208 protein-coding genes, 8 tRNA genes and 1 other RNA gene (1 of these 217 running past the window's edge) are annotated in these 228737 nt (G+C 67.9%); 70 read left to right on the top strand and 147 right to left on the bottom strand.

Features of this window, described 5'->3' with window-relative positions; all coding sequences use genetic code 11:
• Positions 1 to 299 precede the first annotated feature (299 nt).
• Positions 300 to 1757, bottom strand: a complete 1458-nt coding sequence (locus QF206_RS07490) for a purine-cytosine permease family protein (protein ID WP_281488604.1) — start codon at positions 1755 to 1757, stop codon at positions 300 to 302.
• Between the two features lie 93 nt (positions 1758 to 1850).
• Between QF206_RS07490 and QF206_RS07495 the strand changes: the two genes are divergently transcribed.
• On the top strand, positions 1851 to 3260 hold the full coding sequence (locus tag QF206_RS07495) for an amidase (RefSeq protein ID WP_281488605.1): 1410 nt from the start codon (positions 1851 to 1853) through the stop codon (positions 3258 to 3260).
• Positions 3261 to 3264: 4 nt separating this feature from the next.
• On the opposite strand, the gene QF206_RS07500 is transcribed toward QF206_RS07495, so the two are convergent.
• From QF206_RS07500 to QF206_RS07550, 11 genes are all read right to left on the bottom strand, one after another.
• Complete coding sequence (locus QF206_RS07500; protein WP_281488606.1) at positions 3265 to 4047, bottom strand: DNA-formamidopyrimidine glycosylase family protein; 783 nt, start codon at positions 4045 to 4047, stop codon at positions 3265 to 3267.
• A 56-nt stretch (positions 4048 to 4103) separates the two neighbouring features.
• Complete coding sequence (locus QF206_RS07505) at positions 4104 to 5102, bottom strand: LLM class flavin-dependent oxidoreductase (RefSeq protein ID WP_281488607.1); 999 nt, start codon at positions 5100 to 5102, stop codon at positions 4104 to 4106.
• The gene (locus QF206_RS07510) at positions 5099 to 5707 is read right to left on the bottom strand and encodes a thymidine kinase (RefSeq protein ID WP_281488608.1); all 609 of its coding nucleotides are present in this window, start codon (positions 5705 to 5707) and stop codon (positions 5099 to 5101) included. The genes QF206_RS07505 and QF206_RS07510 overlap by 4 nt, the downstream gene beginning before the upstream one ends.
• The gene (locus tag QF206_RS07515) at positions 5707 to 6399 is read right to left on the bottom strand and encodes a response regulator transcription factor (protein WP_281488609.1); all 693 of its coding nucleotides are present in this window, start codon (positions 6397 to 6399) and stop codon (positions 5707 to 5709) included. The genes QF206_RS07510 and QF206_RS07515 overlap by 1 nt, the downstream gene beginning before the upstream one ends.
• Positions 6389 to 7519 carry a hypothetical protein gene (locus QF206_RS07520; RefSeq protein ID WP_281488610.1) on the bottom strand — a complete coding sequence of 377 codons (1131 nt, stop codon included), beginning with the start codon at positions 7517 to 7519 and terminating at the stop codon, positions 6389 to 6391. The genes QF206_RS07515 and QF206_RS07520 overlap by 11 nt, the downstream gene beginning before the upstream one ends.
• Entirely contained in the window at positions 7516 to 8805 is a 1290-nt protein-coding gene (locus QF206_RS07525) for a sensor histidine kinase (protein ID WP_281488611.1), read from the bottom strand. Before QF206_RS07525 ends, QF206_RS07520 begins: the two co-directional genes overlap by 4 nt.
• A 251-nt stretch (positions 8806 to 9056) precedes the next feature.
• Positions 9057 to 10484, bottom strand: coding sequence for a malate:quinone oxidoreductase (locus tag QF206_RS07530; RefSeq protein WP_422785373.1), 1428 nt, complete (start codon positions 10482 to 10484; stop codon positions 9057 to 9059).
• Positions 10485 to 10566: 82 nt separating this feature from the next.
• Positions 10567 to 11625 carry an aspartate-semialdehyde dehydrogenase gene (locus QF206_RS07535; RefSeq protein ID WP_281488613.1) on the bottom strand — a complete coding sequence of 353 codons (1059 nt, stop codon included), beginning with the start codon at positions 11623 to 11625 and terminating at the stop codon, positions 10567 to 10569.
• Positions 11626 to 11999: 374 nt separating this feature from the next.
• On the bottom strand, positions 12000 to 13265 hold the full coding sequence (locus QF206_RS07540; RefSeq protein ID WP_281488614.1) for an aspartate kinase: 1266 nt from the start codon (positions 13263 to 13265) through the stop codon (positions 12000 to 12002).
• Between the two features lie 181 nt (positions 13266 to 13446).
• The gene (gene recR, locus QF206_RS07545; RefSeq protein ID WP_281488615.1) at positions 13447 to 14043 is read right to left on the bottom strand and encodes a recombination mediator RecR; all 597 of its coding nucleotides are present in this window, start codon (positions 14041 to 14043) and stop codon (positions 13447 to 13449) included.
• Positions 14044 to 14046: 3 nt separating this feature from the next.
• Positions 14047 to 16734 (bottom strand): DNA polymerase III subunit gamma and tau, encoded by a 2688-nt coding sequence (locus tag QF206_RS07550; protein ID WP_281488616.1) that lies wholly within the window; start codon positions 16732 to 16734, stop codon positions 14047 to 14049.
• Between the two features lie 123 nt (positions 16735 to 16857).
• Between QF206_RS07550 and QF206_RS07555 the strand changes: the two genes are divergently transcribed.
• The gene (locus QF206_RS07555; RefSeq protein WP_281488617.1) at positions 16858 to 17412 is read left to right on the top strand and encodes a TetR/AcrR family transcriptional regulator; all 555 of its coding nucleotides are present in this window, start codon (positions 16858 to 16860) and stop codon (positions 17410 to 17412) included.
• A gap of 80 nt (positions 17413 to 17492) precedes the next feature.
• Positions 17493 to 18386 carry an alpha/beta fold hydrolase gene (locus tag QF206_RS07560; RefSeq protein ID WP_281488618.1) on the top strand — a complete coding sequence of 298 codons (894 nt, stop codon included), beginning with the start codon at positions 17493 to 17495 and terminating at the stop codon, positions 18384 to 18386.
• Between the two features lie 216 nt (positions 18387 to 18602).
• On the opposite strand, the gene ffs is transcribed toward QF206_RS07560, so the two are convergent.
• From ffs to QF206_RS07585, 5 genes are all read right to left on the bottom strand, one after another.
• Positions 18603 to 18699: signal recognition particle sRNA small type (gene ffs / locus QF206_RS07565), an RNA gene on the bottom strand.
• Positions 18700 to 18761: 62 nt separating this feature from the next.
• Positions 18762 to 19886 carry an acetate/propionate family kinase gene (locus QF206_RS07570; protein ID WP_281488619.1) on the bottom strand — a complete coding sequence of 375 codons (1125 nt, stop codon included), beginning with the start codon at positions 19884 to 19886 and terminating at the stop codon, positions 18762 to 18764.
• Complete coding sequence (gene pta / locus QF206_RS07575) at positions 19883 to 22087, bottom strand: phosphate acetyltransferase (RefSeq protein WP_281488620.1); 2205 nt, start codon at positions 22085 to 22087, stop codon at positions 19883 to 19885. Before pta ends, QF206_RS07570 begins: the two co-directional genes overlap by 4 nt.
• A 67-nt stretch (positions 22088 to 22154) precedes the next feature.
• Complete coding sequence (locus QF206_RS07580) at positions 22155 to 24962, bottom strand: multicopper oxidase domain-containing protein (RefSeq protein WP_281488621.1); 2808 nt, start codon at positions 24960 to 24962, stop codon at positions 22155 to 22157.
• The gene (locus QF206_RS07585; protein WP_281488622.1) at positions 24959 to 26218 is read right to left on the bottom strand and encodes a hypothetical protein; all 1260 of its coding nucleotides are present in this window, start codon (positions 26216 to 26218) and stop codon (positions 24959 to 24961) included. Before QF206_RS07585 ends, QF206_RS07580 begins: the two co-directional genes overlap by 4 nt.
• Positions 26219 to 26346: 128 nt before the next feature.
• On the opposite strand from QF206_RS07585, the gene QF206_RS07590 reads away from it, so the two are divergent.
• A tRNA-Ser gene (locus tag QF206_RS07590) sits at positions 26347 to 26431 on the top strand.
• 181 nt (positions 26432 to 26612) lie between these two features.
• On the opposite strand, the gene QF206_RS07595 is transcribed toward QF206_RS07590, so the two are convergent.
• The 4 genes from QF206_RS07595 to QF206_RS07610 form a co-directional block, all read right to left on the bottom strand.
• On the bottom strand, positions 26613 to 28100 hold the full coding sequence (locus QF206_RS07595; protein ID WP_281488623.1) for a serine/threonine-protein kinase: 1488 nt from the start codon (positions 28098 to 28100) through the stop codon (positions 26613 to 26615).
• Between the two features lie 215 nt (positions 28101 to 28315).
• Positions 28316 to 28684 carry a TraR/DksA family transcriptional regulator gene (locus tag QF206_RS07600; protein WP_281488624.1) on the bottom strand — a complete coding sequence of 123 codons (369 nt, stop codon included), beginning with the start codon at positions 28682 to 28684 and terminating at the stop codon, positions 28316 to 28318.
• A gap of 110 nt (positions 28685 to 28794) precedes the next feature.
• The gene (locus tag QF206_RS07605) at positions 28795 to 29439 is read right to left on the bottom strand and encodes a response regulator transcription factor (RefSeq protein ID WP_281488625.1); all 645 of its coding nucleotides are present in this window, start codon (positions 29437 to 29439) and stop codon (positions 28795 to 28797) included.
• Complete coding sequence (locus tag QF206_RS07610; protein WP_281488626.1) at positions 29432 to 31459, bottom strand: sensor histidine kinase; 2028 nt, start codon at positions 31457 to 31459, stop codon at positions 29432 to 29434. The genes QF206_RS07605 and QF206_RS07610 overlap by 8 nt, the downstream gene beginning before the upstream one ends.
• On the opposite strand from QF206_RS07610, the gene QF206_RS07615 reads away from it, so the two are divergent.
• On the top strand, positions 31449 to 32327 hold the full coding sequence (locus tag QF206_RS07615; protein WP_281488627.1) for a hypothetical protein: 879 nt from the start codon (positions 31449 to 31451) through the stop codon (positions 32325 to 32327). The genes QF206_RS07610 and QF206_RS07615 overlap by 11 nt on opposite strands.
• Before the next feature lie 150 nt (positions 32328 to 32477).
• Here the strand turns inward: QF206_RS07615 and QF206_RS07620 are convergent, their stop codons facing one another.
• The 12 genes from QF206_RS07620 to QF206_RS07675 form a co-directional block, all read right to left on the bottom strand.
• The gene (locus QF206_RS07620) at positions 32478 to 33758 is read right to left on the bottom strand and encodes a saccharopine dehydrogenase family protein (RefSeq protein WP_281488628.1); all 1281 of its coding nucleotides are present in this window, start codon (positions 33756 to 33758) and stop codon (positions 32478 to 32480) included.
• 241 nt (positions 33759 to 33999) lie between these two features.
• Positions 34000 to 35169 carry a cystathionine gamma-synthase gene (locus QF206_RS07625; protein WP_281488629.1) on the bottom strand — a complete coding sequence of 390 codons (1170 nt, stop codon included), beginning with the start codon at positions 35167 to 35169 and terminating at the stop codon, positions 34000 to 34002.
• A gap of 102 nt (positions 35170 to 35271) precedes the next feature.
• Entirely contained in the window at positions 35272 to 36732 is a 1461-nt protein-coding gene (locus QF206_RS07630; protein WP_281488630.1) for a cystathionine beta-synthase, read from the bottom strand.
• A gap of 368 nt (positions 36733 to 37100) precedes the next feature.
• Complete coding sequence (locus QF206_RS07635) at positions 37101 to 38957, bottom strand: ABC transporter ATP-binding protein (protein ID WP_422785374.1); 1857 nt, start codon at positions 38955 to 38957, stop codon at positions 37101 to 37103.
• Between the two features lie 573 nt (positions 38958 to 39530).
• Positions 39531 to 40487 (bottom strand): type IV toxin-antitoxin system AbiEi family antitoxin domain-containing protein, encoded by a 957-nt coding sequence (locus QF206_RS07640; RefSeq protein ID WP_281488632.1) that lies wholly within the window; start codon positions 40485 to 40487, stop codon positions 39531 to 39533.
• A 363-nt stretch (positions 40488 to 40850) separates the two neighbouring features.
• Positions 40851 to 41729, bottom strand: a complete 879-nt coding sequence (locus QF206_RS07645) for a carbohydrate ABC transporter permease (RefSeq protein ID WP_281488633.1) — start codon at positions 41727 to 41729, stop codon at positions 40851 to 40853.
• Positions 41730 to 41763: 34 nt separating this feature from the next.
• Positions 41764 to 43137, bottom strand: coding sequence for an ABC transporter permease (locus QF206_RS07650; RefSeq protein ID WP_281488634.1), 1374 nt, complete (start codon positions 43135 to 43137; stop codon positions 41764 to 41766).
• Between the two features lie 28 nt (positions 43138 to 43165).
• Positions 43166 to 44491: an ABC transporter substrate-binding protein gene (locus QF206_RS07655; protein ID WP_281488635.1), complete on the bottom strand. Its 1326-nt coding sequence runs from the start codon at positions 44489 to 44491 to the stop codon at positions 43166 to 43168.
• Positions 44492 to 44804: 313 nt separating this feature from the next.
• Positions 44805 to 45197, bottom strand: a complete 393-nt coding sequence (gene rplL, locus QF206_RS07660; RefSeq protein ID WP_281488636.1) for a 50S ribosomal protein L7/L12 — start codon at positions 45195 to 45197, stop codon at positions 44805 to 44807.
• 50 nt (positions 45198 to 45247) lie between these two features.
• Complete coding sequence (gene rplJ / locus QF206_RS07665) at positions 45248 to 45757, bottom strand: 50S ribosomal protein L10 (protein WP_281488637.1); 510 nt, start codon at positions 45755 to 45757, stop codon at positions 45248 to 45250.
• Positions 45758 to 46053: 296 nt separating this feature from the next.
• Positions 46054 to 47697 carry a sensor histidine kinase gene (locus QF206_RS07670; RefSeq protein ID WP_281488638.1) on the bottom strand — a complete coding sequence of 548 codons (1644 nt, stop codon included), beginning with the start codon at positions 47695 to 47697 and terminating at the stop codon, positions 46054 to 46056.
• Complete coding sequence (locus QF206_RS07675) at positions 47694 to 48458, bottom strand: response regulator transcription factor (protein WP_281488639.1); 765 nt, start codon at positions 48456 to 48458, stop codon at positions 47694 to 47696. Before QF206_RS07675 ends, QF206_RS07670 begins: the two co-directional genes overlap by 4 nt.
• 144 nt (positions 48459 to 48602) lie before the next feature.
• Here QF206_RS07675 and QF206_RS07680 point away from each other — a divergent pair, with 144 nt between their 5' ends.
• Both QF206_RS07680 and QF206_RS07685 read left to right on the top strand, forming a co-directional pair.
• A complete protein-coding gene (locus QF206_RS07680) occupies positions 48603 to 49406 on the top strand; it encodes a YqaJ viral recombinase family protein (protein WP_340309593.1) in 804 nt (267 codons plus the stop codon).
• 162 nt (positions 49407 to 49568) lie between these two features.
• Positions 49569 to 50537, top strand: coding sequence for an NADP-dependent oxidoreductase (locus tag QF206_RS07685; RefSeq protein ID WP_281488640.1), 969 nt, complete (start codon positions 49569 to 49571; stop codon positions 50535 to 50537).
• 136 nt (positions 50538 to 50673) lie between these two features.
• Here the strand turns inward: QF206_RS07685 and QF206_RS07690 are convergent, their stop codons facing one another.
• The 7 genes from QF206_RS07690 to QF206_RS07720 form a co-directional block, all read right to left on the bottom strand.
• Positions 50674 to 51264 (bottom strand): NADPH-dependent FMN reductase, encoded by a 591-nt coding sequence (locus QF206_RS07690; RefSeq protein ID WP_281488641.1) that lies wholly within the window; start codon positions 51262 to 51264, stop codon positions 50674 to 50676.
• A gap of 88 nt (positions 51265 to 51352) precedes the next feature.
• Positions 51353 to 51859 carry a methyltransferase family protein gene (locus QF206_RS07695; protein ID WP_281488642.1) on the bottom strand — a complete coding sequence of 169 codons (507 nt, stop codon included), beginning with the start codon at positions 51857 to 51859 and terminating at the stop codon, positions 51353 to 51355.
• A gap of 145 nt (positions 51860 to 52004) precedes the next feature.
• Positions 52005 to 52694, bottom strand: coding sequence for a 50S ribosomal protein L1 (gene rplA / locus QF206_RS07700; protein ID WP_281488643.1), 690 nt, complete (start codon positions 52692 to 52694; stop codon positions 52005 to 52007).
• A gap of 125 nt (positions 52695 to 52819) precedes the next feature.
• Entirely contained in the window at positions 52820 to 53251 is a 432-nt protein-coding gene (gene rplK / locus QF206_RS07705; protein WP_281488644.1) for a 50S ribosomal protein L11, read from the bottom strand.
• A gap of 110 nt (positions 53252 to 53361) precedes the next feature.
• Entirely contained in the window at positions 53362 to 54285 is a 924-nt protein-coding gene (nusG, locus tag QF206_RS07710; RefSeq protein WP_281488645.1) for a transcription termination/antitermination protein NusG, read from the bottom strand.
• A gap of 71 nt (positions 54286 to 54356) precedes the next feature.
• On the bottom strand, positions 54357 to 54635 hold the full coding sequence (gene secE / locus QF206_RS07715) for a preprotein translocase subunit SecE (protein ID WP_281488646.1): 279 nt from the start codon (positions 54633 to 54635) through the stop codon (positions 54357 to 54359).
• 52 nt (positions 54636 to 54687) lie between these two features.
• A tRNA-Trp gene (locus QF206_RS07720) sits at positions 54688 to 54760 on the bottom strand.
• A gap of 312 nt (positions 54761 to 55072) precedes the next feature.
• Here QF206_RS07720 and QF206_RS07725 point away from each other — a divergent pair.
• Entirely contained in the window at positions 55073 to 56275 is a 1203-nt protein-coding gene (locus tag QF206_RS07725) for a pyridoxal phosphate-dependent aminotransferase (RefSeq protein WP_281488647.1), read from the top strand.
• A gap of 80 nt (positions 56276 to 56355) precedes the next feature.
• Here the strand turns inward: QF206_RS07725 and QF206_RS07730 are convergent, their stop codons facing one another.
• Together QF206_RS07730 and QF206_RS07735 are read right to left on the bottom strand one after the other, a co-directional pair.
• Positions 56356 to 57063, bottom strand: a complete 708-nt coding sequence (locus tag QF206_RS07730) for a LuxR C-terminal-related transcriptional regulator (RefSeq protein ID WP_281488648.1) — start codon at positions 57061 to 57063, stop codon at positions 56356 to 56358.
• Complete coding sequence (locus QF206_RS07735) at positions 57060 to 58364, bottom strand: ATP-binding protein (RefSeq protein ID WP_281488649.1); 1305 nt, start codon at positions 58362 to 58364, stop codon at positions 57060 to 57062. Before QF206_RS07735 ends, QF206_RS07730 begins: the two co-directional genes overlap by 4 nt.
• 104 nt (positions 58365 to 58468) lie before the next feature.
• On the opposite strand from QF206_RS07735, the gene QF206_RS07740 reads away from it, so the two are divergent.
• Positions 58469 to 60130 carry a PspC domain-containing protein gene (locus tag QF206_RS07740; protein ID WP_281488650.1) on the top strand — a complete coding sequence of 554 codons (1662 nt, stop codon included), beginning with the start codon at positions 58469 to 58471 and terminating at the stop codon, positions 60128 to 60130.
• The gene (locus QF206_RS07745; RefSeq protein WP_281488651.1) at positions 60127 to 60822 is read left to right on the top strand and encodes a hypothetical protein; all 696 of its coding nucleotides are present in this window, start codon (positions 60127 to 60129) and stop codon (positions 60820 to 60822) included. Before QF206_RS07740 ends, QF206_RS07745 begins: the two co-directional genes overlap by 4 nt.
• Positions 60823 to 60918: 96 nt before the next feature.
• On the opposite strand, the gene QF206_RS07750 is transcribed toward QF206_RS07745, so the two are convergent.
• The 14 genes from QF206_RS07750 to gabT form a co-directional block, all read right to left on the bottom strand.
• On the bottom strand, positions 60919 to 62412 hold the full coding sequence (locus QF206_RS07750; RefSeq protein ID WP_281489033.1) for an SDR family oxidoreductase: 1494 nt from the start codon (positions 62410 to 62412) through the stop codon (positions 60919 to 60921).
• A 126-nt stretch (positions 62413 to 62538) separates the two neighbouring features.
• Positions 62539 to 63426, bottom strand: a complete 888-nt coding sequence (locus QF206_RS07755) for a prenyltransferase (RefSeq protein ID WP_281488652.1) — start codon at positions 63424 to 63426, stop codon at positions 62539 to 62541.
• The gene (locus QF206_RS07760; RefSeq protein WP_281488653.1) at positions 63423 to 63767 is read right to left on the bottom strand and encodes a lycopene cyclase domain-containing protein; all 345 of its coding nucleotides are present in this window, start codon (positions 63765 to 63767) and stop codon (positions 63423 to 63425) included. The genes QF206_RS07755 and QF206_RS07760 overlap by 4 nt, the downstream gene beginning before the upstream one ends.
• A complete protein-coding gene (locus QF206_RS07765; RefSeq protein WP_281488654.1) occupies positions 63764 to 64102 on the bottom strand; it encodes a lycopene cyclase domain-containing protein in 339 nt (112 codons plus the stop codon). Before QF206_RS07765 ends, QF206_RS07760 begins: the two co-directional genes overlap by 4 nt.
• Positions 64102 to 65742, bottom strand: coding sequence for a phytoene desaturase family protein (gene crtI, locus QF206_RS07770; RefSeq protein WP_281488655.1), 1641 nt, complete (start codon positions 65740 to 65742; stop codon positions 64102 to 64104). Before crtI ends, QF206_RS07765 begins: the two co-directional genes overlap by 1 nt.
• A complete protein-coding gene (locus QF206_RS07775; protein WP_281488656.1) occupies positions 65739 to 66608 on the bottom strand; it encodes a phytoene/squalene synthase family protein in 870 nt (289 codons plus the stop codon). Before QF206_RS07775 ends, crtI begins: the two co-directional genes overlap by 4 nt.
• Positions 66605 to 67720 (bottom strand): polyprenyl synthetase family protein, encoded by a 1116-nt coding sequence (locus QF206_RS07780; RefSeq protein ID WP_281488657.1) that lies wholly within the window; start codon positions 67718 to 67720, stop codon positions 66605 to 66607. Before QF206_RS07780 ends, QF206_RS07775 begins: the two co-directional genes overlap by 4 nt.
• Positions 67717 to 68292 (bottom strand): isopentenyl-diphosphate Delta-isomerase, encoded by a 576-nt coding sequence (idi, locus tag QF206_RS07785; RefSeq protein ID WP_281488658.1) that lies wholly within the window; start codon positions 68290 to 68292, stop codon positions 67717 to 67719. Before idi ends, QF206_RS07780 begins: the two co-directional genes overlap by 4 nt.
• The gene (locus QF206_RS07790) at positions 68292 to 68837 is read right to left on the bottom strand and encodes a MarR family winged helix-turn-helix transcriptional regulator (protein ID WP_281488659.1); all 546 of its coding nucleotides are present in this window, start codon (positions 68835 to 68837) and stop codon (positions 68292 to 68294) included. The genes idi and QF206_RS07790 overlap by 1 nt, the downstream gene beginning before the upstream one ends.
• A 623-nt stretch (positions 68838 to 69460) precedes the next feature.
• Positions 69461 to 70705 (bottom strand): UDP-N-acetylmuramate dehydrogenase, encoded by a 1245-nt coding sequence (locus QF206_RS07795; protein WP_281488660.1) that lies wholly within the window; start codon positions 70703 to 70705, stop codon positions 69461 to 69463.
• On the bottom strand, positions 70702 to 71112 hold the full coding sequence (locus QF206_RS07800; RefSeq protein WP_281488661.1) for a MaoC/PaaZ C-terminal domain-containing protein: 411 nt from the start codon (positions 71110 to 71112) through the stop codon (positions 70702 to 70704). Before QF206_RS07800 ends, QF206_RS07795 begins: the two co-directional genes overlap by 4 nt.
• Positions 71109 to 71555 (bottom strand): FAS1-like dehydratase domain-containing protein, encoded by a 447-nt coding sequence (locus QF206_RS07805; RefSeq protein WP_281488662.1) that lies wholly within the window; start codon positions 71553 to 71555, stop codon positions 71109 to 71111. Before QF206_RS07805 ends, QF206_RS07800 begins: the two co-directional genes overlap by 4 nt.
• A 240-nt stretch (positions 71556 to 71795) precedes the next feature.
• Complete coding sequence (locus QF206_RS07810; RefSeq protein WP_281488663.1) at positions 71796 to 73277, bottom strand: NAD-dependent succinate-semialdehyde dehydrogenase; 1482 nt, start codon at positions 73275 to 73277, stop codon at positions 71796 to 71798.
• 85 nt (positions 73278 to 73362) lie between these two features.
• Entirely contained in the window at positions 73363 to 74721 is a 1359-nt protein-coding gene (gene gabT, locus QF206_RS07815; protein ID WP_281488664.1) for a 4-aminobutyrate--2-oxoglutarate transaminase, read from the bottom strand.
• Positions 74722 to 75056: 335 nt separating this feature from the next.
• Here gabT and QF206_RS07820 point away from each other — a divergent pair, with 335 nt between their 5' ends.
• Positions 75057 to 76601 (top strand): PucR family transcriptional regulator, encoded by a 1545-nt coding sequence (locus QF206_RS07820; RefSeq protein WP_281488665.1) that lies wholly within the window; start codon positions 75057 to 75059, stop codon positions 76599 to 76601.
• Between the two features lie 549 nt (positions 76602 to 77150).
• Here the strand turns inward: QF206_RS07820 and QF206_RS07825 are convergent.
• Positions 77151 to 78095, bottom strand: a complete 945-nt coding sequence (locus QF206_RS07825; RefSeq protein WP_281488666.1) for an acyl-CoA thioesterase — start codon at positions 78093 to 78095, stop codon at positions 77151 to 77153.
• 169 nt (positions 78096 to 78264) lie between these two features.
• On the opposite strand from QF206_RS07825, the gene QF206_RS07830 reads away from it, so the two are divergent.
• Entirely contained in the window at positions 78265 to 78813 is a 549-nt protein-coding gene (locus tag QF206_RS07830) for a type 1 glutamine amidotransferase domain-containing protein (protein ID WP_281488667.1), read from the top strand.
• Between the two features lie 151 nt (positions 78814 to 78964).
• On the opposite strand, the gene QF206_RS07835 is transcribed toward QF206_RS07830, so the two are convergent.
• Positions 78965 to 79780: a serine hydrolase domain-containing protein gene (locus tag QF206_RS07835; protein ID WP_281488668.1), complete on the bottom strand. Its 816-nt coding sequence runs from the start codon at positions 79778 to 79780 to the stop codon at positions 78965 to 78967.
• Positions 79781 to 80251: 471 nt separating this feature from the next.
• Positions 80252 to 81622 (bottom strand): NAD(P)-binding domain-containing protein, encoded by a 1371-nt coding sequence (locus tag QF206_RS07845; RefSeq protein ID WP_281488669.1) that lies wholly within the window; start codon positions 81620 to 81622, stop codon positions 80252 to 80254.
• Between the two features lie 346 nt (positions 81623 to 81968).
• Between QF206_RS07845 and QF206_RS07850 the strand changes: the two genes are divergently transcribed.
• On the top strand, positions 81969 to 83366 hold the full coding sequence (locus tag QF206_RS07850) for a hypothetical protein (RefSeq protein ID WP_281488670.1): 1398 nt from the start codon (positions 81969 to 81971) through the stop codon (positions 83364 to 83366).
• 331 nt (positions 83367 to 83697) lie between these two features.
• On the opposite strand, the gene QF206_RS07855 is transcribed toward QF206_RS07850, so the two are convergent.
• Positions 83698 to 83771: transfer RNA gene (locus tag QF206_RS07855), tRNA-Met, on the bottom strand.
• A 37-nt stretch (positions 83772 to 83808) separates the two neighbouring features.
• Positions 83809 to 83880 (bottom strand) — tRNA-Thr (locus QF206_RS07860).
• A gap of 344 nt (positions 83881 to 84224) precedes the next feature.
• On the opposite strand from QF206_RS07860, the gene QF206_RS07865 reads away from it, so the two are divergent.
• A complete protein-coding gene (locus QF206_RS07865; RefSeq protein ID WP_281488671.1) occupies positions 84225 to 85979 on the top strand; it encodes a glycoside hydrolase family 13 protein in 1755 nt (584 codons plus the stop codon).
• A 41-nt stretch (positions 85980 to 86020) separates the two neighbouring features.
• On the opposite strand, the gene QF206_RS07870 is transcribed toward QF206_RS07865, so the two are convergent.
• From QF206_RS07870 to QF206_RS07915, 10 genes are all read right to left on the bottom strand, one after another.
• On the bottom strand, positions 86021 to 87406 hold the full coding sequence (locus tag QF206_RS07870) for a M23 family metallopeptidase (RefSeq protein WP_281488672.1): 1386 nt from the start codon (positions 87404 to 87406) through the stop codon (positions 86021 to 86023).
• Between the two features lie 204 nt (positions 87407 to 87610).
• Entirely contained in the window at positions 87611 to 88426 is an 816-nt protein-coding gene (locus tag QF206_RS07875) for an inositol monophosphatase family protein (protein WP_281488673.1), read from the bottom strand.
• 50 nt (positions 88427 to 88476) lie between these two features.
• The gene (locus QF206_RS07880; protein WP_281488674.1) at positions 88477 to 89445 is read right to left on the bottom strand and encodes an NAD-dependent epimerase/dehydratase family protein; all 969 of its coding nucleotides are present in this window, start codon (positions 89443 to 89445) and stop codon (positions 88477 to 88479) included.
• The gene (locus QF206_RS07885) at positions 89438 to 90436 is read right to left on the bottom strand and encodes a zinc-dependent alcohol dehydrogenase (RefSeq protein WP_281488675.1); all 999 of its coding nucleotides are present in this window, start codon (positions 90434 to 90436) and stop codon (positions 89438 to 89440) included. Before QF206_RS07885 ends, QF206_RS07880 begins: the two co-directional genes overlap by 8 nt.
• A 10-nt stretch (positions 90437 to 90446) precedes the next feature.
• A complete protein-coding gene (locus QF206_RS07890; RefSeq protein WP_281488676.1) occupies positions 90447 to 91193 on the bottom strand; it encodes a hypothetical protein in 747 nt (248 codons plus the stop codon).
• A gap of 65 nt (positions 91194 to 91258) precedes the next feature.
• Positions 91259 to 92524 carry a TRAP transporter large permease gene (locus QF206_RS07895; protein ID WP_281488677.1) on the bottom strand — a complete coding sequence of 422 codons (1266 nt, stop codon included), beginning with the start codon at positions 92522 to 92524 and terminating at the stop codon, positions 91259 to 91261.
• A gap of 103 nt (positions 92525 to 92627) precedes the next feature.
• On the bottom strand, positions 92628 to 93149 hold the full coding sequence (locus QF206_RS07900) for a TRAP transporter small permease subunit (RefSeq protein ID WP_281488678.1): 522 nt from the start codon (positions 93147 to 93149) through the stop codon (positions 92628 to 92630).
• A 34-nt stretch (positions 93150 to 93183) separates the two neighbouring features.
• Positions 93184 to 94242, bottom strand: coding sequence for a DctP family TRAP transporter solute-binding subunit (locus QF206_RS07905; RefSeq protein ID WP_281488679.1), 1059 nt, complete (start codon positions 94240 to 94242; stop codon positions 93184 to 93186).
• A 110-nt stretch (positions 94243 to 94352) separates the two neighbouring features.
• Entirely contained in the window at positions 94353 to 95387 is a 1035-nt protein-coding gene (locus QF206_RS07910) for a zinc-dependent alcohol dehydrogenase (RefSeq protein ID WP_281488680.1), read from the bottom strand.
• Between the two features lie 161 nt (positions 95388 to 95548).
• Positions 95549 to 96589 carry a DctP family TRAP transporter solute-binding subunit gene (locus QF206_RS07915; RefSeq protein ID WP_281488681.1) on the bottom strand — a complete coding sequence of 347 codons (1041 nt, stop codon included), beginning with the start codon at positions 96587 to 96589 and terminating at the stop codon, positions 95549 to 95551.
• A gap of 278 nt (positions 96590 to 96867) precedes the next feature.
• Between QF206_RS07915 and QF206_RS07920 the strand changes: the two genes are divergently transcribed.
• On the top strand, positions 96868 to 98799 hold the full coding sequence (locus QF206_RS07920; RefSeq protein WP_281488682.1) for an APC family permease: 1932 nt from the start codon (positions 96868 to 96870) through the stop codon (positions 98797 to 98799).
• A gap of 196 nt (positions 98800 to 98995) precedes the next feature.
• Here QF206_RS07920 and QF206_RS07925 read toward each other — a convergent pair.
• A tRNA-Tyr gene (locus tag QF206_RS07925) sits at positions 98996 to 99080 on the bottom strand.
• Positions 99081 to 99181: 101 nt separating this feature from the next.
• Between QF206_RS07925 and QF206_RS07930 the strand changes: the two genes are divergently transcribed.
• Both QF206_RS07930 and cls read left to right on the top strand, forming a co-directional pair.
• On the top strand, positions 99182 to 99670 hold the full coding sequence (locus QF206_RS07930; protein WP_281488683.1) for a YajQ family cyclic di-GMP-binding protein: 489 nt from the start codon (positions 99182 to 99184) through the stop codon (positions 99668 to 99670).
• Positions 99671 to 99751: 81 nt separating this feature from the next.
• On the top strand, positions 99752 to 101215 hold the full coding sequence (cls, locus tag QF206_RS07935) for a cardiolipin synthase (protein WP_281488684.1): 1464 nt from the start codon (positions 99752 to 99754) through the stop codon (positions 101213 to 101215).
• On the opposite strand, the gene QF206_RS07940 is transcribed toward cls, so the two are convergent.
• The 3 genes from QF206_RS07940 to QF206_RS07950 form a co-directional block, all read right to left on the bottom strand.
• Positions 101196 to 102572 (bottom strand): FAD-dependent oxidoreductase, encoded by a 1377-nt coding sequence (locus QF206_RS07940; protein ID WP_281488685.1) that lies wholly within the window; start codon positions 102570 to 102572, stop codon positions 101196 to 101198. The genes cls and QF206_RS07940 overlap by 20 nt on opposite strands.
• 83 nt (positions 102573 to 102655) lie before the next feature.
• Positions 102656 to 103714, bottom strand: coding sequence for a polyprenyl synthetase family protein (locus tag QF206_RS07945; protein WP_281489034.1), 1059 nt, complete (start codon positions 103712 to 103714; stop codon positions 102656 to 102658).
• A gap of 11 nt (positions 103715 to 103725) precedes the next feature.
• On the bottom strand, positions 103726 to 104835 hold the full coding sequence (locus tag QF206_RS07950; RefSeq protein WP_281488686.1) for a class I SAM-dependent methyltransferase: 1110 nt from the start codon (positions 104833 to 104835) through the stop codon (positions 103726 to 103728).
• Positions 104836 to 104956: 121 nt separating this feature from the next.
• Here QF206_RS07950 and QF206_RS07955 point away from each other — a divergent pair, with 121 nt between their 5' ends.
• Positions 104957 to 106261 (top strand): isochorismate synthase, encoded by a 1305-nt coding sequence (locus tag QF206_RS07955; protein ID WP_281488687.1) that lies wholly within the window; start codon positions 104957 to 104959, stop codon positions 106259 to 106261.
• 4 nt (positions 106262 to 106265) lie between these two features.
• On the opposite strand, the gene QF206_RS07960 is transcribed toward QF206_RS07955, so the two are convergent.
• Genes QF206_RS07960 through QF206_RS07970 form a run of 3 tightly spaced genes read right to left on the bottom strand, consistent with a single transcriptional unit; the run spans position 106266 to position 109506 of the window.
• On the bottom strand, positions 106266 to 107192 hold the full coding sequence (locus tag QF206_RS07960; protein WP_281488688.1) for a PPK2 family polyphosphate kinase: 927 nt from the start codon (positions 107190 to 107192) through the stop codon (positions 106266 to 106268).
• Positions 107193 to 107252: 60 nt separating this feature from the next.
• On the bottom strand, positions 107253 to 109169 hold the full coding sequence (gene menD / locus QF206_RS07965; protein WP_281488689.1) for a 2-succinyl-5-enolpyruvyl-6-hydroxy-3-cyclohexene-1-carboxylic-acid synthase: 1917 nt from the start codon (positions 109167 to 109169) through the stop codon (positions 107253 to 107255).
• A gap of 4 nt (positions 109170 to 109173) precedes the next feature.
• Positions 109174 to 109506, bottom strand: coding sequence for a PLD nuclease N-terminal domain-containing protein (locus QF206_RS07970; protein ID WP_281488690.1), 333 nt, complete (start codon positions 109504 to 109506; stop codon positions 109174 to 109176).
• Positions 109507 to 109695: 189 nt separating this feature from the next.
• On the opposite strand from QF206_RS07970, the gene QF206_RS07975 reads away from it, so the two are divergent.
• On the top strand, positions 109696 to 110136 hold the full coding sequence (locus QF206_RS07975) for a hypothetical protein (RefSeq protein ID WP_281488691.1): 441 nt from the start codon (positions 109696 to 109698) through the stop codon (positions 110134 to 110136).
• Here QF206_RS07975 and QF206_RS07980 read toward each other — a convergent pair.
• The 4 genes from QF206_RS07980 to QF206_RS07995 form a co-directional block, all read right to left on the bottom strand.
• Positions 110107 to 111111, bottom strand: a complete 1005-nt coding sequence (locus tag QF206_RS07980) for a 1,4-dihydroxy-2-naphthoate polyprenyltransferase (RefSeq protein ID WP_422785375.1) — start codon at positions 111109 to 111111, stop codon at positions 110107 to 110109. The two genes, QF206_RS07975 and QF206_RS07980, sit on opposite strands and share 30 nt — an antisense overlap.
• A 113-nt stretch (positions 111112 to 111224) precedes the next feature.
• Positions 111225 to 112376, bottom strand: coding sequence for an AMP-binding protein (locus QF206_RS07985; RefSeq protein WP_281488693.1), 1152 nt, complete (start codon positions 112374 to 112376; stop codon positions 111225 to 111227).
• 14 nt (positions 112377 to 112390) lie between these two features.
• Positions 112391 to 113308 (bottom strand): 1,4-dihydroxy-2-naphthoyl-CoA synthase, encoded by a 918-nt coding sequence (locus tag QF206_RS07990; RefSeq protein WP_281488694.1) that lies wholly within the window; start codon positions 113306 to 113308, stop codon positions 112391 to 112393.
• A 39-nt stretch (positions 113309 to 113347) separates the two neighbouring features.
• Positions 113348 to 113824 carry a hypothetical protein gene (locus QF206_RS07995; protein ID WP_281488695.1) on the bottom strand — a complete coding sequence of 159 codons (477 nt, stop codon included), beginning with the start codon at positions 113822 to 113824 and terminating at the stop codon, positions 113348 to 113350.
• Between the two features lie 44 nt (positions 113825 to 113868).
• Here QF206_RS07995 and QF206_RS08000 point away from each other — a divergent pair, with 44 nt between their 5' ends.
• Entirely contained in the window at positions 113869 to 114900 is a 1032-nt protein-coding gene (locus tag QF206_RS08000; protein ID WP_281488696.1) for an o-succinylbenzoate synthase, read from the top strand.
• 119 nt (positions 114901 to 115019) lie between these two features.
• On the top strand, positions 115020 to 115403 hold the full coding sequence (locus tag QF206_RS12445) for a four-helix bundle copper-binding protein (RefSeq protein ID WP_479692171.1): 384 nt from the start codon (positions 115020 to 115022) through the stop codon (positions 115401 to 115403).
• 87 nt (positions 115404 to 115490) lie between these two features.
• Here the strand turns inward: QF206_RS12445 and ccsB are convergent, their stop codons facing one another.
• The 5 genes from ccsB to QF206_RS08030 are packed head-to-tail and all read right to left on the bottom strand — an operon-like array spanning position 115491 to position 120175.
• Positions 115491 to 116543, bottom strand: coding sequence for a c-type cytochrome biogenesis protein CcsB (gene ccsB / locus QF206_RS08010; RefSeq protein ID WP_281488697.1), 1053 nt, complete (start codon positions 116541 to 116543; stop codon positions 115491 to 115493).
• Positions 116540 to 118228, bottom strand: coding sequence for a cytochrome c biogenesis protein ResB (resB, locus tag QF206_RS08015; RefSeq protein ID WP_281488698.1), 1689 nt, complete (start codon positions 118226 to 118228; stop codon positions 116540 to 116542). Before resB ends, ccsB begins: the two co-directional genes overlap by 4 nt.
• On the bottom strand, positions 118206 to 118937 hold the full coding sequence (locus QF206_RS08020) for a cytochrome c biogenesis CcdA family protein (RefSeq protein ID WP_281488699.1): 732 nt from the start codon (positions 118935 to 118937) through the stop codon (positions 118206 to 118208). Before QF206_RS08020 ends, resB begins: the two co-directional genes overlap by 23 nt.
• Positions 118938 to 118946: 9 nt before the next feature.
• Positions 118947 to 119540, bottom strand: a complete 594-nt coding sequence (locus tag QF206_RS08025) for a TlpA family protein disulfide reductase (protein WP_281488700.1) — start codon at positions 119538 to 119540, stop codon at positions 118947 to 118949.
• The gene (locus QF206_RS08030) at positions 119537 to 120175 is read right to left on the bottom strand and encodes a histidine phosphatase family protein (protein ID WP_281488701.1); all 639 of its coding nucleotides are present in this window, start codon (positions 120173 to 120175) and stop codon (positions 119537 to 119539) included. The genes QF206_RS08025 and QF206_RS08030 overlap by 4 nt, the downstream gene beginning before the upstream one ends.
• 223 nt (positions 120176 to 120398) lie before the next feature.
• On the opposite strand from QF206_RS08030, the gene aspS reads away from it, so the two are divergent.
• Positions 120399 to 121739, top strand: coding sequence for an aspartate--tRNA(Asn) ligase (gene aspS / locus QF206_RS08035; protein ID WP_281489036.1), 1341 nt, complete (start codon positions 120399 to 120401; stop codon positions 121737 to 121739).
• Positions 121740 to 121802: 63 nt separating this feature from the next.
• Here the strand turns inward: aspS and QF206_RS08040 are convergent, their stop codons facing one another.
• From QF206_RS08040 to QF206_RS08055, 4 genes are read right to left on the bottom strand one after another with little or no spacing between them, the layout of a single operon-like run.
• Positions 121803 to 123233 carry a purine-cytosine permease family protein gene (locus tag QF206_RS08040; RefSeq protein ID WP_281488702.1) on the bottom strand — a complete coding sequence of 477 codons (1431 nt, stop codon included), beginning with the start codon at positions 123231 to 123233 and terminating at the stop codon, positions 121803 to 121805.
• Positions 123230 to 123391 carry a hypothetical protein gene (locus QF206_RS08045; RefSeq protein WP_281488703.1) on the bottom strand — a complete coding sequence of 54 codons (162 nt, stop codon included), beginning with the start codon at positions 123389 to 123391 and terminating at the stop codon, positions 123230 to 123232. Before QF206_RS08045 ends, QF206_RS08040 begins: the two co-directional genes overlap by 4 nt.
• 41 nt (positions 123392 to 123432) lie before the next feature.
• Entirely contained in the window at positions 123433 to 125016 is a 1584-nt protein-coding gene (locus QF206_RS08050; protein WP_281488704.1) for an amidohydrolase, read from the bottom strand.
• A 52-nt stretch (positions 125017 to 125068) separates the two neighbouring features.
• Positions 125069 to 126148, bottom strand: a complete 1080-nt coding sequence (locus tag QF206_RS08055; RefSeq protein WP_281488705.1) for an LLM class flavin-dependent oxidoreductase — start codon at positions 126146 to 126148, stop codon at positions 125069 to 125071.
• Between the two features lie 86 nt (positions 126149 to 126234).
• On the opposite strand from QF206_RS08055, the gene QF206_RS08060 reads away from it, so the two are divergent.
• Positions 126235 to 127239, top strand: coding sequence for an Lrp/AsnC family transcriptional regulator (locus tag QF206_RS08060; protein WP_281488706.1), 1005 nt, complete (start codon positions 126235 to 126237; stop codon positions 127237 to 127239).
• Positions 127240 to 127251: 12 nt separating this feature from the next.
• Here QF206_RS08060 and QF206_RS08065 read toward each other — a convergent pair whose 3' ends face one another.
• Positions 127252 to 128748, bottom strand: coding sequence for an aldehyde dehydrogenase family protein (locus QF206_RS08065; RefSeq protein ID WP_281488707.1), 1497 nt, complete (start codon positions 128746 to 128748; stop codon positions 127252 to 127254).
• Positions 128749 to 128919: 171 nt separating this feature from the next.
• On the opposite strand from QF206_RS08065, the gene QF206_RS08070 reads away from it, so the two are divergent.
• Together QF206_RS08070 and QF206_RS08075 are read left to right on the top strand one after the other, a co-directional pair.
• Positions 128920 to 129252, top strand: coding sequence for an EthD family reductase (locus tag QF206_RS08070; RefSeq protein WP_281488708.1), 333 nt, complete (start codon positions 128920 to 128922; stop codon positions 129250 to 129252).
• A 47-nt stretch (positions 129253 to 129299) separates the two neighbouring features.
• Entirely contained in the window at positions 129300 to 129833 is a 534-nt protein-coding gene (locus QF206_RS08075) for a flavin reductase family protein (protein ID WP_281488709.1), read from the top strand.
• A 164-nt stretch (positions 129834 to 129997) separates the two neighbouring features.
• Here the strand turns inward: QF206_RS08075 and QF206_RS08080 are convergent, their stop codons facing one another.
• Entirely contained in the window at positions 129998 to 130432 is a 435-nt protein-coding gene (locus QF206_RS08080; protein ID WP_281488710.1) for a cupin domain-containing protein, read from the bottom strand.
• Positions 130429 to 130758: a hypothetical protein gene (locus tag QF206_RS08085; protein WP_281488711.1), complete on the bottom strand. Its 330-nt coding sequence runs from the start codon at positions 130756 to 130758 to the stop codon at positions 130429 to 130431. The genes QF206_RS08080 and QF206_RS08085 overlap by 4 nt, the downstream gene beginning before the upstream one ends.
• Positions 130759 to 130843: 85 nt before the next feature.
• On the opposite strand from QF206_RS08085, the gene QF206_RS08090 reads away from it, so the two are divergent.
• Entirely contained in the window at positions 130844 to 131578 is a 735-nt protein-coding gene (locus QF206_RS08090; protein WP_281488712.1) for an aspartate/glutamate racemase family protein, read from the top strand.
• A 79-nt stretch (positions 131579 to 131657) separates the two neighbouring features.
• Here QF206_RS08090 and QF206_RS08095 read toward each other — a convergent pair whose 3' ends face one another.
• From QF206_RS08095 to QF206_RS08115, 5 genes are all read right to left on the bottom strand, one after another.
• Positions 131658 to 132932, bottom strand: a complete 1275-nt coding sequence (locus tag QF206_RS08095; RefSeq protein WP_281488713.1) for a TRAP transporter large permease — start codon at positions 132930 to 132932, stop codon at positions 131658 to 131660.
• Between the two features lies 1 nt (position 132933).
• Positions 132934 to 133515 (bottom strand): TRAP transporter small permease, encoded by a 582-nt coding sequence (locus QF206_RS08100; RefSeq protein ID WP_281488714.1) that lies wholly within the window; start codon positions 133513 to 133515, stop codon positions 132934 to 132936.
• A 99-nt stretch (positions 133516 to 133614) separates the two neighbouring features.
• Positions 133615 to 134370, bottom strand: coding sequence for an SDR family NAD(P)-dependent oxidoreductase (locus QF206_RS08105; protein WP_281488715.1), 756 nt, complete (start codon positions 134368 to 134370; stop codon positions 133615 to 133617).
• Positions 134360 to 135397: a zinc-dependent alcohol dehydrogenase gene (locus QF206_RS08110; RefSeq protein WP_281488716.1), complete on the bottom strand. Its 1038-nt coding sequence runs from the start codon at positions 135395 to 135397 to the stop codon at positions 134360 to 134362. The genes QF206_RS08105 and QF206_RS08110 overlap by 11 nt, the downstream gene beginning before the upstream one ends.
• Positions 135398 to 135564: 167 nt before the next feature.
• Positions 135565 to 136611, bottom strand: a complete 1047-nt coding sequence (locus tag QF206_RS08115) for a TRAP transporter substrate-binding protein (protein ID WP_281488717.1) — start codon at positions 136609 to 136611, stop codon at positions 135565 to 135567.
• A gap of 239 nt (positions 136612 to 136850) precedes the next feature.
• Here QF206_RS08115 and QF206_RS08120 point away from each other — a divergent pair, with 239 nt between their 5' ends.
• Positions 136851 to 137564 (top strand): FadR/GntR family transcriptional regulator, encoded by a 714-nt coding sequence (locus tag QF206_RS08120; protein ID WP_281488718.1) that lies wholly within the window; start codon positions 136851 to 136853, stop codon positions 137562 to 137564.
• Positions 137565 to 137644: 80 nt separating this feature from the next.
• On the opposite strand, the gene QF206_RS08125 is transcribed toward QF206_RS08120, so the two are convergent.
• The 4 genes from QF206_RS08125 to QF206_RS08140 all read right to left on the bottom strand — a co-directional run bounded on the left by QF206_RS08125 (position 137645) and on the right by QF206_RS08140 (position 139267).
• Positions 137645 to 137905 (bottom strand): glutaredoxin family protein, encoded by a 261-nt coding sequence (locus tag QF206_RS08125; protein WP_281488719.1) that lies wholly within the window; start codon positions 137903 to 137905, stop codon positions 137645 to 137647.
• 139 nt (positions 137906 to 138044) lie between these two features.
• Positions 138045 to 138143, bottom strand: a complete 99-nt coding sequence (locus QF206_RS08130; RefSeq protein ID WP_003792170.1) for a 30S ribosomal protein bS22 — start codon at positions 138141 to 138143, stop codon at positions 138045 to 138047.
• 124 nt (positions 138144 to 138267) lie between these two features.
• Complete coding sequence (locus tag QF206_RS08135) at positions 138268 to 138462, bottom strand: helix-turn-helix domain-containing protein (RefSeq protein WP_281488720.1); 195 nt, start codon at positions 138460 to 138462, stop codon at positions 138268 to 138270.
• A gap of 358 nt (positions 138463 to 138820) precedes the next feature.
• Positions 138821 to 139267 (bottom strand): ArsR/SmtB family transcription factor, encoded by a 447-nt coding sequence (locus tag QF206_RS08140; RefSeq protein WP_281488721.1) that lies wholly within the window; start codon positions 139265 to 139267, stop codon positions 138821 to 138823.
• A 67-nt stretch (positions 139268 to 139334) separates the two neighbouring features.
• On the opposite strand from QF206_RS08140, the gene QF206_RS08145 reads away from it, so the two are divergent.
• Together QF206_RS08145 and QF206_RS08150 are read left to right on the top strand one after the other, a co-directional pair.
• Positions 139335 to 140780 (top strand): TrkH family potassium uptake protein, encoded by a 1446-nt coding sequence (locus QF206_RS08145; protein ID WP_281488722.1) that lies wholly within the window; start codon positions 139335 to 139337, stop codon positions 140778 to 140780.
• Positions 140773 to 141444, top strand: coding sequence for a potassium channel family protein (locus QF206_RS08150; protein ID WP_281488723.1), 672 nt, complete (start codon positions 140773 to 140775; stop codon positions 141442 to 141444). Before QF206_RS08145 ends, QF206_RS08150 begins: the two co-directional genes overlap by 8 nt.
• A gap of 128 nt (positions 141445 to 141572) precedes the next feature.
• Here the strand turns inward: QF206_RS08150 and proC are convergent, their stop codons facing one another.
• Positions 141573 to 142400 carry a pyrroline-5-carboxylate reductase gene (proC, locus tag QF206_RS08155; protein ID WP_281488724.1) on the bottom strand — a complete coding sequence of 276 codons (828 nt, stop codon included), beginning with the start codon at positions 142398 to 142400 and terminating at the stop codon, positions 141573 to 141575.
• Positions 142401 to 142423: 23 nt separating this feature from the next.
• On the opposite strand from proC, the gene QF206_RS08160 reads away from it, so the two are divergent.
• On the top strand, positions 142424 to 143383 hold the full coding sequence (locus QF206_RS08160) for a cation diffusion facilitator family transporter (protein ID WP_281488725.1): 960 nt from the start codon (positions 142424 to 142426) through the stop codon (positions 143381 to 143383).
• A 68-nt stretch (positions 143384 to 143451) separates the two neighbouring features.
• On the opposite strand, the gene rocD is transcribed toward QF206_RS08160, so the two are convergent.
• Together rocD and tadA are read right to left on the bottom strand one after the other, a co-directional pair.
• On the bottom strand, positions 143452 to 144639 hold the full coding sequence (gene rocD, locus QF206_RS08165; RefSeq protein ID WP_281488726.1) for an ornithine--oxo-acid transaminase: 1188 nt from the start codon (positions 144637 to 144639) through the stop codon (positions 143452 to 143454).
• Positions 144640 to 144642: 3 nt separating this feature from the next.
• Positions 144643 to 145095 (bottom strand): tRNA adenosine(34) deaminase TadA, encoded by a 453-nt coding sequence (tadA, locus tag QF206_RS08170; protein ID WP_281488727.1) that lies wholly within the window; start codon positions 145093 to 145095, stop codon positions 144643 to 144645.
• 49 nt (positions 145096 to 145144) lie between these two features.
• On the opposite strand from tadA, the gene upp reads away from it, so the two are divergent.
• Both upp and QF206_RS08180 read left to right on the top strand, forming a co-directional pair.
• A complete protein-coding gene (gene upp / locus QF206_RS08175; protein ID WP_281488728.1) occupies positions 145145 to 145780 on the top strand; it encodes a uracil phosphoribosyltransferase in 636 nt (211 codons plus the stop codon).
• 490 nt (positions 145781 to 146270) lie between these two features.
• Positions 146271 to 147089 carry a winged helix-turn-helix domain-containing protein gene (locus QF206_RS08180; RefSeq protein WP_281488729.1) on the top strand — a complete coding sequence of 273 codons (819 nt, stop codon included), beginning with the start codon at positions 146271 to 146273 and terminating at the stop codon, positions 147087 to 147089.
• Positions 147090 to 147153: 64 nt separating this feature from the next.
• Here the strand turns inward: QF206_RS08180 and QF206_RS08185 are convergent, their stop codons facing one another.
• A complete protein-coding gene (locus tag QF206_RS08185; RefSeq protein WP_281488730.1) occupies positions 147154 to 147552 on the bottom strand; it encodes a VOC family protein in 399 nt (132 codons plus the stop codon).
• Between the two features lie 309 nt (positions 147553 to 147861).
• On the opposite strand from QF206_RS08185, the gene QF206_RS08190 reads away from it, so the two are divergent.
• The 3 genes from QF206_RS08190 (at position 147862) to QF206_RS08200 (ending at position 149197) form a co-directional block, all read left to right on the top strand.
• On the top strand, positions 147862 to 148305 hold the full coding sequence (locus QF206_RS08190) for a MarR family winged helix-turn-helix transcriptional regulator (protein WP_281488731.1): 444 nt from the start codon (positions 147862 to 147864) through the stop codon (positions 148303 to 148305).
• A gap of 125 nt (positions 148306 to 148430) precedes the next feature.
• A complete protein-coding gene (locus QF206_RS08195) occupies positions 148431 to 148697 on the top strand; it encodes a DUF7218 family protein (protein ID WP_281489037.1) in 267 nt (88 codons plus the stop codon).
• A 119-nt stretch (positions 148698 to 148816) separates the two neighbouring features.
• Positions 148817 to 149197, top strand: a complete 381-nt coding sequence (locus tag QF206_RS08200; RefSeq protein WP_281488732.1) for a nuclear transport factor 2 family protein — start codon at positions 148817 to 148819, stop codon at positions 149195 to 149197.
• Positions 149198 to 149361: 164 nt separating this feature from the next.
• Here QF206_RS08200 and QF206_RS08205 read toward each other — a convergent pair whose 3' ends face one another.
• A complete protein-coding gene (locus QF206_RS08205) occupies positions 149362 to 149691 on the bottom strand; it encodes a hypothetical protein (protein ID WP_281488733.1) in 330 nt (109 codons plus the stop codon).
• Positions 149692 to 150032: 341 nt separating this feature from the next.
• On the opposite strand from QF206_RS08205, the gene QF206_RS08210 reads away from it, so the two are divergent.
• From QF206_RS08210 to QF206_RS08225, 4 genes are all read left to right on the top strand, one after another.
• Positions 150033 to 150752, top strand: coding sequence for a hypothetical protein (locus QF206_RS08210; protein WP_281488734.1), 720 nt, complete (start codon positions 150033 to 150035; stop codon positions 150750 to 150752).
• A complete protein-coding gene (locus QF206_RS08215) occupies positions 150749 to 151165 on the top strand; it encodes a phage holin family protein (protein ID WP_281488735.1) in 417 nt (138 codons plus the stop codon). Before QF206_RS08210 ends, QF206_RS08215 begins: the two co-directional genes overlap by 4 nt.
• The gene (locus tag QF206_RS08220; protein ID WP_281488736.1) at positions 151162 to 151740 is read left to right on the top strand and encodes a DUF3618 domain-containing protein; all 579 of its coding nucleotides are present in this window, start codon (positions 151162 to 151164) and stop codon (positions 151738 to 151740) included. The genes QF206_RS08215 and QF206_RS08220 overlap by 4 nt, the downstream gene beginning before the upstream one ends.
• 87 nt (positions 151741 to 151827) lie before the next feature.
• Positions 151828 to 153054, top strand: a complete 1227-nt coding sequence (locus QF206_RS08225; RefSeq protein ID WP_281488737.1) for a YihY/virulence factor BrkB family protein — start codon at positions 151828 to 151830, stop codon at positions 153052 to 153054.
• Here the strand turns inward: QF206_RS08225 and QF206_RS08230 are convergent.
• Together QF206_RS08230 and QF206_RS08235 are read right to left on the bottom strand one after the other, a co-directional pair.
• Complete coding sequence (locus QF206_RS08230) at positions 153011 to 153475, bottom strand: nitroreductase family deazaflavin-dependent oxidoreductase (RefSeq protein ID WP_281488738.1); 465 nt, start codon at positions 153473 to 153475, stop codon at positions 153011 to 153013. The two genes, QF206_RS08225 and QF206_RS08230, sit on opposite strands and share 44 nt — an antisense overlap.
• Positions 153476 to 153609: 134 nt before the next feature.
• Positions 153610 to 153682, bottom strand: a tRNA-Arg gene (locus QF206_RS08235).
• A 185-nt stretch (positions 153683 to 153867) separates the two neighbouring features.
• Between QF206_RS08235 and QF206_RS08240 the strand changes: the two genes are divergently transcribed.
• Positions 153868 to 154434 (top strand): SRPBCC family protein, encoded by a 567-nt coding sequence (locus tag QF206_RS08240; RefSeq protein ID WP_281488739.1) that lies wholly within the window; start codon positions 153868 to 153870, stop codon positions 154432 to 154434.
• 189 nt (positions 154435 to 154623) lie between these two features.
• The gene (locus QF206_RS08245) at positions 154624 to 156552 is read left to right on the top strand and encodes a BCCT family transporter (RefSeq protein WP_281488740.1); all 1929 of its coding nucleotides are present in this window, start codon (positions 154624 to 154626) and stop codon (positions 156550 to 156552) included.
• 14 nt (positions 156553 to 156566) lie between these two features.
• On the opposite strand, the gene QF206_RS08250 is transcribed toward QF206_RS08245, so the two are convergent.
• From QF206_RS08250 to speB, 7 genes are all read right to left on the bottom strand, one after another.
• Entirely contained in the window at positions 156567 to 157214 is a 648-nt protein-coding gene (locus QF206_RS08250) for a UdgX family uracil-DNA binding protein (RefSeq protein ID WP_281488741.1), read from the bottom strand.
• Positions 157215 to 157948: 734 nt separating this feature from the next.
• Positions 157949 to 158037 (bottom strand) — tRNA-Ser (locus QF206_RS08255).
• A 189-nt stretch (positions 158038 to 158226) separates the two neighbouring features.
• Entirely contained in the window at positions 158227 to 159489 is a 1263-nt protein-coding gene (locus tag QF206_RS08260) for an LCP family protein (protein ID WP_281488742.1), read from the bottom strand.
• Between the two features lie 157 nt (positions 159490 to 159646).
• On the bottom strand, positions 159647 to 160297 hold the full coding sequence (locus tag QF206_RS08265) for a cyclase family protein (protein WP_281488743.1): 651 nt from the start codon (positions 160295 to 160297) through the stop codon (positions 159647 to 159649).
• A 57-nt stretch (positions 160298 to 160354) separates the two neighbouring features.
• Positions 160355 to 161758, bottom strand: a complete 1404-nt coding sequence (locus QF206_RS08270; RefSeq protein ID WP_281488744.1) for a purine-cytosine permease family protein — start codon at positions 161756 to 161758, stop codon at positions 160355 to 160357.
• Between the two features lie 62 nt (positions 161759 to 161820).
• A complete protein-coding gene (locus QF206_RS08275; protein ID WP_281488745.1) occupies positions 161821 to 162246 on the bottom strand; it encodes a YybH family protein in 426 nt (141 codons plus the stop codon).
• Between the two features lie 72 nt (positions 162247 to 162318).
• On the bottom strand, positions 162319 to 163266 hold the full coding sequence (gene speB / locus QF206_RS08280; RefSeq protein WP_281488746.1) for an agmatinase: 948 nt from the start codon (positions 163264 to 163266) through the stop codon (positions 162319 to 162321).
• A 173-nt stretch (positions 163267 to 163439) separates the two neighbouring features.
• Here speB and QF206_RS08285 point away from each other — a divergent pair, with 173 nt between their 5' ends.
• On the top strand, positions 163440 to 164024 hold the full coding sequence (locus QF206_RS08285) for a helix-turn-helix domain-containing protein (protein WP_281488747.1): 585 nt from the start codon (positions 163440 to 163442) through the stop codon (positions 164022 to 164024).
• Between the two features lie 33 nt (positions 164025 to 164057).
• Here QF206_RS08285 and QF206_RS08290 read toward each other — a convergent pair.
• From QF206_RS08290 to serS, 4 genes are all read right to left on the bottom strand, one after another.
• Positions 164058 to 164145, bottom strand: a tRNA-Ser gene (locus QF206_RS08290).
• Positions 164146 to 164376: 231 nt separating this feature from the next.
• On the bottom strand, positions 164377 to 165687 hold the full coding sequence (locus QF206_RS08295; protein WP_281488748.1) for an LCP family protein: 1311 nt from the start codon (positions 165685 to 165687) through the stop codon (positions 164377 to 164379).
• A 94-nt stretch (positions 165688 to 165781) separates the two neighbouring features.
• Entirely contained in the window at positions 165782 to 166606 is an 825-nt protein-coding gene (locus QF206_RS08300; RefSeq protein ID WP_281488749.1) for an HAD family hydrolase, read from the bottom strand.
• Positions 166603 to 167868: a serine--tRNA ligase gene (gene serS, locus QF206_RS08305; protein ID WP_281488750.1), complete on the bottom strand. Its 1266-nt coding sequence runs from the start codon at positions 167866 to 167868 to the stop codon at positions 166603 to 166605. Before serS ends, QF206_RS08300 begins: the two co-directional genes overlap by 4 nt.
• A gap of 38 nt (positions 167869 to 167906) precedes the next feature.
• Here serS and QF206_RS08310 point away from each other — a divergent pair, with 38 nt between their 5' ends.
• Entirely contained in the window at positions 167907 to 168917 is a 1011-nt protein-coding gene (locus QF206_RS08310) for a diacylglycerol/lipid kinase family protein (RefSeq protein WP_281488751.1), read from the top strand.
• Positions 168918 to 168979: 62 nt separating this feature from the next.
• Here the strand turns inward: QF206_RS08310 and pheA are convergent, their stop codons facing one another.
• Positions 168980 to 169924 carry a prephenate dehydratase gene (pheA, locus tag QF206_RS08315; RefSeq protein ID WP_281488752.1) on the bottom strand — a complete coding sequence of 315 codons (945 nt, stop codon included), beginning with the start codon at positions 169922 to 169924 and terminating at the stop codon, positions 168980 to 168982.
• Positions 169925 to 169959: 35 nt separating this feature from the next.
• On the opposite strand from pheA, the gene pgm reads away from it, so the two are divergent.
• Positions 169960 to 171612, top strand: a complete 1653-nt coding sequence (gene pgm, locus QF206_RS08320) for a phosphoglucomutase (alpha-D-glucose-1,6-bisphosphate-dependent) (RefSeq protein WP_281488753.1) — start codon at positions 169960 to 169962, stop codon at positions 171610 to 171612.
• Positions 171613 to 171630: 18 nt separating this feature from the next.
• Here pgm and QF206_RS08325 read toward each other — a convergent pair whose 3' ends face one another.
• Positions 171631 to 172515, bottom strand: a complete 885-nt coding sequence (locus tag QF206_RS08325; protein WP_281488754.1) for a D-alanyl-D-alanine carboxypeptidase family protein — start codon at positions 172513 to 172515, stop codon at positions 171631 to 171633.
• Between the two features lie 225 nt (positions 172516 to 172740).
• Here QF206_RS08325 and QF206_RS08330 point away from each other — a divergent pair, with 225 nt between their 5' ends.
• Entirely contained in the window at positions 172741 to 174393 is a 1653-nt protein-coding gene (locus QF206_RS08330) for an MDR family MFS transporter (protein WP_281489038.1), read from the top strand.
• A gap of 75 nt (positions 174394 to 174468) precedes the next feature.
• Here QF206_RS08330 and QF206_RS08335 read toward each other — a convergent pair whose 3' ends face one another.
• Genes QF206_RS08335 through QF206_RS08350 form a run of 4 tightly spaced genes read right to left on the bottom strand, consistent with a single transcriptional unit; the run spans position 174469 to position 178254 of the window.
• Positions 174469 to 175245: a heme ABC transporter ATP-binding protein gene (locus QF206_RS08335; protein WP_281488755.1), complete on the bottom strand. Its 777-nt coding sequence runs from the start codon at positions 175243 to 175245 to the stop codon at positions 174469 to 174471.
• Positions 175242 to 176309 carry a FecCD family ABC transporter permease gene (locus QF206_RS08340; RefSeq protein ID WP_422785372.1) on the bottom strand — a complete coding sequence of 356 codons (1068 nt, stop codon included), beginning with the start codon at positions 176307 to 176309 and terminating at the stop codon, positions 175242 to 175244. Before QF206_RS08340 ends, QF206_RS08335 begins: the two co-directional genes overlap by 4 nt.
• The gene (locus QF206_RS08345) at positions 176306 to 177355 is read right to left on the bottom strand and encodes a lipoate-protein ligase LplAB (RefSeq protein WP_281488757.1); all 1050 of its coding nucleotides are present in this window, start codon (positions 177353 to 177355) and stop codon (positions 176306 to 176308) included. The genes QF206_RS08340 and QF206_RS08345 overlap by 4 nt, the downstream gene beginning before the upstream one ends.
• A gap of 11 nt (positions 177356 to 177366) precedes the next feature.
• On the bottom strand, positions 177367 to 178254 hold the full coding sequence (locus QF206_RS08350; RefSeq protein WP_281488758.1) for an alpha/beta fold hydrolase: 888 nt from the start codon (positions 178252 to 178254) through the stop codon (positions 177367 to 177369).
• Positions 178255 to 178348: 94 nt separating this feature from the next.
• Between QF206_RS08350 and QF206_RS08355 the strand changes: the two genes are divergently transcribed.
• From QF206_RS08355 to QF206_RS08370, 4 genes are all read left to right on the top strand, one after another.
• Positions 178349 to 178768 carry a MarR family winged helix-turn-helix transcriptional regulator gene (locus QF206_RS08355; RefSeq protein WP_281488759.1) on the top strand — a complete coding sequence of 140 codons (420 nt, stop codon included), beginning with the start codon at positions 178349 to 178351 and terminating at the stop codon, positions 178766 to 178768.
• Positions 178765 to 180087 (top strand): MFS transporter, encoded by a 1323-nt coding sequence (locus tag QF206_RS08360; protein ID WP_281488760.1) that lies wholly within the window; start codon positions 178765 to 178767, stop codon positions 180085 to 180087. The genes QF206_RS08355 and QF206_RS08360 overlap by 4 nt, the downstream gene beginning before the upstream one ends.
• Before the next feature lie 460 nt (positions 180088 to 180547).
• Positions 180548 to 182062: a sugar transferase gene (locus QF206_RS08365; RefSeq protein ID WP_281488761.1), complete on the top strand. Its 1515-nt coding sequence runs from the start codon at positions 180548 to 180550 to the stop codon at positions 182060 to 182062.
• Positions 182063 to 182295: 233 nt separating this feature from the next.
• Positions 182296 to 183549, top strand: coding sequence for a glycosyltransferase family protein (locus QF206_RS08370; RefSeq protein ID WP_281488762.1), 1254 nt, complete (start codon positions 182296 to 182298; stop codon positions 183547 to 183549).
• Between the two features lie 27 nt (positions 183550 to 183576).
• On the opposite strand, the gene QF206_RS08375 is transcribed toward QF206_RS08370, so the two are convergent.
• The 3 genes from QF206_RS08375 to ddaH all read right to left on the bottom strand — a co-directional run bounded on the left by QF206_RS08375 (position 183577) and on the right by ddaH (position 186913).
• Entirely contained in the window at positions 183577 to 184698 is a 1122-nt protein-coding gene (locus tag QF206_RS08375) for an acyl-CoA dehydrogenase family protein (protein WP_281488763.1), read from the bottom strand.
• A 140-nt stretch (positions 184699 to 184838) separates the two neighbouring features.
• A complete protein-coding gene (locus tag QF206_RS08380) occupies positions 184839 to 185945 on the bottom strand; it encodes a 3-hydroxyisobutyryl-CoA hydrolase (protein WP_281488764.1) in 1107 nt (368 codons plus the stop codon).
• 119 nt (positions 185946 to 186064) lie between these two features.
• On the bottom strand, positions 186065 to 186913 hold the full coding sequence (ddaH, locus tag QF206_RS08385) for a dimethylargininase (protein ID WP_281488765.1): 849 nt from the start codon (positions 186911 to 186913) through the stop codon (positions 186065 to 186067).
• Between the two features lie 103 nt (positions 186914 to 187016).
• Between ddaH and QF206_RS08390 the strand changes: the two genes are divergently transcribed.
• From QF206_RS08390 to QF206_RS08400, 3 genes are all read left to right on the top strand, one after another.
• Positions 187017 to 187454: an Lrp/AsnC family transcriptional regulator gene (locus tag QF206_RS08390; RefSeq protein ID WP_281488766.1), complete on the top strand. Its 438-nt coding sequence runs from the start codon at positions 187017 to 187019 to the stop codon at positions 187452 to 187454.
• 340 nt (positions 187455 to 187794) lie between these two features.
• Entirely contained in the window at positions 187795 to 188832 is a 1038-nt protein-coding gene (locus QF206_RS08395; RefSeq protein ID WP_281488767.1) for an isopenicillin N synthase family dioxygenase, read from the top strand.
• Positions 188833 to 189005: 173 nt separating this feature from the next.
• The gene (locus QF206_RS08400; RefSeq protein ID WP_281488768.1) at positions 189006 to 189362 is read left to right on the top strand and encodes a GntR family transcriptional regulator; all 357 of its coding nucleotides are present in this window, start codon (positions 189006 to 189008) and stop codon (positions 189360 to 189362) included.
• 68 nt (positions 189363 to 189430) lie between these two features.
• Here the strand turns inward: QF206_RS08400 and QF206_RS08405 are convergent, their stop codons facing one another.
• Positions 189431 to 192949: a proline dehydrogenase family protein gene (locus QF206_RS08405; RefSeq protein ID WP_281488769.1), complete on the bottom strand. Its 3519-nt coding sequence runs from the start codon at positions 192947 to 192949 to the stop codon at positions 189431 to 189433.
• A gap of 907 nt (positions 192950 to 193856) precedes the next feature.
• Entirely contained in the window at positions 193857 to 194447 is a 591-nt protein-coding gene (locus tag QF206_RS08410; RefSeq protein WP_281488770.1) for an NADPH-dependent FMN reductase, read from the bottom strand.
• Between the two features lie 133 nt (positions 194448 to 194580).
• Between QF206_RS08410 and QF206_RS08415 the strand changes: the two genes are divergently transcribed.
• The 4 genes from QF206_RS08415 to QF206_RS08430 all read left to right on the top strand — a co-directional run bounded on the left by QF206_RS08415 (position 194581) and on the right by QF206_RS08430 (position 197922).
• Positions 194581 to 195144, top strand: a complete 564-nt coding sequence (locus QF206_RS08415) for a MarR family winged helix-turn-helix transcriptional regulator (RefSeq protein ID WP_281488771.1) — start codon at positions 194581 to 194583, stop codon at positions 195142 to 195144.
• Between the two features lie 62 nt (positions 195145 to 195206).
• The gene (locus QF206_RS08420) at positions 195207 to 196757 is read left to right on the top strand and encodes a phytoene desaturase family protein (protein WP_281488772.1); all 1551 of its coding nucleotides are present in this window, start codon (positions 195207 to 195209) and stop codon (positions 196755 to 196757) included.
• 210 nt (positions 196758 to 196967) lie between these two features.
• The gene (locus tag QF206_RS08425; protein WP_281488773.1) at positions 196968 to 197498 is read left to right on the top strand and encodes an SRPBCC family protein; all 531 of its coding nucleotides are present in this window, start codon (positions 196968 to 196970) and stop codon (positions 197496 to 197498) included.
• Positions 197491 to 197922, top strand: a complete 432-nt coding sequence (locus QF206_RS08430) for a DUF1801 domain-containing protein (protein ID WP_281488774.1) — start codon at positions 197491 to 197493, stop codon at positions 197920 to 197922. Before QF206_RS08425 ends, QF206_RS08430 begins: the two co-directional genes overlap by 8 nt.
• Before the next feature lie 19 nt (positions 197923 to 197941).
• Here the strand turns inward: QF206_RS08430 and QF206_RS08435 are convergent, their stop codons facing one another.
• Positions 197942 to 198865 carry a DNA-3-methyladenine glycosylase family protein gene (locus tag QF206_RS08435; protein WP_281488775.1) on the bottom strand — a complete coding sequence of 308 codons (924 nt, stop codon included), beginning with the start codon at positions 198863 to 198865 and terminating at the stop codon, positions 197942 to 197944.
• A 155-nt stretch (positions 198866 to 199020) separates the two neighbouring features.
• Between QF206_RS08435 and trhO the strand changes: the two genes are divergently transcribed.
• A complete protein-coding gene (gene trhO / locus QF206_RS08440; protein WP_281488776.1) occupies positions 199021 to 199917 on the top strand; it encodes an oxygen-dependent tRNA uridine(34) hydroxylase TrhO in 897 nt (298 codons plus the stop codon).
• Between the two features lie 72 nt (positions 199918 to 199989).
• Positions 199990 to 201015, top strand: coding sequence for a 6-phosphofructokinase (locus QF206_RS08445; protein WP_281488777.1), 1026 nt, complete (start codon positions 199990 to 199992; stop codon positions 201013 to 201015).
• Between the two features lie 65 nt (positions 201016 to 201080).
• On the opposite strand, the gene QF206_RS08450 is transcribed toward QF206_RS08445, so the two are convergent.
• The gene (locus QF206_RS08450; protein WP_281488778.1) at positions 201081 to 205448 is read right to left on the bottom strand and encodes a beta strand repeat-containing protein; all 4368 of its coding nucleotides are present in this window, start codon (positions 205446 to 205448) and stop codon (positions 201081 to 201083) included.
• 162 nt (positions 205449 to 205610) lie between these two features.
• Here QF206_RS08450 and QF206_RS08455 point away from each other — a divergent pair, with 162 nt between their 5' ends.
• The 5 genes from QF206_RS08455 to panD all read left to right on the top strand — a co-directional run bounded on the left by QF206_RS08455 (position 205611) and on the right by panD (position 208253).
• Positions 205611 to 206045 carry a DUF6916 family protein gene (locus tag QF206_RS08455; protein ID WP_281488779.1) on the top strand — a complete coding sequence of 145 codons (435 nt, stop codon included), beginning with the start codon at positions 205611 to 205613 and terminating at the stop codon, positions 206043 to 206045.
• 90 nt (positions 206046 to 206135) lie between these two features.
• Complete coding sequence (locus QF206_RS08460) at positions 206136 to 206642, top strand: phage tail protein (RefSeq protein ID WP_281488780.1); 507 nt, start codon at positions 206136 to 206138, stop codon at positions 206640 to 206642.
• Positions 206643 to 206695: 53 nt separating this feature from the next.
• Positions 206696 to 207193 carry a phage tail protein gene (locus QF206_RS08465; RefSeq protein ID WP_281488781.1) on the top strand — a complete coding sequence of 166 codons (498 nt, stop codon included), beginning with the start codon at positions 206696 to 206698 and terminating at the stop codon, positions 207191 to 207193.
• A gap of 45 nt (positions 207194 to 207238) precedes the next feature.
• Positions 207239 to 207766: a phage tail protein gene (locus tag QF206_RS08470; protein ID WP_281488782.1), complete on the top strand. Its 528-nt coding sequence runs from the start codon at positions 207239 to 207241 to the stop codon at positions 207764 to 207766.
• Between the two features lie 88 nt (positions 207767 to 207854).
• The gene (gene panD, locus QF206_RS08475; RefSeq protein ID WP_422785376.1) at positions 207855 to 208253 is read left to right on the top strand and encodes an aspartate 1-decarboxylase; all 399 of its coding nucleotides are present in this window, start codon (positions 207855 to 207857) and stop codon (positions 208251 to 208253) included.
• Between the two features lie 236 nt (positions 208254 to 208489).
• Here panD and mgrA read toward each other — a convergent pair whose 3' ends face one another.
• The 10 genes from mgrA to QF206_RS08525 form a co-directional block, all read right to left on the bottom strand.
• The gene (gene mgrA / locus QF206_RS08480) at positions 208490 to 209542 is read right to left on the bottom strand and encodes an L-glyceraldehyde 3-phosphate reductase (protein WP_281488783.1); all 1053 of its coding nucleotides are present in this window, start codon (positions 209540 to 209542) and stop codon (positions 208490 to 208492) included.
• Between the two features lie 72 nt (positions 209543 to 209614).
• Positions 209615 to 210298, bottom strand: a complete 684-nt coding sequence (locus QF206_RS08485; RefSeq protein ID WP_281488784.1) for a bifunctional 4-hydroxy-2-oxoglutarate aldolase/2-dehydro-3-deoxy-phosphogluconate aldolase — start codon at positions 210296 to 210298, stop codon at positions 209615 to 209617.
• Positions 210295 to 211077, bottom strand: coding sequence for an IclR family transcriptional regulator (locus QF206_RS08490; RefSeq protein WP_281488785.1), 783 nt, complete (start codon positions 211075 to 211077; stop codon positions 210295 to 210297). The genes QF206_RS08485 and QF206_RS08490 overlap by 4 nt, the downstream gene beginning before the upstream one ends.
• Positions 211077 to 212042 (bottom strand): sugar kinase, encoded by a 966-nt coding sequence (locus QF206_RS08495; RefSeq protein ID WP_281488786.1) that lies wholly within the window; start codon positions 212040 to 212042, stop codon positions 211077 to 211079. Before QF206_RS08495 ends, QF206_RS08490 begins: the two co-directional genes overlap by 1 nt.
• A 113-nt stretch (positions 212043 to 212155) precedes the next feature.
• A complete protein-coding gene (locus QF206_RS08500; RefSeq protein WP_281488787.1) occupies positions 212156 to 212983 on the bottom strand; it encodes a sugar phosphate isomerase/epimerase family protein in 828 nt (275 codons plus the stop codon).
• 19 nt (positions 212984 to 213002) lie between these two features.
• A complete protein-coding gene (locus QF206_RS08505; protein WP_281488788.1) occupies positions 213003 to 213983 on the bottom strand; it encodes a VOC family protein in 981 nt (326 codons plus the stop codon).
• On the bottom strand, positions 213980 to 214420 hold the full coding sequence (locus QF206_RS08510; RefSeq protein WP_281488789.1) for a carboxymuconolactone decarboxylase family protein: 441 nt from the start codon (positions 214418 to 214420) through the stop codon (positions 213980 to 213982). Before QF206_RS08510 ends, QF206_RS08505 begins: the two co-directional genes overlap by 4 nt.
• Positions 214417 to 215223: a 2-keto-4-pentenoate hydratase gene (locus QF206_RS08515; RefSeq protein ID WP_281488790.1), complete on the bottom strand. Its 807-nt coding sequence runs from the start codon at positions 215221 to 215223 to the stop codon at positions 214417 to 214419. The genes QF206_RS08510 and QF206_RS08515 overlap by 4 nt, the downstream gene beginning before the upstream one ends.
• Positions 215224 to 215237: 14 nt before the next feature.
• Entirely contained in the window at positions 215238 to 216383 is a 1146-nt protein-coding gene (locus tag QF206_RS08520; RefSeq protein ID WP_281488791.1) for a Gfo/Idh/MocA family protein, read from the bottom strand.
• Between the two features lie 88 nt (positions 216384 to 216471).
• Positions 216472 to 217263: an IclR family transcriptional regulator gene (locus QF206_RS08525; protein WP_281488792.1), complete on the bottom strand. Its 792-nt coding sequence runs from the start codon at positions 217261 to 217263 to the stop codon at positions 216472 to 216474.
• Between the two features lie 195 nt (positions 217264 to 217458).
• Between QF206_RS08525 and dctP the strand changes: the two genes are divergently transcribed.
• Both dctP and QF206_RS08535 read left to right on the top strand, forming a co-directional pair.
• A complete protein-coding gene (dctP, locus tag QF206_RS08530; protein ID WP_281488793.1) occupies positions 217459 to 218502 on the top strand; it encodes a TRAP transporter substrate-binding protein DctP in 1044 nt (347 codons plus the stop codon).
• A gap of 120 nt (positions 218503 to 218622) precedes the next feature.
• Positions 218623 to 219681, top strand: a complete 1059-nt coding sequence (locus QF206_RS08535) for a Gfo/Idh/MocA family protein (RefSeq protein ID WP_281488794.1) — start codon at positions 218623 to 218625, stop codon at positions 219679 to 219681.
• On the opposite strand, the gene QF206_RS08540 is transcribed toward QF206_RS08535, so the two are convergent.
• A complete protein-coding gene (locus QF206_RS08540) occupies positions 219671 to 221818 on the bottom strand; it encodes an ATP-dependent Clp protease ATP-binding subunit (protein WP_281488795.1) in 2148 nt (715 codons plus the stop codon). The two genes, QF206_RS08535 and QF206_RS08540, sit on opposite strands and share 11 nt — an antisense overlap.
• 196 nt (positions 221819 to 222014) lie before the next feature.
• Between QF206_RS08540 and QF206_RS08545 the strand changes: the two genes are divergently transcribed.
• From QF206_RS08545 to QF206_RS08560, 4 genes are all read left to right on the top strand, one after another.
• Positions 222015 to 223010 carry an LLM class F420-dependent oxidoreductase gene (locus QF206_RS08545; protein ID WP_281488796.1) on the top strand — a complete coding sequence of 332 codons (996 nt, stop codon included), beginning with the start codon at positions 222015 to 222017 and terminating at the stop codon, positions 223008 to 223010.
• Positions 223011 to 223188: 178 nt separating this feature from the next.
• Positions 223189 to 224454, top strand: coding sequence for a sensor histidine kinase (locus QF206_RS08550; RefSeq protein ID WP_281488797.1), 1266 nt, complete (start codon positions 223189 to 223191; stop codon positions 224452 to 224454).
• On the top strand, positions 224442 to 225173 hold the full coding sequence (locus QF206_RS08555) for a response regulator (RefSeq protein ID WP_281488798.1): 732 nt from the start codon (positions 224442 to 224444) through the stop codon (positions 225171 to 225173). Before QF206_RS08550 ends, QF206_RS08555 begins: the two co-directional genes overlap by 13 nt.
• The gene (locus QF206_RS08560) at positions 225170 to 226036 is read left to right on the top strand and encodes a hypothetical protein (protein WP_281488799.1); all 867 of its coding nucleotides are present in this window, start codon (positions 225170 to 225172) and stop codon (positions 226034 to 226036) included. The genes QF206_RS08555 and QF206_RS08560 overlap by 4 nt, the downstream gene beginning before the upstream one ends.
• Positions 226037 to 226146: 110 nt before the next feature.
• Here the strand turns inward: QF206_RS08560 and QF206_RS08565 are convergent, their stop codons facing one another.
• On the bottom strand, positions 226147 to 226650 hold the full coding sequence (locus QF206_RS08565; protein WP_281488800.1) for an aminoacyl-tRNA deacylase: 504 nt from the start codon (positions 226648 to 226650) through the stop codon (positions 226147 to 226149).
• Positions 226651 to 226716: 66 nt separating this feature from the next.
• Positions 226717 to 227973 carry a class I SAM-dependent methyltransferase gene (locus QF206_RS08570; protein ID WP_281488801.1) on the bottom strand — a complete coding sequence of 419 codons (1257 nt, stop codon included), beginning with the start codon at positions 227971 to 227973 and terminating at the stop codon, positions 226717 to 226719.
• 162 nt (positions 227974 to 228135) lie between these two features.
• Between QF206_RS08570 and QF206_RS08575 the strand changes: the two genes are divergently transcribed.
• Positions 228136 to 228737 carry the beginning of an MFS transporter gene (locus QF206_RS08575; protein ID WP_281488802.1) on the top strand. 673 nt of this gene lie beyond the right edge of the window, so 602 of the gene's 1275 nt are visible here — the first part of the coding sequence; the start codon lies at positions 228136 to 228138; its stop codon lies off the right edge, out of view.

Genomic DNA, 228737 nt, shown 5'->3' on the forward strand with positions numbered 1-228737 from the left:
CAGACGGGCTCGCGACACCGCTGATTCTGGCGTGCCGGAGCGTTCACTATGTCTTGAGACATGCGTTCACGATGTCCCGAGCCAGCACACTGTTACCCCGACAAATTGTTGAGGGCCGTCCGCCAGGGCGGCCCTCAACAATTTCTCCGGGTTAAGGGGCTTCACCTGCGGAGCAGGTGGGCCCACGCCGCCGCGGGCCCCGAGCGTTGCAAAGCAACGGGCCTACTCGACGACGGGAAGCCCGGCATCGGCTCGAGCGACGGAGAAGTTCCGCCCGACGCGATTCGCAGCTGACCCGGTCAGTGCATGGCTCGGGGGTCGGCATCCGGCTCGAGCGTCGCGAAGCTGTCGCGCCGAGCCTGTTCCTCGGCGTCGAGGTCGATGGAACGCGACAGCAGCCAGTATGAGATCGCGGCGACGGGCAGCCCTACGACGACGGAGATGTCGGCACCCCCTAGCGCCTGCGCGATCGGTCCGGTGTAGACGATGGTGGAGAAGAACGGGATCATCGAAGCGAACCCGAGGAGATACGCCACCATCCCTCGCCACGACCAGCTGCCGTAGATGCCGCGGGGATCGAAGATGTCGAGCACCGAGTATCGTCCGCGGCGCACGAAGTAGTAGTCGACGAGGTTCACCGCGGTCCACGGCACCAGGAAGTACAGCAGCAGCGTGAGGAAGACGCTGAAGCTGCCCAGGAAGTCCTCGGGCAGTGCCAGCGCGAGGCCCAGCACGATGGCGCTCACGACGAGCACGGCGATGACCCGGGTCGTGCGGGTCGGCGGCACGGTCTTGAACGCGTCGATCGCGCTGATACCGACGAGCGTCGCACCGTACGTGTTCACGGCCATCACCGTGACCAGCGCGACGCCGCCGACCAGCAGGGTGATCCAGCCCAGACCAGGGAAGACGTCGTCGCCGACCTCGAGGATGCTGTTGATGCTCGCACCATCCGTGAGGGCGCTGGCGAGGAGTGCGCCGAGACCGATCATCCAGATCGACGAGCCCGCGGCGCCGAGATACGTCCAGAACACCAGCGGACCGGTGCGCGTGTCGGGCGGCAAGTAGCGCGTGTAGTCGGAAACGTAGATCGCGTAGCCGAGCAGGAAGCCGGAGACGGCCCCGAACACGGTGAGGAACGGCACCCACGCGAAGTCGCCCATGGTGAGGATCTCGCCGCCGCCGAGAATGATGATCGCGCCGACCGTGAGCACGGCGAACAGTGGGATGAGGATCCAGGTCAGCCAGCGCTGCACGACGTGGATGATGTCGTAGCCGAAGATCGCGATCACCACCTGCACGAGCACGATGCCGACGTACCACAGGGTGCGGTCGCCGCCTGCTCCAAGTGCAAGGAACGCGTCGGTCGCCGCGATCGTGTCGAAGACGTTGAGGCCGATGTAGACGAACAGGCCTGCGGCGATCGGGATGACGGCCCCGCGCAGTCCGAACTGCGCCCGCGATTGGATCATCTGCGGCAGCCCGAGCGTCGGACCCTGGTTGGCGTGGAACGCCATGAAGAACGTTCCGAACAGGGAGCCGAGCACGATCGCCACGAAGCTCCAGCCGAAGCCCAGGCCCATGGCCGGGCCGATGAAGCCCGCCGCCAAGGTCAGGAGGCCGAAGTTGCTCGTGAACCAGAACGGGCCCTGGTGCCACACCTTGCCGTGGCGCTCTCGCAAGGGCACGTAGTCGATGGAGCGGACTTCGATACCGCGACGCTGGATGGCGCCGGCATTTGGAAGGGGCTCGTTCATACTTGAAGTCATCACTGTTCGCCTTTGAACGTGTTCATTACCGCGGTTGCAGCGAGCATAGCGAATCGCGGCTTCTGCAGAAGGGATTCGCGGGTGGTTACTTCTGCCGACGGTTTCACCACCGCATCCGATACCGCAGAGCGCGTTCGAAGCGGCGCGACCAGCGCTGAATCGGTGATGCGAGCCGCCTTCGAGCGCATCCATCGCCTCAACCCCGTCTACAACGCCTTCGTCGAACTTCGAGAGACCGAGGCGATGGCCGCGGCCCGCAGGCTCGACGAGCGCGTTGCCGCCGGTGAATCCGTCGGACGGCTGGCCGGTGTGCCGGTCGGCGTGAAGGAGTCGATGTGGGAGGCGGGACGCCGCGCGACCAATGGGTCGCGAGCCCTTGCAGACTTCGTGCCCGACACCACGCTCGTGACGATCGAACGTCTGCTGGGGGCGGATGCGATCGTCGTGGGTCGCACGAACGTGCCCGAGTTCTGCTACCGCGGGCACTGCTGCAATGACCTGTTCGGTTGCACCCGGAACCCGTGGGATGCCGGACGCACACCGGGCGGATCGACCGGCGGAGGTGCCGCCGCGGTGGCAGCCGGCATGGTTCCCGTGGCGCTGGGGAGCGACGGCGGAGGGTCGCTACGGATTCCGGCCAGCTTCTGCGGCGTCATCGGGTACAAGCCGACCTTCGGAGTCGTGCCCCGAGCCCCGGGCTGGCACGGCTGGTACAGCCTGAACCACGTCGGGCCCATCACGGCAGCGGTCGAGGATGCTGTCCTGGTCATGTCGGCGATCGCAGGCCCGGCCGACGAAGACCCCGCCTCGATTCCGCTTCACTCGTTTCCCGACGTCTGGATGTCGAGGCCGAGGGCTCTCGCAGGAACCAGGGTGGCCTTCAGTGAAGACCTGGGGCGAATCCGGATCGACCCGGAGGTGCGTGGGCGCTTCCGCGCCGCGGTGGCGCTGCTGCAGCGCGAGGGGGTCATGCTCGAAGCTGCCGACCCCGGCATCCCGAAGTCCGTGGATCTCTGGTTCGAACTGGCCTCTGCCGACAACCTGGCGTCGGAGGGGCCATTGCTCGCAAGCGGGCTGGTTGGAAGCGATGTCGCGGACCTCATCACCGCAGGCGAAGGGATCAGTGGCGCGGATTACGCGCGGGCACGAAACGCTCAGCACGACTACTCCGCCGCGTGGCAGCGGTTCCTGCGCGAGTACGACTTCTTCATCACCCCCACGATGGAGACCGTGGCGTTTCCGGTCGAGGCTCGCCAGCCGGAAGTGATCGACGGGCTGCCGTTGCAGGGCAAGGAAGAGGACTGGTGCCAGTTCGTCTACCCATTCAATCTGAGCGGTCATCCGGCAATCTCGATTCCGCTGCCGGTGGGAAGCGGCGCCCTGCCGATCGGCCTGCAGATCGTCGCACCGCGATTCCACGATGCTCAGCTGCTCGCGTTCGCCCGGGCGGTCGTCGAGGCATTCGGGGGCGTCGCGCGGCCGTCGATCTGATGCCTCAGCGCTGACAGTGCGGGCACCAGGTGACCGACCGCTCCTCGCCCGCTCGGGCGCCCAGCGACGCGCCCTGCAGCAGCGTGCCGCAGCGTCGGCACGCCTGACCGGCGCGTCCGTACACCCAGGTGCGCTTGCCGCGACGCAGGTCGCCAGTGGTGCTGCGGGCGTCGCGGTCGCGGTTCGCCACCAGCATCCGGTGCACCAGGTCGAGCGCGCGCCGTCCGTCGACCTCGCCGGCCGGCCGCGTGGGCGCGACGCCGAGCAGAAAGCACAGTTCGTTGGCGTACACGTTCCCAGCGCCCGCGACGACCGTCTGATCGAGCATCGCGGTGAAGATCGGCGTGTCGGAGTACGCCTCGAGGCGCTGCAGGGCCAATTCGACGTCGGCGTCCGTCCACGCGCCGAGCAGGTCGGGGCCGAGCCGATCGCGCAGGGCGTCGGCCTCGGCATCCGTCATCAGAGACACTTCCGCGAGATCGAAACCGACGCCGGCGACGGATGCCGCGCGCAGCACCACCCGGGCACGATACGCCTGTCGCGGCCACCGCTCCCCCGGCCACACCTCCACCCAGGCGCCCTCCATCCTGAGGTGGCTGTGCAGATTCCAATCGCCGATCCGATGGAAGAGGTGCTTGCCGTACGAGGTCACCTCGTGGAGTCGCTGACCGCTGAGGTCGACGGTCGCCAGTGTCGGAACGCGGAAGTCGGTCGCGTCGAGCACCTTGCCGGCCAGCGCCGCGTGCTGCCGTTTCGCCGTGCGGAAGACGTTGTCACCCTCGGGCATCCACGATCACCTCACCGCTGTTGCACCCAGCGCTCCGGAGTCAATGCGCTCCGGAGTCAATGCTCCGCCGCATCCATGAGCTCACGCACGATTTCCAGCGTTCGCTCACGATAGCGAAGTTCGGCTGCCGCCGGCACCACGATGAGCTCGTCAGCAGCAGTCGAGTCGAGCAGCTCGGCGATCGCAGCTCGCACCTGCTCGGCCGTGCCGACAGCCTGACGCTGGAGCCGTTCCTCGATGAAGAGCTCTTCGAACTGCGTGAGCTCATGGGCGAGCGCTTCTTCGATGCTCAACGGCTCAGGGTTCTGGCCTTGCCGTTGCTTGATGAAGCGCAAGAGTCCGGGAAGGGTTTGCGAACGCACCACCTCGACGTCTTCGTCAGAGACGACTTGCACGGCGATCGCGGCGTACGGGCTGTCGAGGTACTCACTCGGGCGGAAGTTGCTTCGATACATCCCGAGGGCGGCCTCGGTGTTCTCGCTCGAGAAGTGATGCGCGAAGGCAAAGGGCAGCCCGAGTTGGCCGGCCGCCTGCGCGCTGTACCCGCTCGAGCCCAGCAGCCAGACCTGCGGGCGATCGCCAGCGCCAGGCACAGCGGGAACCGGAGCCGTGTCATCGAAGTACGAGATGAGCTCCATGAGTTCGCTCGGGAACGCGTCTGCCCCGAATCGGTCTCGGCGCAGCGCGCGGCTCGTCTGCTGGTCGCTTCCCGGCGCTCGCCCGATCCCGAGGTCGATGCGGTCGCCGTAGAGCGCCCTCAAGGTACCGAACTGCTCGGCGACCACGAGCGGGGCATGGTTCGGGAGCATGACTCCCCCGCTGCCGACGCGGATGCGCTCTGTGCGAGCCGCGATCGCGGCGATGAGCACCGGCGGCGAACTGGAGGCGATGGCGCGCATGCCGTGGTGCTCGGCGACCCAGAACCGCTCGTAGCCGAGCCGTTCAGCGGCGGCGGCGAGCGCGACTGTGCCATGCACGGCATCGGCATGGGTGCCGCCGGCCGGCTTCAGGGCGAGGTCGAGCACCGAGATGGGTACCCTGCGGAGGGCGGTCATGGTTCGAGCACCCCATTGCTCTCCTGCAGATAGCACGAGGCGCACAGCGACTCATAGGTCACATCGTCGCCGTCGATCGCGACCTGGTCGCCGGAGAACACGAACTCGCCGTTGATCTTGCGACCGTTGAAGATCGCCTTCCGCCCGCACCGGCAGATGGTCTTGAGCTCTTCGAGCGAGTGGGCCACTTCGAGCAGTCGGCCGCTTCCCTCGAACGCACGCGTCTGGAAGTCGGTCCGGATGCCGTAGGCCAGCACGGGAACGTCGTCGAGCACGGCGATCCGCAACAAGTCGTCGACCTGCTCGACGGTGAGAAACTGCGCCTCATCCACGAGCAAGCAGGCGGCATCCTGCCCGGTGCGCAACTGCAGCTGATCGCGCTCATCGGCGAACCGGCTGCGCAAGTGCTCGTCGGCGCCGATGACGAAATCGGCTTCGCGCACCATCCCGAGCCTCGACACGATCGACGCGTCGCCGCGCGTGTCGATGACCGGCTTCGCGAGCAGCACCCGCTGACCGCGCTCCTCGTAGTTGTACGCCGCTTGCAGGAGAGCGGTGCTCTTGCCGCTGTTCATGGCGCCGTACCTGAAATACAGCTTCGCCACTAGCGCAGGTACCCGTCTTCGGCTGCTCTCCGCATGAGTTCCGACTTCCGTCCGGCGGGTCGGTCGACACGCGCGTACTTCTCGCGCACCCGGCGCAGGTAGGTCTTCGCAGTCTCGTACTTCACGTCCATGCGCTCGGCGACCTGCGACGTGCTGAGGCCGCTCGCGTAGAGCCGCAGTGCGGTCTCCTCGCCCTGGCTGAGACTCGGCCGCACGGGCGCCACCGCCCCAGAAGGGAGCGGGCGCCAGTCGTGCTGCAGCACCGTGTCGAGCGCCACGCCCATAGCGGTGCGGGCCGCATCCATCACCTGAGGCATCGATTCGGCCTTCGATACGAACCCGGCCGCTCCCGCGTTCAGCGCTCGCTGGCGAGCGTCATCGGTGTCGAGGCTGGTGAGCACGACCACTGCGGCGCCGGCCGCACGACAGGTGCGAACGCGTGCCTCGATCGACACCGGCTCTTGCAACTGGAAGTCGAGGAAGACGATATCGGTCGGGAACTGCGGGCTGCGCACCAATTCGATCCACGTTCGGGCGCACAAGACGACCTCGAAGTCGGGCGCGTTGGCGTCTATCCAGGTGCGGAGGCTATCGAGCAGCACCTCATGGTCGTCGAGGAGCGCGAGACGCCATCGACGATCGCGGCCGACCATGGACGAGGCGGCGTCTGGGGAAGCCGGCTCATCGTGCATAGCTGAATTTTAGCCACCGCACAGGACCGTCTGTGCCGTAGTCGAAGCGGTCGAACAGCGCGCGCAGCATGCCGTAGTACGGCGTGAGCCGGGAAGCCGCCAATGGCACGGTCTGATCGAGTGAGAATTCGATGCTGCAGTCGACGACATCCGAGTCGCCGTTCGCACCTGAGGAGAGCGCGATGCGCAGCGATCCGTCGACCAGTTGCGGATGCCGGCAGATCTGGCCGATCAGTGCACGCACCGCCGCCCGCTTCTCCGGCTCAAGGCCGATGGCCAGGCGGTCGGGATCGCTCACTGCGCCGCACTGCCCGACGGCTGCTTGCAACCAGGTGCGATTGGATTCTGCGACCATCACGTCTCTGAGCAGACGCGAGCGCTCTGCAGCTGCGGCTCGCAACTGCTCGTTCACCTCGCCGAGCTGCAGCGCTCGCTGAAACAGCGGGGTCACTTCGCGATTGAGCAGCGTGACGTGATCTTGCTGCACTGCTCGCGCGACTCCCCGCGCCAACTCGTCACTGTCGACGCCTGCCCTTTGTGGGGCGGTCGATTCCCACTCCCGGCGCGCGGCTATGGCCACTGTGGCGAACGCGGCCGCCGCGGTGCCGAACACCAGCACGGGTGCGCTGAACATCAACGGAGCCACCAAGGGCGGCGTCGCAGACAGCGTTCCGAAGGCAGCGAAGGTCACCCACACGGCAGCGGTCACCGTCGCGGTCGCGACGAGGAGTTGCCGGGGGGTGCAGTACCCGCTCTGAGCCAGGAGCAGCGTGGCGAGCACCACCGTCGACGCATGCTTCACCGCAGTGGGGTCGCCCTGCACCATCGCAGCCGATTCGAGAATATGCGCCGCGACTCCGAGGGTCATGGTCACGACGAACGCGCCGCGGGGGTAATGCAAGCGCAACGGACTCGACGCCCAGATCAGCACCACTCCCGAGATGGCGAAGGTTCCCACCGCCCAGATCGCGAACTGCGGATAGCGGTAGAGCGTGGCCTGCCCCGCCATCACGACTGCGGGGTAGGCGATCAGGGCCAGTGCGAGCACACGCACGACGGGAGCCGCTCCGAACATGCTCGCGCGATCGAGGCCCTGCAGAGTGTCGCCGGATGCCCTCATGCAGGGTCCTCGCAGACTGTGGCCGCGGTGGCGGTCACAGTCGCACGGTTGCTCGCGTTCGCGCTCCGGTTCGCGCTCGCCCTCGCGGTCGCGCTCGGGCTTGCGGCGAATGGCTCATCGTCGAGCGGCAGCGACAGCAGCACCGAGGTGCCGTGACCGGGCGTCGACCAGATTCGCGCGGCACCGCCTGCCCGTTCCATGCGCCCCAGGATCGACTCGCGCACGCCCAGGCGGTCATCCGCGATCGAGTCGGGGTCGAAGCCCGTACCGGCGTCGACGATCACGACGGTGAGCTCGCCTTCACCTTCGAGCACCGCCACCTCAGCCCGGTTCGTTCCAGAGTGACGTCGAACATTCGACAGGCACTGCTCCACCGCACGCGCCAGCGCTGACCCACGCGTCTCGTCGAGGCGAGCGATCGCATGGACGTCGCCGGTCAGCGCGACGTCGAGTCCATCGAGCCTCGACCTGGTCACGGCATCCTGAAACGGCGTATCGATTGCGATCGAGAGCTCCGCGGTCGTCGCTTCCAGCAACCACTCACCGCCGACCAGCCGCCGCAGGTCGCGCTCGATCGCGGTGCGCAAGCGAGCGTCGAGGGGGCCGTCGGGCATGCGGGCCAGGGCAGCCAGATGGCCGAGCACGGTGTCATGGAGCAGGGCCGCTGCCTCGCGCTCGGCCTCCAAGCGGATGCTGTCGACTCTGTCGTGCTTGAGTGCGCCATACAGATGGCGCCGAAGGGACTCTGCACGGCCCCCGCCGAACGCGGCACGAGCCAGCGCCGGCAGCAGGAAGAGGAACAGCATCACGGATACCGGGTGCACGCCCTCGTCGACGCCGGTGAAGGCGGTGCCGAGGAATACGCTGGCGACGCCGATGACGAAGCCGGCCGTGCTCCACATCACGCCGACGCCGAATGTCTTCGCAGGGCCCGCGTTGCAGGTGAGGGCGGCGATGAAGAGCACATAGATCGCAGCGTTTCCGCCGAGCTGCGGCAGCTGAGAGCTGAGCGTCACGGCGTACCAGAACGACGCCGCGCCGCCGACGATCAAGAACAACAGTGTGGCCGCGGTCGAACGACTGCGCACGAGCAGGCCGAGCAGGGCGATCGCGGGAACGGTTGCGGCTGCGGCCGGCCAGATGATGAGGTCGGGCGAACTCAGCTGCATCAACATGGGCGCCAACGCCGCGATCGTGAGGGACACGGCGGCTGCGACGTGACTCGCGAATGCGATCGCTTCACTCAGGCTGCGCATCGCGAGGTGCTGCGGCAGACCCAGGCTCATGCGTCTCCAACCGGCGTACCCACGAGCCGTGATCGGCTCAGGCCGACGCGGTACGCCAGCCAGTTCGCATTATGCCAGCGCGCACCGTCATCAGGACGCCCGATTTCGCGGGCGTGAAGCCGCAATCGGCTCGATTCAGGCGGCTCGCCATGACGGCGGACCGACAGGTGATCCGACGGCTCGCCGAGCGGGCCGTTTCTGGCACAAATCGCCACGCCGACCCCGTATGGCGGGCGGCGCATCGCGGGCGGCTACGCCAGCTGCAATGCCTTCGCTGTGCGGTTCAGCGTGCGAGTCGTGTTGGCCTTGTTGTCACTGAGTCGCTTGCCGTAGCTCGGGACCATCGCCTTGATCTTCGGCTGCCACGCGTCAGCGCGATCGGGGAAACACCGCTCGAGCAACTGCAGCATGATCGGCACAGCAGTCGAGGCGCCCGGTGAGGCGCCGAGCAGGCCGGCGATGGAGCCGTCTTGTGCGGCGATCACCTCGGTGCCGAACTGCAGCACACCCTTGCCCTCGGCATCCTTCTTGATGACCTGCACCCGCTGTCCGGCGGTGATGAGGTACCAGTCGTCGCCGTCGGCGTCGGGGTAGTACTCGCGCAGTGCGGCGAGACGCTTGTTGCGCCCGGCGAGGAGTTCGCCGACGAGGTACTTGACCAGATCGAAGTTCGAGAGCCCGACCTGGATCATCGGCAGGAGGTTGTGCGGGCGGATCGTCGAGAAGAGGTCGCCCCAGGAACCGCGCTTGAGGAACTTCGGGCTGAACCCGGCGTACGGCCCGAACATCAGGCTCTTCTCGCCGTCGACGACTCGCGTGTCGAGGTGGGGGACCGACATCGGCGGGGCGCCGACAGCGGCTTTTCCGTACACCTTGGCGTCGTGACGAGCGACGATGTCGGGGTTGTCGGTGCGCAGGAACTGACCGCTGATGGGGAAGCCCGCGAAACCCTTGATCTCGGGGATGCCGCTCTTCTGCAGCAGCGGCAAGGCGTGACCGCCGGCGCCCACGAAGACGAAGCGCGCGGTGTAGTACTCAGGGGCGCGGCCGACCTCGTGCCGGGTGCGGATCTTCCACAGGCCTTCGCGGGTGCGCTTGAGCGAGGTGACGCGCTCCTCGGTGTTGATGGCGGCGCCGCCGGCCACGAGATAGTCGAGCAGGTAGCGCGTCAGGGCGCCGAAGTCGACGTCGGTGCCCTGCACGACGCGGGTGGCCGCGATCGGCTGGCTCTTGGCGCGTCCAGGCATCAGCAGAGGAGCCCACTCGTGGATGACCCGCGGGTCGTCGCTGAACTCCATCGTGTTGAAGAGCGGGTGGCCCTTCAGGGCCTCGTAGCGCTTGCGAAGGTACTCGACGTTGTCTTCGCCCCAGACGAAGCTCATGTGCGGCACCGGGTTGATGAACGCCGACGGATCGGGCAACAACCCTTCACTCACCAGGAACGACCAGAACTGACGCGACACTTGGAACTGCTCGTTGATCGTGATCGCCTTCGCGGTCTCGATCGTGCCGTCCTCGAGCTGCGGCGTGTAGTTGAGCTCGCAGAGCGCGGAGTGGCCCGTGCCCGCGTTGTTCCATGCGTTGGAGCTCTCGCGAGCCGGCTCGCTCAGGGTCTCGAAGATCTGGATGGTCCAGCTGGGTTCCAGCTGCTTGATGATCGCTCCCAGCGTGGCACTCATGATGCCACCACCGATGAGCGCGACGTCGATGGGTTTTGTCACCCGACCATCCTATCGGCGCTCAGAAGTGCCCCAGCGCGGTCTACGCGGTGGGGGCCAGGCGCTTGGCCGCGATCAACTCGGCGATCTGCACGGCGTTCAGGGCCGCCCCCTTGCGCAGGTTGTCGTTCGAGATGAAGAGCGCGAGTCCGCGACCCCCGGGCACGCCCGGGTCCTGGCGGATGCGGCCGACATACGACGGGTCGCTGCCGGCGGCCTCGAGCGGCGTCGGCACATCGGTCAACTGCACGCCCGGGGCATCCTTCAACAGTTCCTGCGCGCGCTCGACCGAGAGCGGCTCGGCGAACTCGGCGTTCACCGAGAGCGAGTGGCCCGTGAACACCGGGACGCGCACGCACGTGCCGCTCACCAGCAGTTCGGGCAGGTCGAGGATCTTGCGGCTCTCGTTGCGGAGCTTCTTCTCCTCGTCGGTCTCGTGAAGTCCGTCATCGACGATCGAACCCGCCAGGGGCACGACATCGAACGCGATGGGGCGCACGTACGTCTTGGGCTCGGGGAACTCGACCGCGCGTCCGTCTTGCACGAGGCCTTCAACGTTCTGGTCGATGACCGCGCGCACCTGGCTGACGAGTTCTTCGGCACCGGCCAGCCCACTGCCCGACACGGCCTGGAAGGTGGTGACGATGAGGCGCTCGAGCCCTGCCTCGTCGCTCAGCGCCTTGAGCACGGGCATCGCGGCCATGGTGGTGCAGTTGGGGTTCGCGATGATGCCCTTGGGCGCCTCGTCGATCGCCTGCGGGTTCACCTCGCTGACGACGAGCGGCACCTCCGGGTCCATCCGCCACGCGCTCGAGTTGTCGATGACGGTGACGCCGGCGGCTGCGAACCGGGGCGCCTGGGCCCGGCTCGCGGCGCCTCCAGCGCTGAACAGTGCGATGTCGAGCCCGCTGGGGTCAGCCGTCTCGATGTCTTCGACCACGATGTCTTCGCCGCGGAACGACAGCGTCTTGCCGGCGCTGCGGGCAGTGGCGAAGAAGCGGATGCCGGCAATCGGGAACTCGCGCTGTTCGAGCAGGCCGCGCATCACCGTGCCGACCTGGCCGGTTGCGCCTACGACGCCGACGTTGAGTCCCTCTGCCACTGTTTCTCCTTGCTGGTGGTCTAGCGCGCCCAGTCCGCGCGCATGTCGATGACTAGTCTCCCGGATGCCGCTGGGATCGCGGTGAATGTTGCGCCCGTCGGCGCGTGCCCGCCACGGCCACGCCCGGCGGCCGTTGCTGCGCGGGCTCGCTGCGCGGGTTTGGTGCAGTCGCGACGGTTCAAACCCGCGCACGTGCACGAAACCCTCGCGACGGTGTCGGCGACGGGCCTGGGCCTGGCCTGTCCTAGGCCTGGGCGGCCTGGGCCTTGCGCCCGTCAGCTTGCTGCGAGGGTTCGGTGCAGTCGCGAGGGTTCAAACCCGCGCACATGCACGAAACCCTCGCGACAGCGCCGCCGGGTGGTGTCGCGCGGCGGTCAGCGTCCTGTGCCGGCGTAGACGACAGCATCCTGGTCGCCGTCGAGGCCGAAGGCCGTGTGCACCACACGCACAGCATCGTTGATCGTGTCAGCGCGCGTGACGACCGAGATGCGGATCTCGCTGGTGGAGATCATCTCGATGTTGATGCCGGCATCCGACAGCGCCTGGAACAGCTGCGCCGAGACACCCGCGTTCGACCGCATGCCCGCACCGACCACGGCGAGCTTGCCGATCTGGTCGTCGTACTGCAGCGTGTCGAAGCCGACCGCATCCTTCTCGGCACGAAGCGCCTGCAGCGCCGACGGGCCCTGCGCCTTGGGCAGCGTGAACGAGATGTCGGTGAGGCCCGTCTCGGCCGCCGACACGTTCTGCACGATCATGTCGATATTGGCGCCCGCCTTGCCCAGGATCGTGAAGATCTGGGCGGCCTTGCCCGGAATATCCGGCACGCCGACCACGGTGATCTTCGCCTCGCTCAGGTCGGCTGCGACGCCGGCGATGATTGCCTCTTCCACGTTCTCTCCCTCTTGCGGGTTGACGACGAGGGTGCCCTCGCTGTTGTTGAACGACGACCGCACGTGGAGCGTGACTCCGTGTCGCCGGGCGAACTCGACGGCCCGCAGGTGCAGCACCTTCGAGCCGGCCGCTGCGAGCTCGAGCATCTCCTCCGCGGTGATCCGGTCGATCTTGGTGGCCTTCTTCACCACTCGCGGGTCGGCGGTGAAGACGCCGTCGACGTCGGTGTAGATCTCGCACATGTCGGCGTCGAGGGCGGCCGCGAGCGCGACGGCGCTCGTGTCGCTTCCGCCACGGCCGAGCGTGGTGATGTCACGCGAGTCGCGGTTGAAGCCCTGGAAGCCGGCGACGATGACGATGGAGCCCTCGTCGAGCGCCTCTCGCAACCGCACCGGCGTCACGTCGACGATGCGAGCCGCACCGTGCTGCGAGTCGGTGATCATGCCCGCTTGGCTGCCCGTGAAGCTCCGGGCGTCCATGCCCATGCCCTTGATGGTCATGGCGAGCAGTGCCATGCTGATGCGCTCGCCCGCCGTGAGCAGCATGTCGAGCTCACGGGGTTCGGGGAACGGGGTGACCTCGCCCGCCAGATCGAGCAGCTCGTCAGTGGTGTCGCCCATGGCGCTGACCACCACCACGACGTCATTGCCCGCGCGGCGCGTCTCGACGATGCGCTTCGCGACCCGCTTGATGCTCTCGGCATCCGCAACCGACGATCCGCCGTACTTCTGCACGATCAAGCTCACGGGCGTTACTCCTGGGGGCTGTGGCACGTCTGAGTGCGTGGTGATTGCGACGGATGCTGAAACCGCCGGTTGCACGATCCTTCGGGCGCGCAGACCGGACGACCTCGAAGCGGTGGCCCCATTCTACGCAGCGCTCGGATGGCGCTCTGCCGCTCCGACCCGCGGGATGGTGCGGGTCGACCTACTCGACGACGCGCCGTCCCTCGAAGGCGCGACCGAGGGTCACCTCGTCGGCGTACTCGAGGTCGCCGCCCACGGGCAGTCCCGATGCGAGGCGGGTGACGCGCAGGCCGGGCTGTTGCAGCATCCGCGTGAGATACGTGGCGGTCGCCTCGCCCTCGAGGTTCGGATCGGTCGCGATGATGACCTCGGTGACGGTGCCGTCGGCGAGGCGCTGCAGCAGTTGCTTGATGCGCAGGTCGTCTGGACCGATGCCGTCGATCGGGCTGATGGCGCCTCCGAGCACGTGGTAGAGCCCTCGGAACTCGCGTGTGCGCTCGATCGCAACGACGTCTTTCGCCTCTTCGACCACGCAGATGGTCTGCGCGTTGCGCCGCGGGTCGCGGCAGATCGTGCAGGTGTCTTCTTCAGAGACGTTGCCGCAGATCTCGCAGAAGCGCACGCGCTCCTTGATCTGGGTGAGCAGTTCGGCGAGCCGGCTCACGTCGACGCTCTCGGTCTGCAGGATGTGGAACGCGATGCGCTGCGCCGACTTGGGGCCGATGCCCGGAAGTCGGCCGAGCTCGTCGATCAGCTCCTGAACGATTCCCTCGTACACGGATCAGTACCCGCCGTTCGGCGAGAAGGTGGAAGCGCTCGGCGACGCTGAGGGCAAGGGCTGCTCCTCGATGAAGCGGGCGCCCAGCACCTCGCGCACGACCGCCTCGCCGTAGCGTTCGCGGCCGTTGGCCGCTCGGGCCGGCGAATCGACCGTCGCCGGTGAGCGCAGCCCGCGCGACGACGCAGAGGCAGCCTGCACTGCGGATGAGGACGCCATGGATGAGGTCGCTGTGGACGAGGACGCTGAGGGCGACGCGGCAGCGGGCGAGGCAGCGGCGGATGCCGCGTTGGAGCGCGGCTCCTCGCTCACCGCTCCCCCGCCGCCCGAAGCGGCCTGCGCGGCGGGAGCGCCCGCGGACTCCGAGGGCGGACTCACGGGCGAAGGAACGGAACCTGGAATCGGTGCGACATCCCATGAGAGCGACGCCGGCTCCTCAGGAGTGGGTGGCTCGATGTCGGGGTAGTCGTCGGGCGGGGGCACGTCGTCTTCTGAGAACGGGATGCTCTCTGGCTGTGCAGGAGGGGTCACTGAGCGCCCTCGGGCCGCAGGTCTCGCCGCAGCTGGAGCTCCGGTAGCCGCCGATGAAGCGCCACCGCGCGAGCGGGCGTCAGCAGACGAAGCAGCCGGACCTCGCTCGTTGCGTGGCTTCGACCCTGGGTCCTGGTAAGCAGGGCCCACCCCCGGCCGCTCTGCCGCCTGCGAAGGCGGCGCGGCAACGCTCCGGGAACCCTCGGGACTCCCGGCGGCACGCGGCTTGGTGGCCGCATCTGCTGCCGTAGCAGCACCGGCTTCGGCGGAAGCCGGAGCCGCACCGGTGCCAGCCGAAGCCGTCGAAGCTGATGGGCGTCGCGCCTGACTCGAAGGAGGAGCACCTGCCCCGCGCGGCGCGTCACGCGCCCCGGACACGACGCGAGCGAGGAACTTCACCCGCACACCGAGCGCATCGAAGATGGCTCGCCGCAGGATCTCGCTGACACCCTCTCCAGCAGTCTCGGGCTTGCGGAAGCTGTCGACATCCGCCTGGTTCGGGAACGACAAGGTGAGCACGTCATCGACGAGGTCGCGAGGCTGAGCATTGAACACGACCGCCCACGCGCTGCGCTTCACCTTCTGCACGCGCTCGAGCACCTGGGGCCAGGTGTCGCGCACCTGCTGCACGGTCACCGGGCCTACCGGGATCGACGGAGGTGCATCGTCACTGCGACCCGAGACACCGGGAACTCCCCAAGCGGCCTCAGCAGCCCGGGCGGGCGAGACGTGGGGTTGCGGCTCGATCGCGGCGGAAGCAGGAGCAGTGGACGGCGCCGCGACACCGGCATCCGCCGTCGAAACGGGGTTCTTCGCTGCCGGGGCAGGTGCGTCGGCAGCCGAAACACCGTGCGCAGCTGAAGCCGGAGCGGCCACGATCGACTCGGGAACGCCGACAGGCGGCGTGTCGCGCTTCGAGGGCGCATCGCCACGAGCGGCAGCCCATGCAGGGGCCTGCGACGAGGATGCCGGCGAGACCGAAGCGTCGGGACCGGCGTCGACCCCGATGCGGCGCTCGAGCCGTTCAACCCTTGCCAGGGCGCCGCGCTCGGCGTCGCCGACAGCCGGCACGAGGAGCCGGGCGACCATCAGTTCGAGGTGCAGCCGTGGCGACGTCGCGCCCACCATGTCGGTGAGCGCTGCGTTCACCACGTCGGCCGCGCGTGAGAGCTCGGCGTTGCCGAACGCGGGGGCCTGCCGCGCCAGAGTGTCGAGTTCGTCTTGCGGGGTGCCGCGGAGCACTGAGGCCGCGCGTTCGCCGGTGGCAGCGACGACGATGAGATCGCGAAGGCGCTCAAGGAGGTCTTCGACGAACCGGCGCGGATCTTGACCGGTCTGGATCACACGGTCGATGGCGGCGAACACTGCCGAGGCGTCTCGAGCGGCGAGCGCGTCGATCACCTCGTCGAGCAGCGCACCATGTGTGTAGCCCAGCAGCGCGACAGCCCGCTCATAGTCGATCGACGTATCGTCTGAGCCGGCGATGAGCTGGTCGAGCAGCGAGAGCGTGTCGCGCACCGATCCCCCTCCGGCGCGCACCACGAGGGGCAGCACGCCGGCGGCCGCAGTGACCCCTTCGCTGGCGATGAGCCCTTCGATGTACTCGAGCATCTGAGCGGGCGGCACGAGCCGGAACGGGTAGTGGTGCGTGCGCGAGCGGATCGTGCCGATGACCTTCTCGGGCTCGGTGGTCGCGAAGATGAACTTCACGTGCTCGGGTGGTTCTTCGACGATCTTGAGCAGCGCGTTGAAGCCGCCGGAGGTCACCATGTGGGCTTCGTCGATGATGAAGATCTTGTACCGGTCGCGCGCGGGCGCGAAGATCGCGCGTTCACGAAGATCGCGCGCATCATCGACACCGCCGTGGCTGGCGGCGTCGATCTCGACGACATCGAGTGAGCCACCACCGTCGCGAGAGAGCTCGACGCAGCTCGGGCAGACGCCGCACGGCTCGTCGGTCGGGCCTTCGACGCAGTTCAGGCAGCGAGCCAGGATGCGAGCGGAGGTGGTCTTTCCGCACCCGCGAGGACCGCTGAAGAGGTAGGCGTGATTGACCCGGTCGGTGCGCAGCGCAGTGCGGAGCGGGTCGGTCACCTGCGCCTGCCCGATGAGCTCGGCGAACGTCTCAGGACGGTAGCGACGGTAGAGGGCGGTGACCACGGCACAAGAGTAGCCGTCACCACTGACAACGGATGCCGCCGGTGAATGCCGCTGAAGAACGCAGCGACGGATGCCGCCGCTCCCCGACGCGCACCAGGGAACACGCGCCATAGGGTGGCTCTCATGACCACTCTCTCGAACCGCACACGTGCGCTCGAGGCCGCGGTGCAGGTGCTCGGATCGCAAGGCGTGCGAGCGCTCACGCATGCGCGCGTGGACGAGGCCGCCGGGCTTCCCAAGGGGTCGACCTCGAACTCGTTCCGCACGCGGGCCTCGCTGCTCGCGGGCGTGGTCGAATGGCTCGATGCGGCTGACCGGAGCGCCCTCGACGATCACGGCGAGCGAATGCCGCAGACTGCCGAGCAGTTCGTCGATGCCCTCACCTCGTTCGCCCTGATCGCCACGGGGCCCGAACGTGCGCGCACCACCGCCCGGTTCGCGCTCTTCGTCGAGGCCGCCCACAACGACACCCTCCGCGAAACGCTCGCGCGAGGACGCGCGCATGTGCTGGCAGGTGCCGAGGCGACGCTCCGCGCGCTCGGCGCTCAGGACCCGGTGACGAGCGCCCGCACGATCGGTGCGGTCTCCGACGGCGTCATGCTGCACCGACTCACCGTCGATCCGGGCCTCGATCCGAGGCCGCATCTCCAGGCCGCCGTCGACGCCGCGCTGCACTGACAGAGGCAGCGCTTCACAGGAACGCTGCCGTGCACTACAGGCATAGTACACATCTACTATGAACGTAGTATCCTGAGCGCATGACCGATCTCGGCGCAGCGGTGGCGCTCACGGTCCCGGGCGTGAAGCACCGCACCCTCGAACTTCCCGGCCTCTCCATGCACGTCGCCGAAGCCGGCGACGGCGAGCCTGTCGTGCTGCTGCACGGCTTCTTCCAGCACTGGTGGGAATGGCGCCATCTCATCCCACCGCTCGCCGAGCGCTACCGCGTCATCGCGCCCGATCTGCGCGGCGCCGGCATGACCGATGCTCCCGGCGAGGGCTACACGCGTGAACAGCTCACAGCCGATGTGGTCGCACTGCTCGACGCCCTCCGCCTCGAACGGGTGCGGCTCGTGGCCCACGACTGGTCGGGGCTCATCGGGTTCCTGGTGTGCCTGCAGCATCCGCAGCGCGTGCGCCAGTACGTGCCGATGAGCACTGGGCACCCCTACATCCGCATGAGCGGCAAAGCGTTGACGGGGCTCTGGCGCACCTGGTTCCAGCTCGCGATCGCGACGCCGTGGCTCGGCCCGCGTCTCATCGGGCACGGGCGCCAGCAGTTCTTGCGCGACCTCTACCGCCGTTCGGTCGTCGACTCCGACGCGTGGACCGATGCCGACATGGAGGTGTTCCTCGCCCAGCTGCGCGACCTGCGGCGAGCACGCGACGGGTCGAAGCTGTACCGCGACTTCTTGCTTCCCGAGTTCAGCCGCATCCTTCGCGGCGCCTACCGGCAGCAGCGGCTCACGACCCCGACGCGCATGCTCAACGGAGAGAAGGATGCCGGCATCCAGCCGTCGTTCCTGCGCGGATACGAGTCGCACGCCGATGAGATGACGATTGAGCAGGTGCCCGGCGTCGGCCACTTCATCGCCGACGAGGCGCCGGAGCGGGTCGCGGCGCGGGTGCTCGCTTTCTTCGCCGAGTGCTGAGCCCGGAGCCGCGAACTCGCCGCCCGCTTCGCGCGGGCCTTGGGGAGGCATACCTGCGTCGTCGAGGGTTGCTTCACCTCGCGGAGCGGGAAACCCTGCCCGAGGCTGAGGGCACGGCTGCGACAGGGCGCGGCCAGGCGTAGAGAGAGGCGGGCGGTGCGCAGAAGGACGCGGGCTGTGCGCAGAAGGACGCGCAAGAGGGGGTAGTGCGGAAAAGAAAGGGACCCCTCGCGCACCCGACAGAGCCCGGTTACCCTTGCTACGTTTCCGTCCTGGGGGAGTTGGCCTGGATATCGTCACGCGAGGAGCCGTGAACGAGTCTAACCGACACGACCGAGTGAGGCACGAACAGCTGAACGCCGACGAGGGTGACGTTCAACCCACGAGGGAGATCGCCTGCCGCGCGATCTCGAGTTCCTCATTGGTCGGGATGACCATCACGCTGACGGGTGCGCCCTCCGGTGAGATGAGGCGGGCTTCGCCCGATTGCAGCTCGTTCCGATCGTCATCGACGCGGATGCCGAGGTGCTCGAGCCCGCGAAGTGCACGCCTGCGCAGCAGGGCGTTGTTCTCGCCGATGCCGGCCGTGAACACGAGCGCGTCGAGCCCGCCGAGCTCTGCGTAGTACGCGCCGATGTAGTGCCGGATGCGGTGACGCCATACCTGCAGCGCGAGCTCGGCGGCGGCATCCGATCGCAGCGCAGCGTCTTGCACGTCTCGCATATCGCGCGACCCGGTCATGCCGAGCAGCCCGCTCTCGCGATTGAGCAGCCGGTCGAGGTCGTCGACGCCCATGCCGGTCTGCCGGGCGATGTGGAAGATCGCGCCCGGGTCGATATCGCCCGATCGCGTGCCCATCACCAAGCCTTCGAGGGGTGTCAGGCCCATCGATGTGTCGATCGACCGTCCGCCTGAGACCGCTGTGATGGAGGCGCCGTTGCCGAGGTGCAGCACGATGGTGCGAAGCTCGCTGAGCGGGCGGCCGAGCAGCACCGCCGCCTGCTCCGACACGTACTTGTGCGAGGTGCCGTGGAAGCCGTACCGTCGCACGTCATACCGCGCGGCGAGTTCCGTATCGATCGCGTAGGTGTACGCCGCGGGCGGGAGCGTCTGATGGAACGCGGTGTCGAAGACCGCGACGTGCGGCACCCCGGGGAGCGCGGCTCGTGCCGCTCGGATGCCGAGCAGGTTCGCCGGGTTGTGGAGGGGTGCGAGCGAGGCGAGCCGGTCGATCTCGGCCTCCACCCCGTCGTCGATGAGCGTCGGCCCGTCGAATGCGCTGCCGCCATGGACCACACGGTGCCCGACCGCCGCGATCTCACGCCCGCTTCCGAGCTCCTCGAGCACGAGTTGCATGCCCTCGGTGTGATCCGCGATGAACGAGCCCGGCTCGCCGATGCGCTCGATGAGTCCGCTCGCCTGGCGCTCGCCGGTCTCGTGATCGAGCAGCTGGTACTTGATGGATGAGGAGCCGGAGTTCACGACGAAGACAGTGCTCATGCGCTGAGCTCCGAAGACTCGAGCGCTTCGGATGCCGCAGGCGCCGAGTCGGCCTGCGACGGCTGAGGCCCGGCATCCGCATCGAGTCCCGGTTGAGCCTGGATGGCGGTGATCGCGACCGTGTTCACGATGTCGCGCACGAGCGCCCCTCGCGAGAGGTCGTTGATCGGCTTCTTGAGTCCCTGCAGCACCGGTCCGATCGCCACCGCTCCGGCCGAGCGCTGCACCGCCTTGTAGGTGTTGTTGCCAGTGTTGAGATCGGGGAACACGAAGACCGTGGCACGGCCGGCGACCGCCGAGCCGGGCATCTTCTTGGCCGCGACTTCGGGGTCCGCGGCAGCGTCGTACTGGATCGGCCCCTCGACGAGCAGATCGGGCCTCCGCTCGCGCACGAGCGCGGTCGCCGCCCGCACCTTGTCGACGTCGGCACCAGAGCCGCTGTCTCCAGTCGAGTAGCTCAACATCGCCACGCGCGGCTCGATGCCGAACTGCGCCGCGGTACCGGCGGACGAGATCGCGATGTCAGCGAGCTGTTCCGCGGTCGGGTCGGGGATGACCGCGCAGTCACCGTAGACGAGCACACGATCGGCGAGCAGCATCAGGAAGACGCTGGAGACGACCGAGACCCCCGGCTTGGTCTTGATGATCTCGAACGCCGGACGGATCGTGTGCGCGGTGGTGTGCTGGGCGCCAGACACCATGCCGTCGGCGAGGCCGAGCTGCACCATGAGCGTGCCGAAGTACGAGACGTCGGTGACGGTGTCGGTAGCGAGCTCCGAGCTGATCCCCTTGTGGGCGCGAAGCCTCGCGTACTCATCCGCGAACCGTTCCCGCAGCTCGGGATCGAACGGGCTGACGATCGCAGTGTCGCCGAGTTCGACCCCGAGCTCTGCGGCGCGCGCCCTGATCGCCGCCTCGTCGCCGAGGATCGTCAGGCGCACGACGCCTCGTCTCACCAACTGCTCGGCGGCCTGCAGAATACGGTCGTCGGAGCCCTCCGGCAGCACGATGTGCTTCAGGTCGGCCCGCGCGCGTTCGATCAGTCCGCGTTCGAACATGAGCGGGGTCACCACATCGGATGCCGTCACATCGAGCGCCGCGAGCAGTGCTGCCGCGTCGACGTGCTCGTCGAACAGCGACACCGCTCGCTCGTGCTTCCGCGGCGACTCGGCCGCGAGGCGCCCCTTCGTGGTCGCCAGGCGCCTGGCGGTCTCGTAGGTGCCGAGCTCCGTGCGCGCGATCGGCACGCGTGCCCCGGATGCCGCGACGAGTCGCTCGATCTGCGGCGCAATCGGGAACCCGCCGTTCAGCAGGATGCCCGCGAGCTGAGGAAACGCGCCCGACGTCTGCGACATGATGGCTCCGACGAGCACATCGGCCCGGTCACCGGCCGTCACCAGCACCGACCGCTCAATGAGGCGGCTCAAGACGTTCTCCATGGTCATGCCCGCGACCACGAACCCCATCGCCTCAGCATCGAGCAGCGCGGGATCACCGAAGAGCAGCTCGCTCTCCGTCGCCTCGAACAACGAGCGCACGGTGGGTGCGACGAGCACAGGGTCCTCCGGGATCACCCACACGTGAGCGCCCGTTGCGAGTTCACCTCCACCGGAACGTCGGCCGCCGAGGGTCTGTCGCACCCGTTCGCCGATGGCGTCGAGTTGCTCGGCATCCGCACGGTTGACGATCACGGCGAGCAACGCGGCGTGCTGGCTTGCGAGCTCGTGCTCCGTGACTTCGGCGAGTTGACGCAGCTGCTCAGCGCTGCGCGCGGTCGTGCCGTCGGAGGCGCGCCCGCCCAGTACGAGCAGCACGGGAGCGCCGAGGTTCGCCGCCACGCGCGCGTTGAACGATAACTCAGTCGGAACCGCCACATCGGTGTAGTCGGAGCCGAGGATCACTATCGCATCGCAGCGGTGCTCGATGGCAGCGAAGCGAGCAAGGATGCCGGCGAGCGCCGCATCCGGGTCGTTGTGCACGTCTTCGTAGCTCGCGCCGACGCAGTCCTCGTAGCCGAGGCCGGCGGTCTGGTGCTCGAGGAGCGCCTCGAGCACGTAGTCGCGCCCGTGAGTCGCGCGCGCGACGGGCCGGAAGACGCCCACTCGCCGCACTTTCCGTGCGAGCGCCTCGATCACGCCGATCGCGATCGTCGACTTGCCTGCTTGTCCTTCTGCTGAGGTGATGAAGATGCGCGTCGCCACGCCGTCACCCTACGCCTGACAGCGGCGAGCGCCCGCGCGCACCGTCCTCAGCGCGGGTGGGGCGCGGTCAGCGCGTGACGCGGAACAGGCCCGCGGCGCCCTTCTCGGCATCCGACACGATGTGGGTGACGAAGGGATACTCGCCCGCTTCGGCGAAGGTCATCTCGACGAAGCCGCCTTGAGCCGACATGAGCGCGAGCGCCTGTGCGCCGCCGACGCCCGTGCTGCCGCCATTTCGGAGCAGGTAGTCGCCCTCGACGAACACCGTGTCGAACTGCGCGCCGATCACGTGGAACGAACTAGGACGGTTCGGCCCGGCGTCGAGCACCCAGACACGCACGCGTTCAGCGGTCTTCGCTGCGAGCGGTGCGTGACGGTATTGAGCGGCGTACCCGTTGAATGCCACGAGATCCGGATGCTGTGAGGCGATACGTGTCGGGTCGGCGATGTCGTTCTGCGGGCCGAGGTAGAACTCGGACTGCACAAGCAGGTATTCGCGGTCGACAGGTACGAGCCCTGGCGGATCGATGATGACCGCGCCGAACATGCCATTCGCGATGTGCAGCGACATGGGGTCGGTCGCGCAATGGTAGAGCCAGATGCCGGCGCGCTCGGCGGTGAACGTGAACGTGAGCTCTTCACCGGGGTCGATGGTCTGAAACGCACGGTTCGGTGCGAGCTGGCCCGCGTGGAAGTCGACCGAGTGGCCGATGGTGCCGTCGTTGATGAGCGTGATCTCGAAGGCGTCGCCCACCTTTCCGCGCAGCACCGGGCCGGGGGCTGTGCCGTTGAACGTCCACAGACGCTGGGTGACGCCCGGTGCCACTTCACGAAGCGCGTCGGTCGCGCGAAGCGTGACGCGGTGCGTCGTCGCGGCCGGAGTCGGCACCAGGCGCGCGTCGTAGGGATCGAAGTCGTCACCGGGTTCGGCGCGGAGGTCGACGTCGGCTGCAGCGCTCTCCTCGTTGCCGTTGCGGGCGCCTGGTTCGCCGGAAGAACCGTGGCCAGCTTGGTGGTCGGGGCTGTCGGAGTCACCGCTGCTCGAACCGTCGCCGCTTGAGCCGTCGCCGACCGAGACGCCGCGGGCATCCGCGCCCACGGCGATCACGGTCATGACCATCCCCATCTGCCGGTGGCCCGCTACCGAGCACCATGCGTCGAGGTCCTGCCCGATGATGCCGACGTCGACCGTGACGGTGTCACCGACCTGCACGCGCCCGGAGTCGACGCCGTTCTCGAGTACGAGATCGTGAATCGTGTCGTCGTCATTCGTCAGCACGATGACGAGGCGGTCGCCGGCAGGCACCTCGATCTCGCCGGGGTTGAACCGCATGTTCTTCATCGACACCTCGACGGTGGTCGTCTTGCCGGTCGGTGTGACCTCCGCGGTGTCGATCACGCCGAGCCCTGCTGATGCCGGGTCGAGGGCGATACCAGCGATGACAGCGAGCGCGAGCGTGCCGATCGCCGCGACGACCGCGCCGCTGCGGGTGCGGGCGACCGGCGTGCCCGCACCAGGGCTGCCCACGCCCGAGGATCCCGTGATGGAGTTGCGAGCGACAGCATCCGCCTCTCGACCCGTTCGTTGGAATGCCACTATCTGCGGGGCTTCGCCCGTTTTCGCTGCAGATCGCGGCATCCCGGTAGAAGCGGGAGGGGCAGAGGCGGCGGCAGGGGCAGTGCGCAGCCGCCGGGCGGCAGCGAGCGCCCGCACCGCGAGCACGAGGAAGCTCACGAGCACGCCGAACACGACGAGCGACACGACGACCTTCACCAAGCTCGGCACCGGCAGCAGGTAGACGACGATGCCCGCGTTGGTCGTGAGCACGCGGTACAGCGCGCCGCGATCGAGTTCGTTCGCAGCAATGCGACCCGAGGCCGGGCCACCGCCGAGCACGACAGGCAGCAGATGGCTCATGGCGCCCAGCAGCACCTGCGCCGCGAACCCGATCGTGAACGGCGCGATCAACCATTGGACCGAGCGCAGCGCGTCTGACGGTTCGGGCGTGAGCGCCACGATGGTGCCGAGCGCCGCCGCGCACGCCAGGAGCCATCCGACGGCGGCGCCGATGCTGAGCGACGCGTACGAGCTGGGTGGCGCGCTCCGCGCCTGCCGCGCCCACTCGACGACCAGCATCCCGGCACCGGCGAGGTAGCCGAGCACGCCGACGGCGGCGAGCGGCAGGATGCCGGTGAGTGCCCCCGAGCCGGCGACAAGCGTCGTGAGCACAAGGATCGGCAAGGCGCGCCGCGCCGCGGCATCCGTTCCAGGAGTGACGCGCGTATGCACCACGGTGGGCCAGAGCAGCACGACCGTGCCGAGCACTGTCAGACCGATCCAGCCGAGCAGGTTCACGGCGAGGTGGGCGAGCACGAAGCTCGCCCACTGCCGGTCGTCGAGGTCGAGTTGCGTAAGCAGCACGCCGAGCGCGGCCCCGAGCACGAAGACCCACGCCGCGGCGACGTAGTAGCGCACGAGGGGCGCGAAGCGAGCCGGCAATGCGCCGCGCGTCTGGAGCGCGAGCGTGGCGCCGTGTGCGAGCGCGTTGAGTGCGACGAGCGCGCCGCCGATGAGCACGAGCAGCGATTGCCCTGCGGTCATTCCGGCGACCACGAGCGCTGCGCCCAGCGTGTGAGCGGCGAGCCGTGCCGCGTGCCAGGGTCGTCCACCGGGTGGCGGGCGGCGGGTGAGGGTGTCGGCGAAGTGCTGGCTCCACACGAGGATCGCGGTGCTGATCGCACCGAGCAGCAGGAGGTGGATCATCAGCCACGCGCCCGCGGGCACGAACCGGTGAACGACGACGATCACGCCTGCGGCGATGAGCCAGGCGACGACGAGCGCGTTCATCACGGTGTACCAGGTGCGGCGGGTCACGGGGCTGGCTCCTCGGTCGGGGTCGTGTGGGCCGGGGTCGAGTCGTCGGTAGTCGCCGGGGTCGGGGCCGAGCCAGCGGTCGGGTCGGTGTATTCGGGGCGGCGGAGCGCGGGAGCGGCGGCGCTGATGATGCGCCCACCGCGCACCGCCGAGATGACCGCGAGCACGACGAACAGCAGCACCGCCGTGACATTGAGCGCGCCGCCGACCTGAACCATCGCGTGGACGCCGCGGGCGTCGCCCACCGCGATCCGCAGCAACAGCGACGCGTGCAGCAGCAGCACGGGAACGTAGAACATCGGCCGATACGGCAGCTTCCGGCGCAGCACAGCAGGCAGGATGATCGGCGCGTGCGCCATGATCATCGACAACACGAACCCGAGGAACACCGCGTGCAGCACCGCGTCATAGGCGACACCGTCGGTGGGGTCGCCCGAGAGCAGCCAGATGCCGGCGGCGACCGCGAGCCAGCCGTAGCCAGCGAGCAGGCACCAGGCTGCGTACCGAGGCAGGCCAGTGGCGCGGACGAGCCTCGTCGCGACGTCGTACGCGAAGAGCCACACCACGAGCGCGGCCAGGGCCGCACCGAGCAGTGGATATCCGGCAGCCGGCCACAGGGGCGCGGTCGTCGCGCTGGCGGCGACGACGCCGGCGGCGGCCAGGCCGAGCCGTTCGGCACGCGAGTTCATGCGGGGTGAGATCCGTGCGAGCTCGATGCGTTCACCCACGATCGTGAGCACGAGGAAGGCGGCCATACTCGGGGCGAGGTGTGGAATGCCGACGTCCCCGAGCCAGAGCAGAGCGGCGCCGAGTCCGTTGACAGCGCCGAGCGCCTGCACCGCGATCGCACGGCTCGCCTGGCGGCGCCACACCGCACCATAGACGAACAGCAAGGCGATCATGGCGAGCACGAAGCCCGTCTGGCCGACCGCGAGGGGCGCTTCGGTGAGCAGCAGGATGCCGGATGCCCCCGAGAGGAGCGGCGCACTGAACGCCCACCAATGCTTCACCGCCACGGCTCGCTCAAGGATCACGAGCGTGCCGATGAACCCGAACACCATGAGCGGCGCGTGAAGCAGCTGCATCCGATCGGTTGTGATCGGCGCAGGCAGACCGAGCAGCAGCAGCGCCGCATCGAGCCCGGCGAGGAGTGCGATACCGGCCGGCAGCACTAGTGCGATACGCCCGCGCATGGTGGCCTGGCGCATCGCCGGAGTGGCGGGCCCGCCCCCGGTCGGCCGCAGGGCCGCAGTCATGCGTCCAGGCTACTCGGCGGAAGACGGGGGGCACCGCGGTGGCGGACGAGGGCGGGGCGGATGCCGGGGGCGGGCGCGGCGTCGGTTCGCGTATGCTGTGTGAGGCCGCGTGACTCGTCGCGCGCCCTGGAGGATTCGCCTAGTGGCCTATGGCGCACGCTTGGAAAGCGTGTTGGGTGCAAGCCCTCGGGGGTTCGAATCCCCCATCCTCCGCTCGAAAAACGAGACTCCTTCAGGGGTCTCGTTTTTCGATTGGACGCTGCGGTTCGAACCTTCATCAGGTGGGCCCACACTGCCCGGTTCCGGCGCGTCGCGAAGCGACGTGACGGCCGTGGCGGTGGGGACGAATCCCCCATCCTCCGCTCGTCGGGAGACCCGTCAGGGATCCCGCACCTCAGCCGTTGCTGCCCGGGCCTCCGCCCTGCCCATTCCCCCGGTTCTGTCCGGGAACCTTATCGGCGTTCTCCGAGCGGTTCTGCTTGGCTTCCTTGGCGGGGCCTTCTTGCTCGGCTTGCTTCCGAGCCTCCTCCGCCTGCTTCTCCGCTTCGCGCTGTCGTTTCTCTGCGGCGTTCTGCTCCGCCTTGTCGGCAGCCTGGCCTTCTGCGTCAGAGTTCGTCGACTCGGTGCCGATGGGAGTGACTACCGGTGCGGGTTCCGCCCCTCCGGCATCCGTCCCTGCTTCAGGGGCAGGCTCGGACGGCTCGGTGATGGCCGTCTGGTCGAGCTTCTGCGACCCATCGCTCACGGCTCCGGCGGTCAGCATGCCCGTGATGGCGAGGAGGCTCGCGGATGCAGCCGCGACCGCCCCGGCGATGACGCGCTGGCGCCTGTTGGCGCTCCCCCGAGACGCGACCAGGGGCACGACGTTCCCATCGGCGACGAACGGCCGGGTCGGAGGATCGGTCGACACCGTCGCGGGGCCGGGGTCAGCGGTCGTCATGGCCACAGCAGCAGTCGGAACGGCGGCGAGAGGAAGCGCCGCCGGCACGCGAGACCGAGGTTCTTCGGCTGCGCCGGGGGCGCCCTTGAGCTTCGCTGCCGAAAGCGCCACGTCCAGTGCGGTGGGTCGCAGTGACGGATCCGTGCTGGTCATGCGACGCAGCAGGTCGCCCCACTCGGGTCCGACCGATTCGGGGACTGCGGGAGGGTTCACCAAGCGAGCAAGCGCGACTTCGAGGCCTTCACCAGGAGCATGTGCCGGTTCCCCGGTGAGAGCCTCGATGAGTACGAGCCCGAGCGAGTAGATGTCGACGGCCGGAGTCGCGTCGTCGCCACGCAATTGCTCGGGGGCGAGATAGGCGGCCGTTCCGATCACGACTCCAGGAGAGGTCTGCTGCACCGAATCGATGAGGCGCGCGATGCCGAAGTCGGCGAGCTTCGCGCGGTAGTGACTTCCAGGGAGGTGCGGAGGCGCCATCAGCACGTTCGAGGGCTTGACGTCGCGGTGCACGATGCCCGCGGTGTGCACCACGTGCAGTGCCTCAGCGAGTTCGATCGCCAACTGAGCGACGTCGTCGCTCGCCATGGCGCCCCCGGCCAGGTGAGCGCGCAGCGTGGGACCGTCCACGAACTCCATCACCAGGTACTCAGGAGCGCCGGGTTCGAGGCATGCGTCGAAGAGCGTGACGAGCGAGGAGTGGTTGAGCGAGGCGAGCACGGTCATCTCGCCCCGGGCTCGTCCGGGCGTGGCCGACGAATCCGCGGAGGAGTCGACACCTTCGCGCACGAGCTTGATGGCGACGGTGCGGCCGAGCATCACGTCCTCCGCCCGGTACACGCTCGCCATTCCGCCTTGCCCGACGCACTCGCCGAGCCTGTAGCGACCACCGAGCAGGGACTCTGCGGACGGCGACTCGGTGGAGGTTGTCTCCAGGGCCTGCATACTGTCCTCCTCGGCCGCGCTAGAGAATCGCGACCGGCTTCGACGGTAACCCCGAGTGGCCCCCCTGCCCACCCTCTCTGACCCGAAATTCAGAACGCTCGTTCTACCTGAGCGTTCGCCGACGGAAACTGTCGCGCTGCCTGGGCATTCAGGCTGTTCGCAGCGCCTCTGAGACGGGTGTACTGCCTGAGTTGAACCGGATCGGCGCGTGAGGGTCACCGGCTGGTGGCTGCGAGTTGGGCGCAGTCGATGCAGAGTTCGGCGGTGGGTCGCGCTTCGAGCCTGCCCGGTGCGATCGGGCCTCCACAGCGCCGGCAGACGCCATAGGTGCCCTCCTCGACTCGCCGAACCGCCTCGTCAAGACCGTGCAGATCAGCGCGGGCAGTCTCGACCAGCGCCGTGACTCGCGACCACTCGTGCGACATGGTCGGCCCTTCGGGGTCATGCTCATCGTCGGCCGAGCCATCAGCGCGCGACGAACGGATCGTCTCGAGCTCGCGCTCGAGCTGCTGGAGGAACACCACGGCGTCCTGGCGCATCGCCACGAGCCGCTCGCTCAACTGGTCGAGCTCTACAGCATCCATTCGTCCACGCTATGCCGCGCCCCCAGCTTCCGCGAGCCGGTACGAGCGCGGGTGCACGGCCGGGACCTGTCGACAGCAGACGCGCGACCCGAGCGCATCGCGGCCCGACGCTACTCGAGCCCCGCCTCACGGGCGAGCGCTGCCGCCTCCCCGCGATCCCGCACCTGCAGCTTGGCGAAGATGTTCGAGACGGTATTGCGCACCGTCTTCGGCGCGAGGTAGAGCAGTTCCGCGATCTGCGAATTCGTACGCCCGGCCGCCAGGTGCTGCAGCACCTCGCGTTCGCGCTCGGTGAGCTGCGGGAACGACTCTGCGAACGGGGTGGCCGACCGGCGAGCGAAGTACTCACCGACCCGAGAGGCGAGCCGCCCGCCGAGCACCGCATCGCCCGCGGCCACCGCACGGATGGCCCTGGCCACGTCGGCCTGGCCCGCGCCCTTGAGCACGTACCCCCTGGCGCCCGCGCGCATGGCTTCAGCGACGGTGCCGTCGTCCTCCGACATCGTGAGCATGAGGATGCCGGCATCCGGCTGCCGCTCGATGATGCGTCTCGTCGCCTCGATGCCGTCCATGACCGGCATCTGCACGTCCATCACCACGACGTCGGGCCGTTCGGCGAGCGCCGCTTGCACCGCTTCGGCGCCATCCGCCGCGGTCGCGACGACCCGAAGGTCGCCGATCGAGGTCAGCAGCGCCGCGAGCCCTTCCCGGTACACCGGGTGGTCGTCGGCGATGACGACGGTGATCTCAGCCATTCCGGTGCTCTCCGGGGTCGCTCACGGCCGCGCCGCCGATCGGCCAGCTCGCGCGCACGATCGTACCGCCGCCGTCGCGTTCGAGCAGTTGCACCGAACCGCCGAGTTCCTCAGTGCGCTCATGCATCGAACGGATGCCGACCCCGGCGACCGTATCGAGCGGAACGCCGATGCCGTCGTCGCTCACCTCGAGCGCGAACTGCCGGTCGTCTCCGCGCAATTCGACGCGCAAGTGCTGCGCTCGGGCGTGACGCCCGGCGTTCGTGAGCGCCTCGGCAGCCACTCGATAGGCGGCGACCTCGACCGCGGGGGGAAGCGCCGCCGGCATCCGCTCGATTGAGAGCTCGGCCCTCAGCCGTTCGCAGAGCTGCTGCAGTGCTCGCTCGAACCCGAGGTCGTCGAGGGCGGGGGGACGCAGATCATGACTCACCCGGCGGATCTCGCCGATGCTCTCGGAGAGCTCGGAACTCGCCGCCTCGAGCAGCACGGCCGCACCCTCGGGGTCACGCCCCAGCAGATTGCGCGCCGCGTCGAGCCGGAGTCCCACCGCGGCGAGCGCTGGCCCGAGGCCGTCGTGCAGGTCGCGCCGAATGCGACGGCGCTCCTCCTCGCGCGCAAGCACCAGCTTCTCGCGGATGCTCTGCAGCTCGCGGCTCACCGCGTCGAAGCGCACCGCCGCTGCGGCCTGCCGCACGAGGTCGGCGAGCAGGCGCTCGTCTCGCGACGACATGCGGGTGCTGCGTCTGCCGGCCGCGAGTTCGAGTGTGCCGATGGTCTCACCGCGATACATGAGCGGCATGGTGCGCGCGGTGTCGGTGCGCACGCCGTCTTCGGCGAGCAGCATCCCGCCGTCCGGTCGTTCGATGCGCACCGCCGCGTACGGCGAGGCGAATGCCTTGCGCACCGCACGGGCGATGTGCGACAGCTGATCGTCGGGCTCGTCGCTGCGCTCGAGGCGCTGCGCGAGGGCGGAGACGACGCCGTAGGGGTCTCCCCTCCGGCCGTTCACCATGCGGTTCACCAAGCCCAGCAGCCGCTCGCGCAACGGCGCGTAGACGATCAGCACTGCGATCATCGCGACGATCGCGAGTGTGCTGTCATCCGCCAATCCGCCTGCCAGCATCACCAGTGCGAGGTCGACCACGATCACCGCCGCGACGAGCACGGCATAGACGATGCTCCAGCCGATGACCCGGTCGATCGCCCCGAGCTTGGACCCGGTGATCGATGCCACCAGCGCCCAGCACACCGCTGCCGTCGTGAGGGTGAGCACCGCCTGCGCCAAGTCGTACGGCAGCACAGTGACGCCGAGGATGAAGCCAAGGCTGAACACACTCCCTGACCACGCCAACCAGCGCAGCTGCCGCCGCCTCACCTCGTCGGCGCCGGCCGACCTCGCGATCACCACGATCGCGGCGAGCGCCAGCGCGCCGATCATCGCGGGCACGACCAATCGCAGGAGGATCAGCCACCCGCCCGGCGGCAACTGCACCCCCCAGTCGAAGTCGATCCAGGGCCGCACCCGCGAATCGGGAGCCCCGAAGCGGTGACTCGACTGGCCGAAAGGCGCCGTCACGAGCATCAGGGCCAGAAATGCCATGAGCGCAAGGCTCACGAGTGCGAGCGCCTTCCAGACGCGTCGTCTGGGAAGTCGCCCGTCAGGGAACAGCACGAGCACGAGCGGCACGGCGAACATCGCAATGCCCGAGCACCGCTGCACCAGCCACAGCGCGGCAGCGACGAGAGGCAGTTCGGGCGACCCCGTCGCCGCCACGTTCACCCACCCCGCGCTCAGCCCGACGAGCAGTTGTCCGAAACCGAACACGAGGAGGATGACCGCGATCGGATGCCGGGGCATCCGACCCGCCATCAGCGCACCCGCCGAGGCGAGGCATCCGCCCGGGAGTGCGAGCGTCCATGCCGGAGCCACCGGCGGGTTCTCGCCGCGGGCGGCGACGAGCAGGTCGAGCGCCACTGCTGCAGCGGCGAGCGCCACCGCGAAGGAGAGCGTGACCGACATCGCCACCGGCGAGGCCCGCAACACCCTGGCCCCGGTCGCCGCGCCGACGGTCACTGACATGTGCTCATCGTCGCAGGCCGGACGGCCGCTGTCAGCGGGCAATTGTCCCGACCCTGTCCCGTTCTGCGGGGACATCGTGCCGCTGAAGGCATGGCGCGCCGTCACTGTCCGCCCGGGACGCATGGCCGCGATCGTGGCATCAGTTGGAACCACCTCGACCGATTGGAGCACCATGAACACCAGCACCATCCCTCGCGCCGCACGTACCGATGTGCCGGCGCATAGTGAACCGAAGGCGCCTCAGCAGCGCCAAGCCGTGCGGGCCGGGGGCCTCGCGATCACCGCGCTCGTCGTCGTCTTCGGAGTGCTCGTCGCGCTTCCGTGGCCGGAGGGCGAGCGCTATTCGCTGACCGGTGCGTTGGCGGCGATCGCCCTCGAGCTCGCGATCGTCGGCGTGCTGCTCATCGTCACGCTTGCAGGCGGCGTGGGCCGAAGCAGCGGCTGGCGAGCGATGGGCGCCGTGGCGATCGTGCTGAGCCTCGGCACGATGGCCACCAGCATCACGCACGCGATCGCCCCGAGCGAGACGAGCCTCACCGTGTCGAACACCGCGATGTTCGTCACGGCGGCCGCGACGTTCGCCGTCGCGCTGAGGGTGGCGCTGAACGGATCGTGGCGCGGCGCGGCGCGGGCGCTGCCGCTGGTCGCGGCATCCTGGCCGCTGATCCCCTTCATCGTCACCGTGCTCGAACAGGGCGACCAGCCGCTGGCGTGGCCTGCGTACATGACGTTCATGACGCTCAGCCACCTGGCGATCGGGCTCACGTTCGCGATCTCGCCCCAACTGACGGAGCGCGCACGCCGGTGACGGGGTGCGGTGAGGCTGCGGCCGCGACCGCATCCGGCGCAGCAGCCGCTCGCGCCGCCATCGGGCCGCGAGCACGACGACATCGGTCCGGTGAGCCCATTCAGGGCCGCCGGACCGATGTCGTTATGGATGCCGCGCGACGCCTTTGCGCTACGCCGCTTGAGGAGCGCGCTCCTCGAGCCCCCAGGGCTGACCGTAGCCGCCCTCCTCGACGGGCTTCGCCATGAGTTCGAGGAACGGTGCAGCGTCGAACGCCTCAGGGCCGACGACGCCCACGCCGTGCCAGACACCGGTGGCCAGCAGCTCGAGGGCGATCACAGGATTCATCGCGGTCTGCCACACGACGCATTGCGCGCCATACTCGGCCATCGTCCACTCGTTGTCGCTGACGTGATAGAGGTAGACCTCGCGCGGCTCGCCGTCTTTGCCGAGGCCGGTGACCCAGACTCCCGCACAGGTCTTGCCCGTCATCATCGGGCCGATCGTGGCCGGGTCGGGCAGTGCTGCGGCGACCACATCACGCGGCGCCACTTCGACCGGGCCGTTCGCGGAACGCACGCGGATCGGCGTGGTGGAGTCGAGTCCGAGCTGGTTGAGGGTCTTCAGGATGCCGATGAACTCGTCGCCCAGCCCGTACTTGAACGTCACGCGCTGCGCGTCGAGGTACCGCGGCATGAGCATGACCTCTTCATGCTCGACGTTGACGCACTCGACCGGCCCGATGCCCTCGGGGAAGTCGAACACCTCCGGCTCGGAGAAGGGTTCGGTCGTGTACCAGCCGCGGTCCTTCTCCCACACCACCGGCGGGTTCAAGCATTCTTCGATCGTGGTCCAGATGCTGAACGAGGGGGCGAACAGTTCGTTCCCGGCGCTGTCGCGCACGACGAGGTTCGCGCCGTCGCGAGTGCCGAGCTCGTACACCTCGCTGAACAGATGGTCGACGGCGTACCGGGCGAAGACATCGCTCAGCCCGGGCTCAACGCCCATGCCCACAAGCGCCAGCCGCCCGGCGGCCTGCCAGTCGGGCGCCTGCGCGAACTGATCGTCGCCGAGCTTCACCCCGGGCTGCTCGTACGGCGCGGTCGGGTGCGGTTCCGACAGGCTCATCGCCATGTCGAGGTAGTCGGCGCCGCCATCCAACGCGCCGGTGAACACCGAGGGCACGAACTTCGGCTCGACCGCGTTCATGACGTGCGTGATGCGGTGCTCGCGCACGAGCGCCGTGACGCTCGCCGGGTCGCCGGCATCCACCCTGGCCGCGATGAAGCGCGAGCCCTGATCGCCATGGCGCTCGGTGAGCCAGGCGATCGTTTGCTCGGCTCGCTCCGGGTCGTAGTCGCTCACGACCATGGTCTCGAAGAAGTTGCGCCGTGCGGCGATCTTCGCGATCGCATTGCCGACGCCGCCGGCACCCACTAGCAGGATTCGCATGCCCTGACCGTAGCGGCGTCATCGGCCTCGCACCAGAGCGAGGCCGTCAGAGCCGGTAGCCGGATGCGCCGCCGGAGCCGTCTCGGCGCCGGTCGTCAGAGGCGCCGCCGGAGCCGGTCGTCAGGCGCCGCCGGAGCCGGTCGTCGGAGGCGCCGCCGGAGCCGTTCGTCAGAGCCGGTCGAGCGCCGGCCGAGAGCCGGCCGTTAGAGCCGGTCGTCAGAGGCGCCGCCGGCGCCCGTCGTCAGAGCCGGTCAAGCGCCTCTGTCAGATCAGCGAGCAGGTCGTCGACCGACTCGATGCCCACCGACAGACGTACCACGTTCTCGGGCACGGCGAGCTCGGTGCCCTTGACCGACGCGTGCGTCATCTCGCTCGGGTAGCCGATGAGCGACTCGACGCCGCCGAGCGACTCCGCCAGCTGGAACAGCGTCGTGCTCTCAGCGAGCTTGCGCGCGGCATCACTGCCACCACGCACGGCCAGCGACAGCATCCCGCCGAAACCGTGCATCTGCTTCGCGGCGATCGCGTGACCCGGGTGATCAGGGAGGCCGGGGTAGTAGACCCGTTCGATCTTCGGATGCCGCTGCACTGCCTCGGCGATGGTGCCGGCGTTCGCGCTGTGCCGGTCCATGCGCACCGGAAGCGTCTTGATGCCGCGCACGGTCAGCCACGCCTCCATCGGCGACGAGACCGCTCCCGCACCGAACTGCTGGAAACCGACCTTGGCGGCGAGTTCATCGTCATCGAGCACCACCGCCCCGCCGAGCACGTCGGAGTGCCCGCCGAGGTACTTCGTCGTCGAGTGCACCACCACATCGGCGCCGAACGACATGGGTCGTTGCAGGTAGGGCGATGCGAAAGTGTTGTCGACGACGACCAGAGCGCCCGCTTCGTGGCCGATCGCGGCGAGCGCGGCGATGTCGGTGATCTTCATCAGCGGGTTGCTGGGGGTCTCGAGCCACAGCACGCGAGTCTCGGGCCGGATCGCGTCGCGCACGGCGTCGGCATCCGACATCTCGACCGTCGAGAGCCCCACTCCCCACGGCACGTGCACGCGGTTCACGAGGCGGTGAGTGCCGCCGTAGACGTCATTGCCCATGAGCACGTGGTCGCCCGGCTTCAGCACCGCGCGGAGCAGCGCGTCTTCTGCCGCGAGGCCCGAGGCGAAGCTGAATGCGTGCTTGGCGCCCTCGAGCGAGGCGAGCATCGTCTGCAACGAATCGCGCGTCGGGTTTCCGCCACGCGCATACTCGTACCCGCCGCGGAACCCGCCGATGCCGTCTTGCACGAACGTCGACGACATGTAGATCGGCGGCACCACGGCGCCGGTGGTGGGGTCGAAGGCCTGGCCGGCGTGGATCGCGCGGGTGTTGAAGTCGTAGCCGTCGAGGCGGTCGGTGTGGTGAGTCATCTCAGAACCCTTCTCCGTTGAATCGGATGCCGTCGCTCCGCCTGTGGTCTGAAGCCAGGCGGGCGGGCGCTCAGCGAGCCGCGATGGGGATGCGCCTGTCGATCATGGGCGTGTGCGCGAATGGGCGAGGGCCCGGTGGCGAAGGATCGCCGCCCTCGTGATGGTGGCGATCGGCTTGCCGAGGTCGAGCACGAGCGCCGAGCCGACCCCGCGCTCATCGAGCAGGCGCTCGGCGTCTTCGATCGGCTCGTTGGCTCCGACGAGCGGCAGCGCGGACGCGGGCAGCGAGTCGAGCCGGGCGAGAACGGTGTCGCCGGTGATGCCGCCCTCGGCGAGCGCGGAGAGCAGTCCCGACTGGGTGACCGCCCCGGCCACCTCGCCGAGCACGACCGGCTGGGCGGCGCTCAGCACGGCGAGCTCCGTCACGCCGTGGTGGGCCATGGCTTCGACTGCCTCGCGCACGGTCGCGTCGCGGTGGATCGCGATGAGGGGCTCGGTGCCGCGGGCGACCTCGGTTCCCGAAGCGCCCGAAGCGCCGGCATCGCCGGCATCCGCACGTGACTCGTCGAGCACATCGCGCACTGTGAGCACTTCGCTCTCGTCGGGCTCTTCGCCGAAGCCGTGGTGATCCATCCACGTGTCGTTGAAGATCTTGCCGAGGTAGCCGCGTCCTCCATCGGGCAGCAGTACGACGACGACGGCGTCCTCATCGAGGGATGCCGCGGCTTTGAGCGCAGCGACGACCGCCATCCCGCTCGAGCCGCCGACGAGGATGCCCTCTTCGAGTGCGAGCCGTCGAGTCATGTCGAACGACTCGGCATCCGTCACTTCGATGATCTCGTCGACCTGCTTCGGGTCGTAGGCACCGGGCCAGAAGTCTTCGCCCACGCCCTCGACGAGGTACGGACGCCCGCCGCCGCCCGAGTAGATCGAGCCCTCGGGGTCGGCGCCGATGATGCGCACGCGATTGCCCGAGACCTCCTTGAGGTACCGGCCGGTGCCGCTGATGGTGCCGCCCGTGCCCACTCCCGCGACGAAGTGCGTGATGCGCTCGTCGGTGTCGCGCCAGATCTCGGGGCCGGTCGTCTCGTAGTGACTCAGCGGGCCGTTCTGGTTCTCGTACTGGTTGGGCTTGAACGCGCCGGGAATCTCGCGGGCGAGGCGGTCGGAGACGCTGTAGTACGACTCGGGGCTGTCTGGCGCGACCGAGGTCGGCGTGACGACCACCTCGGCGCCGTAGGCCTTGAGCACGTTGCGCTTGTCTTCGCCCACCTTGTCGGGGCAGACGAACACGCAGCGGTAGCCGCGCTGCTGCGCCACGAGAGCGAGGCCGACACCCGTGTTGCCGCTCGTGGGCTCCACGATGGTGCCGCCGCGCTTGAGCTTGCCCTCGCGCTCGGCCGCGTCGATGATGCGGGTCGCGATGCGGTCCTTCGATGAGCCGCCCGGGTTCAGGTACTCGAGCTTGACGAGCACCGTGGCCTTGACATCACCGGTCACGTGGTTGAGCTTGACGAGGGGGGTGTCGCCGACCAGGTCGATAACACTCGCGGCGTACTTCATGACTGCGAGGCTAGCAGCGGGGTCTGATGCTGTTACGTGTGCTGAGCGCCTGCGCCGCCCGCCGCCCGCGTGAGCTGCCCACCTGGCGATCCGTTGACCTGCGAGGGTTTGCTGCACTCGCGCGGGATTCAACCCCTGCGGGTGCAGCAAACCATCGCGACGGAGAGCTCAGTCTCAGTCCGGACGGCGGATGCTGCGAGTGCCTGCGGCGGCAGCAGCGCTCAGCGCTCATCGGCAGGCGGGCACGCCGAGGCCGAAGTTGACGTGCCGCGTGGGGTGGCGCGGGAATGCCGAGCGGATGGCGTGACACCGGCATCCGTCGTCCGGCATCCGGCATCCGGCATCCGGAGTCCGGCATCCGTCGTCCGTCACCGCTGCTGTTCGAAGAGGCGCGCGTAGGTGCCGTTCGCGGCGAGCAGTTCGGCGTGGGTTCCGTGCTCGACGACGCGACCCCGCTCGACGACAAAGATGACGTCTGCACCGACGATGGTCGAGAGGCGGTGCGCGATCGCGATCGTCGTACGCCCTCGCGAGGCAGCGTCGAGCGCCTGCTGCACGACACGCTCCGATACGGTGTCGAGCGCGCTGGTCGCCTCATCGAGCACCAGCACGGCGGGGTCCTTCAGGAGCACTCGCGCGATCGCGATGCGCTGCTTCTCGCCGCCGCTCAGCCGGTACCCGCGTTCGCCGACGACCGTCTCGTACGCGTCGGGGAAGCTCATGATCGTGTCGTGGATGTTCGCTGCCCGTGCTGCAGCATGCAGTTCCGCGTCGCTCGCATCGGGCTTCGCGTACCGGAGATTCGCGGCGATGGTCGAGTGGAAGAGGTACGTCTCCTGACTGACGATGCCGATCTCGGCGATCAGGTCGTCGTGGCGCAACTCTCGCACGTCGGTACCGGCGAAGCGCACCGCCCCACCCGACACATCGTAGAGACGCGGCACCAGGTAGCCGATGGTCGTCTTACCCGCACCGCTGGGGCCGACGAAGGCGGCGAACTGTCCGGGCTCGATGCGAAAGCTCACCTCGCGAAGCGTCGGCTCTGCCTCGCTCGCGTCTGGGTAGTGGAAGCTCACGCCGTCGAACTCGACGAGGCCGACGAGGGTGCGATCGACCGGAGCGGATGCTGCGGCATCCGTGATGCTCGGTCTGAGGTCGAGGTACTCGAAGATGCGCGCGAAGAGGGCTTGCGAGGTCTGCACGTCGAGCGCCAGGCGCATGAGACCCATGAGAGGGAATAGCAGGCGCCCCTGCACCGTGGTGAAGGCGACGATCGTGCCGGCGGTGATGCCTGCGGCGCCGCCCGTGATGAGGAGGCCCGAGACGAGGTACACGATTGCCGGCACCGCCGACAGGAAGATGTTCACGAGCGCGAAGAACCACTGGCCGCTCATCTGCTGGCGCACCTGCAGCCCGACCTGCCGCCTGTTCTCGTCGGCGTAGCGGTCGGTCTCGGCGCGCTGACGGTTGAAGCTCTTCGCGAGCAGCACTCCCGAGACGCTGAGCGCCTCCTGCGTGATCGCGGTCATCTCAGACAGCGACTCCTGCGACTTGGCGGCAATGCGGGCGCGCACCTGCCCGACGCGCCGCTGGGCGATGACGAGCACCGGCATGAGGAACAGCGCCACGATCGTGAGCTGCCAGCTGAGGAGCAGCATGGCGATGAAGGCCGCGATCACGGTGACGGTGTTGCCGAGCACGCTTGAGATGGTGTTGGTGAGCACGTTGGCGACGCCGCCCACGTCGTTCTGCAGGCGCGATTGGATGACGCCGGTCTTCGTGCGAGTGAAGAAGCCGAGCTCCATCGTCTGCAAGTGGCGGAACAGACCGACGCGCAGTTCACCCATGACGGTGTTGCCGACCGTGGCGGTGAGCCAGGTCTGCCAGACCCCGAGCAGCGCCGACACCACATACACCGCGATCATCAGGCCGACCAGGATGCCGAGGACCTGCAGGTCGGGACCGCGCTGATGCTGCGGGAACAAGCCGCGGTCGAACGCCTGCTGCGTGAGCAGGGGCGGCACGACGCTGAGCGCAGCGCCGACCAGCACGAGGGCGATGGTGACGCTGAGCTTCGCCTTGTGCGGCGCGAAGAGCGCGGCGATCCGGCGGAGCAGGTGCGGGATGTGCGGGGCCTCGGCGTTGATCGCGCGCTGCGCCTCGGCATCCCCGCCACTGATGCGGGCACCCGGCCTGCCCCCGCCGCCGCCGCGGCCTGCTCCCACCACACTCACACGGCGAGGCTACCCCCGCGCTGCCGAGTGCCTCGGCGGTGCCGGCTGCCTTGGGGTTCCAGTGCGCCCGACTTCGCCGCGCCGCGGCCTCCGCCTTCGTCTCCGTCGTCGCTTCTGCCTTCGCCTCCGCCTTCGCCTTCGCCTTCGCGTTCGCGTTCGCGTTCGCTTCAACTCTCGCGCGGGTTTGCTCGAGCCGCTTCGGCTTCGACGGCAACTCACGCGAGGGTTTGCTGCACCCGCGCGGGCTCAAGCCGTCGCGACTGCATCAAACCCTCGCGCGGACCGGAGGTGAACCGTCACGTGAAGGAAGGGTCGGTCGCGGACCGGAGGTCGTCCGTCGCGTGAGGATGACACCCCTCTCGCGGGTCGAAGGCCGTCGCGACGGTTTGCTCGAGCTGCCCCCGCGGCGTCGTGCTGACACGCGCGAGGGTTTGCTGCACTTGCGCGGGTTCAAACCATCGCGACTGCATCAAACCCTCGCGTGGCCAGCGGCCAGGCGCTCGCGTGACGGGATTCGCGCCGGAGCCGATCGGCGCGTGTGGAGCTTCGGTCAGGGGGTGTGTCTTAGGCGCGCGGGACACCGAAGTCGGACAGCAGCGCCCCGAAGCGCCGTGGCGAGATCGCGTCGTCCCAGGTCCAACGCTCGAAACCCCTGACTTGCCGGCGCAGCTCGTCTTCTCGGCGCTTCTCGGCGATGACGGATGCGGCGGGCGACATCCCATTCAACTCGCGCGACCGCGAGTACTTCACGAGCCCGTCAAACTCGCCGATCAGCGCCTGCCGTCTCCAGAAGAAGTCGACGAACGAGACACCTCCACCCGGGCGGTCGAAACGCACCTGAAGCTCTGGAACCTCGAAGCCGAGCTCGATCATGCGCGCGCGGCTCAGCGACTCGCCGGCGCTGCCGGAACGCCTGTCGGCGGCTCGCAGCACGCGCAGCGCACGTCGGAGGCCGCGCGTCGGTTGAAGGGACTCGAGCGTCTCCAGCAGCGGCGCCGGAGTGTCCGCGTCGATCAACGCGAGCGCTCGGTCAGCAGCGGCCAGCGCGGCTGCGAAGGATGCTGTCAGCGCGAGGTCGACGACCGTGCGCTCCAGCGAGGTGACGAGCAGGCCCTCCACGACCACCGGGCGCACAGGAGACTGTGTCGTGTGGACGCAGCGACCAGCAGAGTTGCTGCCGCTGCGGGTCTCAGCCACCACGTGCACCCTGCCCGGTGCGTCGCCGATGAAGGGAAGACCATGGAGGGCAGCGGCGGAAGCATGACTGAAGACGAGGGGCTTGTGCGCGACCGCGGCTTCTGCCCGCATCCGCCACACATGCCGCTCCTCCGGATCGGCGGCCGCGTGCACTGCCGCATCGGCATAGACGCCGCGTCGCAAGGGCGCGAGTCGGCCGGTAGCGACCGCTCGTGACACTGCTCGGCTGCTGAACCCGAGCTCGGTGAGCTGAGCGGTCGTGACCAGGCCGTCGTGGGAGGCGAGCGCGACTTCGAGGTCGTCGGCGAGAGCGGAGTGCAGCATCCGTCCAGCACACAAGACGACCGCGGAGCATGGATGCCTATGCGACGGCCTGTGGGCGAGGGCGCGGCCGTGTGAACTGTGGTGGCGGCGCGAGGGTTTGCTGCACTACGTCGGGTTCCAACGCGCGCGGGCGACGCAAACCCTTGCGACAGCGCGGAGGGCGACGCAAACCCTCGCGACAGCGGGGGCTGGCCGCAAGGCACAAGTCGAGGCAACTGCGGCGGGGGCGTGACTGTGACTGTGACTGTCGCGGTCGCGGTGGTGGCGGCGGCGGCGGCGGTCGCGCCAGGGATTGCTGCACTCCGTCGGGCTCCAACCCGCGCGAGCGACGCAAACCCTCGCGACAGCGCGGAACCCGGGCGGCTACTTCTGCGAGCCGGCGAGCAGCGCCTGCACGAAGTAGCGCTGGAAGGCGAAGAAGACGACCAACGGCACGAGCATCGACAGGAACGCGCCCGACGACAGCACATCGATGTTCGCGCCGAACTGCCGCAGTTGGCTCTGGATCGCGACCGTGAGCGGTTGCGACTCGGAGTTGCTGAAGATCAGCGCCACGAGCATGTCGTTCCACGTCCACAGGAACTGGAAGATCGCGAGCGAAGCGATCGCCGGCCCGCCCAGCGGAAGCACGATCCGCGTGAAGATCCGGAACTCGCTGGCACCGTCGATGCGCGCGGCCTCGAGCAGCTCCCCCGGGATCTGCGTGAAGAAATTGCGCAGCAGGAATACCGCGAACGGCAGGCCGAAGGCGATGTGGTACAGGATCACACCGATGATCGACCCGAAGATGCCGATCGCCCCGAACATGCGGGCGATCGGGATGAGGCCCACCTGCAGCGGCACGGCGAGCAGCACGATGATCGCGATGAGCAGCCAGTCGCGCCCCGGGAAGTCCATCCACGCGAAGGCATAGCCCGCCAGCGCCCCGATCACCACGACCGCGACGGTCACCGGCACGGTGATGACCACGGTGTTCCAGAACGACCCGGTGATCGTGGGGTTCGACAACAGGTTGGCGTAGTTCTCCAGCGTCAACTGCGCGGGCGCGGTGAAGACCGTCCACCATCCCGACGAGGTGCTCTCGCCGATCGGCCGCAACGATGAGATGAAGAGTCCCACGGTCGGCACGAGCCAGAACACCGCGACGATGATGAGCAGCACGTTCACGATGCCGCGGCCGAAGAAGGCCAGCACTCGTTCCGCAGGCGTGCGCTTGCGCCGCACGACGGTGAGATCGCTCACGGTCACGGCGCACCTCCGGCATCCGCTGCTCTGCTCATTGCTCTCGCTCCTGCTTGAACCGGCGCACGTTGATGATCATGAACGGCAGCACGAGCACGAGCAGCAGCACGACGAGCGCGCTACCGAGGCCCTGGTCATTGCCGCCTCCGAACGAGACGGTCCACATCTCGACGGCGATCACGTTCGCCGCCGGCTTCGACGCACCTGGTGGTATGACGTAGACCAAGTCGAAGATCTTGAGCACATTGATGATCAGCGTCACGAACACCACGATCAGCACGGGCGCGAGCAGGGGCGCGGTGATGCGAGTGAACACCTTCCACTCGCTGGCCCCGTCGATGCGAGCCGCCTCCTGAAGGGAGCGGTCCATGGCCGAAAGCCCAGACGAGATCATCACCATCGCGAAGCCGGCCCAGATCCAGATGTACGAGAGGATGATCACGCCCGTGATGAACGAGGCGCTCAGCCACGAGACGCCCTTGTACCCCTCATCGAAGTTCGACGCCGGGAGAGCAACGCGGTAGCTGCCTGGGTCGAGGCCCGAGAGGGTGTACCGCCCGTCAGCGTCGGTCTCCGCAGAGGCCGCGATCGTGCCGTCAGCGGCGACCGCATCGACCTTGATGTTCGGCAGGCCCTTCTTCCCGTCACCGAGTTCGCCATCCACCCCGCCGCCGCCGGGCACGACATCGAGCCACACAGTGCCGCTGATCTCGTCATTCCCCGGCGTTTGCGCCTCCTGAGCATTTCCGGTCTCGGGAGGAAGGTCGGTCTGACGGATGCCGACGAGCGGAAAGTTCTGCGTCGACCCGGTGGCGACCTCCCCCTCGCTCGCCACGAGCCCGCGGTCCGCCACGATGCCTTGGTCCTCCCGGGGCCGAGCGCCCGGATACGCCGCGTCGTCGCTGAAGACGCTGTTGACCGCGACCAGCGAGGCATTCACGACGCCGAGGTTAGGGTTCTCCTGGAACATGCCTCGGAAGATGACACCGGCCGCCAGCATCGAGATCGCCATGGGCATGAAGACGATGAGCTTGAAGGCATACGACCACCTGATCTTGTCGAGCAGAACCGCGAAGATCAGGCCGAGCACAGTGCAGGCGATGGGAGCCACCAGCACCCAGATGATGTTGTTGCGGATCGCGGTGAAGGTGGAGTCGCTCGTGAACATCGTCACGTAGTTCTCCCACCCGATGAACCGGTCACCGGTGCGGTCATAGAGAGACCTGATGATCGTGTAGATCATCGGGTACACCACCAGCGCGCCGAGCATGACGAGCGCCGGCGCTAAGAAGGCGAGCGCGATCAGGCCCCGGCGCCACCGCGAGCCCGAGGAGGGGCGGCGGGGTTCGCCGTCCCTCCTCGGTTGCTCGCGCGGCGGCTCAGGCGGCGCGACTGCTGCCTGCGTCATCCGTCACCCCCCTGATCGGTCACGCCGGTCAGCTCGTGTACGCCGCCGCTGCAGCGGACTCCAGTTTCTGCTGGGCGCCTGCGACGTCGCTCGGGTTCTGCAGGAACTCGATCATCACTTGCCAGAAGCCCTGACCCGGCGTGCCGCCGAAGGCGCTCGGGGTGAGGTCCGACATGTCGAACCGGAACGTCTCGGCGCCGGTGAGCGCCTCAGCGATCTTCCTGGAGACGTCATCGGGGTACTTCGACGTGTCGACGGCGGTGTTCGGTGAGGTGAGGCCTCCGTTCGGCACCCACTCCTCCGCAGCTTCCGGCGAGGCGAGGAACGCCATGAATGCAGCTGTCACATCGTCGTCGACGAACGCGACGGCGACGTCACCGCCACCCATCACAGCGGGAGCCGAGCCGTTGACCGATGGGAAGTCGTAGAACAGCGCGTTCTCGCCCACCGTCGAGTTGCCGTCGTCGGTGATGTTCCCCGCGACAAAGTCGCCCTCGTATACCGTGCCGGCTTTGGGGTCGGCACCGAATACCTCAGTGACCGACTCCGGGAACGTGCGCTGCGCGGCACCGGGTTCCACCAGGTCGCTGCCGAACAACGTTCCGAGCACCGTCAGCGCTTCGGCGACGGATGGGTCGGTCCACGGGATCTCGTGCTTCGTCAACTGGTCGTACTTGTCACCACCCGCGGTGCGAAGGTAGACGTTCTCGAACCAGTCGGTGAGCGGCCATCCGACGTCGGCGCCGATGGAGATGCCCGCGTATCCCGAGTCGGAGACGAGCTTCAACTGCTTGAGGAAGTCATCCCAGTCTTTCGGCTCGGACGCGCCGGCTTGGTCGTAGATGTCCTTGTTGTACCAGACGGTCGACTTGTTGGAAGCCTTGAACCACACCCCGTAGAGCGTGCCGTCGACCGAGCCGAGGTCGATCCAGCTCTGCGAGTAGTTGTCTTCGACCGCCTTCTTCGCGTCGCCGGAGAGCTCGATGAGCTTGCCGTCCTTGGCGAACTGGTCGAGCAGGGCAGGCTGAGGCAGCAGAGCGACGTTCGGAGGGCTTCCGCCTTCGATCTGGGTGCCGAGAGTGGTAGCAGCCTGGTCGCCGAAGCTCGAGTAGTTGACCTTGGCGCCGGTGTTGTCCTCGAAGCGCTTCAGAACCTTCTCGAAGTTCGTCTGCTCGGCGCCGGACCACGACGCCGAGACGTTGATCGTCTCACCGCTGAAGTCTTGATTCGGGGAGTTCGTATTGGCATTGTTGTTGCCGCCGCCCCCTCCGGTGCAGCCGACGAGCGTCAGGGCGAGTGCCCCGGCGATCGCGAGGGGCGCGAGGCCCCGTCTGTGTTGCAGGATGCCACGCATTTCTTCTCCTCATCACTGAGTGCTGAGCGAGTCGCCCGAGCTTCGAGAAGATGCTGTGGTCGGAAAAGCGGAGCCGCGGAACCTCTCAAGCGACCGGGCGACGATCGCAAGGTGCTTCCCAGGTTCAACGTAAGCCGCCGCCTCAAGGGCGGCAAGGGCACCGTCGGGAGACGTTCTCCGAATCGTTACTCTCGCCGGACCACGGATCGCGAGGGATTTGACCCGTTAAACGACGGATGCCGCGACACGAAGTCGCGGCATCCGGTGCAGTGTTCCGTTGTCGCCGTGGCGACTGCCCCTCGCGGGGCGCGGCTCACTTGAGGACGACGGTGGCGCCGGCCTCTTCGAGCTGGGCCTTGGCCTTCTCGGCGGTCTCCTTGTTGGCACCCTCGAGGACGGTCGACGGAGCGCCGTCGACGAGCGCCTTCGCCTCACCCAGGCCGAGGCTGGTGAGCGAGCGCACCTCCTTGATGACCTGGATCTTCTTGTCGCCTGCGGCCTCGAGAACGACGTCGAACGAGTCCTTCTCCTCGGCCTCTTCGGCACCGCCAGCAGCGCCACCGGCGGCGGGGGCCGCGGCAACGGCGACGGGGGCGGCAGCGGTGACCTCGAAGGTCTCCTCGAACGCCTTGACGAACTCGCTGAGCTCGATGAGGGTGAGCTCCTTGAACGCCTCGAGCAGCTCCTCAGTGGAAAGCTTGGCCATTTCTATCTCCTTGTTGGCAGGGTTTGTAGTGGTTGTTGTCGTACCGCGGATTAGGCGGACTGCTTCTCACGCAGCGCGTCGACCGTGCGAACGGCCTTCGACAGCGGAGCGTTGAAGAGGTATGCAGCACCGAACAGCGAGGCCTTGAAGGCACCGGCCAGCTTGGCCAGCAGCACCTCACGGCTTTCGAGGTCGGCGAGCTTGGTGACCTCTTCGGGGCTGAGGGCGTTACCGTCGAAGTAACCGCCCTTGACCACGAGCAGAGGGTTTGCCTTGGCGAAGTCACGCAGGGACTTTGCAACGGCGACAGGGTCGCCGTGAACGAATGCGATCGCCGACGGGCCAGCGAGCTGGTCGTCGAACGCCGTGATCCCGGCGTTGTTCGCCGCGATCTTGGTCAGCGTGTTCTTCACCACGGCGTACGTTGCGTCCGCACTGATCGACTTGCGCAGCTGCTTGAGCTGAGCGACAGTGAGGCCGCGGTACTCGGTCAGCAGAACGGCGGTCGAGCTCTGGAACTTCTCCGTGAGCTCGGCAACCGAGGCTTCCTTGTTCGCCATGGCGCTCCTTGATGAATTGAGCCGGTGCCCCTGGCGCACCAATGAAAAAAGCTCCGGCGCACGCGCACGGAGCTTGGTCCTGCCGACGGATGCTTGGCATCCGTCTTGGAATCTCACTTCATACACCTGCGCAGGCCTTCACCCTTGGTGAACCTTCGGTCGCACACCCCTTCGGGCACGCGACAACCGGCGGTCTTTGGCTTCGACAAGGGTACGCGGAGGGTGTCGCTACGCGCAAATCGGCAACACCGGCTCCAGGGGCGACCGCCAGGCGGGCAGGCGGGCAGCACAGTTCTTCAGGTGATCGCAGGCAGGCGGAGGGTGAATCGGGTGAAGCCGGATGCCGCGGCATCCGTCGCCTCCGTGGCATCCGTGGCACTCGGCTCGGCAAGTCGGCTCTCGACGGTCAGCGATCCCCCGTGCGCCTCGGCGATGGCGCGCGCGATGGCGAGCCCGAGCCCCGTGCTGCCACCGTTGGCGCGCGTGCGAGAGCGTTCGCCGCGCACGAAGCGCTCGAAGAGCGTCGCCTGCAATTCGGGTGCGATGCCAGGGCCGTCGTCGGTCACGGTGATGAGCACCTCGCGTGACGAGCCGTGATCCGGCATCTGCGGGACGTGCGACGAGAGTGCCACCTCGACACGCGTGCCCGCCGGGGTGTGCAGGCGCGCATTCGCAAGCAGATTGCCGACGGCCTGCTGGAGCCTCGCGGCATCCGCGTTCACAGTGACCGGCTGATCGGGCGCGTCGAGCGACCACTCATGGTCGGGCGCAGCCGCTGCCGCGTCGGCCACGGCGTCGCGCAGCAGCGCACCGATGTCGACCGGATGCCGTGAGAGCTCGGTGCCGGCATCGAGCCTCGCGAGCAGCAGCAACTCGTCGACGAGTCCGGTCATCCGCACCGATTCGGATTCGATGCGGGCGAGCGCGTGCCTGGTGTCGTCGGGCAAGACGTCAGCACCTCGCCGTGTGAGCTCGGCATACCCGCGGATCGAGGCGAGGGGCGTGCGCAGCTCATGGCTCGCGTCGGCGACGAACTGGCGTACGCGTCGCTCGCTCGCCTCACGAGCGGCGAGCGCTGCGAGCACGTGGTCGAGCATGCGATTGAACGCCTGCCCGAGGCGGCCGAGCTCGGTTCGCGGGTCATCGAGTGCGACCCGCTCGGCCAGCTCGACCTCGCCGCGATCGAGCGGAAGCTGCGCGACACGACCGGCGGTCGCCGCGACGCGGTCGAGCGGGCGCAGCGCCGCTCGCACCACCATGCCTCCCGCGAGCGCGGTCACGATCAGCGCAGCCGCGGTGATGGCCGCGATCGCGAGGGTGAGGTTTCGCACCGCGTCGTCCACCTGCTGCTGCGGCAGACCGACCACGAGCCCGAGGCCCGGTGCGAGTTCGACCTGCGTGACCCGGTAGTTGCCGAGTTCACCGCCCAGCTCGACGGTTCGAGGGATGCCGTCGGCCTCGACGCCGAGCAGCGCGCTGAGCTGCGAGCGCGTGAGCGTGTGCACCTCAGCGCGCTCATCGAAGTACTGGGCCCGAACGACCACCCCGTCGAGCACGACCAGACCGATCGTTCCGCTCGATTGCGCGTTGCCGAGCCCGGGGGCCGCGTTGCCTGGCGCGCTCAGTTCGGCCTCGATCGCGCGCTCGCTGCGCTGCTGCGCCAGCGCCACTTGCTGATCGAGCTGCGACATGAGGAGCCCCCTGAGGGCCAGCACACTGACCACACCGACCACGAGGCCCAGCACCGCGATCATCGCGATGACGCCGAGCATCAGCCGACGTCTGAGCGACCACGGCGCGCGGGAGAACCGCGGCCGACCAGCGACTGCGAGCTGCGAGTTGGCCGCCTCTCCTGGGGGCGCAGCTTGTGATTCGGGCGGCGACGGAGCGGGCGGGACTGAGACGCGAGCCTCGACGGCATCCGTCTGTCGGTCGGTCATGGTGCCGGCTTGATCATGTAGCCGACCCCCCGCACCGTGTGGATCATCGCGGGGCCCAGCGAGTCGATCTTCTTGCGCAGATACGAGATGTAGAGCTCGACCACGCTCGCCTTGCCATCGAACTCGTAGCTCCAGACGCGATCGAGGATCTGCGCCTTCGACAGCACGCGGCGAGGGTTGCGCATGAGGTAGCGCAGCAGCTCGAACTCGGTGGCGGTGAGCTCGACCGGGGTGCCGCCCCGGTGCACCTCGTAGCTGTCCTCGTTGAGCACGAGATCGCCGACCCGCAGCTCGGGGTCGACGGCATCCGCTCTGATCGTCACGGTGCGGCGGATCAGTGCGCGCAGCCGGGCGACCAGTTCTTCCAGCGAGAACGGCTTGGTCAGGTAGTCGTCGCCGCCGCCGGTGAGGCCTGCCACGCGATCGTCGACCGCGTCTTTCGCGGTGAGGAAGAGCACTGGAACATCGTCGCCACTGGTGCGGAGCCTTCGGAGCACCTCCAGCCCGTCGAGGTCTGGCATCATGATGTCGAGCACGATCACGTCGGGCTTGAACTCGCGCGCATGCGTCAGCGCTGCTTGGCCCGTGGCCGCCGTGCGGACCTCCCAGCCCTCATAGCGCAGCGCCATGTGCAGCAGGTCACTCAGGCTCTCCTCGTCGTCGACCACAAGCGCGCGCACCGGGCTGCCGTCGAGGCGGGTGAGACGGGGAGCCTCTGCGGATGCCGCGGGCGCAGTGCGCGGGTCGCTGCCAGGTGCCATGGCTTCAGCATCCCGCCGGGGGCTATGAGTTGTCTATGAACATGCTGGGGCGATACCCGGCCCGCCGCGCTCCGCAGTCGATCGCACCGGCTCGCGGGATTCTCTGGGTGCCCTCACTCGCGCACAAGGGGAGACAATGGAGCGGTGACCGTTCCTGTCGACACCGCTGCGCAGCCCGTGCTGCCGCTCCGGGTGGAGCAGAGCGATCCCCGCCAGCAGCAGCGGAAGCGAACGGATGCAGGTCTCTTCTCGCCGATGGCGCTGCAATCTCCCGGTGCGGCTCAACGCGACCAGCCGACTCTCGCCGAGCCCGCGATGCTCGGATCGACCGCGGCTCTGGGCATCGGCAACGGCGCAAACCCGGCGATCGGCAATACTCAGCAGCATCCGCACCTCGCGCGAATCCTCGCCCGGTCGAGCGACCGCGTCGCGTGGCTGCGCGCTCGCGCTCGCGGCGTGACCGCGACCGATGTCGCCCGTTTCAGCAGTGAGCGCGCACTCCAATCGGTGGTGCGCGACAAGCGCTACGGCACCGGGTTCGCCGGGAACGCCTATACCGACCACGGACGTCAGCGAGAGCCGGAGATCGCGCGTTGGGTGCGCGCGGAGTACGGCATCGCGCCGAGCGATGCGCTGTTCCACGCCTCCAACTCCCCACTGCACCTCGCGACGCCCGACGGCATCGCCGTGAGGGGTGGCGGAGCGCTCGAACTGGCCGAGATCAAGACGACCACGACCGCATGGAAGTCGATCCCGCGCTCGTACCTGCGGCAGGTGTGGTGGCAGCAGTACGTGCTCGGCGCAGACCGCACCCTGGTGGTGTGGGAGCAGCACGACGATTTCGTGCCGGTCGGCGACCCGCGATGTCGGTGGGTCGAGCGCGACGAAGACGAGATCTACCGCCTGGTGACCATGGCCGACCGGCTGCTCGAACTGCTCCGGCACTGACCCGCCTCGACGCGCAGCCGCCGCGCGCGCCGTCGCTGCACCCGCCGTCGCTGTGCGGCTGCCTCCGCCCGAGGCCGACGTTCTGAGCGAACAGCTGCGGCCGTGTCGATGCCGCCGCAACACCCCGTAACCCCGAATAGGCCCCGAACTAGGCTTGCCCGCATGAGCACCACCATGCGCGCAGCTGTCATCAACCGCACCGGACCGGCCGAGGTCCTCGAGATCGCAGAGGTGCCGGTGCCGCCGAAGATCAGCGCGGAATTCCTCATCGAGGTCCACGCCGCGGGCATCAACCCGATCGAGGCCAAGAGCCGCGCCGGCGGCGGCGTCTCCGCAGCGTTCACCGGGTTCCCGGTGACTCTTGGAGCAGATTTCAGCGGTGTCGTGGTCGAGTCGCCCTACGTGACGCACCCGCTTGAACCGGGCACCGAGGTGTACGGGATGTCCTCGACACCGCGCATCCCTGGCACCTACGCCCAGTTCGCACCGGTGTCGGAGATGAGCGTGGCCCGCAAGCCGAAGAATCTGACCCACATCGAGGCAGCCGGGGTGCCGCTCGCCGCGCTGACCGCCTGGGGCGCGGTCGTCGACGTGGCTCGTGCGCATGAGGGGCAGCGGATGCTGATCCACGCCGGCTCGGGGGGCGTCGGTCACTTCGCAGTGCAGTTCGCCCGCTACTTCGGCGCCCACGTCATCGCGACAGGCTCGACGCGCAACGTCTCGTTCTTGCGCGAATTGGGAGCCGCCGAGGTGATCGACTACACGACATCGCGCTTCGAAGATGAGGTCTCAGAGGTCGACGCGGTCATCGACCTCATCGGCAATGTGAAAGACAACACCGGCTCGCGATCGCTGAAGACCCTGCGCAAGGGTGGCCTGCTCGTCAACGTGCCGACCGGCAGCTGGACCGGTTTCTTCGAGGAGGCGGCGGATGCCGGCATCCGCGCCACCGACTACAAGGTCTCACCAGACGCGCGCACCCTCGACACCATCACCAGGCTGATCGAAGACGGCGATGTGAAGGTGCACATCGACCGGGTGTTTCCGCTCGCTGAGGCGGCCGCCGCGCACGCGGCGCTCGAAGAGGGCCACACCCGCGGCAAGATCGTGCTCGACATCGCGGGCTCCTGACACCGTCTCACGGCTTCGGCACCGGTTTCGGCCGGCCGGTCACACGCAGAAGCATGACCGGCCGGCCCGACCAAGGTTGAGCCCTTCCCGAAGGGGTCAGCAGCGGCGCGGCGCGCCGGGCGGATCGCCCGGTGACTCAGGCGGCGTCGCGAAGGGTGCGGAGAGCGGCATCCGTTCGCAGCATCGCATCGAGCATGGCGTCAGCAGACGCTGTCGCGTGCTGATCGGGCGCGAAGACGCCATCGTGCACGTGGTTGCGCACCATCTGGATCGACACGGCCTCGACCACCGTGTGCAGCCCGACCGTCGACAAGACCGGCTTCAGGTGCTGAGCCGCCCGCAAGCCGCCGGAGACGCCGCCGTACGAGACGAGCCCCGCCGTCTTGTCGTGCCACTCCTGGAACAGGTAGTCGATGGCGTTGATGAGCGGGGCGCTCACTCCGTGGTTGTACTCGGGCATGACGAACGCGAACGCGTCGGCGCTCTCGACCATCCGGCTCCACTGCCACGTGGTCTCCTGCGTGTACTGCTTGAGCCTCGGGTGGTTCGGCTCGGTCATGAGCGGCAGAGCGAGCTCTTTGAGGTCGACCAGGCTCACATCGAAGCCGGCGTGCGCGCGCGCAACGGACTCGAACCACTGGCCGACCGGCAACCCCACTCTTCCGTCACGGATGCTGGCGATCACGACCATGAGCGTCGGGCGGGCGGGCTGGTGGGGTGCTGTCAAGGAGACTCCTGTGCGATGGGATGGACGTGGGCAACTGTCATGGTGAACAACAGAATGGCTGCTGAGCTTCCGAGCGGCCGGCGTTCGGTCAGTTCACGTGCGCTGGAGTGGCACGGGGCCACCAGGCCGGCACTGCCTCGCGATAGCGGCGGTACTGCTCGCCGAATCGTCGTTCGAGGCGCGGCTCCTCGTAGAACCGCACGAACAGCACGCTCGCGATGACGATCACGATCGTGTACAGCACGAGCCAGAGCGACCCGAAGAAGAGCACCTGACCGGCGAGCACCGCGAAGATCGCGAGGTACATCGGATTGCGCACGAAGCGGTAGGCGCCGCCGACGACGAGTTGCTCGGCCGGCACGAGCGGTGACGGCGTACCTGCTCCTTCGCCCGCGAATCTCACGTAGGAGTGAGTGAGGAACCACGCACCACCGATGATCAGCACGTAGGCGAGACCCATCGCCAACGGCTGCATGATTCCCCAGTCGGCGACGTCCCACCTCGTGATGAGCCAGGGCAGCAGCACGCCGATGATGCCGGGCAGCACGACGAGCGATGTGAGCGTCCCGAGCCAGTGCCGCAGCCGTCGTGCCATGGGTCGAGCCTAACGCCGAGCGAGCGCTCGCCGCCGCAGTGCGCAGTGCGCTGCGACCGAACGCAGAAGAGGGCCCGCCGAAGCGGACCCTCTTCACGCGATAGCAGCGTCGGGCTGCGATCAGATCAGATCAGATCAGCCCAGATCAGATCGCGGTGACGTCGAGCGGGATGCCGGGGCCGAAGGTGGTCGACACGGCGCCCTTCTGCACATAGCGGCCCTTCGCCGAAGCGGGCTTGAGGCGCACGATCTCGTCGAGTGCCGCGCGGAGGTTCTCCTCCAGCTGCTTGGCCTCGAACGCGGCCTTGCCGATCACGAAGTGCACGTTGGCGTGCTTGTCGACGCGGAACTCGATCTTTCCGCCCTTGATGTCGGAAACGGCCTTCGCGACGTCGGGGGTGACGGTGCCGGTCTTGGGGTTCGGCATGAGGCCACGCGGACCGAGGACCTTACCGAGACGACCGACCTTGCCCATGAGCTCGGGGGTCGAGACCGCCGAGTCGAACGAGGTGTACCCGCCGGCGACCTTCTCGATGAGCTCGTCGCCGCCGACCTCGTCAGCGCCGGCCGCGATCGCAGCCTCGGCCGCAGGGCCGGTCGCGAAGACGATGACGCGCGCGCTCTTGCCGGTGCCGTGAGGAAGAATGACGGTACCGCGCACCATCTGGTCGGCCTTGCGGGGGTCGACGCCGAGCTTCAGCGCGACCTCGACGGTCGAGTTGAACTTGGCCGAGCCGGTCTCACGAGCGAGGCCGACGGCCTCCTCGGGCGTGTAGTACTTTCCGGCCTCGATCTTCTCGGCCGCGGCCCGGTAGGCCTTGGACTTCTGTGCCATGTTGGTTCTCCTTCAGAGAGTGTGGTCGTCGCGCCTGGCCGGCGCTGCCACGAAAAGTGTGATGAGCGGTGGGATGCTGCTCGGTTGGCGCTGCGGCATCCGTTCAGAGCCGAAGCATCCGTGAGTCAGGACTCGACGGTGATGCCCATCGAGCGGGCGGTGCCAGCGATGATCTGCTCGGCAGCGGCGACGTCGTTGGCGTTCAGGTCGGGCATCTTCTGCTCGGCGATCTGACGCACCTGGTCACGGCTCAGCTTGCCGACCTTGCTCGTGTGCGGGGTGGCAGAACCCTTGCCAACGCCGGCGGCCTTCTTGATGAGCTCGGCGGCCGGAGGAGTCTTCAGGATGAACGTGAACGAACGGTCTTCGTACACGGTGATCTCGACGGGGATCACGTTGCCGCGCTGCGACTCGGTGGCCGCGTTGTAGGCCTTGCAGAACTCCATGATGTTCACGCCGTGCTGACCCAGCGCCGGACCGATCGGCGGGGCGGGGTTGGCGGCGCCGGCCTGGATCTGAAGCTTGATCAGACCCGTGACCTTCTTCTTCGGTGCCATTGTTCTTCCTTCTTCTGGTGTTCGAGCAGCAGGCGAATTCCTGACCGCTCTCCCGCGAACCCGGACGGGCTGCGGTGGTCGCAAAGCGCGCGGCGGCGCTTGAGCCGGTGTTAGAGCTTGGTGACCTGGTCGAAGCTGAGCTCGACCGGGGTCTCACGCTCGAAGAGCGACACCAGCACCGTGAGCTTGCCGCTCTCGGGCTTGATCTCGCTGATCGTGCCGGGGAGGCCTGCGAACGAGCCTTCCTTGATGGTGATGGTCTCGCCGATCTCGAAGTCGACCTCGGCGGGGATGACGCGGGCTGCGGCCTTCTGGCCCTTCGCGGCACCCTTGGCGGCCGGCACCGCCTCGACCTGCACAGTGCTCTTCAGCATGTTGAACGCCTCTTCGAAGCGCAGCGGCGTGGGGTTGTGCGCGTTGCCGACGAACCCGGTGACTCCGGGGGTGTGGCGCACGGCCGACCAGCTGTCTTCATTGAGGTCCATGCGCACGAGCACGTAGCTGGGGATGCGCACGCGGTTCACCAGCTTGCGCTGGCCATTCTTGATCTCGACGACGTCTTCCATCGGAACCTGCACGTCGTAGATGTAGTCCTCCATGCCGAGGCTGATCTTGCGGCTCTCGATGTTGGACTTCACGCGCTTCTCGAAGCCGGCGTAGGAGTGCACGACGTACCACTTGCCGGGAAGCACGCGCAGTTCGGCGCGGAATGCGGCGTACGGGTCCTGCTCGGCCTCTTCGTCTTCGGTCGCCTCGGCGGCGGCCTCGGCCTCGTCGGCCGAGTCGATGTCGAGCGCGTCGTCGACGACGGCGTCGGCCTCAGGGTCGACTGCGGCATCCAGTGCGTCGATCAGGCTCTGGATGTCGTCATCGTCATCGCTGTTCTCATCGACGACGTGCAGCGCCTTCTCCTCGGCGGGCTCGCTCGATTCGATGTCGCCGTCGAGCACCGAGCCCTCCTGCGCTTCGTCCTCCTCGGACGACTGCTCCGCGGCAGTCGCGAGGTCGATGTCGCGGCGCTCTTCTTCAGACACTGATTCCCATTCCGTTCTTGTGCGGTTCCGACATGGTCGTCGCCGCCTCGGATTCCAGCCGAACTGCTCGGCTAATTGACCGGACCGTTACCGAACACGTACGCGACGAGCGTGCCGAATCCGAGGTCGAGCACTGCTACCAGTCCCATCATGATGACCACGAATACGAGCACGACGCCCGTGAAGCTCAGCAGCTCCTTGCGCGTCGGGGTGACGACCTTCTTCAGTTCGTTGACGACCTGACGCAGGAAGAGGGCGATCCGCGCGAAGGGGCCGCGACGCTCTGCGCGATCCTTCTTCGCGTTTGCGACGACTTCCTCGCTGGGCTCGTCGACGACGTTCTTGGCCATCACTACCTTCTGCCGTTGTCACGGGTCAAGCCGCTCCGCGAGGAGCAACTTGCAGGGCGGACAGGACTCGAACCTGCAACCTGCGGTTTTGGAGACCGCTGCGCTACCAATTGCGCCACCGCCCTTCGCATCGTCGATGCGGGCTTCCCCCATCACGACAGGCATCTCGCCTGACGTTCCAGGGATTGGAAGGAACCAGCCTAACCTCCGCTGCGAGCCGCGTCATGTGCGGGTCTCACACCTGAAACGGGCAGCGCAAATCTTGGCAGATTTCAACCACCTCGAACAGTGTAAGTCAGGAGTCTGAGCGCTCCAAAACGAACGAGGAGCAAGCCCCGGCGGCATCCGGCTCAAGACGCTCTTCCTTGGCAGGGGGAACGCACCGCGGATGCCGTAACCCACTCTCGCGCTCGGGTCGCGGTGGCTAGGCTGATCCCGTGCCTGAATTCCCCCGTATCTCCCGCAGAATCGCATCGATCAGCGAGTCGGCGACGCTCAAGGTAGACGCCAAGGCGAAGGCCCTGCAAGCACAGGGCCGCCCCGTCATCAGCTATGCCGCAGGCGAGCCCGACTTCGCCACTCCCCCGCACATCGTGGAGGCCGCCGCCGCCGCAGTGCTCGAGTTCAAGAACTACCGCTACACGCAGGCGGTCGGCCTGCCCGAGCTCCGAGAGGCGATCGCGGCGAAGACGCTGCGCGACAGCGGGCTCGAAGTCGACCCGTCGCGCGTGATCGTCACGAACGGCGGCAAGCAGGCGGTGTACCAGTCGTTCGCGACGCTGCTCGATCCCGGTGACGAAGTGCTCATGCCGACGCCCTTCTGGACGACGTACCCCGAGGCGATCCAGCTTGCGGGCGGTGTGCCGGTCGAGGTGTTCGCCGGCAGCGACCAGGACTACCTCGTCACGGTTGAGCAGCTGGAGGCGGCTCGCACCGAGCGCAGCAAGGTGCTGCTCTTCGTGTCGCCCTCGAACCCCACCGGCGCGGTCTACTCACCCGAGCAGGTGAAGGCGATCGGCGAGTGGGCTCTCGAGCACGGTCTGTGGGTGATCAGCGACGAGATCTACCAGAACCTCGTGTACGACGGCATCCGTGCGACCTCGATCGTCGAGGCGGTGCCCGAGCTCGCCGACCGCACGATCCTGGTCAACGGCGTGGCGAAGACGTATGCCATGACGGGATGGCGTGTGGGCTGGATGGTCGGCCCCGAAGACGCCATCAAGGGCGCAGCGAACCTGCAGTCGCACCTCACCTCCAACGTGTCGAACATCTCGCAGCGTGCCGCGATCGCGGCGCTCAATGGCCCATGGGAGCCGATCGAGCAGATGCGCCAGGCATTCGACCGCCGCCGCAAGGTGGCCGTCGCCGAGCTGAGCAAGATCGAGGGCATGCGCGTGCCCACGCCCAAGGGCGCGTTCTACGTGTACGCGGATGTCTCGGGGCTGCTGAACCGCGAGTGGCGCGGCGTCACCCCGACCACCTCGCTCGAGCTTGCCGACTTCATCCTCGAGCAGGCCGAGGTCGCGGTGGTGCCCGGTGAGGCGTTCGGCCCGAGCGGCTACATCCGGCTCTCGTACGCGCTCGGCGACGAGCCGCTGCTCGAGGGTATCCAGCGTCTGCAGCAGCTCTTCGCGGGCTGACGCTCGATCGATTCATGAAGCGGGGCGGATGCTGCACGGCATCCGCCCCGCTTCTGTTCTGCCGGCACCCTCCTGCGCGGCTAGAGGAGCTTGCGAGAGAGCGCCCAGGCGGTGAGTTCGTGGCGCGACGAGAACTGCAGTTTGCGCAGCACCGCTGAAACGTGGGTCTCGACCGTCTTGATCGAGATGAAGAGCTCGCTCGCGACCTCCTTATAGGCATAGCCTCTAGCGATCAGGCGCATGACCTCGCGCTCGCGCGCCGACAGCCGGTCGAGCTCGTCGTCAGCGGCGGCCTGCTCACCAGCCACCGCACCGAAGGCGTCGAGCACGAAGCCGGCGAGTCGCGGCGAGAACACCGCGTCACCGGCCGCGACAGTGCGCACGGCGCGCGACACCTCGGCCCCTGAGGAGCCCTTCGTGATGTAGCCGCGGGCTCCGGCGCGGATCACGCCGACGACGTCTTCGGCGGAGTCCGAGACGCTCAGAGCGAGGAACTTGACCCGGTCGAGCAACGCGCTGCTGCGCTGCAGCACCTCCGCGCCGCCGCCGCCCGCTCCCCCGGGCAGGTGCACATCGAGCAGCACCACGTCTGGCACGTGCTGCGCGATCAACGCGACGGCGTCGTCGACGGTGGCCGCCTCCGCGACGACATCGAGCGATGCATCAAGGTCGGCCCGAAGGCCGGAGCGGAAGATCGAATGATCGTCGACGATCAGCACGTGCAGCGGCGGCGGAGCCGCTGCACCGGCACCGGCATCCGCTGAACTGATGTCGCTCTCGTGAGTCATCGCTCTCGCCCTTCGGTTCCTTGGGTATCTGCTGAACTCGCCCGAGGCTCGCTCGGCTCGGGAGCGCTCTGCGGTGACGGCGCGCTCTGCGGTGACGGCGCGCTGCGCGAGCCCGAATGGGCCACCACTGGGCTGTGCAGGTGAACCTGCGTGCCGTTCTCGTCGCTGGTCACGGTCGCGGTGCCCCCGTGGCGCGCCATGCGGCCGATGATCGAGCCTCGCACTCCCATGCGCCCCTCCGGCATGGCGCCGATGTCGAAGCCGGGGCCTCGATCACGGATGTACACATCGAGATCGGATGCCGAGAGCTCGACGTACACCGACACCTCGCCGCCGGCGTGCCGAGCCGCATTCAGCATGGCCTCGCGAGCAGCTGCCAGCACCGCTGGGAACGACCGATCGGTGAAGTCCCCGGTCGTCACCACGTCGAAGCGCACGGCGTGCTGCAGCTCGAGCTCGAGCGCGACCTCACGAAGCTGGGCCGCGAAGTCAGCACCGCTGGGCTTGGTCCCCGCGAAGAGCCAGTCTCGAAGCTCGTGCTCCTGAGCCCTCGCGATGCGCGCGATCTCGCTCGAGGCGCCCGCGCGGTTCTGGATGAGCGCAAGCGTCTGCAGCACGGAGTCGTGCAGGTGCGCGGCGACCTCGGCGCGGCTCTCCTCCTGCGCCCGGGCGGCGCGCTCGGCGAGCAGGGAGGTCCACAGTCGCACAATCGCGGGAGCGGCGAGCACGCCGGCGGCGCCGACGATCATGACGACGGCGATGACCGTGGCGGGCACGGGCGGGCTCGTGGCGAGCAGGAGCACTCCGGTGAGCGCCAGCCCGACGGCGGCCGTGGTGCGCGTCGCCACGCCGTAGCGCTCGGAGCGCTTCGGATCGTTCCGGTCGAAGAGCAGGCTCCACGCCACCGCGGCGGCTGTTAGCACGAGGGCCGCGAGCGCCACCATGGCAGCGGGTGCATAGGCGCCCACCACTGCGGTCACCAGGGCGATGACGGCCGCGACGGCGGCGAAGCCGACGAGCACCGGTGCGACCGGGAACGCACGGTGAGCGGATGCTGCGGCATCCGTCTCTCCCGTTGCCGGCTCGAGCGGCGTCAGCGCCCAGAGCCACACATACAGCAGTGCCGCCCCGCCGCCCAGCAGCGTGAACACCACCGCGCCCGCGCGCACCCAATTGACGGGCCACTGCATATGCTCCGCAAGGCCCGCGCACACGCCCCCGAGCATTGCGCCCCGGGGACGGAGCATGCGCGTTGGCACGCCTGGCGTGCGGCGCGAGACAAGCGGCGCGGGTGGGGTCATGACAGCAATCCAAGCACCTGACGCAGCGGTCAGGGTTCCCTCTCGGGGTCGGTTCAGGGGAACACCCCATGGCAGTGGGGCCCCCGGCTCGAGAGCATTGGAACATGCAGAACCACGCCTCTCAAGACACGTCGGCGCCGCAGCAGCCGCAGAGCGGGAATCGCTTCTTCGCCTGGCTGCGCTCGCTCGGCATCACCCGGCAGCCCGGCTGGCTCGGCGGCGTCGCCGCCGGTATCGCGCTGCGCCTCGGCATCGACCCGATCATCGTGCGCGGCATCCTCGTGGTGCTCGGCCTGCTCGGGGCGCCAGTGCTGCTGCTGTACGCGGCGGCATGGGCCCTGCTGCCCGACCGGTCGAACCTCATTCACGCCGAGGAACTCGGCCGCGGACGCGTGAACGGCGCAATGGCGGGTATCGCCGTGATGGCCCTGCTGGTGCTCTGGCCCTGGGGCAACGGGTTCGCGCCCTTCAGCTTCCTGCTCTGGCCGTTCTTCGCCTTCAACGACTGGTTCGGGTTCGACTGGAACTTCGGCGGACCGATCGGTGCGGTCTTCTCCGTGCTGTGGACGCTGGCGCTCATCGGCCTGGCGATCTGGGCGGTCGTTGCGATCGCTCGCAAGTCGGGGCCATCGGGAAACGGAAGCAACGGCGCAGCGGCACAGACGCCCGGCGGCGGCTACACCGGCGCTCACGGCACTCAGCACTTCGACGCGACGCAGCAGTCCGCACCGGCGACGGCGGCGACGCCGGCGACGGGCGCGGGCGCCGCGGGGGCGTGGGCGGCTGACACCGCGACCACTGCGCAGTACGCGCACCCGTCGACCACGGCGCCCTCCGACCACCAGCCCACCGTGCCGCTGTCGGCCGCGGCCACCCCGCCCGCGGACCCCGATGGTCTCGCGGCCTGGCGTGAGCAGCAGGCGCGCTTCAAGCAGGAGAAGGACGACTACGTGAGAAACGAGAACGCCGCGCAGCAGGCCGCTGCGGCGGCCCGCCTCGAGGAAGAGCGCCGCCAGCGTCAGCAGGCGGCCGCGGAACGCCGGGCCGAGTACGCCCGCACACGATCGAACCCGCTGTACAGCCTCGCAGCGATCGGCGTCTCCATCATCGCGGGCGCCGCAGTGCTGCTCGCGGTCGGCGGTGATCAGATCACGCAACAGGCCGTGATCGCGGGACTCGCCACCACCCTCGGCGTGCTCGGGCTGGCGATCGTCATCAACGGCATCATGGGCAAGCGCAGTGGCGGCGCAAGCGGCATGGCGTGGATCGTGGCGTTCGCGCTGGTCACGGCATCCGTCGTCTCCGTCGGGGCCCGGGTGGTCTTCGCCGGCAATGTGCACTACGAACCGAGCTACTCCCCCACCTCGCAGACTTACCTCGTGGGTGCGGGTGAGGCGACGCTCGACCTCAGCGACTACTGGGATGGCGTCGAGCTGCCTGCCGATCCGTTCGCCAGGTCGGGCGACCGCCCCTGGGGCAATGTCAGCCTCATCACCGGTGCGGGTGACGTCACGGTGATCCTCCCTGATGAAGCGGTCGTGGAGCTCGACGTTCGCCACGGCGTGGGCCGGGCGACCGTCGAGAGCGAGGATCGCGACCGCATGTCGCTCTGGACCGGACGGCACGAAGTGCTTCCCCCAGGCGTCACGCGCGAGCAGTACAACGCCGCGATCGATCGAGGCCGCACCTGGTCGACCGGACTCAACCTGACGATCACACTGGGCGCAGGCGACATCACGATCATCACCGAAGGAGCAGTGCAATGACCCCCAGGGCATCAACAATCGTCTGGGGCTTCGCGATCATCATCGTCTCAGCCCTGGTGCTGACCGCGACGCTCACCGATCTCCGTCTGCCGTCGTTCTTCGAGCGGCCGTCGATGCTCGTCGTCCTCGTCGGCGCCTTCGGAGCCTTGCTCGTGGTCGGTGCAGTGGTCGGCGGCATCATCTCGCTCGCGCGCCGTCGGAGCGGGGCGGATGCGTTCGGCTCCACCGCCGGCGCCGGCGCGTACAGCGGCGCCTACGCGTCGCCGTATCAGGGCGCGGCGACGGGCGCGGGCTCGTTTCCGTCGCCGCCTTCGGCCCCCGCTGCTTCCGCCGCGTCGGCGTCTTCCGCTGCGCAGCCGACAGTGCCGTACGGCGCAACTCCGGGCGGTCAGCCGAGTGGACCGTTCGACCGCACACAGCCTGTCGACGGCGTCGCGTGGATGAACGCTCAGGCGGATGCCGCGGGCGGCTCCGGGTCGCGGCCCAGCTCCCCTCCCGCCTCCGCCTCCGGCGGCTCCGAGGAGGGCGATCCGACCGGCACGCCGGTTCCCCCGGTGGAACCGGGCGATGACCAGCTCGCCATCGACGATCTGCGCACGCCGGCTCCGAACGACAGCAACACCGACCACCAGCACGACGACGCGGCATCCGGTCACGAGAAGCCGGCTTCCCGCCCAGACGACCAGGCCTGACGCTTTCTCGCGACCGCACCGCGAGGTCGCCGGGGGCATCGACCGTCGGACCCGAGAACTCGCGCCCGGCTCACCACGTGTGTGCCGGGCGCGAGTTCAGCTTTCGGCGTCGGAGGCCGAAGCCGCCAGCGAGGCTGACACCCGCTCATGCTCAGCGGCGCGCACGATGCGCCGTGCCATGCCGCCGAAGATCAGCGCGTGCATGGGCACGAGCGTCATCCAATAGAGGCGGCCGCTGAGTCCTCTGGGCAGGAAGACCGCGCGCTGCCGGTACACCGAGCCGCCGCCCGCGCCCGGCCTGGCCGTGAGCTCCAGCCAGGCGTCGCCGGGCACGCGCATCTCGGCGCGGAGCACGATGCGATGTGGCGGTTCGAGGGACTCAACCCGCCAGAAGTCGATCACATCGCCCTGCCGCAAGCGCGATGGATCGCGTCGCCCTCGGGCGAGCCCGACGCCGCCGAAGAGCTTGTCGATCATGCCCCGCAACGACCATGCCCACGGCAGCGAGTACCAGCCGTTGGGACCCCCGATCGACTGCAGCACCAGCCAGAGGTCAGTGGGCGATGCGGTGGATTCGCGCTCGCGCTCGTCGCTCAGCACCGTGCGCCCCGCCCATGAAGGGTCCGATGGCAGGGGGTCGCTCGGGGCATTCGCGAGCGACGCTCCCCGCCAGGTGGTCGGCACCTCGCTCGCGTCGATGCGGGCGAGCGCGAGCCGCACCGACTCGCGGTAGCTCAGGAGCCCTCCGGGCGGAGGAGCGATGAACCCGTCGACATCGTGGTTCCTCACCACGCAGGAGTGCTGCAGCGACTCGACGATCGGCACCGCCAGATCGCGAGGCACCGGGGTGACCAGGTTGATCCACTGCGAGGCGAGCCAGGGAGTCAAGACGGGAAGCGCCGCGATCGGCCGCTGCGGCAGGCCCGCTTGGACGGCGTAGCCGTTCATCAGCTGCCCGTAGCGCAGTACGTCTGGCCCGCCGATGTCGAACTCACGGTTCACATCCGGAGGCAGGTCGGCAGCCTTCGAGAGGTAGTGCAACACATCTCGGATGGCGATCGGTTGCACGAAGTTGCGAACCCACTTCGGCGCGGGCATGTACGGCAGCACCTCGGTCAGGTGCCGGATGATCTCGAACGATGCCGAGCCCGACCCGATGATGGTGCCGGCTTGCAGCACCGCGGCGGGAACCGCCGACTCGAGGAACACCTGCCCGACAGCCGCGCGCGAGGCGAGATGCCTCGAGAGCGGTCGGTGCTCCGGGTGCAAGCCGCCGAGGTAGACGATGCGCGACACCGAGGCGGACTCGGCCGCCCTCGCGAATGAGACCGCGGCGCGGAGCTCCTCACCGCCGAAGTCGCCGCGGGCGGTCATCGAGTGCACCAGGTAGTAGGCGACGAAGACGCCGCGCATCGCCTCGTCGAGCTCGGTGGTCGCCGGCAGCGACCCGCGCACGACTTCGACGTCGGGGTACCACTCGACGTCGCGCAGTTTGTCGGGCGATCTCGTGTAGACGCGCACCCTGAACCCGTCCTCCAGAAGCCGCGGCACGAGCCGTCCCCCGACGTAGCCGGTCGCCCCGGTGACCAGAGCAAGCTTGCGGTCGGTCGCTTTGGGCCCGTGCTCGGATTCAGTCGCCGTTGCAGGTGCGGTTTCGGTTCCGGTCACGGGGTACTCCGACTCTCCAATGAGGCCGGCGTCTACCGGCCCTTTCGACTAGCGCTCGAACGACCACCAGATCAGCAGCATCGTGACGAGGAAGCCGCAGACGTAGTTGACCCAGAGGAACTTGCGCCATCCGCGATTCGACTCGGATGCTGTGACGTCGTCGATCCTGAAATGCGACAGCGCGATGCCCACATAGGGCAGCGTCAGCACGGCCGCAAGGGGCCCAGGCCACTGCGTGCCGAGCAGCAGCAGCCCCGCGATCGCCCACAGAGCGGCGCTCAGCCGCACGGTGGCGCGAGCACCGAACTCCGTCGCGATGGAGCGGATTCCCGCGCTGCGGTCGGGCTCGATGTCTTGCACCGCACCGAACGCATGGCTCGCGACGCCCCAGAGGAAGAATGCGGCGAGGATAGCGGCGAGCGCGGGCGTGACGACCGTGCCGGCCGCGGCGACCGCGTACAGCGCGGGCGAGACGAAGTGGGTGCTGGAGGTGAGCGAGTCGAGCACCGGTACCTCTTTGAAGCGGAGCCGGGGCACCGAGTAGGCGACGACCGCGAAGACGCTCACAGCGAGCACGGGCGATGCTGCGGGCTGCGCGACGACGAGTGCGATCACGAACGGCAGCGCTGACGCGACCGACACGATCACCAGCATCCGGTGCAGCCTGGGTGGGACGAGTGCCCCTTCGGCGCCTCCCTTGCGCGGATTCGCCAGATCGGACGCGTAGTCGAACACGTCGTTCAGCCCGTACATCAGCAGGTTGTAGGGCACCAGGAAGAAGAGGGTTCCGAGCACCATGAACGCATCCACGGTGCCGGTGCTGAGCCACCAGACGGCGGCGAAGGGGAACGCCGTATTGATCCAACTGAGCGGTCTGGAAGACAGCACGACGGTGGAGAGCACCGGCCGCACCGTATTGCGCGACGTCCGGCTCACAGGTCTCCCTCCGGAACACGCTCAGAGGTGTCGGGCGCCCGAGCGAGCAGCGCAAGCCCTGGCAGCAGCAGCAGCGCTGCCACGGGGTACGCGAAGTCTTCGACGGGTGCCAGCAGCACCCGCACGCCGGCGGTTTGCGACCACTCGTAGTCGAAGAGCCCTGCCCAGATCATGACATTGTCGAAGACCGCTGTGAGGAGCAGCAGCGCGACCATGCTGAGGAGCCATGGGCGCCACCACCTGGCGACGATCGCGGGGCCCCGCCCGCTGCTGATCAGAGCCACGGCGAGAACGACGAGAGAGAGGGCGAGGAAGCCCGCGGAGAACAGTGCGTAGCTCACGAGCGCTCCCTCACTCTCTCTCGCTTCGCCGAGAGCAGACGGGAGCTCCCGGTGAGCAGCACCATGCTCAGGTGGCAGAAGAACAGCAGGAACACCAGTTCCTCGATCGGCAGGTGCGGCGCGACGAGGATGCCGGAAGACCAGGCGGAATCAAGGTGCAGGAACACGCCGGAACCGATGCCGACGAGATCCCACGTCAGGAAGAAGACGAATCCGATCAGGAGCACGACGGCGGCCCGGCGAGGCTCTCGCCAGAGGAAGAGCGAGAAGCGCGCGTCGACGAGCAGCGATCCCATGAGCGAGATCAGGAGCAGTGCGAGATAGAGCAGCGACATCAGGGGCGACTCTCGAGGGGCGTGCTCGACCCGCTGGGCACTCCGGCGGGTTCAGGCAGTGGACCGGGCGAGGAGTCGCCTCTCAGGTGCTTCACCACGAGTTCGGCGCTGATGAGGCACATCGGCACACCGACGCCCGGCACGGTGGTGCCACCCGCCGCGTAGAGCCCGGAGACCCGGCGCGATGCGGTTCGACCGCGGAACATCGCGCTCTGTCGCAGCGTGTGCGCGTACCCGATCGCGCTCCCCTTGAACGATGAGAACTCGCGCTCGAAGTCGCGAGGGCCGAGCGTGCGGCGCACCAGTATGCGCTCTCTGAGGTCCGGGATTCCGGCCCGCGCGGCAAGTGCATCGATCGCGCGGTCGACGGCTGCTTCGACCGCCGGATCCCCCTGCCCGTCGAGTCCTCCCGACCCGAGCGATGGGGCTGCTGGTCCGGGGATCAGGATGAAGAGGTTCTCGCTGCCTTCCGGCGCGACGGAACGATCGGAATGGCTGGGCATGCACACGTAGAACGAAGGGCGCTCCGGCATGTTGCCATCGCGGATCGCTTCAAAGTTGTCGCGCCAATCGTCCGCGAAGAACAGCGAGTGGTGCTCGAGCTGCGGGATCGGACCGTCCACCCCGAGCATCGCGATCACAGCACTCGGACCGGCATCCACTCGATCCCAATCCGTTTTCGGGCGGAACCGGTCCTCCGGATCGAGCAGTCGGGTCTCGGTGTGGTGCATGTCGACTGTGCTCACAACGACATCCGCGTCGATCGTGCTCACCTCGCCGGACCTGTCGCGCCACTCCACGCCGGTCACCTGCGAGTCGCTGGTCAGGATGCGGGTCGCCTCGGCACCCATCACGAACTCGGCCCCGTCAGCAAGCCGGCGCATCGAACGGATCAGCTCGGAGAAGCCGCCCCGCGGGTAGTAGACGCCGTCGCTCAGGTCGAGGTGGCTCATGAGGTGGTACATGGCCGGCGCGGTGAAGGGCGAACTCGCGAGGAACACCGCCGGGAACTCCAGAACCTTCTGAAGCCGCTGGTCGCGCACCGTCCTGCCGACCCGACGGTGGAGCGATTCAGAGAGCATGCGCACGAGGCGGGGAAGGCGGCGAAGCACCTGGGGTTGCCATAGCTCCGACGGCCGCGTGAACGGGTTGTAGAGGAAGCGGTCGACCGACAAGCGGTACGCGTCGCCAGCCGATTCGAGGTACTTTCTGATCGCAGCACCGGCGCCGGGCTCGATCGCCTCGAATGAAGCGGCGACGGCGTCGATGCCGCTGCTGAGCACGAGCGGCTCGGCCGCTTCCGCCCCTGGCGCACCGGCGGGTTCGAAGAAGACACGGTAGGCGGGGTCGACCCTGACGAGGTCGAGCTGCTCGGCCAGCGAGGTGCCCAGCATCCGGTAGAAGTGATCGAATACCTCAGGCATCAGGAACCACGATGGCCCGGTGTCGAAGACGAACCCGTCGCGTTCCCACGTGCCCGCGCGGCCGCCGACTTCGTCTCGCTGCTCGAGCACGGTGACGTCGAGGCCCTCGTGCAGCAGGAGCGCCGCGGTGGCCAGGCCGCTGACCCCCGCGCCGATGACGACGGCGCGCCGCCGCACCTGCGGAGGAGAGACGCTCGCCTCCGTATGGGCGCTCACGCTGACCACCTCAGCGAGGCACGGAGCGCGATGATGAGCTTGACCGCATCCGGCACCCTGATCCTCCGGTCGATGATGGCCTCGGCAGGAGTGCGTTCGATGCGCTTCTCGAGTTCGGAGAAGAGGCCGTGCGCGGTCGCGACGGCGCGGCGCGCACCTGCGGGCAGCAGGCGGATCGACGCCTCGGCGGCCTCGAGATCCGCGCGAATGGACTGGGTGATCTCGCGCTTCTCCGACTCGCCCAACCGACCGCTGTCGACGTTCGGGAAGTAGGAGCGCCCCAGCCCTCGCGCATCGTCGCCGAGATCGCGGAGGAAGTTGATCTTCTGAAACGCGGCCCCGAGCCGACGCGCGCCGTCGACCAGCACGGCGCGCTCGGCAGCGTCGGGGCGCGCGTCTTGCAGGAAGACCCGCAGACACATGAGCCCCACGACCTCGGCCGACCCGTAGACGTACTCGCGGAATGCGGTCTCGTCGAGCCGTGTGAGATCGAGGTCAGCTCGCATCGAACTGAAGAACGGTGCGATGAGGTCGCTTCCGATGCCGGCGTGCACTGCGGTGCAAGCGAAGGCGTGCACCACGAGATTCGTGCTGAACCCTCGCCTGATCGAGTCGTACACCTCGTTCTCCAGGGCATCCAGCAATTCGAGCCGCTCTCCCGCCACGAGCCCGGCGCACTCGGCAGGGCCGTCGACGATCTCGTCGGCGATGCGCACCAGGCCGTAGATGTTCGCGATATGCGGGCGATAGCGGGGTGCGAGCAGTCTGGTCGCCATCCCGAACGAGGTGGAGTAGTCACTGAGCACCACCCGGGCGACATGAGACGCGCATGTCTCGTAGCGGTCGAGGGTCATTGAGTCGATCATGATGTCCGCTCCGCGCATCGGATGAGCAAGTGGGCGAGGTAGGTCTGCAGTTCCTGCGGCAATGGAGCTTCATCGATCCGCCGGGCGGCCGAGTCGACTCGGCGCTGGATCTCGCTCTCGACCTGGGCGAGAGCCCCCGAATCGCGAAGGGCCCCGCGCAGGCGCTCGGCATCGACCTCATCAAGGTCGGGTTTGCCGAACCGGTCGCTGGCTCCACGCCAGGCATCCGTTGACCGTGCCAGCTCCACAAGAAGGGTGTGCTTGCCCTCGCGAAGATCACCGAGCGCCGACTTGCCAGTTGTCTCGGGATTGCCGAAGACGCCCAGCACATCGTCTCGCAACTGGTAGACCGTGCCCAGCGCTGCGCCGATCTCATCGAGCGCATCGCGCACGGCCGGTTCAGACGTCGCGAGCGTTGCCGCGGCGAGCAATGGCGCCTGAAACGAATAGCGTGCGGTCTTCAGTTCGCTCGTGACCACAACGCGCTCGGGGTCGGCGTGCGAGGGGGCGATGCTGAACCAGACGTCGGCGTACTCGCCCTCGGCCGAATCGAGCAGCGTACGATCCACAAGATCGAGCAGCGACGACCGCACCTCCGTCGGAACCGCTGCTCGCGCCACCAGCGAGTACGCCGCCCCGAGCAGAAGATCTCCAGAGAGAATGCCGGCGGTCACACCCAGTCGTGCCGCCGCCTTCGGCGGCACGCCGTGATCCACCGCGAGCGACACCGCCTCGCCGACCGCGTTCAGGTCGCCCCGGCGCTTCAGATCGCCGTCGATGACGTCGTCGTGCGCGACGAAGGCCGCGTGCAGCAGCTCGAACGCGGCGGCGATGTCGATCACGCCCGACGCGGTTTCCGGCGACGACGAATCGGTGTCGCGCGAGCCATCGCGCTGTTCCTCGAGCCGGCGATAGGTGTGCAGAAGAAGGAGAGGGCGAATGCGTTTCCCGCCGCTCAAGGACCGCGTGATCGAGCCGCGAATCGCGTCGAACGGCAACCGGACCGTATTCGTGCTGCTGATGCGCAGCGCCACGTCGCGCAGCCGGGATTCCACTCGCGCAAGGTCGACGCGGTCGCGTTCGAGTTCGCGCTCCAGTTGTAGTGCGCTCATAGCGACCTCCTCGGGTCTGTGAGCACGGTGCGGGGGCGACCGGCGAGTTCGTCGAGCTGCCAGACGAGCCAGGGGCTGAACGCCCAGGGGGCGGCGTGCACCGCCCGCGCGAGGTCGTCGGGCTGCACCCAGCGGTACTCCTGCACTTCGTCGGGGTTCGGGGCCGGATCACCGATGGCGCGCGCCGAGTACACCGGGCAGAACTCGTTCTCCTCCACACCAGAGGCGTCAGTGGCGCGATAGGCGAAGTCGGGCAGCAGGGGCTCGATGCGGTCGATCGCGAGGCCCAGTTCGTGCTCGGCGCGGCGGACGATCGCGGAGTCGATGGGTTCGTCTGGCCCGGGGTGCCCGCAGAAGGCGTTGGTCCAGACGCCGGGCCAGGTGGCCTTGCTCAGCGCACGCCGCGTCACCAGCACGCGGCCGTCGTCGTCGACGACGTGGCACGAGAACGCGAGGTGCAGCGGCGTCTTCTCGCCGTGAACCAGGTGCTTCGGCATTGCACCGGCGGGCTTCCGCTCGTCATCGAGCAGCACGACCCGCTCGGGGCTTCGCGTGCTGCCTTCGATGACCATCAGGAATCCCCCGAGGTGTGAGCGAGATCGCGCAGAAAGCGCACCACGATCTGTCGCTCCTCGCTCGACAGGCGCGCGGCAGCCTGAAAGCGGCGGGCATGCGAGACGCCGACGTGGTCCCTGGCGTCGCGACGGGTCTCCTCGGTCACGGCCAGAGTGATCGCTCGCCGGTCGGTCGGGTGGGGAGAGCGCGTCGTGTGCCCACCCGCCTCGAGCCGGTCGAGCAGCTTGGTCGTCGCGGCGCTCGTGATCTCGAGGTACTCGCTGAGCATGGCGGGCGTGACAGCCACTCCGCACCGGTGCCCGGCGAGGATGAATCTGATGGCGCGCATTTCGCGTTCGGAAAGAGCCATGTATTTGCTCGATGCCTTGCTCTGCTCGGCCTCAGCGAGCTTCCACTCCATCATGGCCCGCATCACGTCTGCGATCTCGGCCTGTTCTGCGCCCGGCATCCGGTCGAGCTCGAGTAAGGAACCGTCGGGATCCATCAGGCGCGGATCGTGCATGTGCTCGAGCACCTTCGCAACGTGAGACGAGTAAGCCACTCCCAGATAGTAAGTTACTTAGTTAGTTACTTGCAACGTCGCGACGGAACCCGTTTGGGTTCTCCTGAGGTGGGAGTTTCTCGCGAGGCGGAGGTTTCTCGCGAGGTGTGGGTTCTCGCGTGTGGGTTCTCGCGAGGTGGGGGTTCTCGCGAGGCAGGGGCTCTCGCGAGGCAGGGGCTCTCGCGAGGGTTTGCTGCAGCCGCGAGGGCTGCAACCCACGCACGCGCAGCAAACCCTCGCGACAACGCAACTTCGAGGCAGCGCAACGTTGAGGCAGCGGCTCGGAGCGCCGGCGGTACTGCGACAGTTGCGGCAGCGACGGCGATGCGCACCGCGACGGGACGTGACAGTGCCGGCAGCGGATGCCGTCAGCCGACGTTTCACACGGCTCGCCGGCGAGCGCGGCGACACTCCAGGGCATGAAACCCGGCCGCATCACGCGCTCTGAAAGACGGTTCGAGTCGGCCGCGGTGCTCGACGGCCGAAGTGGGCGGCGGTGCTCGACGGCCGAAATCAGCTGCGGTACTCGATGGGCGGCTGTCTGCCGAGGTGCTCGACGAGCTGAAGTCAGCTGCGTACCCGACCCGACGGTCCGCGTGAGCCGCGTTGCTCGACGGGCTGAGTCAGCCGTGGTACTCGACGGGCGGAGCGAGCACTACCGGCTCCGGCTGCAGTTGCACCCCGAACTCAGACATGACCCGGGTCTGCACGAAACTCGCGAGCTGCAGCACCTCGGCTGCGGTCGCGCCCCCGGTGTTGGTGATCGCCAGGGTGTGCTTGCTCGAGATGGCGGCGCGAGAGCCTGTGAGCCGGAACCCGCGCGAGATGCCGGAGCGCTCGATGAGCCACGCGGCGCTGAGCTTCACCATGCGCTCGTCATGCTCCGGCGGAGAGGCGGGCTCGGCGCCGAGCGGCACCGCGAGATCCTGCGGCTCATCCCAGAGCGGCCAGCGCGGCGCGTCGGGCGGCAAGGCGCGCGCGAACTCCTCGCTGACGATCGGGTTGGTGAAGAAGGAGCCCGCGCTCCAGCTGTCGGCATCCGCCTCGTCGAGCACCATGCCCTTCGAAGCGCGCAGGGCGAGCACCGCATCCCGCACCTCCGAGACCCGCACTCGGTCGCCGACCTCAGCGCTGAGCGCCGCGGCGAGCTGCGGATACGCGATCGGCGCGCTCGCGCCCAGGATGTCGTCGAGCTCGAGTTCGACAGCGAGCACGATGCCCCTGCGCCCCTGCTTGAACACGCTGGTCCGGTAGCCGAAGCCGAGCTCCCCCGCGGGGAGCCGAAGCACCTCACCGGTCTCGTAGTCGAGGAACTCGACCGCGGTGAGCACGTCAGCCATCTCCTGGCCGTACGCGCCGATGTTCTGAATGGGTGCGGCTCCGACCGAGCCTGGAATGCCCGAGAGTGCCTCCATGCCCGACCAGCCGTTCTCGACGGTCCACGCAACCAGCTCATCCCAGTTCTGACCCGCCTGCACGCGCAGATACACCTTCGAAGGCTGCTTGGCGGTACGAGCGAGAGTCGCGGTCACCTCCGCCGCCGGAGCCGCCTCGCTGGCGATCGCACTGATCACCGCGGATGCCGGCGGCACCGCAGCCGTCAGATCCCGCCCGAGCGCCGATGACGCCCACACGTGCCCCGCGTCGCGTGACACCTCGATGCCGCGCGTGACCACCCGGATCACGGTTCCGTGGAATCCCTCGTCGGCGATGACGACGTTCGACCCTCCCCCGAGCACGAAACACTCATCGCCGGACGCCCAGACGTCCAGCGCGCTCTCGACGAGCTCGCGCGTCGTGGCAGGCGCGATGATCCGCTCGGCGGGGCCGCCGACCCTCAGCGTTGTGAGTTCCGAGAGGTTCGTCACGCCGGCAAGCTCACCCTGGCCTGCGCCTTGCCGAGCACGGTCTGTCCGGCGTAGGTGACCGTGAGGTCGATCCGCGCTCCGGCCTCGTCGACCGCGCCGACCTTGGCGACGACGGAGACGTCGGCCCCCGACTCGGGGTCGACGACCACCGGACGGGTGAACTTGACCTGGTAGTCGATGACGCGGCCGCTGTCACCGCCGAGCCAGTCGACGACCGGCTGCACGGCGAAGCCCATGGTCAGCATGCCGTGGGCCAGCACACCGGGAAGCCCGACCGACGCGGCTACATCGTCGCGGTAGTGGATGGGATTGAAGTCGCCAGAAGCTCCGGCATACCGAACGAGCGTGTCACGCGTCAGGTGGAAGTCGCGCTCGGCGATCACATCGCCGACGTTGAGGCCGCTCATTCGTCTCCCCTCACTACGAGCGTCGAGGTGGCCGTGACCACATGCGCCCCCTCGGCATCCGTGATGTCAGAGACCGCGGTGACCATGCTGTGCGCACCGAGAGTCTTGACCGCCGAAACCGTGAGGCGCGCGGTCAGCTCATCGCCGGCGACGATCGGGCGGGTGTAGCTGAAGCGCTGGTCGCCGTGCACGACGCGACTGAAGTCGATGCCCGCATCCGGCTCGGACAGCAATTGTGCGAGCGTGTGCTCCTGCACGACGACGGCGAAGGTCGGCGGGGCAACCACATCGGCGTAGCCGGCAGCACGGGCTGCGTCGGCGTCGTGGTTGAGCGGACTGGTGGCGAGCACGGCGCGCGCGAACTCGCGCACCTTCTCGCGACCGACGAGGTACGGGGCGGTGGGGGCGAACTCGCGCCCGGTGAGCTCGGGGTTCACTGGCACCCCGACAGTCTACGGTGACGGGTTAACCACAGCAGCGCCCCGCTTGTGGCGAGGCGCTGCTGCTCAGCTCCGCATGCCGCGCGCCGGTCTGGGATCACAGCCGGTCTCGCGACATCCGAGGTCTTGCGCGAATGCACTCGGCATCCGCAGGTCTGGTGAGTGCGCGAAGCACTCGGGTCGTGGGCGGATGCCGGCGCCGCTGGCCGTTCGACACGGCGGCGTCGCGGCATCCGCGATGGATCAGGCGAAGGGGTTCGGGGTGAGCGTGTACTTCGTCTCGAGGTACTCGTGGATGCCCTCGGCACCGCCCTCTCGGCCGAGGCCCGACTGCTTGACGCCGCCGAAGGGCGCGGCCGCGTTGGAGACGACGCCCACGTTGAGCCCCATCATGCCCGTGTCGATGAGGTCGATCATGCGCTGACCGCGCTTGAAGTCCTCGGTGAACACGTATCCGACGAGCCCGTACTCGCTGTCGTTCGCGATGCGCACGGCGTCTGCCTCGTCCTTGAACCGGATGATGCTGACGACCGGGCCGAAGATCTCCTCGGCCTTGATCGCCATGCCGTCGGTCACACCGTCGACCACCGTCGGCTCGAAGAACGAGCCCGGGCCATCGATGGGCGAGCCGCCCGCGAGCACCTTCGCGCCCTTCTCGACCGCGTCGCTGACGAGACGCTCGGTGTTCTTGACCGCCTTGTCGTCGATGAGCGGGCCGATGGCGACTCCCTCTTCGGTTCCGCGGCCGACGCGCATCTCCTTGACGCGCTCGGTGAGGCGGCGCGCGAACTCGTCGGCGATGCCCTCCTGCACGATGAAGCGGTTCGCCGCGGTGCAGGCCTGGCCGATGTTGCGGAACTTGGCGATCAGCGCGCCTTCGACCGCCTTGTCGAGATCAGCGTCATCGAACACGACGAACGGGGCGTTGCCTCCGAGCTCCATCGAGGTGCGCAGCACGTTGTTCGCAGCGAGCTTCAGCAGGCCGACGCCCACCGGGGTCGAGCCGGTGAAGCTGACCTTGCGCAGGCGAGGGTCTGACATGAGCGCCTCGGACAGCTTCGAGGTCGACGTGGTCGTGATGACGTTCACGACTCCCTTGGGCAGTCCGGCCTCTTCGAGCAGGGCGACGAGGGCGAGCGTGGTCAGCGGCGTCAGGGTGGCCGGCTTCACGACGGCGGTGCAGCCCGCGGCAAGCGCCGGGCCCAGCTTGCGGGTGGCCATCGCGAGCGGGAAGTTCCACGGGGTGATCAGGTAGCACGGCCCGACTGGGCGGTGCGTGACGATCATGCGACCGGTGCCCTCTGGGTTCGCGCCGTAGCGCCCGTCGATGCGCACGGCCTCCTCGGAGAACCAGCGCAGGAACTCACCGCCGTAGGCGACCTCGCCACGCGCTTCGGCGAGGGGCTTGCCCATCTCCAGCGTCATGAGCAGAGCGAAGTCTTCCTTGCGCTCCTGCAGCAGGTCGAACGCCTTGCGCAGGATCTCGCCGCGCACGCGGGCCGGGGTCGCGGCCCACTCCTCCTGAGCAGCGGCGGCGGCGTCAAGCGCGCGCACGCCGTCTTCGACGGTCGCGTCGGCGATCTCGCGGATCACTTCGTAGGTGGCGGGGTCGCGCACCTCGATGGTCTTGCCGCCGTCGGCGTCGACCCACTCGCCGCCGATGTACAGCTGGTTCGGCACGCGCTCGAGCAGGTCGCGCTCGGTGCTCGTCACGGTCATGGTCATGTCGTGCTCCTCCGTCGGAGTGTGTGGAAGTTCAAGAGGGGGTGCGGATGCCGGAGCCGTCGGCCGCGGCATCCGCACCGCTCGATCAGGCCGCGGCGATCGCGTCTGCGACGATGCGCAGACCCTCGTCGAGCAGGTGGTCGGGCATGGTGAGCGGCGGGAGGAAGCGGATGACGTTTCCGTAGGTGCCGCAGGTGAGCAGGATCACGCCGTGCTCGTGCGCGTACTTCGCGATCTTGCCGGTGAGCTCTGCGTCAGGCTCGTTGGTGGCCGGGTCGACGAGTTCGATCGCCACCATCGCACCGCGTCCGCGGACGTCGCCGATGCGGGGGTCTTCGCTGGCGAGCGCGTTGAGGCGGCCCATCATCGTGGTGCCGATCTCCTGGGCGCGCTGCACGAGGCCGTCCTGCTCGTACGACTCGATCGTCGCGAGGGCTGCCGCGCAAGCGATCGGGTTGCCGCCGTAGGTGCCGCCGATGCCGCCGACCTGCGGGTGGTCCATGATCTCAGCGCGTCCGGTCACCGCCGAGAGCGGCAGGCCACCGGCGATGCCCTTGGCCGTCACGATGATGTCGGGTGCGATGCCCTCGTGGTCGCTGGCGAACATGGCGCCGGTGCGCGCGAAGCCGGTCTGCACCTCGTCGGCGATGAACACGACGTCGTTCTCGCGGGCCCATGCCACCAGCGTGGGGAGGAAGCCCTCGGCGGGAACGATGAAGCCACCCTCGCCCTGGATGGGCTCGATGATGATTGCAGCGAGGTTCTCTGCGCCGACCTGCTTCTCGATGGTGCTGATCGCCTTGCGTGCCGCGGTGACGCCGTCGAGGCCGCCGTCACGGAACGGGTATGACAGCGGCGCGCGGTACACCTCGGGCGCGAACGGGCCGAAGCCGCTCTTGTACGGGATGTTCTTGGCGGTGAGGCCCATCGTGAGGTTCGTGCGGCCGTGGTAGGCGTGGTCGAACGCGACGACGGCCTGCTTGCCGGTGTAGTGACGCGCGATCTTCACCGCGTTCTCAACAGCCTCGGCACCCGAGTTGAAGAGGGCGCTGCGCTTCTCGAAGTCGCCAGGGGTCAGGCGGTTGAGCGCCTCTGCGACCTCGACGTACGAGTCGTAGTGCGTGACGGTGAAGCAGGTGTGCGTGAAGCGGTTGAGCTGCTCGGCCATCGCCTTCACGACGCGGGGGTTCGAGTTGCCCACGCCGGTCACGGCGATGCCGGAGCCGAAGTCGATGAGCGAGTTGCCGTCGGCGTCGACGAGCACGCCGCCGCCTGCCGCAACGGTGAACACCGGCACGGTGGCGCCCACGGCTTTGGAGACCGCGGCCTGCTTGCGGGCCATGAGCTTCTTCGACTCAGGGCCAGGGATCTCGGTGACGAGCTTGCGCTCCTGGGGAAGCTCGGGACCGCCGACGATTGCAGCGGTGTTGTCGGTCATGGTCATAGTTGCTCCTCGACTCTCTAAGGCGACTCTGTGGACCCGGGCCGAGCGACCGGGCGCGCGGTGATCCTCTGGAGATCCTGCGCGCCGCGGCTGACCATTTCGTGAACGCCGCGGCCTGAGTGGGTCGCGACAGTGCGGAAGAGGGGCTGCCCGGACGAGAGCCATGCTAGGCGCGCTCTGCACGGCTTCACATTCGACGGGTTGTACATTATGAGCAGTCGCCTTCACCGCCGTGTACATGGTCGGAATGCACGGCCTACAACGCGGGCGAGGGGCTTCGGTCGTGCGTCCGCGACGCCGGCCGCTTCACTGCTCAAGAAAGGTCGGATGCTGCTGTGCCAGCCACCCTGCGCCGCCTCCTGGCGACCCCGGAGTTCAAGCTCACCCTGCTCAGCACGGATGCCGCCTCCCTCTCACGACTCGATGAGCCGGCCGCGTGGGTGCACAGCTCGGATCTCGCCGACCCGACCCCGTTCCTGTCGTCGGGTCAGGTGCTGCTCACGACGGGCACTCAGTTCGGTGCCGGGCCGGCGGCGACCTCTGCTGACGAGTACGTCGAGCGGCTCGTCGCCTGCGGCATCCTGGGACTCGGCTTCGGCACCGAGGTGATCAGGGAAGGCACTCCCGCTGAACTGATCGAGGCTTGCGACCGGTTCGGGATGCCGCTCTTCGAGGTGCCGTACCGCACGCCGTTCATCGCGCTGATCCGCGCGGCGGCCGACATGGTCGCCGCCGATGCCTATGCGCGGAACACCTGGGCGCTCGAAGCGCAGGGTGCGATCGCTCGCGCCGCGCTGCGCCCCGACGGGCTGAACGCCACGCTGGCGGAGCTCTCGCGGCAGCTCGGCCACTGGGTGGCGCTCTTCAGCCCCGGCGGCGGGCTCGAGCGCGTCTTCCCAGAGGAATCTCTGCAGGGCGAGACGTTGGCTGCGGTGCGCGAAGAGGCCACGCGTTTGGTTCGTCGCGGGCAGCGCGCCAGCTCGACCATCACGATCGGCGGTGAGCAGCTCACCGTGCAGACGCTGGGGGGGCTCGGCCGGCTGCGCGGCGCGCTCGCCCTCGGAGGCTCGGGAGACCTCGACGAAGCCGGCCGTGACGTGCTCACCTCTGTGATCGCCCTCGCGAGCCTCGCGCTCGAGCAGAACCACGCGCTCGACCGGGCTCGCTCGCACCTGCGCTCGGGAGTGCTGCACGCGCTGTTCGGCGGCGGCATCGAGCTCGCAGCGGGCATTGCGCGCGAGATGTGGGGCCCGCTCCCCTCTGGGCTTGTGCGCGTCGCGGTCGCGCCGATCACCACGGGGTCGACCGACGCCGCGACCGACTGGCTCGCCCTGCAGGTGGAGCAGCGCCCCGGCGACCTCTTCTTCGGCCTGCTCGATGGCAGCTTGATCGTGGTGCTGGAGGAAGGCGCGATCGGGCTGCTCGACGAACTCGGGCGCGAGTTCTCGATGCCGGTCGGCCTTTCCGACCCGGTCACCTACGCGCGGCTCGGTGAGGCCCGTCAGCAGGCGCAGCAGGCGTTGAATCGGGCCCTCGAGATCGGCCCCGGCGTGGTGGCCTTCGACACGGTGTCGCAGCAGGGCGTGCTCGCGTTCCTGGCGCGCACCAACGCGCGGCAGATCGCCGGGGCGACGTTGCGACCGCTGGTGGAGCACGACGAGGCCGAGGGCACCGAGTTGGTGCGCACACTGCGCGCCTGGCTCGAGTCGAACGGACACTTCGATCAGACCGCGCGCGAACTCGGCGTGCACCGGCACACCGTGCGCAGCCGCGTCGCCACCGCCGAGCGGCTGCTGGGGCGCGACCTCTCGACATTCCATGCCCGCGCCGATGTGTGGGCTGCTCTGCTGGCCGCGGGGGACCCGGCCGGCGCGGCGTAGGTCTGCGCCCGGTTGGCCCGCGAGGGCTGCGTTCGGGACATGCTCGGTGCTCGCTTAGGCGGTGCGACGGCTTGCTCGGTGCCTGGCCTGCTCGGCGCGGCGGCTTGCCGCCTGCGAGCCGTCGCCGCTGCGAGGGTTTGCTGCGGTTGCGACGGTTGCATCCCTCGCGCGTGCAGCAAACCCTCGCGACAGCGAGGACGCCCATCGCGAGAGAGACAGCACCCGCCGAGAGCGACGGCATGCCTAGCGAGGGCGACGCATCCTTCGCGAGAGTAAGGCGCGCGCCGAGACAGCACCCGAGAGCGACCGCACTCTTCGAGCTGCACGCTGGACAGCATCCTCGCGAGGGTTTGCTGCGGTTGCGACGGTTGCATCCCTCGCGCGTGCCGCAAACCCTCGCGAGAGCGACGGCGCCCATCGCGAGAGCGAGGGCGCCCGTCGCGAGAAGAGACAGCATCCAGGCCGGGAGACACTCGAGCGTGACCGCTGGGCACGGGCAGAACGGATGCCGCGACCACAACGGATCCCGCGACTCAGGATCCCGCGACGTCACACCGCAGGCAGGGGCATCGGCTGCAGGGCCGCGCGCCTGGCGATCAGGTCGCGGGCGTGCTCATCGAGGCGGCGGTCTTCGTCTGAGCGCAGTTCCAGTTGCGGCACGGGCAGCGCCTTGCCCTCGTCGTCGACCGTCACGAAGATGCTCATGCACTGCGTCGTGAGTTGCCGCTCCGGCGAGCGCGGGTCGCCCGAGCGCACATGCACCGCGACGTGCATGCTGTGCTCGCCCGTGTGGATCAGCCGCGCGTCGAGCTCGACCACATGCCCCAGATGGATCGGCCGGTAGAAGTGGATGCCGCCCGAGTACACGGCGACCGCCTGCCGACCGGCCCAGCCAGTCGCGAGCGCGCCCGCGACCTCGTCGATCCAGCGCATCACGAACCCGCCGTGCACCTTCCCACCCCAGTTCGCATCAGTGGGTGCGGCGAGGAACCGGAATGTCTCGCGAGGTGTGGTGCCGGCATCCGTGTATTGCTGAGCCCGCATCACGTCGTGGATCGCCCGACGTCCCTCGATACGATCGACGGCCCCGCGTGAGAGCTTCTCGTCGGCGCTGCTCGTCGGCCGCCACGGCGGCACTGTTCGCGGCGCCCCGTGCTCGTCGACGGCGACGAACACGAGCAGGCAGTGCATGGCTCGCTCGAATCGGCTGTCTCGCACATCGGCGGCGTCGACCGTGACCAGCACATGCATGCTGGTGCGTCCGGTATGCACGATGCGGGCAGTGGCCTCGATGAGGTTGCCCGGGCGAATGGGCCGGGTGAAGTGCACATTGCCCACGTACGCCGTGACGCAGTACGACCCGCTGTATCCGCTTGCGCAGGCGTATCCCGCCTTGTCGATCCACTCGAGAACGCGCCCGGCCTGCACGCGTGTGCCGTCGGTGACGACATCGGTTGGAGCGGCGAGGAAGCGAAGCGTGATGCGATCGGTCATGCGTGGTCCCGTAGCGGTTCACGCCGGGTGGTACGCGCGCGATGCGCCGGCAATGCGGCAATGCTACCGGGGCTGAGCGGGTGACAGCATCCGCTGAGAGGTCGCTGACTCCCCCTCCCCGGATGCCGACGTGCTGCCTACCGTGGTCAGCGAATCGAAGGGAGCAATCATGACGAATCTCGATGGCAAGACCGTGGCGTTCCTCCTCACCGACGGGTACGAGGACTCGGAGTTGACGAGCCCTTGGCAGGCAGTGACGGATGCCGGCGGCAACGCGGTGCTCGTCGCTCCCAAGTCAGGAGTGGTCGAGGGCAAGAAGGGTCACAGTCAGGCGGTGGACCGCGCAGCCGACTCGGTGACCGCGGACGAGTTCGACGCGCTGATGCTGCCGGGCGGGGTCGTGAACTCCGACCATCTGCGCATGGATGAGCCGTCGATCCGGTTCGCCAAGGCGTTCTTCGAGCAGCACAAGCCGGTCGGCGTGATCTGCCACGGCGCGTGGATCCTCATCGAAGCCGGCACCGTCGACGGTCGCACGATCACGAGCTATCCGAGCCTGAAGACCGACCTTCGGAACGCCGGCGCGAACTGGGTCGATGAGGAGGTCGTGGTCGACGCGGGACTCGTCTCGAGCCGCCGGCCGGATGACCTGCCGGCCTTCAACGCGAAGCTGGTCGAGGAGATCGCCGAAGGGAAGCACGAGAAGCAGACGGCGTGATCGGGCAGCAGCAGTGATCAAGCAGTAGCAAGGGGCGCGGCGTTCGAACGTCGCGCCCCCTTCGCATTGCCGCGCCCGGTAATGCGTCAGGGCCGCGGTCTAGTGACGCCGCAGTCCACTGACACCGTTGCTCAGCGCGCCGCTGCGCCCATCACCAGGGCAGATTGTCGAGGATGGCGTCGCTGAGGTGGGGCCAGATGTCGCGATGGCGGCTGGAGAACGGTCTCGCTCCGAGGAACGCCGCGGTGGCTTCACGCTGCGGGTCGACCCAGAGGAAGCTGCCCGATTGCCCGAAGTGGCCGAACGTCGCTTGTGAGTTCTTGCTGCCCGTCCAGTGCGGTACCTTGCGATCCTTGATCTCGAATCCGAGGCCCCAGTCGTTGTGCTCCTGCCGCCCGAAACCGGGGAGCACACCGGTCAGGCCGGGGAACACGACGTTCGTCGCTTCCCGGTGGAGGTCGTTGCTGATCAGGGTGGGGGCGATGAGTTCCTGGCCGAGACGGGCGAGGTCGGTCACCGTTCCTGCGGCGCCGGCCGCAGGAGAACCGCGCAGCACGACCGACCGCATGCCGAGCGGCTGGAGCACGCTGCGGCTGAGCCAGTCGGCGAACGTCATGCCCACGGCATCGGCGACATATCGGCCGAGCACATCGAAGCCGAAGTTGGAGTAGCCTCGCCTGCGCCCTGGCTGCCCGATCATGGTGTCGGAATCGAACGCGTAGCCCGCGGCATGAGCCAGCAGGTGACGGACGGTGGCGCCCTCCGGGCCGGCGGGAGCGTCAAGGCTCACTCTTCCCTCATCGACCGCGACGAGAGCAGCCATGGCCGTCAGCGGCTTCGTGCAGGATGCCCAAGGGTAGACCGCCTCGAGATCGCCCGTTGTGTACACCGGCTCGGCGGCATCCGCGACGACTATCGCGAAGTCGAAATCGAATTCACGCGCTGGGGCAAAGGGATCGCTTGACACTGGTTCGACGATAGCAAGCCGAGCCGAGCGGTCACGGGGTCGACGGCAGAAGCTCTGCAACGAGAGCCTCGACACGGAGTCGGATGTCGTCACGGATGCGCCGAACCGCTTCGAGGTCTTGGCTTGCGGGTTCGCGATTCGAGTCGCTCCTGGTGCACTCAGGAGCGACTCACCGTGTCAGCAGCAGCCAGACGAGCAGCAACTCTGGTCGAGCGCAGGCGGACAGCCCAACTCGAAGCACAGGGTTTCGGCATCCATAAGATCACCTCCTTGCATCGACAAAGGTCGATACAGGAAGTCTGAACCAGATCATCGACGGCTGTCAATACATGCGGGATGCTCGGGCTGTGACGGCAGCACGCCGCCTGGCCCACGAACCGACGCAGTGGCGTCAGTGCATCGGAACCAGGCGGCGCACGGGATGCCCTGAAGGGAGGGCTCTCGCTCAGCGATCGAGTTGCGACACTTCGATCAGGCTGCGGCAGCGAGCTCGCGCGGGTCGGCCAGGTATCGCTCCAGCGAGTCGTCCAGCTCTTCCACCCAGGGCGTGTGGTGCTGCACGGCGAGTGTGCCGGTCATCACCGACCGGTAGCACCGGTCGCGGTAGCCCATGATGTCCTTGGCCTTGTCCTTGACCCACGCCAAGAAGATCTCGACGACCGCGTCGACGTCGAACTGCGGATAGTCGGTGAGCTCGAGGAGATCCTTGACGTAGTCGCCCTGGAAGCGGATCTCCTCCTCCGCGTCGCGGATCGCCAGGAACCGCTCGCGCCACTCAGCCATCGAGGCCGCGCGCTCCTCGGCATCCGGCAGCTCTGCACGACCGAGGATCAGGTCACGCACGTACCAGGCCTGGGTGTCGAACATGTTGAACGTGAACCACTGGTCCTGCGCGCCGACGTACGCGAGGTTCGGCATGTCTTGCCAGATCACCCCTCGATACAGCCCCTCGGGGTAGACGGTGTTCGGGCCGCCCAGGGCCAGCTCACCCGGCAGGAACGGGTACTTGTGCTGATACCCCGTGCACATCACAACGGCGTCGACTCGTTTCGAGGTGCCATCGACGAAATGCACGGTGTCGCCGTCGAAACGCACGACGGCGGGACGCTCCTCGAATCCCTCGGGCCAGTCGTAGCCCATTGGGTTGCTGCGGTAGCTCGCAGTGACCGACTTCGCGCCCATCTTGTAGGCCTGGCTGCCGATGTCCTCGGCTGAATAGCTGGCGCCGATCACGAGCACGTCACGACCCTCGAACGCCTCGGCGCCGCGGAAATCGTGGGCGTGAGAGATGTATCCGGGGAACGTCTCGATGCCCGGGTAGTCGGGCACGTTCGGGTATGAGAAGTGCCCGCTCGCGACGACGACGTGGTCGAACTCCGCGATCGTCGACTCGCCCGTTGGCAGGTGCTCGCTAGTCACGCGGAAGGTTCCGCTCTCGGCGTCCGGCTCCACCCACCGCACGACCGTGCTGAATCGGATGAACCGTCGCACATTCGAGTGCTCCAAGCGGCCGGCGATGTAGTCCCAGAGGGCCGCGCGCGGCGGGTATGACGAGACCGGGCGCCCGAAGTGCTCATCAAAGGTGTAGTCGGCGAACTCTAGGGCCTCCTTCGGCCCGTTCGACCAGAGGTTTCGGTACATGCTTGTGTGCACCGGTTCGCCGTGCTCATCAAGACCGGTGCGCCAGGTGAAGTTCCACTGTCCACCCCAGTCGGCCTGCTTCTCGAAGCAGACGAGCTCGGGAATCTCGGCGCCCGACCGGGCTGCCGACTCGAATGCCCTCAGTTGAGCCATCCCACTGGGGCCGGCACCGATGATTGCCACGCGTTTCCGGTTCTGCATGAATCTCCTCGTAATCGTCATCTCTCGCAGCAGACAGCCGCTTGCGCGCGATCAACGACCGACGATTCGGTAGGACTCACCTCGGCTCGCGGGACGCTCTGCATCAACCGCATCGGCACAAGTGGCTTCAACTCGACCGTATCAAATGCACCTGTTCGGCCACTTTGAAGAGCCGCCACGCGGGGGCAGACCTCCCCTCTGCTAGATTTTCCGAATCTGAGGAACTTTCGGTGTGCCGAGTGTGCGCGCTGTCTCCGTGGATCTGCACCACCTTCATCCGTCAGCGACTGAAAGCGACATTGTGAGCAGAACCCTGTCAACTCCCCCTCCCCGTACCGCCAGATTCGTGGCAGCCGGCGTCGGCTTCACGATGATCGGCGGAATGGCCGTCGCGGCTGCCGCGCCCGCGTACGCGGCGCCGGGTACGCCGGATCCGTTCGGCTACACCGTCTCCGAGGTGTATGCCAGCGACATCGCCCCTGACGAGTCGGTCTACACCGGTTGGCACCAGGGCCACCCCGGTGCAGTGAACGCGCACGAGGTCACGGCCGACGGCCTGGTGTTGACCGGCAAGTCGCAGGTGATCTACGGGTACGACGAATCGGTGCGTCCCTCGATCGAGTACCGACTGTTCATGAACTCCGTCGACCGAGGCGAAGTGTCATGGACCTCGACTTCTGACAGTGACCCGGCGTACTTCCAGATCCCTGTCTTCTTCGGTCAGGATGTCGCCGCACCGAACTTCACCACGCTGCGCCCGGCCGCTCCGACGAGCGGGCAGAACATCGCCTCGCTGGATCAGCAGTGGGTCACGAGCCGCGCCATTGGTTCCGCATACGCTGCCGACGCGACCGATGCTCTCGGTGAACTGCTCAGCGCACTGATCGCCGAGCAGAACGCGGAGATCCTCGGCTTCGGGGTATTCGCCGATGAAGGTCAGCAGAGCACCGTCACCGGCATCGGCTGGCTCGGGACCGATTACACCTTCCACCCGGGAGAGCGCATGATTCCGGGCACGGTGAGCATCGCCGGCCAGGCGAAGGTGGGATCCACCTTGACCGCGGAGGTTGCCGACTGGCCCGCGGGCGCGACCTTCACCTATCAGTGGTACCGCGCTCAGGAGAACATGGGCGGTCCCATCGACGGCGCGACGGGCGCCACCTACACGGTGACAGCAGATGACATCGGTTTCTTCATCGGCGTCGACATCACCGGACACAAGGCCGGGTACGGCGACGCGCAAGCGCGGGCCGATGTGACCGCGAAGGTCACCGCCCCGGTGAAGCCGGCCGCTCCGGCGCCGGTTGCGAACTCGACTGATCTGGCCGCGTTCCTTTCCTCCAACGGGGCGACCGTGCAGCAGCCTTCTGCCGCCGGACTGCCCTCTTCCCCGCTGAGCCCTTCCCAGGCGTACACGGCGACCTTGCCGTGGACCGAGGCGGACTCGTGGGTCGATGTCTACATCTACTCAACGCCCGTGTTCGTCGGCACGTTCCCGATCGTGAACGGCCAAGCGCAGATCGTGCTGAGCGCCTCGGTGCTCAGTGCTCTGGATGCCGGAACGCACACCCTGGTGGTCACAGGGCAGTCCTCCGGCGCAGTCCAGGCGGTGTCGGTGAGCTTGGCCCGCATGCTTGCCGCAACCGGTGCGGCGCCCGCACTGCCGCTCGCCGCGAGCGCGGCCCTGCTGCTCCTCGGCACGGCCCTCGTCGTGCTTCGTCGAGCCCGCCTCAAGGCCGCCTGACGTCAGTGGGATCGGTGGGGTGTGGCCGGCTCGGTCACACCCCACCCTTGTTCTATCCACAACTTCTCCAGCAGCCCCGCCACCTCGGGCCGGGCTTGCCAGGGAAGAGATGTCGACCGAGGCGCTCCGCGAGCCACCGGGGACGACGCCCGAAGTCTTGCGACTCGGCAGGCTGAAACGTATCCAACGGTCAGCCCGCAGTCCGCGCGACCCTGACGGTCGCGGCAACACAGAGAAAAAGACCGGTCGATCGGCGCGAGGAAAGAGCCCGGTGCAGTCCGGCAAGCGACTTCGTGAAGCCACTGCCCGCTACTGCGTGGATGGGCCACTGTAGCTGGGGCGGGATTCGAACCCGCGACCTCACGATTATGAGTCGTGCGCTCTCACCAACTGAGCTACCCAGCCACGATCTGGCATCTGAACCGAGGCTCAGTGTCAGTCGAGCCCCCTGTGGGAATCGGACCCACTACCTCTTCCTTACCAAGGAAGTGCTCTACCAATGAGCTAAGGGGGCGCAGCCTGCGGGATCGACGCCCGGCGCAGGCAACCGCTCAAGAATAGCACCTCTGCGAAGTGCGATTTTCAACGGATGCCGGTGGCGCAAGCCTCCCGGGGGCCGGCCACGTCGCTTGCGAAGCGACGCCCGTCGCGGCGAGGATTCGCCATGCCGGAGAGAGTTGCTGCTCGGGCCCGGGCTGGCAACTCTGGCCCGGGTGCGCAGCTTCTGCAGGTGTAGCAAACGCCCCAGATGAGGGCGACTGCCCGCTCGTCATGCTGACGCCTGCACTGCTGACAGACCGCACCGGATCGACTCGAAGGGGGCTGACGCGCCACCGTGCCGCTCGTATGGTGGGCCGCATGGCTGACCCTCTGGAGCATCCCGGCCCCCATGAATTCGCAACGGATGACGCGGGCGCACAGCCCGACGTCACGCAAGAGACCGCAGGCGAATCCGCACCACCAGAGTGGTGGCGGACCGCGGTGATCTACCAGGTGTATCCGCGTTCCTTCGCAGACGCCTCGGGTGACGGCATCGGAGACCTGCCAGGTGTCACCTCGCGCCTCGATGCGCTCGTCGAGCTGGGAGTCGACGCGGTGTGGTTGTCACCCTTCTACCGTTCACCGCAGCGCGACGCGGGCTACGACGTGAGCGACTATTGCGACGTCGACCCGCTCTTCGGCACGCTCGCCAGCTTCGACCGGATGCTTGAAGCCGCCCACCAGCGCGGCCTTCGCGTGATCATCGACCTCGTGCCCAATCACTCGTCGAGCGAGCACCCGTGGTTCCAGGCGGCGCTGGAGGCGGGGCCTGGCTCACCCGAACGCGCCCGGTACCTGTTCCGCGACGGCAAGGGCGAGCACGGAGAGCTTCCGCCGAACAACTGGGAGTCGGTCTTCGGAGGGCCGGCATGGACTCGCGTGATCGAGGCAGACGGTGAGCCCGGCCAGTGGTACCTGCACCTTTTCGACACATCGCAGCCCGACTTCGACTGGAGCAACCCCGAAGTGCGGGAGCTCTTCAGAGGGGTGCTGCGGTTCTGGCTCGACCGGGGCGTCGACGGATTCCGTGTCGACGTCGCCCATGGCTTGGTGAAGGCCGAGGGCCTGCCCGACCTCGAGCTTCCAGAAGCGGGAGGCAGCCTGGGTGGCTCGCGCGAGGCGCCGATCGTTCCCTACTGGGCGCAGGAGGGCGTGCACGAGGTGTATCGCGACTGGCGCCGGCTGCTCGAAGAGTACGAGGGCGATCGGGTGCTCGTCGCTGAAGCGTGGGTCGACCCGCTCGAGAGGGTGGCGAGCTGGGTCCGGCCGGATGAGATGCATCAGGCGTTCAACTTCTCGTATCTCATGAGCCCATGGCGTGCCGATGCGCTGCGCGAAGTGATCGACGACTCGCTCGCAGCGTTCGGAGGCGTAGGCGCCCCGAGCACGTGGGTGTTGAGCAACCATGACGTGATCCGACATGCGACGCGCCTCGCGCTCGGCGAGGACCACCTCCAAGGGCACGGCATCGGCCCCAAGACTCAGGGCCTACCCGACCGGATGCCGGCCCTTCGTCGTGCGAGGGCGGCGACCGGCTTGATGCTCGCCCTGCCTGGCAGCGCCTATGTCTATCAAGGCGAAGAGCTCGGTCTGCCCGAGGTGACCGACTTGCCCGACCACGCACGGCAGGACCCGACCTGGTTCCGCACCAAGGGCGAGCGCTACGGACGTGACGGATGCCGGGTGCCGATCCCCTGGGAAGCCGACGCGCCCGCGTACGGCTTCAGCGAGAGCAGTTCCTCCTGGTTGCCGCAACCGTCCGAGTGGCGGGAACTGGCCCGTGACAGGCAGCTCGGCGACCCGTCGAGCACGCTCGAGTTCTATCGTGCGGCGTTGCGGCTCCGTTCCGAGTTCGCACTCGGGGCCGGCGAACTCGAATGGCTGTCGGAGCTCGAGGGCGAGCGGATGCCGAAGGGAGTGCTCGCGTTCAGGAACAACAGTCTCATCGTCGTCGCGAACGTCGGTGCGGACGAGGCGCGGGTGCCCGAGGGAACGCTCTTGCTCGCGAGCAGCGAGGTGCCGGACGGGCTTTTGCCCGCTGACACGACTGTCTGGGTACTGCCAGCCCGCTGATCGGCGGCCAGCTGACGCTCGCGGTCAACTGGCGTTCGCAGTCAGCTGGCGTTCGCGGTGAGCCAGACGTAAGGGTCGACGTGCGTGCCGTTGACGAGGATCTCGAGGTGCAGGTGGGGGCCGGTCGATTGGCCCGTGCTGCCGACGAGGCCGACGAACTCACCGACGCCGATCGGTTCGCCGACGACCAACGGGCTGGAGTCCCACTGCATGTGGGCGTAGCGCGTGACGACCGTTTGACCGTTCAGTTCGTGCTGCAGGTAGACATAGTGGCCGTAGCTGCCCCCGTTGCCGACCTCGATCACCACTCCGTCGGCGATCGAATAGATCGGCGTTCCCGCGCCTGGCGTCAGGTCGAGCCCGCGGTGGTTCGTGGAGCACCCACGGCAGGGCGCAGATCGGTCACCAAAGCCCGAGCTGATGGGCACCGTGTATGGGAAGGGCCACCGGATCGCACCGGTGCCCGTGCTCACGTAGTTGTAGCTGCGGGTGCCGTAGGTCTGGCGCAGCACCTGCGCGCGCGTCGTGACGGTGTAGTCCTCGCGAAGGCTCTGCGCCGCGACAGTTTCAGCGCTGCCGTCTTCGATTGCGAGTTGCTGGGCTGCAGGCTTGAGCGCGGCCGAGGTCGACGCGTCCGTGAAGCTCTCGGAACGGAAGGCATTGGCAGGCAATGTGGTGCCGACGAGCAGCGCGCCGGCGAAGAGCAGCGCCGCCCCCGAGTACACCTTGCGCAGCACACCGACGGTTCGGGCCGATCGCTCCTTGCGTGGGGCCGAAGCGGCGGCCGAAGCGGTCCGCGGCGTCGACGCGGCACGCGGGGCCCGCGCGATCCGAGCGATGCGCGCATCGGAGCGCGCGGCACGGCGGCGAGCCGTTGCAGCACGGCGGGTGAGCTCAACGTCCGGCGCCATTGCCGCGGCCGGCGCGGCATCGAGGTCGGCCGCGACGGGAGAAGCCGCGCTGGCGCCGTCGGAAGTCTGAGAAGTCGTTTCGGCGACCGTCGCCTCGGATGCCGTCCGTGTCTCAGACACGGGCTCAACAGTTGCGAGGGCGCTCGAGGTCGTCTCCATCGCCTCTGCTGCCGCTTCGACCATCGCCATCATCACGGTCTCAACGGGCGACAGCTCTGGCGACGCAGGCGCCTCCTCGGCGAGGCTCTTCGCCGTCTCGCGCTGAAGAGTGGCGGATGCCGCGGCATCCTGTGCCAGCGAGTCGATCGAGTGAGCGGCGACGGCGCCGGTCGACGGCATCGAGATGATCCGCATCGGCGCGGTCTCGAGTGCCGCCGCGCGCTCGCGCTCCGCGCGACGTTCGAGCTCTCGCAGCGCTCTGCGCGTGAGCGGAGAGTCGGTGGCGCCCGCAACGTCGGAGGGGCTGGGGGTGCCGGAACCGCGATCTGAGACTGGGTTGACGCCGCGCTGAGTCACGTCGGCGTGTCCGGTTGGATGCAGCGACCTCTCCTCACGCGGCGGGCCCGGCGGGCCGAAACGAACTCTGATCTGCCGAACACGTCAACAGATAACGGATTGATAAAGGCTAGCGAATCTCAACCCGACTTCGCGAGTCGAATTTTCTTCCCGTTTCCGTTCAGCGAAAAATCCGCGAGTTTCCGGGCGACGCCTCGGCGCGTCTCAAACCATTCGCCCGCCGCGGCCGGCGTCGAGTTCGGTGAGCACGTCGAGCAGTTCTGTCGCGAGCTTCGGCTCTGCCGCGAGGGTGAGGTCGGCATCCGCGGCGCCGTGCCATCCGCGCACCGTCGCGCCCGCCTCGCTCGCGATGAGCGCCGCAGCTGCGTGGTCCCACGGTTGCAGGCCGCGCTCGAAATAGGCGTTCAACCGCCCGGCCGCAACACCGCAGAGGTCGAGCGACGCGGTACCCATTCGCCTGATGTCGCGAACGCGGGGCAGCAGCGCGGCGACGATCTCGCCCTGCGTGCGACGTCCCTCTGCCGTGTACGCGAATCCGGTCGCGACAAGGGCGTGATCGAGGTCGACGTAGGGCGCGATCTCGAGCCGCTCGCCATCGAGGAACGCGCCCTGGCCCGCGGTGGCCCACCACTCTTCGCCGGTCGGAACGTTGAGCACGCATCCGGCGAGCGCGCGCCAGGTCTTCGGGTCGGGGTCGCCTTCGACGGCCGCGACGCTCACCGCGTAGTGCGGGATGCCGTAGAGGAAGTTGACTGTGCCGTCGATGGGGTCGATCACCCAGGTGAGCCCGGTGCTGCCCTCTTCGGCACCTGACTCCTCGCCGTAGAACCCGTCGTTCGGCCGCGCGTCGGCAAGCATGCCGCGGATGAGCGCTTCAGCCTCGCGGTCGGTCTCAGTGACCACGTCGGTCAACGACGACTTGCTGGCAGCAACGCTCACGCCGACGGCGCGCCGTTCGGCGATCAGTGCAGCGGCGGATGCTGCGACCTCCCGTGCCGTCAGAAGCAGTTGGTCGCTCACATCACTCCTCAGGGATCAGCCGGCTCGCATCGGCTGAGTTGCCGCCGAAGTCAGTGCCGGTAGTACGCGATGGTCTGCTCGAGGCCATCCCGCAGTTCGGTGCGCAGCACATCGTCGCGTCTGGCGCGAAGATCGAGTTCACCGACTTCAGCGTGGATGCCGAGGTCTCCCGTGCCGCGGCTGATCGCCGATCCCGGAACGAGTTCGCCGAGCAGGCGCACCACGTCATCGATGTCCACCACGGTACCCGCGATGCTGCACGAGTGCGCGCCGTCGAGCGGTTCGAGAGCGCTCACCACGAATGCGTCGGCGACATCGGCCACGTACACCGCGTCGGTGCGGCCGTGCAGCGGGATCTCGTAGCTCTCGCCTCGCGCCGCAGCGCGGCAGGCGAGCGCGATGCCCGCACTCGCTCCGCTCTCGCGGCCCGGCCCGTAGACCACCAGTGGTCTCAACCCCATCGAGTTCAATCCGAACTGCTCGCAGAAGGCCTTCGCGGTGAACTCGGCAGCCAGCTTGTAGGCCCCGTAGAGCGAACGCGGATTGAGATCGAGGGCGGTGGAGGAGTAGACAGCCGCGCTGCTGGCGTACGAGACGCCGGCGATGCCATGACGTCGGGCGGCGTCGAGCACGTTGACCGTGCCGATGACATTGATCTCGGCGCCGGTCACCGGGTGCTCGTTGCAGAACGGCGTGAGCACACCAGCGAGGTGCACGACGGCGTCGACACCGCTCACGGCGTCGCTCACCTGCGCAGCGTCGCGGATGTCGCCCGTCAACCACTCGATGCCGTTCAACCGTTCGCCGAGCAAGTCGGTGATCAGCGGGCTCGGGGCGCCCACATCGAACACGATGGGCCGGTGTCCGCGCTCGAGCAGGTTCTTCACGACCCACGCGCCGATGAAGCCGTTGCCGCCCGTCACGAGAACGGAGCGCGCGCCACCGGGCTTCTCGGAGGCTGCGTCCGCGTGCTGCGGCACTTGCGCCGGCTGCACCTCCGCGCTCTTGGATTCACTCATCTGCGTCACGGCTCCATTCCTCGAACGAGATCACGACCTTGCCCGGCGCGGTCAGCGCCGATTCGTAGGCCCGAGACGCCTCGGCGACGGGGACGACCGCGCTGACGACGGGCGCCACGTCGATCGCTCCATCGCGCACCGCGTTGATCGCGCGCTCGAACCCTGTGGGGTGGTCGTACACGTAGCTGCTGAGCACGCGCACCTGGCGCAGTACGAGGTCTTCGCTCGTGAACTCGAGCGGAGCGCTGCCCATTCCCACGAGCACGATGGCTCCGCCTGGCTCGACTGCGGCGAGCGCCGACTTCCACCCACCGGCGCTGCCCGACGCCTCGAACACGCGGGAGTACTGGGAATCCGGCGCACTCCTCGGGCCGATGCCGAGGTCGGCAACGAACGCGGCCTTCTCGGGCTGGATTTCGGAGAGCTCGACTCGGATGCCTCGAGCCTGCAGCAGCTTCCCCACGAAGACCCCCTGAGCACCGCCTCCGATGATGAGCACACTGTCGCCTTCGCGCACGTCGGCGAGTTCGACCGCTTTCGCGGCGACGGCGAGCGGCTCGATGCAACCGAGCACGGCGAGGGGCCACTCTGCCGGAACAGTGTGCGCGTGCGAGGCGGGCAGCGTGTAGTGCTCACTGCCCGCTCCCGCCTCGGTCATGCCGAGCACGCGTCGGCTCTCGCAGATCGCCGACATGCCGCCCGTGCAGCGCAGGCACTCGCCGCAGCCGATGATCGGTTCGATCACGACTGTCTCGCCCATTCTCGACGGGTCGACCCCGTCGCCCACAGCCGTCACCGTGCCGAAGGCTTCGTGGCCGACCACCCACGGCAGCCGTGGCACGCCGCGATGCCCGAGATAGCGGCTCAGGTCTGAGCCGCATAGGCCCAGCCCGCGCACGGCGATCCGCAGTTCCCCGGGTGCGGGTTGCGGCGCCGGGGCCACGTCGAGCACTGCCACATCGCGTTCGCCAGTGAGCGAGAGGGCCAGCATCCGTCAGTCCTTACTTGGAGCGACGCTCGATGGCGTCGGCGTCGAACGGGGTGCGGGTGACGTGCGTCTCGTCGACCATGTAGTCCACGAGGAACGTGGAGCAGTGGCCGATACGAGCGTCGCCTAGCTCGGCGGCGAGCGCCTCGATCTTCTCGCGCACGGGGCCGGCGGCATCCGCGGTCAGTGTGTCGACGAAGATCACCGCGAGGTGACGCACGCCGTCGAGTTCGGGGTTGACCGGGCGCAGTTCGGCCTCCTCGGTCTTGTAGTCGGTGATCTCGTCACGCGACTCACCGAGGAACACCGAGCTCACCTTCGGCAGTTCGCCGAGCTCGTCGACGAGGGCACGCAGGCGAGCCTCCAGCTGAGCGAACGTCGCAGTGGCGTCACCAACTGCTTCGATGCGAGCCGTGGTGACGAAAGCGCCGTCGCCGAATCCCTTCTGCAAGGCCGGCACGTTGGCGTACCGCACGAAGTTCTGGAACGACGGCTGGATGCGCTGTGTCCACGGCGTGGGATTGTCGAGACGCTCGAGGTACTGCGTCGAACGGAAGATCTCAGCCTCTCGCGCTTCGTACAGCGTCAGGTACTTCGGCGACTGCGCGGGATCGAGCGCCACTCCCCGGCGGCCGCGGACGAACCCGTCGATGGAGGCCCGCTCGGGCATGTGCTCGAGCGTGTGCCACTCGAGATACGCGTCTTGCGCGGAGGGTTCGATGTCGTGCCAGATCGACAGCACAGCGTCAGCGGTGATCATGTGGGCTCCTTCTGGTTCAGAGGTTCGGTGCGTGGTTGGGTCGCGTTGCGTACGCGGTCGTGCGGTCAGTTCACCAGGAACAGTGCGAGTTCGGGCACGAAGATCAGCAGCAAGAGCATGATCAGCAGGCTCGGCATGAACATCATCGACCCCTTGAACGCGGTCCAGATCGGGATGCGGGTGGCACCGCTCAGCACGAATACAGCCGCACCGAATGGCGGTGTGAGCAAGCCGATCATGAGCGACAAGATCGTCACGAGCCCGAAGTGCACTGGGTCGACGCCGAAGTCGATCGCTATCGGCAACAGCACCGGGACTGTGATCACCAGCGCTGAGAGCGACTCCATGAAGCAGCCGATGATGAGCAGAAGCAAGGCGGTGAGCAGCAGGAAGCCGACTGGCGAGTCGGTGATCTCGCTCATCCATTTGGCCATGTGGAAGGGCACTCGCTCACGGGCGAGAATCCATCCCAGAATGTTCGACGCGCCGAGGATGATCATGATCGAGGCGGTCGTGACGACGGTCTCTTTGAATACGACGCCGAGGAACTTGAGGCGCCCGTTCTTCACGATCGCCATCGCCACAGCGAGGATGAAGACGGCAGCCACGCAGGCGGCCTCCGTGGGCGTGAACCACCCCGTCAGAATGCCGCCGATGATGATGACCGGCACGACCATCGGCAACAGGGCACGCATCGATGCGCGGCCCAGACGGCGCAGGTTGAACGGCTCTCCCGCGAGGTCTGCACGGCGGAAGGTGAACAAGAAGACTGTCAGGCAGAGGATGATGAACATCACCAGCGCGGGAATGATTCCGGCGAGGAACATCGCGCCAGTCGAGACCGAGGCGATCGAGGCATAGACGATCGCCGGAATGCTCGGAGGCATGATCGGACCGATCAGCGAGGATGCCGTCGTGACACCCGCCGAGAACATGTCGGAGTAGCCGCGCTTCTGCATCTGCTTGACCTCGACCGAACCGAGGCCTGCGACGTCGGCAAGCGATGCACCGCTCATCCAGGAGAACCCAAGGCTTGCGGCGACGTTCACGTAGCCCAGCGCTCCTCGCACCCGGCCGACGAGGGCGAGCACGAAGTCGAAGAGCCGCTCGGCGATGCCGGAATAGTTCGCCGCGACGCCGACGAGGATGAACAGCGGCACCGCGAGCAGCGGCCAACTGTCGATTCCCTCGATCGCCAGCCGGAACGAGAGGTCGAGCGTGTAACCGTTGCTGACGAGGTACAGCATCGAGGGGCCGAGAATGGCGAATGCGATCGGCACTCGAAGCGCGAGGAGCACGAAGATCGCGATGATCAGGACTGAGAGTTCCATCGGTCAATCTGTCTGAGAGGGCAAGAAGCAGGGAGCGGCGGTCAGCACCGCCAGGCGGGGCCGCTGTGCAGGTGCTCCCGTACAGCGGCCCCAGCGGCGAGCGTCAGACGACGGCCGGCGTGGCTGATCGGTCGGCTGGCGTGAACCGGCCGCGACGCTCGACGAGGTCGAGCACCACGTCAACGACGACGAGCAGGAACCCAGCCGCGGTCGCGATGAAGAACGGCGCCTTCGGCACTGCGACGCTCGACAGGTTGCCGCTGACGCCCGAGTCGACCATCTGAATGCCGGCGAAGGCGAACGCAGCGGCGACCACGATCACGATCAATCGCGATACGAACCAGACGGCCTCGATGGCGCGCGGTCGGCGGAGCAGCCCGTCGATGAACTCGAGTGTGATGTGCTGGTCCCGAGCGGCAAGATAGCCGGCCAGGAATAGCGAGAGCACGACGAGTCCCATCATGGCCACTTCGCCCGACCAGCCGACCGTGGTCAGGTGGAGGTAGCGCTGCAGAACCTGAAGCGCCACCCCCACGACGACGACGACCATCATGACGACGCCCAGCGCGACCTCGACGCGGCTGAGCACTCGACGCACCCGACCGATGATTGTCGTGTTCTGCATTGGCATTCCGTCTCAGCTCGTGGTTGTCGATTGACTACTTGATCGTCGGCGCGGTCCAGCCCTCGCCGAGGTCTTCTGCCTTGATCAGGTCGTAGTACTCGCGCTGCACGCCCTCGAGGTTGGCCTCCCAGTACGCCTCGACCTTGGTGCGGAACGCCTCGCGGTCGACATCCTGGACGACCTCGATGACTCCGTCAGCGGCCCACTGCTGCAGGATGGTGCGCTCTTCCTCGGAGATGCACTCGCCGGCCTTGACGCCCGCTGCGTCGACAGCTTCCTGGATCGCGGTGCGCTGCTCGTCGCTGAGGCCCTGCCAGAAGTCCTCAGACACGACGACGAACTCGATGCTCGTCTGGTGGCCCGAGAGCGAGACGTAGTCCTGCACCTCCTGCACGTTCGTGCTTGCGATCGCCGACACCGGGTTCTCCTGCGAGTCAGCGGTGCCCTGCTGCAGCGCGAGGTAGAGCTCGTCGAACGAGACGCCGACCGGGTTCGCGCCGAGCGCGTATGCCGACTCGAGGTACTCCGGCTTGTTCGGGAAACGAGTCTTCAGCCCTTGCAGGTCAGCAGGCTCGTGGATGGGCTTGTTCGAAGTGAACACGCGAACGCCGAAGTACCAGGCACCGATGATCCGCGTGCCGGTCTCCTCGAGCACGTTGTCGGTCAGTTCCTTGTACGCGTCGGTCTCCACGAACGCCTCGAGCTGCTCTTGACCGTCGAGCACGAATGCACGGTCGAGCACGCCGATCGCCTCAGAGAACGCACTGATGTTCGAGGGCGAGTCGAGGTTCATCTGCACGTCGCCCGTCTGGACGGAACGGAAGCGCTCCTGGTCTCCGCCGAGGATGCTCTCGGGGTAGTTGACGATCTCGAGGCCGACACCCTTGTCATTGACGGCTTCTGCTACCAGGTCGACTCCGCAGGCGTTGTGCGGGTGGTCTCCGGCGAAGCTGTTCGCGAAGACGACCTCGACGGTTTCGCCCGCGTCACCTCCCGCCTTGTTATCGCCGGCGCTGCTGCAGCCGGCGAGGAGAAGGCCGAACGCTGCTGCCGAGCCAATGGCTGCTGCGGTGCGCTTGGTCAGTCGTGACATCAATGTCCTCCGTGCATCGTTGCTGTGGTGACCCGTCTTGAGCCTTGCACACCCTAGCGGCATTAAGCGCTTGATGCGGAACAGCGTTCCATTTTGGGAGGGAACAGGCGTCATGGAACGAGGAGGATCTTGTTCGCGCTGCGCGAGCTCGTCAGCAGCTCGAGCGCCGTTTCGACATCGGTGAGCGGCATCCGGTGCGACACGACCTTGAGGGCATCCACGTGCACTGCAGGCAGCACCCGCAACAGCGCGTTCCACGTCGACTCGCTGTAGCCGCGCGAGCCGATGAGCTCCAATTCGCGCAGGACGATCGGCGTCATCAGCAGCTCGCTCGGCCGCGACGCCAGCCCGACGAGTGCCAGCCTGCCGCCTCGGCGGGCCATCGAGATCGCCTGCTCGGGAACGGCCGGATTGCCACTCGTCTCGTAGACGATGTCGGCGCCATCCCAGCCGAGCGACCGCACCACGTCGACCGGGTCGGCCTCGTCGATGTTGACCGGGATGCCGCCCAGTTCGCGGGCGAGCTCGAGCCGCGCCGCATCGGCGCCCGTTCCCGTGACCACGACGTTCGACGCGCCGGCATTGCGCGCAAGCACCAGCGTGAGCAACCCGATCGGCCCGCAGCCGATGACTGCGACGAGGTCACCGGGAACGGGCGGCACGCGCTCGATCACCGCGTGCGCCGCGACGGCCAATGGCTCCATGAGCGGCGCGACGGCGGGGTCGCACCCCTCGGGCACGGCGAAACAATTCTTCTCGGGCACCACCGCGTATTCCGCCCAGCCGCCGTTGATGCCGCCGCCGATGAAGACTCGGCGAACGCACAGTGTCGAGCGTCCGACGGCGCAGTACTCGCACCGACCGCATGCGATCTGGGGGTTCACGCCGACGAGCGTGCCCGGCGCGAGCTCTCCCGTGGTCGACTCGACCACCGTGCCGGCCATCTCGTGTCCGGGCACCAGCGGGAAGATCGCGTTGTACTGGCCGACGATCTGCTCGTGCCACCGCCAGATGGCGATGTCGGTGCCGCAGATTCCCGCCCCCGTGATCTTGATGAGCGCTTGGCCGGGCTGGGGCACGGGCGTCTCGACCTCGCGGAATTCGAGAGCGCCGGGTTCGGGGGCGGTCTTCACGATCGCGCGCATGTGGGGGCCTTTCGGGGACGTTGCGATGGTTGGTGCCCTCGGACCAGCGAGCCCGGCGAAGGCTGCCTCTGGAAACAAGCGAGGGCGAGAGAACCGAGCGCCCGGGCGGGCTGGCCTGCCCGGGCGCTCGTTGCCTTCTCAGGCGTGATGGTGGAGCGAACTCAGTTCGACGGCGCGCTCTCGCGGATGGCCTTGTAGAACTCGAGGCGCTCGCCGGTGTACTTGTTCATGAAGTACGACTCGGCCTTCTTCGCGAAGGCGGCCTTGTCGACGTCCTTCACAACCGTGATTGCGCCCGACTCTTCCCACTCGTCGATGATCGCCTGCTCGTCCTCGACGATGCAGTCGTGGTCCTGCTGGCGCGCATCCGCTGCCGCCTCGGTGAGGGCATCGCGCTGCTCGTCGGTGAGGCTCTGCCAGGTGTCATCGTTGATGAGCAGCAGTTGCACGCCGGTCTGGTGCTCGCTGAGGTTCACGTGAGTCTGCACCTCATCGAGGCTCATCGACTTGACGGTCGGGATCGGGTTCTCCTGGCCGTCGACGATGCCCTGCTGCAATGCGACGTAGATCTCTTCGAACGCGACCGCGACGGCGGTGGCGCCGACTGCCTCGGCGTTCATGAGGAACTGCGGGCTGTCGGGGAAGCGCATCTGCAGCGCGGCAAGGTCTTCGGGCGTGCGGATCGCCGAGTTGGCGCTGAAGTTGCGCATGCCGAAGAAGAACGGCTCCATCGTGCGGAAGCCTGTCGCCTCCCGGAGGCCGTCGGTGAGCGGCTCGGCGGCACCGCTGTCGAAGAACTCGAACACGTGGTCGGGGCCGTCGAACGCATACGCGGTGTCGATGACGCCGATCTCGGGGTACATGCTCGACAGCGCCGAGGGACCCTGCAGATCGATATCGATGTCACCCGACTTGAGCGCTTCGAACCGCTCGGTGTCGGGGCCCAGCTGGCTGTTGGTGAAGACGTCGATCTTCAGTCCGAGGTCGGTCTGCTCGTTGATGGCGTCGCGGATGACGAACGAGCCACACCGGTTGTGCGGGTGGTCGTCGGTGAAGCTGGTCGCGAAGGTGAGGGTAGTGGTGGCGGCGGCCTTGTCTCCCTCATCACCGCCATCTCCGGCGGCGCAGCCGGTGAGGGCGAGTCCGATCGCTGCGGAAGTTGCGATGAACGCAGTGCGCTTCCGGTTCAGGGTGCGAGACATCATTGTCCTTTCGATGAAGGGGCATCAACCCGTCATCGTAAGGAAGGCTCCGCCACGGCCTGGCTTGTCGTACCACCGAGTGACCCGACGCGGCGGGAGAACGAGCGACGCGAGAGCGATTGAGCAGTGGAGACGTCGCTGTCGCGGCCTATGGGCCGTCGCGGCATGCCGCTGACCCCGCGAGGGCCGACTTCGGTCCCGTTGAAGCGAGCGCCGGCGGCGGTACGCTGTCGGTGCAGCGCGGGTCCGCGCGGAGCCGCGCTCCATGGAGTGTGAGCATGACAGCTCGAGCATCACGACTGCGAAGCTGGTTGCTCGACGGGCTGACGGACGCCGCCGGGCGGCACCAGGGGCCGCACGCCGTGAGGGCCCACGCCACTCACCCCTGGTGGCGAGTCATGTGCCTCACGGGTGTCGACTACTTCTCGACGCTCGGCTATCAGCCGGCGATCGCGGCGCTGGCCGTCGGCATCCTTTCACCGTTCGCCACCATCGTGCTCGTCACGCTCACGCTCGCCGGGGCGCTGCCGGTATACCGCCGTGTGGCGAGCGAGAGCTTCAAGGGATCGGGATCGATCTCGATGCTCGAGCGGCTGCTGCCGTGGTGGGCGGGGAAGCTCTTCGTGCTCGTGCTGCTCGGATTCGCGGCCACCGACTTCATGATCACCATCACGCTCTCGTCGGCCGACGCGACCGCGCACATCCTCGAGAACCCCTTCACCCCGAGCTGGCTCGAAGGAAGCCAGGTGCCCCTGACGCTGGGCCTCATCGCCGTGCTGGGCGCGGTATTCCTCCGCGGATTCAGAGAGGCGATCGGCATTGCCGTGCCTGTCGTGGCGGTGTACCTCGCGATGAACGCGGTGGTCATCTCCGTTGCGATCTACGAGGTGCTGCTGCACCCAGTGGCGATCCCCGATTGGTGGGCGGCACTCACGACGCAGCACGGCAACCCTTGGGTCATCGCGGGCATCGCGCTGATCGTGTTTCCGAAGCTCGCCCTGGGCCTCTCCGGCTTCGAGACCGGGGTGGCGGTCATGCCGCAGGTGCAGGGCAGGCGAGGCGATACCGAGAACGACCCCGTGGGCCGCATTCGAGGCACCAAGCGCCTGCTCACGACGGCGGCGCTGATCATGAGCGGGTTCCTGCTCACCTCGAGCTTCGTCACGACACTGCTCATTCCGCATCAGGAGTTCGAGCCAGGCGGCGAAGCGAATGGACGAGCACTCGCGTATCTCGCGCACAAGTACCTGGGCGCCGAATTCGGCACCGTGTACGACGCCAGCACGATCCTCATCCTCTGGTTCGCCGGCGCCTCCGCCATGGCCGGGCTGCTGAACCTCGTTCCGCGGTATCTGCCCAGGTACGGAATGGCGCCCGCGTGGGCTCGGGCGATCCGGCCCCTCGTGCTCGTGTTCACGGCGATCGCGTTCCTGATCACGATCGAGTTCGGTGCCGACGTGGACGCACAGGGCGGCGCGTACGCGACCGGCGTACTCGTCCTCATGACATTCGCCGCGATCGCCGTCACGCTCTCGGCCCGCCGTCGCCGCAGACGCGCCTCGACCATCGGATTCGCGACGGTCTCCGTGGTGTTCGTCTACACCACAGTGGCGAACGTGATCGAGCGGCCCGACGGCATCCGCATCGCGAGCCTGTTCATCCTGGGGATCGTCGCGGTCTCGCTGATCTCGCGCGTGCAGCGCTCGTTCGAACTGCGGGCGACGTCGGTGACCTTCGATGCCCAGGCTCTCGAGTTCATCAGAGAGGATGCCGAGCGCGGTGCTGTTCGGATCATCGCCCACGACCCGGATGTCGACTCTCCGGAGGAGTACCGCCGGAAGAACCTCGACGAGCGCCGGTTCAGCCACATCCCGTCGAACTCCCCCACGATCTTCCTCGAAGTGACGGTGGCCGACTCCTCAGACTTCGAGGACGACCTCCGCGTGGTCGGAGCTCGCGTCGGGGGCTTTCGCGTGCTTCGGGTCAGAGCGACCAGCATCCCGAACGCGCTCGCGGCCCTGCTGCTCGAGATCCGCAACCTCACCGGCGTGGTGCCGACCATCTACTTCGCCTGGACCGAGGGCAACCCCATCACGAACATGTTCAAGTTCCTCTTCACCGGCGGCGGCGAGGTCGCGTCGGTCACCCGCGAAGTGCTGCGCGAGAGCGAGCCCGACCCGAAGCGCCGCCCCTCAGTGCACGTGAGCTGATGCGGCACCTCGATCGCGGCCTCGCGGCGCCCACCGCTGCCCGTCTCGGCCAGAGTCGCCGTCGCCGGCCAGTGTTGCAACCCAGGCCGGTGAAGCGAACCCCAGCCAGCTCGGAAACGAAGCTCCGGATGCCGCGCCACCGCGGCCAGTAGCACCCCTAAACGCGAAAACCCCGCCGGAGCGGGGCTTTCGCACATGGTGGCGAGTGAGGGATTCGAACCCCCGAAGGCTACGCCAGCTGATTTACAGTCAGATCCCTTTGGCCGCTTGGGTAACTCGCCTTGATGCGCTTCCGCCCAGTGTGATCACCAGTCGAACGCGCGCAATACAGCATACAAGGCCACGAGGCTCACCTTTGACCACCGCGGCTACACTCGGCGGCATGGCAGATTCCTCATTCGACATCGTCAGCAAGGTCGACAAGATGGAGGCGGACAACGCCGTCAACCAGGCGCAGAAGGAGATCGCGCAGCGCTACGACTTCAAGGGCGTCGGCGCGTCGATCGAATGGAGCGGCGAGAAGCTGCTGCTGAAGGCCAGCACCGAGGAGCGAGTGAAGGCCGTGCTCGACGTGCTCGAGCAGAAGTTCATCAAGCGCGGCGTGAGCCTGCGCTCTCTCGACAGCGGCGAGCCATTCGCCAGCGGCAAGGAGTTCCGCATCGAGGTCGGGCTCAAGAACGGCATCGCGAGCGACGACGCGAAGAAGATCTCGAAGATCATCCGCGACGAGGCTCCGAAGAGCGTGAAGAGCCAGATCCAGGGCGACGAGTTGCGCGTGCAGTCGAAGAGTCGCGACGACCTGCAGGCGACGATCGCGCTGCTCAAGGGCAAGGATCTCGACGTCGCGCTGCAGTTCATCAACTTCCGCTGATGTGCTGCCGCATGAAGCGCCACAGCGCGACGGCGGCCGGGCACAGCTGAGAGGCGTACGGCACTCACTATCCTCAACACTATGAACCCGGCATCGATCACTGTATGGATCGGTGCCGCGCTCATCGTTATCGATATCGCGGTGCGCATCACCGCTCTCATCGTGGTGCCGCGCAATCGCAAGCCGCAGACGGCGACGGCCTGGCTGCTCGCGATCTTCCTGCTGCCGTACATCGGCATCCTGCTCTACCTGTTCATCGGGTCGACCAAGCTGCCGAAGAAGCGCCGTCAGCGACAGCAGGCGATCAATCAGTACATCCTCGAAACGACCGACGGCATCGAGTTCGTGCGCACCGAGCCGCCTTGGCCCGACTGGCTCGGGCCGATCGTCGAGATGAACCGCACCCTCGGCGCCATGCCGATGGTCGGCGGCAACCGGGCTGAGCTCTTCTCCGGCTACGAGGAATCGCTGCAGGCGATGACGGATGCCGTGAACTCCGCCGAGCGCTACGTTCACGCCGAGTTCTACATCATGAATCTCGACAAGACGAGCGCGCCCTTCTTCGACGCACTGCAAGCCGCTCGCGAACGTGGTGTGACAGTGCGCGTACTGCTCGACCACATCGCGTCGTGGCGCTACCCGGGATATCGGCGCACGATCAAGCGTCTGAAGCGCAGCGGCGTGCAGTGGCAGCTGATGCTGCCCGTGCAGCCGCTGCGGGGCAAGTACCAGCGCCCAGACCTCCGGAACCATCGCAAGCTGCTCGTGATCGACGGTGACCTTGCGTTCACCGGGTCGCAGAACATCATCGACGCGAGCTACAACAAGCGGTCGAACAAGCGTCGCGGTCTTCAGTGGAAAGACCTGATGGTGCGCTTCGAGGGCCCCATCGTCGCGGGAATCGATGCCCTCTTCGTCACGGACTGGTACAGCGAGACCGACGAACTGCTGATCCGCGAGACCGAGAGCGCCCGCGCCGTCGAGTCAGCCGTGCCGATGGACTGCCAGGTGGTGCCGAGCGGCCCCGGCTTCGACGGCGAGAACAACCTCAGGCTCTTCAACTCGCTGCTGTACAGCGCACAAGAGCGCATCATCATCACGAGCCCCTATTTCGTGCCCGATGACTCGATGCTCTACGCCATCACGTCGGCGGCCCAGCGCGGGCTCGACGTGCAGCTGTTCGCGAGCGAGATCGGCGACCAGCCGATGGTGTACCACGCGCAGCGCTCCTACTACGAGGAGCTGCTCCGTTCCGGGGTGCGCATCTTCCTCTACCAGGCGCCGACCGTGCTGCACAGCAAGCACTTCACCATCGACGACGAGGTGGCGGTCGTCGGCTCGAGCAATATGGATATGCGCTCGTTCACCCTCAACCTGGAGATCTCGGTGATGGTGCGCTCAGACCAGTTCGTCAAGCAGCTGCGACAGATCGAAGACGACTACCGCAGCCGCAGCACCGAGGTGCTGCTCGACGACTGGCTGCGCAGGCCGTTCCGCACTCAGGTGCTCGACAACGTCGCGCGGCTCACTGCCGGACTGCAGTAGAGATCTTCACCATCTCGTCGCGCGGGACCACCTTGATGCGCGCCCGGCCCTCGGGCTCGCCCAGCGCGATCTCATGCTCGTCGAGCGCGTGCCACCCATCCAGATCGGTGTACTGGATGCCGCGCGATCCAAGCAGCTCGATGATCGCCTGCTCCTCCGGGTGTGCAGGGTTCCACCAGCTCCCCTGGTCGTTGACCAGGTGCTTCACCGTCTCCATCGCATCGGACTTGGTGTGCCCGATCAGCCCCACGGGCCCCCGCTTGATCCAGCCCGTGGCGTAGACGCCGGGCAACTGCTCGTTGAACTGCCCCGGGCTCGTCGGGTCGTCACGCAGCACGCGGCCCTCGTGGTTCGGGATGACGCCCACGCGCTCGTCGAACGGGATGCCGTCAAGGGGCGAGCCGAAGTACCCCACCGCGCGATACACCGCCTGCACCGGCAGTTCACGGAACTCGCCGGTGCCGACGACTCCGCCTTCACCATCGGGCGCCGTGCGCTCCCAGCGGATGCTCTCGACATGGCCGACGCCCGTGAGTTCGACCGGCCGCGCGAAGAAGTGGAAGTGCAGGCGCCGTGACGCGGAACCCGTCTCGCGCTGCCGCCACTGCTGCAATACTCGATCGATCACCATGACCTGCTTGTTGGTGGCGATCGCGTTCTTCGAGGCGTCGTCGTAGTCGAAGTCCTCGTCGTGGAGGATCATGTCGACGCCGCGCAGCTCGCCGAGCTCGCGGAGCTCCAGCGGGGTGAACTTGACCTGCGCCGGGCCGCGGCGACCGAAGATGTGCACATCGGTGACGGGCGAGCGCTTGAGCCCCTCGTACACGTTGCTCGGGATCTCGGTCGACAGCAGGTCTTCGGGGTGCTTGACCAGCATCCGCGCCACATCGAGAGCGACGTTGCCGTTGCCGATGACGGCGATCGACTGCGCCTCGAGCGGCCACTCGCGAGGAACATCGGGGTGACCGTCGTACCAGCTCACGAACTCGGCCGCACCGTACGATCCCTCGAGGTCGAAGCCCGGCAGCGTGAGGTCGGAATCGCGCATGGCGCCGGTCGCGAAGATGACCGCGTTGTAGTGCTTCTTCAAGTCGGCGAGGGTGATATCGGTGCCGTAGTGCACATTGCCGAAGATGCGGATGTCGCCGCGGTCGAGCACCTCTCGGAGGGCCGTGATGATGCCCTTGATGCGCGGGTGGTCGGGTGCGACCCCGTACCGCACCAATCCGTACGGTGCGGGCAGCGCCTCGAAGAGGTCGATCGAGACATCGAACTGCTTCTCGAGCTTCAGCAGGATGTCAGCGGCGTAGATACCGGCGGGGCCGGCTCCGACGATGGCCAGGCGAAGCTTGGTCACGGTCTTCCTTTCGACTCGATCTACGTCTTGGCTCATCGGTGCGATTTCGCGCCCGACGGTTCTCGGACCCTCAGCCGAGCTGCTCAACTGCTGCGCTCGACCACGGCATCGGCGAAGGTCGACAGCGCCTTCTTCACAGGCCCCTCAGGCAGCGGCTCGAGCGCGGCGACCGCGGCTGAAGCCCAGCGTCTCGCTTCGGCGAGGGTGCGCTCCGTGACCGGGTGGTCACGCAGCGCGGTGATCGCCTGGTCGGCTTCCTCGGGGGTGCCGTCCTGCACATCGCGGGTGATGCGCTCGTGCAACTCGGATGCCGCGGCATCCGTCTGCGCCTGCTGCCTCAAGTACAGCATGGGCAGCGTCGCGACGCCCGCGCGCACATCGGTGCCCGCGGTCTTGCCCGTCTTGTCGGCAGGAGGCGCGAGGTCGATGACGTCGTCGACCAACTGGAAGGCGACGCCCACCCGTTCGCCGTACTCGACGACCGGCTGCTCGAACTCGGCCGGCGCGTTCGAGAACTTCACACCCACCTGCGCGGCGGCCGCGATGAGCGAGCCGGTCTTGTCGGCGAGCACCCCGATGTAGTGCTCGATGGCGTCTTCACCGGGCTTCGGACCGACCGTCTCATGCAGTTGCCCCAGGCAGAGCCGCTCGAAGGTGTCGGCCTGCAGTGCGATGGCGCTCTCACCGAGCGAGGCGATGAGCTTGCTCGCCCGAGCGAAGAGCAAGTCGCCGGTGAGGATCGCGACGGCGTTGCCCCAGCGCATGTGGGCGGCGGGCACCCCGCGGCGAACCGGCGCCTCGTCCATGACATCGTCGTGATACAGCGAGGCGAGGTGCGTGATCTCGATCGCCCTCGCCGCGGTGATCACCTCGTCGGTCGCGCCGTCGCCGAGCTGCGCGGCGATAAGAGCGAGCACCGGGCGCACGCGCTTGCCGCCGGCGTCGAGCAGGTACCGTGCGGTGACATCGGCCAGCTCGTCGGCGAAGCCCATCTCGTCGAACAATCCGGCTTCGACGCGCTCGAGGCCGACTTCGATGGCGCGTGCGAAGCGGCGTTCATCAGCTGATGCGAAGAGGCGGTCGCCGATGCCGAGCGAGGCCGAAAGGCTGCTCCGACGGCGAGCGGGTGCGGTGGGAATCACTGGGGTGCGGCTCACGAGTCGTTCGAACGTTCGGATGCCGGCTCGTTCGCCCCGCGCTTGGCCTCGGGTTCGACGGCGCCGCTCTCGACGGCGGGACGCTGAGGCGCCGGATCAAGGACGGGCTTGCGGCGGGTGGACGGCGTCGGCCTGGTGGTCGTTGCGGCGGTTTCGCCGGCACCATTGGCGGGCGCAGGCTTCGCGGTCTTGGCTCTTGCTGGCGGAGCCTTCACCGTCGCGGCCTTCGGGGTGGCGGCCCTCGTGGCGGCCTTCGCGGCGGCCTTCGGGGTGGCAGCCTTCACGGCGGCCTCAACTGTGGCGCCGTTGGCCGACCCGCCAGTAGAAGCGTCAGTGGCAGCATCCGCCGGAGCGCTCGGCACGCTGCGGCTCGCGCGGCGGCGCTTCGAGACCGACGCACGAATCGCCGCATCCTCGGGCTTGCGACCTCGGTGCAGGGCCACGACTCCGGCGGTGAGATTGCGGTGTGCGACGCGGGTGAACCCGGCACCTCTGATCCACTGACTCAGAGTTCCCTGATCTGGCCAGTCCTCGATCGAGTCGGCGAGGTACGAGTAGGCATCGGCATCCGTGCTCGCGATGTTGACGACGGCGGGCATGACCCACTTGAGGTAAGCCTGGTAGCCCGCTCGAACGATCCCGACCGGTGGCTTGCTGAACTCGCAGATCACAAGCCGACCGCCCGGCTTGAGCACGCGGAACATCTCGTCGAGCGCGAGTTTCGGGCGTTGAACGTTCCGCAGCCCGAAGCTGATGGTGACGGCATCGAACTCGTCATCCCCGAAGGGCAGCGCCTCAGCGTTGCCCTCGATGAACTCGAGCTCGGGATGCCGCCTGCGGCCCTCCTCGACCATGCCTCGGGAGAAGTCGAGGGCGACTACCTGGGCGCCCGACCGCGCGAAGGCGGCCGCGCTCGTGCCCGTGCCGGCGGCGACGTCGAGGATGCGCTCCCCCGGTTTCGGGTCGACGGCGCGCACGGTCGCGATGCGCCAGAGAGCGGAGTTACCGACCGAGAGCACGGCGTTCGTGCGATCGTAGCCGCGGGCGACGCTGTCGAACATGCCCGATACCTCTTCCGGGCGCTTGTTCAAGTCGGCCTTGCTCACCACTCCATGCTAGCCGCGTGGCGTCTGGCCGGGACCCGGGCGACGAGGGGAGCCGTGCGGGGCTCTGCAGCGCCGTTCGACCGGGCTGGGGAGGCCCTCGGGAGCGGCATAGGCTGTTGCGGTGTCTGCTGTGTCGTCTGCCGCTGCGTCGTTGCGAGCGGTGACGACGGCGATCGACCTCGACCAGCCGCTGATCCCGCTCGCCGATCCGAGGCATCCGCTCGTATTCGTGCGGCGAGGCGAGGGCGTCGTGGGCTTCGGCGAAGCGCTGCGTCTCGAGTTCGCCGGCGCCGAGCGCATGCGCGAGGCGGCATCCGCGTGGAAGAGCCTCGTCGAGCGCGCGTCTGTGACGGACCCCGTCGGTGTTGCGGGGTCAGGCCTCATCGCCTTCGGCACCTTCGCGTTCAGTGCGCAATCGTCGGCGACCAGCACCCTGATCGTTCCGCGGTTGGTGGTCGGCCGCCGAGGCGACGCCGCCTGGCTGACTCGCATCGACATCGCCGACATGCGCCTCGACGGCGGCACGGCATCCGCCGCACAACCCATCGACGACCTCGCGGATGCAGAAGCGGTGAACCGCGCGCTGAGCCCGGCGCCGTGGGGTCACCCCGTGAAGCTGGCACTCGATGCCGGCACACCGACGGCGTCCGGCTACCTCGCCGCGGTCACGGAGGCTGTGCAGCGGATTCACGACGGCGCGCTCAGCAAGGTCGTGCTGGCGAGAACCCTCACGGGCGAATTGCCGGCGGATGCCGATCTTCGGCGTGTGATCGCCGCGCTCGCGCTCGGCTACCCCGACTGCCACACCTACGCCGTGGACGGCCTGATCGGGTCGAGCCCCGAGACGCTCGTCCGCGTCGAGCAGGGCACGGTGTCGGCCCGGGTGCTGGCGGGCAGCGCGGCGCGGGGTGTCGATCAACGCAGCGACGAGGCGGCAGCGGCAGCGCTCGCCACCAGCACGAAGGACCTCGACGAACACCGATTCGCGGTGCAGAGCGTGCTGGCGGCGCTCGATCCCTTCGCTCGTGCGCTCTCGAGCGACGAAGTGCCGTTCACGCTGAAGCTCCCGAACCTGTGGCATCTCGCAACCGACGTGGAGGGCACGCTCAGCGCCGGCGCCTCGTCGCTCGACCTCATCGACGCTCTGCATCCCACCGCTGCGGTGGCCGGCACCCCGACAGACACTGCGATGAGGATGCTCGCCGAACTCGAAGGGTTCGATCGCGGCCGGTACGCCGGACCCGTCGGCTGGGTCGACGCCGACGGTGACGGAGAATGGGCCATCGCGCTTCGCGGGGCTCAGATCGACAGCGAAGGACGTGTCACCGCGTTCGCGGGAGCGGGCATCGTGGCCGAATCCGACCCGGAGGCGGAGCTCGCCGAGACGCGGATGAAGTTCAAGCCGGTCGTCGAAGCGTTCGACTGAGAGCTCAGGATGCCTCGAGTCGGCGTCGCTCCGACGCGACATCGAACTCGGCCAGCGGCCACTGCAGTTGAAGACCGCGCAACGTCTCGAGCAGCAGCCCGTGCACGGCATAGGGCGCGAACCACTTGCGATCGGCGGGCACCACGTACCACGGAGCCGCCGCTGTATTGGTGCGATCGATCGCGAGCTCATACGCCCGCATGTAGTCGTTCCAGTACGCGCGCTCGTCGATGTCACCCGGGTCGAACTTCCAATGCTTGTCAGGGCGGTCGAGCCGCTCCCGCAATCGCTCCTTCTGCTCGGCCTTGCTGATGTGGAGCATCACCTTGATGAGCGAGACACCGGCCTCCGTCAGCTCTTGCTCGAATTCCACGATCTGCTCGTAACGACGCTCGACCTCGTCGGGGCGGCTCAACCCCCGCACCCGCTGCACCAGCACGTCTTCGTAGTGCGAACGGTCGAAAACTCCGATCATGCCGGCCGGCGGCAACGCGCGCCGCACCCTCCAGAGGAAGTCATGCTGCCGCTCTTCCTCGGTGGGCGCCTTGAAGGCGGTGATGCGGACGCCCTGCGGGTCGACGGCGCCGATCACATGCCGGAGGATGCCTCCCTTGCCGGCGGTGTCCATCGCCTGCAGCACGAGCAGCACTCGTCTGGTGTCGCCTGTGCGACTGCCCGCGAAGAGCCGCTCCTGCAGATCTGAGAGCTCGTCGTCGGTCGCGCGCATGGCGGCGTCGGCGTCTTCGCGCTCGCCAGTGAAACCCGGTGTTGCGCGAGGGTCGATCGAGGCGAGGTCGAGGGGCAGCGGGGCGCGGAACAAGCCGCTGAAGGCGGATGTTGCTGGGTCGGCGGGGCCAGTGCTGGCGCCGGTGCCCGCGCCAGCGCGATCGTGTGGCAGGTGGTCGCCGCGGATACGGGCCGCATCGCTCATGCGCCGAGCGTAGCCCCGGCATCCGCCGCGGACTATCGCCTGATCACGATCGCGAGGCGATCAGCGCTCGAGCGGCACCTCGATGATCGACAGACGCTCGGGAGCAGTGAGAGCCTGCTCGAGCTCGCCGTAGGTGCGGGCGGTCCTGTGCTGCCAGCCATAGGCGGCGGCGAGCGCAGCGAGGTCCACGCGCTGCGGCGTGTAGAGCACGCGATCGAACGCGCTGCGATCCGCGGATGCCGCGACCTCCAGCCCGTCGAAGATGGTGCCGCCTCCGTCGTTGCCGACGATCAACTGGACCCGCGGGCGGCGCTCGCCCTCTCCGAAGAGCAGCGAACCGGCGTCGTGCAGCATCGCGAGGTCGCCGAGCAGCACGCGCGTGGTGCCGCGGCCGCCTGCCGCCTCGACGGCGAGCGCGACGCCGATGCCGGTCGCGATCGTGCCGTCGATGCCCGCCAGCCCGCGGTTGGAATGGACGACGAGCTTCTTGCCCGGCACCACCTCGTCGGCGACGCGGATCAGCCGCGACGCCCCGAGCACCAGCCGGTCGTGCGGCCAGGTCGCGGCCCACACCAGCTCAGCGACCAGTCGCCGCGTCAGCGGCCTGCGCACGGCGGCCAGTTCGGCCCGCGCGAACCGAGCTCTGTCAAGACGGTCATACGAGCGGGAGGCATCGACATCCGGTGCCGCGACGGCCGAGTCAGCCGCATCCGCCGCAGCCAGCTCGCGGCCCGCGTGCACCCACTCCGCCGTCCACCGCCGCAGTTGGCGCACGTCGGCCGCGAGCGCAGCGGCGTCGTCTTCGGATGACGAATCGACCACCTCGACGGCGTCGACGAACGACGACACTCGCCGACCCGGGTTGTAGTCGTCAACGCCGGGGGAGCGGACGACGATCGTCTCGACGTCTTCCCGTGCGATGAGCGCGGGCACTTCGCGACTGAGGGTCGGATGCCCGAACACGATGACCCGGCGTACCGCGCCGCCGAACTCCGCGGATTGCAGCAGCCGACGGTATGCCAGCACCAGATTCCGCCCGAAGTGCGCGCCGCTGGCGATCTCAGCCACCAGCGGAGCGTGAAGGGCATGGGCGACAGCCTCGGCCACGGGACCCGCGCGGTGACCGGCGACGACGATGGTACCCAGCGCCGGAGCAATGGTGGCGATGGATGCGGCACCAGACGCGGCCGCGGCCTCCGTCGACCGGGCGTGGACGGAGACACCCGCATCGACGGGCGGCAAACCAAGATCGTCGAGCTCGATGGCATCCGCGTCGATCGCGCTCGAGAGCGGCTCGGTGAACGCGAGGTTGCCGTGCACGGGGCCACCGGCCGACGCGGCGACGAGCTCGCGCGCGAGCGCACCGGCGGCATCCGTTTCGCCCGGAGCGCCGACCGGCGCATCGAGGTTCCACGCGGCCACCACGGCGGTTCCGAAGATGCCGACCTGGTCGGTGGTCTGGTTGCTGCGGATGCCGCGCAGCTCGGCCGGCCGATCGGCGGTCAGCGCGATCAGCGGAACGCCCGCGTGGCGCGCCTCGAGCAGGGCGGGGTGAAGATTCGCGACCGCGGTGCCCGATGTGGTGATGACCGGCACGGGAGAGCGCGACTCCATCGCGAGCCCGAGCGCGAGGAACCCGGCAGCACGCTCATCGATGCGCACGTGAAGACGCAGTGCCTCGCGTTGCTCGAGCGCTGCGGCTGCCAGTGCAAGCGCTTGGGATCGCGACCCGGGGCTGAGCACGACGTCACGCACCCCCAGACGCACGAACTCGCTCAGCAGTGAGACGGCGAAGCTCGAGGAGGGCGCCGACGAGGCATCCGCCCGTCGCGCGTCATCGATGCGACGTGATGTCAGGGCAGCAGCGGATCCTTCTGCACGCGAAGCGGATGCCGACCGCTCGCCGCTTGGCGCGTCCACCGCGGGCGACTCGGGCTCGTCGGCCTCGGGGTCGGCCGGTGCGGATGCTCCCGGCATCCGGTCAGTCCTTCGACGAGTCGTCGTCGAGTTCGGCGAGTTCGCGCTCCAGCTGCCGAATGCGCTCTTCAGCGGCGAGATCCCGCTCGAGCCCGCCCAGGAATGCAGGGTCGTCGTCTGGCGCGATGAGCCCTGCTCCGCCGCCCCGCTGGCGCCGCGACTTGCCGAAGACCAGCCAGAGCGCGCCGCCGATCGCCGGCAGCAGCACGATGATGAAGACCCAGATCACCTTGTTCAAGGCGCGCACGCGAGCGCGGTCGGTGAGGATCAGGTCGATGAGCGCGTAAACGGTGAACGCGACGACGACCACGGCAAGCGCGAACAACAACCGGGCCATCCACTGAGTGTATGCCGAGACGCTGGGGGTGCGCTGGGGCGGTGGGGCGGTTGGGCGCCCGGGGGCACCCGGCCCAGGCGACGGGCACCGCATGGCTGCTCGGCGAAACCCGGCGCGAGATCGGCAGAGCCCGGTGGCAGGGCTCGAGCGCCGAGCCGGCGTCCAGCGTGCGATCTCTAGACTTGTCGCATGCCTGATCCGGCCGATGCCACGCCTGCCGCCGAGCCCGCGACGAGCGGCGCGACCGCTCCTCGTTCATCCACCAGTCGTTGGGTGATCTACTCGGTGGTGCGCGTCGTCATGTTCGTGGGCGTCTTCGTGCTGCTCTGGGCCCTGGGCATGGATCTGTGGCTCGCCGGCATCGCGACCGCCATCATCACGCTCTGCATCAGCTACATCTTCATCCCGCAACCCAAGCGCGCGCCGCGGGTCGAGAAGCCTGACGTCGACGCCGAGGTCGAAGACGCTGTCATCGCGGATGCCGCGCCTCTGAGCCCCGGCGACGACCCGCAGTTCGGAGGCCAACCGGCCGTCGAGCAACCCCCGGCTCCTGCATCGGGCAACGCATCAGACGCGACTCGAGAGAACGAGCCGACCCCGTCAGAAGGCGATCGCAGCGGCGAGCGCTAGTCCGTACAGCAGCGCGGCAAGGCTCGTCAGCTTCAGCGCGAGCAGCGCTTCGGCCGCTGTCTTGCCCCACACCCCGATGACCGCGGCCGGGATCGCCACCAGGAGCGCCAGGTAGACCAGCGGCGCCCACAGGTAGAACAGCGCGAAGAACACCAGCACGCCGAACGGGGCGAGTACCAGCACCGCGAAGAGCGCTCGCGCGGGGCGATCGCCCATGCGTACGGCAAGGGTCTTCTTGCCGGCCTGCGAGTCGGGCACGCGGTCGCGCAGGTTGTTGATGAGCATCACCGCGGCGGTGAAGAGACCCATCGCGAGCCCGGCGAACCACGATTCGAGGTTCACGCTCCCCAACTGCACGAACGTGGTTCCGGCGGTCGCCACGGGGCCGAAGAAGAGGAACGACACCAGTTCGCCGAGTCCCGCATAGCCGTACGGCCGCTTGCCACCCGTATAGAACCAGGCGGCGAGCAGCGCGAGAGCACCGACCGCGAGCAGCCACCAGAGCTGGGTGAGCACCACGATGGCGAGTCCGCAGGCGGCTCCGAGGGCGAAGCACACCAGGGCGACGGTGAGCACGTGCTTGGGCGCGGCAGCGCCAGACCCGGTGAGCCTGCTCGGTCCAACACGGAATTGGTCGGTGCCCCGCACACCATCGGAGTAGTCGTTCGCGTAGTTCACGCCGATCTGCAGCAAGACCGCCACCCCGAGGCAGAGCAGCGCGATGGTGAGGTCGAAGCCGCCAGCCACATGGGCTGCGGCCGACCCGAGCGCGACCGGTGCGACCGAGAGCGAGAGGGTGCGGATGCGGGCGCCGGCGACCCAGTCGCGCCAGGTCGCTTTCGCCGGCTGCCGCTTCTGGGCTGCACCCTTCGGCGCGGCGTTGCGTGCGGCGGGGTTGCCGCTGTTGCGGCCCTTGGTGCTCGAGTTCGACTTGGACTTCGCGCTCGGGCCGGCCGCGGTCGAGCCACCGGCCAGGCTCTTCTGCTGCGCCGCCCTCTCGTTCCGGGCGGCGTTCGCCCGGTTGAGCCGGTCGGGATCAATGCGCTGCGGTCTGGGTTTCGCCACGCAGCGATCCTATGGCGAGGCGGTCACGACGACTCCCCCGCTGCGAGACGTTGCGCCTCGCGGCGGTCGGGTTTTCCGGAGGGGAGCAGCGGCATCCTCTCGACCACGACCAGTCGATGAGGCCTCCCTGCCGGCCCCTCCACTGCCTCGACGGCTGCGCGCACTTCGGCGAGCGATGACTCGCGTTCGGCGATGACCACCGGCACCTCGCCCCATTCGGCGTGAGCGGCGCGCACGACGACCGCCGTTTCGAGCCCAGGGAGCGATCGCACCACTCGCTCCACCGCGCCGAGCGACACCTTCAAGCCACCCGAGATGATCACGTCATCGAGGCGGCCGGTCACGCGCACGATGCCATCGACGACGTCGCCCGTGTCGCCCGTGCGGTACCAGCCGCCGATGAAGCGGTCAGCGGTGAGCGCGGAGTCATCGAGGTAGCCCTCGGCGAGCGTCGGTCCGCTGATCCAGAGTTCCCCATCGACTGCACGCACGTCCACTCCGTCGAGGGGGCGGCCGTCGTAGATGCAGCCGCCGCTGGTCTCGCTGGCGCCGTAGGTGCGGACGAGACGGATGCCGAGGGCATGTGCCCGGTCGACAAGGCGCGCCGGGGTGGCCTGCCCGCCGACGAGCACCGCCTCGAACGCGGCGAGCGACTCGTGCGCCCGCTCGTCGTCGAGCAACCGGGCGAGTTGCACCGGCACGAGCGAGACGTAGCGGCGCTCGTGCTCGAGGGCGGCTGCAGCAACCATGAAGCGATCGACGTCGAAGTGCGTGCCCTCCATTCGCACGGGCTCTGTGCCGGCGACGATCGATCGCGCCAGCACGTTGACCCCAGCGATGTAGTGCTCAGGCAGGCACAGGAGCCACTGACCCGGGCCGCCGATGCGCGCATCGGCCGCGGACGCCGACGCGAGCAGCGCTCGGGCGCTGAGCGCGACCCGCTTCGAATCGCCGGTCGAACCCGAGGTCTCGACGACGAGGGCGACCGGATCGTCGACCATGGCGGGCACATCACTCGGAGGCGCGAGCGCTGCGTCGACGTGATCGATCGCAGCGCTGCCGCCGAGATCGATCGAGGCGCGCGGACGGGGCAGCACCGCTGGCCCACCCGCCAACGCCTCGCGCAGCGCCGGCAGCACGTTGCCGTCGGCGACGATCCGCAGCGGTCGCGACATGCGGGTGCCCTCGCTCAGTACTGCCAGGGGAAGGGCGACCAGTCAGGGTCGCGCTTCTCGAGGAACGCGTCGCGGCCCTCGACCGCCTCATCAGTTCCGTAGGCGAGCCGAGTGGCTTCGCCGGCGAACACCTGCTGGCCGACCAGCCCGTCATCGACGGCGTTGAACGCGAACTTCAGCATGCGCACCGCAGTGGGCGACTTCGTCAGGATCTTCTGCGCCCAGTGAAACGCGGTCGCTTCGAGCTCGGCGTGCGGCACCACCGCATTCACGGCGCCCATCTCATAGGCCCGTCTCGCCGAGTACTCCTCGGCGAGGAAGAACACCTCCCGGGCGAACTTCTGACCGATCTGGCGCGCGAAGTACGCGCTGCCGTAGCCGGCGTCGAACGAACCGACATCGGCATCCGTCTGCTTGAACCGGCCGTGCTCCTCCGACGCGATCGTCAGGTCGCATACGACGTGCAGCGAGTGACCGCCGCCGGCTGCCCACCCCGGCACAGCAGCGATGACCACCTTCGGCATGAAGCGGATCAAGCGCTGCACCTCGAGGATGTGCAGGCGACCCACTGCTGCGCGATGCGCACCCTCGACGACGGCCGTCTCGGCATCCGAGTACTTGTAGCCGTCGCGTCCGCGGATGCGCTGGTCGCCACCCGAGCAGAATGCCCAGCCGCCGTCCTTCGGGCTCGGACCGTTGCCGGTAAGCAGCACCACGCCGATGCGCGGGTTCTGGCGGGCATCGTCGAGCGCGGCGTAGAGCTCGTCGACCGTGTGCGGGCGGAACGCGTTGCGCACCTCTGGGCGGTTGAACGCGATGCGGGCGACCCGGCCGTCGACGTCATGGTGGTACGTGATGTCGGTGAGCGCGTCGAAGCCCGGCGCATCGCGCCAGAGCTCGGGATCGAAGAGTTCAGAGACCGCCGGTGCCATGCCGCAAGCCTAATCAGCCGCGGGCAGTGAGAGCCTCGGTCAGTACGGCGTGAGCGACGAGGCGCCAGACACGAGCGTGAAGAGCACGAACGGGTTGGCGGTGAGGCCGAGCACGATGCCGACCGCTCCCGCAACGCGAGACCAGCCCGCGATCACCGAGACCGTTCCGGTCACGGCGGCGAGCCCACTGACTGCCACGGCAGTCCACAGCAGCGCGGTCGTGAGCAATGCTGCAGCGGGCGCGAGTTGCGCGTTCGCCGGAGCGATCGCGTAGATGGCGACGACCAAGCCCGCAGCGATCGCGCTCAGTAGGATCGCGGCCCAGCCGAGCCATTTGGGCTTCCGCGCCCGCCGGCGCGAACGATACGTCGTCCGCGGTTCTGGCTCTGCGTCCAGCTGCGGATACGCGCCATCGGGGGCCGGCTGGTGCGGGTACGAGGCCGTGGTGAACTCGTCGTCGGAACGCTCGGTCGCGTGAGGCGTGCGGCTGCTGCTGCCTGCGACATCGAAGCTCATGCAACTCACCGTACCGGCGGCGGCCGCCCTGTTAGGGTCGCAGCGTGCCCCAGCCGGATGCCGACGCGCTCGCCTCGCGCCCTCTGCCGCCGCTCGGCGAGCTGCTCGCCGGGGCGCGAGTGGTCGCCCTCCCGCTGCGCACCCGCTTCCGGGGCATCGACACGCGTGAAGCGCTGCTCATGCAAGGCCCTCAGGGGTGGACCGAGTTCTCGCCGTTCGTCGAGTACGACGATGCCGAGTCAGCCGCCTGGCTCGCTGCCGCGATCGACTTCGGATGGAGCGCACCCCTCCCGCAGCGGCGTGGGTCGATTCCAGTGAACGCCACGTTGCCTGCCGTGCGAGCCGAGGACGTCGCCGAAGTGCTCGCTCCGTTCGGCGCCTGCCGTACCGTGAAGGTCAAAGTCGCAGAGCCCGGGCAGTCGCTCGCTGATGACCTCGAGCGGGTGGCGGCGGCCCGTGAGGTAGTCGGCCCGACCGGCCGCGTGCGCATCGATGCGAATGGCGCCTGGAGCGTCGATGAGGCCGCGATCGCTGTGCGTGCGCTCGCCGAGTTCGACCTGGAGTATGCCGAGCAGCCATGCCGCACGGTCGCCGAACTGGCGGAGCTCCGGCGACGGCTCGACGGCGCCGTCGCCATCGCAGCGGATGAGAGCGTGCGCAAAGCCGATGACCCGCTGAGGGTGGCCCGGGCCGGGGCCGCAGACATCGTGGTCGTCAAGGCGCAACCGCTCGGCGGCATCCGTGCTGCCCTCAGCCTGATCGAGGCTGCGGGGCTTCCGGCCGTCATTTCGAGCGCTCTCGACACCTCTGTCGGGCTCTCAATGGGCGCTCACCTGGCTGCAGCCATGCCCACGCTGCAGTTCGACTGCGGCCTCGGCACGGCCGCATTGCTCGCGGCCGACGTCGCCCGGCATCCGCTCATGCCGTCGGGCGGGGCGATCGAGGTGCGCCGGATCGACGCGGATGCCGAATTGCTCGACGAGCACGCGGCCGACGACGCGCGCCGCGAGTGGTGGTTCGAGCGACTGCGTCGCTGCCACTCCGTCCTCGCCAGCCAGCCGCCGGCCGCACGCTGAGCGCCGCCACAGAAGATCTCTCGAGCTCCTTGCCCGCCCGCATGCCGGGGGTACGCTCCGACGCACCGCGAACCAACGGAAGCGAAGGAGTGCTCATGTCGATGTCGATGGTGGAACGAATGCTCGACGCTCATCCGGCCGGACCGGGCGAGTTGGACCGGGCCGCGTTGGTCGAATGCATCGAGGCGTGTCTCGAGTGCGCGTTCGCGTGCGCCTCGTGCGCCGACGCCTGCTTGAGCGAATCGATGGTCGACCAGCTCGTGGAGTGCATTCGCACCGACCTGGACTGCGCTGAAGTGTGCGCGACGACCGCGTCGGTGCTCAGCCGCCGGAGCGCCGACACCACGATCATGCGCGCGGTGCTGCAAGCGTGCCGCGCGGCGTGCGCGGCGTGTGCCGCCGAGTGCGCCAAGCACGCGGATACGCATGAGCACTGCCGCGCCTGCGCCGAAGCGTGCCGTCGCTGTGAGACGGCATGCGCGGCGCTGCTCAGCACCCTCTGACTGCGCGCTCCAGCCACGGGCTCGGATAGCGCGCTCGAACCGGGAACCATCAGCCGCCTTCGGTAGAGCGCGCTGCGGTGGGTGGGCCTACAGGCCTGAGTAGGCGTGCAGTCCCTTGAAGAAGAGGTTCACGACGGTGTAGTTGAACAGGATCGCACTGAAGCCGATGATGGCGAGCCAGGCGGATCGGTTACCGCGCCAGCCGCGCGTCGCGCGCGCGTGGATGTAACCGGCGTAGAGCACCCAGACGATGAACGTCCACACCTCCTTGGTGTCCCAGCCCCAGTACCGGCCCCACGCGCGCTCAGCCCAGACCGCGCCGGCGATGAGCGTGAACGTCCAGAAGATGAAGCCGACGATGTTCAGCCGGTATGCGAGGTTCTCAAGGCGCTCGGCGCTCGGCAGCGAGCGAAGGAATCGCAGCTTCACCGCCTGCAGCTCGAGCGAGAGCAGCTCTCGCCGGTACTGCAGCAGTTGCACGATCGACAGGGCGAACCCGAGGGCGAGGAACCCGGTCGCGAGTGAGGCGACGAACACGTGGATGACCAGCCACGGCGACTGCAGCGCCGGGGGAAGCGGGATGACGCTCACGTAGAACCCGACGGTCGAGACGCCGAGGATCAGTACCGACAGCCCGATCACGAAGGTGCCGAGGAAGCGCAGGTCCTGCTTCACCTGTACCGCGATGAACACGCCGACGATGATGAGCGTCATCGTGAGCGAGAACTCGTACATGTTCGCCCACGGCACTCGCCCGGCCGCGATGCCGCGCAGCACATCGGCCGCGAGGTGGATGAGGAATCCGAGCACGGTCAGCGAGAACCCGACCTTCAGGCTCGGCGAACCCTTCTCACGGCCCTCGCGCACCGCCCGGCCCGCTCCCTCGCCGCGGCGCTCGGCCGCAGTCGTTCGCGCGACGGTGGCGGTCGAAGCGGTACCGATCGCGGCGCCCACCGAGCTCGAGCGCGCGGCAGGGGCGCCCCCGGCATCCGTCGCGACGAGACCGTCGATCTTCGCCGGCTTATCGGCCGACCGCCTCGCCAGGTCGAGGGCGTACGAGATGAAGGCGAGGGTGTAGACGGCCATCGCCGAATACACCAGCACCAGCGAGATGGTGTCGAGTTCTGCGTTGACGTTCATCGCTTGCTCCTGCTCTCGAGCTCTGCTTCATGCCGTGCGGCGAGGTCTTCGACCGCTTGATCGAGCGTCGGGTCTTCGCCGCGCGCGAGTCCCGCGTATTCGAGGGTGGTACGCGCGTCGGCTGCGACGGTGGCCTTGACCCAGAGGCGGCGGCGAGGCACGAAGAGCGCGGCGGCCAGACCGCCGACCACGAGCACTGAGAAGATCAGCACCCAGAGTTGCGTCGGGTCGTGGTGGATGTCGAGACTGACGAAGCGTTTGAGCTCGGTGAATTCTACTGCGCCCAGCCCATCGGGAAGCTCCACCCGTTCGCCCGGGCGCAACTCGATCGCCGCAGCGTCGGCTTCACCTCCGGCGACCGGCGTCATGCCATCGGTGTCCAAGGCATATACCGATCGCGGAATGCCCTCGTTGATTCCGAGATCGCCGCTGAAGACGTTGAAGGTGAGCAGGGGATCGCCCGGCTGCGGATGCGCGGAAGCGTACGCGCCGGAATGCTGCTCGACGGCCCACGGGTAGAAGAAGCCGACGAGGCCCAGCTGCTCGGGCACAGCATCCGGCACCTTCACGACCCCCAGGCTCGTCAGGTTGCCGTCTTGAGGCAGGAACGGAACAGCTTGCGAGAACGCCACTTCGCCCGAACTGTCGTACACCGTGACCACGGGCGCGTAGCCGTTGCCCAGCAGGTAGGCGTTGTTGCCCGCGATGTGGAGAGGCTCGTTCACCTTGGCATTCGCCTCGATGGGCTCCTCGCCTCGCACCTTGGTCGTGAGATGCGCCTCGTAGTCGAGCGGCACCGCGGCGCCCGTGGTCTGATCGATGCCGTACTGCGCGTCGAAGCTGTCGAGCGTGATCGTGTAGGGAGTGAGCGACGACTCGTCGAAGAAGCGACCCGGGTTGAACGAGTCGTAGCCGGCGAGCACGTTGGTGAACGATTGCCCCTCGACGATGACCTTCTGGCCGTTGTAGCCGAAGCCGCTGATGATGCCCACAGCGAAGAGCACGCCGACCATCGCCGCGTGGAAGACCAGGTTGCCCGTCTCGCGCAGGTACCCACGTTCCGCTGAGACCGAGTAGGTCGCGGCACCCCGCGCCTCCGAGTCGTATCGCTCCACGCGGTATCCGAGCTGCCGCAGGAGCGCGCCCGCCTCGGCGATCGCCGTCTGGGGGTCTGCGTCGCTCACTGAGTTGCGGTAGCCCGCGAGCCGCTGCAGCCGCGCGGGTGTGCGCGGCGGGCGGGCGCGGAGTGCCTGCCAGTGATGCCGGGTGCGCGGGATGATGCAGCCGATGAGCGAGATGAACAGCAGCAGGTAGATCGACGAGAACCACACCGAGCTGTAGACGTCGAACATCTGCAGTCCGTCGAGCACTGGGAAGAGCTCAGGGTGGTCGGCCTTGTACTGCACCACGCCGTTGGGGTCGGAGGTGCGCTGCGGTACGAGCGAGCCGGGCACCGCGGCGACCGCGAGCAGCAGCAGGAGCAGCAGCGCCGTGCGCATGCTCGTCAGCTGGCGCCAGGCGAAGCGCAACCAGCCGACGAGGCCGAGCTTCGGCTGCGTGATGTCGCCGCGGCCCGAGCTTTCGGCATCCGTTCTTCGTGGATCCGACGACGATCGCTCGTCGTCCGGATCGGCGAGGCCTCGCGCTCCAGCGTCGACATAGTCAGAGGGGCGTGACGGTTGCATCGATCACCCCCTGGAGTTGCAGCATGATGGCCTGCCACACGCCCGAGACCATGAGCAGCCCCATGATGATGAGCAGCGCGCCACCGATGAGGTTGATGGTGCGCACATTCCGTCTGAGGAATGCCATGGAGCGGCTGGCCCAGCCGAGGCCGAGCGCGACCAGCAGGAACGGGATGCCGAGGCCGAAGCAGTAGGCAGCGCCGATGAGCGCCGCCCGACCGGGGCTCTGGCCGAGGGCGAGCGTCGATACGGCGGCGAGCACCGGGCCCATGCACGGCGACCATCCGACTGCGAATACCGCACCGAGAAGCGGCGCGCCCGCGAGGCCGGTCGTGGGCCGCCACGTGGGCTTGAACGTGCGCTGGAGGAACGTCACCTGGCCGATGAAGACGACGCCCATGAGCAGCACGACCACACCTGCGATCCGCAGGATGAGATCGCTGTACTGGAAGAAGAAGACGCCGACCGAGCCGACGAGCACGAAGAAGCCGAGGAACACGATGCTGAAGCCGGCGATGAACAACGCGGCGCCGGCGGCCATGCGTCCGCGCCGGGCGTCAGCGGCATCCGTGATGCCGGTCACGTAGGCGAGATAACCGGGCACGAGTGGCAGCACGCAGGGCGAGGCGAATGCAATGAGCCCCGCGAGCACGGCGATGGGAAGCGCGAGCAGCAAGCTGCCACTCGCGATGATCTCGCCTGCGCCCACCGCGGCCGCCTAGCTCTTCTCGGCGAGGGTGTCGGCGATGAGGGTGCCCAGCACCGACTTATCGGCGAGGCCGTTGATGCGCGCGGCAACTCTGCCCTCGCGGTCGAGCACGAGCGTCGTGGGCACGGCCTTCGGCTGCACCTTGCCGGCGAATGCCAGCATCGCGGACTGCTCCGATTCGGTCTCGATGATCGAGGGGTACTCGATGCCGTAGGTGCGCGCGAATGCGAGCGCCCCCTCGGTGGAGTTGTACAGGTTCACTCCGAGGAACTCGACACCGTCGGGCTGGTGCTCCTCGTACAGCGCCTGCAGATCGGGCGCCTCGACACGGCACGGTGCGCACTCGGCGTACCAGAAGTTCACGACGAGCACCTCGCCGGCGAAGTCGTCGCTCGAGACGGTGGTTCCGGCATCCGTGCTGCCTGCGAAGTCGATGGGCTCGCCGCGGTCGCCGATCGCGAACTCGTTGATGGTGCCATCGCCCGAGATATAGCCCTTGTCGGAGCCCGCACGGTACTGCTCGGCGAGCGGGTCGCTGGAGCATCCGGCAAGCAGGGTCGTCAGAGCGACCGCGGCAGCGGCGAAGGCGAGTCGAGACGTCACACGGCTCCAAGATCGACGGATGCTGCGAGCAATTCTCTCGCCGGATCCTGATAGTTCACCTCGGCGAAACGGTCGCCACGACGCTCGAAGGTGGTGATGCTCGACAGGCTGCACCGACGCCTGCGGGGGTCGTGCCAGAGCCGCTGGCCGGTGATGGCGCGGTGAGCGAGCCAGATCGGCGACTGGTGGCTCACCATGACGACCTCGCCGTCCTCTGTCTCGTCGAGGGCACTGTTCATCGCCGCGATCATGCGCGCGGCGATGCTGGTGAACGGCTCGCCCCAGCTGGGCCGGAACGGGTTGACCACCCAGGGCCAGGCCTGCGGACGAACCAGCACCTGCGGACCGAACTCGAAGGTCTTGCCCTCGAAGCGGTTGGTGGGCTCGATCAGGCGGTCGTCGGTCTGGATCGGCAACTCGAACTTCTCCGCCCACGGAGCAGCCGACTCCTGGGCGCGCTGCAGCGGGCTCGCATAGAGCGCCGTGATGTCGTGACCGTCGAGCGCCTCCGCGGCGAGCGCGGCCATGCGATGCCCGAGCTCCGAGAGGTGGAACCCGGGGATGCGCCCGTAGAGGATGCGCTGCGGGTTGTGCACCTCGCCGTGCCGAACCAGATGAACCAACCGAGCTGCCACGGCGCCAAGTCTAGGCGGCACGTGCTTGGCGGAAGCCTGCGTGCGCTCGGGCGGCGGCTCGGGACGCACGCTGCTGCTGCTGCTGCTGCTGCTGCTGCTGCTGCTGCTCGATGGTGTGCGCGCCACCTGCGGGCGTCTGCGCCAGCTGTACGTGGCGCAGACGTCTGTAACTGGCGCGGAGGTGGGGGTGTCAGCGGGAGGTCGGCAAGTAGACTCGGATGCCGTGACCGAACGCATCCTGATCAAGCACCTGGCCGCGCGCGAAGACGGCCCCGTGACCGTCTCGGGATGGGTCGATACGGTGCGCGACCAGAAGAAGGTGCAGTTCATCGTGCTGCACGACGAATCCGGTGCGCTGCAGCTCGTGAACCCCGCCGTCCGCGAGGTCGACCCCGACGACGCCGCGTCGGCCGGCCGCCACGAGATCACCGAGACGATCTCGGGGCTCAGCCAGGGCAGCTTCATCACGGTGACCGGTGAGCTCAAGCACGACGAGCGTGTGAAGCTCGGCGGCATCGAGGTGAAGATCGGCACGCTCGAGGTGGTGAGCCACGCGGTTCCCGAGTCGCCGATCGCCGACGACTCGAGCATCGACAAGCGACTCGACTGGCGCTTCATCGACCTGCGCCGCCCCGAGCAGAACCTGATCTTCCGCGTGCAGACTACGTTCGAGCACGCACTGCGCACGTACTGGATCGAGCACGACTTCATCGAGATCCACACCCCGAAGCTCATGGCGTCGGCGTCCGAGTCGCGGGCCGAACTGTTCGAGGTCGGCTACTTCGACGACACCGCGTACCTGGCGCAGAGCCCCCAGTTCTTCAAGCAGATGGCCCAGCCCGCCGGCTTCGGCAAGGTGTTCGAGATCGGGCCCGCGTTCCGCGCCGACCCGTCGTTCACCTCTCGGCACGCGACCGAGTTCACGTCGATCGACACCGAGGTGAGCTGGATCAGCAGCCACGAAGACGTGATGCGCCTGCACGAAGAGCTCATGGTGGCCGGCATCCGCGCCATCAAGGAGAAGCACGGCGAAGAGATCGAGCAGCGCTTCGGCGTGACGATCGAAGTGCCGACGACACCGTTCCCGCGGATTCCGCTGGCCGAGGCGAAGCAGATCGTCGCCGAGCGCGGCTACGTCGTCCCTCGTCACGACGACGACATGGACCCTGAGGGCGAGCGGCAGATCGCGGCGTACGTGAAGGAGAAGTACGGCCACGACTTCGTCTTCCTGACCGACTACGCGTCGAGCATCCGGCCGTTCTACCACATGCGCAACGCCGACGATCAGGGGATCACCAACAGCTACGACCTCGTGTACCACGGCGTCGAGATCTCGACCGGCGCGCAACGCGAGCACCGCATCGACGTGCTCACGACCCAGGCGAAGGAGAAGGGCCTCGACCCCGAGGAGCTCGGCTTCTACCTCGACTTCTTCCGCTACGGCGTGCCGCCGCACGGCGGGTTCGGCATGGGGCTGGCCCGCGTGCTGATGCTCATGCTGGGGCTCAACTCGATCCGCGAGGTGACCTACCTCTTCCGCGGGCCGAACCGTCTGCTGCCCTAACGGCCACGAACCACGAAGCGCCCCGCCCGGATGATTCCGGCGCGGGGCGCTCGTTCTTCGCCGCTACTGCTCGATCAGTTCAGCTTCGGCCCGCTGGGTCCCTGCCTCGGCATAGCCCCCCTTCGCCGCCGGTTTCGCGATGAGCGAAGTGCCTGCCCAGTAGACAACTCCTGCGATGAGCGCCGAGGGCAGCGTGGCGGTCATGAACTCGAACGGAGTGCGTGACGAGTACGTCACCGGGTCGAGCAGGTAGATGTATACCGCGACGCCGACCGCGAATGCGACGAGCGCTATCGGGTTGAACCCTCCCCAATAGAAGTACTTCGAGCGCTTGTCGTTGAGATAGAGCGACGTCACATCGAGGCGATGACGGCGCAGCACATAGAAGTCAGCGATCTGGATGCCGCACATCGGCGCGAAGCACAGCCCGAGGAACGCAACGAACACATTGAAGTAATCGAACAGACCGTCACCGAAGAACGCGACCAGCACGATCACTGGCAGAGCCCCTACTACGACGGTGGCGCCCCACCCGAGCGACCGCAGGCCTGGCAACTGCCGGAGTGCGATCGTGGAGGCAAAGGTACCCACCAAACCGGTGCCGATGTTCGCCACGAGGATGAACAGCAATGAGATCACGCCGACGACCGGGCCGCCCACCTGCACGAGGAACTGCGTCGGGTCGCCGCCGGACTCGGGAAGCAGCAGCCCGGCATAAAGGCCGGTGAGCGAGCCGATACCGACACCGAGCCCCAGACCTATCACCACCGGCCAGAGGGCGCGGCGGGCGCTCGGCCCGTTTCGCACAATAGCCCCGGTATACGCCCACCAAGAGAGGTTTGACGCGATCAGCACCTCGAGCCCGCTCGCCCAGTTCACCGAGTTGCTCTCGGCGGGCCAGGTGGCCGGGGCGGCGAGCAGAGTGCTCACCCCGAACTGCACGAGCAGCAGCACCAGCACGATGAAGCTCAGCACCAGCACACTCACCGCGATGATCGGCCCATAGTCGCGCACGCTGTTCTGACCGCGCAGCAGCATCGCTACGATGAGCAGCGCGCCGAGAGTGCCGGCGAGCCCGACGATCCAGCCGGTGCCCTCGTGCCCAACCACACCGAATGCGATGAGCAGCTCGCGCACGGCACGCCCCAGCAGCACGAAGAGGATGGTGTTCCACCCCAAGATCGAACCGTAGACGAGCACCACCGAGAGCAGCGAACCACGGGTGCCGAACTGGGGGCGCGTCGAGGTCACAGCGTCGAGCCCGTACTTCGATGAGATGGGTACGCACGCCAGCACGATGAGCAGGATGCCGATGAGTGAACCGGCGATGATCGCCAGCGTGCCATGCACGGCACCGAGGTAGAACGAGACGAAGCCCCCGATGACGAAGCACCACGTCGCGATCGCGGCCGAAACCGACGCCGAGAAGATCGACAGCGGCTTCCAGGTGCGCTCGCCTCGGAGCACCGGCCAGCCGTTCTCCGCGGCGTTCACTGGATCACCGCCCCGACCACGAGGAGCACTATCGGCACGAGAACAGTGACGATCAGCAGCGCTCGGTAATCGCCCGCTGTGAGCGGTTCGCCCTGGTGCTGCACGTCGGCGATCGCGCTGCAACGACGCGCGAGATCGGGATTGAGCTGGGTGTCCATCTGCACTCCTTTGTCTAATGGACCCGTTGGGATCGTAGGTGTTACGTGAGCTGTGGCGCACCGGACACGAACGTCTGATGCACCGTGATGTGGGGCAGGTCGTCGATCGCAACACTGAGCGGGTCGCGATCGAGCACGATGAAGTCGGCATGGTTGCCGGGTTTGAGCGAGCCACGGCGCTCTTCCCCGAGCACCGTCGCGGCGTTCGTCGTGACGAGTTCGAGCGCCTCGGAGACCTCCAGCGCCTCGTGATCGTCGATCGTGAGGCCGTGGAAGCTCTGGCGACGCACGGCACACCAGACACCGAACAGCGGGTTGGTGGCTTGCGGTTCTGACCCGACCCACACGTCCGACGACGATGTGATCGGCCACCCCTGGTCGCGCAGTGACTTGAGCGGGAACCTGCCGACCTTCCCGATGTCGCCGAGGTAGTCGACGAAGAAGTCGCCGAAGGTGTAGATGAACACCGGCTGGGGCACCGGGATGATGTCGGCGTCTCGCCACGACCCGGGTGCCTCGGCATCCGGCATGTAGTTGCCTGCGTGCTCGATGCGGGGCCGAGGCGCCCCCGCCGGCAGTCGTAGGCGTTCGATCAGGCGAGCCACCCAGAGTTGGGCCCGAGGACCATTGGCATGGACAGCGACCTGCAGCCCGGCTTCGGCGGCGCGCAGAAGCGTGTCGCGCAAGTACTCCTCATCGAGGGCGATATGGCCGTGATTATGCGGTTCGCCGACGTACGCGGTGTCGAGCGCCGCGTTCTTCGCCGAGTACCCGCCGTCGGAGAAGAGCTTGAGCCCGCGCACGCCGAACCCCTCATGCGCGCCCGTCACACCGAGCGCCCTCCGCCAGTCGAGCGCGTCATCGAGCGGCAGCGTGCCGGGCACCCACAGATAGGTGCGCACGTTCACGGGGTTCTCGTTGCGCGCGGCGAGCGATTCCATCGCACGCAGCCCGGCATGGGTCTCCGAGATCTCGCCGATCGTCGTCACGCCATTGGCAGCGAACAGCTCGCGGAACCCGCCGCGCAGGGCGTCTTCGATCTCATCGTCGGCGGGGCCGGTCACCGGCATGAGCGAGTCCATCTCCTTGACCACACCGGTCGGCTCACCCCGCTCATCACGCTCGACGACGGGTTTGCCGCTCAGGCTGCCCGCCGGCTCTCGGTACTCGCGATCGATGCCGAGCTCGGCCAGCGCGGCCGAGTTGAGCGCGGATATGTGCCCGCCTGCGCGCACGGCGATGGGCACCGTCGCACTGACCCGGTCGAGTTCGGCGCGGGTCGGCAGCCGGCCGTCGCGCAACTTGCGGTCGAGGAAGAGGTTGCCCTGCCCGACTACCCACCCCTCCCGACGCTCGGCGACCGCATTCGAGAGCCGGGCGAGCACGTCCTCGACAGTCGCACAGTGGGGCGCTCTGCAGTCCACGGTGCCCCACGCGGCTCGCACGGCCACTTCGCCGTGGGCGTGCACGTCGATGAATCCCGGCATGATGGTGCGGTCGCCGAAGTCGGTGACCGGGATGCCCGCGGCTTGAGCAGCGGCTACCTCCTCGCGCGTCACATACCCGGCGATCGATCCGCCGTCAGTGCGGATGCCGATGGCGCCGGCGGGTGCCTCGGCGTCCATGCTCCGAATAGTGCCGGCAACCCAGACCGCCTCACGTGAGACGACAGCGGACTCAGACACGCGCGAGCCCCGCATCCTGCCGCTCTACGACCGGAATGACTTCAGCCCCGATCAGACGGAGTGAGTCCATGATCGCCTCGTGTCCCATGCCGTCGATGCGCAGGAGCACCTCGTCGACGCCCATCGACTCGAGCCGCTGGAGCCGCTCAATGAAGTCGTCGGGCGTGCCGACCATGACGGACGGGCTCGTCTTGCACAGCCACTCGAGATCATCGCGGTGCTCGATGAGCGCCTTGATCTCTTCGAGGTAGCCGTAACCGGGGTTGTCGGCGAGTGGAATGTAGAGGTCAAGGATGAACTCGAAGTAGTGCCGCACCACATCGCCCGCGATCTCAAGGGCCTGTTGCCGAGTCGGCGCGCAGAACGCGGAAGCGACGTAGAGGCCCGAGTAGTCGTTGGGTGCCAGTACGGCGCTGTGATCGCTTGAGCCGAACGATTCCCGATATGCGTCGAGGCACTCCTGCAGGTAGGGGAAACCGAAGTAGTTCTCGAAGGTGATCACGCCGATGCCACGCTTTCCGGCGTTGTGGTGCGACTCGACACTCGATGCAGCGACTGAGACCGGCGGATGCGGCAGGGTCACTGGTGTCGGCATGATCTGCCGCTTCGGAAAGCTCCAGACCGGCCCTTCGTGCTCGACCTCGGGCTGGCTGATGGCCTTCATGAGCAGATCCATCGAGTCGTCCCACTGCGCACGTGTTTCCTTGGGGTCGACTCCGAAGGCCTTGAGTGTCGGGATGTTGTTGGACCGCGCGGTGCAGATCTCTGCACGTCCATTCGAGACGATGTCGAGAGTGGCGAGGCGCTCGGCGACCAGCACCGGATGGTTCCATTTGAGCATCACCGAGGCCATCGTGCGCAGCTTGATGCTGCTGGTCTGCGCCGCGATCGCCGAGTACAGCACCTCTGGCGCCGCGACCGAGAAATGCGGCGGGCTGAAGTGCTGTTCCGAAGTTCCCCAAGTTGAGAACCCGAGTTCGTCGGCGAGCTTCACCTCCTTGATCATCTGGTGGTACCGCTCCGCAACGGTAGTGCCGACAAGGTCGCCTTCCTGAAGGAGTCCTACGCGCATGTCGCTGTCCTTTCTGTGTGATCCGGAATGGGCCGGGGCATCCGCGCCTCGGCAGCGGCCGGTCCGCTGATTGGTAAGTTCTTCGCGTGAGCGAAGACGTGAGCCAGGCATTCGACGCAGAGTCGCGCAGTAGTAGCGCGGCGATCGCCGACCCCATCGACCTGGCGCTGATCCGAGAGCTTCAAGCGAACGGGCGCGCGACCTACGCCGAACTCGCTGCGGCGGCGGGCGTGACCGAGAAGACCGCGCATCGTCGAGTGGGCCGCCTGATCGCAGATGAGGTGGTTCGCATTGCGGCCGTGACTGATCCGGCCGTGCTGGGCTATACGGCGGCCGCGCTGCTCGGCATCCGCCTCACGCCTGGAAGCCGAGCAGCCGACTTGGTGGAGCGTCTCAAGAGTCTCGAGCGCGTCGACTACATCGTGACCACCTCGGGCCGGTTCCCGGTGCAGGTCGAAGTCGTCTGTCGAGACGAGTCGGAACTCGCAGCGCTCGTCGATGACACGATCCGGGTGATGCCGGGGGTGCGTGACATCGACTTGCTGCCGTACTTGCGTCTTCATTACCAGCAAGCCCGCTTCCATGCAGGTGAATTGACGCGTCTCAGCGGCGTCCGGCCCCGCGCCCTCGACGACCTCGACCGCAATATCGTCGAACAGTTCGCTCTCAACGGCCGCGCGGCGTTCGTGGAGGTCGCCGCACGGATCGGCGTGTCTCAGGTGAAGCTGCGGCAGCGATTCCAGCGCCTCATCGACTCGAACACGATGAAGGTGATGGCGATCGTCAACCCGCTGCAGCTTGGGCTCTCGGCAGTGGCCTGGGTCGAGATCAAGGTCGATCAAGGTCACCGGGTCGAGGAGATCGCCGAGACGCTCACTACGCAGCCAAGCGTGTCGTACCTCGCGCTCACCTTCGGACGCTGCGACATCCTTGTCGAGGTAGTGTGCGCCGACAAGGAGGAGTTGAACGTCTTGCTCAACGAAAGGCTTCGGTTCGTCCCCGGTGTCGGCGAGTTCACGGTGTCGCAGTATTTCGATCTCGTCTACAAGCCGCTGCTGCCGCCTCAACCGGCGACACCGGTCACGCGATAGCCGACGCACGAGTCAGCCCACCCAGACGGTCTTCGTCTCGAGGAACTTCTCCACCGCGTCGGGCCCGCAGTCGCGCCCAAGCCCGGACTGCTTCGATCCCCCCCAAGGCGCATTGGCAGCCCAGTCGGCGTAGGTGTTCACCCATACACGGCCGACCTCGAGCCTGTCGGCGATCGAGTGCACGCGCGTGACATCGGAGGTCCAGAGCCCGGCAGTGAGTCCGTAGCGCGAAGCGTTGGCGCGGGCGATCAAGTCATCATCGTCGTCAAAGGTCTGCACGATGAGCACTGGTCCGAAGATCTCGTCCGTGGTGACTGCTTCAGCATCCGTCGGATCCAGCACGATCGTCGGGTCGTAGAAGAACCCGCCGTCGCGCGAGCTGATGCCTCCACGAGTGATCGACGCGGCACCCCTGCGCGCTTGCTCCACATACGAGTTGACCTTGTCTCGGTGCTGAGCCGATACGAGCGGCCCCATAGTGCTCGCGCTGTCAAGACTCGGTCCGACGACGATCGCGTCGGTGTATTGGTGGATGACATCGAGCACGTCGTCGCGCACGTCGCGGTGCACCAGCACCCTTGACCCGGCGAAGCACACTTGCCCCGAGTAGAAGAATGCGGTCACGGCCGCGGCCGTCGCCGCCTTCTGCACATCAGCATCAGGGAAGATGATGTTCGGGTTCTTCCCACCGAGCTCCAGCGAGATCGGCTTCAGCGCAGCGCCCGCTTCGGCTGCGAGTTGCCGACCGACGCGATCTGAGCCGGTGAAGGTGATACCCCGAACAAGCGGGTGCGAGGTCAGCGCCGCCCCGGTGGTCTCCCCCCGCCCGGTGACGACGCTCACAACGCCTTCGGGAACGCCCGCTTCGACCGCGAGTTCCGCCAGGCGCAGAGTCGAGAGCGAAGTGAGTTCGCTCGGTTTGATCACGACTGCGTTCCCCGCGGCGAGCGCCGGCGCGATCTTGATCGCTGCTTGGCACAGCGGGAAGTTCCATGGCGTGATGGCCGCAACGACGCCGAGCGGATCCTTCTTCGTATAGACCAGGTGATCGGCCGACGCTACTGGAACCACGCTTCCGAGGATCTTCGTTGGCCAACCCGCGTAGTAGCGGAACTGCTCGACAGCGAGCGCCACATCGACGGCCTCGACATAGCCGACGGGCTTCCCGCTTTCGAGCGCGTCGTACTGCGCGAGCTCTGTCGCGTGCTGCTCCATGAGGTCAGCGAGGCGGTGCAGCACACGCTCGCGTTCGAATGGCGAGAACCGCTTCCACGACCCAGTAAACGCGTCGTGTGCATGGCGCACGGTGCGGTCGACCTCTTCGGCGTTCGTCTCGGCGACGTGCACAAGCAGTTGACCGGTCGCGGGATCGAGCGAGGCAATCCGCTCACCCTTTGCCGCCCGCGACTCGACCTCGGCGATGAATGCCTCGACCTCGGGCAGCGCGCCGGGCTGCGTGCGCCTCTGCTCGAAAGCGTGCTCCTGAACGTCTGAACTCGTGATGGTCACGGCTCGTCCTCTCGTCTTTGAGTACCGACGTGAGACAGCAAATCACTGATTCCTGTCCCACACAAGCCGATTTGGATAGATTTAGGTACTTGACTTTAGTGAAATGTCGTTTTTATGGTTCATGCAAGCCGAATTGCCGGCCGACCCCTCCCCTGAACGAGAGGAGACGCGATGTACGACGTCTTCGCCATCTATGACCACCCGAGCGACCCTGAGGCGTTCAATGCGCACTACGAGCGCGTGCACGCACCCCTGACGCGCCGGATGCCGGGCCTGCTCGAGTTCGAGTGGGGCGTCGCGGCGCCAGGTTCGAGTGTCCATGTGATCGCTCGTATGACCTTCGCCGACGAGGCGAGCGCTGATGCGGGGCTCACCTCACCGGAGGGCACCGCGGCGGTCGAAGACCTGCAGAACTTCGCGGCAGCAGGCGTGACTGTCATCCGCGCACCTCGGGCACTTGGCACAGCCGTCCTCGGCGTCGAGCCTGCCGACGCGTCCCGGTGACGCGGCAGCAAGCAACGCGATCAGCAGCAAACCCAGTGAGGAACCACATGAACACCACTGCAATCGGCCACACCCGGCGCAAGGACAGCGCGGCACGGACGCCTGAGAAGCACGACGAACTCATCGCCATCGTGAAGGCGGCAAACCGCAGCCTCCCTACCGGAGTGTCCGTGGTCACAGGGCGCGACGCCGAACGACCGGTCGGCCTGGTCGTCAATGCTTACTCGAGCGTCTCACTGGAACCAGCCAGCGTGCTCGTCTGCGTCAACCGTTCGTCATCGAGCCACGATTACTTGCACGCGAGCCCCTTCATCGCGGTGAATTTCCTCGCCCACGACCAAGAGGAGATCGCTAGGCGCTTCGCCGTATCGGGCGGCGACAAGTTCGCAGACCTTGACTGGCACCCCGGCGTGAATGGATCGCCGCTGCTCGCCGGCACATCCGCGCACTTCGAGATCGAAGTGGATGAACGCCTGGCCGCCCACACGCACACGATCTTCATCGGTCGCATCGTTGATGCGATGACGCATGGCAGCGAGCCGTTGCTGTACAAGGATGGTCGGTTCCACGACATCTTCTGATCGACCTGCACCAACGCAACGACGGCGGCTCCCCTTCCGGCTCCTTTCGAGGGGCGCCGCCGTCGGACCGATGTGTCAGAAACGTGACAGTGAACGAGCGATGACCTGTGCCAGCAGGCGCGCTGAGGCACGAGACCGCCTCCACGTAGAGGGTCGCGGCTCGGTCAGTCGAGCGGGAGGGGTGCGTTCGCGCTGTCGAGATGCTCGACGGTGGTGAAGATGAGGTCTTCGTCGCCGATGTTCTGGATGTCGTGGAGCAGGAACTCTCCCTCTCCGAACGAGTAGTGCCGTGTCTCCCCCTGCGGGTACTCCACGATCCGCGTCGTGCCGTCGGCGGTGTGCTGCAGGCTCTTCCCTGCGGTGACGGCGGTCCAGAAGTAGTCGAGCACATGGCGGTGCACGTGCCACCGCTGCCCAGGTGCGAGGTGGATCTCCCACACCCGCACGCGCTCGTTCTGACTCAACAGCCGTGAACCCACGTGGCCGTCGAACTCATAGCGCTCGAAGTCGGCCTTGACCTCGTCGGACCAGCCTTCGAAGTTCTCGGCGACGAGTTCTCCTGCGAGGGCGATGTCACTCGGGAGGTTGCTCGAGATCATGCGCCCTGGTCCTCCATCTGCTTCACCGGGAGCTCCTCGAGCACACGCACTTCAAGCGACTCGACGAACTTGCCCCGCACGTCGCCGAGCGCCACACGAGGGGGGTTCGAGAAGAACTCGTTCTCCTGCCGCTCGACGCTGTCGGCCGATTCGAACTGCCGGATCCACACGAACTCGTCGGGGTCCGCGGTGTTCCGCGAGGCGAAGGGCACCGGGATGCCGACCTCGTGGTGCAGCGGCACGAGCTTGTCGTGGAACAGCTCCAGCCACTCGTCCATCAGTCCTTGCCGTATGCGATAGATCCGCAATTGGGAGACCAGGGCCATCGCGAACAACTCCTTCGTCGTCAATCAGCGCCGGGGTTCATGCCCGGTGAACTAGTGTATTCAGAATAACAGGTCATCAGAGGAGATGAGTACTTTGCTCGAGGAAGAGAATCGCCCGGACTCCCCGTCGGAGAACCAACAGGCACCGTACGCCGCGCCCTACGAAGGGAAGCGAATCGCGTTCGTCCACACCCTGGGGGCGCTGGCGCCCGTGTTCGATCAACTGGTCGCTGAGCACCTCCCCGGGGCAGTTGCGACCCATGTCGTCGACGACGGCTTCTACGAGGCCGAGTTCGCGGCGGGCGCCCTCGACGAGACGGAGCAGCGCCGCTTGGTCGAACATCTCAACGATGGCGAGGCTGCCGAAGCCGACATCTCAGTGGTGACGTGCTCGTTCCTCGGCACCTACGTCGACGAGCTCGCCCATGAGGCGAATGGCTCGTGGCTGCGCATCGACCTCGCGATGGCGGAAGCCGCCTTGGCGATCGGCGACCGCATCGGTGTACTCGCGACTGCGGAATCGTCGTACCGGTCGACGGTGCAGTTGCTGGAGCGCCTCGCCAGCGAAGCGGCACGCGAGGTGCAGCTCAGCGCACACCTGGTCGAAGGCGCGTTCGCCGCGTTGGAGCGCGGCGACCTCGACACCCACAACTCGGCGGTCGCGGATGCGATCGCGTCGGTGCAGGGCGAGGTCGATGTCATCGTGCTGTCGCAGGCTTCGATGGCCCAGGCGATCGCGACCATGACCGAGCAGCCGACCGTGCCCGTGCTGACGAGCCCAGTGCTGTGCTTCAAGCGGCTGCGCGAGGTGCTCGCGTAGAGCACTCTCGCACAAGCAAGAGGGGCGGATGCCGCGGTTCGAAGCCGCGGCATCCGCCCCTCTTGTGTATCGACTCGCGTCAGAACCCGAGCAGGCCGGGTAGCCACGTCGTCAGAGCCGGCACCGCAGTCACCAAGGCGAGCACCCCCAGAAGCGGGAAATAGAAGGGCACTACGCCCTTGATGATCCGTTTGACCGGGATATTCGTCACGTTCGACAGCACGAAGAGCACGAGTCCGACCGGCGGCGTCAGGAGGCCCAGCATGAGGTTGAACACGATGATCATGCCGAACTGCATCGGGTCGATCTGCATCACCATCGCAACAGGCCACAGCACGGGCACCAGGATCAGGATCGCCGCGACGGGATCGATCAGCGCACCGATGAACAGCAGCAGGATGTTCACGAGGATCAAGAACACGATCGGGTCGGTCGTGAACGAAGTGATCAGCTCCGCTGCCTTCTGCGGTGCCTGCTCACGGGCGAGAATCCAGCCGAACAGCGCGGCAGGCGCCACGATGAGCAGCACCGCGCCGACGGTCTCGACTGTTGTCGTGAGGATCGCCTTGATGTTGCCCCAGCCCAGCTGCTTGTACAGCAGCGCGAGGACCAGCATGTAGGCGACGCCCGCTGCTGCCGCCTCCGTGGGCGTGACGATGCCGCCCAGGATGCCACCGAGGATGATCACACCCGCGCCGAGCGCCGGGATCCCGCTGGCCGCCGTGCGAACGCGCTCCCCCATCGGCGTGCGGGGCAGCCGCAGGTCTTCGCGCTTGCGGGCGTAGACCCACACGCACAGGCACAGCACGGCCACGAGCAGCAGGCCCGGCACGATCGCAGCGATGAACAGCGAACCGACCGAGATGCTCGCGGTGACGGCAAGGATGATCGCAGGAATGCTGGGAGGGATGATCGGTGCGATCAGGGCGGCGGATGCCGTCACGCCCACCGTGAAGCCCTCGGAGTACCCGCGGCGCACCATGGCCGGCACCTGCACCTTGCCCAGGGCAGCGGCGTCGCCAAGCGCTGCACCACTCATCCACGCGAACGCGAAGCTGGTGAACACGTTGACGTAGCCCAGGCTGCCTCGAACGCGACCGAAGACGGCCGTGGCGGCCTCGAACAGTCGGTCGGCGATTCCGGTGATGTTGACCACGTTGCCGAGGAGGATGAACAGCGGCACCGCGAGCAGCGGGAAGCTGTTGACTCCGGCGATCGTCTGCTGCACCAGCACATTGATCGCGGTGCGTCCCTCGATCGTGAAGTAGATGAGCGAGGGCATGAGCAGCGAGAAGGCCACTGGAACTCGCAAGAAGAGCAGGACGACGAGAACGCCCACCATCATCAGCAACATGTCAGGCTCCCACTCGGCTCAGGTCGACGTCGTCCTCGAACTGCTTCGGGTACTTCAGCGCAAGCACGATGTTCACGACGGCGTGCGCGGCCATGAGCAGGTACGAGACGACGCAGATCGAGTACACGATGCTCATCGGCAGCCCGGTCACCGGGCCGTTGAGTCGTCCGGATGCGCCGACCAGAGCGATCGACCCGTAGGCCATCACTGCGCAGCCCGCGATGACGATGACGCTCGCGAGTGCCTCCGCGATCGAGACCGCGCGCGCGCCGATGCGCTTGGAGCCGAACAGCACGACACTGATGTGACGGCGTCGGGCCATGACGAACGTCGCTGAAGCGAACACCAGCCAGATGAAGAGGAACCGCGAGAGTTCCTCCGACCACGGCAGCGGCGAGTTCAGCACGTAACGGCTGAACACCTGGATGAGGATCAGGAAGAATACCGCCACCATCAGCACGCAGCTGACGATGACCTCGGCGCGCACGAGGGCACCGTAGGCGCGGGATCTCGTCTCGGGGTAGAAGGGGCTCCCCGGATCGAGCGCTTCCTGAGGGGCGTCGCCCTCGTAATCGAGTGTCATCGCGCTACTCCTTCGTATGTCGCGGGGTCGGGATGCTTCATTGGGGTCTCGTGATGCTGCTGGCAAGACCCGCTCGCAGCATCGGCTGAGTTAGGTCGGTCAGGCCATCACGATTCCGCCGTTGACGTCGAGCGTCGCGCCGGTGATGAACGACGCGTCGTCCGAGAGCAGGAATCGCACTGCAGCGGCGATATCGGCAGGGTCTGCGAGCCGCCCCAACGGAATCGCCTCGCGAATCGCCTCGAGCCGCTCGGGCCCCTCCAACTCGCGCAGCCGCGGCCCATCGACCGGGCCGGGAGCGACAGCATTGGCGCGGATGCCGTGACGTGCTCCGTCCCGAGCCGTGTGCCGCGTGAGCCCGAGCAACCCTGCCTTCGCCGCGGTGTATTCCGCGCCGAGCGACGTCGCGGTCGAGCGGGCGGCATTCGACGCGATGTTCACGATCGCACCGCCTCCGCCCGCGATCATGCTCGGCATCGCCGCCTTGGTGGTCAGGAACGCGGCCTTGAGGTTGGAGTCGACGACGGCATCCCAGTCGCCTTCCGTGATCTCGTGCACTTCCTTGACGGCCACATATCGGCCGGCACAGTTCACGAGCTCGGTGACCGGTCCAAGTTCGCCGACGAGGTCGGCGAACGCCGTGTCGACGGCGGCGGCATCCGTGAGGTCCACCGTGAACGCGCGCACCGGGGCGGTGGCGACGCTGGCGAGTTCCTCGCGGAGTCGTTCGATCGCCGACCGGTTCAGGTCGAGGAGCGCGACGGCTCGCCCAGCGGCGGCGAGCGACCGGGCGACTGCGTCGCCGATGCCGCTCGCCGCGCCGGTCACAATCGCGAAGCGGTGCTCACGCTGCATGCTGCACTACGACCTTGCCGGGCACCGAGCCGGCGTCGCCGAGAATCGTCGGGATCTCGTCAAGCCGCGCCTCGAGCCCCACGAACTGCTGCAGATCGAGCTTGCCGCTGCGAACGAGCTCATCGACGCGATCCCAGCTCGACCAGATGTGCCGGCCGAAGGTGCCCTTCCAGTTGATGACTCGCAGATTCACGTCGCGCGAGATGTTCACGGGGATGGGCTGGCTGGTGTGGCCGATCGACACCAGGGTCGACTCCTTGCCGAGCGTGTCGAAGAGCGTCTCGTACGCCGACGGCGCTCCGGACACTTCGAATGCGAGGTCGGCGCCGGCGATGACGCCGCGCTCTCTGGCGAGAGCGATGAAGTCGTCCTTCTCACGGAGGTCGAACGCCGTCGCCCCGAGCTGCTCAGCCATGGTGCGGCGCGACTCCCCCGGTTCGAGCACGAGCACGTCGCCCGCTCCTTGCGCCTTGAGCATTGCGATCAGGAAGAGCCCGACCGGTCCCGCACCGCTGACCGCTACGACCTTGCCGTCGACATCGCCGGCGCGCTGTGTGGCGTGCATGGCGACTCCGGCCGCTTCGTAGAGCGCCGCGTGCTCGGGCGAGACGCCTGGCGCCACGCGATACAGAGCGCGCTCGGGGATGACGGCGTATTCGGCCCAGATGCCGTCCCGGCTGACGCCGGGGATCTGCATGTTCAGGCAGTTGTGGGCCGCGTCGTTGCGGCAGGCGACGCACTCGCCGCAGAAGATGTGGGTCTCGACGACGACGAGCTGCCCCTCAGGGATGTCGACGTCGTCCGCTGCGTCGACGACGAAGCCGGAGCACTCGTGGCCGAGCACCATCGGAAGCGGGGAGCCCCAGGTGGCCGAGTGCCGCGGCCAGTCGAACGCCAGGCCGAGGTCGGTTCCGCAGATCGACGATGCAGCGACCTTGATGACGACCTCGCCCGGGCCGGCCGTCGGCTTCGGCACGTCGCCCGTCGATACTCCGGGGCTCGGGTCGGTCTTGGTGATGGCGAACAACGGTGTCTCCTTGCGAATGGGTACTGCGGTGCGCGAGAGCGCGCTCTGTCTGAAGAACGCTCGTGCGTCTGACGCGGCGGTCGATGAGGCCGGGCCAGAGCCGAGCGAAAGATGAGGGGCCGTGCCCGCCGAACGGATGCCGGCGGGCACGGCTGCGACGGATGCCGCTACTTCTGCGACTCGATGATCGCGTTGTAGATGTCGATCGAGAAGCCGGAGTTGGCTGCCGCCCACTTCTCGGCGCTGCCCTTGGTCGCCTCACGGATCGACTTGAGGTCGGGGCGGGTGACGGTCATGCCGTGCTCGCTCTCGAGGCGCTCGAGCGCAGCGGCGTTCTCTTCGAGGGCGAGTTGCGACTGGTGCTCTCCGGCATCCTTGATCGCGGTCTCGATGAGTTCACGGTCTTCATCGCTGAGGCGCTGCCAGAACGCCTCCGAGAAGAGGGCGACCTCACCCTGAGTGAGGTGACCGGTGACCGCGAGGTACTTCTGCACCTCGAAGAACTTGCCGGACTCGATGGTGCTGAAGGGGTTCTCCTGCCCGTCGACGGCTCCGGTCTGCAGCGCAAGATACAGCTCGCTGAAGGCCATGGGCGAGGGCGAGGCGCCGAGGTCTTCGATCGCCAAGAAGTGGATCGGGGCGTCGGGAGTGCGCAGCTTCATGCCCTTGAGATCGTCGACCGACTCGATCGGGCGAACCGAGTTGGTGATGTGGCGGTTGCCGTACCACCAGGTCCAGTCGACGGCGCGCATGCCGTACTCCGCAGCCATGTCCTCGGTCATCTGCTCGACCTCGTCGATCTGGGCGACCTTCTTGAGGTTCTCGTACTGCTCCTCCTCCGAGTCCCCGTCGATGAGGTAGGGCATCGACCAGACGGCCGCGTTCGGCGCGACGTTCGACATCACGGCTGGCGACACGAGCGCCACCTCGAGCGAGTCTGCCTGCACCTGCGCGATCGTGTCGAGCTCGTTTCCGAGCTGCGCCGAGGGGTAGACCGATACGGTGATGCGTCCGTCGGAGCGCTCCTCGACGAGCTCCTTGAACTTCAGCGCGCCTTCCTGCAGCGGTGTATCAGGAGCGATCTGGTGCGCCACGCGGATGTCGAACGAGGGCGCGTCGCCGCTGTCGCCGTCGCTCTTCCCGCCTTCCGAGGCGGCACAACCGGTGAGGGCGAGCGCTGAGGCGAGCCCGAGCGCGATGACCGTTTTCTTCACATTGACCTCTTTGTCTCTTCGATGCGGAGACCGGCTCCCCATCCCGGTCGCGGTTGACCAGGTCCTCTGAGGATCCGATGCTGTGATCCACATATGTATAGCGGTAGTGTGGTGACACCGCAAGCCGTCGGGCTCGAAAACTTGCCGCGACCCACGACGTGCGGCGTGGTCGGTCGTGGTGAGAGGATCAGCGAGGCGACGCGTCAGCGGAGACGAACGCGATGAAGGAGGAGGCGACGATGACCTCGCAGGCCCTACTGGAGCCGATCCCAGGACCGATGAGCGTGTCGACGCATGTACTGCGCGGCCTGCTCTCGTCGATCGTCGACGGCAAGCTGAAGACCGGCGAGCAACTGCCTTCCGAGGCCGAGATCGCGCAGCAGATGGGCGTGGGTCTCTCTTCGGTGCGCGAAGCACTGTCGGCGCTGCAAGGCATGGGGGTCATCTCGGTGAAGCACGGTTCAGGACGAACCGTGCGCGGGCTCACCTTTGCCGCGATCGCCGACCCCCGCGTCAGCGACACCGTTGTCAACGGTCAGCTGCTGCTGCAGACGACCGCAGTGCGCGAGCTGCTCGAGGTCGCGGCGATCCGTCACGCGGCAAGTGAGGCCACGAGTTCCGACCTCGCCGAGATCGAGCGGGCCGTGGCCGAGATGGATGCCGCGGTTCACCGCGGCGAACTCGGTGTGGAGGAGGACGGCGAGTTCCACCTGGCGATCGCCCGCACCACGGGCAATGTCGTGCTCGTGCTGCTGCAGGAGTCGATCAACTCGTTGATGAACAGCATCCGGCGCAAGAGTCATCAGCAGGAGGGACGGCCGCAGATGGCCGTCGACGAACACCGCGCCATTGCCGAAGCGATCCGCAACGGCGATGTCGAGAACGCGGAACGCCTGCTCAGAGAGCACCTCGCGCGGGGTGCTTCCGACGCCGGCACCTACTTCAAGGACTGAGCCGCAGCCACGGCTTGGAGCGACTCCGACGCTGCTCGTCGACGGCGATTCCAGCGCTGGTGCGCGCCTGACGAGCCGGTCTAGGCGGAGGCTTCCGCTGCGGCCAGCGCAGCCCGAAGCCGCTCGCGGTCGACGCGCCAGATGTTGTGCACCCGATCATCGATCATGACGACCGGGATCTCCTCCGAGTACCGATCGAACAGTTCGGGCTCCTGAAGGATGTCGCGTTCCTCGAGCTGCACCGCGGGGAACTCCGAGAGCACCTCCGTCACGACCTCGCGGGCGTCATCGCAGAGATGGCAGCCCGGCTTGCCGATCAACGTCACGCGCACAGAAGACACGGAGCCAGCGTACGACCCGCACCCTGAAGCGACGGGTGGAGCCCATCGCACGGCGGCCTTCGGCGCACGTGTGGAACGCGCCAAACGCAGAACGCGCCAGCCCTGATGAGGACTGGCGCGTTCGTCGCTTCTGGCGCGACTACTTCTTGTTGCGGCGCTGGTGGCGGGTCTTGCGAAGCAGCTTGCGGTGCTTCTTCTTCGCCATACGCTTGCGGCGCTTCTTGATCACGGAACCCATAAGAACCTCACTCATTGCTGAACAGGCAGACCGGGTCCGTTCGAGAACCGCGGAAAATGTACCGCGCTAGTCTACCTGCTCCGTGCTGGGCGGATGACACGCGGATGCTGGTTGAACCCGCGCCTCAGCCGACGTCGGCGTTCGGCAGGCGCAGCACCTGCTCCACCGCGCTCTCCGGGATGCGGAATGACCGACCGAACCGGATCGCCGGAAGCTCACCCGAGTGCACCATCCGGTACACCGTCATGTTCGAAACCCGCATCATCTCGGCGACTTCGGCCACCGTGAGAAAGCGCATATCCGACAACGAGCTCGCCATCTGATTCGTCCTTCGCCTGCGCACTCTCGACCGCCCGGCCCGGCTGCCTTGCTGTGACTGGAGTGCTGTATCGCAACCATAGGGGCTGATGTGATTCAGCGTCCAGTCCCCACCGAGGGGGTGAGCACAGGCGAATATGCGGCGGCGGCAATATCGCCATCCGGCTCAGAGATGCGCCCCTCTCGGAACGCCTGGACCGTCGCGAACGGGCGCGCTGACGCGCGTGAGCGCTCACAAGGTGGCCGCTATTCACTTCGACGGAGATCGCACCGCTCGCGCTGGGCGCAAGTGACGAGCGGCGGAGCGAAGCCATCCGTCGGGACGTGCGCACGCGAGTGCGCAAGGAACAACGTCTTGGCTACTTCTTCTTGAGCCAGGGCAGCCGCTTCGAGACCTGCTCCTGCGCGTCGTGGATGACCGTGCGGGCCTGATGGAGGCTGTCGGCGGTGGCGCGGCCGATCGTGCTTGCCACCTCGGTACCGGCCCACGCGGTGTACGCGGACACCCCGCTGGTGTCGAAGTCGGCAGAGAGGAACGGGATCAGCCAGTCCTCGAGCTGCTCAAGCGGTGTCGCGTCGAGCCGGTAGTAGCGGTGCTGGCCGACATCGCGCACGCTGACGAGTCCGTGATCTCGCAGCACCTTGAGGTGCTTCGACACTGTGGGCTGACTCACGCCGAGCTTCGTGACCAGCTCTCCCACGCTGATGTCGCGCTTGTCGGCATCCGGCGACACATATCGGTCGAGCAGAGCGTGGAGGAGATCGCGTCGAGTCGCGTCTGCGAGCACGTCGAAGATGTCGGCCATTCCATCAGGGTAGCCAGCGCGCCACCGGAGTACCATGACGAACTGTCACAGATCGCGGGGGTTGGACATGAGCGCGCAACGAGTGCGCAGCAGCCTGGGCCGCCCGCGCGAGCGCGGGCCTGGAAGTCGGCTGCGCGGCGCCATCGACCGTCTCGCGTCGAGTTCGCCGGCGCGGTTCGCGATTGTCGTGTTCACGACGCTGATCGCCGTCGAGACCCTCCTGCTCTCACTGCCGATCGCGGCTCGCGACGGCAAGGCGACACCCTTCGCCGATGCACTGTTCACCGCCGTATCCACCATCTGTGTGACCGGACTCACGACGGTCGACATGGCGACGCACTGGTCGACCTTCGGCAACGTGGTCATTCTGGTCGGCCTCCAGGTCGGTGGCATCGGCGTGCTGACCCTGGCGAGCATCATGGGCCTGATCGTGTCGAGGCGCCTCGGACTGCGACAGCGACTGCTCGCAGCGAGCGATACCAACCTCTCGCGCGTGCACCACGGTCCGGTGATCGAAGCGCAGGCGGTGCGGCTCGGCGAGATCGGCGGCTTGCTTGCGACAGTCGCAGCCAGCGCCTTGATCATCGAACTCGCACTCACCGCGCTCATCACTCCGCGGCTGCTGCTCGAGGGGTTCGAGCTGTGGCCGGCGATCTGGCAGGGGTTCTACTTCGCGGCATCCGCGTTCACGAACACCGGGTTCTCGCCGCTGCCTGACGGTCTGGCTGCCTTCGCTCTCGATCCGTGGATGCTGTCGGTCATCGCCGTAGGCGTGTTCCTGGGTGCGCTCGGGTTCCCAGTCATCTTCACGCTCGCGCGTCACTGGCGCAGGCCGCGTCGGTGGCCGGTGCACGCGAAGCTCACGCTCACGGTGACGACCGGGCTGATCGTGCTCGGCGGTCTTGCGTTCTGGGCGCTCGAAGCGGGGAACCGCTCGACGCTCGGCGGGCACGAGGGTGTCTCCCAACCGCTCACCGCCCTGTTCATGTCGGTGATGACGCGCTCCGGCGGCTTCGCGACCATCGACGTCAACTCGATGAACGGCTCATCGCTGCTGGTGGCCGACATGCTGATGTTCGTGGGCGGCGGCTCGGCATCGACCGCGGGCGGCATCAAGGTGACGACACTCGCGGTGCTCTTCCTCGCTGCGTTCGCCGAAGCGCGGGGATACACGGACATGCAGGCGTTCGAGCGCCGCATTCCCGTCGACGTGCTGCGCCTCTCGGTGAGCGTCGTGCTGTGGGGCGCAACGATCGTCGCCTCGGCCTCGATCGCGTTGCTGCAACTCACCGGCGAACCGCTCGATCGGGTACTGTTCGACGTCATCTCGGCCTTCGCCACGTGCGGCCTTAGCACGGGTCTGGCCAACGAGCTGTCAGACCCAGGAAAGTACGTGCTCTCGGCCACGATGTGGGCAGGGCGCGTTGGTACAGTGACACTCGCTGCAGCGCTGGCGGCTCAGCAACGGCGCCAGCTCTTCAGACGCGCGGAAGAGAGGCCCATCGTTGGTTGAGAAGATCGCCCCCAACGCGCCGGTGCTCGTAATCGGGCTCGGCCGTTTCGGCGCCGCGACGGCCGGCCAGCTCGACCGCCTCGGCCGCGAAGTGCTCGCCGTCGACATGGACAACGAGCTCGTTCAGAAGTGGTCGGAGCGCGTCACCCATGCTGTGCAGTCCGACGCCCGGTCGATCGAGGCGCTGCGACAGATCGGGGCGCAAGACTTCTCGATCGCAGTGGTGGCGACCGCATCCGACATCGAGGCGTCCGTGCTCATCACGGCCAACCTCGTCGACCTGCGCATTCCGCAGATCTGGGCGAAGGCGATCAGCCAGACGCACGGCAAGATCCTCTCGCGCATCGGCGCGCACCACGTCATCTACCCGGAAGCCGAAGCCGGCGTGCGCGTCGCCCACTTGGTGTCCGGTCGGATGCTGGATTTCATCCAGTTCGACGACGACTTCGCCATCGTGAAGATGTACCCGCCTCGCGCGATCCGCGGGCTCGCGCTCTCGGAATCGGGCGTGCGCAGCAAGTACGGCGTGACGATCGTCGGCGTGAAATCGCCCGGCAAGGACTTCACCTACGCGACCGCCGACACCGTCGTGTCGAATCACGACCTCGTGATCGTCTCAGGGCACAGCGGCGACCTGGAGCGCTTCGCGGCGCTGCAGAGTTGAGTGCTGGGGTGAGCGACGCCGGTTTCTAGCCTTCGCCGCGACGCCACTGGGAGCGCCTTATCGGCACTCGGCCGGCCAGCCGGCTGTCTATAGGGAATCAACCCAGCTGGGGCAGTGGCCCCTACCGTTCAGCCGCCGGCGGCAAGCTCGCGGGCGCGGTCACGTGCCGCCGTCGCGGCTCGGGCTACCAACTGGCCGAGCCTGCCTCGCTCGAGCTCGGCGATCGCGCGCTCGGTAGTGCCATTGGGGCTCGTCACCGCGCGTCGCAGCTCAGCGGGCGGCTCACCGCCGTCCAGAAGCGCTCCGGCGCCGATGACGGTGCCGATTGCGAGGGCTGACGCCTGACGCTCATCGAACCCGAAGCCAGTCGCAGCCGCTGCCAGTTGCTCGGTGAAGTAATAGACGTAGGCGGGGCCGCTCGCGGCGATGGCGAGGGCCGCGTCAACCATGTGCTCCGGCATCTCGACCACCGCTCCGACTGCCGAGAACAATCGGCGGACGAGGGCGACATCCGCCTCGGTCGCTCTGGTCCCAGCGGCCAGCGACGTCACCCCCCGACCGACCGCCACGGGCGTATTCGGCATCGCGCGCATGACAGCGCCGGGCACGATCGACTCGAGTGCCTCAGTGGTGACACCGGCAGCGATGCTCACAACAATGGCGTCGTCCTCAAGCGCGGGAGCGATCTCGCGCAGCAGCGGCTCCACCATGGCCGGCTTCACTCCGAGGATGACGATTCGAGCGCCTTCCACAGCGGCGAGGTTGGCGGTCTCATCGCTCTCGAGCGCCAGGCTCACCACACCCTCTTGGCGCAGGCCCGCCGCTTTGGTGGCGCTGCGATTGGTCACTCGCACATCGCGTTCCACCGCCGCGCCAGACCGGAGGATTCCGCTGAGGATCGCCCCGCCCATTGAACCGGCGCCGAGGATCGCGACAGCGGGCAGGTCGTTGGTCATTCGCTCATTCTAGGATGGGGCCTATGAGCGCGAGCGGCGGAACGAAAGCGGTCATCGCAGCACTGCTGGCAAACACCGGCATCGCGGTGACGAAGTTCATCGCCTGGGCGTTCTCCGGATCGAGCGCGATGCTCGCCGAGGCGGTGCACTCGGTCGCAGACGCCGGCAACCAGGCACTGCTGCTCTTCGGCGGCAAGCGAGCGAAGAAGAAGGCCGATGCCGAGCACCCCTTCGGCTACGGGCGCGAGCGCTATCTCTGGGCCTTCGTCGTCGCGATCGTGCTGTTCAGCGTCGGTGGAATGTTCTCGATCTATGAGGGGATCGAGAAGCTCCGGCATCCGCATCCCCTCGAGGTGCCGTGGCTGCCGATCGTCGTGTTGATCATCGCGATCATCATGGAGTCCTTCTCCTTGCGGACGGCAGTGAAGGAGTCGCTGCCGTTCAAGAAGGGAAGCTGGATCGACTTCGTGCGCCACGCGAAGTCGCCCGAGCTGCCAGTGGTACTGCTGGAGGACATCGCGGCGCTGCTCGGTCTGGTGTTCGCCCTGTTCGGTGTAAGCCTCACGATCCTCACCGGCGACCCGATGTGGGACGGCATCGGCACGCTCGCCATCGGTGCGCTGCTGATCGTGGTCGCACTCATCCTCGGCTTCGAGACGCAGAGTCTGCTCGTGGGCGAAGGCGCGCTGCCGCGCGACGTCAGCACCATCCGCGCGGCGATCAACGCCCACCCGCGGGTCGAGGCGCTCATTCACATGAAGACGCTCTATCTGGGCCCCGATGAGCTGCTGGTCGCGGCGAAGGTCGCATTCCCTCGCACGGAGCAGCTCAGTCAGGTCGCGGCGCATATCGACGAGCTCGAGAAGTCGATTCGCGAGGCGGTTCCGGTTGCCAAGGTGATCTACCTGGAACCGGACGTCTACCGTCCCGACAACAAGGTCAATCCGCCGACCGATACCTTCGTCATTCGCGCCTCCGACTAACAAGGCTTGACCTCGACCTGGTGGCCGAGACGGCCACCAGCGCTGGCGTCATTCGCGCCTCGACTGACTCATCGCGAGAGTTCGCCGAGCACGCCACTGAGCGCGTCGATCCCCTGTGCCAGTTGCTGCTCGGTGATCACGAGGGGCGGTGAGAAGCGGATGCTGGAGCCGTGCGTGTCCTTCGCCAGCACCCCGCGCTCTGCCAAGCGCTCGCACACCTCGCGGCCGGTGGCCAGACTCGGGTCGATGTCGATGCCGGCCCACAGGCCGCGCACCCTGACATCGACAACGCCTCGATCCGTCAGCGCTTCGAGCCCCTCCCGCAGCACTGGCTCCAGCCGTGCCGCTTGCCGTTGGAAGTCGCCCGGCTCGAGCAGTTCGACGACCGCGCTGCCCACGGCCGCGGCGAGCGGATTCCCGCCGAAGGTGCTGCCGTGCTGACCCGGCTCGATCACACCCAGCACGTCGCGGTCGGCGACGACCGCTGAGACAGGCAGCACTCCGCCCCCGAGTGCTTTGCCGAGCACGTACATGTCGGGCACCACACCCTCGTGGTCGACCGCGAAGGTCTCGCCGGTGCGCGCCAGGCCCGACTGCACCTCGTCCGCGATGAAGAGCACGCCGTGCTTCGCGGTGATCTCCCGCACCCTGCGCAGGTAGCCCTCGGGCGGGATCAGCACCCCGGCCTCGCCCTGGATCGGCTCGATGAGCACCGCGACGGTGTGCTCGTCGATGGCCCGCTCGACGGCATCCGCGTCACCGTAGGGAGCGGTTCTGAACCCCGGCGTGTACGGGCCGAAGTCGGCGCGTGCATGCTCGTCGTCAGAGAACGAGATCACAGTGGTGGTGCGGCCGTGGAAGTTGCCGTGCGCCACGACGATGGTCGCCCGATCGCGCTCGACGCCCTTCACCAGGTAGCCCCACTTGCGCGCGACCTTGATGGCGGTCTCGACCGCCTCGGCGCCAGTGTTCATCGGCAGCATCATCTGCTTGCCCGCAAGCCGCGTGAGCTTCTCGGCGAACGGTTCGAGTTGGTCATGGAGGAATGCCCGCGAGGTGAGCGTCACACGGTCGAGCTGGGCGCGAAGAGCCTCCATGATCGCCGGATGCCGGTGACCGAAGTTGGCCGCGGAGTAACTGGCGAGGAAGTCGAGGTACTGCTTGCCCTCGACATCCGTGAGCACCACTCCCTCGCCGCGGGCGATCGTCACCGGCAAAGGGTGGTAGTTGTGCGCGAGTGCGTCGTGCTCGGTCATCGGTCAGCGCCTCGCTTCGAAGAACTCGAGCAAGAGGGATGCCGCGGCATCCGCCTCGACACCCGCCACGACCTCGACGCGGTGCGGCAGCCGGCGGTCGCGCAGCAGGTCGTGCACCGAGCCGGCTGCTCCGGCCTTCTCGTCCCACGCGCCGAACACCACTCGAGGCAGTCGCGCAGAGAGGATGGCCCCCGCGCACATCACGCATGGCTCGAGCGTCACCACCAGCGTGCAGCCATCCAGATGCCAATCGTCGAGGGCCGCCGCGGCACGACGGATCGCGACGATCTCCGCGTGCGCGGTCGGGTCGTGATGGAGTTCTCGCTCATTGCGACCGGTCGCGATGATGTCGCCCTTCGCGTCGACGATCACAGCGCCGACCGGCACGTCTTCGCTCGCCGACGTCGCGCGGGCCTCATCGATCGCGAGCCGCATCCAGCGTTCGTATTGGCTCATCGGCATCCGCCTCCCGAGTCGCGGCAACGGCCCTAGTAGCCTTGAGCCTATGCGAGTGCATATCGCGGATCACCCGCTCATCACCCACAAGCTCACGGTGTTGCGCGACAAGCACACGCCATCGCCGACCTTCAGGCAGCTGACGGAGGAACTCGTCACGCTGCTCGCCTATGAAGCGACTCGCAACGTGCGGGTGACCCCGGTGCAGATCGAGACCCCCGTTGCCCAGACGATGGGGGTGGCGATCGCGACGCCCCGGCCCATCGTGGTGCCGATTCTGCGCGCCGGTCTCGGGATGCTGGAGGGGATGACTCGACTGCTCCCCACCGCCGAGGTGGGGTTCCTCGGGCTCGTGCGCGATGAGGAGACGCTGCAGCCGGTGACCTATGCCGAGCGTCTGCCCGACGACCTCTCGAACCGGCAGTGCTTCGTGATCGACCCGATGCTCGCGACCGGCGGTTCGCTGATCGCGGCCATCGACTACCTCTTCGATCGCGGTGCCGTGGATGTGACGGCAGTGTGCCTGCTCGGCACACCGGAAGGGCTTGCCGCGACGGAGGAGGCTACGAAGGGCCGCGACGTCACGATCGTGCTCGGCGCGCTCGATGAGCGGCTCAATGAAAAGGGCTACATCGTGCCTGGGCTCGGCGATGCGGGTGATCGCCTGTACGGGCTCGCCCACTGACGCGCGCGCTGGAGCTTGGAGCGAAGATCAGTTCTCGTCTTCGTCGCGACACCGGCGCGGCGCGCGGCGCTCGGGTTGGAGGCGATTCCTCGCCGTCAACGCGGCTGCTGGCTCTGGGCGCCGCCTCGGCGCACGGCACCGGCCGTGCCGCCCGACCGGACAACTCAAGTTTGAGAGAAGTTGACAATTCGGCACTCGCTCGCCGAAACTTGCAGTCATGATTGACACCGCTTTCTCCGTGACCTCCGTTGAGGCCCATGGGAACGCCGGCGCCATGTCGTCGGCGAGCGCTGTCACGTGTTGTCGAATGTGTGCTTGATCGGCTTTCTCGCCGGCGTCGCCTCGTTGAAATCCGACGCCCAGGGCTGCCCCTCTCATCACAGGCCAGCCCTCGCACCACACGCAACACGAAGGATTCCCTCTTCATTACGAGGCCTTCACTTGGTTTGACCGACCTCTGACGTCGGCATTCGCCACAAGGATTTCCGTAATGCCTCTCGCAACCCTCGAACGTCCCCTGACCTCCGCCACGCCGGTGCTGCGCCGCGCCGAAGCGACGAGTGCTCCCGCACGGGTCGCCGCGCTCGCCGCCAGTTCCTCGGCACCGGTTCCCACGTCGGCCGAAGAAGGCGTTGCCACGCCGACCCCCGACCAGGCGCCCCAGGCCCGCCAGAACCATCTGCGCTCAGTGCCCGAGGGCACCGAAGCGCGCGGTTTCGCCCTCTACGTCGGGCTCGACGAAGAGACGGCTGCCGCTGCAGGAGTCGACCTCGGCACCGTGGTCGACGCCGTGAAGCGCCTAGTTGGTGAGCTCGTGCCTTCGGCCCAAACGCACGCCGCGGTCGCGCTCGCGCCGAAGGGCGCGGGCGGCCGCGACGTCGACGTCGTTCGGCTTGCGCTCCGCGAACCGACGGCGGTGGCGCGCGTGCAGCGGAAGCCCGCGGTGCAGGAAGAGCCCGCGGCTCAGGCCCCCCGGCCCGGCATCGTGGTCGACCTGTCACGCAAGCGCGTGCTGCTCGACGGCGAGACCGCCGCACTCACCTTCAAGGAGTTCGAGCTGCTGCAGTTCCTCGTGCTGCGCGAGGGGCGCACGGTCGAGCGCACCGAGCTCATCGAAGGACTCTGGTCGGGTTCGGATGCCGAGACCCCGAACGAGCGCACGATCGATGTGCATGTGCGCCGCCTCCGTTCGAAGCTCGGCAACTACGACGACATCGTGCGCACCGTGCGAGGGCGCGGGTACCGGTTCGACCGTCACGCCGACGTCTCGATCCGGCACACATCGACGCCCTCACCTGACGTCTTCTGACGCGAACTGCGACGTTCGTCAGGCGTCACAGCGCTTGGCGCCCGAAGCGCGGGCGCGAGGTCGATCAGATCTGCCCGGCGCTCGCGTCGGAGTCTGTTCCGCCGGTGTCGGTCGAGCCCTCGTAGAGGCCGATCTCATTCCCGTCGGGATCGACTACCACGGCCCACCAACTCGTGGCGTCGATCTGCGTCTTCTCCGCCGCGACCTGCCCGCCCGCCGCGATAGTCGCCGCGATGGTGTCGTCGATCGAGTCGACCTCGACTGTCGACCGCGGCTGGGTGAAGCGCTCGTCACGCGGAGCGAGCCCGCCGCCGGAGACTCCGTTCGGTGCCCTCCACATCGGGTAGCCCTCGAACCCGGGATACTCGAGGATCTCCCATCCGAACAACCGCGAGTAGAACGCCTTCGCGCGCTCCATGTCGCTCACCGGGATGTCGATATGAGTGATGTCGCCGTGGGCCATGTCACGCCTCCTCGCCGTGCCGGACGCGCTCAGTCTCGCCTCAGCAAGCGGCGAAGACAAGGGTCGGCGAGCTATTTCTCTCCGGAAACCGAGGGCGCAGTGACCATTTCGAGATTTTTTCGCGAGGCACTGGACGCCGTTACCTCACCGTTATATAGTGAGCATGCGTTGATCGTTTGCTGTGGCGGTCATCGCGGAATGTGATTGCAGGACACTCTTGGTGCAAGGGATGAGGGCCGGTCGTATTGCCTCTACGACCGGCCCTCGGTCTGTCCCGGCCGACGTCTGCAACGCTCATAGGCTTGAGCCATGACTGACCGGGCCCTGGCCGTCGATGCGTGGGAAGCGCTGTTCCGCGCACAAGTGGTCGTCATGCGGGAACTCAACGCCGAGTTCCCCGATGAGAACATGTCGCTGAACGAGTACGACGTGCTCTTCAACCTCAGCCGTCAGCCGGATCGGCGCGCTCGCATTCGCGACCTCAATCGCATGCTCTTCCTGACGCAGCCGAGCGTCAGCCGCCTTCTCGACCGCCTTGTCACCCGCGGATTCGTGACCAAGTCGCCAGACCCGAAGGACGGCCGAGGCACGATCGTCGCATTGACGGATACCGGCTACGAGCGGTTCAGAGCAGCGGCCGCTGAGCATTCGGCATCCATCAGCGCGCACTTGGGCAATGCGCTCGATGCCGGCGAACTCCAACGACTTCGTGAACTCTGCGACAAGCTCCGGAAGAGCGTCGAGCCGAACTGACGGTCCTCGCGGCGGCGCGTCGGAGCGTGAAGTGGCTGGCCGACGCGAGCCCTTGCGTCGCGCGCTGGGGCTCCTAGCGTGAGAGCGAGACGCGTCGCGGAGAGCCCGTGACAGAAGGGACGCTCATGCCCGGAAAGAAGAACTCACCGCTCAAGGATCGTGAACTCTACGAAGAGCTTCGCGATCAGGGCGCCTCGAAGGAGAAGGCCGCGCGGATCTCGAACGCTGCCGCGAAGCAGGGGCGCTCCGAGGTCGGCCGCAAGGGCGGGGAGTCGGGAAGCTACGACGACTGGACCGTCGATGAGCTGCAGCACCGCGCCAAGGAACTCGGACTCCACGGATACTCGGGCAAGCGAAAGGGCGAGCTGATCGACATGCTTCGCGACCACTGAGCTTGAGCTGAGCTCGAGCGGCGGAGTTATGCCCACCAGCGATGGCGTGCAACCCCTGAGAAAAGTTCCGCGGGCCGAGGTAGCATGCTACAGAACCACCGAGTTTTGGAGCCGCACGAATGAACACCCCGACCTACGCCCAGGAGCACGCAGCGATCGTGGAGACCCTCGGCAAGTACATCGCTGGAGGCACCCAGGCCGACAGCGCGCTCATGCAGCCCGCGTTCAGCGAGCACGCAATCATGTACTCGGCGAAGAACGGTGAACTCGCGGGAGGACCGATCGCCCGGCTCTTCGACACAGTCGACAACCGCTTCGTGGCCTCGCCTGACGCCCTCGCGGCCGTCACCTCGGTCGACATCGTGGGCAACGCAGCGAGCGTTCGCCTCGACATCGATGGCCTCTCCGGCTCACGATTCACCGACTTCTTCCACCTGCTGAAGGTGGAGGGAGAGTGGAAGATCATCAGCAAGATCTTCCACGCGCATCCCGCCGCCTGACTCTGCTCTTCCACGCAATGGCCGGTGCCCCATCGGGGCCCGGCCATTGTTGTCGCAACGCTGTCAAGCGATGACCCAACCAGCACCGGCGGATTCGGCCGACTAACGCTGTCGAATTCGGCCAGGCGTGTCCCCGCGCGATAGCCCGCCCGGGGGCCCGGTACTCAGTCGACAGGCTCGATCTGGGTCAGGATGTACCGCCGGTCCTCCTCGCTCAGATGAGCGATTCCTGTGTCGCGCGAGCGTTTCGTGATCAACGCGATCTCCTGCACGATGACGGCGCCCAGCGGCGCATGCAGGTTCTCGAGCAGCGCATGCTTCGCCTCGACCGAGAGCTTCGGCCACCAGTGCTCGGCGGGCGGAAGAGGGTTGCTCCGGTTATCTGCGGACTCTTCCGCAGTCACCGAGTCCGCACTGACAGACTCTGCGGCGACAGACTCTTCAGCCACGGACTCTGCGTCGGCACGCTCTTCGCCATTCTTCGCATTGCTCATGTCGATCACCCCGTTCAGTTGAACGCTACGTGGCCCGAGTGCGCCCGACAACGGTCCGCCCGCTGATACGTCGCGGGTTGGCGCACAAGTTCCTGAACGCCGCCTCCACATCTCTTGCCTGACCCTCGAACGAGGCACAGGCTGCATGCAGCCCGTGACCCTGCCGTGATCAGGCGAATTACCTGAGACACGAGCATTCGGCGAAAGGAAGCGCAATGTCGAACAGCGATCCCATGGTTCCCCCGTCGAGTTCGGGGTCGGTGCCGCCAAGCGGCGCGCGTCCGCCGATGACGACCAGCGGTGATGTGTCTACACCTCCGAGCGGTGACACGGGTCAGGGCATGACCGATACCGCCAAGGAGCAGGCGAAGCACGTGGGCCATGAGGCGGCGGAGGCGACCAGTCACGTCGCCCACACCGCGAAGGATGAAGCCGCGGGAGTGGCTTCCGAGGCATCCGCCCAGGCGAAGAGCCTCTTCGCCGAGTCGAGGCAGGAATTGACCGACCAGGCCGAGAAGCAGCAGCGCCGGGTCGCGGAAGGGCTGCGTTCACTGAGCGGTGAGCTCGACACCATGGCCCAGCACTCCGAATCCGACAGCACTGCCGGGCGCCTCGTGTCGCAGATGGCGAGCAAAGCCGACGATGTCGCAGCCTGGCTCGACCAGCGCGATCCCGGCTCGCTCGTCGATGAGGTCAAGGGTTTCGCCCGCCAGCATCCGGGCGCGTTCATCGCCATGGCTGCGGGTGCGGGGCTGCTGGTGGGACGTCTCACCCGTTCCCTCGTGAGCGGTGATGAAGGCTCGTCGTCTTCGCGCACGAGCGGCATGGGCCGGGACGACACCCGAACGATGCCCGCGTCCCAGGTCTTCCCGCCGACCGGCGCAGGAGAACGGGGGCCGAGTCCGGCCGACCCGCTGCGCAGCGGCATGGGGACGACCGCGACCGGGATGGGCACCGGCATGGGTACCGGGTCCGGTATGGGAACGACCGGCGCAACCGGCACTGACCCCATGAGACGAGACGAGGGGATGCCGGGAGCTAGCGGTGAGGTGGCGCCATGACCGATCCGCAGACCCCGTCGGAAGAGAAGGCGGCGAGGGCGTCGCTCGGTGATCTCATCGGCGAGGTGAGTCGTGACTTCTCGACACTGGTGCGGCAAGAGGTCGAGCTCGCGAAGGCGGAGCTGACCGAGTCTGCCAAGCGCGCAGGGAAGGGCGCCGGAATGTACGGCGCGGCCGGCTACGCGGCGCTGATGGCGGTGTTCTTCCTGTCGGTCGCGCTCTGGTGGGCGCTGGGCTACCTGGTCGGCCTTGGATGGTCGGCCGTGATCGTGGCGGTCATCTGGGCGATCGTCGCGCTCGTGCTCTTCCTGATCGGTCGACGGTCGTTCGAGAGCGTCAAGGGCGCACCGCAGACCGTTGACACATTGAAGAAGATTCCCGAGACATTGAAGAGGAACGAGGAGAACCGATGACCATGAACGATCCGGACGCGATCCGGCAAGACATCGAGGAGACCCGCGCAGAGCTCGGCCGCGACGTGGACGCGCTCTCCGACAAGGTCAATCCCTCGAAGATGGTGCACCGCCAGACCAGCAAGGTGCGCGGCGCGATGCACAGGGCGAGAGAGCGCGTGATGGGCGTGGCCAGTGACGCCGGCGACACGGCATCCGACATGGCGGAGAACGTGGGTGATGTCGCTCATGACGCTGTCGAGAAGGCGAAAGGCAACCCGCTCGCCGTCGGCCTGATCGCCTTCGGCGTCGGCTGGCTCGCCGCGTCGCTGATTCCGGCGACCGACGCCGAGAAGAAGATGGCGGCATCCCTGAAGGAGGCGGCACAGCCACTCATGCACGAGGTGACCGATGTCGCCAAGGAGATGGGTGAGCACCTCAAGGAGCCCGCCCAGGAGTCGCTCGACGCCGTGAAGCAGCGCGCGACGGAGGGCATGGACGCTGTGAAGTCCGAGGCAGGAATGGCCGCCGACGACGTCAAGCAGGAGGCGCAGCGGGCGACCCAGACGATGAAGGAACCAGGTCAGCCGCTCTAGCGGCCGGTCGCGAACAGCCGTCGCCGTCGCAGGCTAGAGGTGCTGCGACGGCGACGGCTCGTTCTCGAAGCGATGAAGAAGGCACCGATGTCTCGCAACTCCCCCAATGCCCGCACCCTCGGCGAGCAGGACCCGAGGTCGAAGCAGGATGCGCCGCATCCGGACGCCGAGCGGAAGGTCGATTGGCCGACGCAGGTCGAGAAGCCCTCGTGGAAGTACATCGCCCGTAAGGTCGTGCGCGAGTTCTCAGACGACCAGTGCATCGACATCGCCGCGTCGCTCACGTATTACGGGGTGCTCTCGCTGTTCCCGGGGCTGCTGGTCGTGATGTCGCTGCTCGGCCTGTTCGGGCAGTCGGGCGAGGCCGTGCGCGCAATCCTCGACATCGTGCGCCAACTGGCTCCGAGCGAGACGGTTCAACTGATCGAGGCGCCGCTGCGGCAGTTCGTGGACTCGCCAGCGGCGGGCTTCGCGCTCGTCTCCGGTATCGTGCTCGGGATCTGGTCGGCATCCGCCTACGTGACCGCGTTCAGCCGCGGAATGAACCGCATCTATGAAGTCGTCGAGGGTCGGCCGTTCTGGAAGCTCAAGCCGCAGCAGCTGCTCATCACGATCTGCCTGGTCGTGCTGGTGATCGTCATGATCACGCTGCTGGTGATCTCGGGCCCGGTGACGGATGCCGTCGGCAACGCTCTCGGCATCGGTGACACTGCCCGAACCGTGTGGTCCATCGCGAAGTGGCCCGTGCTCGCGATCGCCGCTGTGGTCATCATCGCGCTGCTGTACTACACGACCCCGAACGTCAAGCAGCCGAAATTCCGCTGGATGAGCGTGGGCGCTCTCATCGCGCTCGTCGTGATCGTGCTCGCGACTCTCGCGTTCGGCCTCTACGTGACCAACTTCTCGAACTACGACCGCACGTACGGTTCACTCGCCGGGGTGATCATCTTCCTGCTCTGGCTCTGGATCACGAACATGGTGCTGTTGTTCGGGGCAGAGGTCGACGCGGAACTCGAACGCGGGCGCCAGTTGCAGGCGGGCATCGAGGCCGAGCGCTCTGTGCAGTTGCCGCCGCGCGATACCCGCAAGTCCGACAAGCTCGCCGCCAAGGCGGAAGAGGATATCGAGCGGGGAAGAGAGCTTCGCGAACGTGCCGCCGCCGAGGCTGCGGCCGCCGACCAGCGGCGCCGCGAGCAGGAGCGCAGCGAGCGCGAGGCCGCGCGTCGCGCGGAGAAGCTACGGAAGCGCGAGGCCAAGACGCGAAGCGGAGCTACTCCTCCGGCTGCCCCTCCAACTGCTCCTCCACGGGGGTGAGCACGAAGAGCGGGATCAGTCGATCCGTCTTCTTCTGGTAGTCGGCGTACGGCGGATATGCCTCGACCGCGCGCGGCCACCACTCCTCGCGTTCCGCGCCAGCGGCTTCGACGGCGCGGTAGGCACGCTTCACGGCGCCGTCTTGCAGTTCGACGAGCGGGTTCGCCCGAACGTTAAACACCCACGCCGGGTGCTTGGGAGCTCCGCCTTTCGAACCGACGAGCAGATACTTCCCTCCGTGCTCCACTCGCATGAGCGCCGTCTTCCGCAGCTTGCCGGTCGAGGCTCCGACCGTCGTCACGACGATGATCGGCATCCCGCGCAGCGTTGCAGCCTCGGTGCCGCCCGATGCTTCGTACCGCTCGGCCTGTTCACGCGCCCAATCCGAGGTGCTCGGCGCGTATTCACCCTGCAATGCCATGTGGTCCCCTCCCAGACACTGGGAGACTACAGCCCCCGCGACCTCCGGCTCGGCACGCGATCACGTGGGCGGATGCCGGTGGGATGAAGGCCCCGTGTGCGACGTGATCGCCGAAGCCCACGGAGAAACAGATGCGCGCCCGGAGGGACTCGAACCCCCAACCTTCTGATCCGTAGTCAGATGCTCTATCCATTGAGCTACGGGCGCATGCTGGCGAAAACCAACCTGAAAAGCATAACAGGTTGTGGGGGCTCCGAAATCTGGGTGGGGCTGAGCGCAGCCTGAGCGGAAGCTGCGGCATCCGTCCCCTCCCCTGTCACGGCGTAACCGGCCCGCCTACCATGGGCGGCACTTGACCAGCCGTGTCAAGAGATTCCGACGAAGGAGGGCTGATGTCCAACACGACGAACGCCGATGTGGAGATCGATGCACCGGTCGAGACGGTGTACACCCAGTGGCGCAATGTTGATGCGTTCCCCGGGTACTTCCCGAACGTCAAGTCTGTGCGGCGCATCGACGCCGACACTACGCACTGGGCCGTCACCGTTGGTGGAGTGGAGCGCGAGTTCGATGCGCGCACGACTGACAGCGTTCCGAACCAGCGCATCTCGTGGACCAGCACCGGCGACACCGAACACCAGGGTCGGGTGATCTTCAGCACGATCGACGGAGGCCGCACCAGGGTCGAAGTCGAAGTCGACTGGGAGCCTGAGGGATTCGTCGAGAAGGTCGGAGCGGTGCTGCACGTCGACGCCATGCAGTTGAAGACGGCGCTCGGCCACTTCAAGGATTTCGTCGAGCACCACATGCGGCAGTCCGGTATGGCGACCAACGAGGACGACGTGATCGGTGACGAGAACGAGTTCCATCAGCACTACCCGCCGAAGCGCGCGGGCACCGAGTTCTCGACCGACCCCCGGATGCACCCTCCGGTTGACCCGCCTGAGACCCGGATCTAGTCGCACCTGACCGCGGCCGCGGCTTCTTGAGCTCGAGCCGCGATCAGATGGCGTCAGACCACGGCGCGCGCCCCTGTTGCACCAGGGGCGCGCGCCGTCTGCTTGCGTCACCATGGGGCGGCGCACTAGCGCGCGGCGATGAACGGTGCGCCGCGCATGTCACTGCAGCAGAGGACAGGATCCAACGTGATGACTACGGCGAGCGAGCAACGACAGCGGCCGGCCACGCGGCGAGCCCTCGAGGCGTGGGTGTTCTGGCCGACGGCTGTAGTAGTGCTCGCGTTCTCAGCGTTCGCCATCATTGCGCCCGAGACGGCCGAACGCCTGTTCGGTGCGGTGCAGTCGTCGATCGTGAATGCGTTCAGCTGGTACTACGTGCTCATCGCGGCGTTCTTCGTGGCGTTCAGCCTCTTTCTCGGGTTCAGCCGGTTCGGCGATATCAAGCTCGGGCGTGACGAGGACCAGCCGGAGTTCTCGCTCGGCGCCTGGTTCGCTCTGCTGTTCGCGGCGGGCATGGGGATCGGACTGGTCTTCTACGGAGTAAGCGAACCGCTGAGCCATTTCGCGACACCGCGACCCGGCGTGACCGGCACGACCGAGCAGCTTGCCCAGCAGGCGCTGACGCAGACCTACCTGCACTGGGGCGTGCACGCCTGGTCGATGTATGTCGTGGTGGGTCTCGCGCTCGCCTACGCGATCCACCGCCGGAAGCGCCCGATCTCGATCCGCTGGACCCTCGAGCCGCTCTTCGGCCGCCGCATTCGCGGCTGGGTCGGCAACGTCATCGACGTCGTCGCCTTGGCGGGCACGCTCTTCGGCGTCGCGACCTCGCTGGGGCTCGGCGTGCTGCAGATCTCGGCTGGGCTGGATGCGTCCGGGCTGCTCCAGCCGTCGGTCGGCGCGCAGATCGGGATCATCGCCGTGATCACCGTCTTCGTGCTCATGTCGGTGCTCTCAGGAGTGGCCCGTGGCATGAAGTGGCTGTCGTCGATCAATCTCGTGCTCGCCGGACTGCTCCTGCTCTATCTGCTCGTGGTCGGCCCCACCGGATTCCTGCTTCGCGAGTTCGTGCAATCGATCGGCAACTACATTCAGAACTTCGTCGGCCTGGCGTTCAACGTGAGCGCGTTCCAGGGTGCGGCAGGTGAGGCCTGGCAGGCGAGCTGGACCTCGTTCTACTGGGGGTGGTGGATCTCCTGGGCGCCCTTCGTGGGGATCTTCATCGCGCGTGTGTCTCGCGGACGCACAGTGCGGCAGTTCGTCGCCGGCGTGCTGCTCGTTCCTACGCTGCTCGGCATCCTCTGGTTCAGCGTGCTCGGGGGTTCGGCGCTCGTGCTCGAGGCGGCATCCCCCGGCACGCTGACGCGGCCCGACGGCACCGTCAACGTCGAGGCGGCGCTGTTCGAGCTGCTCCGGCACGTGCCGGGTACGCCGGTGCTCACGATCGGCACCATCCTGCTCATCGCGATCTTCTTCATCACCTCGAGCGATTCCGGCGCGCTCGTCATGGGAATGATCGCGACCGGCGGCCAGGTCAGCCCAGCGCGCGGGGTTCGCACGTTCTTCACGCTCATCACTGCGGTGCTCGCCACGGCGCTGCTGCTCGCCGGGGGCCTGCAGGCACTGCAGACCGCCGCGATCATCATCGCGCTGCCATTCAGCGTCGTGATGCTGCTCATGTGCGCCTCAACCGTCCGGGCGTTCCAGCGCGAGAGACGAGCGTACGATCTCGCACGACGCGCGCGGTTCGTCGACCACATCGGCGAGTACTACGGTCTGGAGGCCGAGAGCGTGCCGACTCCGGATGCCGGCGGCACCGCCCTGGGACGCTTGTTCTTGCTCGCCAGGCAGCGTTTGAGGAGGGGCGGGGCACCGCTCGACATTGCGGTCGGCCCGACCTCGCCGTTGCCGCAGCAGCCGGCACGGCCGGCGGCTCCTGTGGGCGAACCCCACCCGATCCACCCCTCCGAACGGGCTCTCGCCGCTGAAGAAGCGGAGAGCGAGTCGGCCGCGCCGAACGATGTCGACGAGATCGTCGACCACGACCGCGAGGCGCCGCTGCACGACGTCGACGAGGTGCCCGACAGGGGCGACGACGCTCCCCCGCCGATCCGGTAGGGGCGGGGCCTGCTTCACCGCAGAAGACCGGCGGCAGTCCTCAGGTCGGCGACCAGTTGAGCGAACGCGGCCTCGCGATCGTCGTCTCCGCGCAACCGCAGGATCGCCGAGGGGTGCGCCGTCACGACTACTGGTGCGGGTAGCCCCTCGCGCACGAGCGGCTCGCCCCTCGCCCGACCGATCGCCACAGTGCGGCCGAGCACCGACCTCGCGGCGGTGGCGCCGAGGCACACGATCGCCTGCGGTTGCACCGCCTCGAACTCCGCTTCGAGCCACGGGTGGCATGCCACGATATGCGCCACCGCAGGCTTGGCGTGGATGCGCCGCTTGCCCCGCTGCTCGAACCTGAAATGCTTCACCGCGTTCGTGAGGTAGAGCTCCTCACGACGGATGCCGGCGGCATCCACCGCCTCGGCGAGCACACGCCCGGCAGGCCCCACGAACGGCTTGCCTTCCTCGTCCTCCCGATCGCCCGGTTGCTCGCCCACGAGCATGAGCCGCGCAGTGGCCGGGCCGGTGGAGAACACCACCTGGGTGGCCGGTTTCCAGAGCTCGCAGCCGCGGCATCCTTCCGCCGCGCGCTTGAGTTCGCCGAGGCTCGCCTCTGCCGGCACCCACCGCTGCGCGCCGGGACGCTCGACCTCTGCGAGTTCGGGAGCCATGCCCCGAGTGTAGGAGCGGGCCGCGCGTGCGGAAGGAGGCTCTGCCGAGGTAAGGCTCGCGCCTGGCTGCGAGCCCGCTGCGCTTCAACCGAGAAGCGGGGAGTGCTCCTTGACCTGCGCGCCAGCCGCGCTAACCTCTTAGGCCATGGCAAGGCTCAACGCTGATCGAAGAGGGCGCGCCGCGGAGGGATTGGGCCACCGTGCAGTTCGCTCATGCTCAGCAGTGCCACCGAACGCGGAGCCGCGATCCAACGCATGAACAATGACCAACTTCGACCGTTGATCTGTCGAGACTGCCTCTACCCGCTGCAGCACATCGGAGGTTCGGAGCGTCCGTACTTCGGGTGCATCCTCTGCGGGGCGCTGGGAGTGCGGGTTGCTCAATCGACTGAGCGCTTGTCAGACGCTGACGCTCAAATCCACAGCCCGAGCCACGGTCGCCATGAGTTCCGTCGTCGTCGAAGCGGAGACTCAGATGCGAGCAATCGGTCGTTGCCGCACGGCGACGGAGACTTGCAGCGCTAGCACCGCCGTATCAGAAGGCCCCAACAACCGCTGGAATCTCGCGGAAGTGCGGGGCTAGCGCTTGGCGGAGACGGAGGGGCTTGCTCCCGTGGTCCTCCCCCACCATTGGTCCGCAACGCTCGGCGCCCGTGGGCGTGACCCCACCCGAGAGTCCAAGCCACAGCACCCGCTCATGAAAAAACCCGGCCTTGGCCGGGTGTTTTCATGAGCGGAGACGGAGGGATTTGAACCCTCGGTCCCCCGGAGGGGACTCCACCTTAGCAGGGTGGTGCACTAGACCTGACTATGCGACGTCTCCAGATAGTCCTGTGCAAGCATACCGGCATCCGTGAGCGGCTTCGAACACCGACGATCGACGAGAAGCCGTCTACTCGGCCAGAGTTGCAAGCGTCGGCCAGAGATGCAAGCGTCGGCCGGGGTTGCAGCTCTGTCCAGCGTCGACAACTCGGGCCCGCGCCTGCGAACTAGCGCCGCCGCGAGCGCATGCTCAGTTCGCGCGCGAGCAGGTCTGCTGAGCGGCGGTCTGACCGAGCACGCCCTCGAGTACTTCGGGCTCCGGTGTCGGCGACGCCGACTCGGTCGGAGTAGGAGTCGCGGTTTCCGCACCCTCTCCTTCCGGCGCAGGCGCGGCGGTCTCGGTGGGCTCGGTCGGCTCTGAGCCGGGCGCGAGCGTCGAACCGACACCGGTCTTGCCCTCGAGCGCGAAGAGCTCATCGTTCTGCAGCTTCGCCATGAGGGCGTCGGCCTGCGACTTGATGGGGGCTACCTTGCCTTCGTAGACGCCGCCGAGGCCAGTGGTGCCGGGGTACTGCACGAAGACGACCTTCTCAAGATCGAGCTTTCGCAGCACGTTCGCCATCGACACCATGGTGTCGAGGTTGGCGAGACTCGTTGAGAGCGTCATGCTCTCGGTCGCGGTCTTGGCAATGTTGTAGAGCTTTCCGGGGTTGGTCAGGGTGTCCGAGCTCTTCAGCGTGCGGACGAGCGACGACATGTACACCTGCTGCGAGCTGATGCGCCCCAGATCGCTGCCGTCGCCCACCCCGTGTCGCGACCTGAGAAACGCGAGCGCCTGATAGCCCACGAGCGTGTGGTTGCCGGCGGTCGGCAGGTCGAGCCCCGTATAGCGGTCGTAGATCGGGGCGTCGATGCAGACGTCGACGCCGCCGACCGCTGAAGACATCATGGCGACGCCGTCGAAGGTGATGAGACCGGCGTACGGGATGCTGAGGCCCGTGAGTTCCTCGACGGTCAGCACGGTGCAGGCGAGCCCGCCATGTCCGAGCGTCGAGTTGATCGGCTGCGCGCGCATGGGCGACAACTCGCCCTCGCCATGCGGGTCGGGACAAGCAGGCACCGGGACCACCAGGTCGCGCGGGATGCTCACCACCACGGCGCTGCTGTGGTCGTTCGCCACGTGCACCAGGATGTTGACGTCGTTCAGCTCACTCCCGGTGTAGCCGAACGCCTCTTCGCGTCCCTCACGGCTGTCGCTGCCGACCAGCAGAATATTGAAGCCGCCGTCGAACTCGCCGATCTGCGGAAGCGGCGCCCCCTGCCCGCTGGCGAGGTCCACCGTGTCGAGATTGCTGGCGAATTGCGCGGCCGTCACGGTCGCGACCGACACGCCGCTCACGAGCACGACCGAGAGCACAGCGGCGACGCCCTTCAGCAGAGCCGGCCAGGCGCGGTGGCGGCGACGGCGGGCGTGACGGGGCGTTACGGCGTTGCGGCGTTGCGATGCGGGCATGATCGGTGTGGGCGGGTCTGCTCTCGTGCGGCTGTTGCTCGGTGACGATGTCGAGGAAAGAAGTCGCGGGAGCGCCCGCGCGAACCAGACTAAACGAAGAACGTGCCGCGAAAGCTGAGCGCGACACACTCCTGGCCGCCCGGAAGGGCCTCGCGCGTCAGTCTGCCGGCACGCCGAAGGCGACCGCTCTTACCGGCGCGCCGTCTGCGTCGATCTTCAGTGGGAAGAAGCCGAGCTCGACGAGCACGGGCAGCCCGTCGAGCCCCGCAAGGTTCTCGACGATGAGCCCATCGCCGCCGAGCACCACCTCATGCACGGGGAAGCCCCCGGCATCCGACCCCGTCTCATCAGGGCTGAGCGTGTCGACGGCGAGCAGGTGCATGCCTCTGTCTCGGAGCTCCTGCGCTGCTTCGGCGGCCATGAACGGATGCCGCAGCGCCCGCTCGGTGCCGAAGTGCTTCTCCCAGCCGGTGTGCATGACCACGATCGAAGGCACGCGCTCTGGCAGCTCCCCGCCGAGCGCGGCCGCGATCTCGGCGACACCGTACTGCTGGCCGTCGGCGAGCTCCCCCAGGTGAACGATGAGCGCGTCGCCCACCAGTTCATCGAGCGCGATGTCGCCGGTGGTGCGACCGCCCTCGACAGTGTGCGACGGCGCATCGAGGTGGGTGCCGGTGTGGCTTCCCATGTGCAGTTGCGCAACGTCGACGCCGTCACGGGCCAGCACGAGTCCCGGCTCGATCGTGACCCCGGGGTCGCCCGGGTAGACCATCATCGCGTCGGTGATGCTCCGGCTCAGCTCACGCATGGGCGTCGTCCTGGCGGACGATGCGGCGGCGTGTCGGCGCGACCCCGAGGTCATCGCTCAACCGTTCTCGACAGCCGTGCGGTCGGCCTCGTTCGCGTCGACATCCGCCAGGTGGCGGCTCGGTTCGGCCGCATGCCGTGCCCGGTCGGGCAGCATCGCGAGCAGGTACACGACGAAGCTCAGCACGAATGCCGGGATGGTCGCCCCGACCGGCAGCGGCCAGACGTACGCCCAGACATACGACATGACGGCGCCGAGCACCCACACCGCGATGGCGATCCAGTTGACACCGCCGGTGTACCAGTGGCGCCCGCCTCGTGCCGCGAGGATGTCGCGCCCGTACGACGCCCGCTTGATGATGTAGTAATCGACGATCATGATCGCGAATACCGGCACGAAGAAGGCGCCGATCATGACGAGGAAGTCGGTGAACTGGTTCAGCAGAGCGAGCCAGGTGGAGCCGATGATCGAGATGCCGCCGAGCAGGAGCGCCATCGGCAGGAATCGAAGGCGGCTCCCGGCCTTTGCGTTCACCACCGAGGTGACCATGCCGTAGACGACCATGGTGTTCGTCGCCATGACCGAGAGGAAGATGACGATCGCGATCGGCGCTCCGAAGTGCTCGACGAACACCGCGGGGTCGAAGACGTCTGGTGTGCCGTCCGACAGCATGATGTAGACGAACGCGGTGAGACCGAGGGTCATCGAGGTGACAGTCGAGAGCGTGTAGCCCACGCCGGAGCCGATCACGCCGGCCTTCGTGGTGCGGGCGAGCCGGTTGAAGTCGGCAGACAGCACGGTCCACGAGATCGCCGTGGCGATCACGATGTCGAGCACCGAGATCGCGTTCATGCCGTATGAGGGGTCGGGCTCGACCGCCTGGAAGTCCCCGAGGTCGAAGGTCGTGAACGCGGTGATGAAGATCCACGCGATGATGACGAGCATCAGCACGGCGAACCACGGCTCGAGGCGCGCGATGCCCTCGTGCCCGAAGATCGCCATGATGACGACGAGGGTCTGGCAGAGCACCGAGAACAGGATCGGGTTGGAGAACCCGGTGAGGCTGTGCACGAGAGCGTCGACCGTGACTCCGGCGAGCATGGCCTGCACCCAGCTCCAGCCCATGAGGATGATCACGTTCGCCGCTACCGGGAGGAAGCTCCCGTTGATGCCGAATGCACCCCGGGTGAGCGCCATCGTCGGCAGGCCGGTGCGGGTGCCCATGGCGCCGATCGACGTCAGCACGATCGCCCCGCCGGCGGTGCCGAGCACGATCATCAGGAACGCCGTGCGGAAGTCGACACCCGGCACGAAGAAGGTTCCGGTGAGCAGGGTGGTGACGACCAGGTTCGCGGCCAGCCAGATCATGCCGATCCTGGGCAGCGAGAGCGTACCTCGGATCGGCCCACTGCCTTCTGCCTGCGCCTCGAGGCGTCGATCGAGTCGGGCGTAGAGCGACATTGCTGTCTCCTCTTTCAGGGTGTCGAGGGGGCGTTGCGCAGGTGGGATGCGCTCGCAGGGGGTCAGGGAGCGTCGGCGTCGTCTTCAGCGTCGTCCTGCGGCATCGGCGACAAGTGCTCATGCACGGCGATGAGACCATCGTCATCGACGCTGAACACGATCGTCTCGCGCTCCTCGTAGGCGTCTTCACCGTCTCCCGTGTCGACGCGCGTGAACACGTGGTGGGTGAAAACGGCGCCGCCGGGGAACGTCTGCACGCGACGCTCGCTCGACCGGCACTCGAGCACGCGCCAGCCGTCGGCCACCCACCCCTTCCAGATGTCCTCGTACTCAGGAGTGTCGAGCAGTTGCGGCTCGGTGTGGAACAGGAACGTCGCATCGCGCGCGAACCCGGCGAAGTAACGCTCGGTGTCGGTGGCGGCGAAGGCATCGACGATGGCGGATGCCGCGGCCAGCACCTCGCTCTCGGTCGGCGTGCGGGTGGTCATCGCTTGCTCCTTCGGTCTGCGTGACTGCTGGTCGCGGCATCCGAATTGCGTATCCGGGATGCCGGTGGCGGATCAGCCGCGGGGTGCCATGGCGCTGATGAGGTCGTAAGCGACATGGCTGGCCGCCACAGCGGTCAACTGGGCGTGGTCGTACGCGGGTGCGACCTCGACGACATCCGCACCGACGATGTTGCGATCGGAGAGCGCACGGATCATGCGCAGCAGTTCGCGACTCGTCAGGCCGCCGGCCTCGGGCGTGCCAGTGCCGGGCGCGTGCGCCGGGTCGAGCACGTCGATGTCGATCGAGATGTACAACGGCTTGTCGCCGATGCGGGTGCGGATTCGCTCGATGGCGACCTCGACGCCTCGCTCTTCGATGTCTTCGCTCGTGACGATCGCGAAGCCGAGGCGCTTGTCGTCTTCGAGGTCGCCGACGTCGTACAGCGGGCCACGAGTGCCGACGTGCATGCTCGCGGTGAGGTCGATGAGGCCCTCCTCCGAAGCGCGGCGGAACGGCGTGCCGTGGGTGATCGGGGCACCGAAATAGGTGTCCCAGGTGTCGAGGTGCGCATCGAAGTGCAGCACCGCGACCGGGCCGTGCTTCTTGGTGACTGCGCGCAGCAGCGGCAGCGCGATGGTGTGGTCGCCGCCGATCGTGACGATCTTGTCGGCCTTCTCGGCGAGTTCGAGTGCGCCGGCCTCGATATCGCGCACCGCTTCATCGATGTTGAACGGGTTGACCGCGATGTCGCCCGCGTCTGCGACCTGCTGCACGGCGAACGGCGAGACGTCCTGTGCCGGGTTGTACGGCCGCAGCAGACGGGATGCCTCGCGCACATGCGACGGGCCGAAACGGGCGCCGGGGCGGTAGCTGACGCCGCTGTCGAAGGGCACGCCGACCACTGCGACGTCCGCGCGGTCGACCTGGTCGAGGCGAGGCAGGCGGGCGAAGGTGGCGATGCCGGCGAAACGAGGAACGACGCTCGCGTCGACAGGACCAATGGGCTCACTGAGTTGCATATAGCTAAACTTCCGATAAATTGAGGTAAACCTTGGCCGTCATGCTACGCCGCGGCTCGGAAGACTGTCAACGCGGACGCCCCTCTTTCGTGGAGCTGCAACCGTGATCACCGCTCCAACCGCCAGCATGCGGCAACCCAACCTGTCTTGCCACCCTCATCAGGAGTTTCTCCATGCGACCCGTCCCACCTTCGCCAAGTGGTCAGCCCCTCCTGATCGGCGCCCGCATCCGCAGCGCCCGCCAGGGGCAAGGGCTCACCCTGGCGCAAGTGGCCGATGCGACCGGGCTCACCAAGGGCTTCCTCAGCCGCCTCGAGCGAGACGACACATCCCCGAGCGTGGCCACGCTCGTGCAGCTCTGTCAGGTGCTCTCGATCGAGGTGGGCTCGCTGTTCGCCGAGCCTCCGATCCAGCGGATCCAGCTCTCGCAGGCGCCCCGCATAAACCTCGGCGGCACGAAGCTCGATGAGCGGCTGATCTCACCGCGCTCTGAATCGAGGGTGCAGATGATCCGATCGTCGATGCAGCCCGGAGCGACCGGGGGCGAAGGCTTCTACACGATCAGTTGCGAGGTGGAAGTGCTCCACGTCATCTCAGGGTCGGTGACGGTGCAGTTCGTCTGTCGCGAGATCGTGCTCGAGGCCGGCGATTCGCTGACGTTCCCGGGGCGGGAGCCGCACAACTGGGTGGCGGATGCCGAGACCGGAGCCGAGGTCGCCTGGGTGGTCGTGCCGGCATCTTGGAGCGGCGCCGGGTAGCAACCTGCGGCGGAGCCGCTTGGCGGAGCCGCTTGGCGGAGGGCGTGGGATTCGAACCCACGAGGCATTGCTGCCCACTGGTTTTCAAGACCAGCTCCATCGGCCGCTCGGACAGCCCTCCAGATACGAGTCACGAGCATATCGGACGCCGCTGCACCCCGATGGTGCCCGCAGTCGCCACGCCCTGACCGGCCCGCCGCGATCTCGGATGCACGTCGCTTGCGCGCCACCTAATCGCATCTGCGCCACTAGGAAGTGGCGCAGATGTCCCTAACTGGCGCGGACGGGCGGGTTAGTAGTGCGGTGACCACGGAACGGATGCCGCCAGCGGTTGACGACCGAGCAGATGCGGTCAGCGGTTGACGACGGAGCAGGTGCGGTCGGCCGCGGTCTGGCCAGTGAGGCCCTCGATGACGGGCGGACTCGTGGGCGCAGGCGAAGCAGGCGGTGAGCTGCTGCCGGGCGCAGGCGTCTCAGTCGGCGCGGGCGTCTCGGTGGGCTCGCTCGGCGCCGGCGTCTCACCGGCGTCGGGGCCACCGGCATCCGTTCCGCCCGGCTCGAGCGCAGCGCCCGGCCCGGTCTCGCCGGTTGCGACGGCGAATGGGGAGTCCGCGCGGATCGCGGCCATGAGCTGATCCGCCACCTGCTGATCGGGGATGAGACGGGTGAACCCGTCGGTGTACGCGCTCGGGTACATGACGAACTGCACTTCGTCGAGCTCGATGTCCTTCAGCGCCTGCGCGATCGACATCATGGTCGGCACATTGGCGAGGCTCGGCGAGAGGGTCATGTTACGGAGCGCCACTTCGGCGATCTGATAGAGCCGAACCGGGTCGCCGAGCGTGTCCGAACTCTTGAGCGTGCGCACGAGCGAGGCGAGATAGACCCGCTGCGAGCTGATCCTCGCAAGGTCACTGCCGTCTCCAACGCCATGGCGCGACCGGAGGAACGCGAGGGCCGTCGCACCCGAGATGACATGCTCGCCCGCCGTTGGCAGATTGATCCCCGTGTACGGGTCGACAAGCGGGCCGTCGATGCACACCGGCACACCACCCACGGCGTTGGTGAGCTCGATGACTCCGAGGAACGTGATCATGCCGGCGAACTGGATGTCGAGGCCGGTCAGTTGCTCGACGGTGTCGACGACGCAGCCCAGACCGCCCCGCCCGAGCGCCGCGTTCAACGGTTGCGATTGGAGCGCAGCGTGTTCGACGCCCTTCTCGTCCACGCAGACCGGCGCGGGCACCCGCAGATCGCGCGGCAGGCTGATGGCGATCGCCCGCGAATGGTCGGCGGAGACGTGCAGCAGGAGGTTGACGTCGTTCAGCTCGGCGTCGCGATCGCCGAACCCGTCGCCCTGGCCCTCGCCGGTGTCGCTTCCGACGATGAGGATGTTGAAGCCCCCGGGGTAGGCGCCGATGGTGGGCGGCCGCGCGTGGTCGCCGTCACCGATCGAGACCACGTCGATGTCGCGGGTGAAGCGCATCGCCGTCACTCCTGCGATGGCGACGGTGCTCACCAGGACCGCGCTGAGCGCCAGGCCGACCGCTCGCAGCACCGATCGGCCGTCGCGATGCGGGCGCAGCCTGCCGTGGCGCGCGACGCCATCGGTCGAAGGAACCGCGATCGTGCGACCGGAGAGCAGCGGGTCGGTCACGCCCATCGCTCACCTCCAGTCGAGCTGCTGACGCTCGCTCAGATCTTGCGCCTGCGAAGGGCGCCCGCCCAGTACCCGACGATCGGAAGAGCCAGGGCGATCAGGCCGACGCGAGCCGACCCGGTACGAGTTCTTCGAGAATCAGTGCGACACCGTCATCGTCGCCGTGCGCCGTGAACGTGTTCGCCACCTCACGCACCTCTTCCGGCGCTTGCCCCATGGCCACCCCGTGGCCGTTCTCCGACGCCCAGCGCAGCATGTCGATGTCGTTGCGGCCGTCGCCGATGGCGATGACATTGCCTCGACGGATGCCGAGCGATTCCCGCACCCGCTCCAGCGCCGTCGCCTTGTTCACTCCGTCGGGCGCGATGTCGAGCCAGGCCGTCCAGCCCACGTTGTAGCTCACCTGGTGGAGGCCCATGCGCTCGACGATGTGCAGGAACTCCTTCACCTCGTGCTCGGGTGAGATGACGACGACGCGGGTGGCCTGCCTGTTGAGCAGTTCCTCGAAGTCGACCTTCTCGGCGGTGGCGCCCACGGTGCCGTTCGAGAACCAGCCCGTGTACTTGAAGAGGCCGTGCTCGTCTTCGACCGCAAAGTCGGCGCCCTTCAGATGCTCTCGCACGGTGAGCAGGACCGCGGTCGGGTCGAACGTCTCGACGTGATCGCGCGCATACCCGACGGGCGCGTCCGGGTCGCGCCGAAGCGTTACTGCACCGTTGGAGCAGACGATGTACTCGGAGGTCAGCTCGAGCCGTTCGAGAACTGGAAGCGTCATCGACGGTGCGCGCCCCGTGGCGAGCATGACCTCGTGACCGGCGTCCCGCACTCGGCTCACCTGCTCGTGCACGGCATCGCTGATCTCACCGTCTTCCATGAGCACGGTGCCGTCGATGTCGAGTGCGACAAGCAGGCGTTCGGTCACGTGATCGGCTCCAATCGTTCCAGTCCGCCGAGGAATGGTCGCAGCGCGTCGGGCACTGTCACCGAGCCGTCGGCGTTCTGATGGGTCTCGAGCAGGGCGACAAGCCACCGCGTGGTGGCGAGCGTGCCGTTGAGGGTGGCGACCGGGGCGGTCTTTCCGGTCTCGGTGCGCGAACGGATGTCGAGCCGACGCGCTTGATAGGTCGTGCAGTTGCTCGTGCTCGTCAACTCGCGGTACCGGCCCTGGGTGGGCACCCACGCCTCTACATCGTACTTTCGCGCGGCGCTGGAGCCCAGATCGCCGGCCGCGGTGTCGATGACCCGGTACGCGAGCCCCAGTGCCTGCAGCATCTCCTCCTGGAAGGCGAGCATGCGCTGGTGCTCGGCCTCGGCATCCTCGGGCAGCGTGTAGGCGAACATCTCGAGCTTGTTGAACTGGTGCACGCGGATGATGCCGCGCGTGTCCTTTCCGCCTGACCCCGCTTCGCGCCGGTAGCAGGTGGACCATCCCGCGTACCGCAGCGGGCCGCACGAGAAGTCGAGGATCTCGTCGGCGTGGTAGCCGGCGAGCGCGACCTCGCTGGTGCCCGTGAGGTAGAGGTCGTCGGCGGGCAGGTAGTACACCTCGTCGCTGTGCTCGCCGAGGAAGCCGGTGCCCGACATGATCTCGGGTCGCACCAGCGTCGGCGTGATGAGCGGAACGAACCCTCCGGCGAGCGCCTTCTGCAGGCCGAGGTTCATGATCGCCAGCTCGAGCTGGGCCCCGACTCCGCGCAGGTAGTGGAACCTCGCTCCGCTGACCTTCGCGCCTCGCGCCATGTCGATGGCACCGAGCAGCTCGCCGAGCTCGAGGTGATCGCGCGGTTCGAAGTCGAACTCCGGGATGCCGCCGACCTCGCGAAGCACGACATAGTCGTCTTCGCCGCCAGCAGGGACGCCGTCGAGCACGATGTTGTCGATCGCGGTGATGGCGCGGGTGAACGCCTCCTCGGCATCCGTCGCCTGCTGCTGGGCCTGCTTGACGTTCGACGCGAGCTCCTGGGCCTGGGCGACGAGTGCGGCCTTCTCATCGCGAGGCGCGGAGGAAACCGTCTTGCCGAACGCCTTCTGCTCGGCACGCAGGCGCTCGAACGAGGCGATCGCGGCGCGTCGCGCGGCATCCGCCTCGATCGCGCGGTCGACCAACTCGACCGAGGATCCCCTGGCCTCCTGTGAGCGGCGAACCACGTCGGGATTGTCGCGAAGAAGTTGGGGATCGATCACCGCACTAGTCTGGCACGGCATGCCATACCGTGTTCTGCATGGCAGAGGCCCTTGCGCGCGGCACCCGCGCGGCAGTGATCGTGAATCCATCGAAGGTGGATGCCGAAGCGCTGCGCGCCTCCGTGGAGCAGCACGAGCAGGCCGAAGGATGGCAGCCGTCGCTGTGGATCGAGACCACCGTCGAGGATCCCGGCAGCGGGCAGGTGCGTCGTGCGCTCGACGAGCAGGTCGCGCTCGTCATCGCCGCAGGGGGCGACGGCACGGTCAGGGCCGCCGCTGCGGCGCTCCGTGACAGCGGCGTACCGCTCGCCATCGTGCCCGCCGGCACGGGCAATCTGCTCGCGCGGAACCTGGAGCTACCGCTCGGCGACCCGGCCGCCGCTGTGCGCGTGGCATTCACGGGCACGGAGCGCGCGATCGATCTGGGCATCATCGATGCCGAGCGGGTCGATGGCGAGGTGGATCAGTTCGTGTTCCTCGTCATGGCCGGGGTCGGTCTCGACGCCCAGATGGTCGCGAACACGAACCCGCAACTGAAGGCGAAGGTGGGCTGGCTCGCGTACGTGGATGCGATCGCGCGCTCATTGCGCAGCGGCAGCCGGGTGCGGCTTCGCTACCGCCTCGACACGAATCCCGATCGGGCCATGACTGCTCACACGGTACTCATCGGCAATTGCGGCATGCTGCCGGGCAATATCGCGTTGCTCCCGGATGCAGAGATCGACGATGGCCGCCTCGACGTGGTGGCCCTGGCACCGCGCGGGTTCCGCGGGTGGCTGCGGATCTGGTCACGAGTGGTGTGGGAGAACGGCCTCCTTCGCCGCACCCAGGTCGGTCGGTGGATCGTGGGAGAGACGAAGCCGATCCGCGCCCTGCGCTATCTGACTGGAGAGCGCTTCATCGCTCGGTTCCCCCATCCCGAGGAGTTCGAGGTAGACGGCGATCCCGCAGGCGAGGTCGTCGCGCTGCGCGCCACCGTCGACCACCAGGCGCTCGCGGTGATGGTCAGCGCCGAGGGCACGCCCGAGGAGGACGACGTCGGTCGCTGATCGTTCGCGTCAGTCGAGTGCGACGGCACGCCGAAGCCGCAGCCTCGGTCGGCGCTGACCCGTCAGTCGTCGGGTTCGCCCGAGAGGATGCCGCGCAGCCAATCGCGCGCTTCGATGAACACCTCGTCGGCGTAGCGCGAGGGCACGGCCACGGGCTGGCGGTCGGCACGCGGGTACGAGCCCAGGAAGATGACGTTGGGGCTGAAGCGCTTGAGCCCGAGCATGGCGTCTGCCACGCGCTCGTCCTTGATGTGACCGTCGAGGTCGATCACGAAGCGGTAGCGACCGAGGGCGTCGCCGATGGGACGCGACTCGATGAGGCTCATGTTCACGCCCCGCGTCGCGAACTGCTCGAGCATCTCGAGCAGCGATCCCGGCGCGTCGACCGGCAGTTCGGCGATCACGCTGGTCTTGTCGGCCCCCGTCGGCTCGGGCAGCACACGAGTGCGGCTCACGAGCACGAAGCGCGTCACGGCGTGCTCGCTGTCGGCGAGGCGCTCGGCGAGCACCTCCAGCGGGTAGTGGTCGGTGATGCCGGGCGGGGCGATGGCGGCATCCGCGTGCTCGACCTCGAGCAGCGACGCCGCGGCGCTCACGTTCGACGACGCCGGAATGTGGCCGTGCTCGGGCAGCGCCCGTTCGAGCCAGCGCCGCGTCTGGGCGTAGGCCACCGGGTGGGCGTTCACCACGTGCACCTGCTCGAGCGAAGTGCCAGGGCGTGCGACGAGCACGAAGTCGACCGGCACAAGATACTCGCCGGTGATGCGAAGACCCGGGATGCTGGCGAGCGCGTCCTGGGTGGCGCTCACGCCTCCCTCGATCGAGTTCTCGATCGCGATCATCGCGGCGACACTGCGGCCGGTCACCACATCGTCGAGCGCCTCGCCGACGTTGTTCACCGCGCGCCAGCTCTTGTTCTGCGCTTCGGGCACCTGGTTCAGCGCCAGCCAGGTGAAGGTGCCGACCGGGCCGAGATAGCTGTAGGTCTCAGCAGCGGCATCAGGCATGGAACAAGCTTAGGGGCGATGCCAGACTGGGCGGCATGAACGCCCGAGCAGGAGAGCCGGCATCCGAGTCCGACCTGATCAACGTGCACGAACTCGTCGCAGCGTACTTCGAGCTGACGCCGGATCCCCGTGATCCCGCTCAGCGCGTGGCCTTCGGCACGAGCGGGCACCGCGGCTCGTCGCTCGACCGCTCGTTCAACGAGGCCCATATCGCCGCCACGACGCAGGCGATCTGCGAGTACCGGAAGGCGCAGGGCATCACCGGTCCCCTCTTCGTCGGGCGCGACACGCACGCGCTGAGCCGGCCGGCCGAGACCACGGCGCTCGAGGTGCTCGAGGCCAACCGAGTGCACGCGCTGACCGACGCGTACGACGACTATGTGCCGACGCCGGCGCTGAGCCGCGCGATCCTCGCGCACAACCAGGGGCTCGCCCCCGATGCGGGCAGTCGCGCCGACGGCATCATCATCACACCTAGCCACAACCCTCCCCGTGATGGAGGCTTCAAGTACAACCCGCCGCACGGCGGTCCGGCTGATTCCGACGCAACCGATTGGATCGCTCGTCGCGCCAACGAGCTGCTCGAGGACGGCAACCGCGACGTGAAGCAGCAGGAGCCGAGCGCTGTCGATACCTATGACTTCCGGGGCGAGTACGTCGACGCGCTCTCTTCGATCATCGACATGGACGCGATCCGATCGAGCGGCATCCGCATCGGGGCCGACCCGCTGGGCGGCGCGAGCGTGCACTACTGGCAGTACATCGCCGAGCGGTACCGCTTGCAGGGCCGCGATGGTGCCGCTTCGCTCGAAGTCGTGGATCCGATCATCGACCCGACCTGGGCTTTCATGACGCTCGATTGGGACGGCAAGATCCGCATGGACCCCTCGAGCCCGTCGGCGATGGCCGGCGTGCTGGCGAACAGGAACCGGTTCGACATTCTCACCGGCAACGATGCGGATGCCGATCGGCACGGCATCGTGACACCCGACGCCGGACTCATGAACCCCAATCATTTCCTCGCCGTCGCGATCCACTACCTGCTGAGCCACCGCCCGCAGTGGAGCGCCGACGCGACGATCGGGAAGACGCTGGTCTCAAGCGCCATGATCGACCGGGTGGTGGCTTCCCTCGGTCGACGGCTCGTGGAAGTGCCCGTCGGGTTCAAGTGGTTCGTTCCAGGGCTCAGCGATGGCTCGGTGGCGTTCGGCGGCGAGGAGAGCGCCGGCGCGAGCTTCGTGCGAATGGACGGCAGCGTCTGGACCACCGACAAGGACGGCATCCTGCTCGCCCTGCTCGCCGCTGAGATCAGGGCTGTCACTGGTCAGAGCCCTTCAGAGCTCTATCGCCAGCTCGAGGCGCAGCACGGCTCTCCCGCGTACGAGCGCACGGATGCCGCCGCGACACCGGCCCAGAAGGCGCGCCTCGCGAAGCTCGCGCCCGCCGACATCACCGCCGATCGGCTCGCCGGCGACCCGATCGTGGCGAAGCTCAGCCGCGCGCCGGGCAATGATGCGCCGATCGGCGGCGTGAAGGTGATGAGCGAGCGCGCGTGGTTCGCGGCGCGTCCGAGCGGAACCGAGAACGTGTACAAGATCTACGCCGAGTCGTTCGCCGGGCCTGAGCATCTGGCCGCGGTGCAGGCGGAGGCGAAGGCGATCGTCGACGCGGCGATCCACGGGGCGTGAGCCACGCGCTTTCGCGCATCAGCCGGCGTAGTCCGGCGCGGGCGGCAGGCCGAAGAACTCCTCGAGTGTGGGGATGCCGGTGCGGTGCAGCTCTGCCGCGAGTTCCGGCCCGACGTAGCGGAAGTGCCATGGCTCGTACTCGTAGCCGGTCACCGGCGTCATGCCGTTCGGGTACCGCAGCGTGAAGCCGAACCGCCACGCGTTGGCGGCCAGCCACTTCCCGTGCGGCGTGTCGCCGAAGCAGGCCTGCAGCGCGCACTCCGCGGGCAGTGAGGAGATGTCGATCGAGAGTCCGGTCTGGTGCTCGCTGTGACCGGGCCGGGCGCTGGTGCGGTCGGCGCCCGCTTGCCCGAGCGACGACACCCAGCTGTTGTAGACGTCGACCTGTGTGGTGTAGCTGCGGTAGGCGCTCTGCGACTGCAGTTGCAGCCCCGTCTCGGCGGTGAACGCGGCGAACATCTCGACGACGGCATCCGCTGCCGCTTTGCGCAACTGCGGGGTGTAGACGTGCGGCACCGGCACCTCGACGAGATCGTCGGGCGCGTAGTCGAGCGGTTGCAGCGGGCGCAGCTTGTTCGCGACGACCCAGTAGCTGCTGGCCGCATCGATCGACTGCGCGGTCTTGTCGAACTCCGGCTGCGCGGGAGGGGCTGACGGGGTGGGCGTCGCGGCCTGAGGCGGGGCGTCGAGAGTCGGAGACGGCGACTTCGACGGCGCGGATGCCGGCGGCTGATCGCCCGCGCCCGTCGCTGCGGCGACGATCGCCCAGACCACCGCCACCAGCGCGATGCCCGCGACGATGCCGAGCACCACCGCACGACGCCGACGCACCGCTGGGGACGGTGCACGTTGTGCGCGTTGGGAGCGCTCGCCCCCGCTCGGCGTCGTCTGCTGGTCGCTCACCGCACCAAGGCTACGCGAGGCTGCCCCTCACAGGCGGTCAAGCACCAGAGGCAAAGATGCTGCGCATCGTGTAAATTTGCACTCCACGCAATTATGAGTACAACGCCGAAGAATCACTCGAGCACGCCCGAACGCACGCGTACCGCCGAGCAGACGCCATCGAAGCCCCGCCGAGGGTCGCGCGGCGCTGCCCGCGCCCAGGCCATCGCCGAGGCCGGCGGCGTCATGACCCATCGCGAGATCCTGCTCGTGATCGCCGGCCTGATGGCCGCGATGTTCCTGTCGTCGTTGAACCAGACGGTCGTCGGAACCGCGATGAAGACCATCGCCGACGACCTCGACGGCATGGCGCTGCAGGCCTGGGTGACCACCGCGTTCCTCATCATGTCAACCGTCTCGACACCCATCTACGGCAAGCTCAGCGACCTCTTCGGCCGTCGCCCGCTGTTCCTCGCCTCGATCGTGATCTTCTTGATCGGTTCACTGCTGTGCGGACTCGCCAACGACATGGTGCAGCTCGCCGCGTACCGTGCTGTGCAGGGGCTCGGCGCCGGCGGACTCATGGCCCTGCCGCTCACGGTGATGGGCGACATCCTGGCGCCTCGTGAACGGGCGAAGTACCAGGGCTACTTCCTCGCGGTCTTCGGTGTGACGAGCGTGATCGGGCCGCTCATCGGCGGGCTGTTCGCCGGACTCGACGAGATTCTCTTCATCTCCGGCTGGCGCTGGGTGTTCCTGCTCAATCTGCCCATCGGCGTGATCGCGCTCATCATGGTGATGACATTCCTCCACATCCCGCACACGCCGCACCGCTCACGCATCGACTGGTTCGGGGCGGTGCTGGTGATCGTGACCGTGGTGCCGCTCATCCTCGTCGCCGAGCTCGGTCGCGACTGGGGCTGGACCTCGCCCCTGTCGGTCGCCATGTACGTCACCGGCGCGCTCGGGCTCGTCGCGTTCATCCTGGTCGAGCGCAGGATGGGCGATGCCGCGCTGATCCCGCTGAAGCTGTTCCAGTCGCCCACCTTCTCGATGGTCACCGTGCTGAGCGTATTCGTGGGCGTCGGCATGTTCGGCGCCCTCATGACGGTGCCCCTCTACCTGCAGATGGTGCAGGGGGCGACCCCGACCGAGAGCGGCTACCTCATGCTGCCGATGGTCGCTGGACTCATGCTCTCGTCGATCGTCGTGGGCCAGCTCATCGCACGCACCGGGCGGTACAAGATCTTCCCGATCATCGGCACCGGGATGCTGTCGGCCGCGTTCCTCTGGCTCAGCTTCGCCACCGCCGACAAACCGTTGTGGTTCATCATCGTCGGCATGGCCGTCGCGGGGCTCGGGCTCGGCCAACTCATGCAGACGCTCACGATCGCCAGCCAGAACTCCGTGGGCCACCGCGACATCGGCGTCGCGACCAGCTCCGCGACGTTCTTCCGGCAGATGGGCGGAACGCTGGGCACCGCGATCGTGTTCTCCCTGCTCTTCGGCGCTTTGCCATCCACACTGCGCGCGGCCTTCGGCGACCCCGCTCTCATGGGTGCCCTGCGATCGGCGGCCGCGGATCCCGCGGTGGCAGCCGACCCGGCCAACGCAGCGGTTCTCGAAGTGCTGCAGCATCCGGCGCAGCTCGGCGAGACCCTCAATGGCGACACCTCGTTCCTGATCGGCGCCGACCCTCGGCTCACCGCACCGTTCCTCGACGGCTTCGCCGACGCGAACACGCAGGTGTTCTTCTTCTGCTTCGTCGTGGTGGCGATCGCGTTCGTGCTCAGCTTCTTCCTCAAGGCGACGCCCCTGCGCGAGAAGTCAGCGATCCAGGAGGCGCACGAGCACGCGCGGAAGCAGGACGACCGGCAGCAGCCCGAAGACGCGCGATAGGCGTGGAGCTAAAGGACTCGACCAGAGTTCAGTCTGACCAGAACGGGGTTTCGACCGGGTCGCCCGCTCAGACGATCAGCGCGGAAGCGAGTCGCGCACGGGCAGCACCATGGGCACCCCGTCTTGCACGATGACGCGCACCGCAAGCCCATACACCCCGCCGATGACCTCGGCGTCGAGCACCTCGTGCGGCGTTCCTGAGGCGACCAGCCTTCCCCCGCTCAGCAGGGCGATGCGGTCGGCGTAGGCACCCGCGAGCGAGAGATCGTGCAGCACGACGACGACCGCGCGGTCTTCAGCCGCGAGCGCCCGCGCCGTCAGCATCACGTCTTCCTGATGGCGCAGATCGAGGGCAGCGGTCGGTTCATCGAGAAACAGCAGCTGCGTGCGCTGGGCGAGCACGCGCGCGAGCGACACCCGCGCCTTCTCACCGCCTGAGAGCGAGGTGTAGCGGCGTCCGAGCAGGTGCGAGACGTCGGTGGCTTCGACGGCATCCGTCACCGCTCTGCTGTCCTCGTCAATGCGCGAGGTGCGGTTCCAGGGGGAGCGCCCCATCTGGATGACCTCGATGGCACGGAACGGGAAGCTCACGGCGTTCTCCTGCGTGAGCACCGCCCGGTGGCGCGCGAGCTCGAGCGGCCGATAGTCGCCGATGGGCCGGCCGTCGAGCTCGATCGCCCCGCGGGTGGGCCGCGCATCGCCGCTCAGAACTCCGAGCAGGGTCGACTTGCCCGCACCGTTCGGACCCACGAGCGCGAGCACCTCGCCCCGTTGAATCTCGAGCGAGACCCCGTCGAGGATCACGGTGCCATCGCGCACCACGTCGACGTCGCGAGCGACGAGCAGACTCATGCCCACCCCCCGCTGCGCCGACGCTGCCGGAAGAGCAGGAAGAAGAAGAACGGGCCGCCCACGAGCGAGGTGAGCATCCCGATGGGCAGATCCGCGCCGGCGATGAGCACACGCGTGAGCAGATCGGCGACCACGAGCAGGGCGCCGCCGCCGAACGCGGACGCGATGATCAGGGGCCGGTGCGCGGGCCCGATCGCCATGCGGATGATGTGCGGCACGACCAGGCCGACGAACGAGATGATGCCGACGAAGGCGACGCCGATGCCGGTGAGCAGGGCGACGAGCAGGATGCTGGCCATGCGCAGCCCCTCGACGTTCACGCCGAGGTGCCGCGCGTTTCGCTCGCCGAGCGCGAGGAGGTCATAACGACGACCGAACGCGGCAGCGACCGCCGCACCGAGCACGCAGACGACTGCGACGAGGAGCGCCTCCGACCAGCGCGCGCCGTTGAGCGACCCGAGCTGCCAGAAGACGATCTGCTCGCGGCTCGACGAACTGCCCATGAAGAGCACGAAGGCGAGGCCCGCGCCCGCGAAGGCATTGATCGCGATGCCCGTGAGCAGGAGCGTGACGACCTCGGTGCGCCCGCCGCTGCGCGACACGAAGTAGACGATGAAGGTGGCGAGCAGGCTGCCCGCGAACGCCAGCACCGCAACGCTCCAGTTGCCGAGCGCGGTGATGCTGAAGGCGATCGCGATGGCCGCGCCCAACGCCGCACCCGACGAGACTCCGACCACTCCAGGCTCGGCGAGCGGGTTGCCGAAGATCGCCTGCATCACGGCCCCCGCCACGGCGAGCGCTGCTCCGACCATCAACCCCATGACGATGCGCGGAAAGCGCACGACCCATAGGGTCGATTCGACGATCGGATCATCAGGCGCCCAGCCGTTGGCGATGCCCATCGCGCGCAGCAGCGAGCCGATCACCTCGGATGGCGAGACTGGCAGTTGACCGACCATCGACGAGGCGCCGACACCGACCACGAGAACAGCGCCCAGCACGATGCTCAGCGCCATCCCGCGCGCCACCCGCCGGCGGCGAACCACCGGGCGGGACGCGGTCACGGGACCCGGTGGAGCCACGAGTCCGACGAGAACTTCTCGGCCGCCAGCTGATGCGCTGCGTCAAGCTCATCCGAGGTGAGCCGGCCATCGCTCAGGCCGTACAGCTCTCGGAAGGTGGCGACCATGCGCTCGATGATCTCCTCGCGCTCGAGCCCGGTCTGCATGCGAAGCGGGTCGACGCGCTTCGCGGCGCTCACGGTGCCCTTGTCGCTCAGCTTCTCGCGACCGATGCGCAGCACTTCGGTCATCCGTTCGCGGTCCATGTCGTAGCTCATGGTGACGTGATGCAGCACGGCACCGTTCCCGAGGCGCTTCTGGGCAGCGCCGCCGATCTTGCCCGCGGGGCTCGTGATGTCGTTGAGCGGCTGATACGTCGCCTCGATGCCGAGCGATCGCAGCGCCGTGAGCGCCCAGTCGTCGAGGTAGGCGTACGAGTCGGCGAACGACATGCCCTGCACGAGGTCGCCGGGTACGTACAACGACCAGGTGATCACCGACCCGGCTTCCATGAACATCGCACCGCCACCGCTGATGCGGCGCACGACATCGATGCCGTAGCGAGCGGCGTTGTCGAGGTCGACCTCGTTCTTGACCGACTGGAAGCTGCCGATCACGACCGCTGGCTCGTTCCACTCCCAGATGCGAAGCGTCGGCCTTCTGAGCCCCTCGCCGACGGCTTCGGTGAGCACCTGATCAAGGGCCAGGTGCACCCGGGGGGCGAGCGCGCCATGGCGCACCAGTTGCCAGTCGTAATCGCGCCACTCGGTTGCGCGGCGGAGCGCACGACGGATGGCCGTGGCCACGGCATCCGCGTTGAATCCCAGCATCTGCGTGCCCTCTGGCAGCGCCTGCTCGATCACCTCGGCGATGTGGCGCGACTCGCTCGTGACCGGCAGTCCGTTGACGGCCTGGTCGATGGCTTCGAGCGCGCTGTCGGGCTCGAGGAAGAAGTCGCCCGCGAGCCGGAAGTTCGCGATGCGCCCTTCGATGGAGTCCAGGTCGACGACGACGAGCTTGCCGCCGGGAACCTTGTACTCACCGTGCATAGCAGGCAAGCCTAACCAATCCGGCGGGCCGGTTCCTGGGGCACCTTCTCACGCAGCCACTCGACAAGACGCGCGCGGACCTCCGCCTGGTTCAGTTCGTTGAAGATCTCGTGGCGCGCTTCTTCGAAGACGACCACCTCGACGTCTGTCAGCCCACCGCGGCGGCGGTACTGCTCTGCCAGACGGTGGGCGCTCCGGATGCCGCCGAGCGAGTCGTCGGAGCCGATCATGATCAGCATGGGCACATCGGGCAGCCCTCGCCGCGGCCGACCGTACAACCGCAGACCATCACGGACGCCGAAGAGCTTCGCGGCGGTCGCGTTGAACGTGAGCGGGTCGGCCTGGAACGCCTTCGCGACCTCCGGATCGCGGCTGAGCCACTCGTGGCCGGTGCCGCCGAGCGTGCGGTGGCGCTTGTTCAAGTCTCCCGGGTTCATGGTCCACGGCATCCGGTATGCCGTGCCGGTGAGCACGACCCCGGCGTAATCGGCACGCCGTCGATCGAAGATGATCTGCGCCATGAGCGAGCCCCAACTGTGGCCGAGCAGCACCACGGGCAGTTCCGGGTGGCGCTCGTCGATGATGCCCCTGAACTGCACGATGGCGTCGATCGTGGCGCGCAGTCCCCCGGGCCCGAGACGCCCGAGCTTGGAAGGATCGTCCGCCCACTGCTCGACGCCCGTGCGCCCGTGCCCGCGGTGGTCGTCGGCATAGACGGCATAGCCGGCCGAGACCAGGTCTTGCGCGAGCAACTCGTAGCGTGCCGCGTACTCCCCGAGCCCGTGCAGCAATTGCACGACCCCGCGAGGCTTGCCCGGGCTCCAGATCGAGTAGTGGATGCGCACCCCGTACGCGTCGACGAAGCTGTCGTCGCGGCGCTCGACGATGAACTTGGGCATCGCTACTCCTCTCGTCCGACGCTCATTTGTATCGCTTGCAGATCCTCGCTGCGATATTTACTTAGCCTAACTATTTTGTTATCGTTGACGCCGTATGCCACACACTGCGCTCCCCACTGAACTCCGCCTCTCCATAGGTCGTCTGGCCCGCCGCCTGCGCGCCGAGAAGGCCGATCGGTCGATCTCCGACAGCCAGTTGTCGGCGCTCTGGCGCCTGCGAGAGGCCGCCGACTGCACGATGGGCGCGCTCAGCGGAATCGAGGGGGTGACCGCGCCCTCGATGCACCGCACGGTCAATGCGCTCGTGGATGCCGGCTATGTCACGCGCTACTCATCGCCCGATGACGGGCGGAAGGTTCTGCTGCGACTGACGGATGCCGGCGAACGCGTGCTCGACGAGACGTCGCGCCGGCGCGACGAGTGGTTCACCGGCAGGCTGCGCGAGCTCGACGCCGACGAGCTCGCGATCGTCACGGCGGCCGCACCAGTGATCAAGAAGCTCGCCAATTCATGAGCGCGATGTTCCTCGCCCTCAGGGGCATGAACTATCGACTCTGGTTCGCGGGTGCGCTGATCTCGAATGTCGGCCTGTGGATGCAGCGCACTGCCCAGGACTGGCTCGTGCTCACTGAGTTGACGGACAACGACGCCACCGCCCTCGGCATCAACATGGGGCTCCAGTTCGCGCCGCAACTGCTGCTCGTGCCATGGGCCGGGCTCATCGCCGACCGCTTCGAACGGCGCCATCTGCTGATCATCACGCAGGCGAGCGCGGCACTCCTCGCGGTGGGGCTCGGGGCTCTCGTGCTCACCGGGCACGTCGCGCTGTGGCACGTCTTCGCATTCTCCGCAGCCCTCGGAGTGGTCTCGGCGATCGACTCGCCGGCGCGACAGGCGTTCGTCTCCGACCTCGTGCGGAAGCGCGAACTGCCGAACGCGGTCGCCCTGAACGCGGCATCCTTCAACACGGCCCGTCTCATCGGTCCCGCGGTCGCCGGCGGACTCGTCGTGCTCGTGGGGCCCGGCTGGGTCTTCGTGCTGAACGCCGGCACCTACGCCGCGACCATCACCGCACTGCTGCTGCTGAACGCCAGCACACTCTTCAGGACGCCCCGCGCACCACGGGGCAAGGGTGAGTTGCTGGCCGGCTTCCGGTACGTGCGGCGACGCGGCGACCTGCTCGTGCTCTTCATCGCCGCGTTCATCATCGGCACGTTCGGACTGAACTTCCCCATCTACTCGTCGACGATGACCCGCATCGAGTTCGGGCTGGGCGCGGGCGAGTATGGCGTGCTCTCGTCGATCCTGGCCATCGGATCGATCACAGGCGCGCTCGTGGCGGCTCGCCGCGAGCGACCCCGACTTCGCATCGTGTTCGGAGCAGCCGGACTCTTCGGCCTGGCTTGCCTGCTCTCCGCGGCCATGCCGAGCTTCTGGAGCTACGCGGTCTCGCTCATCGTGGTCGGCCTCGCGTCGACGACGTTCATGACCACCGCGAACGCCACGATCCAGACGACAACCTCGCCGGTCATGCGCGGCCGCGTCATGGCGCTCTACATGGCGATCTTCGTCGGAGGGACGCCGCTCGGCGCTCCGATCGTCGGCTGGATCGCCAGTGAGTTCGGTCCGCGCTCAGCACTCCTCGTCGGCGCCGCATCGGGCATCGTCACGGCCATCATCGGAGTGGCGTGGATGGTCGTCGCCCACGACCTGCGACTTCGCTACAGCCGACGGCATCCGAGGCGCTTCTACTTCACGCGCGACGGGCAGTCGCGAGAGGCGGCGACCTCGGAGATCGCGATCACTGAGACGATCGCCACGAAGGGGTCGTGACGAGCCCTCGCTGGTGAGCAGCACATCGGGTCGCGGCGCATACCGTCCACGAACTAATTACCCCCAAATGGGGGGTGTGGCGCTACGGCGTGTTTGCCTGTAGCTTGTGTAGCTATCAGCCCCCCTTCGGGGGCGCTGGGAGGAACCCGAATCCTCGCTGAGTGCGACGGCGCACTCGAAGGTCGACCGTACGTTCGGCCAGGCCCTTCCACGTCTGGGGCGCACCCCGAATGCGCGTCAGACGCTATTCCCGCACGCTTGCACATGCCTCGATGCGCCAGGCGCGTCTGATCCGTCACGACCGATCCTGTATACCCGAAACAGGTTGAACCGTGAAGTTCGCCCTCATGGAGGGGCGAGAGATTACCCGACTCGCTCCTGATCGTTCATTCCCTCATTCAAACCCCGATCGCCCTTCTCATGCCCTTTCGGGCATTGGTGTGGCGCGCAGGATCCGGCGATGACCCGAGTCGCCGTGAGCCCCATTCCCGGCGTGCGCCGGGGCGTGTCACCTGGACGACTCGCGGTCGGCGGCCACCGTGCCGCCGCCGCGGTCGCTCCAGCAACCGGCACCCGCTGGTGCCGGAGCTACCGCCGCCGTCTCATCGTGACGGATGCCGTCGTGATCGCGACAGCGGCGTTCGCACCCATCGCTGCGATCGCAGCGGCGCGCGGCATCCTTCCCGCCAGCCCGCCGTTGTGGATCAGCGCGTCGCTCGTGACAGTCGTGTGGCTCCTCGCGCTTGCCGTGTGGCGCACTCGCGAGACTCGAGTCCTGGGCGTCGGCGCGACCGAGTACAAGACCCTCGCGGGAGCCAGTGCGACGACATTCGGCCTGCTCGCTGCGGTGTTCCTCGCCGCTGATTTCGAAGGCATCCGCACCTCGTTCATCTCCACGATGGTGGGCGGCACTGTGGCGCTCATGCTCAGCCGGTGGCTGTGGCGTCACTGGCTCACACAGCAACGTCAGTACGGCCACTACCTGTCGAAGGTGATCGTCGCCGGAGCCCCCGACGAGGTGCGCTACATCGTCGACCGCCTCGAGAAGCGCACCGGTGCCGCGTACCGCGTCGTAGGCGTCGCACTCGACGAGCCCTCCACGGGAACGCTCGCGACCGACACGGGAGAGGTGCCCGTGGTGTGCGGACTCGACACGGTGACCGAGACCGTGCAGCGCGTCGGCGCCGACACGGTGATCGTCACCGACCACACCGAGCGCGGTGGCACGTACCTTCGTGATCTGGGGTGGAAGCTGGAGGGCACGAGCGCTGAGCTGGTTGTCGCGTCGAGCCTGACGAATGTGGCGGGCCCCCGCATCCATCTGCGGCCGGTCGAGGGACTCCCGCTCATGCACGTCGAGCTGCCGCAGTTCGAGGGCGGAAAGCACGTGCTCAAGCGCGTGTTCGACGCGACCGCGGCAGGGCTCGCACTGCTGCTGCTCATGCCGTTGCTCGTCATGGTCGGCATCGCCATCAGGCTCGACAGCAAGGGGCCGGCGCTGTTCCGGCAAGAGCGGGTCGGACGCGGCGGCACGACCTTCATGATGCTGAAGTTCAGGACGATGGTGCCCGACGCGGAGTCGATGCTCGACGGCCTCGGCAGCGGAGACAGCAACGGCATGCTGTTCAAGCTGCGCGATGACCCTCGGGTGACCCGCCTCGGCAAGCTGCTCCGCCGCACGTCGATCGACGAGCTGCCGCAGCTGTGGAATGTGCTCACCGGCGAGATGAGCCTGGTCGGTCCCCGCCCGCCACTGCCTCGTGAGGTCAACCAGTACGAGCCGCACGTGCACCGGCGGTTGTACATCAAACCCGGCCTCACCGGCATGTGGCAGATCAACGGCCGCTCTGATCTCAGTTGGCAGGAGAGCGTGCGTCTCGACCTGTACTACGTCGAGAACTGGTCACTCACGACCGATCTGCTCATCCTGTGGCGCACCCTCAAGGTGTTCGTCCGACCAGACGGGGCGTACTGATGCACGCCGCGGCCATCCACTCGCAAGAATTTGCGACACAGCGGATGCCGCGGCGATCCGCCCGGAATCGTCCAGCCACGCCAGGCCCCGTCCCGGCGTCAATCGGGAGGCGCGTCGGCGGCCACCGAGGATGGCGTGGCTGGGCCCCGGGTCGAATCGCTCCCGCCGATCCGCCACCGTGGCAGGTTCTGCTCCCGCGGACGCAGGCCCTGCGCAGCTGAAAGGCGCGGCGTATGCACATCGCGATGCTTGGCACCCTCGGCATGCCGACGCGAACGGTCGCGAGTGCTACGGATCCCGACACCGACGCCGTTATCGCACTCGACGGCTCCGGCGCAGCCGACTTCGGGGTGCTCCCGCAGGAGGTGGGACCTCGCCTTGTGGCGCTCGGCCATCGGGTGACCCTGTACTGCCGCGCAGACCGGCGAGATCCGGCTGAGGAGTGGCACGGCATGCGGCTCGTGACCCTGCGAGCCCTCGGCCCGTCGCCGACAGCGCGCGAAGCGGGCTGGTCGAGAGCTCAATCTCTGGGCACGTTCCTGCAGACCGCCAGGTCAGCGGCGCGGCTGCTGCGAGAGAACACGACCGATACGGCCTTCGTCTTCGGCACGGCGAACGCGATCGCGCTCCCCGTGCTTCGATCTGGCCGAGTTCCCTCGGGGCTCTACCTCGACTCCCAGCAGACCGCCGCCGTGCCGGGCAAGCGTCTGGAGCCGCTCGCCGAACGTGTCGCCGTGCGATTCGCCGACGCGCTGCTCAGCGACGATCAGGAGGTGGCCGAGAGGTTCCGTGCGCAGTTCTCGGCGTTGGTCGAAGTGGTCACCATGTCTGGTGACTCGAGCGCCGTCCCTCGCTCTCACCGGCGACTGGCCGAACTCGACCTCTTCCCTCGCGGGTATCACCTGGCCGTGTCGGCGCGCCCCGACGAAGACCATCTCCCCCAGATCATCGAGGGGTTCCGGCGATCGGGCACTCACCGCCCGCTCGTCATCGTTCCGCGCGTCAGCGCTGTCTCGCCTCGGACCATTGAGCAGCTTGCCGGTGACGACCCACGTGTGCTGGTGCTCGGCGGAACGGCCGATGAAGAACTCATCGCAGAGCTCACGGCGCACGCGCTGTCGTATCTGCACGGGTGCGCTATTGGCCGAGCGGACGCCTCGCTCCGGCACGCGATGGACGGCGGAGCGGCAGTCATCGCGTGGGATGCCGGGATCGGGCGCCGCACGGATGCCGGCGAGGCATGCAAGTGCTCCGGTTCTGCCGATGCGCTCGCGCGCGCGATCGACCTCGTGGACGAGGAACCGCACGAGGCGATGGCGCTCGGAAGCCGGCTCCGGGCTCGCGCGCAGCAGCGCTCGCGATGGGACGCGATCGCCGAGCAGTACGAGCGCATCGCCTTCGCACTCCTTGAAGGGCGCAGCATCCGCGAACCGCGTGCGCACTTCGACCGCCGACGCTGGTCGCCGGACGCGATCGCCGGTTCTTGAGCGCCTCTCAGCGGAGCTGCGCCGGACTCACCCGCCGAGCAGCTGGCTTGCGACCGTCGAGTGCGCAGACTCGGGGTCGCTCGGGTGGAAGAGCCCGGCAAGCGCGTCGCGGTAGAGCCGGGAGAGCTCGTTGCCACCGCTGTACGAGCTGCCTCCCGACACCCGGATAGCGGTCTCGACGGCAGCGCGGGCAATGTCGACGGCCCGGGTCTTCGCTCCGACCAGGTAGCGGAACCAGGCATCGCCATGGTCGCTGAGCTCGTCGACGTCACGCGCGAGAGACTCGAGCTGCGGCGCGATCGAGTCGAGCGCGATCGCCGCGTCGGCCAGTTGCCACCGGATGTCGGGGTCGGCCGAATACGACTCGCCAGTGCGCATCGACATGCGGTGCTTCACTGCGTCGACACCGAGCTCGAGGGCGCGGTCGCCGATTCCCGCATACACCGCACCGATGAGGAGGAGGAAGTTCGCGAAGATCCCGAACATGTACGGGTCAGCGGTCGGCCCGACCGGGAGGATTCGGCCGACCCGCTCGGCGGGCATCTCGACAGCATCCAGCGACGTGGCATAGCTCTGCGTGGCGCGCATGCCGAGCACGTCCCACTCGCCGACCGCACGGTGACCTGGGATGTCCCGAGTGATGAAGCCGTGCACGAGTACCGGGCGCTCGGGGTCGCTGTCGTCACGACCGAAGATTCCGAGGCGCGTCCACGCTGGCGACAGCGAGGTGAAGATCTTCGTTCCGGTGAAGCGGTACCCGCCGTCACCGGTGGGCTCGGCCTTGGTCCGCGAGTCGAACATCACCAAGTCATTGCCGGCTTCGCTGTTGCCGAACGCGAACAGTTCGCCGGCCTCGGCGTCGGCGAGCACCCAGTCGAGGCTGTGATCGCCGCGGTCGTGCAGCACCCGGGCGACCCCGACGACCACGTGGTGCATGTTGATGCCGAGCGCCGTCGCCGGAGCGTACCGGGCAAGCAGGCGCTGATTCCGAACGCCATCGAGCAGGGGCTGCGGTCGCAAATAGCCTGCCTGCCGCAATTCGTCGAGGTCTTCGCTGAAGAACGCGTTGTCGCGGTCGTAGCCGGACGCACGCGAGCGGATGCGCTCGAGCAGCTCGGGACTGAGCACGGAAGAACTTGGGGCCGTCATTCCCCCACGCTACTCAGCGCGGCTGGGCCCGTCATCATCGCCCGTCCGGGCCGGGCTCGGGTTTCGGACACGGGCTGGGGTCGGGCCGGGCTCGGGCTCGGCTCTCGATGCTCTCACTCAGGGCGGACGCCGGCAGGACGTCAGAACAAGGGGCCATCGGCGGCCGGCCGCTCGAAGAGCGCCCGCACCTGGTCGGCGTCGACATCCTCGAGCGCCGCAGGGCTCCACCGAGGAGTGTCGCGATCGACGAGCAGCACCCGCACGCCCTCGCGGGCGTCAGGCATCTCGGCGAGCGCCGTCATCGCCCGGTACTCGAGCTCGAGCGCTTCGCGCAGATCGACTCCCTGCGTGCGACGCAGCAGTTCGAGCGTGGCGACGGCCGCGGTGGGAGACACAGCGAGGATCGCGGATGCCGCAGCCTCGGCATCCTGCCCCCCATCTCCCCGCGCTGACTCACGCAGCGCCTCGACGATCTGCGGAACCGAGTCGCTCGCGTAGCAACGGTCGATCCAGTGCTGCTGGGCCATGAGGGTCGATTCGGGAACCGGCGCCGCGTAGTTCGCGACCGCGGCGTCGATGGCAGCGGCGGCCGCGACAGCATCCGCAGGTTCGTCGAGCTCGTCGAGTGCTATCAGCACTGCCTCCACCAACTGCACGAGGTGGGTGCTCGCGACAGTGGTATCAGCGAAGCCGCAGGCGATCGCGTCGGCGCCATCGAACTGGCCAGAGGTGAGCCCGAGGTGGCGCCCGATGGCGCCGGGTGCGGCGTTGAGCAGCAGAGAGCCGCCGACATCCGGAACCATTCCGATGCGAGTCTCGGGCATCGCCAGCTTCGAGCGCTCGGTCACGATGCGGTGGCTGGCGTGCGCGCTGACTCCGATGCCGCCGCCCATGACAATGCCGTCCATGAGAGCGATGAAGGGCTTCGGGAACTCCGCGATCTGCAGATTGAGGTGGTACTCGTCGCGTAGGAAGGCCGGGGTGAGTGGCGCGTCGCCGTTCTTGTGCAGATCGCCGCCCGCGCAGAGCCCGCGTTCGCCGGCACCGTCGAGCAGCACCGCGGAGACGCTCTCGTCGGTCGACCACTCGGCGAGCGCGTCGGCCATCGCCATCACCATCTCGTGATCGATCGCGTTGAGGGCACGAGGCCGGTTGAGCGTGATGCGCCCGAGCCGCCCCTCGGTGCGCACGATGACGGGGGCATCGCCGAGCGCTTCGCCCGGCGTCGACAGATCGGCAACAGACATGCCGTCAGCCTAAGACGGCGCTCGCTGCTGGCCGGGACAGCGAGCGTGCACGTATTCTCTACCGCCTGATTGGCGCTACGAACTGGACGAGCTCCGCGTGCGCACCGAGCGTCGCCCCGCTAGCGGAGCTCAAGCGTGCAGCACTTGATGCCGCCGCCGCCGCGCTTGAGCTCGGAGAGGTCGACCGGCACCGGTGTGTAGCCCGCATCCTTCAACTGCTCGTGCATACTCGTCGCCTGCGCTGCGACGACGACGTTCTTGCCATCGCTGAACGCGTTGAGGCCGAACACGTCGGCAGAGGCGCGGTCGACCTCGATCGCTCCTGGGAACCGCTCGCGCAGCGTCGCCTGGGAGGCCTCATCGAACGCCTCCGGCAGAAAGGCGATGGCTGCTGGTCCGGCAGCGGTGGAGTCGAGCACGGCGACGGCAGTGTCGAGGTGGTAGAAGCTCGGGTCGACCAGCCTCAAGGTGATGACCTCGCGGTTGAACGCGGCAGCCACTTCGGCATGGCTCGATGAGTCGCTGCGGAACCCCGTGCCGGCGAGGATGACGCCGCCCACGAGGAGGAAGTCACCCTCGCCCTCGTTGATGTGTCGGGGCTCGCGCAACTCGAAGCCGTTCTGCTTGAACCACTCGTTGTACCACTGCGCTTCGGGCTGGCGCTCGGGGTAGACGAAGCTCGCCCCATACGCGACCCCGTCGATCACGAAGCCGCCGTTCGCGGCATAGACCATGTCGGGAAGTTCCTCGACAGGGTCGATCAGTTCGACCTCGAAGCCGAGTGAGCGATATGTGTCGTAGAGATGCTGCCACTGCCGCATCGCGAGCTCACGGTCGGTGTGCTGCTCGGGGTGCATCCAGGGGTTGATCCGATACGCCACGGTGAACCACGTCGGGCGGCACATGAGCACTCGCCTTGGCACCGCTTCGCGATGAGCGGCAGCGGATGCCGGACGAGTCAGAGTCATGGCTCCATGCTCACATGTGGGGCGCGGCCGCGCGATGGCTTGGCTTGCATGATTCCTGCAAGCAACGCCCGGGTTGCGCAACAAAACGCCATAGACTGGCGGCGTGGACAACCTCGACCGGCAGATCATCGAGCAGCTCAGGCTGAACGCCCGCGCCGGCTACGGCGACATCGGCGCGGTCGTCGGGCTCTCGGCATCCGCTGTGAAGCGCAGAGTCGATCGGCTGGTCGAGACCGGCGTGATCCGCGCATTCACCATCGAGGTCGATCCCGCTGTCGACGGTCTGGTCGTCGAGGCATACGTCGAGCTGTTCTGCCGCGGGACCGTCGCACCTGATGAGTTGCGCAGGCTCCTGAGCACGGTGCCCGAGGTCGTCGACGCGGGAACGGTCACCGGTTCGGCCGACGCCGTCGTGCACCTGCGCGCCCGCGACATCCCGGGGCTCGAGGACGCTCTCGAACGCGTGCGCGTCGCACCCAATGTGGATCACACGCGCTCGGCGATCGTGCTCTCCCGACTGATCAAGCGCGACCCCCGCTGACGCGCGCGTACCGCAGCCTCCGCCCGGTCATCGCGCGGCCATCGCGCTGTCACGACGCGGTCACGACGCGCCCACCGCGCCGCCTCACCGCTCTGCGACGCTTCCAGCTTCGACCTCGATCGGCGAGATGCCACTTTCTGCTCGCGATTCGCGGATTCTGCAGCAGAAAGTGTCACCTCGGCTGACGGCGGCGGGTGAGGGGGGGGCGAGGGTCAGGCGGGCGAGGGCCGGTCGGGCGGCGCCACGGGCAGGCAGCGAGTGAGGACGGCGAGGCTCGGGCAGCCGGCGGCGATGCGTAATAATCAACAAACCCACGCCTCGCAGTGCTAGAACGGTTGCCATGTCAACCTCCACTTCGTCTTCGCTCTCGCTACCCGTGCTCGATCTGTCACGGCTCGCGTGTGGTGACGAAGAGGCCGCCGCGTTCCGCGATGATCTGCGCCGCGCGACTCACGAAGTCGGGTTCTTCTACCTCACCGGGCACGGCGTGCCCCAGGAACTCATCGATCGCATGATCTCGGTCGGGCGCAAGCTCTTCGAGCTGCCCGAGGCAGACAAGCTCGCGCTCAATATGGTCGACAGCCCGCATTTCCGCGGATACACCCGCATCGGCGGCGAGCTGACGCAGGGGGCCGTCGACTGGCGTGAGCAGATCGACATCGCCACCGAGCGCGAGCCCGTGACGGATCCGGATGCCGAGGACTTCTGGGTTCTCCAGGGACCGAACCAGTGGCCGGCCGCCCTCCCCGAGCTGCGGGAGCTCGCCACCGAGTGGATCGAGCGGCTCAACGACGTGAGCCTGACGCTGCTCCACGCCTGGGCAGAGGCGCTCGGCGCTCCCGCCGACGTGTTCGATCCGGCGTTTGCCGAGCGACCCGCACCGCACATCAAGATCGCCCGATACCCGGGCAAAGAGGATGCCGGACAGGGTGTCGGAGCCCACAAGGACCTCGGCGTGCTCACCCTCCTCTACGTGGAGGAGGGCAAGGGCGGATTGCAGGTCGAGCGCGACGGCCAGTGGATCGACGCACCTCCGGTCTCGGGCGCCTTCGTGGTGAACATCGGCGAATTGCTCGAGATCGCGACCAACGGGTACCTCAAGGCGACGATGCACCGCGTGGTCTCGCCGGCTCCCGGCCAAGACCGCATCTCGGTGCCGTACTTCTACGGCCCGGCCCTCGACGCGACGATTCCGACGATCGACCTGCCGCCTGAGCTCGCTGCCGAGGCTCGCGGGGTCACGCGCGATCCCTCCAACCCGCTGCATCCGGTGTTCGGCAAGAACTGGCTGAAGAGCCGGCTTCGCGCGCACCAGGATGTCGGCTGGGCCCACCACCCCGAGCTCATGGAGGCGCAGGGCTTCACCCGCGACGCCTGATCCGTCAGGGGGCCGAGCCCGGGCGGGCCTCGCCTTGGGTGAGCGTCTTGCTTCCGGGCTCGGATCGGCTCGGCTCGCCACCTGCCCCCGTGCGGTGACCGTGGCGCGCCGACGCGACAGAATCGAGTGCGAGCGGTGTCGAACGGATGCCGCGGCCCGAAGCAGGAGGCGGCATGCCGTTCATCATCGACGCGTCAAGCGCGACGCCACCGTTCGAGCAGTTGCGGCAGCAGGTGATCGAGCAGGTGCGCTCGGGCGAGCTCGCCCCGGGTGCTCGACTCTCGCCAGTCCGGGCGCTGGCGGAGCAGCTCGGCCTCGCCGCCAACACGGTGGCCCGCGCCTACCGCGAGCTCGAGGCTGACGGCGTCATCGAGACGCGGGGTCGTGCCGGGTCGTTCATCGCAGCGCATGGAGACGCGACTCAGCAGCAGGCGCAGCTCGCGGCGATCGCGTTCGCCGAGCGGATGCAGCACCTCGGCGTCGCGCGCGACGACGCCCTCGCCCTGGCACGGGCAGCACTCGACCGCTGACTATCGGCGGCAGGCGGCCGAGTACTGCAGCCGCGCGCGAGCGCCGAACTCGCGCGTGCGGCATCCGATCAGAGTTCGAGGTCGAGCAGCTCTCGATCGAGCGAGCCGTACCGATGGGCGGTGATCGACACCGCCTGCTCTCGCAGGAACGGCAGCAGTTCCACGCGTCCGGCGTCGGTGACAGGGTCTGCGAACAGGGCGAAGTCGGGGCTGCCGCCGGTCGCCGCGGCGAACGCTGCGGTGTCGCCGCCGATCATCCTCACCCGGCTCACGGAGGGCGTCCGGGAGTCGGCGGTGCCGCGCACGGCGAGGTCGGCCATGCGGCGGTTGAACGCGGCATCCGTCTCTACCGTGATCGACTCGACGTGCAAGGGCGAGTCGGCACCGGCGAACAGTGTTGCGAGCGGCGCCGGAAGCGGTTCGGGCGTGCTCACCAGAACCGTCGCGCCGGCGGTCGCTGCAGCGGCGAGCACTCGCACGAAGTCGCCGAAGTCGCCCTGCCCGGCGAGCCGCACGAGCGCCCGCGCCGGCAGGTAGCGGAACACGTTGCGCTCGACCCCCAGCCCGGAGAGGTCGCGCGGCACACCGAATCGGTCGCGCCACTCGACCGCGTCGTCGGCTGCACCACGCCGGGCTCGGTCGAACTGCGCGTAGTCCATGCCGGGCTGGGCGGCCTCGATGAGACCGGCGATCGCATCGGACACACCGCTGAGCCTCAAGTGCTGCCGCTGCGGCGACGGCACGGGCTCCCACCGCCCCAGCGAAGCCACATAGTCGGGGCCACCGGCCTTCGCGCCAGGACCCACCGACGAACGCTTCCACCCGCCGAACGGCTGGCGCCGCACGATCGCACCGGTGATCCCGCGGTTGACGTAGAGGTTCCCCGCTTCGACGTTGCTCAGCCAGTGACTGATCTCCTCGGGGTCGAGCGAGTGCAAGCCGGCCGTGAGCCCGTAAGCGGGAGCGTTCTGCAACGCGATCGCCTCATCGAGCGTGGTGGCCGACATGAGGCCGAGCACTGGACCGAAGTACTCGGTGAGGTGGTACTCGGAGCCCGGCTGCACCCCATCCCGCACGCCCGGAGACCACAACCGACCGGTGTGATCGAGCCGTCTGGGCTCGAGCATCCACCATTCCCGAGCACCGAGGGTGCCCAGCCCTCTGGCGAGCTTGCCTTCGGGAGGCGCGATGACCGGGCCCATCACGCTGCGCGGATCCGAGGGCCAGCCGACCCGCAGCGACGTGACGGCGTCGAGGAGCTTCGCCTTGAACCGCGACGACTCCGCGACCGAGCCGACGAGGATGACGGTCGATGCCGCCGAGCACTTCTGGCCCGCATGCCCGAACGCGCTCTTCACGATGTCGGCCACGGCGTGATCGAAATCGGCGCTCGGCGTGACGATGATCGCGTTCTTGCCGCTCGTCTCCGCGTGCAGGTCGAGTTCGGGACGCCAGGAGCGGAACTGCGCGGCCGTATCGTACGAACCGGTGAGGATCACCCGATCGACGAGCGGGTCTGTGACGAGCTCACGCCCGAGGTCGCTCGAGTCGAGCGGCGCGAACACGAGCAGGTCGCGCGGGATGCCGACCTCCCACATGAGCTCGGCGAGCACCGCAGCCGTGCGCTCGGACCGCCGTGAGGGCTTCAGCACCACAGCGCTCCCGGCGGCGAGCGCGGCGAGCACACCGCCGGCGGGGATCGCGATGGGGAAGTTCCACGGCGGGATCACTGACGTGACACGAGGCGGAACGAAGCGCGCCTTCGTCACAGTCGCGAGCTCGCGAGCACTGGCCGCGTAATAGTGCGCGAAATCGATCGCTTCGCTGACCTCCGGGTCGGCTTCGCCGATCGTCTTGCCCGCCTCGGCGGCCGCAACTTCGATCAGCCGATCACGGTGCGCAGCGAGGGCGGCGCCCACGGCGTCGAGCGCGCTGGCGCGTTGCTCTGCAGACCGCGCACCCCAAGCCTCGCCTGCGGCAGCGGCCGCTTGCAGCAGGTGCCGCAACCCGGCGACAGCGCCGACTCTTGAAGCAGCGACCGTCGCTTCACCGGCATCCGACCCTGCTGCGCGCTGCAGGATCACCCGACCCCAGGCGCGGTTCGCCCCGAGTGCGGGGTCGGTGTCGGGAGTGTTCGTGAAGGCAGCGATGGATGCCGCGGGCGCGACCACCGCGCCGCGCTCGGCCTCAGCATCCGCTCGGTCCTGGGTGCGGCGGGGCTCCGCGCTCACCGTGTCGATCAGGCCGAGTGACTCGCGGAACCGCTGCGCTTCGAGCTCGAATGCGCTTCCTTCGGCATCGAGCAGCGGGAGTGAGCTCATGAAGTTCTCTGGGCTCGCAGCCTCTTCGAGCCGGCGAACGAGGTAGCTGATCGCGGAATCGAATTGGGTGGGGTCGACCACCGGCGTGTAGAACCGCACCGCCCCCACATCCGCTGACACGGCTGCGGCTTGTGCCGGCGTCATGCCCAGCAGCATCTCGAAGTCAGTGCGGCCTTCGACGCCGCGCTGCCGGGCGAGCAACCAGGCGTACGCGATGTCGAAGAGGTTGTGGCCCGCGACCCCGAGGCGTACGACCGCCGCCCGCTCGGGAGTGAGCGCCCACTCGAGCATGCGCTTGTAGTTGGCATCGGTCTCGGCCTTGGTGGCGTACGGCGCCGGCGCCCAGCCATGCAGCGCCGCGTCGACGTGCTCCATGGGCAGATTGGCGCCCTTCACGAGCCTCACCTTCACCGGCGCGCCGCCGTCGGCGACCCGGGAACCGGCCCATTCCACGATCCGCTGCAGCGCCGCGAACGAGTCGGGCAGGTAGGCCTGCAGCACGATGCCCGCCTCGAGTCGACGGAGCGTCGGCCGGCTCAGCAGCCTCATGAACACCGCGACGGTCAGGTCGAGGTCGCGGTACTCCTCCATGTCGAGGTTGATGAACTTGCCACCGGCTGCAGCCGCGTCCTCGTAAAGCGGTGCGAGCGTGTCGACGACCTGGTCGACGGTCTCATCGAAGGCCCAGAGGTTGAGTTGGCTGACGACCGATGACACCTTCACCGACACGTAGTCGACGTCGCTCCGGGCGAGGAGGGCACGGATGCCGCGGAGCCGGCGCGCGGCCTCGTCGGCGCCCAGCACCGCCTCGCCGAGCAGGTTGATGTTGAGCGCCGCGCCACCCTGGCGCAACCGCGCGAGGGACTTGTCGAGCTTCTCGGGCGTCGCGTCGACGACGAGGTGCGAGACGGTGCTGCGCATGACGCGGCGAGCGATCGGCACGACGACCGGAGGCATGAGGGGGGCGAAGCCGCCGCCCATCAGCACCGCGGCGCGAAGCCAGGCGGGCAGGCTGCGGGGCACGTCACGGCTGACCCGCTCGAACTCTCTGGCTGCGACGCCGAGGTCGTCGGGGCGCACCACACCGTCGACGAACCGCCGCGCGAAGCTGAGGCCGCCTGGGTCTTGCAGCAGCTGCATCAGCCGCCGGGAGTGAGGGTCGGCATGCTGTGCACTGCTCGCTTGCAGCCAGCGCCGAACCGTCGCGATCGAGGCGTCGGCGAGCGCCACGCGATCCGCGGTCGCAGAGGGGTCTGTGATCGACACACGACCAGTGTGCTCCCACCGCTTGCGAGAACGCAGGGCACCGGATGCCGCGGGTCGCTGTGGCGCCCCGGTTCGCCGTCGCGTGGGTTGGCCCCGCCCTGCCGCTGCGGGTCGCCCCGTCGCCCGCGGTTCAGCGTGCGACGGGGTGCCGGACTGGCTGCCGCCCGACGCCGGGCTGGACCAGCATCCGCGCCACTTACGTGCTTCCGCGCCACCTCTACGTGGCGCGAATGAGCACACGTGGCGCAACTGCGACCGAAGGTTCGCGCTGAGAGCCTCCAGTCGAGACGGTGCGCCGTCGCGAGCTCGCCGTCGAGAAGGTGCACCGCCCCAGCGGCCTGACTGACGCCCGACGCCGGGCTGGACCAGCATCCGCGCCGGTTACGGACTTCCGCGCCACCTCTACGTGGCGCGAATGAGCACACGTGGCGCGAACGCTTACGCCGGTGCGGCGGCGAGGGCGGGCCGCCGCGAGTCGCCCGGGGGCGCCGTCGGGTTCACGCCCGACGCCGGGCTGGACCAGCATCCGCGCCAGTTACGGACTTCCGCGCCACCTCTACGTGGCGCGAATGAGCGCAAGTGGCGCGAACGCGATCAGGAGAGTCCGCGCGGAGGGCGGGACGCAGGGCGTGCCGCAGAGACGACGCGGGGGCGCCGTAGAGACGGCGCGGGATGGCGTTGAGACAGCGCGCGGTCGAGAGGGCGCGGGCGCGCGGTCGAGAGGGCGCGGGCGAGAGGGCGAGAGGGCGAGGGGCCGAGAGGGCGAGGGGCCAAGAGGGCGAGGGGCCAAGAGGGCGAGGGGCCAAGAGGGCGAGGGGCCAAGAGGGCGAGAGCGCGAGCAGACGCGCGTTAACGCGACTGTGCCCCGCGCCAGAAGGCGCAGGGCACAGTTCAGCGATCTCGCGGATCAGGCAGCAGCGGCCTCGGCGGCCTGCGCCTCGCGCACGCTCTTGAGCGCCTCGGCCCAGGCGACGACCTGTGCGATCTGCGCCTGCAGCTCGGGAACCTTCAGCTCGTTGGCCGGCTTGAAGGTGCTGAAGTTCTCGAAGTCGGTGAAGATCGAGAACATGACGTGCTTCTGCACGTCGGCGATCTGCAGCTCGGCGAGCACCTGACGCACGTGCTCACCGGCGCGCACGCCACCCATCGAGCCGTAGCTGATCACGCCGGCGGCCTTGTTGTTCCACTCGGCGCCGACGAAGTCGAACGCGTTCTTGAGCGAACCAGGCATGGTGTGGTTGTACTCGGGCGTGATGATGAGGTAGCCGTCGAACTCGCCGACCTTGGCCGCCCATTTCTTGGTGTGCTCGTTGCTGTACTGGCCGTATCCGGCGGGCAGCGCCTCGTCGAGGTTGGGCAGCGCGTAGTCGTGCAGGTCGACGAGCTCGAACTCGACGCCCTCCGCCGCTGCGTTCTCCTTGACCCAAGCGCCGACCTGGTCGCCGACGCGGCCGGGACGGGTGCTGCCGATGATGATGCCGATCTTCAGATCTGCCACGAAGGCTCCCTTTCTTACGTTTCGGTGCCGCCGAGGGTTCCGGCGGCCGCCATCCGATCGATCAGTCGATCAGTGACGCGTCAACAATACGCGCCTATTGGTGATGTGTCAACTAAACGCTAGAATGGGTGGCATGTCTGAAGTTGCTGCGATCAGTGAGCGCGAGTGGGAGGTGTGGCGCACCTTCTACGGCATGCGCCGCCAGCTCGACCGCGCCATCGAGCAGCAGCTGCAAGAGGATGCCGGCATCTCGCGTCCCGAGTTCGAGATCCTCCTCGCGCTCTGGGAGGCGCCGCAGAAGCGCCTGCGCAGCCGCGAGATCGCCGAGTTGATCGGCTGGGAGAAGAGCCGCATCTCGCATCAAGTGTCGCGCATGGAAGCGCGCGGCCTGGTCGAGCGCACCGAGTGCGACAGCGACCTGCGCGGCATCTGGGTCGGTCTGACGCCCGACGGCCGACGTGCGGTGCTCGGCGCCTCGCGCAAGCACGCCCTCAAGGTGCGCGAACTCTTCTTCGACGCGCTGGATGCCGAGCAACTCGACGCCGTGCTCGAGATCTCGAAGCGCGTGCTGGGCTCGATCGACGCTCCGGCTTGCGACATCGTCGCGCAGCAGGCGCAGCACGCACAAGACGGCAACAGCGAAGGCAACAGCGAAGCAGAGCGCCGCGACTCGAACGAGGCGGCGCAGCGCGCGTGAGCGGGCTCGCTCCAGCCGCGCCGCGAAGCGCCCTACCGGCATTGCACCCCTAGGCTCACACCATGTCCGACGTCTACGATGTCGCCGTCGTCGGCGGAGGCCACAACGGGCTGACCGCCGCCGCCTACCTGGCGAAGGCGGGCAAGCGCGTCATCGTGCTCGAACGCGAGACGCAACTCGGCGGCGCGGCGGTCTCGGCCCGACCGTTCCCCGGCATCGACGCACGGCTCTCGCGGTACTCCTATCTGGTGAGCCTGCTGCCGCAGCGCATCATCGACGACCTCGGCCTCGGCATCCGCCTCGCGAGCCGTCGCTACTCCTCGTGCACGCCGCTGCCGGGCACCGACCGCGCACTGCTGATCGACGACTCGGATGCCGCCGAGACGACCGACTCGTTCGCCTCCGTCGGCGCCCTCGACGACGCCGCGGCCTGGCGAGACTTCGTGGCAGACACGGCCCACCTGGGCTCTCGACTCTTCCCCTCGATGCTCGAGCCGCTCCAGCACCGCCACCAGGCGCGCGCTGCGGTCGGCGACGACCGCGTGTGGAACAGCCTGGTCGAGCAGCCGATCGGTTCCACGATCCAACGCACCTTCGCGAGCGACCTGGTTCGCGGCGTCGTGCTGACCGACGCGCTCATCGGCACCTTCGCCCCGGTGGTGGACGAGACCCTCGCCGCGAACCGCTGCTTCCTCTACCACGTGATCGGGCAGGGCACCGGCCGCTGGGACGTGCCGGTCGGCGGCATGGGCAGCATCACCGGCGAGCTCGCCCGAGCAGCGCTCATGGCCGGCGCCTCGCTGAGCACCGAGAGCGAAGTGACCGCGATCACTCCCGATGGAGAGGTGCTGTACCGCAGCGGCGATGGCCAGCGGGCGGTGCAAGCGCGCTGGGTGCTCTCGAATGTGGCGCCCACCGTGCTCGAGCGCTTGCTGAGCGCGGGCGGCGCGACGATCGACGAGCCGGCGGTTGCCCCCGAGGGCGCGCAGATCAAGTCGAACCTGCTACTGCGTCGACTGCCTCGCCTCCGCAGCGGCATCGAGCCTGCAGCGGCCTTCGCCGGCACCCTCCACATCAACGAGACCTGGTCAGCGCTCGGCAACGCGTACGACGCAGCGGTGCACGGCGCACTCGGCGACCCGCTGCCGGTCGAGGTGTACTGCCACACGCTCACCGACGACAGCATCCTGTCGCAGGAGCTGCGCGATTCAGGCGCCCACACGCTCACGGCGTTCGCGCTCCAAGCACCGCACCGACTCGGCGTGTCGCGGGACGACGCGCAACGCGCCCTGCTCGCCTCGCTCGACTCGGTACTCGCGGAGCCCATCGAGTCGGTGCTCATGACGGATGCCGACGGCCGCCCCTGCATCGAGACCCGCACCACTGCCGACCTCGAAGTCGCCCTGGGAATGCCGGGTGGCAACATCTTCCACGGACCGCTCTCATGGCCCTTCGCCGAGGACGACGCGGAGCTCGACACACCCGCGAAGCGCTGGGGCGTCGCGACCCCGCACGAGCGCGTGCTCATCTGCGGGTCGGCCTCGCATCGAGGCGGAGCGGTGAGCGGCATCGGCGGGCACAACGCGGCGATGGCGGTGCTCGAGGTCGGCTGAGGCGCTGGAGGCCTCGCCGCGCGGTGCTTGCGCGGAGGGACGCTTCGCCCGGGTTTGCTCGACGCAGCGACTCCTTCCTCCAGAGGTTGCCCGACGGCCGACTGGTGGGCCGTTGGCTCGCTGCCGCCGGCTCGGCCGAAGGGCTGGCTCGCTGGCTTGCAGACGGCTTGATCGCTGGCCGGCATCCGACTCCCCCGTTACTGTGAGCGCATGACACCCCCGGTCAACGGCCGCATCGAGCGAGACAGCCAGGGCCGAGCATTCGTGCTCGAGCGCGAGTATCCCCTCCCGGCCGCAGAGCTGTGGCGGCACTGCACGCAGTCCGAGTTGCTCGAAGCGTGGTTCGGCAGCTTCTCCGCACGCCCGGCGATCGGCAAGACGATGGCGCTCGTGATGAGCGAGGAGAACAGCGAGGTCGAGCATGTGACGGTGCTCGGCTGCGACCCGCCGCGGCACTTTCTCGGCGAGTTCGGGCGCGCCGGCGAGATGTGGCGCGTCGGCTTCGACATCGCGGCTGTCGCGAGCGATGACAGGACGGATGCCGGTACCACGGGGCGCGAGAGGAGCCGCCTCACGCTTCGCCACTACCTCCGCGGTCACGACGAACTGAGCGGTATCGGGCCCGGCTGGGAGTACTACCTCGACCGCCTGCTCTCAGTGCTCACGCATGGGGAACCACCCGCGTGGGATGAGTACTTCGACACCTTGAGCGAGCCGTACCGGGAGCTGCAGCATGGCTGACACCAAGCCGACGACGCAGAAGACGCTGCCTACCGACGTGCCGCCCGAGGAGTTCCTCGCGACGATCCCAGAAAGAAGCAGGCGCGAGCGCGGGGAGCGACTGCTCGAGCTCTTCCGCGATGAGACGGGCGAGGATGCCGTGATGTGGGGGCCCAGCATCGTGGGGTTCGGCACCGTTCGGCTCAAGTACGACTCAGGTCGAGAGGGCGATTGGCCTCGCGTGGGCTTCTCGCCGCGCAAGGGCGCGATGACGCTGTACGGCCTCACCGATCACGCCGAACTTGAGCCGCTGCTGGAGCGGCTCGGCACCTACACGCGGAGCGTCGCGTGCGTGTACATCAAGAAGCTCGAAGACGTCGATGAGGCGGTGCTTCGAGAACTGGTGCGGCGCGCGTACCGACTCGCGCTGCGCGTCGACGCGTAAGGCGTGCCGCGCGCGGCGCTCAGTGCGCCCGGTGGTCCTCGATCGTCATGCGGGGGCCGAACGACGGCTTGCGAAAGCCGCTCGCGACGATCAGCCGCACGATGCGCTGCCGATGCCCTCGCCAGGGCTCCAGAAGTTCGAGCATCCCATCGTCGTCCACCGGACGACCGGCGAGCGCCCAGCCCACGTACGCCGCGAGATGGTAGTCGCCCACACTGACGTGATCGGGCGCGCCGTGTGATCGCTGCAGCGCCTCGGCCGCGGTCCAGACGCCGATGCCGCGCACGCTCTTCAGCTTCGCGGCGGCAGTCTCGGCATCCATGCCCACGAGCCTTTCGACGGATGCGGCGACCTCGGCGACCCGAAGCACGGTCGCCGAGCGCTGCGGACCCACGCCCGCGCGGTGCCACTCCCAGCTCGGGATGCGTCGCCACGTCACCGCACGAGGAACGACTCGCATGCCGAGCGGAGCCGGGCCGGGCGCACGTTCGCCGTACCGCGTGACGAGTTGGCGCCAGGCTCGCAGCGCTTCGATGCTGGTCACCTTCTGCTCGAGCACGGCGCAGACGAGGGCCGGAAAGAGCCGATCCGTGCGCGCCAGTCGCAGCCCTTGGTTCTGACGGTGCACTTCTCGCAGCTTGGGGTGCGAGTCGAGCGCGAGCTCGCTCCAGTTATCGTCGGCGCCGAGCAGTCGGGGCACTGCGGCGAGGGCCCGTTCAGCGGCAGGGCCCCAGGCGGTGACGCGGATGCCGTCGCGCCGCGGCGCGAGGTGCAGCGTGGCCGCGGCGGTCTCTGCTGCGGCATCCGGCCCGTCGAACCGCATCGTCATCCACGCGTTCGAGCCCTCCCAGCGGAGGGTCGGGTCGGCGGGGCCTCGTCCCACTGGGCCGAGCGTCTGCCGAAGGTCGACCGGCACGCGCGGGGCGTAGGTCGTCTGCAGCACGAGGGAACCCTAACCCACCCCACCCTCACGCCTTCGCCTGCTCACCGCTCGCAAGGGCTGCGAGCAGGCGGAAGCCTCTGGGCGGACGGCCCGGCAGAAAGCCGAGAAACCCGCCCCGGCGAAGAGCCAGGAGGCGCTGTTTAGACTGGCGAGTCGTGGCCGTGCCGAAGATCCTGCTCTACTACCGCTTCACGCCGATCGCCAACCCAGACGCGATCCGGCTCTGGCAGCGCGACCTGTGCGAGTCGCTCGGGCTCAAGGGCCGCATCCTCATCTCGAAGCACGGCATCAACGGCACGGTCGGTGGCGAGCTCGCCGACGTGAAGCGGTACGTGCGCAAGACGCGTGAATACGCGCCCTTCAAGGACATCGACTTCAAGTGGAGTGAGGGCACCGGTGACGACTTCCCCAAGCTGTCGGTGCGTGTGCGAGATGAGGTCGTGAGCTTCGGAGCACCCGGCGAGCTGCAGGTCGACGATGACGGCGTGATCGGCGGCGGTGAGCGCCTGACGCCCGAGCAGTTGCACGAACTCGTCGCCGAGCGTGACGACGTCGCGTTCTTCGACGGCCGCAACGCGTTCGAAGCCGCGGTCGGCAGGTTCAAGGACGCGGTCGTGCCCGAGGTTGCGACGACGCGCGACTTCATCGAGGAACTCGACAGCGGCAAGTACGACCATCTCAAGCAGAAGCCCGTCGTGACCTATTGCACGGGCGGCGTGCGGTGTGAAGTGCTCTCGGCACTCATGCGCGACCGCGGGTTCGAAGAGGTGTACCAGCTCGACGGCGGCATCGTGCGCTATGGGGAGACCTTCGGCGACGCGGGGCTCTGGGAGGGGTCGCTGTACGTGTTCGACCGGCGCAAGACGGTCGAGTTCAGCGAGGCGGCATCCGTCATCGGGCGCTGTGCGGGGTGCGGTGCGCCGAGCAGCGAGATGGAGAACTGCAGCGATCCGTCGTGCCGGGTGCAGCTCGTGAGCTGCACGGCGTGCGCCGGGCGCCTGGCGTGCGAGGCGCATGCCACGGCCCTTGCTCAAAGAGGTATGGGAGAGTAGCAGACGGGGCGCCCGGCGGATGCCGCGCCCTTTCTTGCGAGAGTCCCACTACCACTTCAAGGACAACACGCCATGCGAATCGGAATCCTCACCGGGGGCGGCGACGCACCCGGCCTCAACGCCGTGATCCGAGCGGCAGTACTGAAGGGCGAGAAAGACGCCGACACCGAGTTCGTCGGGTTCATCGACGGCTGGGAAGGCGTCTTCAACGAGAACTTCACGCCTCTGTTCCGCAACGACGTGCGCGGAATCGGCCGCCTGGGCGGCACGATCCTCGGCACGTCGAGAACGAACCCGATCAAGGACTTCGGCGGCCCTGACCGCATCGCTACGGTCTTCGAGCGCAACCGGATCGACGCCATCATGGTGATCGGCGGCGAGGGCACGCTCGCGGGCGGACACGAACTCGCGAAGCTCGGATTCCCCGTGATCGGTGTGCCGAAGACCATCGACAACGACATCTCGGGCACCGACTACACGTTCGGGTTCGACACCGCCGTGCAGATCGCCACGGATGCGATGGACCGCCTGCGCACGACGGGCGAATCGCACCGCCGCTGCATGGTCGCCGAGGTCATGGGCCGCCACGCGGGCTGGATCGCCCTGCACTCGGGGATCGCGGCGGGCGCGCACGCGATTCTCATCCCGGAGCGCAAGACCTCGATCGAGCAGATCGGCGAGTGGGTGCTGAGCGCCACCAACCGTGGACGTTCCGCCCTGGTGGTCGTGTCGGAGGGCTTCGGCCTCGACACCATGAACGACCCCTTCTCGATCAAGGGACTCGACTCGGTCGGCCGTCCGCGCCTCGGCGGCATCGGCGAGATGCTCGCGCCGCTCATCGAAGCGCACACCGGCATCGAGACGCGCGGCACGACGCTCGGCCACATCCAACGCGGAGGCACTCCGACCGCCAACGACCGCGTGCTCGCGACCCGCTACGGCATGGCCGCGCTCGACCTCGCCAAGCAGGGCAAGTGGGACCACATGGTCGCGCTCCGCGGCACCGAGATGTGCGTGGTGCCTCTTGAAGAGGCCGTCGGCCAGCTCAAGTCGGTGCCCGACCACCGCTACGACGAGGCCGCGGTCCTCTTCGGCTGATTCGGTCCGTCGGCGCGCGCTGAGCGGTCGCTCAAGCGCTCAGTGCGCGCTCGCGGAGCGCTCGCTCAAGCGCGCCGACGGCGCATCAGCAGCAGGATGCCGGCGAGGAGCGTCAGCAGGGCAGCGCCGAGCGCCACGCCGTACGCGTCGCCGTCGGCTCCGGTTGCCTGGAGCGACCCGCCGCCGCTGGGGTCGGCATCCGTGCCGCTGCCTGCCGACGGCCCTGGGGGCGGCGTGGGGGCCGCCTGGGAAACGAGTGTGATCGGCGAGCCGAGGTAACGGAGCGAGCCGTCAGGGGCGTAGCCGCCCGCCACCACCGTGTGCGATCCGGTGATGCTGGCCGGCAGCGTTACCCGCACGCTGAACGCGCCAGCACGATCGGCAACGACCGAACCGAGCGGAACCAGTGTCGAGTAGAGCCCAAGGGTGATCGGCGACTCGGGCGCGAAACCAGTGCCTGTCACCAGCAGCGCCGTGCCGGGCGCTGCGGTCAGCGGAACGCCGTGCAGCGAGGCCACGATCAGCGGCTTTCCGGCAGGTGGCAGGGGCACTGCCGTCGCATCCACCACGCGAAGCGTGAATGACTGAGCGGCACCGACGACCTTCGAGTTCGCGGGCGTCACCGTGAGCAACACATCGCCGACCGCGTCGAGTGTGGTGCCGGCGAGCACGGCGGTACCGTCGCGGCGGTCGGTGAAGGTGAGCCCTGCAGGCAGAGCGCTTGAGACGTCGATGCGTGGTGCGGCACCGTAACCCCCCGCGGCAGTGAAGACGAACTCGCCACGGATGCCGCGGGTGAACGTCGCGGTCGCCGCGCTCGTCAGCGAGGGTGCCTCGAACACGGTCACGGTGACCGGCACGATCGAGGTCAGCCCCCACTCGTTGGTCAACTCGACCTGGAACGACCACATGCCGCCGGCCCCGGCCGCGGGTGACCCGGTGAACGTCACGGTGTCGCCGGCAGGCGCGACCTGCAAGGCAACGCCGGGCGGCATCGCACCGACCGCTTGAACGGTGACGGTGCCCGAGACTGCCGAGAGGCCCAGCGCGAGGTCGATCGCACCGCCGACAGTGCCTTCGCCACTGCCGGCCGGCGTCGCAGCGGGTCGCGCCGCAGCGACGACCGTGAGGGTCTGCGTGATAGCGGGGTCGACGCCGTTGCTCACGCGCACTTGCACCGTGCCGGTCGCGGGCGCGGTTGCGGTCGAGCGCAGTTCGGCATCCGCTCCGAGCTGAGTGACCGTGATCCAGGCGGGGGCGGCGTCGATCGTCACCAGGTAGTCGTGGCCGGAGCCGCTGACCGTGAACGCATCGCCTTGACCGATCTCGAAGAGTGCGAGATCGGGGCTGGTGATGGCCAGCGGCGCGCGCACCTCGAGCGGAGCCGCAGTCGCCGTGGCGGTGCCGTGCACGTTCGTGGCGGTCACCCGGAACAGCGCGCCGTGATCGGTCGACGATGCAGTGAGCTTCAGTGTGCCGTCTGGCTGACCGGCGATGGACGTCCAGCTCGCGCCGCCGTCGCGCGACACCGACCATGCCGGAACCGGCGTGGGGAACCCGCCCAAATCGGCGGTGACGACGACCTCGTCACCCTCACGTACCGAACCGGCATGTGAGATCGCGTCGATGGTCGGCGCCTCATCGACCACGAGCACCATCGGGTGCGTGTCGCTGCCGTGAGCGTTGGTAGCGCTGAGCGTGACCGGCCACTCGCCGCCCGCTCCGGGCGCTGGCGTGCCGACGAGCGAAACCGAGCCGTCACCGTTCTGCACGGTGCTCACGCCGGCTGGCAGCGGACCCGTGACGGAGAAGGCGGGCGCCGGGTACCCGGTCATGGTGACCCGGATGTCGGCTGCAACGCCGTTGCCAATGCGCGGCGAGCCGCTGACCGTGAGCTCCGGCGCCTCGTTGACGGTGATGGTGAGCGTCTGCGTCGCGACTGTTCCGAAGCCGTTGGATGCCGTGAGCTCGACGGAGTGCACACCGCCATCCCCGGTGCGGGGCGTCGCAACGATGGTCGCGGTGCCGGGGCCGGTCGACTCGAAGGTCGCCCACGAGGGCACGGACGACGAGGCGATGGTGGCGGAGGGCGTCGACTGCACGACGATCGAGATCGACCGTGACCCGTCATTGGCGGTGGCGACCGCGCTCGGCGACGAGACGAACACCGGCTGCTCACCCACCCTCAGCGCCGCGATCGATGAGTAGACAGTGCGGCCGCCCTGCGTGAGCGTGGCGCGGAATCGGTCGCCGTCGTCGCCGAGTCCGACGGTCCGCGTCAACGTCGCCGAGGCGGCATCCGGGAGATCGACGAACCCGGTTCCTCGATCCACTTGCCATTGCACGGTCGGCACGGGGAAGCCGAGGTGCTCGATCTCGAAGCTGATGGTGGAACCGGCGAGCACCTGCTGATCGACCGGGTTCTTCGTGACCGCGACATCCTCGAGCACGGTGAGCACGAGGGTCTGGGACGCGGTGCCATGCGCGTTGGTCGATTCGATGGTGAGGCTATGCGCGCCCCCCGAGCCCACGGCCGGGGTCCCTGAGATGGTGAGCGAGCCCGCGACAGCGGAGACGCTGAGGCCGGTCGGCAACGTCCCACCGGCGATCGCGAGGGTGGGCACAGGGAAGCCGCGGCTCGTCACGGTCATGGATGCGGCATTGCCCACCGCGGTTGAGGCGCTCGCCGAGGAGGTGAATGCCGGCGCCTCCGTCACGGTCAGCGTCACCGACTGCTCGTCCGAGCCGCTTGCGTTGACCGCCCGGAGCGTGAGGGGGTATTCGCCGCCCTGGCCGGGCCGCGGAGAGCCGGAGATGTCGGCGGTTCCGTTGCCGAAGTCGGTCAAGACGAAGTTCTCGGGCAGGCCCGTCGCCGAGATGGCGGCAGAACGATAGCCGCTCGAGGAGAACGTCACGCTGCGCGGTGCGGCGCCGACGTGATAGGTCAACGGCGGCACGATGCCGAACGTCGGTGGATACAGGATGTGCACTGGGATGCCGAGGCTCGAGCCGTCGAGCGACGCCGTCACGTTGGCGAGCCCGCGCGGTCCCGACGTGGTGAACCCAACCGATGTCTCGCCCGAGGCGAGCGCTGACTGGGGCTGTGCCACCGAGGTGCCGCCCACGAGACCGCTCCAGCCGATTCGCAGCCCCTCGAACGCGGTGAGTTGCGCAGCCGACACGGCCCCGCCGCTGGAATCGAGCAAGAGGCTCACGGTCACGGTGGTCGTGGTCGAACCGAATTCGATGTCGGGGGCGTCGCCGCTGAGCTGCAGCCACGGCGTGTAGACGGATGCTGTCGGGGCGGCGACGCGGCCACAGGCGCCCGGGTCGCCGTTGCAGCTCCACCAGTTGAGGCTGAGGTCGGAGCCGCTGGGCGCTGCGACTTGCACGCCAGGGCCGCCTGCCCCGACGAAACGGTTGTAGTGCGCTGTGAGCGTCGCGTCGGGCATCGCATGAACAGCCGCAGCTCCGACGGGCGAGGCGGCCGGAACGGTGTTGGCCGTGAACGTCGAGCGCTCGATCGTGAGGGCGCCGCCGCGATGCCAGACCGCCGCACCTGATCCCGGGTTGCCGCTCGTCGAGTCCACCGCGTTCTCGCTGAACGTGCTGTCGGAGATCCGCATGGTCGCCGGCGTCGCGGTCGTGCGCTGGTCGATGACGAGCGCGGCACCGCCGTTCTCGATCTGCCGCGCGGTCGCCGAGTTGGCCGAGAAGGTCGAGCGCTCGATGATCAGCGCCTCGTTCGGGATCCCGGTCGCGCCGTAGGCGATTCCACCGCCCGCGCTGCCGTTGGAGCGGTTCTGGCTGATGACGCTGTCGCGGACCGTGAGTCTGCCCCCGATGAACTGCACGCCGCCACCCGGCGCCGTCGTCGTGTCAGGCGTCGCGGCGTTGGCGACGTTGTCACTGATCACGGAGTCCTCGATCGTGAGCACGTCGGGCTGCGCACTATTCGACCCGCCGATGATCCCAGCCCCGCCGAAATCGTCGCTGACGCCGCCCGTGATGGTGACGCGGCGCAGTGTCAGCGAGACCCCGCCCACCATGCCGGGGTCCATATCGATCACACGATCGGTTCCATTGCCCCGGATGACCACCGTGTCGCTCGCGCCCATGCCACGGATGGTGATGTCAGCGCCGGGCCGGGTGCCGGCGATGAGCGCACCATCGGGCCCGAGGTTGTAGTGACCCGCAGGGAGCACGATCTCGACCGCCCCGCCGCGGTTGTCGGCCACGCAGAGCGCGTTCCGCAGCGTGACGGGCGTGGCGGTCGTCAGCTCAGTGCTGTCGGCACAGGCACCATTGGCGTCGGCGTCCACCGTCGTCTCCACTTGGAACACGATCGCAGCGTGGGCGGCCGGCACGTGCAACTGCGCAAGCCCGGCGATGGTGACGAGCGACGCCGCAGCGGCGATGAGTCGCGTGGCCATGCGAGAGCGCATGCGGGCCTTCCGGGTCGGGTGGAGCGGGGCAGTGCGAGAAACGTGCGGGTGAAGCGAGAAACGTCGCGGCGATCTTCCGCGACAAACTCACATTGTGAATTATGCTCGCAGTTGTTCACCCGATCGCGCAATCCGACACGAAGGTTTGCCTTGCCCACCCTTTCGCGACGCTCCCTCCTCGCCGGCGCCGGCGCCGTCGGCGTTGCCGCCGTGGCGACCGCAGTCGTCGTCGGGGCACCACGCAGCCCCTCGGCTTCCACGGCATCCGACCCGGCCACCGTTCCGGAGGTGCAGCGCGAACTCGTGCGCTCGCGGTTCGCGCCCCATGTCGGCGACACGTTCGTGTTCGAAGCGGAGGGGCGTTCGGCGTCTTTGGTTCTTGACGCGATCGACGATGTGGCACCGGTCGTCGAGCCCGATGACGAGCACCGGTTCAACCTGCTCTTCACCCCCGCTGGTGGCGAGCTTCCTGCCGCTGTGTATCGGGTGCGGCATCCGGATGCCGGCGACGCATGGCTGTTCGTCTCGAGCGTCGGCACTGGCGGGAGCACCCGGCACCAGGCCCTCGTGGTGAGCGCAGCATGAGCCGTCGCGGCGATGTCGCGTGCGGTCGGCGCGCAGCGTGCAGACGCGGCCACAGCGGTTGCGCACCGGAACGACAGGAGTGAAGCATCGATGCCCTATATAGGCGAGATCCGCATGTTCGGCGGTAACTTCGCGCCCGCCGGCTGGGAGCTCTGCGATGGCCGGCTCATGCCCATCTCCGAGTATGACGCCCTCTTCAGCATGATCGGAACGACCTACGGCGGCGACGGCGAGACGTGGTTCGCTCTTCCAGACCTCGCCTCACGGTTTCCGCTGCACATGGGCCGCGGCTCCGACGGGATGGAATACGTCATCGGCGAGACCGGGGGCGTAGAGGATGTGACGCTGACGCTGAACCAGATCCCATCCCACGGCCACACGCCGCTCGCTGCGGCGACGTCGCAGACTCGGCATCCCCAGGGCAACGTGTGGGCGAACTGGGGGGATGCGCCCTTCAGCGACCGGACGCCCTCGACCCCGATGGCGGCGAACGCGCTCGGGCCCGCAGGCGGCTCGCAGCCGCACGAGAACATGCCGCCATACCTTGCGGTGAACTTCATCATCTCGCTGTACGGCACGTTGCCTCAACCGGGCTGACCCGGTGCGGCGCGAGTACACCAGCCAGCACTTGACGATCGGGAGTCTCTGACATGGACCCAACGCCCTTCCTCGGCGAGATCCGGCTGTTCGCGACCAACTTGGTGCCGAAAGGCTGGGCCGCGTGCAACGGCCAGCTCATGCCGATCAACCAGAACCAGGCGCTCTTCTCCCTGCTCGGCACGCAGTACGGCGGCGACGGGAGAGTGAACTTCGGGCTACCTGACCTGCGCGGCCGCATTCCGTTGCACTTCGGAGCCGGGCTGGGAATCGGCGCCCGTGGCGGTGAGTCGGCGCACACGCTCACCAACGCGGAGATGCCGCAGCACTCGCACCCCGTCCGTGCCGCAGGCGTCGCGACGACGGAATCGCCGGCATCCGCGCTCTGGGCCGATCCTGGCAAACCCACGTATGGCGACACGCCCGCAGTGGGCATGAACCCCGCATCGGTTCGGAGCAGCGGCGGAAGCCAGGCGCACGAGAACCGGCCGCCGTTCCTCGCACTCGAGTACTGCATCGCGATCGCCGGCGTCTTCCCGAGCCAGAACTGATCGTCGCGCTTCGCAGCCCCCACCGACTTGAGAGTGAGCAACTGAATGGATCAGTTCGTCGGCGAGATCCGCATCGTCGCGTTCAACTTCGCACCGACGGGCTGGGCGCTGTGCGAGGGGCAGATCCTGCCGCTCAGCCAGAACACCGCGCTCTTCTCGCTGCTCGGCACGACGTACGGCGGTGACGGCAAGTCGACGTTCGCCCTGCCGAACCTCGCGGGACGGATGCCGATCGGAGCAGGCTGGGGGCAAGGCCTCTCCGCGCGCGACCCGGGTGAGCAGGGCGGCTCCGCGACGGTCACCCTGACCATCCCCGAGCTTCCGACCCACACGCACGTCGTCGCGGGTCATGCGGGAGCGGGCAACAAGTCGACCGCGAGCGGTGCGACGTGGGCGATGCCTCGCTATGGGCGCAGGCAGACCGATGCGTACTCGCCGACCGCCGACGGCAAGGAAATGGCGATGACGGCCCTCTCACCGAGCGGGAGCAGCCAGCCCCACAACAACATGCCGCCCTACCTGGCCATGAACTTCATCATCGCGCTGCAGGGCGTCTTCCCGCCCCGCCAGTGACGCGGCGGGCCGCTTGGCCCAATGGACGGGTGCTGCGCGCCCCCGGCGCCTCAGCGGCCCGGTAGCGTGGTGGCTCGTGCTGCTGACCATGCTCAAGGCCAAGATCCACCGCGCCACCGTCACGCACGCCGACCTCGACTACGTGGGGTCGGTCACCGTCGACAGTGAGCTGCTCGAGGCCTCGGGCATCCTGCCGGGCGAACTCGTGTCGATCGTGGACGTGACGAACGGTGCGCGCCTCGAGACGTACACGATCGCCGGCGAGCGAGGCAGCGGCGTGCTCGGCATCAATGGCGCGGCGGCGCATCTCGTGCACCCGGGCGACATCGTCATCCTCATCGCCTACGCGCAGATGACGCCCGCGGAAGCTCACGAGTTCGAGCCGTCGATCGTGCACGTCGATGATCAGAACCGCATCGTGCACCTCGGGGCGGATGCCGCGTCGGCAGTCGGCATCCGCGCCCACCGCCCGCTGCACACCGACTGAGCTCGCATCAGCGCCTGCCCCCGCGCCTCGGCGCACCCTCCTCCTTCGCCGAGATGACACAATCCGCGCATTTTGCTGTGAAGAGCGCGCGGATCGTGTCATCTCGGCGTGAGGCGGCGACACGTGCGGGAGCGGAGGGGGACGGGCGGCGACCGGCGCGGAAGAGACGGGGGCGACCAGAGCGGGAGAGGAGGGGCCGCGACGGGCGTGGTCGCGGCCCCTCCTCGGCGGAGGTGTCAGGCGTTCGAGGACTGCGCCCAGAGGTTGATGCCGCCCTCGACGGCGTACTTGTCGATCGCGGCGAGGTCATCCGCGCTGAACGGCGTCGAGTTGACCGCCGCCAGCGCATCGTCGAGCTGCGAGGTGCGGCTCGCGCCGATGAGCACCGAGGTGACGCGCTCGTCGCGGAGCGCCCACGCGAGCGCCATGGTCGCGAGCTTCTGCCCCCTGCCCTCGGCGATCGCGTGCAGTTGCTTGATGCGCTCAAGGTTGTCGTCGATGAGCATGCCCTCGCGGAGGCTCTTGCCCTGCGTGGCCCGCGAGCCCTCGGGCACCCCGTGGAGGTACTTGTCGGTGAGCAGCCCCTGGGCGAGCGGCGAGAAGGCGATGAGACCCGCGCCCGCCTGCTCGAGCGCGTCGAGCAGGTTCGGCTGGCCCTCTTCGATCCAGCGGTTGAGCATCGAGTACGAAGGCTGGTGGATGAACAGCGGAGTGCCGAGCTCGCGCAGGATGCCGGCGATCTCCGTCGTGCGCGCTGCCGAGTACGACGAGATGCCCACGTACCGCGCCTTGCCCGATCGCACCGCGTAGTCGAGCGCCGACGCCGTCTCCTCGAGCGGAGTATCGGGGTCGAATCGGTGGCTGTAGAAGACGTCGACGTAGTCTAGCCCGAGCGAGCGAAGCGAGTTGTCCAGACTGTCGAGCACGTACTTGCGGTTGCCGCCCGTGCCGTTCGGTCCGGGGAAGAACGGGTAGCCGGCCTTGGTCGAGATGATGAGCTCGCCCCGCAGACTCGCGAAGTCCTCACGAAGGATGCGGCCCACGTTCTTCTCGGTCGAGCCCGACGGCGGACCGTAGTTGTTGGCGATGTCGAAGTGGTTGATGCCGCGGTCGAAGGCGTACTGCAGCAGTTCCCGCTGGCGGGCAAGCGGCGTGTCATCACCGAAGTTGTGCCACGTGCCCAGCGAGACCGCGGGGAACTTGAGCCCCGATCGCCCGACCCGGCGGTACTCCATGCGGTCGTAGCGGTCTTCGGCTGGCAGGTAGGCGGGATCGAGCGTCAATGCCAATTGAGGGTCCTTCGTGTCGATTCGGATGGTGGTAGAGGCTTGTGATTTGGGTTCCGGGTTCGGATGCGGTGGTCAGCGGTGGCCGGCATCGCCGGTTCGAGTCTGGCTCATCAATTCGGCCAGGAGCGGCAACTGCTGCGGATCGCCGAGGGCGGATCCAACGGCCACCACATCGGCGCCCGCATCGAGGTAGTGCCGCGCGTTGCCCGCCGACATTCCGCCGGTGGCGACGATGCGAATGTGCGGGAACGGCCCTCGCATTCCGCTGAACCAGCGTTCGCCCAGCGCATCCGCCGGAAAGGCCTTCATCCACGTGCGGCCGGTGCTCAGCACCCTCTGGATCTCGGATGCTGTCGCGACACCGGGCAGGTGCGGCATCCCCCGCGCATCGCTCTCGTCGGCGACCGCCTCATCGAATCCCGGAGCCACCGTGAACGCGGCGCCGGCTTCGCCCGCGAGTCGCACCAGGTCGCTGCTGACCACTGTGCCGGCCCCCGCGATGCGGTCGAGTTCTCGAGCGCGGGCGGCGACCGCTGCGAGGGTCTCGACCGCATCCTGGCTCTGCACGGGCACCTCGACCGCACGCACGCCGAGCTCCCACGCTCGTTCTGCCAGCTCGAGGGTGCGCTCTCGCGAGTATCCGCGGAGGATCGCCATGAGCGGCGCGCCGGTGAACAGCTCGTCGAAGAATGCGCCGCTTGCGCTGTTGGGGCCGGTCTGACCGGCGGCGCGGCTCGAGTTCGGCGGGCTGCTCATCGATACGCCTCCTGTGGATCGGTTGTCTCCGGACCGGCGGGCCGCCAGCCGAGGTCGCGCGAGATCCCCGCTGTGGTCTCGGCGAGCAGCGGTGTCAGTCCCCTGAGCGTGCCGAGGTCGGCGCTCGCGCGCAAGGACGTGATCGACACCGCCGCGACGACGGAGTCCCCGGCGTCACGCACCGGCATGGCGACGCAGTTCGCGAAGTCCTCATACTCGGCATCGTCTTCGGCCCAACCACGCTCACGCACCGCGGCGAGCGCTCGGTCGAAGTCGGGGCGGTTGGTGATCGTCGTGGTGGTGTGGGCGGTGAACTCGTGCCCCTGCAGCATCCGCTCCACGACATCGGAGGGCTGGAAGGCGAGAATCGCCTTGCTGACGCCTGCGGTGTGCAGCACGACGCGCTGCCCGATCTGGGAGTAGAGCCGCACCATTCCCGGCTGCTCGATCTTGTCGACGTACACGATCGCATCGCCGTCTAAGGCTGCGAGATGCACGGTGTGCCGGCATTCTCGACCGAGCCGTTCGAGCGCCGGACGAGCGATCTCGCGAAGGTCGAACTGCTCGGCGGCGACGTTCGCGAGACCGGCAAGCCGGTAGCCGAGACCGTAGCGACCGTCGGCGCGGCGTCGCGTGAGCCCTGCGTCGCAGAGCGTCTGCAACGTGCGGAGCGCCGTGGATCGGTGCACGCCGAGACGCGCCGCGATCTCCGCCTGGGTGCGGGGCTCCTGCGCCACGAGCTCGAGCACCTCGGCGGCCCGTTGGATGCTCTGCGACATCAGCGCAGCTCCGCTCCGGAAGGCTCCGCTCCAGTCCGATCGGCTCCCTTGGGCAGACGCGCGGTCGTCGAGGGGGCGAAGTCGCGCGTGCTCCCAAGAGCTCTCGCGGCGAGTTCGTGACCGAGGTCGAGTCGCGCCGCGGCATCCGCACCCTCGAGCAGGCCTGCGAGGTAGCCCGCGGCGAACGCATCGCCCGCGCCGACGGGCTCCACAACGTCGACCGCTCGTGCGGCGACCACGGTCGACCTGGTCGCGGTCACTTCGATCGCTTCGACGCCGCCGTCTTTCACCACCAGCACGCCGCGCGGCGCGAGTCGCTGGTGCAGTTCTCCGAGCGGCCTCGGGCCCCAGACGGTTTCGGCCTCGTCGAGACCGACGAAGACGATGTCGGATGCTGCGGCGAGCTGCTCGAGCACCGGCGCTGCCTCGCGCGGGCTCCACAAGCCCGGGCGGTAGTTCACGTCGAACGACACGAGCACGCCCGAGGACTGCGCCCGCTCGATCCCCGCTTCGACGAGCTCAGCGCAGGTCTGCGAGAGCCGAGGAGTGATGCCCGTCAGGTGCAGCACTCGCGTCGACGCCCAGTCGATGCGTTCGAGCGCGGCGACGGTCATTCGCGAGGCCGCCGAACCTGCCCGGTAGTAGTGCACCTTGGTCGTGCCGTCGGGATGGGGATCCTTGAAGTACACGCCGGTCGGCGCGTGAGGCACGCGCTGCACACCGGTGACATCGACGCCGTAGTGGCGCAGTTCTTCGAGCATGCGCTCGCCGAGAGGGTCGTCACCCACGTCGCTGATCCAGGCGGCGTCGTGGCCGCGGTCGGCGAGATAGAGCGCCACCGTCGACTCGGCACCGCCGATGTTCAGCGCGAACTCGGACGCCTCGGCCAGCCGCTCACGACGGATCGGAGTGACCTGAGCCATGGTCTCGCCGAGGCACACGACCCGGCGTCGTTCGTCGCTCATGCCACCCTCGCTCCTTGTTGCACCTGCCGCAACGGCGTGTTGCGTGCTGCAACACGCTCACTGTAGGGCAATCTCTGGCCGAGGGCGACACCGTTGCCCGCAGAGCGGTCCCGTCAGCGCTCCTGCGACTGCTCCAGCGTGGCTCGACCGGCGGCCAGCGCTTGGCCCGCAGCCTCAGTGACGTCAGCCGCGAACAGCTGGGGGTATCCGCTCTCGACCATCAGCCGCCCGCGATACCCGATTCCGTGCAGGGCCGCGAGCAGCCCGGTCACGTCGAGGTCACCTGCCCCGGGCAGGAGCCGACCCGACCGCGCGTGCGCGAGGATGTCGTCGTGTACGCGGGCACCGTCGTTGAGCTGCACGGCGGCGACGCGCTCCGACGGAAGCGTGCCAAGCCAGTCAAGCGTCCCGCCGGTATTGAAGAAGTGCCACACGTCGAGCATGAGCCCGGCGTTCGGGGCGTCAGCTCGGGTGACGATCTCGTTCGCGATCTGGTAGTCCGCGATCGACGACCAGGCGAACGCCTCGACGGCGAGCGTGACCCCCGAGGGCTCGAGCGCTGCGGCGATCGAGCGGAGATTGGATGCCGCGATGTCGAGGTCCAGCGTCCCGTCGCCGAACTCACCCGACGTGAGGTGGAACGGCCCCCACTCGTCGGCGAGACGCCGGATCTGCGGAATCCACCGCTCGGCGGCTCGTGCATCGCCGGCGAGCGCCCATCCCGAGAGGAACTCGACCTCTGCCACGCTGACGCCATGGCGAGCGGGCAGCTCGAGGAGTTCGGAGAGGTCTTCGGGGTCATCGAACTCGGCGAGCCGCACGCCGAACGCGTCGAAGCCCGCTTCGGCCGCGGCGCGCGCGCGGGCTTCGACCCCGAAGCGGGGTTCACCCACGAATCCGGTGCCTGAGAGGGTGACGAAACTGACGCCGAGCTCGGTCACAGCACCCTCGGCTTGCCGTTCACAAGGCGGCTCCGGTGGCCACCGGGTAGGGCGGGGTCGCGTGGGAGTGGAACGACTCGGGCACCGGGGTGCCCCATGCGGTGCCGCGGCCACCGGCTTCAGTGGTCCAGGTGACCGGCTCGAAGTCGGGCGAGAAGATGTGGATGCCGCCGGTGAAGATCTCGATGCGGTTGCCGCCCGGTTCGATCACGTAAAGGAAGAACCCCTGCGTGCGCGAGTGCTTGGCCGGGCCGAACTCGACGCCCACGCCCTGCTCCATGAAGATGTCGGCCGCGCGGATCACGTCGAGGTGGCTCTCGACCGCGTAGGCCAGGTGGTGCAGCCGTCCTTCAGTCGGGTGAGGCTCCTTGGTCAATGCCAGATCGTGCGCCTTCGTCATGACCGACAGCCATGCGCCGACCTCTTCAGCACCGGCGGGAGTGAGCCGCTCACGCAGTTTGAAGCCCAGCGTCTCCTGCTGGAACCTGCTCGCTTCGGCGACGTTCGGCACCAACAGGTTGATGTGGTCGATGTGGGCGGCGGCGGCGCCGTGGGGCGCGAACTTCTGCGGCTGGTTCGGCAAGTACGGCTCCTGCCCTTCGGGAGCCCGGTACTTCTCGCTCTCGAAGTAGAGCTCCTGCTCATGGCCGCCGATGCCGGTGTAGCGATACGCACGGCCATGGCCGACGTCGCCGTCGTGCCAGGCGCCCTCCACGCCGCGCTCCTCAAGGGCGGCCACTCGGCGCTCGAGCGCCTGCGGGCTGGTGGTGCGCCAGGCGACGTGCCCGAGTCCGGGCTGCTCGGCGGCGGTCAGCCGCAGCGAGGTGAGCACGTCATCGTTCCAGGCGCGCAGGTACACGGCGTCCGCGGTCTCGGCGACGCGGTACAGGCCATACACGTCGGTGAAGAACTGGGCGCTGGCCTCGAGGTCGGGCGTGAGCAGCTCGACGTGCCCGAGCTGGGCGACGTCGTAGATCGGTTCCGCTGGGAGGGCGCTCATCGAGACTCCTCCGCGGCCTTGCTCTCGAAGTCGGCGATCTTGTCGAGGAACGCCGGCGTGTGGTTCGCAACACTCACGCCCCCGAACAGATAGGCGAGGTCGAACGTCGCCTGCAATTCCTCCCAGCTCGCTCCAGCCCGCCGGGCCGCGTGTCCGTGCAGCGCCGCGGCGTCGCGCAGCTGCACGGCGAGCACCGCCGTCAGGATCAACTGCGTCGTCTTCTCGTCGAGCACATCGTCATAGGCGACGAGATTGCGCACCTTCTCCTGAGCGATCAGGAGTTCAGGGTTGCTGCGCGACAACCGCTCGAAGCGCGCAGCCACGCGCGGCGGCACGAAACCCATCAAGTCGCGGTAGGTCTCGAGGTACTGATCGATCTGCTCCTGCTGCTCCGGCGTCGGCATTGCTGCTCCCTCTTCGGTTCGTTCGTTGCTCAACGTGCTCCCTCCGCCGACTCGCTCGTGCCGACCACGGTCAGCGACCCCAGGGTCGAGTACGCGGCGGTGACTGGCACATCGGGCTCAAGGGGAACGGCATCCGTCATCGCGCCCGCGAGCACGATCGCACCAGCAGGAATCCGCTCTCCGCGCCGGCCGAGCTCGTTGGCGGCGAGGGCCAGCGCTTCGGCGGGGTGTCCCTGGATCGCCGCCCCGGTCGCGGTGTCGACGACGTCATCGCGCACCGACAGCTCGACCGTCTCGCCGACGAGATCGATCTGGTCGGGCGCGATGCCCTCGGAGCCGATGATGAACCAGGAGGCCGAGGCGTTGTCGGCGACGACATCCGGCAGCGCGAATGAGAAGTCGCGGAACCGGCTGTCGATCACCTCGAAGGCGGAATGGACCGTCGCGACCGCGCTGAGCGCCGACTCGGCCGTGACGCCGGGACCGGCCAGTTCTTCACGCATGACGAAGGCGATCTCAGGCTCGATCCGCGGGTGGATCAGGCTGTCGAGCGGAACTTTCGCTCCAGGCTCGAGCACCATGGCGTCAGTGAGCACTGCGATCAGCGGCGCGTCGACGCCCATGCGGCGCTGCTTCGCCTCCGACGTGAGCCCCAGCTTGACACCGATCACGGTCTCGCCGCGTTCTGCGCGCAGCTCGATCAGGCGCGACTGCACGGCGTAGGCGGTGTCGAGGTCGAGCTCGGGCCACTCGTCGGTCAACCGGCCGCGGTCGCGCCTCTCGGTCTCAGCGGCGAGCAGCTCGCGCGCAGCAGTGTCGATGTTCCAGGTACTCATCGTGTTGTTGCTCCTCAGGCAGCGGTCGTCACCGCGTTGGCACCCGCGCTGCGAGTCGCAGCCAGGTCGATCGGCATTCCGGTCTTCGACGACTCATAGATCGCCGCGATCACCGCAAGCGACTTGCGCGCCTCGCGGCCGGTCACGACCGGTTCGCGTCCATTGCGAACGGCGTCGATGAACTCGGCGATCTGCAACGCGTGATACGGCACGAGGCCCCCGTGAATCTCGGCGATGGGGATGTCGAACGGCTGACCGGCACGGAAGGCGTCCGCGTACGGGTCGCGGTACTCCCTCTCGTCGCCGACGCTCCACACATCGGTGAGGCCGGTTCCCTCTGGGAATTCCAGGACGCTGGCCGTGTTCCCGGCGCGATCGCTCACGAGCACCTGCACCCCGTGCCCCGGGTCGAACGTCGTACTGGCGTGGATGGTCGCAAGAGCGCCAGACTCGAACTCGATCGTCGCGACGGCGGTGTCCTCGACTTCGATGAACTCGCCATGCGCGAGGGTTGCGATTCGACCGAAGACCCGTTTGGCGGGCCCCATGAACCAGAGCAGCAGGTCGACGTGATGAATGGCCTGGTTGATCAGCACGCCCCCACCCTCGGTGTCCCACCGACCGCGCCAGGGCTCGGCGTAGTACTCCGCGTCGCGACGGAATCGCGCGATGACGCTCCCGGTGATCGGAGCAGTCATCCGACCTTCGTCGATGGCCGCACGGATGCGCTGGGCAGCGGGCCAGAATCGGCGCTGGAACACGACGCCGAACCGCACGCCCGCGGCATCCGTCGCGGCGATCATGCGGTCGGCCTGGTCGAGATCGACCGCGATGGGCTTCTCGCACAGCACGTGCACGCCGTGTCGCGCCGCCGCGAGCACGTTCGCCTCATGAGCGGGATGCGGCGTGCAGACTGTGGCGACCTCGATGCCGGAGGAGAGCATCGCGTCGACGTCGTCGAAGGCGTGGCGGATGCCGTAGGCGTCGGCGAACGCTCGTGCGCGCTGCGCATCCACGTCGACGACCGCGCTCACCTCGACCCCTTCGATGGCCTGCAGCGCGTGCACGTGATTGATGGCGATCTTGCCGCAGCCGATGATGCCGACACGGAGGGGCTTCGAAGCGGGCGACTGTGCGCCGCTCGCAGCGGGATAGCTCATGGGATACGGCCTCACTGCTGTTGCTTGCCGGACGGGAACGCCAGGATTCTCCCGTCGTCGGCGCTCGCGTAGCAACGCCTCGTTCTACTCAACGGGACAAACCAGTCTGCTCGCGGATGCGGTCGAGCGGCCGGTGGGGCAGCTGACGCATCAGGCCGACGACCGCCGTGCGCACCGCGAGCCCCACGCGTCGAGCGTCGAACTCGCCGACGCGCCCCGAGATCGACATCGCTGCCACCGGCACGCCCGCAGCATCCACGATGCAACTCGCGGCCGAGGCGATGCCGGGTCTCGACTCCTCCACCTCGTATGAAACCCCGGCGGCGCGGATGAAGGCGAGCTCCCGGCGGAACGCTTCGGGGTCGATGATGGTGCGCGGCCCCACCGCGTCGAGCCCGTTCGCGATCACGCGCTCGACGACATCGGGCTCTGAGAACGCCAGGAGCGCCTTGCCCGATCCGGTGGCGTACGCCGGCATCCGTCCGCCCACTCTCGAGGGCAGCTTCACTGAGCTCCGGCCTCGCAGAATCCCGACGTAGACGACCTCGACGCCGTCGAGCACGCCGAGCTGCACCGTCTGGCCCGTGGCATCCCGGAGGTCGGCCATGCTGGCGAACGCGAGCTTGCGCAGCTCTTTCGGGCCGGCCGCCAGCTCGCCGAGTTCGAAGAGGCGCAGCCCGAGCCGCACCTGCGCGCCGTCGCGCTCGAGATACCGGAGGTCGACGAGCTCGCCGACGAGCCGAGACACGGTCGACTTCGGGAGCCCCGTGCACCGCGCGATGTCGCTCACACCGAGGGCGGAGCGCTTGACGTCGAAGCAGTCGAGGATCGCGGTGGCGCGGGCGAGCAGACTCACCGGCGCTCCGCGATCAGTCGACATCGTTGTTCCAGTGAACGGGACACACGGTTGAATCCTCGCAAGTGACGCCACGACGATGCAAACCGGTGCCCGCTGCGATCGATGACGATCGCAGCACCCGGTTCCACGCCGCGACCCGCGCAACCAGGAGGCCTCCGGGCCTTCGTCCTTTCACCGACACGCAGCAGTTCAAGACCTCGAAGGAGAGCACCTGCGATGAAGCACCTCCGCAGCACCCGTGCAGCAACGATCGCCGTGACCGCACTGGCATCGGCACTCGTCCTCACTGCCTGCACCGCCGACGGCCCGGGTGACGATGACAGCAATGCCGCCCCCGGCGGCGAGACCGTCACGCTGTCACTGGCGACGAGCCAGCCCGAGAACACCCCGAACTTCTACTGCGGCGCCGAGCTGCTGAAGGAGCGCGTCGAGGCCGCCGACGTCGGCGTCAAGATCGACCTGTTCCCCTCAAGCCAGCTCGGTCCCGACACTGAGCGCTTCCCCGCTATCCAGAGCGGCGACATCGACATCGACTTGCAGGGAGCGTCGGGCCTCAGCCAGACGTTCGCACCGATCGGCGTGCTCGACGCGGCGTACGCGTTCGAGAGCGTCGACCACGTGTTCGACTGGATCGACAACAACTCGCAGGAGATGTTCGACGCGTTCAACGAGGAGACCGGCACGACCATCGTCGACGGCTGGTACTTCGGTACCCGCACGTTCAGCTCAACGGCACCGATTCGCAACCCCGACGAGCTGGCCGCACTGCAGATCCGCTTCCCTGACTCGCCCGCGTTCCTCGCGAACGCCAAGGCGATGGGCGCGAACCCCGTCGCTGTGGCGAGCGAGGAAGTCTACGTGGCCCTGCAGCAGGGCATCGCCCAGGGCCAGGAGAACCCGGTGGTCGCCACCAAGTCGCAGAGCTACGACGAGGTGCTCAAGTACGTCAACCTCAACAACCACCAGATCGGCATCCACTGGATCGTCGTCTCCGACAAGACGTTCGAGCGCCTGAACGACGAGCAGGAGAAGGTGCTCGTCGACGCCATCCACGAGATCCGCGCTGAGAACCGCGAGTGCGTGGACGAGGAGACCAACACCATCCTCGATGAGTGGCGCGCCAACGGCCCGCTCACCGTGATCGAGGAGGACGAGATCGACAAGGCGGCGTTCATCGCGAAGGCCGAGGAGTTCTTCAGCTCGTACTTCACCGGTGACGACCTGGCGCTCTACGAGCAGATCCGCTCGACCGCACCGTGAGCTTGAGCGGTCGGATGCAGCGAAGCTGACCCAGGCCGGTGCGGTGCATGCGCCTCGCGCGCAACTCCGCACCGGCCTTCTCTTTCTCTCCGCCGAACGTCAGACCAACGAGGAGTCGCATTGAGCGAACGCAGCCGCGCAGTCATCATCGGTGCCGGGCACTGGCACTTCGAGCTCTACCAACCGGGCTGGTCGCGACATCACGACATCGCCGGCGTGGTCGACGACGACGAGTCGGTGGCGCGGGCTCGAGCTGCGATCCTCGGTGCGCGTGCCTGGACCGATCTCGGTGCAATGCTCGACGAGGCTGGCCGGATCGACGTCGCCTACGTGCTCGGGCGTCACGCCTCGATGCCGTGGGCGGCGGCCGAGCTCGTGCGACGAGGCATCCCGTTCGTGCTCGAGAAGCCGGGCGCATCGAACCTCCGCGACCTCCGGGAACTGTCATCGCTCGCACGCCGAGCGAACGTGCCTGCAGCAGCGGCGCTCGTGCAGCGGTTCGGCCCGCTACCGGCGCTTGCGCAAGAAGTGGGCGAGGTGCAGCACGCCCGATACAGCTTCCTCGCCGGGCCGCCCGAACGCTACATCGACAGCGGCAACCCGTGGATGATGCAGCGAAACGAGAGCGGCGGGGGCTGTCTCGCACTGCTCGGCGTGCACTTCGCCGACATGTTCTTGCACACCCAGTATGCGCACGAGAGATCACACGACGACGTGACGGTGCGAAGCAGCGTGAGCAACGCGATGCACGGTCGGCGCGTCGACGACCACGCCACCGCGCTGCTGCGCACACCAAGCGGCCGCTCGGCCACCATCGAAGTCGGGTGGACGTTCCCCGCCGGCGCCCCGCTCCAGCGCCTGGTCTCCTACGTGCTCACCGGCTCGGAGGCGACCGCTGTCATCGACACCGAGGGCAACCTCAGCGTCATCAGCCGCGACGGCACGGTGGCGGAGCGCCACGTGGATGTCGAGGCTGACAACCTGTACCCGCTGTTCGTCGAACGGGTGCACGAGTCGCTCGAACGCGGCTTTGCCGGCCTCCCGACCCTCGACGATCTGACCGCGGCGATGGGGCTCATCAGCCGCGCGTATGTCGATGCGGCGGCCGGGTACGCAGTCGACGACACCGCGTGGCAGGCCGCGAGTTTGCAGGACCCAGCGCTGTCGGTCAGGCGCTGAAGCGCTCGACCGTGAGACCCTCGCCCTCGAGGTCGACCCGCACGGCGTCTCCGTCGTGGATCTTTCCGGCGATCAGCTCGCGCGCCAGCTTGTCGTCGATCTCGCGCTGCATGAGCCTGCGTAGCGGACGAGCTCCGTAGATCGGGTCGTACCCGCGTTCCGCGAGCCACGCGCGTGCGTCTGGCGTGACGGCGAGCTCCAGGCGACGATCGGCGAGACGCTTCGCGAGCCGGTCGATGTAGAGCTCGACGATCTCGCCGAGTTCGGCCGTGGTGAGCGGGGAGAACACCACGATGTCGTCGAGCCGGTTCACGAACTCCGGCTTGAACGCCTGCCGAACCAGCTCGTTGACCTGCCGCTTCTTCTCCTCCCAGGTCAGCGTGGGCTCGATGAGCACCTGGCTGCCCAGGTTGCTGGTGAGGATCAGGATGGTGTTCCTGAAGTCGACTGTGCGCCCCTGCCCGTCGGTCAGCCGCCCGTCATCGAGCACCTGCAGCAGCACATCGAACACCTCAGGGTGCGCCTTCTCGACCTCGTCGAAGAGGATCACCGAATACGGACGTCGACGAACCGCTTCAGTGAGCTGCCCGCCCTGTTCGTAGCCGATGTAGCCCGGAGGGGCGCCCACGAGGCGCGAGACGCTGAATTTCTCGCCGTACTCGCTCATGTCGATGCGCACCATGGCGCGCTCGTCGTCGAAGAGGTACTCGGCGAGCGCCTTCGCGAGTTCTGTCTTGCCCACACCCGTGGGGCCGAGGAACAGGAAGGAGCCCGTCGGACGGTTGGGATCGGCGATCCCGGCGCGAGTGCGGCGCACCGCCTCGCTCACCGCCTGCACGGCCTCGTGCTGCCCGATGAGTCGTTTGCCGAGCTCGTGCTCGAGGTACAGCAGCTTCTCGCTCTCGCCCTGCTTGAGCTTGTCGACCGGGATGCCGGTCCACGCGGCGACCACGGCCGCGATGTCGTCATCGGTGACCTGCTCGTTGACCATGCGGTCTCCGACGCTCTCCGAGCTCTCGGCGGCGGCCAGGTCGTCCTCGATCTTCTTGATGACCTCGTAGTTCAGCCTGGCGGCCTCCTCGTAGCGCCCCTCACGCATGGCGCGGTCGAGCTGGATACGAGCGTCATTCAGCCGGGTCTTCAGCTCGCCGACATCCGTCAGCGAAGCCTTCTCCCTCGCCCAGCGCTGTTGCAGGGCATCGAGATCGGTCTGCTTCTCGGCGATCTCCTCGCGCAGCTTCTCGAGCCGCTCGCGCGAGGCGTCGTCCTTCTCCTTCTTGAGAGCCAGCTCTTCGATCCGCATGCGGTCAACCTCGCGCTTCAGCGTGTCGATCTCGACCGGCTCGGAGTCGATCTCCATCTTCAGCCGGCTCGCCGCCTCGTCGACGAGGTCGATGGCCTTGTCGGGCAACTGCCGCCCGGTGATGTAGCGGTTGCTCAGAGTCGCCGCCGCGACGAGCGCGTTGTCGGCGATCGTCACCTTGTGGTGAGCCTCGTAGCGCTCCTTCAACCCACGCAGGATCGCAACGGTGTCTTCGACGCTGGGCTCGCCCACGTAGACCTGCTGGAACCGGCGCTCGAGGGCGGCATCCTTCTCGATGTACTCGCGGTACTCGTTCAGGGTGGTGGCGCCGATGAGCCGCAATTCGCCGCGAGCGAGCATGGGCTTCAGCATGTTGGATGCCGCGACGGAACCCTCGCCGCCGCCCGCGCCCATGAGAAGGTGCAACTCGTCGACGAAGGTGATGATCTCGCCCTCGGCCTCGTTGATCTCTTTAAGCACCGCCTTGAGCCGCTCCTCGAACTGGCCGCGGTACATGGCTCCCGCCACCAACGCCGAGATGTCGAGCGCGATGAGCTGCTTGTTCTTGAGCGAGTCGGCGACATCGCCCGCGACGATGCGCTGCGCGAGACCCTCGACGACAGCGGTCTTGCCCACCCCCGGCTCTCCGATGAGCACGGGGTTGTTCTTGGTGCGGCGGGTGAGCACCTGGCTGACGCGCCTGATCTCGGCGTCGCGGCCGATCACCGGGTCGAGCTTGCCGGCGCGGGCGATCTCGGTCAGGTTCACACCGAACTGCTCAAGGGCCGACTTCTGCTCCTCCTGGCTGCTGGGAGCGCCCTGCATGTTCGCCATTCTTGGTCTCCACTTCTCGACGGCTGCGGAACTGCATCAAGACTCTCGGCTCAAAGTTGAGCCTGCTTGACTCAAGTTTATCGATGCGCAAGGAATCGCACCAGTTTTCCCGCACGCTGTCGGCGAACTCACGGCATCCGAGCGCGAGTGGTCTCAAACCCTGCGCCCCGCCTCCGAGCCCGCCTAGGGTGAACGCATGCGCTTCGGCATCTTCATCCCCCAAGGCTGGCGGCACGACCTCATCGGCATCGATCCGCACGATCACTGGCGCACGATGCGCACGCTCGCACAACAGGCGGATGCCGCGGAGTGGGAGTCGCTCTGGGTCTACGACCACTTCCACACCATCCCCGACGTCACCGAAGAGGCGACGCATGAAGCGTGGACATTGATGTCGGCGTTCGCGGCGACGACCTCGCGGATCCGTCTGGGGCAGATGTGCACCTGCATGGCCTACCGGAACCCCGCGTACCTGGCCAAAGTGGCCGCGACCACCGACATCATCAGCGGTGGACGTGTGGAGATGGGGATCGGGGCCGGTTGGTACGAGCACGAGTGGCGCGCCTACGGCTACGGGTTCCCAAGCGCCGGCGAACGGCTTCGCATGCTCGACGAAGGGGTGCAGATCATGCAGCAGGCGTGGCGCACGGGAAGCGCGACGCTGCATGGCCGCCACTACACGGTCGACGGCGCCGTGGTGCGGCCATTGCCGCTGCAGGATGGCGGGATTCCGACCTGGGTCGCAGGCGGGGGCATGAACGTCACGCTCCGCATCGCCGCGAAGTACGCCAACTACACGAACTTCGCCGGCACCCCTGAGGGCTTCACCGCGAAGTCGGAGCGCCTGCGAGAGCACTGCGCTGATCTGGGCCGCGACTTCGACTCGATCGTGCGCAGTTCCAACTACTTCACGATTGTGGGACAGACGGAAGGCGAAGTCGCCGAGCGGATCGATCGGCTCGAGGCGCGATACGCGACCGTGCTCGGCGCTGAGCGAGCGGCTGACTTCGTGAAGGAGTACCGCAATCCGCACAACCAGGCGGTGGGCACAGTGGAGCAGGTCACCGAGCGTCTGCGGGCGATGGGCTCGATCGGGCTCGGGTATGCGATCCACTACTTCCCGGAAGTTGCGTACGACCGATCGGGCATCGAGCTCTTCGAGCGCACGGTGATTCCAGCGCTGCGCGGCTGATCGCCCGACGACCGCACCACCGCATCACCTCTCTTTAGGTACGACCGGGGCCGCTGACACCGACCGGTCTGTCCCTCAACAACCGCGATGCCCAGTCGCATGTGTGGGGGAAAACCCGAAAAGAAGTGTCCGGATGACTCTGGCGCGCATGCCCACCCCGGGCCGTAGCGTGGTGCCCATGAACGCAGAAGTCCCCTCTCCGGTGCGCTCAGTAGCGCGCCCGGGCCATGTCGCGGGAGCGATCGCCCAGCTCGCCGCGATGAGCCTCATCGGCCCCATCGTCTTCACAGTGCTGTTCCTCTTGCTCGGCCTCGGCCTCGGCCTGCTCCCAGCGCTCGGCATCGGCCTGCTCTTCCTCATCGCCCTCAGCTATGCCATCCTCGGCGTCGGTCGGCTCGAGACGGCCCGCATCGACGGCCTGTACGGCTTCGGTGTGCCGGTGGCACGCCCCCGTACCAGCGGGCGCCCCGGGTTCGGCGGATTCCTGCGCACGCTGTGGCTGCAGGCGACCGACCCTACGAGCTGGCGCGGCATCGCGAACTTCTCGATCGCGACGATCCTCGGCTGGATCACGGTCGCACTCGCGAGCGTTGCGGCATCCGGCGTCGTCATGGCCTTCGCGCCGATGTTCGCTGAATCGAGCACCGTGCGCATCGCTCGGGTCGGCATCGAGGTTCCCATCGCGTGGTCGATCGCGGTCGGCATCATCGTGCTGATCGTCGCGATCGCCGGCATCATCGGCGTCGCCGTGCTGCACGGAGTCATCGCCCGCGCGATCATCGTGCCCTCCCGCGAAGCCCAGCTCGCCGAGGCAGCGCGTACGGCAGACGCACAACACGCGGGTGCGGTGCGAGCCGCTGATGTCGAGCGCACCCGAATCGAACGCGACCTGCACGACGGCGTTCAACCCCGGCTCGTGTCGGTCGGAATGACGCTCGGCCTCGCGCAGCAGAAGATCGACTCCGACCCCGAGGCGGCGCGGGCGCTGATCGACGAGGCGCACACCTCGACGAAGGCGGCGATCACCGAGCTCCGACAGCTCGCTCGCGGCATCCACACCTCCGTGCTCGATGATCGAGGTCTCGATGCGGCACTGTCGGCCCTGGCTGCGCGCTCAGTGGTCCCAGTCCGCCTCGATGTGCGCCTCGACGGTCGCTGCAGTCGCGAGACCGAGGCCGCCGCCTACTTCGCCATCGCCGAGGCTCTCACCAACGCGGCGAAGCACGCGCGGGCGACCGAGATCCGAGTCGTCGTGCGCCGTCGCGAGCCGGGAGTGCTCTGGGCGCGAGTCGAAGACGACGGAGTCGGCGGCGCTCGGGTCGTCCCCGGGGGCGGCCTCGACGGAATCAACAACCGCGTGATCGCCGCGGGCGGCGAGACCCGCCTCGACAGCCCCGTGGGCGGCCCGACGAGCGTGGAGGTGACGCTGCCATGCGCATCCTGATCTGCGAGGACTCGACCCTGCTTCGTGAGGGCCTTGTACGGGTGCTCGAGGATGCCGGCCACCACGTCGTCGCCGCACTGCCGGATGCCGCAGAGCTCGACGAAGCGGTCGACCGCACTTCGCCGGAGTTGTGCATCCTCGACGTGCGCCTGCCTCCCTCATGGACAGACGAGGGCATCCGCGCCGCACTCGCACTGCGCGCACGGCTCCCCCAGCTCGCCGTTCTCGTGCTCTCGCAGTACGTCGAAGAGCGGTATGCATCTGAACTGGTCACCTCGAGCGGTGGCGCGCTCGGCTACCTCCTGAAGGACCGGGTAGCGGATGTCGGCGACTTCCTCGACGCGGTCGACCGCATCGCGGCAGGCGCCACGGTGCTCGACCCCGAGGTTGTCGCCCAGCTGCTGAGCCGCCGTGCGCGCGATGAGCGCATGCAGCGGCTCACCGAGCGCGAGGCCTCCGTGCTCGCGCTCATCGCGGAGGGCCGCTCGAACCAGGCCATCGCCCGCACGCTGCACGTGAGCGAGGGCAGCGTCGAGAAGCACATCACCGCTGTGTTCCAGAAGCTCGGACTCGAGCCCGATGAATCCGGCAACCGCCGCGTGCTCGCCGCACTGGCACACCTCGAGCACGGCGGCGCCACAACCACGCTCCAACAGGGCGCCAACTCGGCCGCCCACTCAGGAATTCGCACCGCATCCCAGACAGGAATGAACCGATGAGCACGACCATCACGCCGCCAGAATCAGCGCCCCCGGCGGGCGGCGCCCCCGCACAACGACCGTCATCAGGCGCCCGCACCGTCGCGATCCTCGCGATCGTGCTCGGTGTGCTGGTGCTGCTCGGCACTCTCGTCTCGGCGGCGCTCACCACCGTCGCATCCGCGGCGGTGCACACCTCGTCCCGCACGGTCGCAGTCGCCGGTGTGAACGAACTCGCAGTTCGCGTCTCCGCCGGCTCGCTGCGCGTCGAGTTCGGTTCCGTGCGCGAGGCCGAACTCGAGGTCACAAGCTCGTGGGGCGCGGATCGCTGGACGTTCGAGCGCACCGGCGACCGCCTCGTCGTCGGCACGCCTGACCGGTTCGGTCAGTGGTTCGGCGACTGGTTCTCGTGGGGCGAGCAGCACGGTGAGGGACGAGCAGTGCTTCGCCTGCCCTCGTCACTCGCGGGCGCCGACGCGGGTCTGAGCCTCGCTGCCGGAGACCTCACCGTCGACGGCGACTTCGGAGACCTGCGGCTGAACATCAGCGCGGGTGGACTCATGGTCAGCGGATCGGCGGAGACTCTGACGGCTGATGTGAGTGCGGGCAAGGGCGAGGTCGATCTCGCAGACGTCGCGTCAGCGACGCTGTCGGTCAGCGCCGGCGGTCTCGACGCCACCTTCACGGGCGAGCAGCCCCGCTCCATCGAGGCCGACGTGAGTGCGGGTTCGCTTCAGCTCGAAGTGCCCGAGGGCCAGTACCGGGTCACGTCGGATGTCTCGGCCGGAGGATTCGACAATCGCATCGGCTCCGACGTGAACGCATCGAGCCGCATCCACGTCGAGGTCTCAGCCGGCGAGGCGGTGCTGCGCTCGGCGCGCTGAGCCGCTGCACCGCCACTTACCGCCGCTCACCTCCGCTCACCGCACCCCGAGGAGCAGCGCCGCTCACACCAGCGGCGCTGCTCCTCTTGGCGTCCGCGGCATGAGAAGCGTCACCGAGGTTGCTCGGGGTCGGTCACGTCGGCGACCTCGGCACGGAGATGCGCCAGCAAAGCGTCACCATCCAGCGTCGCGGCGACACCGTGATCACCGGCTCCGATCGAAACCCGGTGCCCTCGAACCCGGACGTCGGCCACGACCGGCAGCGGCCGTTTGGTACCGAACGGAGTGATGGTGCCCCGGCGGTAGCCCGTGACCTCGAAGGCGGCATCCGCATCGGGCATCGACAGGCGATTGACGCCCAGCAGTTCACGCAGCTTGGGCCACGAGATAGCGCGATCACCGGGCACGAGCACCAGCAGGTGATCATCAGCACCCCGCCGCACCACCATCGTCTTCACGACCTCGGCCGGGCTCACGCCGCGGGCCTCGGCCGCTTCGGCAAGCGATCCGACGCGACCGTGCCGCGTGACTTCGTAATCGAGTCCCGACGCCGCGAGCGCTTCAAGCGCGGGAGTGCTGGGAACCGAGCCGGACGACGACGTGCTGTCAGCCATGCGCCAAGGGTAGGCCCACCAGGTGGGCGCGCTCTGGCAGCATCCCGGCAGCGCGGCCGAGCCGCGTCACCGGCGCGTCGAGACCGTTACCGTGAACTTCGGTGTGCGAGCCGCCTGCCGGGTCGGGCCGACCAGTCGACGCAGTTGCGGCGCGTACTGCAGATGCGAGTTCCATACGCACCACAGCTCGCCTCCCGGCTGGAGCACGCGAGCGGCTGCCTCGAACAGCTTCGTCGCAATGCCGGCATGAATCGTGCTGCCGACGTGGAACGGCGGGTTCAGCACGATCAGGCGAGCGGATGCCGACGACCGACCTTGCAGAGCATCGTCTCGCTCGACGACCACCCGATCGGCCACTCCGTTGGCACGTGCCGTCGCGGCGGCCGATGCCACGGCAGCCGCGGACTGATCGGTCGCAAGCACCCGCATGCCGCGCTGCGCCAGCCAGGTGGCGATGACACCCGTGCCGCACCCGAGGTCGATCGCCTCGCCACCGCGGCGGTCGACGCCCTCGGCCTCGAGCGTCGCCAGCAGCAACCGCGTGCCGAGGTCGACCCGAGGGCCGGCGAAGGCAGCGCCGTGCGCGCATACCGTCAGGCCAAGGTCGTCGTCGCGCAAGCAGCGGGGCCACGCATCCGCCTCTGCAGTCGCTCGAGGACCGCTGAGCACGAGCGCGCGAGCCTTCTGCCGAGCGCGCGTGACGTCGACGCGCTCGAACCAGCGGCCGAGCAACTCATTCATGGCCGGCGTCATGTGCTTGACCATCCCGGCCGCCAGCACGACCGCATCACGATGCACCCCGGTCGCCACGAGGCCGGCAATCTCGTCGAGCGCATCGAGCGAGCGGGGCAGCTTCACGAGCACGGTCTCGGCATCCTCGACCAACGAAGGAGCCAGCGGATGATGCTCGAACCGCCGGAGAGCGCCGGGCGCGAACTCGGCAGCATTGGCGTCGAGAGCCCGCTCGGCCGAGAGCGGATCCTGGTGCACTCGCACTCGGCGAGCGCCGCCGAGCTCCAACGCACCGAGGGTGACCGCCCCGTACGCGTCGCCGATCACCGAGACGTCTCGTCCGGCGAGCGCGTCGAACCCGCCCGCGGACTGTTCGCGGAGGTGCTCGACGAGCTCTGGCGCTGCCCCGTTCGCGAGGTCGAGCAGCATCCGATCGGCCGCATCGACGGCGTGCAGCGAGGGGGCTTCGACATCGGGGCGGCGTCGCAAGCGGTCGAACGAGAAGGCGGCCGGCCTCACACGCTCCGACTCCGCGGCCGAGGGCAGACGGTCAGCGGCGAACCGATCCGAAGGGAACCGGTCTTGGGGCATGCAACGACGATAGTCGAGCAGTCGGCACGCCCCTCAGCACAGCGCCACGAGGTCTGCGCGCAACGGTCCCCGCAACGCGGAGTTCTCGGTACGTGGGAGCTCATCCGCTCAATGGTGCACGAGCCGAGGTGGTCTCATCCGCCGCCCTAGACTCGAACTGAGATGCGAGACCGCGGGCGTCGGTGGCGCGACGGCCGACAGGCGCTCTTCGTCGCGGCGATCCTCGCTGTCGCGCTCAACGCGCGAGCGACGATCAGCGCGCCTGCACCCGTGCTCCCCCAGATCCAGCGAGACCTGGGGATGGATTCAGCGGTCGCCGGCCTGCTTGTCGGGCTGCCCATCCTGCTGTTCGCCCTGGCGGTTCCGCTTGCGAGCGTCATCATCCGCAAGCTCGGCCCCGACCGTGCCGTCGATGTCATGCTTGGCACGATCGTGCTTGGCGTCGTGGTGCGCTCGCTGGGCACAGCCGAGTTCGCGCTCGCGGGCACCGTAGTGCTCGGTGCGGCACTGACGATCGGCAACATCGCCGTGCCCGTGATCATCGGCCGCGAATTGCCGCTTGCCCGGGCGATCAAGATGAACGGGGTCTTCGCCGCCTTCTCGAGCGGCGGCATGATGATCACCTTCGCCGCGACCGCACCGCTCGCACTCGCCTTCGGCTGGGAGATCGCGATCGCGTCGTGGGGCGTGCTCGCGGTGATCGCGTGGATCCCCTGGCTCTTCGCGCGTCGATCCGGCGCAATGACCGCCGCCGGGGAGCAGCC

The sequence above is a fragment of the Ruicaihuangia caeni genome (genome assembly GCF_029952955.1).
Lineage (GTDB): Bacteria > Actinomycetota > Actinomycetes > Actinomycetales > Microbacteriaceae > Ruicaihuangia > Ruicaihuangia caeni.

What these genes read in the sequence shown, in the direction of transcription:
- QF206_RS08100 (WP_281488714.1), bottom strand. Translation starts at nt 133,515, where the DNA reads ATGACACTCGATTACGAGGGCGACGCCCCTCAGGAAGCGCTCGATCCG.
- panD (WP_422785376.1), top strand. Translation starts at nt 207,855, where the DNA reads ATGCTCAAGGCCAAGATCCACCGCGCCACCGTCACGCACGCCGACCTC.
- QF206_RS08285 (WP_281488747.1), top strand. Translation starts at nt 163,440, where the DNA reads ATGCGACCCGTCCCACCTTCGCCAAGTGGTCAGCCCCTCCTGATCGGC.
- QF206_RS08085 (WP_281488711.1), bottom strand. Translation starts at nt 130,758, where the DNA reads ATGGCCCTGGTCTCCCAATTGCGGATCTATCGCATACGGCAAGGACTG.
- QF206_RS08540 (WP_281488795.1), bottom strand. Translation starts at nt 221,818, where the DNA reads ATGGCGAACATGCAGGGCGCTCCCAGCAGCCAGGAGGAGCAGAAGTCG.
- QF206_RS07910 (WP_281488680.1), bottom strand. Translation starts at nt 95,387, where the DNA reads ATGCGCGCGATCGTGAAGACCGCCCCCGAACCCGGCGCTCTCGAATTC.
- QF206_RS08200 (WP_281488732.1), top strand. Translation starts at nt 148,817, where the DNA reads ATGAACACCCCGACCTACGCCCAGGAGCACGCAGCGATCGTGGAGACC.
- proC (WP_281488724.1), bottom strand. Translation starts at nt 142,400, where the DNA reads ATGACCAACGACCTGCCCGCTGTCGCGATCCTCGGCGCCGGTTCAATG.
- rplA (WP_281488643.1), bottom strand. Translation starts at nt 52,694, where the DNA reads ATGGCACAGAAGTCCAAGGCCTACCGGGCCGCGGCCGAGAAGATCGAG.
- QF206_RS08295 (WP_281488748.1), bottom strand. Translation starts at nt 165,687, where the DNA reads ATGGGCGTGACCGACCCGCTGCTCTCCGGTCGCACGATCGCGGTTCCT.
- QF206_RS07995 (WP_281488695.1), bottom strand. Translation starts at nt 113,824, where the DNA reads ATGAGCTTCGATGTCGCAGGCAGCAGCAGCCGCACGCCTCACGCGACC.
- QF206_RS07930 (WP_281488683.1), top strand. Translation starts at nt 99,182, where the DNA reads ATGGCAGATTCCTCATTCGACATCGTCAGCAAGGTCGACAAGATGGAG.
- QF206_RS07990 (WP_281488694.1), bottom strand. Translation starts at nt 113,308, where the DNA reads ATGGCACCGGCGGTCTCTGAACTCTTCGATCCCGAGCTCTGGCGCGAT.
- QF206_RS07970 (WP_281488690.1), bottom strand. Translation starts at nt 109,506, where the DNA reads ATGGCCCGGTTGTTGTTCGCGCTTGCCGTGGTCGTCGTCGCGTTCACC.
- QF206_RS07595 (WP_281488623.1), bottom strand. Translation starts at nt 28,100, where the DNA reads ATGCAGGCCCTGGAGACAACCTCCACCGAGTCGCCGTCCGCAGAGTCC.
- QF206_RS08330 (WP_281489038.1), top strand. Translation starts at nt 172,741, where the DNA reads ATGACCCATCGCGAGATCCTGCTCGTGATCGCCGGCCTGATGGCCGCG.
- QF206_RS08190 (WP_281488731.1), top strand. Translation starts at nt 147,862, where the DNA reads ATGACTGACCGGGCCCTGGCCGTCGATGCGTGGGAAGCGCTGTTCCGC.
- QF206_RS07920 (WP_281488682.1), top strand. Translation starts at nt 96,868, where the DNA reads ATGACAGCTCGAGCATCACGACTGCGAAGCTGGTTGCTCGACGGGCTG.
- QF206_RS08495 (WP_281488786.1), bottom strand. Translation starts at nt 212,042, where the DNA reads ATGAGCGACGAACGACGCCGGGTCGTGTGCCTCGGCGAGACCATGGCT.
- QF206_RS07800 (WP_281488661.1), bottom strand. Translation starts at nt 71,112, where the DNA reads ATGAGCGGCCTCAACGTCGGCGATGTGATCGCCGAGCGCGACTTCCAC.
- QF206_RS07695 (WP_281488642.1), bottom strand. Translation starts at nt 51,859, where the DNA reads ATGGCACGACGGCTGCGGCACTGGCTCGGGACGCTCACATCGCTCGTC.
- QF206_RS08075 (WP_281488709.1), top strand. Translation starts at nt 129,300, where the DNA reads ATGAACACCACTGCAATCGGCCACACCCGGCGCAAGGACAGCGCGGCA.
- ccsB (WP_281488697.1), bottom strand. Translation starts at nt 116,543, where the DNA reads ATGAACGTCAACGCAGAACTCGACACCATCTCGCTGGTGCTGGTGTAT.
- QF206_RS07620 (WP_281488628.1), bottom strand. Translation starts at nt 33,758, where the DNA reads ATGCGAATCCTGCTAGTGGGTGCCGGCGGCGTCGGCAATGCGATCGCG.
- QF206_RS07825 (WP_281488666.1), bottom strand. Translation starts at nt 78,095, where the DNA reads ATGACCGATCGCATCACGCTTCGCTTCCTCGCCGCTCCAACCGATGTC.
- QF206_RS07610 (WP_281488626.1), bottom strand. Translation starts at nt 31,459, where the DNA reads ATGTCGGTCACGCTCTCCTTCGCGGTGGCGCTCGCCGCTGCAGCAGTG.
- QF206_RS07555 (WP_281488617.1), top strand. Translation starts at nt 16,858, where the DNA reads ATGACCACTCTCTCGAACCGCACACGTGCGCTCGAGGCCGCGGTGCAG.
- QF206_RS07685 (WP_281488640.1), top strand. Translation starts at nt 49,569, where the DNA reads ATGAGCACCACCATGCGCGCAGCTGTCATCAACCGCACCGGACCGGCC.
- QF206_RS08345 (WP_281488757.1), bottom strand. Translation starts at nt 177,355, where the DNA reads ATGCACGGTGAGTACAAGGTTCCCGGCGGCAAGCTCGTCGTCGTCGAC.
- rocD (WP_281488726.1), bottom strand. Translation starts at nt 144,639, where the DNA reads ATGACCGAGCACGACGCACTCGCGCACAACTACCACCCTTTGCCGGTG.
- QF206_RS08490 (WP_281488785.1), bottom strand. Translation starts at nt 211,077, where the DNA reads ATGTCGCAGAGCATCCAACGGGCCGCCGAGGTGCTCGAGCTCGTGGCG.
- gabT (WP_281488664.1), bottom strand. Translation starts at nt 74,721, where the DNA reads ATGACCATGACCGACAACACCGCTGCAATCGTCGGCGGTCCCGAGCTT.
- QF206_RS08225 (WP_281488737.1), top strand. Translation starts at nt 151,828, where the DNA reads ATGTCTCGCAACTCCCCCAATGCCCGCACCCTCGGCGAGCAGGACCCG.
- pheA (WP_281488752.1), bottom strand. Translation starts at nt 169,924, where the DNA reads ATGCCTGATGCCGCTGCTGAGACCTACAGCTATCTCGGCCCGGTCGGC.
- QF206_RS08260 (WP_281488742.1), bottom strand. Translation starts at nt 159,489, where the DNA reads ATGCCCGCATCGCAACGCCGCAACGCCGTAACGCCCCGTCACGCCCGC.
- QF206_RS07765 (WP_281488654.1), bottom strand. Translation starts at nt 64,102, where the DNA reads ATGTCGCTGCTCTATCTCGCACTGCTCCTGATCTCGCTCATGGGATCG.
- QF206_RS08560 (WP_281488799.1), top strand. Translation starts at nt 225,170, where the DNA reads ATGAGCACGACCATCACGCCGCCAGAATCAGCGCCCCCGGCGGGCGGC.
- QF206_RS08250 (WP_281488741.1), bottom strand. Translation starts at nt 157,214, where the DNA reads ATGGCTCCCGAACTCGCAGAGGTCGAGCGTCCCGGCGCGCAGCGGTGG.
- QF206_RS08520 (WP_281488791.1), bottom strand. Translation starts at nt 216,383, where the DNA reads ATGAGCTATCCCGCTGCGAGCGGCGCACAGTCGCCCGCTTCGAAGCCC.
- QF206_RS08265 (WP_281488743.1), bottom strand. Translation starts at nt 160,297, where the DNA reads ATGCGTGAGCTGAGCCGGAGCATCACCGACGCGATGATGGTCTACCCG.
- QF206_RS07650 (WP_281488634.1), bottom strand. Translation starts at nt 43,137, where the DNA reads ATGACGCAGGCAGCAGTCGCGCCGCCTGAGCCGCCGCGCGAGCAACCG.
- QF206_RS08395 (WP_281488767.1), top strand. Translation starts at nt 187,795, where the DNA reads ATGTCAACCTCCACTTCGTCTTCGCTCTCGCTACCCGTGCTCGATCTG.
- QF206_RS08185 (WP_281488730.1), bottom strand. Translation starts at nt 147,552, where the DNA reads ATGGCCCACGGCGACATCACTCATATCGACATCCCGGTGAGCGACATG.
- QF206_RS08350 (WP_281488758.1), bottom strand. Translation starts at nt 178,254, where the DNA reads ATGCCCAAGTTCATCGTCGAGCGCCGCGACGACAGCTTCGTCGACGCG.
- speB (WP_281488746.1), bottom strand. Translation starts at nt 163,266, where the DNA reads ATGCAACTCAGTGAGCCCATTGGTCCTGTCGACGCGAGCGTCGTTCCT.
- QF206_RS07915 (WP_281488681.1), bottom strand. Translation starts at nt 96,589, where the DNA reads ATGTCTCGCACCCTGAACCGGAAGCGCACTGCGTTCATCGCAACTTCC.
- QF206_RS07570 (WP_281488619.1), bottom strand. Translation starts at nt 19,886, where the DNA reads ATGAGCACTGTCTTCGTCGTGAACTCCGGCTCCTCATCCATCAAGTAC.
- QF206_RS08050 (WP_281488704.1), bottom strand. Translation starts at nt 125,016, where the DNA reads ATGGACGCCGAGGCACCCGCCGGCGCCATCGGCATCCGCACTGACGGC.
- QF206_RS08485 (WP_281488784.1), bottom strand. Translation starts at nt 210,298, where the DNA reads ATGAGCAGCCCGCCGAACTCGAGCCGCGCCGCCGGTCAGACCGGCCCC.
- QF206_RS08370 (WP_281488762.1), top strand. Translation starts at nt 182,296, where the DNA reads ATGCACATCGCGATGCTTGGCACCCTCGGCATGCCGACGCGAACGGTC.
- QF206_RS08420 (WP_281488772.1), top strand. Translation starts at nt 195,207, where the DNA reads ATGTCCGACGTCTACGATGTCGCCGTCGTCGGCGGAGGCCACAACGGG.
- QF206_RS08120 (WP_281488718.1), top strand. Translation starts at nt 136,851, where the DNA reads ATGACCTCGCAGGCCCTACTGGAGCCGATCCCAGGACCGATGAGCGTG.
- ddaH (WP_281488765.1), bottom strand. Translation starts at nt 186,913, where the DNA reads ATGACTCTGACTCGTCCGGCATCCGCTGCCGCTCATCGCGAAGCGGTG.
- QF206_RS08400 (WP_281488768.1), top strand. Translation starts at nt 189,006, where the DNA reads ATGCCGTTCATCATCGACGCGTCAAGCGCGACGCCACCGTTCGAGCAG.
- QF206_RS08505 (WP_281488788.1), bottom strand. Translation starts at nt 213,983, where the DNA reads ATGAGCGCCCTCCCAGCGGAACCGATCTACGACGTCGCCCAGCTCGGG.
- pgm (WP_281488753.1), top strand. Translation starts at nt 169,960, where the DNA reads ATGAACGCCCGAGCAGGAGAGCCGGCATCCGAGTCCGACCTGATCAAC.
- QF206_RS08310 (WP_281488751.1), top strand. Translation starts at nt 167,907, where the DNA reads ATGGCAGAGGCCCTTGCGCGCGGCACCCGCGCGGCAGTGATCGTGAAT.
- QF206_RS07605 (WP_281488625.1), bottom strand. Translation starts at nt 29,439, where the DNA reads ATGGCTGAGATCACCGTCGTCATCGCCGACGACCACCCGGTGTACCGG.
- QF206_RS08275 (WP_281488745.1), bottom strand. Translation starts at nt 162,246, where the DNA reads ATGACCACCCGCACGCCGACCGAGAGCGAGGTGCTGGCCGCGGCATCC.
- QF206_RS08450 (WP_281488778.1), bottom strand. Translation starts at nt 205,448, where the DNA reads ATGGCCACGCGACTCATCGCCGCTGCGGCGTCGCTCGTCACCATCGCC.
- QF206_RS08565 (WP_281488800.1), bottom strand. Translation starts at nt 226,650, where the DNA reads ATGGCTGACAGCACGTCGTCGTCCGGCTCGGTTCCCAGCACTCCCGCG.
- resB (WP_281488698.1), bottom strand. Translation starts at nt 118,228, where the DNA reads ATGCAACCGTCACGCCCCTCTGACTATGTCGACGCTGGAGCGCGAGGC.
- QF206_RS08555 (WP_281488798.1), top strand. Translation starts at nt 224,442, where the DNA reads ATGCGCATCCTGATCTGCGAGGACTCGACCCTGCTTCGTGAGGGCCTT.
- QF206_RS08425 (WP_281488773.1), top strand. Translation starts at nt 196,968, where the DNA reads ATGACACCCCCGGTCAACGGCCGCATCGAGCGAGACAGCCAGGGCCGA.
- cls (WP_281488684.1), top strand. Translation starts at nt 99,752, where the DNA reads ATGAACCCGGCATCGATCACTGTATGGATCGGTGCCGCGCTCATCGTT.
- QF206_RS08545 (WP_281488796.1), top strand. Translation starts at nt 222,015, where the DNA reads ATGCGCTTCGGCATCTTCATCCCCCAAGGCTGGCGGCACGACCTCATC.
- menD (WP_281488689.1), bottom strand. Translation starts at nt 109,169, where the DNA reads ATGCCGGGAGCATCCGCACCGGCCGACCCCGAGGCCGACGAGCCCGAG.
- QF206_RS07505 (WP_281488607.1), bottom strand. Translation starts at nt 5,102, where the DNA reads ATGACCGCCCTCCGCAGGGTACCCATCTCGGTGCTCGACCTCGCCCTG.
- QF206_RS08135 (WP_281488720.1), bottom strand. Translation starts at nt 138,462, where the DNA reads ATGGCGAGCTCGTTGTCGGATATGCGCTTTCTCACGGTGGCCGAAGTC.
- QF206_RS08335 (WP_281488755.1), bottom strand. Translation starts at nt 175,245, where the DNA reads ATGAGTCTGCTCGTCGCTCGCGACGTCGACGTGGTGCGCGATGGCACC.
- QF206_RS08375 (WP_281488763.1), bottom strand. Translation starts at nt 184,698, where the DNA reads ATGACGGCCCCAAGTTCTTCCGTGCTCAGTCCCGAGCTGCTCGAGCGC.
- QF206_RS07890 (WP_281488676.1), bottom strand. Translation starts at nt 91,193, where the DNA reads ATGATCACCGCTGACGCTGTGCTGTCGATCTGGCACGACATCGAACCC.
- QF206_RS08415 (WP_281488771.1), top strand. Translation starts at nt 194,581, where the DNA reads ATGTCTGAAGTTGCTGCGATCAGTGAGCGCGAGTGGGAGGTGTGGCGC.
- QF206_RS07775 (WP_281488656.1), bottom strand. Translation starts at nt 66,608, where the DNA reads ATGATCGACTCAATGACCCTCGACCGCTACGAGACATGCGCGTCTCAT.
- QF206_RS07630 (WP_281488630.1), bottom strand. Translation starts at nt 36,732, where the DNA reads ATGAAGTACGCCGCGAGTGTTATCGACCTGGTCGGCGACACCCCCCTC.
- QF206_RS08270 (WP_281488744.1), bottom strand. Translation starts at nt 161,758, where the DNA reads ATGTCGCTCTACGCCCGACTCGATCGACGCCTCGAGGCGCAGGCAGAA.
- QF206_RS08550 (WP_281488797.1), top strand. Translation starts at nt 223,189, where the DNA reads ATGAACGCAGAAGTCCCCTCTCCGGTGCGCTCAGTAGCGCGCCCGGGC.
- QF206_RS07515 (WP_281488609.1), bottom strand. Translation starts at nt 6,399, where the DNA reads ATGCACGATGAGCCGGCTTCCCCAGACGCCGCCTCGTCCATGGTCGGC.
- QF206_RS08240 (WP_281488739.1), top strand. Translation starts at nt 153,868, where the DNA reads ATGTCCAACACGACGAACGCCGATGTGGAGATCGATGCACCGGTCGAG.
- secE (WP_281488646.1), bottom strand. Translation starts at nt 54,635, where the DNA reads ATGGCCAAGAACGTCGTCGACGAGCCCAGCGAGGAAGTCGTCGCAAAC.
- QF206_RS07880 (WP_281488674.1), bottom strand. Translation starts at nt 89,445, where the DNA reads ATGAGTGAATCCAAGAGCGCGGAGGTGCAGCCGGCGCAAGTGCCGCAG.
- QF206_RS08525 (WP_281488792.1), bottom strand. Translation starts at nt 217,263, where the DNA reads ATGTCGACTGATCGCGGAGCGCCGGTGAGTCTGCTCGCCCGCGCCACC.
- QF206_RS07600 (WP_281488624.1), bottom strand. Translation starts at nt 28,684, where the DNA reads ATGGATGCTGTAGAGCTCGACCAGTTGAGCGAGCGGCTCGTGGCGATG.
- QF206_RS07830 (WP_281488667.1), top strand. Translation starts at nt 78,265, where the DNA reads ATGACGAATCTCGATGGCAAGACCGTGGCGTTCCTCCTCACCGACGGG.
- QF206_RS08145 (WP_281488722.1), top strand. Translation starts at nt 139,335, where the DNA reads ATGAGCGCGCAACGAGTGCGCAGCAGCCTGGGCCGCCCGCGCGAGCGC.
- QF206_RS07530 (WP_422785373.1), bottom strand. Translation starts at nt 10,484, where the DNA reads ATGAGTGCCACGCTGGGAGCGATCATCAAGCAGCTGGAACCCAGCTGG.
- QF206_RS08465 (WP_281488781.1), top strand. Translation starts at nt 206,696, where the DNA reads ATGGACCCAACGCCCTTCCTCGGCGAGATCCGGCTGTTCGCGACCAAC.
- QF206_RS08140 (WP_281488721.1), bottom strand. Translation starts at nt 139,267, where the DNA reads ATGGCCGACATCTTCGACGTGCTCGCAGACGCGACTCGACGCGATCTC.
- QF206_RS08380 (WP_281488764.1), bottom strand. Translation starts at nt 185,945, where the DNA reads ATGTCTGTTGCCGATCTGTCGACGCCGGGCGAAGCGCTCGGCGATGCC.
- QF206_RS07640 (WP_281488632.1), bottom strand. Translation starts at nt 40,487, where the DNA reads ATGCTGCACTCCGCTCTCGCCGACGACCTCGAAGTCGCGCTCGCCTCC.
- QF206_RS08205 (WP_281488733.1), bottom strand. Translation starts at nt 149,691, where the DNA reads ATGAGCAATGCGAAGAATGGCGAAGAGCGTGCCGACGCAGAGTCCGTG.
- QF206_RS08180 (WP_281488729.1), top strand. Translation starts at nt 146,271, where the DNA reads ATGCCTCTCGCAACCCTCGAACGTCCCCTGACCTCCGCCACGCCGGTG.
- QF206_RS08365 (WP_281488761.1), top strand. Translation starts at nt 180,548, where the DNA reads ATGACCCGAGTCGCCGTGAGCCCCATTCCCGGCGTGCGCCGGGGCGTG.
- QF206_RS08095 (WP_281488713.1), bottom strand. Translation starts at nt 132,932, where the DNA reads ATGTTGCTGATGATGGTGGGCGTTCTCGTCGTCCTGCTCTTCTTGCGA.
- rplK (WP_281488644.1), bottom strand. Translation starts at nt 53,251, where the DNA reads ATGGCACCGAAGAAGAAGGTCACGGGTCTGATCAAGCTTCAGATCCAG.
- QF206_RS08470 (WP_281488782.1), top strand. Translation starts at nt 207,239, where the DNA reads ATGGATCAGTTCGTCGGCGAGATCCGCATCGTCGCGTTCAACTTCGCA.
- QF206_RS07895 (WP_281488677.1), bottom strand. Translation starts at nt 92,524, where the DNA reads ATGGAACTCTCAGTCCTGATCATCGCGATCTTCGTGCTCCTCGCGCTT.
- QF206_RS07625 (WP_281488629.1), bottom strand. Translation starts at nt 35,169, where the DNA reads ATGACTCACCACACCGACCGCCTCGACGGCTACGACTTCAACACCCGC.
- QF206_RS07780 (WP_281488657.1), bottom strand. Translation starts at nt 67,720, where the DNA reads ATGAGCGCACTACAACTGGAGCGCGAACTCGAACGCGACCGCGTCGAC.
- QF206_RS07585 (WP_281488622.1), bottom strand. Translation starts at nt 26,218, where the DNA reads ATGACTGCGGCCCTGCGGCCGACCGGGGGCGGGCCCGCCACTCCGGCG.
- QF206_RS08355 (WP_281488759.1), top strand. Translation starts at nt 178,349, where the DNA reads ATGCCACACACTGCGCTCCCCACTGAACTCCGCCTCTCCATAGGTCGT.
- tadA (WP_281488727.1), bottom strand. Translation starts at nt 145,095, where the DNA reads ATGAGCCAATACGAACGCTGGATGCGGCTCGCGATCGATGAGGCCCGC.
- QF206_RS07520 (WP_281488610.1), bottom strand. Translation starts at nt 7,519, where the DNA reads ATGAGGGCATCCGGCGACACTCTGCAGGGCCTCGATCGCGCGAGCATG.
- QF206_RS07490 (WP_281488604.1), bottom strand. Translation starts at nt 1,757, where the DNA reads ATGAACGAGCCCCTTCCAAATGCCGGCGCCATCCAGCGTCGCGGTATC.
- QF206_RS07985 (WP_281488693.1), bottom strand. Translation starts at nt 112,376, where the DNA reads ATGTCGCGACCGCTGCGGATCGTCGCCGACGGCAACGTGCTGCCGGCG.
- QF206_RS08055 (WP_281488705.1), bottom strand. Translation starts at nt 126,148, where the DNA reads ATGCGCGTAGGACTCCTTCAGGAAGGCGACCTTGTCGGCACTACCGTT.
- QF206_RS07675 (WP_281488639.1), bottom strand. Translation starts at nt 48,458, where the DNA reads ATGGCACCTGGCAGCGACCCGCGCACTGCGCCCGCGGCATCCGCAGAG.
- QF206_RS08215 (WP_281488735.1), top strand. Translation starts at nt 150,749, where the DNA reads ATGACCGATCCGCAGACCCCGTCGGAAGAGAAGGCGGCGAGGGCGTCG.
- QF206_RS07670 (WP_281488638.1), bottom strand. Translation starts at nt 47,697, where the DNA reads ATGACCGACCGACAGACGGATGCCGTCGAGGCTCGCGTCTCAGTCCCG.
- QF206_RS08430 (WP_281488774.1), top strand. Translation starts at nt 197,491, where the DNA reads ATGGCTGACACCAAGCCGACGACGCAGAAGACGCTGCCTACCGACGTG.
- QF206_RS08130 (WP_003792170.1), bottom strand. Translation starts at nt 138,143, where the DNA reads ATGGGTTCCGTGATCAAGAAGCGCCGCAAGCGTATGGCGAAGAAGAAG.
- QF206_RS08515 (WP_281488790.1), bottom strand. Translation starts at nt 215,223, where the DNA reads ATGAGTACCTGGAACATCGACACTGCTGCGCGCGAGCTGCTCGCCGCT.
- QF206_RS08090 (WP_281488712.1), top strand. Translation starts at nt 130,844, where the DNA reads ATGAGTACTTTGCTCGAGGAAGAGAATCGCCCGGACTCCCCGTCGGAG.
- QF206_RS08570 (WP_281488801.1), bottom strand. Translation starts at nt 227,973, where the DNA reads ATGCCCCAAGACCGGTTCCCTTCGGATCGGTTCGCCGCTGACCGTCTG.
- QF206_RS07975 (WP_281488691.1), top strand. Translation starts at nt 109,696, where the DNA reads ATGCCTGATCCGGCCGATGCCACGCCTGCCGCCGAGCCCGCGACGAGC.
- QF206_RS07740 (WP_281488650.1), top strand. Translation starts at nt 58,469, where the DNA reads ATGCAGAACCACGCCTCTCAAGACACGTCGGCGCCGCAGCAGCCGCAG.
- QF206_RS08210 (WP_281488734.1), top strand. Translation starts at nt 150,033, where the DNA reads ATGACCGATACCGCCAAGGAGCAGGCGAAGCACGTGGGCCATGAGGCG.
- QF206_RS07525 (WP_281488611.1), bottom strand. Translation starts at nt 8,805, where the DNA reads ATGAGCCTGGGTCTGCCGCAGCACCTCGCGATGCGCAGCCTGAGTGAA.
- QF206_RS08460 (WP_281488780.1), top strand. Translation starts at nt 206,136, where the DNA reads ATGCCCTATATAGGCGAGATCCGCATGTTCGGCGGTAACTTCGCGCCC.
- QF206_RS07905 (WP_281488679.1), bottom strand. Translation starts at nt 94,242, where the DNA reads ATGTCACGACTGACCAAGCGCACCGCAGCAGCCATTGGCTCGGCAGCA.
- upp (WP_281488728.1), top strand. Translation starts at nt 145,145, where the DNA reads ATGCGAGTGCATATCGCGGATCACCCGCTCATCACCCACAAGCTCACG.
- QF206_RS07745 (WP_281488651.1), top strand. Translation starts at nt 60,127, where the DNA reads ATGACCCCCAGGGCATCAACAATCGTCTGGGGCTTCGCGATCATCATC.
- QF206_RS07730 (WP_281488648.1), bottom strand. Translation starts at nt 57,063, where the DNA reads ATGACTCACGAGAGCGACATCAGTTCAGCGGATGCCGGTGCCGGTGCA.
- QF206_RS07865 (WP_281488671.1), top strand. Translation starts at nt 84,225, where the DNA reads ATGGCTGACCCTCTGGAGCATCCCGGCCCCCATGAATTCGCAACGGAT.
- QF206_RS07845 (WP_281488669.1), bottom strand. Translation starts at nt 81,622, where the DNA reads ATGCAGAACCGGAAACGCGTGGCAATCATCGGTGCCGGCCCCAGTGGG.
- idi (WP_281488658.1), bottom strand. Translation starts at nt 68,292, where the DNA reads ATGGTCATCGAAGGCAGCACGCGAAGCCCCGAGCGGGTCGTGCTGCTC.
- QF206_RS08195 (WP_281489037.1), top strand. Translation starts at nt 148,431, where the DNA reads ATGCCCGGAAAGAAGAACTCACCGCTCAAGGATCGTGAACTCTACGAA.
- QF206_RS08445 (WP_281488777.1), top strand. Translation starts at nt 199,990, where the DNA reads ATGCGAATCGGAATCCTCACCGGGGGCGGCGACGCACCCGGCCTCAAC.
- QF206_RS07900 (WP_281488678.1), bottom strand. Translation starts at nt 93,149, where the DNA reads ATGCAGAACACGACAATCATCGGTCGGGTGCGTCGAGTGCTCAGCCGC.
- QF206_RS07810 (WP_281488663.1), bottom strand. Translation starts at nt 73,277, where the DNA reads ATGACCATGACCGTGACGAGCACCGAGCGCGACCTGCTCGAGCGCGTG.
- QF206_RS07960 (WP_281488688.1), bottom strand. Translation starts at nt 107,192, where the DNA reads ATGAGCGATGCGGCCCGTATCCGCGGCGACCACCTGCCACACGATCGC.
- QF206_RS08245 (WP_281488740.1), top strand. Translation starts at nt 154,624, where the DNA reads ATGACTACGGCGAGCGAGCAACGACAGCGGCCGGCCACGCGGCGAGCC.
- QF206_RS08160 (WP_281488725.1), top strand. Translation starts at nt 142,424, where the DNA reads ATGAGCGCGAGCGGCGGAACGAAAGCGGTCATCGCAGCACTGCTGGCA.
- QF206_RS08080 (WP_281488710.1), bottom strand. Translation starts at nt 130,432, where the DNA reads ATGATCTCGAGCAACCTCCCGAGTGACATCGCCCTCGCAGGAGAACTC.
- QF206_RS08070 (WP_281488708.1), top strand. Translation starts at nt 128,920, where the DNA reads ATGTACGACGTCTTCGCCATCTATGACCACCCGAGCGACCCTGAGGCG.
- QF206_RS12445 (WP_479692171.1), top strand. Translation starts at nt 115,020, where the DNA reads ATGCTCGACGCTCATCCGGCCGGACCGGGCGAGTTGGACCGGGCCGCG.
- QF206_RS07885 (WP_281488675.1), bottom strand. Translation starts at nt 90,436, where the DNA reads ATGCTGGCCCTCTCGCTCACTGGCGAACGCGATGTGGCAGTGCTCGAC.
- QF206_RS07735 (WP_281488649.1), bottom strand. Translation starts at nt 58,364, where the DNA reads ATGACCCCACCCGCGCCGCTTGTCTCGCGCCGCACGCCAGGCGTGCCA.
- QF206_RS08045 (WP_281488703.1), bottom strand. Translation starts at nt 123,391, where the DNA reads ATGGACACCCAGCTCAATCCCGATCTCGCGCGTCGTTGCAGCGCGATC.
- QF206_RS07560 (WP_281488618.1), top strand. Translation starts at nt 17,493, where the DNA reads ATGACCGATCTCGGCGCAGCGGTGGCGCTCACGGTCCCGGGCGTGAAG.
- QF206_RS08105 (WP_281488715.1), bottom strand. Translation starts at nt 134,370, where the DNA reads ATGCAGCGTGAGCACCGCTTCGCGATTGTGACCGGCGCGGCGAGCGGC.
- rplL (WP_281488636.1), bottom strand. Translation starts at nt 45,197, where the DNA reads ATGGCCAAGCTTTCCACTGAGGAGCTGCTCGAGGCGTTCAAGGAGCTC.
- QF206_RS08220 (WP_281488736.1), top strand. Translation starts at nt 151,162, where the DNA reads ATGACCATGAACGATCCGGACGCGATCCGGCAAGACATCGAGGAGACC.
- QF206_RS08230 (WP_281488738.1), bottom strand. Translation starts at nt 153,475, where the DNA reads ATGGCATTGCAGGGTGAATACGCGCCGAGCACCTCGGATTGGGCGCGT.
- QF206_RS07655 (WP_281488635.1), bottom strand. Translation starts at nt 44,491, where the DNA reads ATGCGTGGCATCCTGCAACACAGACGGGGCCTCGCGCCCCTCGCGATC.
- QF206_RS08360 (WP_281488760.1), top strand. Translation starts at nt 178,765, where the DNA reads ATGAGCGCGATGTTCCTCGCCCTCAGGGGCATGAACTATCGACTCTGG.
- dctP (WP_281488793.1), top strand. Translation starts at nt 217,459, where the DNA reads ATGAAGCACCTCCGCAGCACCCGTGCAGCAACGATCGCCGTGACCGCA.
- QF206_RS07500 (WP_281488606.1), bottom strand. Translation starts at nt 4,047, where the DNA reads ATGCCCGAGGGTGACAACGTCTTCCGCACGGCGAAACGGCAGCACGCG.
- rplJ (WP_281488637.1), bottom strand. Translation starts at nt 45,757, where the DNA reads ATGGCGAACAAGGAAGCCTCGGTTGCCGAGCTCACGGAGAAGTTCCAG.